Source organism: Streptomyces sp. KMM 9044 (assembly GCF_024701375.2).
Taxonomy (GTDB): domain Bacteria; phylum Actinomycetota; class Actinomycetes; order Streptomycetales; family Streptomycetaceae; genus Streptomyces.
On record NZ_CP113910.1, the window covers coordinates 1,033,205 to 1,263,890 of the forward strand.

General features: G+C 69.6%; 160 protein-coding genes, 1 tRNA gene and 18 pseudogenes (2 of these 179 cut by a window edge). 83 read left to right on the top strand and 96 right to left on the bottom strand.

What is annotated here, in order from left to right; all coding sequences use genetic code 11:
• The 4 genes from HUV60_RS04800 to HUV60_RS04815 all read left to right on the top strand — a co-directional run.
• Nucleotides 1-72: the end of a hypothetical protein gene (locus HUV60_RS04800; RefSeq protein WP_257853121.1), read on the top strand. 852 nt of this gene lie to the left of the window's left edge; the window shows 72 of its 924 coding nt (coding positions 853-924); its start codon lies off the left edge, out of view; the stop codon is at nucleotides 70-72.
• Nucleotides 69-1,340: a DNA cytosine methyltransferase gene (locus HUV60_RS04805; protein ID WP_257852082.1), complete on the top strand. Its 1,272-nt coding sequence runs from the start codon at nucleotides 69-71 to the stop codon at nucleotides 1,338-1,340. Before HUV60_RS04800 ends, HUV60_RS04805 begins: the two co-directional genes overlap by 4 nt.
• Nucleotides 1,340-2,455, top strand: coding sequence for a DnaB-like helicase N-terminal domain-containing protein (locus tag HUV60_RS04810; RefSeq protein ID WP_257852080.1), 1,116 nt, complete (start codon nucleotides 1,340-1,342; stop codon nucleotides 2,453-2,455). Before HUV60_RS04805 ends, HUV60_RS04810 begins: the two co-directional genes overlap by 1 nt.
• 68 nt (nucleotides 2,456-2,523) lie before the next feature.
• Nucleotides 2,524-3,888, top strand: a complete 1,365-nt coding sequence (locus HUV60_RS04815; protein WP_257852079.1) for a DUF317 domain-containing protein — start codon at nucleotides 2,524-2,526, stop codon at nucleotides 3,886-3,888.
• 177 nt (nucleotides 3,889-4,065) lie between these two features.
• Here HUV60_RS04815 and HUV60_RS04820 read toward each other — a convergent pair whose 3' ends face one another.
• Complete coding sequence (locus tag HUV60_RS04820) at nucleotides 4,066-4,962, bottom strand: DUF5655 domain-containing protein (RefSeq protein ID WP_257852078.1); 897 nt, start codon at nucleotides 4,960-4,962, stop codon at nucleotides 4,066-4,068.
• A gap of 210 nt (nucleotides 4,963-5,172) precedes the next feature.
• On the opposite strand from HUV60_RS04820, the gene HUV60_RS04825 reads away from it, so the two are divergent.
• The 3 genes and pseudogenes from HUV60_RS04825 to HUV60_RS04835 all read left to right on the top strand — a co-directional run.
• Nucleotides 5,173-5,246: transfer RNA gene (locus tag HUV60_RS04825), tRNA-Arg, on the top strand.
• 332 nt (nucleotides 5,247-5,578) lie between these two features.
• A complete protein-coding gene (locus tag HUV60_RS04830) occupies nucleotides 5,579-7,462 on the top strand; it encodes a hypothetical protein (RefSeq protein WP_257852076.1) in 1,884 nt (627 codons plus the stop codon).
• Between the two features lie 116 nt (nucleotides 7,463-7,578).
• A pseudogene (locus HUV60_RS04835) lies at nucleotides 7,579-7,866 on the top strand (exonuclease domain-containing protein); the annotation flags it as partial.
• Between the two features lie 152 nt (nucleotides 7,867-8,018).
• Here HUV60_RS04835 and HUV60_RS04840 read toward each other — a convergent pair.
• A pseudogene (locus tag HUV60_RS04840) lies at nucleotides 8,019-8,768 on the bottom strand (transposase); the annotation flags it as partial.
• Nucleotides 8,769-9,364: 596 nt separating this feature from the next.
• Here HUV60_RS04840 and HUV60_RS04845 point away from each other — a divergent pair.
• Nucleotides 9,365-9,622: a helix-turn-helix transcriptional regulator gene (locus HUV60_RS04845; RefSeq protein ID WP_331461972.1), complete on the top strand. Its 258-nt coding sequence runs from the start codon at nucleotides 9,365-9,367 to the stop codon at nucleotides 9,620-9,622.
• Between the two features lie 718 nt (nucleotides 9,623-10,340).
• Here the strand turns inward: HUV60_RS04845 and HUV60_RS04850 are convergent.
• Nucleotides 10,341-11,738, bottom strand: coding sequence for an IS1380 family transposase (locus HUV60_RS04850; protein WP_257849034.1), 1,398 nt, complete (start codon nucleotides 11,736-11,738; stop codon nucleotides 10,341-10,343).
• Between the two features lie 161 nt (nucleotides 11,739-11,899).
• Here HUV60_RS04850 and HUV60_RS33810 point away from each other — a divergent pair, with 161 nt between their 5' ends.
• From HUV60_RS33810 to HUV60_RS04885, 8 genes are all read left to right on the top strand, one after another.
• Nucleotides 11,900-12,265 (top strand): Pycsar system effector family protein, encoded by a 366-nt coding sequence (locus HUV60_RS33810; RefSeq protein ID WP_443047499.1) that lies wholly within the window; start codon nucleotides 11,900-11,902, stop codon nucleotides 12,263-12,265.
• Between the two features lie 18 nt (nucleotides 12,266-12,283).
• Nucleotides 12,284-12,988 carry a Crp/Fnr family transcriptional regulator gene (locus HUV60_RS04855; protein ID WP_257852075.1) on the top strand — a complete coding sequence of 235 codons (705 nt, stop codon included), beginning with the start codon at nucleotides 12,284-12,286 and terminating at the stop codon, nucleotides 12,986-12,988.
• A 110-nt stretch (nucleotides 12,989-13,098) separates the two neighbouring features.
• The gene (locus HUV60_RS04860; RefSeq protein ID WP_257852073.1) at nucleotides 13,099-13,884 is read left to right on the top strand and encodes a hypothetical protein; all 786 of its coding nucleotides are present in this window, start codon (nucleotides 13,099-13,101) and stop codon (nucleotides 13,882-13,884) included.
• The gene (locus HUV60_RS04865; RefSeq protein WP_257852072.1) at nucleotides 13,881-15,899 is read left to right on the top strand and encodes a hypothetical protein; all 2,019 of its coding nucleotides are present in this window, start codon (nucleotides 13,881-13,883) and stop codon (nucleotides 15,897-15,899) included. The genes HUV60_RS04860 and HUV60_RS04865 overlap by 4 nt, the downstream gene beginning before the upstream one ends.
• 330 nt (nucleotides 15,900-16,229) lie before the next feature.
• Nucleotides 16,230-16,808 (top strand): hypothetical protein, encoded by a 579-nt coding sequence (locus HUV60_RS04870; protein ID WP_257848171.1) that lies wholly within the window; start codon nucleotides 16,230-16,232, stop codon nucleotides 16,806-16,808.
• Nucleotides 16,809-16,856: 48 nt separating this feature from the next.
• Nucleotides 16,857-18,392 carry an ISKra4 family transposase gene (locus HUV60_RS04875; RefSeq protein WP_257848170.1) on the top strand — a complete coding sequence of 512 codons (1,536 nt, stop codon included), beginning with the start codon at nucleotides 16,857-16,859 and terminating at the stop codon, nucleotides 18,390-18,392.
• A 240-nt stretch (nucleotides 18,393-18,632) separates the two neighbouring features.
• Entirely contained in the window at nucleotides 18,633-18,977 is a 345-nt protein-coding gene (locus HUV60_RS04880; protein WP_257852071.1) for a hypothetical protein, read from the top strand.
• Nucleotides 18,974-19,168: a hypothetical protein gene (locus HUV60_RS04885; RefSeq protein WP_127436061.1), complete on the top strand. Its 195-nt coding sequence runs from the start codon at nucleotides 18,974-18,976 to the stop codon at nucleotides 19,166-19,168. Before HUV60_RS04880 ends, HUV60_RS04885 begins: the two co-directional genes overlap by 4 nt.
• Nucleotides 19,169-19,253: 85 nt before the next feature.
• Here the strand turns inward: HUV60_RS04885 and HUV60_RS04890 are convergent, their stop codons facing one another.
• Complete coding sequence (locus tag HUV60_RS04890; protein ID WP_257852067.1) at nucleotides 19,254-19,937, bottom strand: transposase; 684 nt, start codon at nucleotides 19,935-19,937, stop codon at nucleotides 19,254-19,256.
• A gap of 113 nt (nucleotides 19,938-20,050) precedes the next feature.
• Here HUV60_RS04890 and HUV60_RS04895 point away from each other — a divergent pair, with 113 nt between their 5' ends.
• On the top strand, nucleotides 20,051-20,530 hold the full coding sequence (locus HUV60_RS04895; RefSeq protein WP_257852066.1) for a hypothetical protein: 480 nt from the start codon (nucleotides 20,051-20,053) through the stop codon (nucleotides 20,528-20,530).
• A 297-nt stretch (nucleotides 20,531-20,827) separates the two neighbouring features.
• Here HUV60_RS04895 and HUV60_RS04900 read toward each other — a convergent pair whose 3' ends face one another.
• Nucleotides 20,828-23,404 carry a sacsin N-terminal ATP-binding-like domain-containing protein gene (locus HUV60_RS04900; protein ID WP_257852064.1) on the bottom strand — a complete coding sequence of 859 codons (2,577 nt, stop codon included), beginning with the start codon at nucleotides 23,402-23,404 and terminating at the stop codon, nucleotides 20,828-20,830.
• Between the two features lie 283 nt (nucleotides 23,405-23,687).
• On the opposite strand from HUV60_RS04900, the gene HUV60_RS04905 reads away from it, so the two are divergent.
• The 6 genes and pseudogenes from HUV60_RS04905 to HUV60_RS04930 all read left to right on the top strand — a co-directional run bounded on the left by HUV60_RS04905 (nucleotide 23,688) and on the right by HUV60_RS04930 (nucleotide 30,572).
• Nucleotides 23,688-24,344 carry a hypothetical protein gene (locus HUV60_RS04905; RefSeq protein WP_257852062.1) on the top strand — a complete coding sequence of 219 codons (657 nt, stop codon included), beginning with the start codon at nucleotides 23,688-23,690 and terminating at the stop codon, nucleotides 24,342-24,344.
• 174 nt (nucleotides 24,345-24,518) lie between these two features.
• On the top strand, nucleotides 24,519-25,607 hold the full coding sequence (locus tag HUV60_RS04910; protein WP_257852055.1) for a ComEC/Rec2 family competence protein: 1,089 nt from the start codon (nucleotides 24,519-24,521) through the stop codon (nucleotides 25,605-25,607).
• Entirely contained in the window at nucleotides 25,600-26,370 is a 771-nt protein-coding gene (locus HUV60_RS04915) for a hypothetical protein (RefSeq protein WP_257852053.1), read from the top strand. Before HUV60_RS04910 ends, HUV60_RS04915 begins: the two co-directional genes overlap by 8 nt.
• Nucleotides 26,371-26,427: 57 nt before the next feature.
• Complete coding sequence (locus HUV60_RS04920; RefSeq protein WP_257852051.1) at nucleotides 26,428-27,816, top strand: HNH endonuclease; 1,389 nt, start codon at nucleotides 26,428-26,430, stop codon at nucleotides 27,814-27,816.
• A gap of 52 nt (nucleotides 27,817-27,868) precedes the next feature.
• A pseudogene (locus HUV60_RS04925) lies at nucleotides 27,869-28,326 on the top strand (glycosyltransferase); the annotation flags it as partial.
• Between the two features lie 185 nt (nucleotides 28,327-28,511).
• Nucleotides 28,512-30,572: a serine/threonine-protein kinase gene (locus HUV60_RS04930; RefSeq protein ID WP_257852050.1), complete on the top strand. Its 2,061-nt coding sequence runs from the start codon at nucleotides 28,512-28,514 to the stop codon at nucleotides 30,570-30,572.
• Here the strand turns inward: HUV60_RS04930 and HUV60_RS04935 are convergent.
• Entirely contained in the window at nucleotides 30,512-30,931 is a 420-nt protein-coding gene (locus HUV60_RS04935; RefSeq protein ID WP_331462040.1) for a transposase, read from the bottom strand. The genes HUV60_RS04930 and HUV60_RS04935 overlap by 61 nt on opposite strands.
• A 23-nt stretch (nucleotides 30,932-30,954) precedes the next feature.
• Complete coding sequence (locus HUV60_RS04940; protein ID WP_269441127.1) at nucleotides 30,955-31,782, bottom strand: HARBI1 family protein; 828 nt, start codon at nucleotides 31,780-31,782, stop codon at nucleotides 30,955-30,957.
• Between the two features lie 227 nt (nucleotides 31,783-32,009).
• On the opposite strand from HUV60_RS04940, the gene HUV60_RS04945 reads away from it, so the two are divergent.
• Nucleotides 32,010-32,240, top strand: coding sequence for a hypothetical protein (locus tag HUV60_RS04945; protein ID WP_257852048.1), 231 nt, complete (start codon nucleotides 32,010-32,012; stop codon nucleotides 32,238-32,240).
• A gap of 4 nt (nucleotides 32,241-32,244) precedes the next feature.
• Here the strand turns inward: HUV60_RS04945 and HUV60_RS04950 are convergent, their stop codons facing one another.
• From HUV60_RS04950 to HUV60_RS04990, 9 genes and pseudogenes are all read right to left on the bottom strand, one after another.
• The gene (locus HUV60_RS04950) at nucleotides 32,245-32,700 is read right to left on the bottom strand and encodes a GNAT family N-acetyltransferase (protein ID WP_257852047.1); all 456 of its coding nucleotides are present in this window, start codon (nucleotides 32,698-32,700) and stop codon (nucleotides 32,245-32,247) included.
• A 288-nt stretch (nucleotides 32,701-32,988) separates the two neighbouring features.
• Entirely contained in the window at nucleotides 32,989-33,120 is a 132-nt protein-coding gene (locus HUV60_RS04955) for a hypothetical protein (protein WP_257852046.1), read from the bottom strand.
• 317 nt (nucleotides 33,121-33,437) lie between these two features.
• Nucleotides 33,438-33,698, bottom strand: a pseudogene (locus HUV60_RS04960) (IS982 family transposase); the annotation flags it as partial.
• Nucleotides 33,699-33,741: 43 nt separating this feature from the next.
• On the bottom strand, nucleotides 33,742-34,641 hold the full coding sequence (locus HUV60_RS04965; protein ID WP_257852044.1) for a hypothetical protein: 900 nt from the start codon (nucleotides 34,639-34,641) through the stop codon (nucleotides 33,742-33,744).
• A gap of 366 nt (nucleotides 34,642-35,007) precedes the next feature.
• Nucleotides 35,008-35,841 (bottom strand): hypothetical protein, encoded by an 834-nt coding sequence (locus HUV60_RS04970; RefSeq protein WP_269441128.1) that lies wholly within the window; start codon nucleotides 35,839-35,841, stop codon nucleotides 35,008-35,010.
• Nucleotides 35,842-35,930: 89 nt separating this feature from the next.
• Nucleotides 35,931-36,560, bottom strand: a pseudogene (locus tag HUV60_RS33815) (hypothetical protein); the annotation flags it as partial.
• A gap of 337 nt (nucleotides 36,561-36,897) precedes the next feature.
• Nucleotides 36,898-38,064, bottom strand: coding sequence for a tyrosine-type recombinase/integrase (locus tag HUV60_RS04980; protein ID WP_257852042.1), 1,167 nt, complete (start codon nucleotides 38,062-38,064; stop codon nucleotides 36,898-36,900).
• 379 nt (nucleotides 38,065-38,443) lie between these two features.
• On the bottom strand, nucleotides 38,444-38,677 hold the full coding sequence (locus HUV60_RS04985) for a helix-turn-helix domain-containing protein (protein ID WP_257852040.1): 234 nt from the start codon (nucleotides 38,675-38,677) through the stop codon (nucleotides 38,444-38,446).
• Nucleotides 38,678-38,818: 141 nt separating this feature from the next.
• Nucleotides 38,819-39,415 carry a hypothetical protein gene (locus HUV60_RS04990; protein WP_257852039.1) on the bottom strand — a complete coding sequence of 199 codons (597 nt, stop codon included), beginning with the start codon at nucleotides 39,413-39,415 and terminating at the stop codon, nucleotides 38,819-38,821.
• A gap of 198 nt (nucleotides 39,416-39,613) precedes the next feature.
• On the opposite strand from HUV60_RS04990, the gene HUV60_RS04995 reads away from it, so the two are divergent.
• Nucleotides 39,614-40,425, top strand: a protein-coding gene (locus HUV60_RS04995) for an IS5 family transposase (protein ID WP_443047214.1) whose coding sequence is annotated in 2 segments (ribosomal slippage) — nucleotides 39,614-39,943 and nucleotides 39,946-40,425 — 810 coding nt in all. Because the reading frame shifts where the segments join, the coding sequence is not laid out codon by codon here.
• 6 nt (nucleotides 40,426-40,431) lie between these two features.
• Here the strand turns inward: HUV60_RS04995 and HUV60_RS05000 are convergent.
• From HUV60_RS05000 to HUV60_RS05015, 3 genes and pseudogenes are all read right to left on the bottom strand, one after another.
• Nucleotides 40,432-48,507: an amino acid adenylation domain-containing protein gene (locus HUV60_RS05000; RefSeq protein ID WP_443047215.1), complete on the bottom strand. Its 8,076-nt coding sequence runs from the start codon at nucleotides 48,505-48,507 to the stop codon at nucleotides 40,432-40,434.
• Nucleotides 48,508-48,746: 239 nt separating this feature from the next.
• Nucleotides 48,747-50,756, bottom strand: a pseudogene (locus HUV60_RS05005) (condensation domain-containing protein); the annotation flags it as partial.
• A 60-nt stretch (nucleotides 50,757-50,816) separates the two neighbouring features.
• The gene (locus HUV60_RS05015; RefSeq protein ID WP_269441129.1) at nucleotides 50,817-55,484 is read right to left on the bottom strand and encodes a non-ribosomal peptide synthetase; all 4,668 of its coding nucleotides are present in this window, start codon (nucleotides 55,482-55,484) and stop codon (nucleotides 50,817-50,819) included.
• 430 nt (nucleotides 55,485-55,914) lie between these two features.
• On the opposite strand from HUV60_RS05015, the gene HUV60_RS05020 reads away from it, so the two are divergent.
• Nucleotides 55,915-57,228 (top strand): helix-turn-helix domain-containing protein, encoded by a 1,314-nt coding sequence (locus HUV60_RS05020; protein ID WP_257853114.1) that lies wholly within the window; start codon nucleotides 55,915-55,917, stop codon nucleotides 57,226-57,228.
• Nucleotides 57,229-57,318: 90 nt separating this feature from the next.
• Nucleotides 57,319-57,507 (top strand): hypothetical protein, encoded by a 189-nt coding sequence (locus HUV60_RS05025; protein ID WP_257852036.1) that lies wholly within the window; start codon nucleotides 57,319-57,321, stop codon nucleotides 57,505-57,507.
• 309 nt (nucleotides 57,508-57,816) lie between these two features.
• Here the strand turns inward: HUV60_RS05025 and HUV60_RS05030 are convergent.
• The 3 genes and pseudogenes from HUV60_RS05030 to HUV60_RS05040 form a co-directional block, all read right to left on the bottom strand.
• Nucleotides 57,817-59,024, bottom strand: a pseudogene (locus HUV60_RS05030) (IS110 family transposase).
• 320 nt (nucleotides 59,025-59,344) lie between these two features.
• Nucleotides 59,345-60,562: an IS4 family transposase gene (locus HUV60_RS05035; protein ID WP_257852035.1), complete on the bottom strand. Its 1,218-nt coding sequence runs from the start codon at nucleotides 60,560-60,562 to the stop codon at nucleotides 59,345-59,347.
• Nucleotides 60,563-60,767: 205 nt separating this feature from the next.
• Complete coding sequence (locus HUV60_RS05040; protein WP_257852033.1) at nucleotides 60,768-63,164, bottom strand: amino acid adenylation domain-containing protein; 2,397 nt, start codon at nucleotides 63,162-63,164, stop codon at nucleotides 60,768-60,770.
• 259 nt (nucleotides 63,165-63,423) lie between these two features.
• On the opposite strand from HUV60_RS05040, the gene HUV60_RS05045 reads away from it, so the two are divergent.
• Nucleotides 63,424-64,191 (top strand): FkbM family methyltransferase, encoded by a 768-nt coding sequence (locus HUV60_RS05045; RefSeq protein WP_257852031.1) that lies wholly within the window; start codon nucleotides 63,424-63,426, stop codon nucleotides 64,189-64,191.
• A 1-nt stretch (nucleotide 64,192) separates the two neighbouring features.
• Nucleotides 64,193-65,005, top strand: coding sequence for a thioesterase II family protein (locus HUV60_RS05050; protein WP_257852030.1), 813 nt, complete (start codon nucleotides 64,193-64,195; stop codon nucleotides 65,003-65,005).
• A gap of 113 nt (nucleotides 65,006-65,118) precedes the next feature.
• Here the strand turns inward: HUV60_RS05050 and HUV60_RS05055 are convergent, their stop codons facing one another.
• Nucleotides 65,119-65,331 carry an MbtH family protein gene (locus HUV60_RS05055; RefSeq protein WP_269441130.1) on the bottom strand — a complete coding sequence of 71 codons (213 nt, stop codon included), beginning with the start codon at nucleotides 65,329-65,331 and terminating at the stop codon, nucleotides 65,119-65,121.
• 615 nt (nucleotides 65,332-65,946) lie between these two features.
• On the opposite strand from HUV60_RS05055, the gene HUV60_RS05060 reads away from it, so the two are divergent.
• The 4 genes from HUV60_RS05060 to HUV60_RS05075 all read left to right on the top strand — a co-directional run bounded on the left by HUV60_RS05060 (nucleotide 65,947) and on the right by HUV60_RS05075 (nucleotide 67,889).
• Nucleotides 65,947-66,645: a 3-oxoacyl-[acyl-carrier-protein] synthase III C-terminal domain-containing protein gene (locus HUV60_RS05060; protein WP_331462041.1), complete on the top strand. Its 699-nt coding sequence runs from the start codon at nucleotides 65,947-65,949 to the stop codon at nucleotides 66,643-66,645.
• A gap of 14 nt (nucleotides 66,646-66,659) precedes the next feature.
• Nucleotides 66,660-66,827: an acyl carrier protein gene (locus HUV60_RS05065; RefSeq protein ID WP_257852028.1), complete on the top strand. Its 168-nt coding sequence runs from the start codon at nucleotides 66,660-66,662 to the stop codon at nucleotides 66,825-66,827.
• A 64-nt stretch (nucleotides 66,828-66,891) separates the two neighbouring features.
• Nucleotides 66,892-67,410 carry a beta-ketoacyl synthase N-terminal-like domain-containing protein gene (locus HUV60_RS05070; protein ID WP_257852027.1) on the top strand — a complete coding sequence of 173 codons (519 nt, stop codon included), beginning with the start codon at nucleotides 66,892-66,894 and terminating at the stop codon, nucleotides 67,408-67,410.
• Nucleotides 67,411-67,454: 44 nt separating this feature from the next.
• Entirely contained in the window at nucleotides 67,455-67,889 is a 435-nt protein-coding gene (locus HUV60_RS05075; protein ID WP_257852026.1) for a cold-shock protein, read from the top strand.
• A gap of 54 nt (nucleotides 67,890-67,943) precedes the next feature.
• Here the strand turns inward: HUV60_RS05075 and dpgC are convergent, their stop codons facing one another.
• The 6 genes from dpgC to HUV60_RS05105 all read right to left on the bottom strand — a co-directional run bounded on the left by dpgC (nucleotide 67,944) and on the right by HUV60_RS05105 (nucleotide 74,995).
• Entirely contained in the window at nucleotides 67,944-69,281 is a 1,338-nt protein-coding gene (gene dpgC / locus HUV60_RS05080) for a (3,5-dihydroxyphenyl)acetyl-CoA 1,2-dioxygenase DpgC (RefSeq protein ID WP_257852025.1), read from the bottom strand.
• Nucleotides 69,278-69,946 carry an enoyl-CoA-hydratase DpgB gene (gene dpgB, locus HUV60_RS05085; RefSeq protein WP_257852024.1) on the bottom strand — a complete coding sequence of 223 codons (669 nt, stop codon included), beginning with the start codon at nucleotides 69,944-69,946 and terminating at the stop codon, nucleotides 69,278-69,280. Before dpgB ends, dpgC begins: the two co-directional genes overlap by 4 nt.
• A gap of 11 nt (nucleotides 69,947-69,957) precedes the next feature.
• Nucleotides 69,958-71,106, bottom strand: coding sequence for a 3,5-dihydroxyphenylacetyl-CoA synthase DpgA (gene dpgA, locus HUV60_RS05090; protein ID WP_257852023.1), 1,149 nt, complete (start codon nucleotides 71,104-71,106; stop codon nucleotides 69,958-69,960).
• Between the two features lie 64 nt (nucleotides 71,107-71,170).
• On the bottom strand, nucleotides 71,171-72,526 hold the full coding sequence (locus HUV60_RS05095; RefSeq protein WP_331461973.1) for an aminotransferase-like domain-containing protein: 1,356 nt from the start codon (nucleotides 72,524-72,526) through the stop codon (nucleotides 71,171-71,173).
• Nucleotides 72,523-73,344 (bottom strand): VOC family protein, encoded by an 822-nt coding sequence (locus tag HUV60_RS05100; protein ID WP_257852022.1) that lies wholly within the window; start codon nucleotides 73,342-73,344, stop codon nucleotides 72,523-72,525. Before HUV60_RS05100 ends, HUV60_RS05095 begins: the two co-directional genes overlap by 4 nt.
• A 67-nt stretch (nucleotides 73,345-73,411) precedes the next feature.
• A complete protein-coding gene (locus tag HUV60_RS05105; protein WP_257852021.1) occupies nucleotides 73,412-74,995 on the bottom strand; it encodes an MBL fold metallo-hydrolase in 1,584 nt (527 codons plus the stop codon).
• A 373-nt stretch (nucleotides 74,996-75,368) separates the two neighbouring features.
• Here HUV60_RS05105 and HUV60_RS05110 point away from each other — a divergent pair, with 373 nt between their 5' ends.
• Both HUV60_RS05110 and HUV60_RS05115 read left to right on the top strand, forming a co-directional pair.
• On the top strand, nucleotides 75,369-76,226 hold the full coding sequence (locus HUV60_RS05110) for an alpha/beta fold hydrolase (protein WP_257852020.1): 858 nt from the start codon (nucleotides 75,369-75,371) through the stop codon (nucleotides 76,224-76,226).
• Between the two features lie 60 nt (nucleotides 76,227-76,286).
• Complete coding sequence (locus tag HUV60_RS05115) at nucleotides 76,287-78,269, top strand: ABC transporter ATP-binding protein (RefSeq protein ID WP_257853112.1); 1,983 nt, start codon at nucleotides 76,287-76,289, stop codon at nucleotides 78,267-78,269.
• 221 nt (nucleotides 78,270-78,490) lie between these two features.
• On the opposite strand, the gene HUV60_RS05120 is transcribed toward HUV60_RS05115, so the two are convergent.
• The 10 genes from HUV60_RS05120 to HUV60_RS05160 form a co-directional block, all read right to left on the bottom strand.
• Nucleotides 78,491-79,480, bottom strand: a complete 990-nt coding sequence (locus HUV60_RS05120) for a transporter (protein WP_257852019.1) — start codon at nucleotides 79,478-79,480, stop codon at nucleotides 78,491-78,493.
• Complete coding sequence (locus HUV60_RS05125) at nucleotides 79,477-80,379, bottom strand: ABC transporter ATP-binding protein (RefSeq protein ID WP_257852017.1); 903 nt, start codon at nucleotides 80,377-80,379, stop codon at nucleotides 79,477-79,479. The genes HUV60_RS05120 and HUV60_RS05125 overlap by 4 nt, the downstream gene beginning before the upstream one ends.
• On the bottom strand, nucleotides 80,376-80,765 hold the full coding sequence (locus HUV60_RS05130) for a GntR family transcriptional regulator (RefSeq protein ID WP_257852016.1): 390 nt from the start codon (nucleotides 80,763-80,765) through the stop codon (nucleotides 80,376-80,378). The genes HUV60_RS05125 and HUV60_RS05130 overlap by 4 nt, the downstream gene beginning before the upstream one ends.
• A gap of 143 nt (nucleotides 80,766-80,908) precedes the next feature.
• Nucleotides 80,909-85,576 carry a non-ribosomal peptide synthetase gene (locus HUV60_RS05135; protein WP_269441131.1) on the bottom strand — a complete coding sequence of 1,556 codons (4,668 nt, stop codon included), beginning with the start codon at nucleotides 85,574-85,576 and terminating at the stop codon, nucleotides 80,909-80,911.
• Complete coding sequence (locus tag HUV60_RS05140; RefSeq protein WP_269441132.1) at nucleotides 85,546-86,556, bottom strand: AMP-binding protein; 1,011 nt, start codon at nucleotides 86,554-86,556, stop codon at nucleotides 85,546-85,548. Before HUV60_RS05140 ends, HUV60_RS05135 begins: the two co-directional genes overlap by 31 nt.
• On the bottom strand, nucleotides 86,448-104,063 hold the full coding sequence (locus HUV60_RS05145) for a non-ribosomal peptide synthetase (RefSeq protein ID WP_269441133.1): 17,616 nt from the start codon (nucleotides 104,061-104,063) through the stop codon (nucleotides 86,448-86,450). Before HUV60_RS05145 ends, HUV60_RS05140 begins: the two co-directional genes overlap by 109 nt.
• Nucleotides 104,063-107,959, bottom strand: a complete 3,897-nt coding sequence (locus HUV60_RS05150) for a non-ribosomal peptide synthetase (protein ID WP_269441134.1) — start codon at nucleotides 107,957-107,959, stop codon at nucleotides 104,063-104,065. The genes HUV60_RS05145 and HUV60_RS05150 overlap by 1 nt, the downstream gene beginning before the upstream one ends.
• Nucleotides 107,929-108,141, bottom strand: a complete 213-nt coding sequence (locus HUV60_RS33820; protein ID WP_443047500.1) for a hypothetical protein — start codon at nucleotides 108,139-108,141, stop codon at nucleotides 107,929-107,931. The genes HUV60_RS05150 and HUV60_RS33820 overlap by 31 nt, the downstream gene beginning before the upstream one ends.
• A complete protein-coding gene (locus HUV60_RS05155; RefSeq protein WP_443047216.1) occupies nucleotides 108,054-108,974 on the bottom strand; it encodes an AMP-binding protein in 921 nt (306 codons plus the stop codon). Before HUV60_RS05155 ends, HUV60_RS33820 begins: the two co-directional genes overlap by 88 nt.
• Nucleotides 108,975-109,314: 340 nt before the next feature.
• Nucleotides 109,315-120,096: a non-ribosomal peptide synthetase gene (locus tag HUV60_RS05160; RefSeq protein WP_269441136.1), complete on the bottom strand. Its 10,782-nt coding sequence runs from the start codon at nucleotides 120,094-120,096 to the stop codon at nucleotides 109,315-109,317.
• 575 nt (nucleotides 120,097-120,671) lie between these two features.
• Here HUV60_RS05160 and HUV60_RS05165 point away from each other — a divergent pair.
• Nucleotides 120,672-121,871 (top strand): cytochrome P450, encoded by a 1,200-nt coding sequence (locus HUV60_RS05165; protein ID WP_257852014.1) that lies wholly within the window; start codon nucleotides 120,672-120,674, stop codon nucleotides 121,869-121,871.
• Nucleotides 121,872-122,668: 797 nt separating this feature from the next.
• On the opposite strand, the gene HUV60_RS05170 is transcribed toward HUV60_RS05165, so the two are convergent.
• A complete protein-coding gene (locus HUV60_RS05170) occupies nucleotides 122,669-124,066 on the bottom strand; it encodes an IS1380 family transposase (protein ID WP_257849034.1) in 1,398 nt (465 codons plus the stop codon).
• Between the two features lie 180 nt (nucleotides 124,067-124,246).
• On the opposite strand from HUV60_RS05170, the gene HUV60_RS05175 reads away from it, so the two are divergent.
• The 3 genes and pseudogenes from HUV60_RS05175 to HUV60_RS05185 all read left to right on the top strand — a co-directional run bounded on the left by HUV60_RS05175 (nucleotide 124,247) and on the right by HUV60_RS05185 (nucleotide 126,313).
• Nucleotides 124,247-125,128, top strand: a complete 882-nt coding sequence (locus tag HUV60_RS05175; RefSeq protein WP_257852009.1) for a ParB/RepB/Spo0J family partition protein — start codon at nucleotides 124,247-124,249, stop codon at nucleotides 125,126-125,128.
• A gap of 376 nt (nucleotides 125,129-125,504) precedes the next feature.
• A pseudogene (locus HUV60_RS05180) lies at nucleotides 125,505-125,936 on the top strand (transposase); the annotation flags it as partial.
• A gap of 80 nt (nucleotides 125,937-126,016) precedes the next feature.
• Complete coding sequence (locus tag HUV60_RS05185) at nucleotides 126,017-126,313, top strand: transposase (protein ID WP_331462042.1); 297 nt, start codon at nucleotides 126,017-126,019, stop codon at nucleotides 126,311-126,313.
• Here the strand turns inward: HUV60_RS05185 and HUV60_RS05190 are convergent.
• Nucleotides 126,252-126,521 (bottom strand): annotated as a pseudogene (locus HUV60_RS05190) (hypothetical protein); the annotation flags it as partial. The gene HUV60_RS05185 and the pseudogene HUV60_RS05190 sit on opposite strands and share 62 nt — an antisense overlap.
• A gap of 154 nt (nucleotides 126,522-126,675) precedes the next feature.
• Between HUV60_RS05190 and HUV60_RS05195 the strand changes: the two are divergent.
• Nucleotides 126,676-127,818, top strand: a pseudogene (locus HUV60_RS05195) (IS256 family transposase); the annotation flags it as partial.
• Nucleotides 127,819-127,916: 98 nt separating this feature from the next.
• A complete protein-coding gene (locus tag HUV60_RS05200) occupies nucleotides 127,917-128,120 on the top strand; it encodes a hypothetical protein (RefSeq protein ID WP_030856548.1) in 204 nt (67 codons plus the stop codon).
• A gap of 895 nt (nucleotides 128,121-129,015) precedes the next feature.
• On the opposite strand, the pseudogene HUV60_RS05205 reads toward HUV60_RS05200, so the two are convergent.
• Nucleotides 129,016-129,642, bottom strand: a pseudogene (locus tag HUV60_RS05205) (IS256 family transposase); the annotation flags it as partial.
• Between the two features lie 170 nt (nucleotides 129,643-129,812).
• Here HUV60_RS05205 and HUV60_RS05210 point away from each other — a divergent pair.
• Genes HUV60_RS05210 through HUV60_RS05220 form a run of 3 tightly spaced genes read left to right on the top strand, consistent with a single transcriptional unit; the run spans nucleotide 129,813 to nucleotide 130,959 of the window.
• On the top strand, nucleotides 129,813-130,196 hold the full coding sequence (locus HUV60_RS05210; protein WP_257852004.1) for a TIR domain-containing protein: 384 nt from the start codon (nucleotides 129,813-129,815) through the stop codon (nucleotides 130,194-130,196).
• Nucleotides 130,193-130,660, top strand: coding sequence for a RipA family octameric membrane protein (locus tag HUV60_RS05215; RefSeq protein WP_443047217.1), 468 nt, complete (start codon nucleotides 130,193-130,195; stop codon nucleotides 130,658-130,660). Before HUV60_RS05210 ends, HUV60_RS05215 begins: the two co-directional genes overlap by 4 nt.
• A complete protein-coding gene (locus HUV60_RS05220) occupies nucleotides 130,657-130,959 on the top strand; it encodes a DUF7701 domain-containing protein (protein ID WP_257852000.1) in 303 nt (100 codons plus the stop codon). Before HUV60_RS05215 ends, HUV60_RS05220 begins: the two co-directional genes overlap by 4 nt.
• A 13-nt stretch (nucleotides 130,960-130,972) precedes the next feature.
• Here the strand turns inward: HUV60_RS05220 and HUV60_RS05225 are convergent, their stop codons facing one another.
• The 8 genes and pseudogenes from HUV60_RS05225 to HUV60_RS05260 form a co-directional block, all read right to left on the bottom strand.
• The gene (locus HUV60_RS05225; protein ID WP_257851998.1) at nucleotides 130,973-131,800 is read right to left on the bottom strand and encodes a hypothetical protein; all 828 of its coding nucleotides are present in this window, start codon (nucleotides 131,798-131,800) and stop codon (nucleotides 130,973-130,975) included.
• Entirely contained in the window at nucleotides 131,697-132,308 is a 612-nt protein-coding gene (locus tag HUV60_RS33825) for a hypothetical protein (protein WP_443047218.1), read from the bottom strand. The genes HUV60_RS05225 and HUV60_RS33825 overlap by 104 nt, the downstream gene beginning before the upstream one ends.
• Nucleotides 132,309-132,509: 201 nt before the next feature.
• The gene (locus tag HUV60_RS05235) at nucleotides 132,510-133,511 is read right to left on the bottom strand and encodes a transposase (RefSeq protein WP_257851996.1); all 1,002 of its coding nucleotides are present in this window, start codon (nucleotides 133,509-133,511) and stop codon (nucleotides 132,510-132,512) included.
• 53 nt (nucleotides 133,512-133,564) lie between these two features.
• A complete protein-coding gene (locus tag HUV60_RS05240) occupies nucleotides 133,565-134,656 on the bottom strand; it encodes an IS630 family transposase (protein WP_257851989.1) in 1,092 nt (363 codons plus the stop codon).
• Between the two features lie 42 nt (nucleotides 134,657-134,698).
• Nucleotides 134,699-135,133: pseudogene (locus tag HUV60_RS05245) on the bottom strand (site-specific integrase); the annotation flags it as partial.
• 95 nt (nucleotides 135,134-135,228) lie between these two features.
• Entirely contained in the window at nucleotides 135,229-135,489 is a 261-nt protein-coding gene (locus HUV60_RS05250; protein ID WP_257851987.1) for a hypothetical protein, read from the bottom strand.
• Between the two features lie 102 nt (nucleotides 135,490-135,591).
• Nucleotides 135,592-137,112 carry an ISKra4 family transposase gene (locus tag HUV60_RS05255; RefSeq protein WP_269441137.1) on the bottom strand — a complete coding sequence of 507 codons (1,521 nt, stop codon included), beginning with the start codon at nucleotides 137,110-137,112 and terminating at the stop codon, nucleotides 135,592-135,594.
• An 81-nt stretch (nucleotides 137,113-137,193) separates the two neighbouring features.
• Nucleotides 137,194-137,700 carry a hypothetical protein gene (locus tag HUV60_RS05260; protein ID WP_257848178.1) on the bottom strand — a complete coding sequence of 169 codons (507 nt, stop codon included), beginning with the start codon at nucleotides 137,698-137,700 and terminating at the stop codon, nucleotides 137,194-137,196.
• Nucleotides 137,701-137,814: 114 nt separating this feature from the next.
• Between HUV60_RS05260 and HUV60_RS05265 the strand changes: the two are divergent.
• Nucleotides 137,815-139,176: pseudogene (locus tag HUV60_RS05265) on the top strand (transposase); the annotation flags it as partial.
• A gap of 87 nt (nucleotides 139,177-139,263) precedes the next feature.
• Here the strand turns inward: HUV60_RS05265 and HUV60_RS05270 are convergent.
• On the bottom strand, nucleotides 139,264-139,590 hold the full coding sequence (locus HUV60_RS05270) for a hypothetical protein (protein WP_257851986.1): 327 nt from the start codon (nucleotides 139,588-139,590) through the stop codon (nucleotides 139,264-139,266).
• Between the two features lie 83 nt (nucleotides 139,591-139,673).
• A complete protein-coding gene (locus tag HUV60_RS05275; protein ID WP_257851985.1) occupies nucleotides 139,674-140,639 on the bottom strand; it encodes an SGNH/GDSL hydrolase family protein in 966 nt (321 codons plus the stop codon).
• A gap of 81 nt (nucleotides 140,640-140,720) precedes the next feature.
• Between HUV60_RS05275 and HUV60_RS05280 the strand changes: the two are divergent.
• The 3 genes and pseudogenes from HUV60_RS05280 to HUV60_RS05290 all read left to right on the top strand — a co-directional run.
• Nucleotides 140,721-141,022, top strand: a pseudogene (locus tag HUV60_RS05280) (transposase); the annotation flags it as partial.
• 641 nt (nucleotides 141,023-141,663) lie between these two features.
• On the top strand, nucleotides 141,664-143,151 hold the full coding sequence (gene ltrA, locus HUV60_RS05285) for a group II intron reverse transcriptase/maturase (RefSeq protein ID WP_257851983.1): 1,488 nt from the start codon (nucleotides 141,664-141,666) through the stop codon (nucleotides 143,149-143,151).
• Nucleotides 143,148-144,185, top strand: a complete 1,038-nt coding sequence (locus HUV60_RS05290) for an IS3 family transposase (protein WP_257851982.1) — start codon at nucleotides 143,148-143,150, stop codon at nucleotides 144,183-144,185. The genes ltrA and HUV60_RS05290 overlap by 4 nt, the downstream gene beginning before the upstream one ends.
• Here HUV60_RS05290 and HUV60_RS05295 read toward each other — a convergent pair.
• Nucleotides 144,169-144,501 (bottom strand): hypothetical protein, encoded by a 333-nt coding sequence (locus HUV60_RS05295; RefSeq protein WP_443047219.1) that lies wholly within the window; start codon nucleotides 144,499-144,501, stop codon nucleotides 144,169-144,171. The two genes, HUV60_RS05290 and HUV60_RS05295, sit on opposite strands and share 17 nt — an antisense overlap.
• Before the next feature lie 168 nt (nucleotides 144,502-144,669).
• Here HUV60_RS05295 and HUV60_RS05300 point away from each other — a divergent pair, with 168 nt between their 5' ends.
• Nucleotides 144,670-146,130, top strand: a complete 1,461-nt coding sequence (locus HUV60_RS05300; protein ID WP_257851980.1) for an IS1380 family transposase — start codon at nucleotides 144,670-144,672, stop codon at nucleotides 146,128-146,130.
• Between the two features lie 259 nt (nucleotides 146,131-146,389).
• On the opposite strand, the gene HUV60_RS05305 is transcribed toward HUV60_RS05300, so the two are convergent.
• The 3 genes from HUV60_RS05305 to HUV60_RS05310 all read right to left on the bottom strand — a co-directional run bounded on the left by HUV60_RS05305 (nucleotide 146,390) and on the right by HUV60_RS05310 (nucleotide 147,686).
• Nucleotides 146,390-146,833 carry an Imm10 family immunity protein gene (locus HUV60_RS05305; RefSeq protein WP_257851979.1) on the bottom strand — a complete coding sequence of 148 codons (444 nt, stop codon included), beginning with the start codon at nucleotides 146,831-146,833 and terminating at the stop codon, nucleotides 146,390-146,392.
• Complete coding sequence (locus HUV60_RS33830) at nucleotides 146,806-147,177, bottom strand: hypothetical protein (RefSeq protein WP_443047220.1); 372 nt, start codon at nucleotides 147,175-147,177, stop codon at nucleotides 146,806-146,808. The genes HUV60_RS05305 and HUV60_RS33830 overlap by 28 nt, the downstream gene beginning before the upstream one ends.
• A 359-nt stretch (nucleotides 147,178-147,536) precedes the next feature.
• A complete protein-coding gene (locus tag HUV60_RS05310; protein ID WP_257851978.1) occupies nucleotides 147,537-147,686 on the bottom strand; it encodes a hypothetical protein in 150 nt (49 codons plus the stop codon).
• Between the two features lie 218 nt (nucleotides 147,687-147,904).
• On the opposite strand from HUV60_RS05310, the gene HUV60_RS05315 reads away from it, so the two are divergent.
• On the top strand, nucleotides 147,905-148,336 hold the full coding sequence (locus HUV60_RS05315; protein ID WP_269441138.1) for a hypothetical protein: 432 nt from the start codon (nucleotides 147,905-147,907) through the stop codon (nucleotides 148,334-148,336).
• Complete coding sequence (locus HUV60_RS05320; RefSeq protein ID WP_269441139.1) at nucleotides 148,318-149,301, top strand: IS1380 family transposase; 984 nt, start codon at nucleotides 148,318-148,320, stop codon at nucleotides 149,299-149,301. The genes HUV60_RS05315 and HUV60_RS05320 overlap by 19 nt, the downstream gene beginning before the upstream one ends.
• A gap of 149 nt (nucleotides 149,302-149,450) precedes the next feature.
• Here HUV60_RS05320 and HUV60_RS05325 read toward each other — a convergent pair whose 3' ends face one another.
• The 5 genes from HUV60_RS05325 to HUV60_RS05340 all read right to left on the bottom strand — a co-directional run bounded on the left by HUV60_RS05325 (nucleotide 149,451) and on the right by HUV60_RS05340 (nucleotide 152,638).
• Nucleotides 149,451-150,455, bottom strand: a complete 1,005-nt coding sequence (locus tag HUV60_RS05325) for an ISAs1 family transposase (RefSeq protein ID WP_269441140.1) — start codon at nucleotides 150,453-150,455, stop codon at nucleotides 149,451-149,453.
• A 209-nt stretch (nucleotides 150,456-150,664) separates the two neighbouring features.
• Complete coding sequence (locus HUV60_RS05330) at nucleotides 150,665-151,207, bottom strand: DUF4265 domain-containing protein (protein WP_257851973.1); 543 nt, start codon at nucleotides 151,205-151,207, stop codon at nucleotides 150,665-150,667.
• Entirely contained in the window at nucleotides 151,179-151,532 is a 354-nt protein-coding gene (locus HUV60_RS33835; protein ID WP_443047221.1) for an HNH endonuclease, read from the bottom strand. Before HUV60_RS33835 ends, HUV60_RS05330 begins: the two co-directional genes overlap by 29 nt.
• A gap of 681 nt (nucleotides 151,533-152,213) precedes the next feature.
• On the bottom strand, nucleotides 152,214-152,444 hold the full coding sequence (locus HUV60_RS05335; protein WP_257851972.1) for a DUF7848 domain-containing protein: 231 nt from the start codon (nucleotides 152,442-152,444) through the stop codon (nucleotides 152,214-152,216).
• Nucleotides 152,441-152,638, bottom strand: a complete 198-nt coding sequence (locus HUV60_RS05340; protein WP_257851970.1) for a hypothetical protein — start codon at nucleotides 152,636-152,638, stop codon at nucleotides 152,441-152,443. Before HUV60_RS05340 ends, HUV60_RS05335 begins: the two co-directional genes overlap by 4 nt.
• A 167-nt stretch (nucleotides 152,639-152,805) precedes the next feature.
• On the opposite strand from HUV60_RS05340, the gene HUV60_RS05345 reads away from it, so the two are divergent.
• Nucleotides 152,806-153,699 (top strand): IS982 family transposase, encoded by an 894-nt coding sequence (locus HUV60_RS05345; protein WP_257848832.1) that lies wholly within the window; start codon nucleotides 152,806-152,808, stop codon nucleotides 153,697-153,699.
• Nucleotides 153,700-153,768: 69 nt separating this feature from the next.
• Complete coding sequence (locus HUV60_RS05350) at nucleotides 153,769-154,491, top strand: GntR family transcriptional regulator (protein WP_257851969.1); 723 nt, start codon at nucleotides 153,769-153,771, stop codon at nucleotides 154,489-154,491.
• 70 nt (nucleotides 154,492-154,561) lie between these two features.
• Here the strand turns inward: HUV60_RS05350 and HUV60_RS05355 are convergent, their stop codons facing one another.
• The gene (locus HUV60_RS05355) at nucleotides 154,562-155,407 is read right to left on the bottom strand and encodes a GntR family transcriptional regulator (RefSeq protein WP_257851968.1); all 846 of its coding nucleotides are present in this window, start codon (nucleotides 155,405-155,407) and stop codon (nucleotides 154,562-154,564) included.
• Between the two features lie 259 nt (nucleotides 155,408-155,666).
• Here HUV60_RS05355 and HUV60_RS05360 point away from each other — a divergent pair, with 259 nt between their 5' ends.
• The 5 genes from HUV60_RS05360 (at nucleotide 155,667) to HUV60_RS05380 (ending at nucleotide 160,245) form a co-directional block, all read left to right on the top strand.
• Complete coding sequence (locus HUV60_RS05360; RefSeq protein ID WP_257853108.1) at nucleotides 155,667-155,993, top strand: SCO3933 family regulatory protein; 327 nt, start codon at nucleotides 155,667-155,669, stop codon at nucleotides 155,991-155,993.
• Nucleotides 155,993-157,321 carry an FtsK/SpoIIIE domain-containing protein gene (locus HUV60_RS05365; protein WP_257851967.1) on the top strand — a complete coding sequence of 443 codons (1,329 nt, stop codon included), beginning with the start codon at nucleotides 155,993-155,995 and terminating at the stop codon, nucleotides 157,319-157,321. The genes HUV60_RS05360 and HUV60_RS05365 overlap by 1 nt, the downstream gene beginning before the upstream one ends.
• 134 nt (nucleotides 157,322-157,455) lie before the next feature.
• On the top strand, nucleotides 157,456-158,802 hold the full coding sequence (locus tag HUV60_RS05370) for a replication initiator (protein WP_257851966.1): 1,347 nt from the start codon (nucleotides 157,456-157,458) through the stop codon (nucleotides 158,800-158,802).
• Entirely contained in the window at nucleotides 158,795-158,980 is a 186-nt protein-coding gene (locus HUV60_RS05375) for a helix-turn-helix domain-containing protein (protein WP_047465243.1), read from the top strand. The genes HUV60_RS05370 and HUV60_RS05375 overlap by 8 nt, the downstream gene beginning before the upstream one ends.
• Nucleotides 158,977-160,245, top strand: a complete 1,269-nt coding sequence (locus HUV60_RS05380; protein WP_257851964.1) for a tyrosine-type recombinase/integrase — start codon at nucleotides 158,977-158,979, stop codon at nucleotides 160,243-160,245. The genes HUV60_RS05375 and HUV60_RS05380 overlap by 4 nt, the downstream gene beginning before the upstream one ends.
• 528 nt (nucleotides 160,246-160,773) lie before the next feature.
• Here HUV60_RS05380 and HUV60_RS05385 read toward each other — a convergent pair.
• The 7 genes from HUV60_RS05385 to HUV60_RS05415 all read right to left on the bottom strand — a co-directional run bounded on the left by HUV60_RS05385 (nucleotide 160,774) and on the right by HUV60_RS05415 (nucleotide 173,808).
• Nucleotides 160,774-161,556, bottom strand: coding sequence for an HINT domain-containing protein (locus tag HUV60_RS05385; RefSeq protein ID WP_257851963.1), 783 nt, complete (start codon nucleotides 161,554-161,556; stop codon nucleotides 160,774-160,776).
• Nucleotides 161,510-164,698, bottom strand: a complete 3,189-nt coding sequence (locus tag HUV60_RS05390) for an RHS repeat domain-containing protein (protein WP_257851962.1) — start codon at nucleotides 164,696-164,698, stop codon at nucleotides 161,510-161,512. Before HUV60_RS05390 ends, HUV60_RS05385 begins: the two co-directional genes overlap by 47 nt.
• A gap of 840 nt (nucleotides 164,699-165,538) precedes the next feature.
• Entirely contained in the window at nucleotides 165,539-167,824 is a 2,286-nt protein-coding gene (locus HUV60_RS05395) for an SWIM zinc finger family protein (RefSeq protein WP_257851956.1), read from the bottom strand.
• The gene (locus HUV60_RS05400) at nucleotides 167,821-170,832 is read right to left on the bottom strand and encodes a DEAD/DEAH box helicase (protein WP_257851954.1); all 3,012 of its coding nucleotides are present in this window, start codon (nucleotides 170,830-170,832) and stop codon (nucleotides 167,821-167,823) included. Before HUV60_RS05400 ends, HUV60_RS05395 begins: the two co-directional genes overlap by 4 nt.
• Nucleotides 170,833-170,994: 162 nt before the next feature.
• A complete protein-coding gene (locus HUV60_RS05405) occupies nucleotides 170,995-171,573 on the bottom strand; it encodes a sugar kinase (protein WP_257851952.1) in 579 nt (192 codons plus the stop codon).
• Nucleotides 171,570-172,754, bottom strand: a complete 1,185-nt coding sequence (locus HUV60_RS05410; RefSeq protein WP_257851951.1) for an ROK family glucokinase — start codon at nucleotides 172,752-172,754, stop codon at nucleotides 171,570-171,572. The genes HUV60_RS05405 and HUV60_RS05410 overlap by 4 nt, the downstream gene beginning before the upstream one ends.
• A gap of 304 nt (nucleotides 172,755-173,058) precedes the next feature.
• Entirely contained in the window at nucleotides 173,059-173,808 is a 750-nt protein-coding gene (locus HUV60_RS05415; protein ID WP_257853107.1) for a GntR family transcriptional regulator, read from the bottom strand.
• A 116-nt stretch (nucleotides 173,809-173,924) separates the two neighbouring features.
• Here HUV60_RS05415 and HUV60_RS05420 point away from each other — a divergent pair, with 116 nt between their 5' ends.
• Together HUV60_RS05420 and HUV60_RS05425 are read left to right on the top strand one after the other, a co-directional pair.
• The gene (locus HUV60_RS05420) at nucleotides 173,925-174,947 is read left to right on the top strand and encodes a Gfo/Idh/MocA family protein (protein WP_257851950.1); all 1,023 of its coding nucleotides are present in this window, start codon (nucleotides 173,925-173,927) and stop codon (nucleotides 174,945-174,947) included.
• A 143-nt stretch (nucleotides 174,948-175,090) separates the two neighbouring features.
• A complete protein-coding gene (locus tag HUV60_RS05425) occupies nucleotides 175,091-175,318 on the top strand; it encodes a hypothetical protein (protein WP_269441141.1) in 228 nt (75 codons plus the stop codon).
• A gap of 93 nt (nucleotides 175,319-175,411) precedes the next feature.
• Here HUV60_RS05425 and HUV60_RS05430 read toward each other — a convergent pair whose 3' ends face one another.
• From HUV60_RS05430 to allB, 4 genes are all read right to left on the bottom strand, one after another.
• A complete protein-coding gene (locus HUV60_RS05430) occupies nucleotides 175,412-177,373 on the bottom strand; it encodes an FHA domain-containing protein (RefSeq protein ID WP_257851949.1) in 1,962 nt (653 codons plus the stop codon).
• A 195-nt stretch (nucleotides 177,374-177,568) separates the two neighbouring features.
• Nucleotides 177,569-179,623: a serine/threonine-protein kinase gene (locus tag HUV60_RS05435; RefSeq protein ID WP_257851947.1), complete on the bottom strand. Its 2,055-nt coding sequence runs from the start codon at nucleotides 179,621-179,623 to the stop codon at nucleotides 177,569-177,571.
• A gap of 325 nt (nucleotides 179,624-179,948) precedes the next feature.
• Nucleotides 179,949-181,115: an allantoicase gene (gene alc, locus HUV60_RS05440; protein WP_257851945.1), complete on the bottom strand. Its 1,167-nt coding sequence runs from the start codon at nucleotides 181,113-181,115 to the stop codon at nucleotides 179,949-179,951.
• A gap of 154 nt (nucleotides 181,116-181,269) precedes the next feature.
• Nucleotides 181,270-182,610, bottom strand: a complete 1,341-nt coding sequence (gene allB / locus HUV60_RS05445; protein WP_257851944.1) for an allantoinase AllB — start codon at nucleotides 182,608-182,610, stop codon at nucleotides 181,270-181,272.
• A 245-nt stretch (nucleotides 182,611-182,855) separates the two neighbouring features.
• Between allB and HUV60_RS05450 the strand changes: the two genes are divergently transcribed.
• Nucleotides 182,856-183,662, top strand: coding sequence for an IclR family transcriptional regulator (locus HUV60_RS05450; protein WP_257851942.1), 807 nt, complete (start codon nucleotides 182,856-182,858; stop codon nucleotides 183,660-183,662).
• A gap of 84 nt (nucleotides 183,663-183,746) precedes the next feature.
• Here HUV60_RS05450 and HUV60_RS05455 read toward each other — a convergent pair.
• Nucleotides 183,747-184,063, bottom strand: a pseudogene (locus tag HUV60_RS05455) (DUF5955 family protein).
• 297 nt (nucleotides 184,064-184,360) lie between these two features.
• Between HUV60_RS05455 and HUV60_RS05460 the strand changes: the two are divergent.
• Nucleotides 184,361-185,011, top strand: a complete 651-nt coding sequence (locus tag HUV60_RS05460; RefSeq protein ID WP_257851941.1) for a nucleotidyltransferase family protein — start codon at nucleotides 184,361-184,363, stop codon at nucleotides 185,009-185,011.
• A 189-nt stretch (nucleotides 185,012-185,200) separates the two neighbouring features.
• On the top strand, nucleotides 185,201-186,826 hold the full coding sequence (gene aceB, locus HUV60_RS05465) for a malate synthase A (RefSeq protein WP_257851940.1): 1,626 nt from the start codon (nucleotides 185,201-185,203) through the stop codon (nucleotides 186,824-186,826).
• A gap of 29 nt (nucleotides 186,827-186,855) precedes the next feature.
• Here the strand turns inward: aceB and HUV60_RS05470 are convergent, their stop codons facing one another.
• The 5 genes and pseudogenes from HUV60_RS05470 to HUV60_RS05490 form a co-directional block, all read right to left on the bottom strand.
• Entirely contained in the window at nucleotides 186,856-187,770 is a 915-nt protein-coding gene (locus tag HUV60_RS05470; RefSeq protein ID WP_257851939.1) for a HipA family kinase, read from the bottom strand.
• Between the two features lie 139 nt (nucleotides 187,771-187,909).
• The gene (locus HUV60_RS05475; protein ID WP_257851938.1) at nucleotides 187,910-188,935 is read right to left on the bottom strand and encodes a hemolysin family protein; all 1,026 of its coding nucleotides are present in this window, start codon (nucleotides 188,933-188,935) and stop codon (nucleotides 187,910-187,912) included.
• The gene (locus HUV60_RS05480; RefSeq protein WP_257851937.1) at nucleotides 188,932-190,266 is read right to left on the bottom strand and encodes a hemolysin family protein; all 1,335 of its coding nucleotides are present in this window, start codon (nucleotides 190,264-190,266) and stop codon (nucleotides 188,932-188,934) included. Before HUV60_RS05480 ends, HUV60_RS05475 begins: the two co-directional genes overlap by 4 nt.
• A 660-nt stretch (nucleotides 190,267-190,926) precedes the next feature.
• Complete coding sequence (locus HUV60_RS05485) at nucleotides 190,927-191,493, bottom strand: DUF4383 domain-containing protein (protein WP_257851936.1); 567 nt, start codon at nucleotides 191,491-191,493, stop codon at nucleotides 190,927-190,929.
• A 162-nt stretch (nucleotides 191,494-191,655) separates the two neighbouring features.
• Nucleotides 191,656-192,105, bottom strand: a pseudogene (locus tag HUV60_RS05490) (pyridoxamine 5'-phosphate oxidase family protein); the annotation flags it as partial.
• Here HUV60_RS05490 and HUV60_RS05495 point away from each other — a divergent pair.
• Nucleotides 192,105-192,236, top strand: coding sequence for a hypothetical protein (locus HUV60_RS05495; protein WP_257851935.1), 132 nt, complete (start codon nucleotides 192,105-192,107; stop codon nucleotides 192,234-192,236). The pseudogene HUV60_RS05490 and the gene HUV60_RS05495 overlap by 1 nt on opposite strands.
• A gap of 107 nt (nucleotides 192,237-192,343) precedes the next feature.
• On the opposite strand, the gene HUV60_RS05500 is transcribed toward HUV60_RS05495, so the two are convergent.
• Nucleotides 192,344-193,942 (bottom strand): IucA/IucC family protein, encoded by a 1,599-nt coding sequence (locus tag HUV60_RS05500; protein ID WP_443047222.1) that lies wholly within the window; start codon nucleotides 193,940-193,942, stop codon nucleotides 192,344-192,346.
• Between the two features lie 106 nt (nucleotides 193,943-194,048).
• On the opposite strand from HUV60_RS05500, the gene HUV60_RS05505 reads away from it, so the two are divergent.
• From HUV60_RS05505 to HUV60_RS05515, 3 genes are read left to right on the top strand one after another with little or no spacing between them, the layout of a single operon-like run.
• The gene (locus HUV60_RS05505; protein ID WP_257851933.1) at nucleotides 194,049-195,581 is read left to right on the top strand and encodes an IucA/IucC family protein; all 1,533 of its coding nucleotides are present in this window, start codon (nucleotides 194,049-194,051) and stop codon (nucleotides 195,579-195,581) included.
• Nucleotides 195,582-195,638: 57 nt separating this feature from the next.
• Nucleotides 195,639-196,922 (top strand): VWA domain-containing protein, encoded by a 1,284-nt coding sequence (locus HUV60_RS05510; RefSeq protein WP_257851931.1) that lies wholly within the window; start codon nucleotides 195,639-195,641, stop codon nucleotides 196,920-196,922.
• An 8-nt stretch (nucleotides 196,923-196,930) separates the two neighbouring features.
• Nucleotides 196,931-197,755, top strand: a complete 825-nt coding sequence (locus tag HUV60_RS05515; RefSeq protein ID WP_257853106.1) for a hypothetical protein — start codon at nucleotides 196,931-196,933, stop codon at nucleotides 197,753-197,755.
• An 87-nt stretch (nucleotides 197,756-197,842) separates the two neighbouring features.
• Here HUV60_RS05515 and HUV60_RS05520 read toward each other — a convergent pair whose 3' ends face one another.
• Nucleotides 197,843-198,526 (bottom strand): winged helix-turn-helix transcriptional regulator, encoded by a 684-nt coding sequence (locus HUV60_RS05520; RefSeq protein WP_257851929.1) that lies wholly within the window; start codon nucleotides 198,524-198,526, stop codon nucleotides 197,843-197,845.
• A gap of 91 nt (nucleotides 198,527-198,617) precedes the next feature.
• Here HUV60_RS05520 and HUV60_RS05525 point away from each other — a divergent pair, with 91 nt between their 5' ends.
• The 4 genes from HUV60_RS05525 to HUV60_RS05540 all read left to right on the top strand — a co-directional run bounded on the left by HUV60_RS05525 (nucleotide 198,618) and on the right by HUV60_RS05540 (nucleotide 201,230).
• Complete coding sequence (locus HUV60_RS05525; RefSeq protein ID WP_257851928.1) at nucleotides 198,618-199,826, top strand: pyridoxal phosphate-dependent aminotransferase; 1,209 nt, start codon at nucleotides 198,618-198,620, stop codon at nucleotides 199,824-199,826.
• Nucleotides 199,827-199,973: 147 nt separating this feature from the next.
• Nucleotides 199,974-200,090: a hypothetical protein gene (locus HUV60_RS33540; RefSeq protein WP_331462043.1), complete on the top strand. Its 117-nt coding sequence runs from the start codon at nucleotides 199,974-199,976 to the stop codon at nucleotides 200,088-200,090.
• 13 nt (nucleotides 200,091-200,103) lie between these two features.
• Complete coding sequence (locus tag HUV60_RS05535; protein WP_257851926.1) at nucleotides 200,104-200,748, top strand: hypothetical protein; 645 nt, start codon at nucleotides 200,104-200,106, stop codon at nucleotides 200,746-200,748.
• A 59-nt stretch (nucleotides 200,749-200,807) separates the two neighbouring features.
• Entirely contained in the window at nucleotides 200,808-201,230 is a 423-nt protein-coding gene (locus HUV60_RS05540; protein WP_257851924.1) for an acyl-CoA thioesterase, read from the top strand.
• Nucleotides 201,231-201,444: 214 nt separating this feature from the next.
• On the opposite strand, the gene HUV60_RS05545 is transcribed toward HUV60_RS05540, so the two are convergent.
• The 7 genes from HUV60_RS05545 to HUV60_RS05575 all read right to left on the bottom strand — a co-directional run bounded on the left by HUV60_RS05545 (nucleotide 201,445) and on the right by HUV60_RS05575 (nucleotide 207,769).
• A complete protein-coding gene (locus HUV60_RS05545) occupies nucleotides 201,445-202,824 on the bottom strand; it encodes an 8-oxoguanine deaminase (RefSeq protein WP_257851923.1) in 1,380 nt (459 codons plus the stop codon).
• A 30-nt stretch (nucleotides 202,825-202,854) separates the two neighbouring features.
• Entirely contained in the window at nucleotides 202,855-203,775 is a 921-nt protein-coding gene (gene pucL / locus HUV60_RS05550; protein WP_257851922.1) for a factor-independent urate hydroxylase, read from the bottom strand.
• 5 nt (nucleotides 203,776-203,780) lie between these two features.
• A complete protein-coding gene (gene uraH / locus HUV60_RS05555) occupies nucleotides 203,781-204,176 on the bottom strand; it encodes a hydroxyisourate hydrolase (RefSeq protein WP_257851921.1) in 396 nt (131 codons plus the stop codon).
• 22 nt (nucleotides 204,177-204,198) lie between these two features.
• Nucleotides 204,199-204,717: a 2-oxo-4-hydroxy-4-carboxy-5-ureidoimidazoline decarboxylase gene (gene uraD / locus HUV60_RS05560; RefSeq protein WP_257851920.1), complete on the bottom strand. Its 519-nt coding sequence runs from the start codon at nucleotides 204,715-204,717 to the stop codon at nucleotides 204,199-204,201.
• A 156-nt stretch (nucleotides 204,718-204,873) separates the two neighbouring features.
• Nucleotides 204,874-205,242 (bottom strand): helix-turn-helix domain-containing protein, encoded by a 369-nt coding sequence (locus HUV60_RS05565; RefSeq protein ID WP_257851919.1) that lies wholly within the window; start codon nucleotides 205,240-205,242, stop codon nucleotides 204,874-204,876.
• Nucleotides 205,239-205,490, bottom strand: coding sequence for a thiamine-binding protein (locus HUV60_RS05570; protein ID WP_257851918.1), 252 nt, complete (start codon nucleotides 205,488-205,490; stop codon nucleotides 205,239-205,241). The genes HUV60_RS05565 and HUV60_RS05570 overlap by 4 nt, the downstream gene beginning before the upstream one ends.
• Nucleotides 205,491-206,167: 677 nt before the next feature.
• Nucleotides 206,168-207,769 carry a peptide chain release factor 3 gene (locus tag HUV60_RS05575; RefSeq protein WP_257851917.1) on the bottom strand — a complete coding sequence of 534 codons (1,602 nt, stop codon included), beginning with the start codon at nucleotides 207,767-207,769 and terminating at the stop codon, nucleotides 206,168-206,170.
• A 698-nt stretch (nucleotides 207,770-208,467) separates the two neighbouring features.
• On the opposite strand from HUV60_RS05575, the gene HUV60_RS05580 reads away from it, so the two are divergent.
• Together HUV60_RS05580 and HUV60_RS05585 are read left to right on the top strand one after the other, a co-directional pair.
• A complete protein-coding gene (locus HUV60_RS05580) occupies nucleotides 208,468-210,153 on the top strand; it encodes a ribonuclease J (protein WP_257851916.1) in 1,686 nt (561 codons plus the stop codon).
• A 95-nt stretch (nucleotides 210,154-210,248) separates the two neighbouring features.
• On the top strand, nucleotides 210,249-210,977 hold the full coding sequence (locus tag HUV60_RS05585) for a spermidine synthase (RefSeq protein ID WP_257851915.1): 729 nt from the start codon (nucleotides 210,249-210,251) through the stop codon (nucleotides 210,975-210,977).
• A gap of 128 nt (nucleotides 210,978-211,105) precedes the next feature.
• On the opposite strand, the gene HUV60_RS05590 is transcribed toward HUV60_RS05585, so the two are convergent.
• Nucleotides 211,106-212,608: a SulP family inorganic anion transporter gene (locus HUV60_RS05590; RefSeq protein ID WP_257851914.1), complete on the bottom strand. Its 1,503-nt coding sequence runs from the start codon at nucleotides 212,606-212,608 to the stop codon at nucleotides 211,106-211,108.
• Nucleotides 212,609-213,009: 401 nt separating this feature from the next.
• Here HUV60_RS05590 and HUV60_RS05595 point away from each other — a divergent pair, with 401 nt between their 5' ends.
• The 5 genes from HUV60_RS05595 (at nucleotide 213,010) to HUV60_RS05615 (ending at nucleotide 215,546) form a co-directional block, all read left to right on the top strand.
• Nucleotides 213,010-213,423: a MerR family transcriptional regulator gene (locus HUV60_RS05595; protein WP_257851912.1), complete on the top strand. Its 414-nt coding sequence runs from the start codon at nucleotides 213,010-213,012 to the stop codon at nucleotides 213,421-213,423.
• Nucleotides 213,424-214,017: 594 nt separating this feature from the next.
• Nucleotides 214,018-214,239 (top strand): hypothetical protein, encoded by a 222-nt coding sequence (locus HUV60_RS05600; protein WP_257851911.1) that lies wholly within the window; start codon nucleotides 214,018-214,020, stop codon nucleotides 214,237-214,239.
• Between the two features lie 170 nt (nucleotides 214,240-214,409).
• The gene (locus HUV60_RS05605; protein ID WP_331461974.1) at nucleotides 214,410-214,655 is read left to right on the top strand and encodes a hypothetical protein; all 246 of its coding nucleotides are present in this window, start codon (nucleotides 214,410-214,412) and stop codon (nucleotides 214,653-214,655) included.
• A 48-nt stretch (nucleotides 214,656-214,703) separates the two neighbouring features.
• Nucleotides 214,704-214,835 (top strand): hypothetical protein, encoded by a 132-nt coding sequence (locus HUV60_RS05610; RefSeq protein WP_257851905.1) that lies wholly within the window; start codon nucleotides 214,704-214,706, stop codon nucleotides 214,833-214,835.
• Nucleotides 214,836-215,024: 189 nt separating this feature from the next.
• A complete protein-coding gene (locus HUV60_RS05615) occupies nucleotides 215,025-215,546 on the top strand; it encodes a GNAT family N-acetyltransferase (RefSeq protein WP_257851904.1) in 522 nt (173 codons plus the stop codon).
• 212 nt (nucleotides 215,547-215,758) lie between these two features.
• On the opposite strand, the pseudogene HUV60_RS05620 reads toward HUV60_RS05615, so the two are convergent.
• Nucleotides 215,759-215,935 (bottom strand): annotated as a pseudogene (locus HUV60_RS05620) (AMP-dependent synthetase); the annotation flags it as partial.
• 405 nt (nucleotides 215,936-216,340) lie between these two features.
• On the opposite strand from HUV60_RS05620, the gene HUV60_RS05625 reads away from it, so the two are divergent.
• On the top strand, nucleotides 216,341-219,181 hold the full coding sequence (locus HUV60_RS05625; protein ID WP_257851903.1) for a helix-turn-helix transcriptional regulator: 2,841 nt from the start codon (nucleotides 216,341-216,343) through the stop codon (nucleotides 219,179-219,181).
• Between the two features lie 517 nt (nucleotides 219,182-219,698).
• Here HUV60_RS05625 and HUV60_RS05630 read toward each other — a convergent pair.
• Nucleotides 219,699-219,935, bottom strand: a pseudogene (locus HUV60_RS05630) (DNA glycosylase AlkZ-like family protein); the annotation flags it as partial.
• Nucleotides 219,936-220,119: 184 nt separating this feature from the next.
• On the opposite strand from HUV60_RS05630, the gene HUV60_RS05635 reads away from it, so the two are divergent.
• Nucleotides 220,120-220,560: an SRPBCC family protein gene (locus tag HUV60_RS05635; RefSeq protein WP_257851902.1), complete on the top strand. Its 441-nt coding sequence runs from the start codon at nucleotides 220,120-220,122 to the stop codon at nucleotides 220,558-220,560.
• A 66-nt stretch (nucleotides 220,561-220,626) separates the two neighbouring features.
• Here the strand turns inward: HUV60_RS05635 and HUV60_RS05640 are convergent, their stop codons facing one another.
• The 4 genes from HUV60_RS05640 to HUV60_RS05655 form a co-directional block, all read right to left on the bottom strand.
• Nucleotides 220,627-221,796 carry an XdhC family protein gene (locus HUV60_RS05640; protein WP_257851901.1) on the bottom strand — a complete coding sequence of 390 codons (1,170 nt, stop codon included), beginning with the start codon at nucleotides 221,794-221,796 and terminating at the stop codon, nucleotides 220,627-220,629.
• 88 nt (nucleotides 221,797-221,884) lie between these two features.
• On the bottom strand, nucleotides 221,885-224,269 hold the full coding sequence (gene pucD / locus HUV60_RS05645) for a xanthine dehydrogenase subunit D (protein WP_257851900.1): 2,385 nt from the start codon (nucleotides 224,267-224,269) through the stop codon (nucleotides 221,885-221,887).
• A 2-nt stretch (nucleotides 224,270-224,271) separates the two neighbouring features.
• A complete protein-coding gene (locus tag HUV60_RS05650) occupies nucleotides 224,272-224,802 on the bottom strand; it encodes a (2Fe-2S)-binding protein (RefSeq protein ID WP_257851899.1) in 531 nt (176 codons plus the stop codon).
• On the bottom strand, nucleotides 224,802-225,692 hold the full coding sequence (locus HUV60_RS05655; RefSeq protein WP_257851898.1) for an FAD binding domain-containing protein: 891 nt from the start codon (nucleotides 225,690-225,692) through the stop codon (nucleotides 224,802-224,804). The genes HUV60_RS05650 and HUV60_RS05655 overlap by 1 nt, the downstream gene beginning before the upstream one ends.
• Nucleotides 225,693-226,100: 408 nt before the next feature.
• Here HUV60_RS05655 and HUV60_RS05660 point away from each other — a divergent pair, with 408 nt between their 5' ends.
• Both HUV60_RS05660 and HUV60_RS05665 read left to right on the top strand, forming a co-directional pair.
• Complete coding sequence (locus tag HUV60_RS05660) at nucleotides 226,101-227,870, top strand: PucR family transcriptional regulator (protein ID WP_257851897.1); 1,770 nt, start codon at nucleotides 226,101-226,103, stop codon at nucleotides 227,868-227,870.
• A 233-nt stretch (nucleotides 227,871-228,103) separates the two neighbouring features.
• Nucleotides 228,104-228,871 (top strand): hypothetical protein, encoded by a 768-nt coding sequence (locus HUV60_RS05665; protein WP_257853103.1) that lies wholly within the window; start codon nucleotides 228,104-228,106, stop codon nucleotides 228,869-228,871.
• Between the two features lie 62 nt (nucleotides 228,872-228,933).
• On the opposite strand, the gene HUV60_RS05670 is transcribed toward HUV60_RS05665, so the two are convergent.
• The gene (locus HUV60_RS05670; RefSeq protein WP_257851895.1) at nucleotides 228,934-229,779 is read right to left on the bottom strand and encodes a GntR family transcriptional regulator; all 846 of its coding nucleotides are present in this window, start codon (nucleotides 229,777-229,779) and stop codon (nucleotides 228,934-228,936) included.
• A 179-nt stretch (nucleotides 229,780-229,958) separates the two neighbouring features.
• Here HUV60_RS05670 and HUV60_RS05675 point away from each other — a divergent pair, with 179 nt between their 5' ends.
• Nucleotides 229,959-230,686, top strand: partial view of a (2Fe-2S)-binding protein gene (locus tag HUV60_RS05675; protein ID WP_257851892.1) — the 5' portion only. It continues 187 nt past the right edge of the window; only the first 728 of its 915 coding nucleotides appear in the window; it begins with the start codon at nucleotides 229,959-229,961; the stop codon falls past the right edge of the window.

The window sequence follows — 230,686 nt, forward strand, 5'->3', positions numbered from 1 at the left end:
GGCTGCTCGCCCTGGGCGTGCCGCGGCGACGCCGACGCGTTGACGCAGAACGACTTCGGGCTGGCCACGTGATACTCGACCTCTTCGCGGGGCCGGGCGGCTGGAGCAGGGCGCTGCACGTCCTGGGCGTGCGCGACGTCGGGCTGGAATGGGACCCGTGGGCGTGCAAGACCCGTGCTGCGGCGGGTCAGTTGACCATCCGGTGCGACGTGGCGAGGTATCCGGCCTGGCCGTTCCTCGGCCGCACCCGCGGTGTGATCGCTTCGCCGCCGTGTCAGGCGTGGAGCATGGCCGGCAAGCGCCTCGGCCTGGTCGACCAGCCGCTGGTGCACGCGGCGGTCAAGGATCTGGCCGCCGGTCGCGATACCCGCGAGCGCCTCCTCGCCGCGTGCCGTGACGAGCGCTCCCTGCTCGCTGCCGAGCCGATGCGCTACCTGTACGCGCTGAACACGGTCGGTGAGCCCGACTGGGTCGCCATGGAGGAAGTACCGGACGTGCTGCCGTTGTGGAAGCAGTACGCGGCCGTCCTGCGGGGGTGGGGGTTTTCCGTCTGGTGCGGGATCCTCAATGCCGCTGACTTCGGCGTCCCACAGACCAGGAAGCGAGCGATCCTGCTGGCCTCCCGTGTCCGTACGGCGCAGCCGCCCACGCCCACGCACGCCCAGCTCGCCGAGCCGGAATCGCTGTTCGGTCCGGGCCGTGCCCGCTGGGTCAGCATGGCCGAAGCCCTGGGATGGGGAGCGACCGACCGGCCCGTCCCCACCGTCTGCGCAGGAGGTGGGCCCGGCGGCGGGCCCGAACCGTTCCCGTCGGGCTCCCGCAAGACGCTGTCCGACGCCAGGGAGCGCGGCACCTGGATGCCCCGGCCGGACGGAGTGGTCCTGCAGTCCCGCCGTGAAGGCGCCGGGTGGGCGGCCCGGCACGGCACCCGAGACAACCGTGCGGCCGACGCTCCGGCGCCCACGTTCACCGCCGAGGCCCACCGCTGGTCCTGGTCCCTACGCAGCAACAACCAGGCCAACGCCACCGTCCGGTCCATCCAGGAGCCGGCTGGCACGCTGTTCTTCGGGCACCGCGCCAACGAGTGCACCTGGGTCGCCGAACCCGCCACACCTCCAGCCGAAGAAGCCGATGCGCCGGCCGTTCCCGAGCCGATCCGGATCACCGCCCGTGAGGCGGGCCTTCTGCAGACCTTCCCCGCCGACTACCCCTGGGCCGGGAATAAGGGCCAGCAGTTCTCCCAGATCGGCAACGCCGTGCCCCCGCTGCTCGCCGGCCACCTCCTCGCCCCGCACCTTGGCCTCCCCCTCAATCCCGACGACTTCACCCTCGCCGCCTGATGCCCCACACCCCCGAACCCGATGAAGACGACCTCGACGCCGTCCCACCGCTCCAGCCGGTGTTCCACGTCGAGCAGGCCCTCCTAGGGGCCCTCCTCCTCGACCCGCACCGCCTGGACGACGTGAACGGCATCACCGCCGACTCCTTCTCCACCGCCGCGCACGCCGCCCTGTACGCCGCGATCAGCACCCTGCCGCAACCCGACCCCGCCGAGCACGCGAAGAACACCAAGTGGCTCGACCGCGTGCTCACCGCGGGCCGGGAGCAGGCGCGCGGTCTGACCGCCACCTACCTGCACACCCTCGTCCAGGTCTGCCCCTGGCCCAGCCACGCTCCCGCCTACGCCCGGATGGTCGAGGCCGAGCACGCCCGCCGCCGCCTGCTGACGGCCGCCGAACGCCTCGTCCACACCGTCCACGACGCCAGCCTCCCGCTCCCCGTCCAGACGGTGCTCGCCGAGGCCGACGCGCTCGCCGCGGTCGTGGACGACATCGCGAACCGCTTTCCCCCACGCTCCGGCGCCCTCCCCCGCACCCCGGCACCGCCCCCCGCCGCCCCTGACCACACCAAGGCGGTCGAGGAGGAGCAACTGCTGCTCGCCACCGCCACCGCCCGCCCTGACGACATCGACGCCGTGCGGTGGCTGGTCCCCGACGACCTCGCCCTGCCGCTGCACGCCGGCCTGTGGCAGTGCCTGACCACCCTCGCCCGCCGAGGCGAGCCCGTCGACCCCGTCACCGTCCTCTGGGAAGCCCAGCAGCGCGGCCTGCTGGACGGCGGCAGTGAACCAGGCGAGCTCTTGCGCATGCTGGCCGAACCGGCCGGATCCGTCGGGCACTGGGCCGAACGCGCCCTGCAGCGTTCCCTCCTGGCCACGGCTGAGCACACCGGACGGCGCATCGAGGCGTACGCCGGCGACCCGGCGAACACCCCCTTCCAGCTCGTCGTCGGCGCCCGCCGCGCCCTCGCTGACATCGCCGCCGTCCGCACCCGCTGGCAGAACGCCACCGGAGCCACCCCGCCACAGCAGCGGCGACCGGCGCCTGCCATCCGCGCCGGCCCGCCGACCGCCACGGCCGCACACGCCGCCCGATCCACACGAGCAACCCGATAACTCCCGAGTACACCGCCGGTGGCCGGACCCGAAGGCCCGGCCACCGGCAGAACAGCTGAGACCCCCACGTGACTCCCGCCATCGACGCCCATGTCCGCCTCGACACCCACCCCACTCACCCGAGCGCCGTGCAGGCCGTCCTGACCGGCACCCAGGCCCGCGTCGCCTCCATGGCTCTGGAGGCTGCCGGCTGGAGTGCCGCCGCCACAGGCGTCCTGGTCCTGGCTCGCATCGATCATGAGGAGCCCAACTGGGCCGCCGACGCCGCCCAGCACCTGACCGCTGAAGGCATCACCGTCGAGATCACCCCGCGCCTCCAGGAGGCCATCGATGAGGAATGGACCTGGCCGAACTACCCGATGCCCTGGTGCACCCGCAGCGAAATCCGCGAAGTCTCCAACCAGGCGCAGAAGATCCACGACGACATCCGCAACGGCCACCTCCTGATTCACGCCCACGCCCACGACGGCCACACCACCGTCGCGGTCGGCACATACCTCCACCAGGGCGGCAAGTCCGTCTACCTGCACGGCGAGGATCATCTGCGTCAGGTCGCCGACACCTTCGACTCACCCGCGGAGGCACTGGTGGCCTTCGAGAAGGTCCACGCGGCCGAGATGCGCCCCGGCCCGGCACCCCTGACCGACACCGAACGCGCCGCCATCGCAGCGCGTTCCGTCTTCGACGTCATCACAGCCAAGCCCGAACCGTCCCGCCCGGAGCCGGAGGCCGTCCCCGTCTACCTGGCCGATGCCGGTGACCACGACGCGCTCCTCGATAGCTTCCTCGACGCGCACGGCGAGTTCGAAAAGTGGCGTACCTGGTCCGATGAAACGACCCACGCCATCCACGAATCGCAGACCCTGCGCATCGAACGCGTCCACGAAACCCAAGCCCGCGAGACCGCCTGGACCGTGGCCGCCTACGAGACACCCGTCTCCGACCGCATGTGGCACCTCACCGCGACCGGCGCCACCCCCGCCCCCGTGCTGCAGAATCTGCTGAACCACCTCGCCGACGGCGACGGCTGGGACACGGTCATCGGCGTCCCGGCGGGCGAGAGGACAGTCACCACAGCCACGCAGCCGCTCACTGAGGCCGGGTGGAAGCACACCCTGACAGGGCACGGGATCCGGTGGACGTCCCCCGACGGACAGGCAGGCGTTCGGTTTGACCCACTGACCGCGCAGGCCCCCCAGAACCCAGCCACCTGGACCATCTGGGCTGGCCCTGACCCGGACCGGCCCAACTGGGCCATCACCGCGTCCCCGCACACCCCGAGTTCGCTGCTGGCCGACCTCTCCGAAGCTCTCGCCCACGAGACCGGCACGCGCCAGCCCCAGTCGGGCCGCGAGCACAGGACCCGCCTCGCGGCCAGTGCGCCAGCGGCTCCGGCAATCACGGCCAGCCGACCCGCCAGCCGTTCACGCTGATCCTCGGCCCGCACGAGCGGGGCAACATAGCGCGGGATCGCCGGTTGGCCAAACCGGCGATCCCGCGCACCATAGATAGTCCACCGCCACGCCCTGCCCGCACGTCGAGAGGCTCCTCCCACGACCGCAGACACCACACGTAGCGCAGCCCGTCACGAGGCCGGCAGCGTCGGGCGATCACGCCGCCGCGTAGCTTGCCCGGAACAGCTCCTGCGCCCGCTCCAGGTCCCTCGGCCTACGCAGCTGGACCTCCAGATCACCCGTGCCGTGGTGACCGAGACCGGACACGTCCCGAGTGAAGCCCGGAACAAGGTCGACGTCCTTCGGGTCGACCTTCAGGTAGACCAGCAGCTTGCTGCGCTGCGGCGGGCACAGGCAGGCGAAGTTCCGCAGCCGCTGATACGCCCGGTAGGTCTTGCGCTCCACCCGGTTCACGCCGTCCCCGAGCCCGAGCAGGACCTCGTCGACCGCACCCGCCAACTCGCGCAGCGCCGCGCCCTGGACATCAGTCGCCGCCCGGGCGACCGCCCCGCGCCGTGCCCGGCGGGCCACCTGCATGCCGCCGCTCACGGAGGCCACGGTCTCAAGCCCGAGCAGATCCCTGCCGAAAAGTCGGTAGCGAACCAGGTCGATCGACCTCCGGTGCTCGCGCACGGCATGCACGTCGTAGCGGGTGAAGTCGCCGGCGATGCAGATCAGGCGCGGTCCGCTCCACAGGACCTGGGACGCGGCCGTCACCCCGAGCCGGTCGCGAACCAGGTGCTCGAACTCCGCCCGGTGGTCCATCAGCCAGGCCAGGTAGAACAGGCCCTGATTTATGACGCCGGCGTCCGTGCCGCGCTTGTACTCGACGATGACCGGCGATCCGTTCTCGTCCAGCCCGAGCGAGTCGATCCGGCCCCCGTGGGCGGGTCCGGTGCTGTACTCGCTCGCCAGGAACCGGAGGCCCAGCAGCGTCTCCATGTGCGCCTCGACAAGGCCCTGTACATCGGCCTCGATCTCGGCAAGACGCGGCATGACCTCCGTCATGCCGCTATTCGTCGTGTCCGTGCGGAACAGTTTCAGGCCCGACACCTTCCCCTCATCGGCTCGAAGATCACCAACGCCGACGGGGTGCGGGATTGTTTCCGCGAGAGCCTTCGGGGGCGTGAAGATAATGTGAGACCCTACGTACTGCCCGATCAGGGAGCGCTCGCGTTCCCCCGTCACCGAGAATCCGTGATTCCCCCATGTGTCCCCCGCGACCCGGGGGAGAGCTCCCGGAAACCGCGTTTACGCAGGTCAGCCCCCGTAGCTCAGCGGATAGAGCAGGTGTCTTCTAAACGCCTGGCCGCAGGTTCGAGTCCTGCCGGGGCGCCTCAGACTCCGCCCTCCTTCGGGAGGGCGTTTTTGCTGACCAGAGGCCGATTATCGGACTCGGCGGAGCAGTTCTGCAAGCACGGGGCCCCCCTCGGGCGGAGTCGGTGAGTGTCCGGCTGGAGACGATTTCGTCCGGCCCTCGGCGGGTTTTCTTCCCGAAGTTTCGGTACAGTCTCTTGCCGTCGAACCGCTCACCCGCAACGCGGTCTGCGATCAGCCACCAGCATCACCCTCTGCCACGCAAAGTAGGGCCCTGACCGTTCGTGTCATCGCGTCCGGCCGAAGCTCGGATTACCAGACGTCGCCGCAGGTATCGGGGACACTGGAGCGCATGTTCTTCGGGGATGTAGTAGTCGACCCATCGTGGACCTTCGAGTTGGCAGAGGCCCTCCGTGACCGCTGGTACGAGGAGGACGAACAGGATCTGACCTTCCCGGCGGCATTGGATCAGCTCGAATCGTGGCTCAACGACTCCCGTGATTTCGAGAGGCGGCACCGGTTCTACTGGCAGGCCGCCATGGCCGACTTCGACTTCGGGGTCAACCGTCTGGGGCCCGGATACCGACAGGGTCTGGACATCCACCTGCAAGCCTTCCGTTCTGCGATGGCTGGCCTGCCTGCACCCGGGGCCCAAGGGCAGGTGGCGCAGGCACAACAGCTCGTGCGCGCCCTTTCCCAGGAGGCGTGTTCGGACAGCCATCTGATTCATGCCTGGCAGGACATCGTCTCCGCGGTCAGGGACTGCCAGCGCTACGACGACATCAGGGCGCGTACTGTCCTGCTTCGCGCCCTCCTGCAGCGTTCGGAGCGTCGCTCCACAGAGGTGATGCGCTCCCTCTCAGGTGTCTTGCTCGACCGTCTTGTAGACGTGCAGATGGCTCGGCTGAATCTGGGAGACATCGAGGACCTGGGCACGCTGTCGCATCAAAACGTCACGTCAGCAGCCGGGCTGTCCGAAGAATCCCGTCTCACTCTGTGCGATCGATTGCTAACAACTCCTCCGCGTCACGCCCATCACGTGGTGTGGCACGCCTTCGCCAAGGCCCGGATCGCGGGCATGGTCCAGACGTTCGGCCCCATTACCTTGTACAACCGCGACTGGTTTCATGGAAACGCGGCCGAGGACGGCCCGTTCCGGGACCAACTACCCTGCGAGGTGAGCGGGGCCGATTCCTTCTTCCCCACGGACTCGCTCCCCGACGGACCACACGTGGTTCTCGCGCGGGTGGATCTCGGCGTAGGGGCACAGGCAGATGCTCCGGCCGTCTCGCGCCTTCAGGTGCAATCCATGATCTTGGCCGCGACGTTCCCTGAAGACTTTCGAGGCTGGGAAATGTACGAGGGGCACATCCATGCCGTCGACGGCACCTGGAGTGGCAATGAGGCGTTCCGCTTGTCCGACGAGGATTTCGCGATGCCGTACCTTCAAATGGATGCCACAGCAAAGCGCTTGAACCGCATGGCCCCGCGCATCGCACCGCACCTTACCGGAGCAAGCTCGGACCTGTCCGATGTCATTGACGCGGTGGGCTGGTGGAAAGCCTCCAGTGCGCAACCTTCACTGCCGGCTGTCGTCCTGGACGTGAGGATTCTCGAGTTGCTCGCTACCAGAGTCTCGGGCGAGGAGTGGTACGTGTACTTGGACAACTTCCACAAGCAAGCCTGGATCCGGCATCAAGTCATCCACGCGCTGGTACGGGTGGGCCTACACTCACGCGACGATCTGGCGCACTTCACGCCGGACGTCCGTCAAGCCGCCGAGGCCCTGCATAGGGAAATGGTGCAGAACGAGGGGATGAGCTTCCGCACAGACGTACGCCGGGTCATCTCTACACTGCCTGACCTCATGTCGATCTACCCCACGCACAGCAAGCAGCGCCGGCGTGCCGAGAACATGGCCACCCGGGTAGCAGGACACGAGGGCATGCGCAACTGGTACGAGGAGCTCGATGACCGCTGGTCGCGCGCCCTCAATCGTCTGCGATCGGTGCGCAATTCACTCGCTCACGGCGGTCCCGTCACACCGGGGGCCGCTGCGTCGGTAGCACCACTCGCCCACTTCCTGGCGGGCACCGGCCTGATGGACAGCCTCAGTTCGCTCCTCGAAGGCGAGTCTCAGGCAATAGCGCACGCCAAGAGGCGAGACAGCGCCGAAACCTGGGCCTCACGATGGCTCTCCGGCGTTTCTGCAAGCGAGGCGTTCGAAGCAGAGTAGCGACACCCGCCGGTTCAGCGGTCACCGGCGCAGGATCGCCTCGTTGCAGCGCCCCAAACGATGGCAAATCGCATACAGGTTGAAGGAGGGCTGGATATCAGACCATCCTTGCCGTCATGGATCTCGTCCCTGCCTCCTTCGGTGTGCCCGCGATGGGCGACTACGCCTACGCCTGGGCCTCGGTTGATGTGGAGACTTCGGGCCTCATGGCCCGACGAGATCGTGTGCTGTCCGTCGCGGTGATCACGATCGGTCCGGACGGCAAGCAGACCGGGGAGTTCTCGACCCTGCTCAATCCGGGCTGCGATCCGGGACCAGTGGAGGTGCACGGGCTGACCGTCGAGCGACTGCGAGGTGCGCGGACGTTCGACCAGGTCGCCGGGCGGATCGGAGCGATGCTTCAGCCTGGATCCACCGCGTAGAAGTCGATGAGGAGATTTTGGGGCTTCTCGTGGTGGATTTCGGCTGGTGGGCGGGGGTGGGTGCCGGGCGGCCGTCCGGGGCGGGGTCTCCAAAATCCTTCGTGGTCGTGGGCGGACAGGTGGCCCATCTGTTGAGTCTTCAGCCGGTGACCGACAGCTGTCCACAGGCTCTCCAAGGCGTCCTGCCAGGGCCAGTGTTCAGGGAAGTGCCAGGTCAGCGTGTGGGAGTTCTTTGCCAACCGGGCTGGAACGTGCAGGAGCTGGCGGCGTATGGTGCCGGTCCTGGCGCGGGCGTGGAAGGCGGAGGCCAGGGTGCCGAGCGCGCGGGTGAGGTTGTGCGCGAGGGCGGCCAGGGTGAGCCAGGCGGCGTTCGCGGTGAATTTGCCCGAGGGCAGGTGTCCAAGCGCGGAGTCCTCCAGGTCGGCGAAGACCTGCTCCACGATCGCGTGCCGGCGGTGGTCGGCTTCGGCCTCGACCAGCGGCAGGCGGTTGTCGGTGAATACCGCGTGGAAGTGCCAGGTGGCGAATAACTCGCCCTGCCCGTCCGGGACCGAGGCCGGGTTGAGGCGTTTGACGCGGCGGACCAGGAGCCGGGCGGTGGTCTGGTACTTCTTGGCCTTGCCGGTGAACGCCGTGTATTCGATCTCGGCGACCTCGGCATCGGAGATCCAGCGTTCCTCGTCGCGGTCGTGGATGGCCTTGGGGTACTTGATCGGCGTCCATGCATCGTCGGGGATCGTGGTGATGGTCTCGCGGATCTTCTTGCGCTGGGCGACCGTCAGGGAGAAGCGGGCCGCGGCCCGGCGGCAGGCGGCGACGACCTTGTGGGAGAAGAACGCAGAGTCGGCCCGCACCACGATCATCCCCGAAGCGCCCATCGCCGTGCCCGCCCCGTTCGCGGCGCCGGTGAGCTTCACCTTCTCGGCGGCCAGGTCGGGCAGGCCGCATCGCTCGGCCAGCCGCACCGCCGGAGCGAGCCCGCTGTACGCGAGCAGATTCGGATCATCGAACGCCGCGAACGTCGCCGCGGCCGTATGGAAGAATTTCATGCGAGAGGTGCTCTGCCGATCATGCGGGATGGAAGCGTAGGAACTCCCATCGTCGCAGGTCAGCGAGCACCTCTTCTGGATTCCTCATCCACAGGATGACCGTCACGCGGTGAATCCAGGCTGAAACGCGTGGGCGGCTGCATTCCCGCGCGAGTCTGACAACCGAGGGATCTGAAACTTACGCGGAAGCGACAGCAGCGGACGACACGTAGGTGCCGCCTTCTCCACCACCAGCAGCAGCGACAATCCCCTTACTAGCGCTCGGGGCGCCACGAATCAACGGCCGCTGGGTCCAGGCCGAGGGAACATAGCAGCGAAACGCCGGTTAGCCAAACCGGCAGCTCTGCAGACAATTGAGGTCTACCGCGCACACGTGGCCTGCGCACTGCATACCCGGCACAAAACGCCACCCGCCGAGACGAAAGAAGTCGATGCACATACAAGAGAGCGAGCCTGTGAGCGCCCAATACAGTCCCGCGCACATTCGTGCCACATGGAACGGAACAGGGAGCGTGGAGGAAGCCGCAAGGGCGCTTGGGTTTTCGCGCGCGAAGGGGTACGAGCTGATCCGCAGGGGGCGGTTCCCTTGCCGCGTGCTTCGCATTGGACGAAGCTCGCGCGTCGTTACGGCGTCCCTGCTCCGCGTACTCGAAAGCGGGGAGCCGGAGTACAACGATGCCCGTACCTGATGCCATCGGCGCCGAGTCAGTGGCGGCGAGCCCCACTAAACACTCTGCGGGGCGTCGCCGACTCACTGACGTTCCTAACATGCGGGCGCCGCGACCACGGCGGGTGGGCCACCCGTTGAGCAAAAGAGGGCCATGGAGCGGGAGCGGTAAACGACCTGAGGGATCAGGCTCCAATGAGTGCTCCGGGCCGCTGCAAGGTCCCCCTCCAGTTGTCGGAGGCGGGTGGTCACTCATAGCTGGCGGAATTCCGAGTCCGTCGCCCGGCAGAAGATCTGATCTTCCGGCCCACCTCGCGTACCGGGATCGCCCGCTTACCCACGTGTTCAGGCCAAGATGTCCGCCGTACGTTTTAGGACGGTCATGCCTGCGCAGCCTTCAGCGCAGCACCAGTGAGCGCTATTCGCTGCACCCGGGGGGATGCCACCGTGCCGACTGAGCCAACCGAAACAGCGTGGAAGATCCAGTTGGCCGTCGCTGATGCAACGGCCAAGGCGGATTCGAAAGCCGCGCTCGCCTTGACCCTGCCTCGATCATTCACGTGCGCGCGCCGGCCTGATGGGGTTCGGTGGGGTGTCCGCTTAAAGCTGGTTTGAGCTTCGATGGTTCGGGGCGTGGGCAGGGTGGTTGATCCCGGTATCGCTCGGGCGGGCGTCGGCCTCCACTTGCCGTGGTGTTGCGGGTCTCCTCCTTCCGGGGTGTCGGGGCGGTGGTGGTGAGGTCAGCCGGGGTTGGGCAGGGCCTGGACGCGGTCCCATGCTTTGACGGCGGCGTGGCCGGCCGGCCACGCCGGGTCGAACTTCAGCTCGCGGTGTCGGGCGTGGTTGGTCAGTTTGGCGGGGACGTCGAAGAGTTGGGTGCGGATGGTGGCGGGTTCGGCTCTGGCGAGTCTGCCGTCCAGGGCGAGGAGCTGGAGCCAGGCGAGGAGGTCCATCGCGAGTGCGAGCAGGGTGCACCAGGCCTGGTTGAGGGCGAACTTCGAGGACGGCAGTCTGGTCAGGGTGAGGGCCTTCGAGCGGCGGATCCCGGACTCGACATGAGCATGAACACGGTGGCAGGCGTCCAGCCACTGCAGTTGGCGCCCCGGGGTGTTGGTCGCGATGGCCTGGTAGCGGAAGCCGGTGGCCAGCTCGTACGGTTTGAGATCCTTCGCGTACTTGGGGTGCACCGGTTCACGGCGCACGATGATCCGCAGGCCGGGCGGCCAGCCGGTCAGGTCGAGCATGCCGGTGATCTCGACCAGGGCGGCGTCCTCGCGCGGGGCGCCCTTCGCGTCCAGGGCGGCGGTCCAGGTGTCCTTGGGGACCTTGGCCAGGTTCGTCCAGAAATCCTCGTCGCGGGTCCAGCCGACCGAGTACTGCCAGGTGTTGGCCTTGTTGCCGCCGCCGTCGGTGATCCACCGCAGGTACTCGTGGGTGGCCCCGGCGCCGTCGGCGCGGAAGAGGACCTTGCGCCGTCGGCGGGTGGGCAGCTGGCGGATCGCCTCGGTGGAGACCTCGATGTGGTCGCTCGCGGTGTTGGCTCCGGCGCTTCCCGGCCGCAGCCTGCACACCAGATGCTCGTCCGTATTGTCCAGGAACATCAGGATCGGATGCAGTCCGAAGCCCTTACGGTTGGGCTCGGCGCCCTCCTTGTCCGAGTGCGCTGGCACCAGCGAGGCGTCGATGTCCAGCACCGTCCACCCGGTCAGCGGCCGGCCGTCCACCCGGATCCAGGGGAAGCCGCCGGGCCGAAGGTCGATGAGGTCATGCACCGCGGAGCGGGCCTTCGCGCGGGCCGAGGCGATCTTCACGAGTTCGACCGGGCCGATCGCGTCCAGAGTCCGGTACAGCGTCGACGCGGACGCCGGGTTGCCCAGGACCAGGGCGGCCTGCCGCATCACCGCGATCCCGCTCATCGAGCGTGACCCCAGCAGCACCGCGCACGCCGCGGATATCAGCACCTGCCCCCGGTCGTGGACCGGATGGAAGTCCCGGCGCACCAGCGCCCCGCCGAGGAAGTCTGTCAGCCCGACCTTGTCCGCCAACCGGCGCACGGGCACGATCCCCGCCTTGCCCACCAGTTTCCTGCCGCCCGTCGACAGTGACAGGCCATCCGCCCACTCGGTAAGCTTCGACACCCGGAGGGTGCCTCCTCCCCAACGTGATCCAGTCCTAGAGAAGCTGAATCATCGCAGGTCGAGGCATCCTTCTTCGCTGATCTCACACTCCGTCACCAGCACCGGCAGGCACGGTGAATTGGTGAGGCCTGCAGTCCACCACGCTGGCTGTACTGAGCCTGCTGGCGAGTTCCCGGCGGGCGGTAGGCGGGTTCGAGTCCGCCGCGTCGCAGGCGCTGTTGTGGATCGGCATCGTGCTCATCATGGCGGGTGCCTGTTGTGCTGCATGGGCTGTTTCTCCCCGGCTCGGCAAAGAGCGGCGAGGGCCAGAATCGGATGGCGACTTCCTGTACTTCGGACACCTGCGGCTCATGGAACCCGCCGTACTGGAGAGCGCGCTGCGGAACACAGACCCACTGCCTTCGCTTACCCGACAGGTGGTAGTGATGAGCGAGATCGCCTGGGCTAAACACCGCCGGGTGCAGTGTTCTCTCGTCCTGGCAGTCGCGGGCTGCGGCTGCTTCGCCGTGGCCACCGTCTTCGCGTGAGGGCGAGGAGGTGCCACGGTGAACTTCCTCTCCCTCGTCTCTCCTGAGGTATGGCGCGACTTCCTCGAACGCGGGCATCGGCGCACCTACCGGAGCCAGGCGGTGCTCCTGGCACAGGGCGAGTCGCCCGATGGGGTGATCGCGCTGGTCGATGGTCTCGTCAAGGTGGTGCAGGGCAATGAGGCCGGGGACTGTCTGACGTTGATGCTCCGCGGCCCCGGCGAAGTCCTCGGCGAGATGGGCGTGCTGCTCGACCGGCCGCGTTCGGCGACCGTGACCGCGGTACGCCCCTGTACCGGGGTCGTCATGGCCGCACACGCCTTCCGTGGATTCGTGACCCGGCATCGCCTGGAGCCGGTCGTGTACCGGCTGAGCGTGGAACGGCTGAACAGCCAGGAGCGTCTGCGCGCCGACCTTGCTCATCTGCCGCCGCCGGCGCGCCTGGCACGGGTGGTCGTCTATCTCGCGGACGAGGTGGGTCACCGCGACAGGAGTGGCGGTCTTGTCGTCGAACTCGGCATACCCAGAGAGGACTTAGCCACGATGGCGGGCATGAGCCGGTCATCAGCGTTTGCCGCCCTCGCGCGTCTCCAGTCCGACGGCATTGTCACGCTCGGCCGTCGGCGGCTCGTTGTCAGAGATCCTGCCCTGCTGAGAGCCGCAGCCCAGGACAACGGGGTGGGTGACGGCGACCGACCGCCGCGCGGAGCTCCTGTGAAGTGACGTGCGGCACGCCCGTACCGTCCAGCGCTGGACGGTCGGCTCCCCGCTCCTCGAACAGGGTGGTGCTCTCCCCGCCGCATGGGCGGGGAGAGCTACGAGAGGAGCGGCGCATGCTGCCGTCATGGGAGCCCTTGTGGCCCTACCGGGCCGTGCTGGCCGTCGACGCCAGGGACTTCGGATCACTCGACAGCAAAGGGATGCAGCGAGTCAACGCCGACATCCCACCTCTGCTGGCCCAGGCGCTGAGCGCCAGCAACGTCAGCGCGCACTGGGAACGGCGCGTGTTCGGCCAGCACACGGGTGATGGCTACGTCGCCGGCATGGACCCCGAGGTCCTGCCCGCGCTGGTGGGGCACTTTCCCGACGCACTGCGCCAGGCGCTCTCCCGTCGGCGGGCCGAGAACCCGCACCTCAAGCCCCTGCAGCTGCGGGTCAGCATCCACGTCGGCCCGTTGCCTCAAAGCGGTCTGGGCGTGCCCATGGTGCACACCCACCGACTCCTGGACGACAAGGCGCTGCGAGCGGTGCTCGAACGTGGCCATCCCGAGATCACCAACACCGCCGTGATCGTCTCCCAGCGGGTGTACGAGGACGTCTTCGACAGCGGCTGTGTCAACGGCGACGTACTGCCGGCGCACTTCCACCGGCATCTGGTGAGGGTGAAGAAGTTCGAGCAGCCGGCCTATCTGCACCTCCCGGGCTTCGACTGGGGGCTCGCGGATCCGGACATCTTCGAGCCGTCCACAACGGCGGGGGGTGAGGAGGAGCCGGGAGCCGAGGCGCTCGTGGCGTCGGCGCCCACGGCTCCGGCGGGTCCCGGCGCGGTGACTTTCCACCAGTACGGCGAGCACGGCAAGCAGGGCTACAACTTCTACGACAAGCGGGGGCGGCAATGAGCGACCTCACCAGCAAAGCACCCGACCCGACGTACCACGAAATCGATCCGGTGGGGCCCCAGGCGCACGAGGATCCGGCCGGCGCTCTGCCGTCGAACGCGTCGGAGTTCCACCAATACGGCGACCACAGCGTCCAAGCGGTCCACTACGCCGTACACCTGAACGGTGACTACGTTCACCCCCTGCCCATCGACGGCCGCGACCCCGCTTACCGTGCGAGCGAAGACGGGCGCTTCGTCGAGCCCCGGGAACCGAACCGTCTGCCCGACGCCGCCAAGATCCTCGAAGCGCACGGCATCGTGGTGCTGTGCGCCCCCACTGGCAGCGGCCGACGGACCGCGGCGGTACGGCTCCTGCGCCATACGGCGGGACCGCAGGAGCCGGAGCTGTTCGACCTGGAACCGGAGTGGACCAAGCCCGGGACCCAGTGCCTGCCGGTGCGCTCGGCGACGGGCTACCTGCTCGACCTCTCCGACCTCCCGGACGAGCCGCCCGCCCGCTTCGGCCAAGACTTGGTCCGTCATGGAGCGGCGCTGCGTAAACAGGGGTCTTTCCTGGTCGTGCTCGCCACCCCGGGCGACTGGCAGGGCGCGTGGGCGGATGCCACTGGCGATGTCGCCGTACGGCTGGAGTCTCCCGGTGCGCGGCGCCTGGTCGAGGCCGAGCTCGACGCGCACGGTCACGGGGGCCGGGTGGCCTGGCTGACGGACGAGAAACTTTCCCCGATCTGGGAAGCCGACCCGTCCGCCCGTGAGGCGTGCCGGCTGGCCGTACTCCTCAGTGCGGTCAACGGCAGGGAACAGCTCAAGGAAGCCGTGGACCGTTTCGGAGACTGGCATACCACGGTAGAGAAGCTGCTCAACAAGCGCGGTGCGGTGGACGGGAGTCCGTCGTTGCTGTCCACTCGGGTCACGGTATGGGCGGGAGCTCTGCTCGACGGAGGGCGGCGCGGTTCCATCGTCCGCGCGTCCGACGACCTGCTCGCCTCGCTGGGCCAGGCCCGCGGGCCGGCCGATGTGCTCACCGACGCGACGTCGTCCCGTCGGCTTAAAGCAGCCGAGATCGAGCCTGTCGGCGAACGTGCCCACCACGACCGCACGTGTCAGGGGCTGCCTGCTGCCATCCTGCGTCATCTGTGGGACGAGTTCCCCACCCAGCATGACCTGCTGACGACGTGGGCGGTCGGCGTCGCCGCGAATCGGTCCGTCCCGGAGGACGACGCCCGTCTGGCAAGCGAAGCCCTCCTGCGCCTGGCGGTACGTCGGCACGACAGGAAGGTGCTCGACGCTCTCGCGACGGGGCTCATCGGCCCTCGGCGCATCTTGGCCGTCGAGGCGCTCACGAAGGCCGCAACCGACGCCGAACTCGGCCGCTACGTCCGGGACCGACTCCTCAACTGGGCAGAGTCCAACAACGCCGAGAAGGTCGATCTGGTCATCGACGTCTGTGGCGGGCCCTGGGGCCTTGAGCAGCCGGCGCTCGCCCTCACCCGCCTGGGCAAGGCAGCGGGCGAAAAGGAATTCGGCGCCGAGAAGCTGGTCGATGCCTTCCGGGAGCTCGTCCGGCACGCTCCTGGCCTCGTGGACAAGACGGTCGTGCAGTGGCTGAAGAAGCATGGGGTTGAGGCCGATGGAAAGGCGCACCGCCAAGCTTTGGGGGCCTTCCTCGCACTCGTCTCCAGTGACACGGGTACGGACCTGGTCCTCGCCTCGGCCCGCGACGCGTCCAGCAGGGAGCACTTCGTGCATGCCTGGCAGACGCTGCTGTCCACCAACGACGCCGTGGACGCCGTGCTCGATCAACTAACCCGGTGGCAGGAGCGGTTCGAGCACGACGCCGACCAGAGGGACGCGGTGATCGCCCTGCTTGCGGAGGTCTTCGCCCCGCCGCGGCTGCGGTTGCGGCTCGACCGGCTCTTGGTGGCCGACGGAGCGGTGGTCCGGCCGTTCTGGCGGGACATCCTCGGCCACGCCATGCAGCACTACAGCCTCGTCCGGAAAGCGTCGGAGGCGTGACCGATCGTCCCGGTCCCTGGTGGAGACGGCGGGTCGGCCGGTTCACGGCGTACTGGCCCACCTGCCTGCCGGGCGTCCGCTTCCTGGCGCGCGGCACTCTCACTCATCAGATCCCGCTCAGGGCGACCGGGACCCACCACGGGGTCGCCGCGCGAGCGGCGGCCCGCCTGGCCCTGGACGCACTCGGCCGTGGCATCGCCGGGGAGCACCAGCCCGAGGAACTGGAATGGGTGCGGCTCTTCTTCAGTGAGCTGGTGATGCCGTGCGCCGTTGCCGTTCGTGCGCGGACGGCGGATCGTCGTGTCCTGAGACGTGGTCTTGGAGGCGGCGATGGTGTCGTGGCTGGAGGAGCTCGATCGGCGGGAGGCTGCCGCGCGGGAGGAAATCGCCGAACTGCGCTCCCAGATCGCAGAGTTGACCAGGCGAGTTGCTGACCGGGAGGAGAGGCTGTCCCGGCTGGAGATCACCCGGGAGACGATGACGGAGATCCTGTCCGGCGACGGGGCGGTGAGGGTGTCCGTGGACGAGGCCGCGGGGGAAGTGCCGGTGGAGGGGAGCGGGGCGGGATCGCCGGTCGGGGTGCGGCTGGTGCCGCAGTGGGAGCCGGGGCTTGAGGCGGATGTGCTGCCGCGCTCGTACCGGGACGTCGTCGAGGTGTTGCAGGACGCGGTGCATCCGATGCGGGCGCATCATCTGTGCGCCGCGCTGGGGTTGTCGACGGACAAGAACAAGGTGGAGGGGTTCCGTTCGAAGCTGAAACGGCTGGTGGAGCGGGGCTGGCTGGCCGAGGACGAGCCGGGCCTGTTCGCGTGGGGCGGCGCGCGGAGGGCGGGAGCGGGTGCGCCGGAGCGGGAAGCCGCGGCCGACGGGCGGCGTCGCGCCGGTGTGGGGCCGGGCTCTCGTCCCTAGCGTCGATGGTGCCAACCGAATTCGCCACTGTCCGAGGACGAGAGCCCGATGAACGCAGCGTATGAAACGGCCGCGGCGGCTGACCCCTTTGCCCGCGTGTTTTCTTCCCTCACTTTGCTGACCACCCGCCTCTCCGGCCCTGAAGCACTCACCGCGACGCATGAACAGGTGGAGGCCGACGTCGAAGCGGGCTCCCGGGAGCTGGGGCGACTGCTCCTGCAGGCCCATCTCCAGTGGCGGGCCCGCCACGAAGAGGACCACCTGTCCGCCCTCGGTCCGCGGGAGCGGGCTGCGCTCGCCGGCGGCCGGAGCCGGCTGGAGAAGGGCCACCGGCGGCAACTGGCCACCGTGCTGGGGCCGGTGACCGTGACCCGGTGCGCCCTGCGCGGCGCGGGCATGACCAACCTCTACCCCGCCGACGCCATGCTGGGCCTGCCCCACGGCCGGCACAGTCTGGGACTGCGCCGCCTCGCGGTCCTCGAAGCGGTCCGTAGTTCCTACGACACCGCGCTGGAAGCGATCGACCGCGGCTGCGGGGGCCGGGTGGTGGGCAAACGCCAGGTGGAGGATCTGGTGCGGGCCGCGGCCGTGGACGTCGCCGCGTTCTATACGGCCCGCACCCCCGCGCCGGCCCCGGCCGGGACGCTGCTGGTGCTCAGTGTCGACCAGAAGGGAATCGTGATGCGCCCGGGCCACCTGCGCGAGGCCACCGCGAAGGCCGCCGCCAGGGCCCGGCGCACCTTCCGCACCCGGCTCGCGGCCGGGGAGAAGTCCTGCCGCAAAAGGATGGCCACCCTCGCCGTCGTCCACGACGCCGAGCCTGCCGTCCGCCGCCCGCACGACGTCATCGCCCCGCCCGGCGGCCGCACCGGCCACCGCACCGTCCGCAAAGGACCCACCGCGCGGGCGAAATGGCTCACCGCCTCCGTCCGCGAGGACGCCGAAACCGTCATCGCCGCCGCGTTCGACCAGGCCGAAGCCCGCGACCCCGAGCACAGGCGGACCTGGGTCGTACTGATCGACGGCGCCACCCACCAGCGGGAGCTGATCCAGGCCGAGGCCGCCCGCCGCAATGTCACGATCCACATCGTCCTCGACATCGTCCACGTGATCGAGAAGCTGTGGGCAGCCGCTCGCTGTTTCCACACCGCCACCGATCCCGCCACCGAGGACTGGGTCGGCAGCAAGGCCGCCCGGATCCTGGCCGGCGACGCCCCCGGCGCCGCCCACGACATCCGCGCCGAAGCCGACCGCCACCACCTCAGCGACGACCAGCGCGCCGCCGCGGACAAAGCCTGCCGATACCTGGACAACAACGCCGACTTCGTCCACTACGACCAGGCCCTGGCCGCCGGCTGGCCGATCGCCAGCGGCGCCGTCGAAGGAGCAGCCCGCCATCTGGTCGCCGACAGACTCGACATCACCGGCAGCAGGTGGACCGTCCCCGGCGCCGAAGCCGTCCTCACCCTCCGCGCCGTCATCAGCAACGGCGACTTCCCCGACTACTGGATCTTCCACACGCGGAAGGAGCACGAACGACTCCATCCCTTACCCGACCAGCACATATACGCACTTCAAGCCTGACTCGGGATCTCACTCAGACAGAGCCACACCCAACTGGAATGCGCTCAGCAGAGGCTCACCCTGGCGGTCTCGCCGTGGCACAGCCCCGACGGCTATCCCGGCCTCTGGCTCAGGGCACGACTCACCCTGCTGCTCCCCCAGCAGGACTCCGACCGGGCCCAGAGGCACCAGAACGCCCTGCGCGACGTTGAACTCCAGCTCGCGCAGGACCGCTTGCGTCGGCAGGAGCTGGCTCGGACCGTGTGCACCGACGGGGACAGCGCCCGCCTCTGGTGGCTGGAGCAACATCTGGACGACCTGTCGGCCCTCAACTGGGCATCGTTCAGGGACACGATCCTCCCTTTGGTGGGGACGTCGGTCACCGAGCGCACCCAAGCCGAGCGGCTCGCCCACACCTTCCTCTACGTCTGGGAGCGATTGGACGACGTGCCGGGACGGCAGGCGCGGTTCATGGCTACGGCCCGCACGCTCTTCGAGCAGATGGGTTGGGCCGACGGATTCCCCTGGCCGTCACCGTCCGGTGATTTAGAGCCCGTGGCGCCGTCCCCAGCAACCGTCCCTTTAGCAGCGGAGGATGAGCAGTGAAGACCTCCCTACTGCGCTGGCTGCTCGACCCGCTCACCAGTCTGCTCGCCCTACGCCTGTGGTCCCGGGAGCGCGGCTGCAGGCCGTATGACGCGGCGTGGCGACTGGCCAGGGTCATGCGCCACCCGGACGAGCTCGTGTACCGCGTTCACGGCCACCACCCCGATGATCCTGGAGACGCGCTTCCTTGATTACGGGCAATGCTGCTGCGAGACACGAGCCAAGTGGGCGCGGCCTGATCATTGCTGGCGAGCCGGACATCTCGAAGGGACGCCCCTATAACGCGGGGGTGCGGGAAACTGGTCTGACCAGGTTGAAGACCTCGCGGGCCTCGTATCGCTTGAGGCATCGGATGATCTCGCGTCGGGTCTTGCCCTCCTGGGTGCGGCGTTCGTAGTACGCCTGGGTGCGGGGATCGTGGCGCAGCCGGGTGAAGACGATGCGGTGCAGGGCGGCGTTGGCCTGGCGGTCGCCGCCGTGGTTGAGCCGGCGCGTGCGCCGTCGGCCGGAGGAGTACTCGATGGGGCTGACTCCGCAAAGGGCAGCAAAGGACGCCTCAGTGTTCAGTCGCTCGGGATTGTCCCCCATGGTGATCAGGAAAGTGGCGGCACTGTCCGGGCCGATGCCCACCGGTGTCAGTAGCTGTGGGGCGTTACGTTCGACGAGCCGGGTCAGGCGTTGGTTCAGCTCATTGATCTGAGCCGTGAGCTGTTCGATGCGCTCGGCGAGCATGCGTAACGTCATGTGGGTGGCCTGGGTCACCGCGTCCTCGTCTCCCCCACCGTCGGGTGGGCCGAGGCGCGCGCAGGTGCGGAACAGCTCGGCGTTGCCGAGGCCCGACAGCCGTTCTCGCAGAGCGGGGTCGGCGATGACCAGGACGGCCTTGAGCTGGTTGACCGCCTGGGTGCGGGCCTTGACCGCGGAGTCCTTGGCGAGCTTGTAGATCCGGGCGCTGTGCACCGGACCGTCGCCGGACTTGGCCCGGGCCCGGACGCGACCGCTGAGGATTCTCCCATGGCCCCGGGGTTAACCCGCGTGCCGTCCACGGTCACCGTGAACATCAGGTCGTCGGTGTGCCGGACGGTGGCGGGGCGTTCGGCCGCCAGCAGCTCGGCGGCCTCCACCGAGACACCGGGCAGGGTGAGCAGGGGGCGCGCCATATCCCGTACCAGCAGGACCGTCAGGCCGTCGCGTTCACCGCTGACGTAGAGCACGGTCCCGGCATCACCATCGCTCTCCCCGCCGTCCAGGTCGGACAGTGGTACTCCGATCAGCCGGTCCCCGGACTCAGCGAGCAGGCTGGCGCCCTTGGGCAGTGCTGGACGGGGTCGCCGTACGAGGTGCCTCCAGGCGCGTTCGTTGGCGCGCTGCGCGGCAGGCCGCTCCTCGGCCCCCAGCGCGCCCTCCGCCGCGAGCCGTCCCAGTGCGGCGATGAGACGGGCGCTGTCCCGGGGGTCGTTCCAGGTCGGCAGCCGCATCTCCCGCAGGCGGTCGCCCGCCTTCCCGCGTTCCAGGAGATGGCGCACGCGGTGATCGACGGTCGGCGCGTATGAGGGCTCCTCCTCCAGCCCGGGCGGACAGTGCCAGGCGTCGGCCGGACGGACGAACCGGACGACCCGGTCGCGTCCCCGCACCGGGAGCCACGGCTGCTCCCGCACAAAGGCACCGAGCGGGGTCGGGATCCGTTCCCTGTCCGGGGGACTCTGGCTGCCGGCACTGGTCCAGACGCTGGCGAACCTCGCATCCTCCCAGCTGGCCAGGCCATGCAGGACAAGCCGCGCGTACGCCATCCGGGCTTCCTGGCCGAGGCGTCCGACGACGTCCTGGCCAGGGAGCCGCCAGGCGGGGGTTCACCGGTATGGCGTCCGGGGGTAATAGACACCGGGCCAGTGGACGTATGGCTCCCACTGCTCCTGTACCTCGGCAGACACCTTTGCCATGCGGACCAGCTGCCGAGCGCTGATCTTTTGACCTTGGTCTACCCAGCTCAAGGCGTCGGAGGACCTATCCGGGGCCAGCCCGTCAGTTACCCCGGCCTCCAGCAGGAACGCCCGCCACTCCTCAATCTCGCCCCGCTTGGCAAACTCCTCGGGCGTAGCGAGGAGGCGTCCAGCGATGGCCTTCAGGCTCTTCGACACGTCTTGCCCGGCGGTGACCACCGCCGCCAGGTCCTCACCCAGGGACGCGCGGCCCCAGCCCCGGCCGAAGACGGCGCCGCTGGCCCTGATTAGCTGGCCGTCCGCCGACGGTACGTACAGTCCGAGCGAGGAGATCTCCTTCCCGCCCAGCGAACGCCGCGGCTGCCACAGCCTGAAGACGAACCGCAGGGTCTGGAGCCGCAGTCGGCGATCGGTGCTCGCGCTGAGCGCCTGCGCTACGTGATCCAACAGGCCGCTCGTGTCGTACGGCCGGACGAGCCCCTCCTGCTCAAGAAAGGCGCGGGCGGCCCGCCCACGCGTACGCTCGCCGCGGTCCTTCCAGACCAGCCCCGGGTGCAGGGAGAACAACCGCTTGCCGAGCAGGGCGGGGACGGTCGGGGCCTCGGTCTGGTTCGCCTCCGTACGCACCGGCTGGAAGAACGCCTCACGGCGGGCACCCTGACTGCTCGGCTTGCCCAGTGTACGTGCATTTGTGCCTATACCCGCCCTGTCGAGGGGACGGTTGGTGTGCCGCAGCGCGCAGTCCTCCGCAAGCAGCAACTGCCTGCCCTGCAGGACATGCCCGTCGTCATCGAAGAGAGTGGCCAGGTCCTCGTACAGCGCGCTCCACTGCTTGGGGGATTCACCGAACCGGGGGAGCGGAAGGCCCCCGACGATCCGTTCCACGCACTCGGCGAGGATCTCCGGGCCCGCCTCCAACGGGCACGCGAGGGCCTTGCACAGGATGGCCAGCCGTTTCAGCCGGTCGCCGCCGATCTCGGGATCCGCCACCACGATCCCGGCCTCATGCGCGCGGTGTGCCGTGAGGACGGCCAGGTCGAGGTCCGGCCACAGGACCGCGCCCCGCGGCGCGGCCCAGCCCGCCTCCGGCGGGGCGCCGTCCGCGGCGAGGACGGGCACGAGCGGTACGTCGGCGAGTTCGCTCTCGTGCACGCGCAGAGCCGCCGCGCGGAGCCGCCCCGCCGAGCCCTTCTCACTCTCCCAGCTCACCAGGTCCACGGCCAGCTGCCGCATGGACGGCTCGGGCATAGTACGCAGTACCGCAGCGGCCGCCAGACAGGTCTCGGCGACCACGTCGAGCAGCAGCACATTGAGGGGGTTGTCGAAGGGAAGCCCGGTGCGGTCGAACTTGGTGAAGAACGGGGCGTTCATGTGCCCCGGGAACGGCGCGGCCTGGTCCTCGCCCATCGGCAGGAAGGTGTAGATCTGCCCGCGTCGCGGTCGGCGCGGGGCGGGCAGCGGGAGTGCGACCTCGACGACGGCGGACCGCTTCCACTCCTGCCACGTGTCGTCGAGGAGTCCGGAGCCCACGGCCTCGACGAGGGTGCTGTTCAGCCGTTCCTTCTCCACGGTGCCCCGCACCACGAGAAAGGTGCCGGACGGCCCCAGGTCCACGGTCGCGCAGGAGACGGGGAATCCGTGCCCCGCGCCGTCCTGCGTAACCGCGAGGCGCTCCTCGGAGCGGGTCAGTTCGTGCAGCTCGATCGCCTCGTGGGCGTCGTCCAACTCGCCTGCCTCGCCACCGGCGGCCCGCCGTTCCAGCGTCAGGCCAGCCAGCCGGTCGAGGAACAGCATCACGGGTACCTTCGCCCCCGCGAGCTCGCGCATCCGCAGCCGGACCTCGGCCCGGGCAGCCTCGCTCAGCAAGGGCAGCCGGACGATGGTTACGTATCCCTGGGCGGCGAGCTGCCGACAGGTCGCGGGCACATCGTCCAACGGTAGGGGCGCCTGGAGCGGCGGATAAGTGGCGGCCACCTCGTGGGCGTTTTCCTCGCCAGCGAGGAACTCCTCAACGTCGGCCTTCTGCGCAAAGCGGAAGCAGTACCCGTCCATTTCCGGGTCGAGCGGGCTGTCGGGGTCTGCGCTGTAGATCTCGGGCGCGTCGCTGATCAGCAAGATGCTGCGGAACCCGACGCCCTTGTTCCCGATGCCCTCGCCGACCTCCTTCGAGCTCTGAGCGAGCTCGCAGATCCGCTCGACGTTCCGCCAGGTGAAGGGCGTGCCGCCGTTGGCGACGTACAACGTCCCCCACTGACCCTCCGCTTCGTCCAGCAGGACGTGGACCCGTCCGTCGCGGCGGTCCCTCGGATGCGCGTCGTAGCCGTTCTGCAGCAACTCGAAGAGCGAGCGGCCGGCGTATTCCCGCGCGCTCGTGTACGACACGGCGTTCACCTGCCGTGCCATGCGCAGGACTTGGTCTGACCGGACCCCCTCCAGCACGGACCGGCCGTACTCCCGCAGCTGCTCCGCCCGGGCGTTCTTCGCCATGGTTCTCCCCCGCCTCAGCGTGAAGAGGACGGTATCCCGCCTCACTGACATCGCGGACCGCGAGGGACCACCGTATGGAGCGCCTCAGAGCTTACGAGCTCATGCACTGAAACGGTGAGGCGTCGAGTTCCTGATCGTCGATGACGGTCGTGTGATGAGGGAACGCGTCTAGGGCAGCGATCACCAGCGACCGGACGATCACGGGCCTGTCGACCGGCTCCTGGCCACTCTCGTGCACCTCCGACACACGACCACCCTCGACGTGCGGCCCTGATGGTTCGACGTGGACCGCTCCACCATCACCCGCGCCATCGGCGAGGTGCGCCCCCTGCTCGCCGAGCGAGGCTGCGCCGTCAGCCCCGGGGTGCGGCTGCGGACCCTGGCCGAGGTCGTCGACCACCCTCGGCGCCAGCGGCAAGACCGCCGTCGAGTCCATGGTGGTCACGGACGGGGACGGCCGGGTGCTGTTCTGCAGCCTGACCAGGCCAGGCTCGGAAGCTGTGCGGACATCACCCACGCCCGCCAATTGGGACTGGTCAAACTCCTGGCCGACGGCCCCGCCGCAGAGATCTTCGCCGATGCCGGCTATCAGGGCCTGGGCGCGCAGACCGGCGGACGGATGGTGACACCCCCGCACCGCAATCTCAAGAAGCACGCCCCGGACTGGTGCGCGGAGATGTACGAGCGCCAGCGCAAGGCACTCATCACACCGCATCCGGGTCGAACACCGCATCGCCCATCTGAAGAACTAGCGGCGCTGACCCGCCACCTCGGCCGCCGCGAGCACATGAGTCACACCGTGCAGGCCGTCGCCGGTCTGCTGTCCCATCAGCAGACCGCGGACCTGACGTCGGACGCGGCAGAGGTGAACACTGAGCCCCGCCACCATCCTCGACGCCTCACCGTTGCCGTGCACGAGCTCGTTAGGAGTACCCCCTGATCGGAACACTCGGTCCCTGCATCCAGAGATCCGGTGTTCTTGCACGTGATTGACCATCTGCACGAAAAGTGACAACACGCACTGTTCTGGGCAAAGTTACTCGCTCATCGCGTTGTCATACCCGGGTGGCATGATCTGTCAGTAACACAACGACGTGTGACAGGTAGGTCCTCTATGGGCTACGAGATAGATTTCCTCCCCGTAGGGAATGAGTCGAGCGGTGGCGATGCCATCACTCTTCGTTATGGCAACCTCCACGGTCCGCGCGAGCAGCAGACCGTGATGGTGATCGACGGCGGCTACCTCGACGACGGTGAAGCGCTCGTCCAGCACATCCGCGACTACTACAGGACGGGTGTCGTTGATCTTGTCGTTTCAACGCACCCGGACCGTGATCACATCAATGGGCTGCGGGTCGTCTTGGAGCAGATGACCGTCAAAAAGCTCCTGATGCACCTACCTTGGAGCCATTCGGCTGCCATGGCGCGGGCCAAAACGCTCCTGTCCTACAACGCACGATCACTGCGTACGGAGCTGAGGGATTCACTTCAGGGTGCGACCGACCTCGAAGAAATCGCCAAGGCGCAGGGCGTGCCCATCGAGGAACCGTTCCTCGGCTGGACAAGCGACGACGGCGTACTCCGTATCCTCGGCCCCACCGAGGACTACTACCGCGAGCTGCTGGCAGAGATTGTCGAGGCGAGCGCTTCTCTGGAGGCCAAGTCGAGCTGGGAGGACACGCTCCGGAAGCTGCTCGCTGGGACGGTCTATGAAGACCTCGACATCGAGACGCTGGCGGAGAACGCCGAGACGACCGCCAAGAACAACACCAGCGCCATCTGCCTCCTGGAGGTCGACGGCAACAAGCTGCTGTTCACAGGAGACGCAGGGATTCCCGCCCTCGGCCAGGCTCTCGATGTTCTGGAAGCGGACGGCTTCCAGCCTGGCGATCTGAGGTTTGTTCAGGTACCTCACCACGGAAGCCGCCGCAACGTCAGTCCGTCGGTCCTCAACCGACTGCTTGGCGCCAAGGGGCAGTCCACGAAGGTAGGGACCGCCTTCGCGTCCGTCCCCAAGAAGAACCCGGAGCACAAGCACCCCTCCAAGAAGACGACGAACGCCTTCCTCCGGAGGGGCTACCCCGTCCATCTAACACAGGGGGTGTCGAAGTGGTCGTACTTGAACGCGCCCGGACGTTCCGGGTACAGCACATCCGCTCCCGAGCCGCTTCACACATCCGTGGAAGACAGCGGGGATGCGTAACGTGCTGTGGCTCGATGACTACGAGCGCCGGGCACGTCTTGCGCCCGGCCTCCTTGCGCTGCTGTCGATCAATGTAGCTTTGGCAGCCCTAGGGCTCAGCAAGGCGCCGGTGGTTGTATCCGTCGTTACGGCGCTCTCACTGGCCGGCGGTCCCGTCGCCCTGGCGGAACTCGTGCGTCACCAAGGACACAAGGCTCAGGAGACGCTCTGGGCGTCTTGGGGCGGCTCGCCGACCATCCAGAAGCTCCGCCTGCGGGAAGAGGGGCAGAACACGCTGCAACGAGAGATCTGGCGGAAGGCCGTATCATCCGTGACGGGCGTCGCCCTCCCGTCTCTCCGTAGCGAGAACGGAAACCCAGTGAGGGCCGACGAGGCGCTCGAGGTCGCCGTCGGTCAACTGCGCAACCTGACGCGAGATGCCGAGAAGTTCCCTCTCATACGCGCCGAGAACCGAAGCTACGGCTTCCAGCGGAACATCTACGGCATCCGGTGGGTAGCACGAGCCATCGCGTTCGGAGTGGGACTCGGCGTCCTGGCGTACATCCTGTGGCTCGCCAGAATTGACCACCAACCTGCACTCACCCTGGTGAACATCCTCGCCCTGGCGGCCAGTGGTGGATGTCTCATGATGTGGTGGCTTCTTCCGTCGCCCGAGCGGTTGAAGAGTGCGGCGGAACGGTACGCATACGAGCTGCTCCAAGCTGCGGTTGTGCTCGATGCTGAGAAGAACGCCACTCCCGAAGCAGGTCAACAGCAACCCTAACGACGACGTGCATGAGGTCGTTAGCCCACATCAGTCGCATGGAGTCAGCAGCCACCTATGTTCGTAGAGTTCGATGCCGTCCCGTTCAGGCCGGCGGGTGAGCAGCACGTGGTGTGCGGGGCCACTCCCGCCGGATTCGGCGCACCCGTCTACGTCGACGGCCCCGAGAAGCAGCCGCACGACGTCTTCCGAAGGCTGCTTGAACGCTACCCACGGTTGCCAAAAGGGCTGAAGTCCGCCGGCGAGCTCAAGGCCGCAGGGCTGCGCGCGTCGAACCTGTTCCGCCCTGACGCCTACGTGCTCGGCCCCTCACAACTGGTTACCATCCCCGGGGTACCCACGGGCACTGGGCGCACGACGCAGGCATGGGAGGAGACCGTGCACCCGCCATCGCCTGTCTACCGCGCGGACAAGGCCGTTCCGTTCTCGACACGCCCTCATGCCGACGAAGCCCAAGCCGTTCGCCGTGAGGCAATCCGTTGGGCACAAGATGTCCTCGACGACCCCGATACGGTCATTCTGGCAGTCAGCGCCATCGGTTCACCTGCTCCGTCCACCCCGCCTCTGGAGCGGGCAGTGCCCTACGAGATAGCACTCACCTCAGCGAGCGGCCGCAAGAGATGGCACCAATTCATCAACCCTGACTGGGAAACGACATACCTGGAGCAACTCCGACTCGGCAAGAGCGGCCTCGCGGTACTCGAATCCGCACCCCGTTTCCGCGAGGTGGCTGACACGCTGCTGCGCCGGATCCAAGGCAAGCGCGTCGTCATCTACGGACGCAGCCTCCAGTACGCTGCAATCTACACGGCGCTGGAGCGCGCCTGGCTCTTGGATGGCCTCCCCTACGGGGCGCTGTGGCCGGGCACAGCGGACACTCTTGCGCAGTTGGAGCGCAGCCGCTGGGAGTGTGCGCGCCTGCGCCACGGCGAATTCGACAACGACTGGGACGCGGCGGAGGGACACTTCACGCTACCGGTCGAGGAATCGACTGCCGACGCGCTCTCACGATGCCGAATGACTGCTGCTCTACTGCGCCGTATGGCAGATCTGGCCCTGCGCTACACGGAGCTGAATGCCCGGGCGGAGCGCGCCGTGCGGGACGGCAAGAGCCACCGTCTCCGGTCCCAAGGTGGTCAGCGGCTAAGCCGTATCGCAGCCTCTCGAGATGCGGTGCTCGAGAGGAGTCGGGGGGCTTGCGAGAACCCAAGATGCCCTGATCCCCGCTACACATCGGCCCTCGGCCGCAACGGCTCCTACCTGCTGGAAGTTGATCACATAGACGATCACGCCAAGGGTGGTGACGACCTGCCCAGGGCCATGATCGCTCTGTGCCCGAACTGCCACGCGCTGAAGACCCGTGGCACAGTGGACGACTCGTTCCGTGACCTGCTTCGCTCTACAGCACTCGTCAGGCACCAGGAGTTGCTCTCCAGGGCTCGTTGAACGTGCCCTTCGCCAGCACCGGCTGTGGCGTACCCGACGCGGTCCCGACAGCTTGCCCGCGAGGCCCTGGAGCGTCTGCCGCTCTGTCTTCACGGCGGACCCAGTGACCGGGGCCGTACCGGCACGGGACGAGGCCGGGCCGCTGCCGCAGAGCCTCTCGCTCCTGGCTCAGGACCATCCGGGGGCGCGGAGATCTTGTTCGCTGACGACGGGGGTACGGACGGGACGGGGGGCTCGCCGTCAAGCTGGCCAGCTGGCACTACGGGCTGCCGCTGACCGTCATGTCGGAAGAGCCGGACCCGGGCTGGACGGGGAAGCTTTGGGCAGCTGAGGCACGGGATGGTGCTGGCACGCGCGCGGATTGGCGCTCTAATCCCCACGAACGCGGATATTGCACATGAACCGGACAGCCTGCGACGGCTCGCGGTCGTGGACCACGACTTGGACTTGGTGTCGCAGGCGATGAGGTTCCGGGTCGCGAGCGCCCGGGCCGTCATCGCGTCCCCTGCTCCACGCACCGGCATCCAGGGCCTTCGACGTGGTACGGCACTACCGCAGGTGTGTCGCGGCAGGTAAGGGCCGGACCTGCGCCCGCCCGGATGCGGCACCGAACTGCTGAACGACCGGACGTCCGGTGGACGCCCCGGCGATACGCTGGAGAGCCACAACCAGACTTTCGCGTAGGAGACTTACCCTTGCCGCAGCTCGCCTTCGTGCACACCTTCTGGACCGACTACGAGCAGTTGGACAAGCCCGTCCGGGCCGCGGTTCGCAAGGCGATGGCCAAGTTCCAGTCGCTGACGGTAGCCGAGTTGTACGCGGACAAGGGGCTAGGGTTGTCCGTCGCGCGCATGGCCCGTGATCCGCGGATGAGGACGATGCGCATCACGGCTTTCTGGAGGGGCGTGCTCCTCGCGCCCGACGACGGAAGTGAGACCTTTCTCCTCCTCAAGGTGTTGCCCCACGACGAGGCCCTGCAGTGGGCCGCCACCAGACTCGCCTCTGTGAACTCCGCGATGGGCAGCCTGGAGTTGCGGGATGTCGCGGCCATGGAGCGGCTGGTCACTGCGCGGCCCGCTTCCCACGCTCCGACGACTCTCTTCGCTCGGTTCTCCGCCACCGAACTCACAAGGCTGGGTATCGACGGCCAGACCCTGGAGGCCATCCGCACCATCGCGGACAGGGCACAGTTCGACGCCTTCCAGCCGCTACTTCCCGAGGACCAGGGCGAGGTGCTCCAGTACCTCGCGGAGGGGTTCGATCCTGCGGAGGTCTTCCGGAACGTCGTCGCTCCCCGGCAACCGGCTGACGCTAACTCGAAGGCTTCGACGAGCATCGCGGACGCCATCGCCCACACGAGCGACCGGATCACCCTTTTCTCGGAAGCCGGGGAACTGGAGGAGCTGGCTGGCAAGCCGCTGGTCGCGCCGCGAACGCGAGAGCTGGTAGGCCCATCCAGGCGGGGCGAGCGCAAGGACTACCGGTGTGAACGGCTGCCCCTCGCTGACGGCGGCCAGGCAGACGTCTTCAAGGCGGTGCATAAGCCGAGCGGCGAGGTCGTCATCCTCAAGAAGCTTAGGGACAAGTACCCGCCCGGACGTCAAGTGGCGCGCATGCGACGGGAGATCGAATGCGGGCGCAGTCTGGTCGGGAACCCGCACGCGATGCCGGTCCTGGACTTCGATCCCAAGCACACCTGGTTCGTCATGCCGTACGCAGAGGCCACCGCCGAAAGCTGCCGAGAGGAATTCTCTGATGATGCGGTCCTGCGAGAGCTACTGGAATCCCTATGCTCGGTCCTCGCGGTGGCGCACCGTATCGGATGGATCCATCGGGACATCAAGCCGGCCAACGTCCTACGTCTGAGGGGCCGCTGGGTTCTGGCGGACTGGGGGATCGTACGGCGGCCCCTGGGGCAGACAACCGATCCGCAGCGGACCCGCGTGGGGGTCTTCCTCGGCTCTGAGGGGTTCGCGGCACCTGAGCACTACAGCGACGCCCATCATGTGGGCCCCGCTGCCGACATCTACAGCCTGGGACAGCTCATCGGGTGGGCCGTAACGGGCGAGACGCCCCTCGTGAACGTCCCGTTGCTCCCCAAGTCGGGCCCCTGGCGTGCGATCGTCCGGGAGGCAACCCAGAGGGACCCAGAGCGACGCCCGGCCACGGTGTCCGCCTTTCTCGATTTCGTCGCACATGAGCTGGACGGGCCGACGGAGCCTGCTGCCCTACGCGGCGAGCACCTCCAGGAGGAACTGTTCGCCGGGTCGACGGAAGCGGGGGCCGACCTCCTGACGCTGGCCGCTACGCATCCCGACGACACGGCTCTCTACTTCGACGTGCTGATCAAAATTCCAGTCGCCTCGATCATGACGGATCTGCTGGCCGACGCCGCTCGCGCGGTCGAGGTCGTGTCCGCGATGGCGACACTCTTCGGTTCGGACGTCTCCCACGGTTTCGAGGAACTCGACGCCACCGTCAGGTGGCTGGCCGGTATCGCCGAGGAGGCGGCCCGGGTGAGGGAGCTCGAGCTCCTGGAAGCGTGCTGCGGTGGCGCGTTCGAATGGATCCCTCTCCTGGACGGCCAAAGCGGCCAGGCCGAGGTCTTCTCCTGGTGGACGACCCTGAGCGCGGACGCCGCCAGCTCGGTGGCGGCGATGCTGCGACAGCATCCAGAGTGCGTGACGTACTTCGGTCACCTGGCGCACGACCTCCGCGTCGACCACCGGATTCGCGCGGCCATCGCCCAGCAGTAGACCGGCCGGCAGTGCCCAGGATCTTCCAGCGGATCTCGTAGTAGTGGCGGGCGAGAGTAAGCGGCGGCACCAGACTCGTTTAAGCCGATAGGGTTTCGGGGCAGGTTGGGAGGCTCCGGCTCTTGCGTCCGCGATGTTGCGTTGTCGGCCTCCAGGCAGCGACGGCTTAGTACGCCTGGGGTGCGGGGATCGACGCGTAGGCGAGTGAACACGACGCGATGCAGGGCGGCGTTGGCCCGGTGGTCGCCGCCGTAGTTGAGCTGACGCGTGCCCCGCCAGCCGGAGGAGCACGCGATGGGGCTGACTCCGCAAAGGGCAGCAAAAGACGCCTCGGTGCTCAGTGAGCCCTTCCCAGTAATGGATCATGACGTTGCGTGATCGTTCAGATGGTGCGGTCGTATTCGAGTTGGAGCAGGACGAGGGCTGCTGCGGCGATCTTCGTGATACGGCTGGGGTCGAGGCTGACCCTGCGCAGGGCCTTGAAGGTCGTCTTGAGCAGGGAGTTGGCGCGCTCGCAGACGCCGTGGATGCCGCGGATGACCTTGTTGTACGTCTGTTGCTCCTCGGTCAGCTCGCCTCCGGCGGGCTTCTTGAAGGGATGGCGGAAGCCGTCGCCGGCGTTCTCGTAGCCGAGGTCGACCAGGGTCGGCATGTCCAGTTCGGCCGCGATGCGGTTGAGTGCCTCGACCAGCCCGTGGTGGCGGGCGCAGGTGGTGTCGTGTTCCCGGCCCGGCCGTACGGGCGAGACCCAGATCGGCCAGCCGTCCGGGGTGGCGATGACCTGCACGTTCCCGCCATGGTGCTTGTGTTTTCCGGACCACCAGAGGTCTGCGCCGTTGGGGCCCGGGGCGGCGACGCGGTCCGTGCGGATGACCGTACCGTCGAGGTTCAGATGCGTCAGCCCGGCTGCCTTCGCACGCTCCAGCGCGGTGGACAGGTCCGGTGCGCCGGCGGCCAGGACGGCCAGTCCTTCGTGGAGGTAGCGGTAGGAGGTGGAGACCGACACGCCGTTGTCGCGGGCGAGTTGGGCCAGTCGGGTGCCGTCGAGGAACCAACGCAGCACGAGCACGGCCTGCTTGAAGCAGCCCAGCGCGCGTCGCCCCTTGCGGGTCCTGGCCACGATTCGGTGGTCGCGCAGGAGACCGGCCAGGTGCTCGGCGGTGGACCGCCTCACATCGAGCACGGCGGTGTATGTGACACTGGTCGGCACGTGAGGCCCCTCGGTCGGATCTTTCTGTCGCAAGATGTTCCTACCAGGGGCCTTACGCCTGCCCGGACTTGGGGGATACCGCGGACCGCGCGACGCGCCTCCCGCTCACGGACGGTGGCCGACGGTTACTGGGAACAGCTCAGTCGCTCGGGATTATCCCCCATGGCCATCGGGAGAGCGACGGCGCTGTCCGAACACATGCCCACCGGCGCGAGCAGCTGTGGGGCGTGACGTTCGACGAGCCGGGTCAGGCGTCGATTCAGCTCATTGATCTGTCCGGTGAGCTGCTCGATGCGCTCGGCGAGCATGCGCAACGTCATGTGGGCGGCGTGGGCCCCTCCGTCCTCATCTCCGCCACCGTCGAGTGGGCCGAGGGTCGCGCAGGTGCGGAAAAGCTCGGCATTGCCCAGGCTAGACATTCGTTCCCGCAGGAAGCGAGTCTGCACGACGATGCCTGATCCTTCAGGACGAAGCTTCTACCGGTGGGCGCACCATGTCACCGGGGTAACTGTGATCCCCTGACATTTCGTCGGGTTCAGGGACGTACGTAAATCCGAGCTTAAGCCACACTCCGTACAGCTCCCGGTCCCACGCAGACAAGATGATCTCTTGATCGGGCACCCGAGCGAACAACTCATCGACCAAGGCTCGTGCCACTCCCCGTTGTCGGAACTCGGGAGAAACGTGGAGCTCATAAAGCCTGACGTAGCCGGGCTCGCCGCCTACCGCGCGCTGCAGACTTGAGTGAAGCCATCCCATACGCACGCCTTGGTCGGGATCCTCTGCGATCAGAGCGTGCAGCGCCTCCGCCAGGGAGGCGGCCCCCTCCTGCTTCTCGACGGTGACTGTCCAGCCCTCGGTGTTGTTGCTCATCCATTTGACGTCCGCTGGATGAGCGTCCCGGACCCTGATCTTCATGCTTCGTAGCCTACGACTGCGCCTCTAGTGGGCATCATGGCCGTGTGAGCCTGACCAAGTGGCTGGCCTCGGGCAAAGTAGCTGCGCGCCTACCAAGGCGATGCCTGCGCGAACGCCGCCCTGGAGCGGATCAGCACTCGGGCGGTCGAGGTCCACGGGATGGCCGCGCGCTACGCCGCTGACCTGCCTGCGGCCGATGCCGCCGACGAGGCCATGCGCCAGGCCGTGGCTGCGGCTGCGGCTGCGGCTGCGGCTGCGGCTGCGGCTGCGGCTGCGGCTGCGCCAGGACTAGCCGCCGCCGCTCTCCAACTCATCGCTTCTGACGAGGCTCTGGGCCTGACCCCTGAGCAGCAGATGTACATGTAGGAGCGTGCCGCCGAACTCGACCTCGCCGTGGTCGAAGACCTCACTGGCACTCACACCACGCCGGCAGAGGGCGTCACGCTGCAGAGCCTTGGTGCGCGAGGGGCTAGAGGCTCGGCCAGCGAACCAACTCAGCCCTGATCGCTCTCAAGGCTCGCGGATCTCGGTGGCCGTCTGCCGGGATCGGCTGCCACGATACCGACCTCAAACTCCAAAAACGCCTGATGGCCGGACGCGCCGGCGTCCCCCTCCTCCGCCACCAGGTCGTCCTAATCGCCCATCTTCGCTGCCGTTACGCGGACCGGCAGACCCCCGCGCCTAGATGATCTCCGACTACGAGAATCTTGCCAGAGCCACATTCACGTGTACGCCGACACCAGCGGCAGTGCGGCCCGCAGACGCTTGTTGTAAGCCGGGCGCTGGGGTAGATACAGAAACAGGGCCCGCAGGTGGGCGTGGGCGAAGCGCAGCCAGCGGGCCTCGCCGTGGAAGCCCAACACCGCCTGGGCCACGGCCAGAGTGACCAGTTCCGCGTCGGTCAGCCAGGGCGGCCGGCCCCGCCATCGCGGGGTCTTCAAGCGGTCGTCGACATGCACGTACAGTGCGGTCAAGAGGGTGCCTAGCTCGGTCGTCACAACCCGATGCTGGACACCCTCCCCCACATACGGAACTACTCGTCTAGGCCAGGACGTCGACGCGCCCCGAGCATGCCCGCTGAATGGCCTCCAGGTCCGCCCGCGCAGGGCCGGCTCTTCCGCCGTGGACGGCTGTCCGCACCTTCGCCTCTATCTCAGCCACCACCTCGTCGGTGAGGAACGGCAGGCCGATGCGGCGGTAGCCAGTGTCCACGGGCGTGGACAGGCCGAGCTTGACGGCGTCCCAAGCCCGCAGCGCCGCTTTCTGCTCGTCGGCGTGGCTGCCACCCGCCTGCCGCTCGCCGCGCAGCCGCCGGATCCAGGGCTTCGCCGTGCTCGTCGTGCTGCGGCTGCGTGCCTGGTCGAGCTCGTCGAGGTCTCTCAGCAGGGTCTGTGTGTCGGCGTGGATCTGCGTGCACAGCTTCCGCGCCCGGGCGAATGTCTTGTGGGTGACCACCGCGGCGGCCACCACGAGCGTCAGGCCAGTGGAAATCAGAGGCACCGGGTGCGTGGCGACGAACCGTGCCCCCAGGAAGGCCACCACGGCGAAGATGCCGGTCACGTTCGCCAGCGCCCGGAAGACAGCCGCTCGCTGGATACGGCTCGCGAGCCGCTCCAGGACGTGGTCTTTCGGCTCGGCGATCCGAGACAGGATCGTCAGCGCGATGTAGATCAGTGCCAGCGAGAGCGCGGCCTGCCGGTAGTTGACCGGCTGCGCCGTGCCGTCGAAGACCTTGACCAGACTGACGATCGGGCCGGGGACCGCGAAGCTCCCGACGATGAACAGGATCACGAAGATTTTGAGGATGCCCTCACGGAGATGGTTTGCCTGCAGGTAGCGGTTCAGGGCTGGCATCCCGGAAAGTGCCACGACCCATCCGCTAATGAAGAGGAACTTACCCAGCCCCCGCTGGTCGTCCCGGAAGAGCAGGTCGCCGTACATGATGCTCGCGAACCCGAGGGGAAGCAGAGCGAGTTGCCTGTAGGTGCGCACGGTGCGGACCGTTGTCATGGGCCCACTGTGTGAGACGGCACCGGTCGGCCGTGCTGATTTGAGGTAGGCCAGAGGGTTCCGGCGCCGTACGACGGTTGTTGTTCGCTTACCTGCCCGCGCCGCGCTCGGATTGCGCCTGCCGTCAGCCGCTGCTCGGAGACATGCCTGCCCCGACCCGCCCGCGCGTGGGCTTTCGCAGGACCAGTGACCGGCTGGTGAGTGATTGGCCGACGATTTACTACCAACCCATTGACTGTTCCGAGCCGAACGGCGGTGATCGAGCCCGAGGGATCCCGCTGACACCAGTGCAGCTCGTCACGACTGCCGATCAGGTATGGGCCCTTTCCCGGATTGCTGCCCGCTGTTCTCAGGGGAGCTGGTGGGGCCGCCAGCCGACAGCCGCGACTTTCCGTGCAGCCAATTCCACACGGTCTTGGAGTCGGTGCCCAACCGTGCGGCTAGCGACACGGTGGACGGCCGCTGCTTCGTGGGCATGCTCCAGTACGTCTCGCGCAGTTCGCGCACCCGAGCGTCCGAAATCTTCACCATGCGGTGGGCTTCGCCGCGTGCATGGTTTGTCCGTGCCTCCGCTTCGGGCTCCAGTTCGCCGGTAGGGCCGCCTGCTTCTTGGCGGCCGGCCCCGCGCAACCAACGGTGAACGGTCCCCCAGTACACGCCATGCCGCTGGGCAAGGACTTCGAGCTTAGGCCGCTTCCCATGAGGAGCGTTCCAGTACTCCTCCCGCAATACCCTGACCTCCCGGTTGGACACCTTGGTCGCGAAGTGGTCATCTCCCCGGTCATACTTGCCCTGCGCCAGACGATCATGCATGTTTTGCTTTTGTGTCCCCAGCTTGAGATGGCGCGGGTTGCAGCAGCCCGGATTACTGCCTCTAGGACACAGATGCCGAACAACAAGAGCACTGTCGATACACGCCAGGGTTAGACCGTGGTGCAGGACATAAGCGACCCGGGCAGCCTGCGTGTGGCGACCTTCCCAGTACACGAAGCCGTATCCGAAGTCATGCCGACTCGCCGCCATCCAGGGCCAGCACACGGCATCGCCGCCGCTGCGGTCGATCTTCCGCCAGAACTCCGCCTCGAGTGCCTTCGTGCCAGCTCTTTCAGGTCGCCGCTCATCACCCTCCACCCGCCGGGAGGCGGTGGGATCAAGGTTCGCACCGCGTGGGGGCCAGGCCGGTCCCGATGAAGGCGAAAGCGGTCCGTCATGTTGTCTCGCTGCGAGCCAACCGTCAGGTGTGCCGGATTGCAGCAGGGGGGATTGGCGCATAGATGCCGAACGAGCCTGTGTGCGGGAAGGTTCGAGGCCAGGCCATGAGCCAGCACATACGCAACCCGATGGGCACTGACGGTACCGATCAGGGTCCGTCCGGCGTAGTACTGACCGTAGCCGTCGATGTTGAGCGGGCCGCGGAAGGGCCAGCAATTAGCCTCGCCCGGTGACGTGTCCACTGATGTCCAGAACTGTGCCTCCCGCAAGGCTCTGCGCTCTGGCGTTTCTGCGCTGCCGCGGTAGGTGCGCGGTCGTGGTAGCGGCAGAGGCGTAGGCCGGGAAAGGTGACGGTAGCTCCGGCCCCCGACGATGCCGTCGATCACCGCGCGGGATACACCCAGTTCCTCTGCAGCCTCCGCCCTTGTGACGTGGCCGCCGGCGATGGACTGGAGTACCCACTGGGCTTGTTGGTCGCTCAAGGAGCGCTGGTTGCGTGGCACATCCGGACGGTACAAGGGGGCACTGACAACGCACGCCAGGAATACATGGGCTGCTGCCCCGACGAGTGCAATCGCAAAGTAGGCGCACCCAGGAAGCGTCACAGGAACACGAACCGCATGAACCGCCAACCGCATCGTGCGCGCCCAGCGCAGCCGATCTCAGGCGAAGCCGCACCGGAGCGCTCCGATGACTTCGTCGTCTCACGGCTCTGCTCAAAGTCCCCGCAGGACGGACCCCCGCGGGGCCACGCCGTATCACTCGCCTATCACACAGCCATCACCAACTGGGCGTCCCCTCCCGGACCAGACTGCCCTGACCTGGTACTTCGTGCCCACGCTGGACCGACGTAGACGCCCCCGGACGGTCTCTACAACCTGTGCCATGTAGCACCGAGGGATGGCCCCATGACGAGGACTGGGGCCTGTTCCGGCCCGTCAAAGCGGTATTGCATGCTGTCGACGTTCTTCTCACTCACCCGTTCACGCTCCCACATCTCACATTCTCTTCGTGAACGGGGGCGGAGCCACTCGCCAGACCTCCCCACGTGTCCGCCGTCGGCCGCAGGTCCTCCACATCCGGCTTCACGTACCAGCGCTTCGTGGTCCGGACGTCGGCGTGGCCTGCCCACCGGGCGAGGAGATGGTCCGGGACTCCGTGGTTCGCCAGGTACGTCAGGCAGCTCGCACGGGCGTCGTACAGACGAACCCGACGCAGCCCGCTGCGGTCCATGACCTTGTAGGCCAGTTCACGCAGTTGCCGCCCGTTGAGCGCTCTTCCCCGAGCGTCCACGAGGACGTAGCCGCTGTCTTCGTACCCCTGCCCCGCCGCCGTCTTTTCGGCTGCCTGAGCAGCCCGGAACGCGGTCAAAGCAGCCGCAACAGGAGCCGGTAGCGGAAGCTGCCGCTCACCGGCGAGCGACTTGGCGTCCTTCTCCACCACGATGTCGTTCCCCATGACCGTCCGGGTGTTGGTGATGGACACCGTGGCTTCGCCCAGGTCGACGTCCGCCCAGCGCATGCCACAGATTTCCGCCGGCCGAAGACCCATCAGAGCCTGGAGGAACGGTGCCTGCAGGCGGTCACCTGCGATCGCGCGGACAAAGGCGCGTACCTCCGCGACGCTCCACGGCGGCACAGCCTCCCTGGCCCTGCGCTCTGCCTTCCGTGCCCTACGGGGAATGGTCACCTCACGAGCGACGTTCACCTGGAGCAAGCCTTGTGTCACTGCCCGGTCAAGCGCCTCCTTCAGCCGGGCCAGCGACATCTGGACCGAGGTCGCCCCCAGGCCGGTGCCCGGCTTCCCTCCCCGCCCACGCCCCTCCCGGAGCGCCCATCGCATCCATGTCCCGACATGGTCCTCGGTGAGGTCCTGGAGCCGGATGCGCCCGAGCCTTCCGCGGACGCGGGCCAAGGTCATGGTGTAGCTGTAGGCAGTGCTCTCTTCCAGGTCCTCTGCCTTCATAGACAGCCACTGATCGAGCCACTCGCCCACCGTGACCTGACTGAGTGGTGCCCGCGCCGCCTCGTAGCGACGATGCACGATGCTCGCGTACTCCGCCTTCGCCTCCCTCAGCGTGCCGAAGGTACGCGTCACCTGCTTGCGCTTCCCCGTGACCGGATCGGGGCCTACATCGACCACAAACCGGTACCGGACCCTGCCCTTGCTATCCGGAACGAGCTTTTTAATGGGGTCGGACAGGACTACTCACTCTCCTAGAGGGTCTCGGCTCCTCTTGGCCCACACGGATCTAACGCCGAGCCCAGTGAACATGAACTCCCTCAAGGGTCGCCATCATCGCCGGTTTGGCCAACCGGCGATCAACATCTATGTTCCGCTCGACACGCCCAGGCCATGGCCAGCAGCACCGCTCCTCGCACTCGCGTCGTTCGCACATGCGCTGTTGGCGCCTCTGAGTCTTTCAATCCAGCGTTCGCAGTCCTGTCCACCACTACCCTGCTCGCTCACCCGGCACTTCACTGGTCCGGGAAACCCGGACACAACTACCCAGAATGTGAGCTCAGCTCGGTTTGGGCGCCACGATGTCAGGCGCGATGTCCAGCACCAGGAGCGCCGCCGCCACATGGGGCGGGTTGCCCTCCACCTTGACGGCCGAGAGCTCGTTGGCGCGCGAGACCCGGCGCTCGACGGTGTTCCGGTGCGCGTAGAGGTTGGCTGCCGCTCGGGTGGTGTTGAAGCCGCACTGCACGTAGGTGAGGAGTGCCTGCCGTAGTGCTGTGTCGGCTTCGACCAACGGTCCGAGAGTGTTGATGACAAACCGGCGTGCGCCGGCACGCTCCTTCGTTAGCGCGTCGATCAGCTCGACGTCGGCGTAGGCGGTGAAGCGCCGGTCGGATCCAAGCCGGACGACCAGCGCCTGCGCAGCGAGGGCGTCCTAGTGGCTGGATCTGAATCCTTCGAGTCCGCATCCGGGTCTTCCCACCGCCGCACGGACCCCGTCAGCCATCGCCAGGACCTTCTCCACATGGTGAAGGTCCGGGACATCCGTCCCCGAGAGCCAGATCCACCGCGACGTGGCACTGGCACGTGCGACCAGAGTGCTGCGACCCGCGGCAGCGGAGCGTGCGGCCGGGATCGCCCCGTCCAGAGCATCCACCTGTCCAGGATCATCGACCCACAACACGAGACCCACGTGCCACCGCGCCATCCGGTAGCGCAGGCGCCCCTCCGCAAAGTCCTCCGCCATCGGCGCCCCGCTGGCGATCAGCTGGATCAATCCGATCGCCTCAGCATCCGCCTTGCCCATCGCAGCGGCCAGACCGGCCTCGCGCAGGGCCGAGACCGAGTCGAGGGCGTACTGCACCAACGACTTCGCCGACACGTCCAAGACTCCCACGAGCAGGTCAGGATCGGCGCAGTGCGCCACGCATTCCTCCAGCCATCGCCGCCAGCCGATCCCCAGTGCCACGCGCCAGGCACCCGCGAAGTCGGGTGCGATGCCACGGGAGACGAGATCGTGGATGTACGCCATGGTCCTCGGACCCCACGGCCCCGCCGCACAGGTTAAAAATCAAGCTAGACGGCAAGCGGCGAGCTCGGCGGCCCAGCCGAGCCAGGCCGCTCGCTCCCCTCGCCGCTGCAGTGGTCGGTGAAGTCGAACAGGGCTTACTGGCTCTAACAAAAGCGGCTGATCATGAGGCTGTCGGCCTCTCTGCTCGTATGTGTGGGTATGGGAAACCGTCAGTCGCGGCCGTGGATCGTGTCGGATGAACTGTGGTCGCTGATCGAGCCGTTGCTGCCGAAACCGGGTCCGAAGAAGGTCGAGGGCCGGCCGCGGGTGCCGGACCGGCAGGCGCTGTGCGGGATCCTCTTCGTCCTGCACACTGGCATCCAGTGGGAGTACCTGCCCCAAGAGCTCGGCTTCGGCTCGGGCATGACCTGCTGGCGACGCCTGGCGGCCTGGAACGAGGCCGGCGTCTGGGACCAATTCCACCAGCTGCTGCTGAACGAGCTGCGGTCGAAGAACCAGCTGGACTGGGAACGGGCGGTGATCGACTCCTCGCACGTGCGGGCCGCCCGACGGGGCCCAACAGCGGGCCCAGCCCGGTCGACCGCGCACGTCCGGGCAGCAAGCACCACCTCGACGGACAGGGCATCCCGCTCGCGGTGACCCTGACCGGCGAAAACCGCAACGACGTCACCCAACTCGAGCCGCTGCTCGACAAGATTCCCGCCGTCGCGGGCCAGGTCGGCAGACCCCGCCGTCGCCCCGACGCACTGCTGGCCGACCGCGGCTACGACCACGACAAGTACCGCCGCCTGCTCTGGCAGCGCGGGATCCGCCCCGTGATCGCGAGACGGGGCGAGCCGCACGGCACCGGCCTGGGCGTCTTCCGCTACGTCGTCGAGCGCACGATCGCCTGGCTGTACGGCTTCCGCCGCCTGCGCATCCGCTGGGAACGACGCGACGACATCCACGAGGCCTTCCTCGGCCTCGCCGTCTGCCTGATCACCCACCGCCACGTTCGACGCCTTTGTTAGGACCTCTTACGAATCCTCCCTCTGCTCCCTCATCCGCCGCAGGGCAGGCCTGGCTTTCGGCGGACTCGTCTGATCGGCGAGGCAGCTTGAGAGTGCGGCCGGTGTCGGCGCCGTGAAGACCATGCGGATTGGCAGTTCCACACCGAGCACCGCACGCACCCGGCTGACCAGCCGAGTTGCCAGCAGCGAATGCCCGCCCAGGGCGAAGAAGTCGTCGTCCACCCCGACCACCGGCAGGCCCAGCACCCGGGCGAAGGCCTCACAAAGGATCCTCTCCTGCTCCGTGGCCGGCTCCCGGCCCGTCCCCGCCAGCGCTGCGAAGTCCGGGTCCGGCAGCGCCACGCGGTCCAGCTTGCCGCTGATCGTCAGCGGCAGCGCGTCGAGCAGCACGACCGCCTGGGGGACCATGTAATGCGGCAGACGCTGCGCCACGTGGTCCACGACCGATCGACGCAGCGCGCCGCCGTCGGCGTCCTCACCGTCCGCCGGGACGGCGTAGACGACCAGCCGCGCGTCACCCACGGCATCCGCACGTACGGTCACCGCGGCCTGAGCCAGGGCGGGATGCCCGGTCAGTACGGAAGCGATCTCCTCGGGCTCCACCCGGAAGCCACGGATCTTCACCTGCGTGTCCGCCCGCCCCGCGAACTCCAGTCGGCCGTCAGCGGTCCACCGAACCCGGTCGCCCGTCCGGTACATCCTGTCCCCGGCCCCGGCATACGGGCACGCAACGAACCGCTCGGCTGTCAGACCCGCGCGTCCCACGTACCCCCGGGCGAGGTTGGAGCCCGTGACGTACAGGTCTCCCACCACCCCGGCCGGCACTGGGGCAAGGCCTTCGTCCAGGACGAACGCCCGGACGCCCGGAAGCGGACCTCCGATGTCAGGGGCGTCTCCCCCGGCCAGCGGCCGGGACATCGTCGCGCACACGGTCGTCTCCGTCGGCCCGTACGCGTTGATCAGCCGCCGGCCCGGGGCCCAGCGCTCCGCCAGCCGGCCGCCGAGCGCCTCACCGGCCGACACCAGCGTGGTCACCGAAGGCAGGTCCTCGGGTGACAGCTCCGCCAGCACTGCCGGCGGCAGGGTCACATGCGTCACGCCGTGCCGGGCCAGAACCCGGGCCAGACCGGGTCCCGGCAGCAGTTCCTCCGCTCCGGCCACGACCAGGCACGCGCCGGACGACAACGCCACCACCACGTCCGAGACGGCGGCGTCGAAGCTCAGCGACGCGAACTGCAGGAGGCGGCTGGAGCGCTCCACCGCAAACCGGTCTACCTGCGCGGCGGCCAGGCCCGCCAGTCCGGCGTGCGACACCGCCACGCCCTTAGGCCGTCCCGTCGAACCGGACGTATAGATCACGTACGCCAGCTGGCCGGGCACGCCGGTCACGCCGGGCGCGGTCACCGGCGCCGCGTCGAGAGCGGCCGACACCTCCGATGCGTCCAGGTTGAGCACCGGCAGCGCCGGTACGGGCAGGTGACGCGTCAGGTCGCTCTCCCCGACGATGACGCCTGCTCCGCTGTCCGTGAGCATGAACGCCAGCCGCTCGGCCGGGTACTCCGGGTCCAGTGGCAGATACGCCGCGCCGGCCTTCCATACGGCCAGGATTGCGGTGATGGCCGCGACACCCCTCGGCAGGCAGAGCGCCACGACGGACTCCGTCCCGACCCCGTACTTCCTCAGGTGGTGCGCAAGGCGATTGGCCTTCGTGTCGAGTTCCGCGTACGACACCTCGGTCTCGCCGGCCACAACAGCGACCGCGTCAGGAGTCCTGGCCGCCTGCGCCTCGAACAACTCCGTCGCGGTCCGGGCCGCCACCGGCTCGTCCGTATCGTCGTTCCACTCGGTGAGAACCCGCTGCAACTCGTTCGCCGGCAGGACCTCCACCGCCGAGAGGCGCGTGCTGGTCGCCGTTTCCAACGCAGTCACCACGTTGTCCACACAGGTGTGCAGCATGGAACAGACGGCCGCGGCGTCCACGGGGGCCACCGCGTCGACGGTCAGCATGAATCCTGAGTCGACGTCATCCACCGCGACGGCCACGGGATAGTTGGTGCGTTCCCGGGTGAGCAGCGTGCTGATTCCTTCAAGCACGGTGCCACTGCCATGCTCCTGCGCCTCAGGGGCGGCCTGATGATGCCGGTAGTTGAAGATCGATGTGAAGAGCGGGCTGCCCCCCGGCACCCTGCTGGCCCGCTGCGCCAACGCCAGCGGCGCGTGCTCGTGCACCAGCAGCTCCGCCAACTGGTCCCGTAGACCGAACAGGGCCTCAGGCACCGTCGACGACCCCACCCGGACGCGCACCGGCAGTGTGTTGATGAAGGGACCCTGCACACGATCGGCTCCGGATCCGGCGTTCATCCGCCCGAACAGCACGGTGCCGAACACCACGTCGTGCCGGCCGCTGACCGCCGCGAGGACACGGGCCCAGGCCAGGTGGAACACGGTGGCCGGACTCACCCCGAGCGACCGCGCCGTCCCGCGTACCCGGTTCGCCAGCTCTTCCTTCACAGACAGCCGCGTGCGGTTCGCGTCCCTGCCGTCGCCGTGCACGTCGACTAGCCCGTACGGGGCCGTGGTCTCGTCGAGGTCGCCGAGCAGCTCCGCGAAGTAACGCTCGTGCTCCACGCGGGTCACGCCCAGACGCGCCTGTGCGACGAAGGTGCGGAACGGAAGTGCAGCAGGGAGCGCGTCGCCCCCGCCAGAGAGAAAGGCACCGAGCTCGCGCAGCAGGGCTTCCTGACTCGTGTGGTCCCGGACCATCTGATGGATACGGACCAGACACACCCACCGGTCGCCTCCCCGGTCGGCGGCGACGTGCGCCCGGATCAACGGAGCGCTGCGCAGATCCATCCAGCCGCCGGCATGCGCCAGCAACTGCCCTACGACATCGGGCCCGTCCCGGTCCGCAGTGAACTCCTCGACGGGCAGCTCCACGTCACGCAGCACCACCTGGACGGGCTCGCCGAGCCCCTCCCACAGGATTGCGGTGCGGTAGATGTCGTGCCGGTCCACCACTCTCTGAAGCGCTGCGAGAAGCGCGTGCAGCCGCTCGCGTGAATCGAGTTCGAGCACGATGGGCAGTACGTAGACGTCACCGGCGTCCTGATTAGCCATCAGGTGGTGGAAGAACAGGCCTTCCTGGAGGGGGGCGAGGGGGTAGATGTCGGCGATGTTGGCTGCGCCGCCGTCGACGGCCGCGACGATCCGCTCGACCTCCTCAACCGCCAGGTCGACCAGGGGAAGCATGTCCGGGGTGATCCGCTCGGCACCGTCCGGGATCCGGTTCTCCGGCACCTCGACCGCATCCGGCCCGGCCGCCTGCGCCAGACCCGCCGGCGTCGGCGTCTGGAACAACGCCCGCACCGACACCGACACACCCCGGCCCCGCAGCAGCTCCACCAGCGACACCGCCAGCAGCGAATGCCCGCCGAGGGTGAAGAAGTCGTCGTCGACACCGACCCGCTCGACGCCCAGGACCTGGGCGAAGGCCTGGCACAGGATCTCCTCCTGCACCGTTGCCGGCCCACGACCGGAACCGCTCGTGCCCGCCGCCGCGGCGTAGTCCGGGGCCGGCAGAGCAGCACGGTCGAGCTTGCCGTTACCCGTCAGCGGCAACGCCTCGAGCACCAGCACCGCCGACGGCACCATATGCTCCGGCAGCCGGGCAGCAGCGAACGACCGCACCGAATCAGCAAACGCCGCATACTCGACGTCCTCGTCATCAGCCACCACGTAGGCCACCAGGCGTACTTCGCCCGGTGCGTCCTCCCGCGCGAGCACTGCCGCCTGCCCGACCCCCGGGTGCGCGGCCAGCACCGCCTGCACCTCACCCGGCTCGATCCGGAACCCCCGCACCTTCACCTGATCATCAGCACGCCCCGCGAACACCAGACGGCCATCGACCGTCCAGCGGGCGCGGTCCCCCGTCCGGTACATCCGCTCACCACCAGACCCGTACGGGCAGGCCACGAAACGCTCCCCGGTCAGGCCCGGCCGGCCCACATACCCCCGCGCCAACTGCGCACCCGCCACATACAGCTCCCCGACCACACCCACCGGCACCGGCGCCAGATACTCGTCAAGGACGTAGAAGCGGGTGTTCGCCACCGGCCGGCCCACCGGAACCACCCCGGCCGCCACATCCCCCGCCGACAACTCGGTCGTGGCGACACCGATGGTCGTCTCCGTCGGACCATAGTGGTTGAACACCCTCCCACCACCAGCGGCCAGCAGATCACCCACCAGGGCGGGGGGTGCGGATTCGCCTCCCAGGACCAGTGATCCCACCGACTCGAAGACCGGCGCACCCAAAGCGGCCACGTGCGAGGGCACCGCCTTCACACCCTCGATCCCATGGTCGGCCACATACCCCCGCACCAACGCCGGGTCCGTCACCGTGTCCTCGGCGAGGAAGTGCAGGACGCCCCCGCACACCAGAGCCGCGAAGATCGTGGTGTTGCCCAGATCGGTCGCCTGTCCCTGCAGCACCGCGAACCCGCCACCGGGCCGGTCGAAGCCCACCCGGGCCGGAACCGAGCCCACATAGTTCGCCAGACCGCCCTGCGTGACCGCCACACCCTTCGGACGGCCCGTCGAACCCGACGTATACACCACATACGCCACCTGCCCCGGATCGATCGACACCTCCGGCGCGGTGTCCTCCAGCCCGGCCAGCTGCATCCCCACCAGCGCCCCGTCGACCGCCACCAGACGATGCCGCCCCGCCGGAAGATCCTCCAGAATCTCCTCCGTCGTCAACGTCAGCACCGCACGACTGTCCGCGAGCATGAACGCGATCCGCTCCGCCGGATGCCCCGCATCCACCGGCAGATACCCCGCCCCCGCCTTCCACACCGCCAGCATCCCCACCAACGTCTCCACCCCACGCGGCAGACACAGCCCCACCACCGACTCCGCACCCACCCCCTGCACCAACAGGAAACGAGCCAACCGATTCGCCCGAGCATCCAACGCCGCATAAGAGAGCTCCGCCCCCTCACACACCACTGCGATCGCGTCCGGAGCACGCACCACCTGCGCCTCGAACAACCCCAACACCGACTCCCCACCAAGCAAGGCAGACGTGTCGTTCCAGTCCACCAACAGCCGGCGCCGCTCAATCGGATCGAGCACCTCCACCGCCGACAGACTACGGTCGGGATCCGTCACCAGCCGGTCCAGGACCGCGACCCAACGGTCGGCCACCGTCCGCGCGGTCCCGGGGTCGAAGAGGTCGGTCGCGACCGTGACCGCACCCCGGACGCCGGCCGGAGCGCCGTCGCTGTCGTACGTCTCACCGACCATCACGTCCAGGTCGAACTTCGCTGCCGGACGATCGGTCGAGAGCAGTTCAACCTCGAGGCCGGGCAGCGCCACGGTCGCTTCCGCAGTGTTGTGCATCGTGAGGACGACTTGGAAAAGAGGGTGCCGCGCCATGGAACGAGTCGGAGCGAGCTCCTCCACCAGCCGCTCGAACGGCACGTCCTGATGCGCGTACGCCCCCAGACTCGACTCACGTACTCGGCCCAGCAATTCATGGAACGTCGGATCCCCGGACAAGTCCGTCCGCATCACCAGGGTGTTGACGAAGCAGCCGACCAGGTCGTCCAGTGCCTCGTCCGTACGGCCCGCGATCGCCGAACCAATCGGGATGTCCGTCCCCGCACCCAACCGGGACAACGTCACCGCAAGCGCCGCCTGCAGCACCATGAACACCGTCACACCTTCAGCGCGGGCTGCCTCCAGCATCCGCCCATGCAGCTCTGCCGGCATCTCGAACTCGGCCGAATACCCTCGGTGCGTTGCGACCGCAGGGCGAGGTCGGTCGAACGGAAGACCCAACTCCTCCGGCACACCCTCCAGCGCGTCGCGCCAGTACGCGACCTGCCGCGACATCAGGCTTGCTTCGTCGTCCTCGCCCCCCAGGAGCTCCCGCTGCCACAGGGTGTAGTCCGCGTACTGCACCGGCAGCGCACTCCATTCCGGAGCCCGTCCCTCAAGCCGTGCCTCGTACGCCTGCGACACATCACGCGCCAAGGGCGCAGTCGACCATCCGTCACCCGCGATGTGATGCACGACCAAGGCCAGCACGTGCGCATCGGGACCGAGCTCGAACAGCCATGCCTTGACCGGGACTTCATAGGCGAGATCGAAGGCGTACGCAGAGATCCCAGCCAGCGTGTCAGGCAGTTCCGTGTCAGTGATTCGGTCGGTCGGCAGGTCCCAGCCGATCTCGTCCACGTCAAGGACATACTGGTACGGTTCGCCGTCCGCCACCTGGAACACCGTGCGCAGCGACTCGTGGCGCGCCATCACGTCCCGCAGCGCGGCGGACAGTGCCTGCCGGTCCAGCGGGCCGTCGAGCCTCAGTGCCACAGGGCTGTTGTAGGTCTGGCTCGGGCCCTCCAACTGGCCGATGAACCACAGGCGGCGCTGCCCGTACGAGAGCGGCACCCGTTCCGGACGCTCCCGCGCCACCAGTGCCGCGCGCGCCTGGTCCGCTTCTGCGAGCAGTGCAGCGAGGCCCGCCACCGTCGGTGCCTCGAAGAGCTCCCGGATCCCCACCTCCACACCGAGCAGCGCCCGCATCCGGCTCACCAGCCGTACGGCCAGCAGTGAGTGCCCGCCGAGGGTGAAGAAGTCGTCGTCGACACCGACCCGCTCGACGCCCAGGACCTGGGCGAAGGCCTGGCACAGGATCTCCTCCTGCACCGACACCGGCCCACGGCCGGAACCGCTCGTGCCCGCCGCCGCGGCGTAGTCCGGGGCCGGCAGAGCAGCACGGTCGAGCTTGCCGTTACCCGTCAGCGGCAACGCCTCGAGCACCAGCACCGCCGACGGCACCATATGCTCCGGCAGCCGGGCAGCAGCGAACGACCGCACCGAATCAGCAAACGCCGCATACTCGACGTCCTCGTCATCAGCCACCACGTAGGCCACCAGGCGTACTTCGCCCGGTGCGTCCTCCCGCGCGAGCACTGCCGCCTGCCCGACCCCCGGGTGCGCGGCCAGCACCGCCTGCACCTCACCCGGCTCGATCCGGAACCCCCGCACCTTCACCTGATCATCAGCACGCCCCGCGAACACCAGACGGCCATCGACCGTCCAGCGGGCGCGGTCCCCCGTCCGGTACATCCGCTCACCACCAGACCCGTACGGGCAGGCCACGAAACGCTCCCCGGTCAGGCCCGGCCGGCCCACATACCCCCGCGCCAACTGCGCACCCGCCACATACAGCTCCCCGACCACACCCACCGGCACCGGCGCCAGATACTCGTCAAGGACGTAGAAGCGGGTGTTCGCCACCGGCCGGCCCACCGGAACCACCCCGGCCGCCACATCCCCCACCGACAACTCGGTCGTGGCGACACCGATGGTCGTCTCCGTCGGACCATAGTGGTTGAACACCCTCCCACCACCAGCGGCCAGCAGACCACCCACCAGAGCCGGGGAAGCCGACTCACCACCCAGCACCAGCGACCCCACCGACTCGAAGACCGGCGCACCCAAAGCGGCCACGTGCGAGGGCACCGCCTTCACACCCTCGATCCCATGGTCGGCCACATACCCCCGCACCAACGCCGGGTCCGTCACCATGTCCTCGGCAAGGAAGTGCAGGACGCCCCCGCACACCAGAGCCGCGAAGATCGTGGTGTTGCCCAGATCGGTCGCCTGTCCCTGCAGCACCGCGAACCCGCCACCGGGCCGGTCGAAGCCCACCCGGGCCGGAACCGAGCCCACATAGTTCGCCAGACCGCCCTGCGTGACCGCCACACCCTTCGGACGGCCCGTCGAACCCGACGTATACACCACATACGCCACCTGCCCCGGATCGATCGACACCTCCGGCGCGGTGTCCTCCAGCCCGGCCAGCTGCATCCCCACCAGCGCCCCGTCGACCGCCACCAGACGATGCCGCCCCGCCGGAAGATCCTCCAGAATCTCCTCCGTCGTCAACGTCAGCACCGCACGACTGTCCGCGAGCATGAACGCGATCCGCTCCGCCGGATGCCCCGCATCCACCGGCAGATACCCCGCCCCCGCCTTCCACACCGCCAGCATCCCCACCAACGTCTCCACCCCACGCGGCAGACACAGCCCCACCACCGACTCCGCACCCACCCCTGCACCAACAGGAAACGAGCCAACCGATTCGCCCGAGCATCCAACGCCGCATAAGAGAGCTCCGCCCCCTCACACACCACTGCGATCGCGTCCGGAGCACGCACCACCTGCGCCTCGAACAACCCCAACACCGACTCCCCACCAACGGAGACAGACGTGTCGTTCCAGCCGTCCAGAACCTCAACCCGCTCCGCCGGAGACAGCACCTCCACCGCGCCGACCCGCATCGCCGGGTCCGCCACCACCGCGGACAGCACCTGAATGAACCGCTGTGCCATCCGCTCTGCCGCATCCGCTTCGAACAGATCGGCGGCCACGGTCACCGCACCCCGCACCCCGGCCGGTGCGCCCTGCGCGTCGTGCTCCTCCGCGACCATGACATCCAGGTCGAACTTCGCGGAGGGCTTGCCGAGGAACAGGGGCGTGGACCGGATGCCGGGCAGTGTCAGCGTCGCCGCATCAAGCTCCCACCCGGATGAGGCGTTCAGCTTGGTGAGGACCACCTGGAACAGCGGATGCCGGGCCAGCGAGCGTTCCGGGGCCAGCTCCTCCACCAGCCGCTCGAACGGCACATCCTGATGCGCATACGCCCCCAGCCCCGTCTCCCGCACCCGCTCCAACACCTGAGCGAACGACGGATCACCCGACAGGTCCGTCCGCATCACCAGTGTGTTGACGAAGCAGCCGACCAGATCGTCCAGCACCTCGTCCGTACGGCCCGCGATCGCCGAACCAATCGGGACGTCCGTCCCCGCACCCAGCCGGGACAGCGTCACCGCAAGCGCCGCCTGCAGCACCATGAACACCGTCACACCGTGTTCACGCGCCACCTCACGCAGCCGCACGTGAACAGCCGACGGCACGACGAATCCGGCCGAGAACCCGCGATGGGAAGCCGCCGCCGGCCGGGCCCGGTCGAACGGCAGAGCCAGTTCCACCGGCGCCCCTGCCAGCGCGTCACGCCAGTAGGCCACCTGACGGGACATCAGGCTTGCTTCGTCGCCACCATCGCCCAGCAGCTCCCGCTGCCACAACGCATAGTCCGCGTACTGCACCGGCAGCGCATCCCACTGCGGAACGCGCCCACCGCAACGGGCCTCGTACGCCACCGACACGTCCCGAGCCAACGGGCCCATCGACCAGCCGTCGCCCGCGATGTGGTGCACCACCACGACCAGCACATACTCGTCCGCGCCCACGCCGAAAAGCCACGCCCGCATCGGCACCTCGGCCGACAGGTCGAACTCGTACCCGGTGGCTCGTGCCATTGCCGCCGCCAGGTCATGCTGCTCGATCTCGCCGGCCGGAAGCTCCGCGGACGGCTCGATCGTCGGCAGGCTGATCACCGACTCGTCCGGTGACAGATTGTCGAGGTCCAGCAAGCGGTCGTCCTGCGGCCGACTGCCCTGGCTCACCTCGACCAAGTTCAGGTCCCAGTCGAGTTCGTCAACGGGTACGACCTGCTGGTAGGGCTCGCCGTCGGCGACGCGAATCACCGTGCGCAACACCTCGTGGCGCCCGATGACATCCGTCAGCGCCTGCCCGAGCGCCTGCCGATCCAGCTCCCCCCTCAAGCGCACCACGACGGGGCTGTTGTAGGTCTGGCTCGGGCCCTCCAACTGGCCGATGAACCACAGGCGGCGCTGCCCGTACGAGAGCGGCACCCGTTCCGGACGCTCCCGCGCCACCAGTGCCGCACGGGCCGAGACGGCCCTGTCCAGCCCGGCAGCCACGCCGGCCGGAGTCGACGCGTCGAAGAGCGTCCTGATCTCCATCTCCACGCCGAGCACCGTGCGGATCCGGCTCACCAACCGCGTGGCCAGCAGCGAATGCCCACCGAGCTCGAAGAAGTCGTCGTCCACGCCGACGCTCTCCAGCCCCAGGATCTCGGCGAAGGCCTGGCACAGGATCTCCTCCTGCACCGACACCGGCCCACGGCCGGAACCGCTCGTGCCCGCCGCCGCGGCGTAGTCCGGGGCCGGCAGAGCAGCACGGTCGAGCTTGCCGTTACCCGTCAGCGGCAACGCCTCGAGCACCAGCACCGCCGACGGCACCATATGCTCCGGCAGCCGGGCAGCAGCGAACGACCGCACCGAATCAGCAAACGCCGCATACTCGACGTCCTCGTCATCAGCCACCACGTAGGCCACCAGGCGTACTTCGCCCGGTGCGTCCTCCCGCGCGAGCACTGCCGCCTGCCCGACCCCGGGTGCGCGGCCAGCACCGCCTGCACCTCACCCGGCTCGATCCGGAACCCCGCACCTTCACCTGATCATCAGCACGCCCCGCGAACACCAGACGGCCATCGACCGTCCAGCGGGCGCGGTCCCCGTCCGGTACATCCGCTCACCACCAGACCCGTACGGGCAGGCCACGAAACGCTCCCCGGTCAGGCCCGGCCGGCCCACATACCCCCGCGCCAACTGCGCACCCGCCACATACAGCTCCCCGACCACACCCACCGGCACCGGCGCCAGATACTCGTCAAGGACGTAGAAGCGGGTGTTCGCCACCGGCCGGCCCACCGGAACCACCCCGGCCGCCACATCCCCCGCCGACAACTCGGTCGTGGCGACACCGATGGTCGTCTCCGTCGGACCATAGTGGTTGAACACCCTCCCACCACCAGCGGCCAGCAGATCACCCACCAGGGCGGGGGGTGCGGATTCGCCTCCCAGGACCAGTGATCCCACCGACTCGAAGACCGGCGCACCCAAAGCGGCCACGTGCGAGGGCACCGCCTTCACACCCTCGATCCCATGGTCGGCCACATACCCCCGCACCAACGCCGGGTCCGTCACCATGTCCTCGGCAAGGAAGTGCAGGACGCCCCCGCACACCAGAGCCGCGAAGATCGTGGTGTTGCCCAGATCGGTCGCCTGTCCCTGCAGCACCGCGAACCCGCCACCGGGCCGGTCGAAGCCCACCCGGGCCGGAACCGAGCCCACATAGTTCGCCAGACCGCCCTGCGTGACCGCCACACCCTTCGGACGGCCCGTCGAACCCGACGTATACACCACATACGCCACCTGCCCCGGATCGATCGACACCTCCGGCGCGGTGTCCTCCAGCCCGGCCAGCTGCATCCCCACCAGCGCCCCGTCGACCGCCACCAGACGATGCCGCCCCGCCGGAAGATCCTCCAGAATCTCCTCCGTCGTCAACGTCAGCACCGCACGACTGTCCGCGAGCATGAACGCGATCCGCTCCGCCGGATGCCCCGCATCCACCGGCAGATACCCCGCCCCCGCCTTCCACACCGCCAGCATCCCCACCAACGTCTCCACCCCACGCGGCAGACACAGCCCCACCACCGACTCCGCACCCACCCCCTGCACCAACAGGAAACGAGCCAACCGATTCGCCCGCCGCTCAAGCTCCCCATAGGACAGCTCCACACCGTCCTGCACCACCGCCACCGCACCCGGAGTACGCACCACCTGCGCCTCGAACAACCCCAACACCGACTCCCCACCAACGGAGACAGACGTGTCGTTCCAGCCGTCCAGAACCTCAACCCGCTCCGCCGGAGACAGCACCTCCACCGCGCCGACCCGCATCGCCGGGTCCGCCACCAGTTCTTCGAGCACCCGGACCAGCCAACCCGCGATCCGCTCAGCGGCTCCCTCGTCGAACAGGTCCGCCGCCGTGGTCAGCGAGCCCCTGACACCCGCCGGCGCGCCGTCGGCGTCAAACACCTCACCCACCATCACGTCCAGGTCGAACTTCACCGCGGGACGTGCGGTCGAGATCAGCTCCGCGCGCAGCCCCGGGAGCTCCATGAGCTCGTCGGGGATGTCGTTCATAGTCAGGACGACCTGGAAGAGAGGGTGGCGGGCCAGGGAACGCTGTGGAGCGAGCTCCTCCACCAGCCGCTCGAACGGCACGTCCTGATGCTCGAAGGCGCTGATTCCGGCCTCCCGTACCCGGCCCAGCACCTCGGTGAACGTCGGATCGCCGGACAAGTCCGTCCGTATCACCAGGGTGTTGACGAAGCAGCCGACCAGGTCGTCCAGGGCCTCGTCCGTACGGCCCGCGATCGCCGAACCGATCGGGATGTCCTCTCCTGCCCCCAGCCGGGACAGCAGCACGGCCAGCACGCCTTGCAGCACCATGAAGGGCGTCACGCCCTCCGCTCGTGCCAGGTCGAGCAGCCGGGCATGCACCTCACCCGGCACACCGAAGACGGCTGTACGGCCGCGATGGCTGGGCACGGCCGGGCGCGGCCGGTCCACCGGCAGCCCCAGTTCCTCCGGTGCCCCCGCCAGCGCCTCGCGCCAATACGCCACCTGCCGCGACAGCAGACTCCCCGGGTCGTCGTCCGAACCCAGCAGCTCCCGCTGCCACAGGGTGTAGTCCACGTACTGCACCGTCAGCGGGTCCCACGCAGGGGCGGCGTCAACGCACCGCGCCGCGTACGCGGTCGAGATGTCGCGCGCGAGCGGCCCCATCGACCAACCGTCCCCGGCGATGTGGTGCACCAGCACGACCAGCACGTGCTCGTCCAGACGTTCGGTCCGGAACAGCCACACCTTCACCGGCACCTCGGTCGACAGGTCGAACACGTGAGCAGACGCACCGACCACCGCTTCCGCGAGCTCCGCTCGCGCCGGGTCCAATGCCGTTGCGGTCGGTGACGCAGTCGTTTCGGGCAGGTCGGTCATCTCCGAAAGCCGCTCGTAGGCCCCGCCCGAGTCGCGGACGGTGACCTCCTCCATCTCCCAGTCCAGTTCGTCCATGGGGATGACCGACTGGTAAGGCTCGCCGTCCTCGGTGGGCAGCACCGTGCGCAGCGCTTCGTGGCGCTCGAGGACATCCCGCATGGCGGCCCTCAGCGCCGAGGAGTCGAGCCGGCCGGTCAGCTTCATCACCACGGGAGTGTTGTAGGTGGCGCTGGGTCCTTCGAGCCGGTCCAGAAACCACAGCCGGCGCTGCGCGTACGACAGAGGCACCCGCTCTGGCCGCTCCCTTCCCGCCAGGACGACGCGCGCCGTGTCCGCGCCCGTCAGCCTGCCGAGGAGACCGGCGACCGTCGGCTCCTCGAACACTGCCCGCATCGGCAGTTCCACGTTCAGCGTGCTGCGGATACGGCTGACCAGTTGTGTCGCCAGCAGCGAATGACCGCCCAGATCGAAGAAGTCGTCGTCGGCGTCCACGCTCTCCAGGTCCAGGATCTCGGCGAAGAGCGCGCGAAGCACGTCTGCCCGGGTATCGGCCCGGCCCCGACCCGCGTCCGACTCCCCGTCCGACTCCTTGATCCGCTCCGGTGTGCGCCGGCCCGGCTCCGTGCCGCCCGTCGCTCCCGGGAACTCCAGCTCACCTTCGCCGCTCCAGCGCACCCGGACCTCAGTCCGGTACATCCGTGACCCGTCCGCCGCGAAGGGGTCCGCCACCAGCCGCTCCGCCCGCAGCTTGGCGTGGTCCGCCGCACCGGCCAGGTAGAGCTCGCCGATCACCCCCGGCGGGACCGGGCGCAGCTCCGCGTCGAGCACGTACACCCGGCTCGTCGCCGCCTGCGTGTCGAGCAGCGCCTGTACCGACGGCTCCGTCAGCGTCTCGGCCGCCGTGCCGTTCCACTCGGCCAGTACCCGGGAACGCTCCGCGGCCGACAGGACGTCGATGCCTCTGACGAGATCGGTCGGCTCGGTCCGGGCGAGCCGTCGCAGGATCCTCACGAACCGGAGGCAGACGGCCTCTTCCGGTTCCAGGTCCCGGGCGCCTCTGTGGATGTCGGCGTCCACCTGGAGGCCGGTGCCGTCCCGCCGGTCGTAGACGTCGATGCTGAGCGTGTCGATGGGCCCGTTGGCGAGGTTGTGGGCGGTCCCGGTGCAGTCACCGAAGCCGAGTTGGTAGTCGAACGACATGACATTGACGATGAGATCGCACAGCGGATTGCCGCCGAGCAGCTTCAGGTCGCGGAGCATGTCCTCGTACCGGTAACGCTGGTGGCGGTTGGCCGCGCGCATCTCTGCCGCGATCTGCCGCAGGAGATCCGCGGTCGTGGTCGCTCGGCCGATGGAGATGCGGATCGGCAGGATGTTCGACGTCATTCCCGGGATGCCACGGGTCCGGCGTCCGACACGCCCCAGCACCGGGATGCCGATCACGACGTCCTGCGCGCCTGTGGTCCGGTGATGGTAGACGGCCGCGGCGGCGATCGACAGTCCGGCCAGGCTGGTCCTCAGCCGGCGCGCATTCCGCTTCAGGCCGTCGGTCTCATCCGGGGCGATCTCGTCGCGCTGCCGGACGGGCACCTGCGGAAGCTGCCGTGGCCTGTACCCGTCGGACCGTACGGCGCGGGCGGCGCGGGCGGTGTCCGACAGCGCGTCCGTCCAGAACTGCCGGTCCTCCGTGTGTGCGGGGGAAGCACGGTAGGTGCCGTCCTCGTCGAGCAGTACGGAGACGGGCTCCATGGCACCGTCCGGTCCGGCTTCCCGGCCTTCCGAGAGTGCCGTGTACCGCTGCGCGAGCCTGTTGGCGAACAGCTGGCCGCTGTACCCGTCCATGACGAGGTGGTGCGCGTAGTGCAGCCAATAGTGGCGGTCCTGCCCGACCTTGATCAGGGCATGACCCGTCAACGGCTCGCCGAGGAGTTTCATGGGCTTGCGCAACCGGCGCGTCATCCACGTCTCGGCGGCGGCGTGCGGGTCCGGTTCGGCGGTGACGTCGAGTATCTGGACGGAATGGTCGTCCACGGCGCCGAGGTACTGCCGCGGCTCGTTGTCGACGAGCCTAATGCGTAGCCGGACCGTTTCGGCCTCGATCATGGTGGCGCGCAGCGCACGCATAAAGAGTTCGGTGTCGAGTTTTCCGCGTAGCTCGACGTATTCGGCGATGTGGTAAACCGGGTTCTCAGGGGCGAGTTGCTGTGCGTACCAGACAGCAACCTGGCCGGCCATGAGTTCCTTGGTTTCACGTTCAGATGCAGCCATCCCCGCACACCCCAACCGATCCGACTCAACGACTGGAGCAGCAGAGAGCAGCCGCCGACGCGGCATGCCGAATCGCCGTCCAGCTCTCCATGAAAAAGCTGCGACGGGATGTTCTAACATCCCCGACGCTGCGCTTGGAATCCCCACCGTACGCGCGGCGTCCAGTGGTTGACCGCGTGGATACCGGTCACACTGACACTGAGCTCGCCGCACCGCCGCCGGCTCCGGGCAGGGGCACCATGACCGGCCCAGGGCTTTGGCGTTCAACTGTGTCGGCGCCTCACTTGAACAGTATGCCGGATCATGCGCCTGCGGCGCGAACACCGCAACTTTCACCCACGTACGCTATTTTGAGGCCAGCCACGCCCCATGGATGAGAGAGCAGGGAGAATTGACTGCCGATCGCGTATCGAAGGTGCAGTTCGGCCGCATGCTGAGAAATGCACGAACGCGCGCCGGCATGACCCAGAATCAGCTTGCCGAAATCTCCACGGTAAGCGTGCGGGCGATACGTGACCTCGAACTCGATCGTACGGGGACCCCGCGCGTGCAGACCATACGGTTGCTTGCGGACGCCCTGCGATTGGTGGGCGCTCGGCGTGCGGAACTGGAAGCCGCCGCGGGGCTGAGGGCGGTCCGGTCGCTCTACGACGACCTGCCGGCGCCGTCGACTGTTCTTGCCCCTCCCCTCGCCCGCGAGGAGGAGGCGGCGTCGCTGACCAGGTTGCTGCGCTCCCCCGGTCATCAGCTGATCAAGGTGACAGGGCCGCCGGGGGTGGGCAAGACGTCCCTGATCCAGAGCGTCGCCGGCGAGCTGCACCGGACCGAGTTCATGCCGGTGATCTCCTTGGACCGGATCGGGGCGGCGCCCCACGGCCGGCACGAGGCTTCGCTCCGGCTGGTGCGCCGGGTCGCCGAGGCGATCGGGTGCGACAGTGCCCTGACGGAGGTGGCAGGCAGCCTCGCCTCGCACGATGTCCTGCTCGTCGCCGACGAGCGCGACCTCGACGACGGGGACCGGCAGGACCTGCGGGTCCTCGTGCAGCTCTGCAGAGGCCTGCGGGTGTTGCTCGAGACCTGTACGGTGACCGTGGACCGTGCCGGGGCGACGACCTTCACCCTCTTCCCGCTGCACGTTCCCGAATGGAGCCGGCAGACCCCCGATCCCGCCGCCGCCGATTCCCCCGTCGTGCAGTACATGCTCGCGCGCTGCGCCCCCCTGTATCCGGAGGACGTCTCGGCACCGGAGACCCTGACCGCGATCGCCGGAATATGCTGGCACCTCGACGGAATTCCGGCGGCGCTCGAATCGGCGCTCTCCTGGCTACTCATCTATGAACCTGCCGAACTGCTGCGCATCGCCGAGGAGTCGCCGGCGCGGCTGACGGCGTCGCCGTCCGGTGAGCACGCCTCGCTCGTCGACTGGGTGCGTCAGGCCCTCGCCACGCTCCCCGAGTCGGGCATGCGTACCCTGCACAGACTGGTCGACGCACCTCCTTGGACTGTGAAGGACGCCGTCGCGCTTCTGGCCGGCTCCGGCGCGGACGCGGAGGACAGTCTCCGCGATCTGCGTGCTCGCGGCCTGGTGCGCCGTGTGAAGTCCGTGCGCGGGGAGCCGCAGCGGTTCGTGGTCCTCAACCTGGTACGCCACCTCGTTCACTCGGCTCGTGATCCCCGGCCCGACCCTTACGACGCGCCCGTTTCCTGGGGCGGGCTGCACCCCGTCCAGACCTTGGCATCGTGAGTGACCACCTGCTGGTGGCGCCGGTGACGCTCGCGCTCACGAAACCGCTCACGCCCACCCCACATCAAGGGGTTCGTCTGGGCCGACCTCATGGTCAAGGCAACCGCGCGGCTTACCGGCGTACAGCTGGCCTGGAACAACCGCACGGCCACCGTCACCGTCCCATCGACCGCCTTCTGGCGCCATCTCGACCGCGCAGAACCAGGCGTCGACTGGAGCAGTGAACCCGAGGAGCGGATCGGCGAGCGATACGTCCGCTTCCACGCGGACCCCGGCTGAATCTGCTCGGGGTCGGCAGTCCGGGACTCGCCGACGACCGGGCCGCCGGCCATGCCGGCGAAATCGCTCCTCCATGCGCCGGCCGAACGCGACCTCCTGATGAACCACAGCCGTTTCGGCGGGCCCGTCTACCTCGACGGCACCCGCTGGGGTTTGCCTCTGAGCCGGCTGATCGACGGCGACGGGATGCCCGACTCCCTCATGCCCATCCTGCGCGTCCTGCCGGCACGCGTCCTCGGGGTTTCGGGACCCGTGTGGCGCGGGTCCCCGGGGGGGGTACCTCTATGTCCTTCGTCAAGCCTGAGGTGGTCATGGGGTGGCTGCCTCGGGCAGGCGTGATTCGTAGAAGGTGCCGTCGCGGAGCATGGCGAACAGGACGCTGATGCGGTGGCGGGCGAGACGGAGAAGGGCCTGGGTGTGGGTTTTTCAGCGGGCCCGGCAGCGGTCGTAGTAGGTGCGGGAGACGGGATCGTGCAGGGCGGCGAACGTGGAGAGGAACATGGCGCGTTTGAGCTGCCGGTTCCCGCTTCTGGGTACGTGCTCGCCGTAGATCGAGGTCCCGGACGACTTGGTCGCCGGGCGAGGCCGGCGTAGGAAGCCAGGTGGGCGGCGCTCGGGAACGAGCTGCCGTCGCCAATGGTGACCAGGAGAACGGCGGCGGTCCTGGTGCCGACACCGGGCAGCGACGTCAGGACCTGGGAAAGAGGGTGGGCCTCCAGCAGTTGGTTGATCTGGGCCTCCGGGGCCCGGCGTTGTTCGTGGACGGCCGCGAGCGAGCGGGCCAGGGACGGGATGACCATGTCGAGGGTGCCGGCGCCCGGGACGGTGACGGTCTGTTCGTCGAGCGCGTCGAAGACGTCATCGATGAGCCGGGCGGCCATGCGCGGAGCCTTGGGGCGGATCAGCTCGACGAGTCTGCGGCGGCCGGCTTTGCGCAGAGCCTGCGGGGATCCTTAACGCTCGAGAAGCCAGGTGACGGCCTGGTGGTCGAGGCGGGGTCCCAGGACGCGTTCCAGACTGGGGTGGAACTGGGTGAGCAGGCCCCGTATGCGGTTGGAGGTGCGGGTGGCCTCGGCGGCGAGGTCCTGGTCGAAGCCGATAAGGACGGTGAGTTCGGCGGTGATCTCGTCGGTGAGGTGCAGCGAGCGCAGGGTGTGGGGCATGGTGCGGGCGGCGTCCGCGATCACCGCGGCGTCCTTCGCGTCGGTCTTGGCCTCGCCCGGGTAGAGGTCGGCTATGCGGCGCATCGCGAGTCCGGGCAGGTAGGCGACCTGGCAGCCGGCGTCCCGGGCCACCGCGAGCGGGGAAGCGCCAATCGAGGCGGGCTGGTCCACGACCACCAGGACGGTGCCGAACTTCGCGGCCAGCTTGTCGAAGACGGCCCTCAGCTTCGGCTCGCTGTTGGGCAGCGGCTTGTCGAAGACCTTCTTCCCGGCCGGGGTCAGCCCGTGGCCATGATGCGTACTCTTGCCGACGTCCAGCCCGAGGAAGACGCCCACGCTGTCAATGTCGATCACCGTGCCCCCACAAACTCGTCGCGTGCTGACCTGGGCATTGGGGCCGTTCTCGCGCATCCACGTTATGCAGACCTGCCGCCCGCAGGTGGCCGGGCATTGCGCTCGGCCGGGCGGTGGCCGGACCTCTGATCAGCGTCTCCGACGGCACCCCCTCGGGCCCGGTGGCACCCCCCAGGTCATCCATTCCAATGCCGTTGCGTTAGTGGTCGTGCCATCGGTGGTTCAGGGTGATGATGATCGGTAGACGTCGCTGGCTGGCAGGTTCTCCGGGGGCCTTGCTGCCGTAGCCGGTGATGCATGACCGGATCTTGCGGGAGCAGTCACGGAGTCGGCGGCGAGGCAGGAGGCTGCGGCCGATCTCGGTGAGTCCGAGGTGCCGGTCGCGTCTGCGGGCGGAGGGGGGAAAAGCCGCTCGGCGAGATCACCGTGCGGCGGACGATGTGCAGGGCCCGGGTGAACGAGGTCCGCTCGGCGGTGCTGCGGTGCAGTCGGGCGGCCTCGTCCAGCAGGTCGCGAGTGGCATGGTGCACGATCAGGTGCGCGTAGATCTCTTGTCGCACTCCGTCCGGGGTCTGCGACCTCAGGACTGGTCGGCCGCGTTGATGGGTCTTGATCTCGTCGAAGACCAGCTCGATCTCCCAGCGTCGGGCGTAGAGGGCTGCGAGCTCGGCGGCCGGGTATTTCGCGTGGTCGGTCAGGCTGGTGATCAGCCGGACGATGTCCGGCTGTCCGTCGATGCGGTACTCGATCACCAGCGACGGCGGGGCCTTGACTGTTCCGGCCGCCTTACTGTGTTTGTTCGCCTCGATCCGGGCCAGGTAGCTGCCGTCCGGCAGGACGTCCTGGACCCGGCGGGCTTTGCGCCGCTCGATCCGCCACAACAGGTGAGTGCCCCGTTCCCGCAGCCGGTGCCAGCGGGCCAGGCCCCAGAGGCCGCGATCGGCCAGCAACAACGTGCCGGCTCCGATGTGGGCTTCGAGGGCGTCGGAGACGATGCGTTCGGACTCCTTGAACCCGCCGATCACGGCGTCGAGCACGGCATGGGAGGAGCACTCCGCGACGGCGACCACCCTTGCCTGTGGATATCCCATGGGACTGCGCTGGGAGCCGGACTTGCCGAAGGTGTCGTTGTTCCCTGCCGAGTCGGGCACAGCCAGCAGGGTCCCGTCCAGGGCCAGGACCCGCAGACCGCGGAACAGCTCTCCACTCCCGCCCAGGGGCCGGGCCACGGCACGGAACAAGTCCCGCATCACGGTCCATCCGAGCCTCTGCCGGGCCCTGGTCAGCGAGGACTTGTTGACCCCGGTCCACGACCGCAGTCCCGGATCCCTGGTCTTCACCAGGCGCAAGACCTCCAGGTAGTCGGCCTGGGGAAACAAGCACATCACCAGCACAAAGTAGACCGTGAACCGAGCGGACAGCAGACGCCGGCGCTTCTCCGAGCGGCTGGCGTCACCGACCACCCGGTCCACCAGCTCGGGCGGGCACGACCGGGTCAGGACTCCCAGCCCCAACCGCTCCAGACGAGATATCAGCACACCCGCTCAACCGGCTGACAGCCTCAAAAGCAACGGCATTGTCATCCCATCGACAGGGGGCAACAGTCATGCCGGGCCCGGAGGCCAGCGGCCCTCTTGCAGGACCGCGGAGAACATAACGGGGCAGGTCGGGCAGGTGCTCGCAGAGCTCGACGGCCGCGCGCAGGAAGGCGCAGGGCGGCCGCACCGCAGGGCGGCCGCCCGCTCACGCCTCGGCTGCCTTGAGGGCCGCCACCACCTGGCGGATGGTGGGATGACGGTAGAACTGCCGCAGCCGGAGCGTGGGCATGCCCTCGGCACGCATCGCCGCGGAACCCTTTACCGCGACCACCGAGTTGCCGCCCGCTTCGAAGAAGTCGTCGTCCAGACCGATCGGGAATCCCAGCAGCTCCGACCAGAGCTCCTGCAGTCGGGCGGCCATCGCGTCGTCGGCCGTCGGCGTGTGGTCCGTGGCGGACCGGGTGGTGATCTGCGGGGCGGGCAGCTTCGCCACATCGACCTTGCCGCTCGTGGTCAGCGGGAGTGCACCCACCTCCGTCACCGTCGCCGGGACCATGTAGTCGGGCAGTACCGCGGCGGCGTGGGTGCGGACCGCCGCCACGTCACCGCCGTCCAGGACCACGTAGGCGTCGATGCGCACGCCGTTCGCGCCGCTGCCGTCCGGGGGCACGACGACTGCGGCGGTCCGGACGCATCCGCTCTCCAGGAGCACCGAGCGGATCTCATCCAGTTCGATACGGAACCCGCGGATCTTCACCTGGCCGTCGATGCGTCCCAGATGCTCCAGCGCGCCGTCCGGCCGCAGTCGCCCCAGGTCGCCGCTGCGGTACATGCGGCCGCCGTTGTACGGATCGGGCAGGAACCGTTCCGCGGTCAGGTCCGGCCGGCCGACGTAGCCCTGGGCGACACCGGCCCCGGCGACACAGATCTCACCGGCGGCGCCGGGCGGGAGCAGCCGCCCCGCGGAGTCCAGGACGTAGACATGCCATCCCGGCAGCGGCCTGCCCACCGAGCGCGTGGCACCGAGGGCCAGGTCGGGGGTCACCGGCTGGGCGGTGACATGGACCGTGGTCTCGGTGATGCCGAACATGTTCACCACCCGGCAGCGCTCTGGCGGGTAGGCGTCGAACCAGGGCAGCAGCATCCTGGCGTCGAGCGGTTCGCCGCCCAGGATCACCAGCCGTACCGGAAGGTCCGCGTAGTCGACGGACAGGAGGTTGGAGAGCGCCGAGGGCGTCTGGTTGAGGACTGTGACCCCGTGCGCCGCCAGGAGCTCGCGGAACTGCTCCGGGTCACGGGAGGTGAAGTGGGGCACGATCACGAGGCGGCCGCCTGTCAGCAGGCAGCCCCACATCTCCCACACCGAGAAGTCGAAGGCGCTCGAGTGGAAGAGGGTCCATACGTCTTCCGTACCGAGCCCAAGACCGGTGCCGGCGGCCTGGACCAGACTCAGTACGTTGCCATGGGGGACGGCGACGCCCTTGGGCCGTCCGGTCGAGCCGGACGTGTGGATCACGTACGCCGTGTGCGTACCGCCGAGGCCCTCGGGTGCCTCGAAGGTGAGGTCGTCGAGCAGCTGGTCAGGCGTCACCCTCCGGCATGCGTCCGGTCCGGCGGGCTCGCCGAGCCGGGTCACGAGCAGGCGCGCCGACGCGTTGTCCATCGTGTACGCGATGCGCTCCGCCGGGTACGCGGGGTCGACCGGGACGTAGGTCGCGCCGGCCTTGAGCACACCCAGGAGTACCGCGACCAGCTCGGCGGATCGGTCCAGGCACACGCCGACGCGGTCGCCGGCGCGTATGCCCCTCGCCTGGAGGTTCGCCGCGAACACGCCCGCCAGGTGGTCGAGCTGTCCATAGGTGAGTTCCAGGTCCTCGTCGGACAGCGCGACGGCGTCGGGTGCTCCGGCCGCGACTGCGGCGAACGCCTCGTGCACAGTGCTCGCCGGGGGCCGCTGCACGGGGGCCGAACTGCCGAGACGTACGATGCGCCGCCGTTCGCCGTCGTCGAAGAGCTCGGCCGCGGCGGCGGGCGTCTGCGGTGATGTCGCCGCCTGCCCGTACACGTGGGCGACATGACGTGCCAACTGCTCGGCGATCGCGGGGCACACGTGGCTCAGTGCGTGGTCGCAGCGCAGCCAGAGCCGGCCGTCCGCCCGGCGCACGAGGGAGAAGGTCAGGGGGAAGGCCGGGGCCGGCGCGGGCAGTGGCTCGCCGTCGCTGCCGGGCCGCGTGCCGGCCACCACCGGATCACCGGTGGGCGTGTGCGGGCGTCGGCGCATCTCGTCGAGCGTGCCGCTCACCCGCACGCTGAAGGCCCCCTGAGCGGACCCGAGGGCGACCTCTTCCGTGTCGCCGCCGTCGTAGCGATGGAGCGTCACGGCAAGGGCCGTTCGCAGGCTCGCCTCGTCGGCCAGCTCATCGGGGGGCAGCACCGTCCACGTCGTGCCGAACCGGTCGTCGCCGCCCGCGCCCAGTCCCCACTCGGGAGCGGCGGCGAGCCGCACCGGCGCTACGTCCTGGGCACCCGGCACCCGGAGCTCGGACTCCTGTGCCGGCTCGCTCAGCCGGAGCCGGGCCGCGTGATTCTGTGCCCTCACCATGCGTGCACTCCTCTGCGTCACTGAGTCACCTGGAACGGTACGAGGTCGCACCGAGAGCGAACGGCAGTTTGAGCGGCGACTCGTCGGCAGCGCACATACCGCCTCGCGTCGGGCGGCGGCCGCATGCCGGCCCAAGTTGCCTCCGAAGCGCCGCTCGAACTGCCGGTGCCGCAGCGGGCGGCACCCTAACCTCGATGCGATGACAGCAGGTCGAGGTACTCCGCAGTCGACGCCGACCAGGAGAAATCTTCCGAACGGAATGGAAGTCTTCAGTCTCAACGGAAACGAGACGGACTACCTGTACGGAGAGATCTTCGATGATGAGTCCTATATTCCGCCGCAGGGCTGGGACATGCCGACGGAGCCGGTCATTCTCGACATCGGTGCCAATATAGGGCTGTTCACCCTCTTCGCATTGCAGCGTTGGCCCGGTGCGAAGGTGCTCTCGTTCGAACCGGCACCTGATGTCTACTCAACCCTCCGGCGGAATGTCGGGCACCTTCACGGTGCGCACCCGCACAACCTGGCCCTGGGTGACAGCGATCAGACCCGCGAGCTGACCTACTACCCGAACTACACCATGATGTCCGGATTCGATGCCGACCTGGAGACCGACAAGGTACTCGCCTCGGCGTTCATCACCAGTGTGGCCGACTCGCTCGACGGGGAACTCCGTGACGAGTTCATCCTGGAGGCCGAGGGCCTGGTGGACGACTGCCTCGACGAGCGGCGTCTGGTGCGTTGCGACGTGCGGCGCCTCGAGACCTTCGCCGGCAGCGCCGGCATCGATCGCGTCGATCTCCTCAAGGTGGACGTGGAGGGGTTCGAGCTCCGGGTCCTGCGGGGAATCGGCGATGCCCTGTGGCCGGGGATCAGAAATGCCGCCGTCGAGGTCGCCGATCGCGAAGGGGCGCTCGACGCGGTGGTCTCCACCCTCGAGGACCACGGCATGGCCACCTCCGTCCGGCAGGCCGCGGAGTACCGGAAGACCGACCTCCACACAGTCTTCGCCTGGCAGGTGGTGTGACATGACGAGCACGTCTCAAGCAATGGATCCGCGGATGCTGTTGTCCGCCAAGCGCTGGATCGCGCGTCCCCAGCGCATGGCGAACCCGGAGCTCCGGGTGTTCTGCTTCCCGCACGCCGGCGGCGGGGCGGCCGCGTTCGCCCCGTGGGCAAGGCGCCTGCTCCCCGGAGCCGAACTGTGCGCCGTGCGCTACCCCGGGCGCGAGAACCGAATAGACGAGCCGCCCTTCGAAGACCTCCAGCCGCTCGTCGACGCCCTTGAGCAGGCGGTCACCCCGCTGGTCGACCGGCCGTTCGTCTTCGTCGGACACTGCTCGGGCAGCATCGTCGCGCTGGAGCTGACCCGCCGGATCGGCGAGCGCCAAGGGCGGCTTCCCACCGCGCTGTTCGTCTCGTCCATCGCCGGTCCCGTGCGGCGTTCTTCGGAGTCGATCCATCTGCTGCCGCGCGAGGCGTTCTTCGAACGGGTCGCGCAGTACGGCGGCATCGACGAATCCGTGCTCGGCGACCCCGAGGTCATGGACATCTTCGAGCCGACCCTTCGGGCCGACTTCCGTGTCGCGGAGGAGGGCATGTCAGGGCAGACAGGCCCACTGGACGTCCCGATCACGGCAGTGGGCGGCCTTCACGACCCCTTCGTGACGTTCGAAGACCTGGCGGCCTGGCGCGGGGAGACGAGCGCGGCCTTCTCGCTGCACCGCGTCGAGGCCGGCCACTTCGTCCTGGACCAGATGATGAAACAGATGGTGGACGCCCTGCCCAACCACCTGCACCAGGCGGGCCTGGACCGGCACTCGCCCCGCCCGGCGGGCTGAGAACCTCCGCCCTGAAGAACCCCGTGAAGGACGAAAGCCCTCCAGCGGCAGCTGTTGCTGCGCTGGAGGGCTTCACCTCTGCCCGGACGGCGGACCACCCGGGCAGAGGTCGGTTACTTGCTCTCCATGGCCTCGATCAGGCTCTTGGGCCGCATGTCGGTCCAGGATTTCTCGATGAAGTCGAGGCATTCCTGACGGCCCGCCTCACCGAATATGTTCTCCCAACCGTCCGGCACGTCCGCGAAGACCGGCCACAGGGAGTGCTGGCCCTCGTCATTGACCAAGACGTAGTAGTGGGCATCCGGGTCGTCGAATGGATTCGTCACCAAGCCGTCCCTTCCGAGAAGGTGTGAAATCAGGCGGCCGGTCAGGGCCGTCCCCGATCAGCAGCGGTCACCGGAGGCTAGTCAATCGACCGCGGTCACCACACCTTCGTTCAACTGATCCACCGCACCAGTTGAACGACGTGTGACCGCTCACCTCCGGAAACACCTCATCTGCCGGTTGTGCCCCGCTCCCGGAATGGGTACGGTCGCCGAGCCAAGAAATCCCCTCATACCGCAGGTCTACTACGTTGATCGCGCAGATATTCCGAGAGGCGGTCAAATGAGCGCATCCGACCTCGGCACTGCTTCCCGGGGAGAATCTGGAACACACCCATCGGCCGTGATCGCCGGCCTCGGGACCTGTCTGCCGGCGACCGCGATCGACAACGCGTCCCTGCCGGATGACTTGGACACCAGCGACGAATGGATTCGCACGCGGACGGGAATCCGGTCCCGCCGCCGTCTGCCCCCGGAACTCTCGGTGCTCGATCTGGCCTGTGAGGCCGCCGAGAACGCCCTGCGTTCCGAGGGGACCGACACGATCGGCGGCCTCGTCTTCGCCACGACACGCCCGAACGCCCCTGCCCCGCCGCAGCACCCGAGATCGCTCACCGCATCGGGCAGGGACGAATACCGGCCTTCGACATCTCGGCCGTCTGCAGTGGATTCCTGTACCCCATGGCGTCGGCCGGCGCCCTCATCACCGCCGGCATCACGGACAGCGTCCTGGTCGTCGCGGCGGAGGCCTACTCACGCGTCGTCGACCCCACCGGCCGGTCCACGGCCGTCCTCTTCGGCGACGGCGCCGGAGCGGTGGTGCTCCGCGCGGGTCGGGCCGCCGAGCCCGGCGCGCTCCTCGCGTACGACCTGGGCAGCGACGGCGAGGGCGCGGAACTGATCCGAATTCCCGGACCCCGCGAACAGCCGACCGGCGACCGCTGGTTCGCCATGGCCGGCCGGAAGGTGTACCTGCGGGCCATCGAGCAGATGGCCCATTCGGCTCTGCGGGTGGTGAAGGACTGCGGCTGGAGTCCGGAGACCATCGACCTGCTCGTCCCGCACCAGGCCAACGCACGCATCGCCGACGCCCTGGCCAGGCGGCTCGGCCTCCCGCCCGAACGCATGGCCTGGGAGCTGGCCAGGACCGGGAACACGGCGGCCGCCTCCATCCCGCTGGCGCTGGCCGGCGCGCTGGCGACCCGCACCCTGGCCCCCGGCGCCCGGACGGCCCTGACCGCCTTCGGCGGCGGGCTCAGCTGGGCGTCGACAGCGCTGATCTGGCCACAGCTGACCGCCGTCTCCTCAGAGCTCTGAAGGAAGGACCACCTGTGTTCATCGAGTACCTCACCAACCTCTTGGGCAACGTGTACAAGGTTCCGGGCACCATCGACCCGGAGAAGTCCTTCCTGGACCTGAAGGTCGATTCGCTGTCCCTGGCGGAACTCGGCGCGCAGTTGACAGACGACTTGGGCATCGAGGTCGCCGAGGAGACCTGAGCGGCACGACCACCGTGGCCGAACTGGCCGGGCTCCTGAAGTCACGCGGCGCGGACATACCGGCATGAGCACACGCGGGCAGCGGCACCGGGACGTGGTCATCACGGGCCTCGGGATGGTGACACCGGCCGGAGCCGACACGGCCACCGCCTGGAAGGCGACCTGCGCCGGGCTGCCGTCCGCGGCTCCCGACGCCCGGCTCGGCGGTACGGCCGTGGACTTCAGCTGTGCCGTCACCGACTTCGACGCGGGCCTGGTGCTGGGCACCGAGGCGCGTCGGATGGACGTCTTCACTCAGTACGCCGTCGCCGCGGCCCGCGAAGCCGTCGCCGACGCCGCTCTGGGCGACGGGGGCTGGGACCCGACCAGGGTCGGGGTCCTGATCGGCACCGGCGTCGGAGGCCTCGGGACGTGGCTGGAGCAGTCGGGACGGCTGCTGGGCACCCCGCCTCGGCCGGTCAATCCGCTGACCGTCCCCAAGGCCATTGGGAACGTGGCCGCGGCCACCGTGGCCCTGGATCTGGGCCTGAACGGACCGGCTCTCAGCCTCGCCACCGCTTGCGCGACCGGCACCAATTCGTGATGCTCGTCCGGGCAAGGGGCCCGATTCATTTCTGGGGTGGTGGCATGGTTGCCGGCAGTGTGGTGCGGTTCGACAGCTCGCGGGGTTTCGGGTTCATCGCACCCGAGTGCGGAGGGGAAGACGTCTTCCTGCACGTGAACGATCTCCTGATCCCCGAGCACCAGCTACGCGCCGGTCTCGCCGTCGAGTTCGAGGTCGAAGAAGGGGATCGCGGGCTCAAGGCCTCGTCCGTCCGGCTCCCGGAGGGAGCCGGTATCAAGCCGTCGGCCTTCCGGGCCCCGTCCGTCGGCGAAACGCCGGTCCCGGTCAGGCAGGTGGACGGCGACTCGCTCTGCGATGTGCTCACGGCGCACGAGTACCTGCACGAGGTGACCGAGGTGCTGCTGTCGGCGGCGCCGTCGCTCACCGGGGAGCAGATCGTGCGGATTCGCGGCGGTCTGCTGCAGGCCGCGAAGAACCACGGCTGGACCGAGGACTGAGCTTGGGGGAGGGGTGCGATGCCGCACCCCTCCCCCGCCCGCGCCGGCGTCCGGCTACCTCACAGCTGAGAAGCGACCCACCTTGTCGAGCACATCGGCGCTGTACAGGCGGAGCGACTGCTGGTGCGCGAACTCCGCCATGTAGCAACGGAAGTCGTCCACGGATTCCTCCGCCAGATGCAGCATCCGCCGGTTGGGGACGACGGCGGGCGCCCGGAAGCGCTCCAGGCTCCGCTCCACCGCATGGTCCAGGTCCTCGGTCTCGTGGACCTCGTCCACCAGCAGCCGGGCCTCCGGTTCCGCGGCCCAGATCCGGCGTCCCTCGAGGATCACCTGCCTCGAAAGGCGGGTGCCCGCGGCCCGGACGAGCCGGAGGGCGGCCGCGCCGGGAATGATCCCCTCCTTCGCCGCCGGGAGACTGAAGTACGCGTCGGAGGCGGCGACGACGTGATCGAAAACCAGGAGGAGCTGGGCACCGCCGCCGATGGCGAAGGTGTCCACCACGGCGACCCAGGGCTTCTCGGTCACCGGCGTGCGCCAGTCGTCGCCGTCCTGCGACCGAATCCCGCGCACTATCTTGTGGATGTAGCCCAGCTCGCGACGGAGGAGGAAGTCGACGAGTGAAATCTCCCCCGCGTGCAGGGACTTGAGGTTGATTCCCGCGCTGAACACCCTCCGCCCTCGGTAGCGGGGATGGGTCATGACGCCGCCGCGCAGCAGGCAGACCTCGACCTCCGGATCCAGGAGCGCCAGGTCCACCGCCGTCTCCATGTCGTCGATCTGCCGGTTGTCCTCGGCGTTCAGGCAGTCGTCGCGGCACATCGTCAGGTGTGCCACGCCGTCGGTGCGCTCGATCCGTACGGAACCCAGATCCGCCGAGCCCGTCGCACGGAACTCCGCGAGCAGTGCGAGCGCGCGAGGTGTCGGCCGCAGCAGCGATTCGATCAGGTGCCGACCAGCCGTCGGCGAACGCAGCAGCCGGCTGAAGAAGATGCCCTGGTCGATCTCCAGGCCCTCCTTGTCCGCCTGCACCACGCTTCGTTCGGCCTTGAGCTGGTCGGCGGTGGGGACGAGGCCGGGGAACGCCGACGCCGCGGCCTCGGCCAGCTCGGCCAGACTCAGGCAGCGGCTGCGGTTCTCCGTGAGCTCGTCGTAGACGGCGTCCGCATGCGTGTCCATGAAGACGGCGCGGAGCGTGCGGGCGGCGTCCGTCGCCGCGGCCGCGGCCTCACGCTGCTCCACGGACCTCTCCGCCGGCCCGGGCAGCTTGGCCAGCAGGCCCTGGGTGTGGTGGGCGGCCCGGGTGAGCACGGTGCGCGCGTGTGTCAGATTCCTCCGTACGGCGGCGGGAGGGTCGCCCGCTCCCTCCCGGAGGTGGGCGGCCGCGGTCATGACGCCACTCCTGCGGCAGCTCGCCGCAGCGCACGGTCGCAGGCCGCCAGGTGAGCGCCGAGCGCCTCCTCGAAGCCGTTGGTGGAGGCCTCGAGCATCAGCTGGCGGCGGATGGCCAGTTCGCTGCCCGCCACGGCTGTGAAGCGTTCCCCGGCGAGCTCCAGGGCGCGTGCCGGATCGTCCACCACCTCGTCCACCAACTGAACGGCCAAGGCCTCGGCCGCCTCCACGGGAGTGCCGAAGAGCACCGCCCTGCGGATCACCGCGGCGCCGGCGCCCTGGCGGCCCAGGCGGTAGAGCGCCATTCCCGGCCAGGTGGCGCCGTCACTGACCGGCAGTACCAGTCGTACGGATCCGGTCGCGATCCGGTAGTCGGTGGCCAACAGCACGTCCAGAGCCAGTCCGCCGACGTCGCCGTCGCCGTCGACGACGGCGACGGTGGCGGCGGGCAGCCGCTCCAGGCGCCGCAGTGCCCGCTCCCACTTGCTGACGAGTGACACGGTGAGGTCGTCCGCCCAGGACCCTTCGGGGGCGCCGGAGACATGCAGGACGAGCCTGCCGCCGTGTGCCTCGGCCCGGTCGCACGCTTCGCCGATCGCGTCGATCCGGTCCGCCGACAGGGGCCGGCGTCCGTCGACCTCCAGTATCGGACTGTCGTTGTCCATCTGAGCCTCCGTCACCATTGCACCAGCGCCGTTTCGATGGTCGAGCCGGGTCCCATGGTCATCAGGACGCCGTAGTCGCCGTGCTGGACCACCCGTTCCCTGAGCAGCCGGTCGTAGGAGAAGAGGAAGGAGGCGCTCGACACGTTGCCGTAGTCGCGCAGCACTGCCGTGGTGTGCCGCACGTCGTGGCGGGTGAGGCCGAGGTTGATCCGGACGGCGTCGATGACCTTCTTGCCGCCGGAGTGCACGAGCCAGTGGCTGACGTCCCGGCGGCCCAGACCTGCCCGGGACAGTAGCCGGTCGACGACCCGCTCCGCGTGGGCGCCGACCACGTAGGGGATCTCGGGGTCGAGATAGAAGCTGAACTTCGCCTGCTCGCCGTCCCAGTCGTAGCGCATGGCGTCGATGGCGTCGGTGATGAGATGGCTGGCGAAGCCCAGGATGCGCGGGCTGCCCGGCACCTGCGGCACGTCGCCGGGACCGTGCGCCGCATCTGGAGTGTCGGCCACCACGCAGACCGCCGCCGCGCCGTCGCCGAACAGACTGTTCACGACGGCCGTGCGCATGGTCGAGTCGATCACGTAGGCGGCCGAGCAGGCCTCCACGCACACCATGACGGCGACCTTGCCGGGGTTGGCCGCGGCCCAGCCGGCGACAGCGTTGAGGGCGTTCAGCCCCGCGTTGCAGCCCATGCCGACCACGTCGACCCGGCTGGTCGCGGACGAGATCCCCATTTCGCGAATCAGCAGGGCACTGAGGCCCGGGGTGAGGAAGCCGGTGGAGGTGACGCAGCACAGGTAGGCGACGTCTGCCAGCTCGTGGCCGGAGTTCTCCAGGCAGGTGCGTAGGGCCCTGGCGCCCATGTCCAGGGCGATGCGCTTGTGCTTGGCCAGCAGCTCGCCCTGCGGTTCCACGACGCGGGCGCCGTCGCTGTCCCTGGGCGGGATGGTGAGGTAGCGCCGGTCGATGGCGCTATTGAGGAAGACGGAACGGATTCTGGGATCGGTGATCCCGAAGGTTTCGAGGACTTCCTGCTGCGAGTACGAGGTCCCGGTGGTCGCCGTGCCGACACCGACGATGCCGACCGTGCCCGCGTTCTTCACGTCGAGGGCGGGCTGTTGCGCAGGGGCGGGTCCGGGAAGCTCCACGCTGATGGTCATCGGTAGGTCCACCCCCACATGCGGGGCTTGCTTCGGATGGTGCCTACTGCCGCTGACACGTCGATCACCCTTCCTGTGAGGCCGCGGTGCGGGTCCTGATGAAGCGCGCCAGCCGGCCGACCCCCTGCACGATCTCCTCGTGGGTCAGATAACTGACGGACAGGCGGAGGCCGTGTTCGCCGCCGCCTTGGGGATAGAAGTACGACATGGGTGTCCAAATGACCCCGAACTCCTCGGCCGAGGATTCCAGGGCGGCGTTGTCCACGCGGAACGGGACCTCGACGGACAGGAAGAAGCCTCCGGTGGGCTTGTTCCAGCGGATGCCGAGCGCCTTCCGCTCGTCCTCGGGAAACTCCGCATCGAGCTGTTCCAGTACGCCCCGCATCGCATCGCCGTAGTGGGCGGAGGTGCGGGAGTTGAGCCGCGAGGCGCGCCCGTCGGCGGACAGCAGCATCCCCGCCACGACGGCCTGCGCGACCGCGGAGGTGTTCACGGTGACCATGCTCTTGATCTTGGCGAGCTCGTCGGCCAGCAGCCCGACCCGGCCCGTCGCGTCGGCGACGGGCTGATCCGCGACGACGAAGCCGACACGGGCACCGGGGAAGAGGGTCTTGGAGAACGAGCCCAGGTGAACGACCCGGCGATCGGTGTCGAGGGCCTTGAGCGTGGGCAGCTGCTCGCCGGGGCTCACCAACCGGTACGGGCTGTCCTCCAGCAGCAGGATGTCCTCGCGAGCGGCTAGTTCGAGCAGTTCCCGGCGGGTCTCCAGCGCGATGGTGGTGCCCGAGGGGTTCGAATGGTCGGGGATCACGTAGAAGGCCCGCGGGCGGCGGCCGCGCTCCCGTTCGGCTCGGATCGCGGCCTCCAGGTCGGCGCAGCGGAAGCCGTCGGGGTGCTCCGCCACCGCGGTCATCTCGGCCCCGAGCAGCCTGCCGGCACCGGTGATGCCCATGTAGCAGGGGCTGGCGACCAGGATGACGTCCTGCTCCCCGGCCGCGAGGGCACGTACGGCGAGCAGCATCGCCTCCTGGGCTCCGACGGTGACCACGATCGACTCCGGGCTGACGTCGATCTGCTCGTCCAGGCGCAGCCAGTCGGCGATCACGTCGCGGATCTGCCCGGCGGTCGGGCCGTACTGGAAGAGCGCGGACCGGACACGGTCGGGGGAGGCTCCGCCGCTCTCCAGGTGCTCCAGATAGCGACGCAGGTAGTCGATGACATGGCCGGTCTCGAAGAAGCCGTCGTACGGGCGGCCGGGTGCGAACGAGATCGCCTGCGGATAAAGGTACATGACCTCGTTGAGGAAGTTCATGGTGTCCAGCACCGGGTCGCTGAGACTTCCGTGGAGTTCGTCTCTGTGCAGCACGGCGAGGTTCGCGGTGGTCTCCGGCCCGGTGACCGCGAAGCCGGCGCCCCTCACCGTACGGCCAGCTGACCGCGGGCCGCCGCTTCGTACCGGGCCGCGGACCCGGTGCGGCCGGATCCCGGGACGCGCCGGGGCTGGACGAACTCGTAGGAGAACGTGTCGTCATCGGTCAGGAACACGAGACCCTCCGCTACGACACCGCCGCCGCGCTGCGGGAGGTCGTCGAGGGGGCCGGGATCGGCGGCGTCGGCCGGCGAGGCCGCCAGCGCCAGGGTCACGCGTCCGGACGCGCTGCGCACCACGAGGGAGCCCCCGGACGTTCCGCCGGCGGCTGCCTGTCCTAACCGGTCGCGGGAAAGCCCGAAGGCATCCCGGTAGAAGTCGGCCTGGTCCTCGACCGTGTGCCGTTCGAGGCGAACCGTCGCGTGATTCAGCCGCCGGATCCGGCCGGCCGACGGCGCCGGCCGCCCGCTCACCGCCACCCATCGCCGGCCCGGCGGTGCCGTGCCGGCGGGGCGCTGGGGCAGCAAGGTGTGGCAGACGTCGCCGAACGCCGTGACGCAGGGGACCCCGTAGCGGGAAGCGACCGGCCTGGCACCGGCCGCCACCGCCCGCTCCCGGGTCGCCGCCACGTCGTCGCACGTCAAGGCGATGTCAGCGATGCCGTCACCATGCTCGTTCAGGAAGCTCCGGATCCCGTGGCCGGTGGTCACCACGAGCCTCACGTCGCCCTGACTCAGCAGGGTGGAGCTCCTGTCGACCTCCACGGAGTCCGCGACCGGGGTGAAGCCCATGCCGGAGACAAAGTGGTCGAGTGCCGCCATCTTGTCGCGCACGAACAGCTCGACATGAGCCACGTCGTGTATAGCCATCGAGAGCTCCTCCTGCAGTGCCGCGGTCACAGGCTTCGGTGGTTTCCGGGCGCCCCGCCCGGGATCTCTACCAGCGCCACTCCTGCTGTCCGTAGAGGTGACCGGCCGTGATCCCGCGGTTCTTGCACCAGTCCAGGAACTCCTCGATCTGCTTGAGCTGGTACGTGTCCTCGGTGTAGGTGGTGGCCATGACGTGGCCCAGCCAGGGCTCCTCGCCCATGGCGTACACATACGCCTCGCCGGCACCCAGCTCGGTCATGATCGCGGCGGCCTGCTCGGCGTTGGAGCCCGAGAGCTTGCGCGAGTTGCTCATCTTCTTGGTGATGGGGATCGTCAGCAGCGCCTGGTAGAGCCACGTCAGCGGCGCACCGTCGCACTCCATGCCGAGGAAGGCGATGTCGGCGGTTCCCAGGTGCTGCTTGACGTGGCGGTAGAGCGCGGGCTCGATGCCGGATGAGTCGGCCCCGATGAAGACCTTCTTGCCGGCCAGTTCCGCCCAGTACGTCGACTTGGCACGGATGTCCAGGTCGCAGTGCTCGCCGAGGAACGGCGTGGCGGTGACCCGGCCGCCGGGGAACTCCACCTCGTCGAAGTCGTCGACCTCGATCACGGGGAAGCCCTGGTGCTTGAGCATGAGGGCCATGGACGGGTCCGCGAGATTGCCGCGTGAGCAGCGGGGCACGACGATCTTCCCGATGCGGCCGCGGAGTTGCAGCAGCGTTTCGAGGACGATGTGGTCCTGGTGCCCGTGGGTGATCAGCACCAGGTCGATGTAGTCGGGCAGGTCGTCCAGGGTGTAGCGGTCACCGGCCGTGCTGTCCGCGCTGATGAACGGATCGGTCACGATGGCGGCCTGCGGTGTCTGCAGGACCAGGCAGGCGTGGCCGAAGTAGCGGATACGGCCGCCGCCCTCGATGTGCCGGTCCTCGGCGAGGCTCGGCCGGTCGCTGAGCATGCCGCGCAGATGCTCCGCCTGTGCGTCGTCGAGTTCGAGCGCCTCCCGCAGATGGCCGAGGCTGGTGGGCTGCACGCGGGCCTTGAACAGCTCCTCCAGGCCGGGGTGACGGAAAGGCAGATTCAGTTCGAGGACGTCCGGCGAGGGGAGCCGGGGCGTGCTGAGGATGAACGGGCGCTCGATGCCGGTCTCGAACGACAGCTGCACCGATTGGCGGGATTCCTGGTAGACCTCGCTGGCGTAGACGAGCGGCTCCAGGAAGCGCATCTGCGCCTGGTTGTCGGTGTCGTAGGCCAGCTCGATCAGGCCGCCCAGTTCGGTGGGCAGCTTGGGGTAGAGCGGGGTCAGGTCGAATCCGGTGGCGTTCGTCCGCAGCAGTTCTTGGCCGGCGGCTATCGCCTCGGCGAACCGCAGGATCGCGGCCCGGTCCCGCTTGATGCCGGCGAGCAGATCGCTGACCTCGTCGGCGCGTGCCTCGGGGATGTTGATGAAGTAGCCGCCGCGCAGCTCCGGGTTGTTGCTGGCGGCCACGTGGACCTGCGGGGACTGCAGGTAGGACTCGAGCAGGGGGACCTGCAGGAAGGCGAGGTTCATCGCGGACTGCACGGGCGCCAGCGTGTACGGCCAGGCGAAGAATCTGTCCAGCAGCGGCTCGACAATAACCTTCGACCGCAGGAACAACGATTCGTCGGCCATCTTCGGAGCTCCTCCAGAGGAATGAAAAGAAACTGCCTGCCCGAAAGCATCCATGCCCAATTCCTGACGGCGTCGCTTTCGACAGCCGCAGCGTTCACGGAGAGAGCATTACTTTCAGGCTGAGTTCATGACGCCGCCAAGGGACTTCGACTTGTGCGGCACGGCCCGATTCCGGGCGATTGGACAGTACTCTACTCAGCCGTGGGCGAAGCATTGACGTTCAACTGTGGCCGGGGCGGCAGTTGAACGCCAAAGGACGGCCGCACGGCCCGGGACGACCGGTGGTATTGATCGGGGCCGTGGCGTACTGCATCGTGTGCTGCGCCACAGCCATGTCCTCATCGTCTCCCCGGCAGGAAGTGACCAGCACTCCATGCCTTTTGTCAAGACCAACGGCATCCGGCTCGCCTATCAGCGTTCGGGCCACGGCGAACCCGTCCTCATGATCATGGGGTCGTCCGCCTCCGGCCGTGTCTGGACCATGCATCAGACACCCGCGCTGAACCGGGCCGGATACGAAACAATCACGTTCGACAATCGCGGTGTGCCACCGTCGGACGCCCCGGCGGGCGACTACTCCATAGCCGAGATGGTCGCCGACACCCGGGGGTTGATCGAGGAACTGAACCTCGGCCCCTGCCACATCGTGGGTTCTTCCATGGGCTCGATGATCACTCAGGAGCTGGCGCTCGGCTGGCCGCACCTTGTGCGCTCTGCGGTCCTCATCGCCACCCGGTCGCGGACCGATGCATTCCGCCGAGCTCAGTCGGAGGCCGAACGGGAACTGCGGGCGAGCGGGGTCCAGCTGCCGCCCAAGTACTCGGCCACCAGAACCGTGCTGGAGATGCTCTCGCCGGCGACCATCGACGACGACACCGCGGTCGCCATGTGGCTGGAGATGTTCGAGCTCTCCAGCGGCAACAACGTCAGCGGCCAGTCGGCGGCCGTCGCGGCGCTCGGCGACCGCGGCGCGGCGCTGGGCGGTATCACCGCACCATGCCGCGCCATCGCCTTCGCCGATGACCGTGTATGCCCTCCTCATCTGGTCGCCGAGGTCGCAGGGAACATCCCGGACTGCGACTTCGTGACGATTCCCCAATGCGGCCACATCGGCTACCTCGAACGCCCCGAGGCCGTGAACGCGGCCATCATCGAGTTCCTCGACATGAACAAGGGTCTGACACCGCAACACCGAACAGCGGGTTCTCCCATGCCGGTCAGCAGATCTTGATCCGGTTTCTTTGCTTCATGCGATACGAGGAAGACAGAGAGGGAGGAAACACCCGTGACCATGCTAGGTGGCCCATCCATGGGCCGGATGCGGCTGCGGCCGGACGGCGAGTCGGGCCGAGGCCGGCGGGTCAAGCCGGGGACGGTGCGGCGGATTCTCTCGTACACCCGGGCATACCGCTGGCAGATGGTGCTGCTGCTGTCGCTCACCGTCGTCGAAGCCTGTATCGCAGCCGCCAGCCCGCTGATGCTCAAGCTTGTCATCGACCGAGGAATCCTGCCCGGGCATCTCGACGTCGTCATCGGGCTCTGCCTGTTGCTGGCGGGACTGGCCCTCGTGAACGCCGGGATCGTCTTCGCCCAGAGCTGGTGCTCGGGCCGGATCGGTGAAGGCGTCGTGTACCAGCTGCGCACCGAGGTCTTCGCACATGTGCAGCAGCAGCCGCTAGCGTTCTTCACCCGTACCCAGACCGGCAAGCTCATCAGCCGGCTCAACACCGACGTCGCCGGCGCCCGCATGGCCGTGACGACCCTGGCGGTCCAGGCGGTCTCCGCCGTTCTCACCCTGGTCCTGGTCCTCGGCACCATGCTGTATCTGTCCTGGCAGATCACCATGGCGGCTCTGCTGATGATCCCGCTGTTCCTGGTACCCGCGCGGCTGATCGCGCGCCGGATGCAGCCGATCAGCAGGTCGATGATGGAGCACGACGGCGAGATGAACGCCATGATGACCGAGCGCTTCAACGTCTCAGGCGCCATGCTCGCCAAGCTCTACGGCCGCCCGCAGGACGATGCGGACCTGTTCGCGAGCAAGGCCGGCGCGGTCCGCAACATCGCGGTCAGGCTGGCCGTCTGGGGCCGGATCCTGCCGGTCATCGTCACCGTTCTCACCAGCTTCACGACGGCCCTGGTCTACGGCCTGGGAGGCGCTCTCGCCATCGACGGCACCCTGGCGTTCGGCACTCTGGTCGCCATGGTCGCCCTGCTCATGCGCCTGTACGGTCCCGTCAACGAGCTGTCGTCGATGCAGGCGACCGCCACGATTGCCCTCGTCAGTTTCGACCGGATGTTCGAGATCCTCGATCTCAAGCCGCTGATCACCGAGCGCCCCGACGCCAAGGCGCTGCGCCCGGAAGCCGGGGGCGAAGGCCGCGACGGTACGGTTCCGGCCTCCCCGGATGTCGCGTTCGAGGCGGTTTCGTTCTGCTACCCCAGTGCCGACGAGGTGTCGCTGGAGTCGCTGGAGCTGCATGCGAGCCGCAAGTCCGACCGGACCGCGGCAAGCTCACCGCAGGTTCTGCACGAACTGAGTTTCCGTGCGCCCGGCGGCAAGCTCACCGCGCTGGTCGGCCCGTCCGGCGCCGGCAAGACCACCATCACCCAGCTGGTGCCGCGTATGTACGACCCGACCTCGGGCAGCGTGCGCATCGGCGACCAGGACATCCGCGATCTGACCCTCGGGTCGCTGCGCGAGAGCGTCGGAGTGGTCACCCAGGAGTCTCACCTCTTCCACGACACGCTGCGGATGAACCTGTCGTACGCCCGCCCCGGAGCCACCGATGACGAGCTGGTCGAGGCGTGCAAGGCGGCGCTGATGTGGGACACGATCAGCGCTCTGCCCGAGGGCCTCGACACTGTCGTCGGTGACCGCGGCTACCGGCTCTCCGGCGGCGAGAAGCAGCGGATCGCGCTGGCCCGGCTGCTGCTCAAGGCTCCGCCGATCGTCGTGCTCGACGAGGCGACCGCACACCTGGACTCGGAGTCGGAAGCGGCGATCCAGCAGGCCCTGAAGACCGCCCTCGCCGGCCGCACCTCGCTCGTGATCGCGCATCGGCTGTCCACGATCCGCGAAGCGGACCAGATCCTGGTCGTCGACGGCGGTCGGATCCGCGAACGCGGAACCCACGAGGAACTGCTGGCGGCAGGTGGGCTCTACGCCGATCTGTACCACACGCAGTTCTCCCAGCAGGCGAGGGAACAGCTGGACGTCGAGCCCGTCCCTGAAGCCCCGCTCCCTGCCGTGACGGCGGGAACGTCGGAGTAACGAGCACTGCCCCGTCGGCCACCATGCCGGGTCACCTCGAGGAGGTGACCCGGCATGGTGTTTGCGCTCTTCACGCTCCACGGGTCCGACCCGACGGACGGTCCCTCGCGGCAGTGACCCCGGACGTCGAAGCGGCCCGCGCTCACCGGCCGACCAGTTCGGAGACTGAGGCCGATGCGACTGCGGGCCGCTTCGAGTGACTACCGCGGAGTCGGGTCGCCTCAGAGCAGCGGCCGACGGATCCGCGAGATGCAGAAGGCCACCAGCAGTGCGGTGAGCGCGAGGTATCCCCCGGCCTCCATCCACTGGAAGCGCCAGTAACGGTCGGCCGGCTGGTAGGACACCTCGACGTGCAGGTTCCTCTTGGCCACGCACTCCTTCATCTCGTCCATGTCGATGGAGAAGCAGCTCTCGAAGCTCTTCTCGTCGTACGCCTTGCCGGCCGAGTCGTACAGCGTGTGCGTCTTGTCCAGCATCCAGGCGCCGGGAATGTTGTAGCCCAGGATCTGGACTTCGTCGCCCTCGTCCCGGAAGGCCTTGAACTGGGTGTCTGCAGTCAGCGCCACCGTGGTGGAGACAGGCTGCTGAAGATGCGGCCGGACTCCGAACGGCACGATCAGCTGGATCGCGGCGACGGCAGCGAGGGTGATCGCCATGGCCGGCATCGTGCGCCGGATCAGGAGTCCGACCGTCGCGGCGAGGATGAAGGCGAAGACGGCGTATCCGATGGGGGTGATGTTCCTGGACATGAACCCGATGGCGTCGAACCGCTCGCCTTGGACGCGGTCGTACGGGCTTGCGGCCCAGGTGAGCAGCAGACTGAACACACCGACCACGACCGCGCTGATCATCGCGACGAAGCCGAGCTTCACGACGAGCCAGCGGGTCCGCGAGATGCTCTGGTTCCAGACCAGCCGGTGCGTGCCGGCTTCGAGTTCGCGCGTGATGAGAGGCGCGCCCCAGAAGAGGCCGATGAGCGCGGGAATGGCGATGAGCAGAACGCTGGCCAGGAACACCGGCAGCTCGTACTCGTTCAGGAACAGCTTCTCGACTGCTTCGCAGTTGCCGCCGGCCGTGCAACCGACGACGTCCTTGTCGTAGGAGTCGCGCATCTGCATGCCCAGATAGACCAGGTACGCCGCGAGGCCCACCAGGGCGACCGCGGCCGTCAGCGCCTGTGCACGGAATTGCCTCCAGGTCAGCCAGATCACTGACGAGCCTCCATAATCTGCTGCGCCGAACCGGTCACCGACGCGTTCGCGGACCGGCTCATGTAGGCGAGGATGACGTCTTCGAGGTCGAGGTGCGCGGCCTCGGTGATGAAGTGGGGGATCGGCTCGGTCGAGCGCACGATCAGCGTGCTCTGGCGATCCGTGTGTCCTTCCTGGATGACCTCGATCCCCGGGGGCAGGTCGGCGAAGTCGCCCTGCGCCCCGACCAGGCGGTAGTGCTCGGCCACGAGGTCATCGGCCTCGCCCGCCAACTGGACGCGCCCCTCCCCCAGGACGATGACGTGGTCGCAGACCCGCTCCAGGTCGCCGAGGAGGTGCGAGGAGAGGATGACGCTGGCCCCGAGCTCGGCCACGAACTCCATGAGGTTCTGCATGAACCCACGCCGGGCCAGCGGGTCCAGTGCGGCAACCGGCTCGTCGAAGATGAGCAGTTCTGGACGCTTGGCGGCGGCGACGGTCAGGGCGAGCTGCGCCCGCTGACCGCCGGAGAGGCTTCCGGCCTTGTGATCCAGCTTGAGGTTGAGCTGTCGGATCCGGCGATCCGCCAGCGTCTGGTCCCAGCGCGGATTCAGTTTGGCGCCCAGCCGCAGATGCTCGGCCACGGTCAGGTTCGCGTAGACGGGCGTGTCCTGAGCGACGAAGCCGACGCGCGCCAGCTGTTCCGCACTGGCGGCAGGCCGGTTGCCGAGCACCTTTATGGTCCCCTCGCTCGGCTGGATCAGCCCGCAGGCCAGCCCGAGGAGCGTGGACTTGCCCACTCCGTTGGGACCGACAAGTCCGACGACTCGGCCGGCCGGAATCTGCAGATTGCAGTCGGTCAGGGCTTGGTGGCGGCCGTACCTCTTACCGAGGCCCTCCGCTTCTAGGACGAACGTCATTTCCTCACCTTCGTGACTGTCCGTAATGTGGTCATGAACAAGGCTTCAATGCTTTCCTCGTCGAGTCCGGCCCACTGGGCTTTGGCCAGCCACTGCTCCAGCTCTTTCCGCAGCGGTTCGTGTGCCGCCAACGAGTCGTCCGCGAGAGTGCGGATCACGAAGGTTCCCACGCCCGGTCGTGGCGAGACCAAGCCCTCGTGCTCGAGCTCGCGGTACGCCTTGAGGACGGTGTTGGGATTGATCGCGACCTTGGCCACGACGTCCTTGACAGTGGGCAGCTGATCCCCTACGGAGAGCATGCCGAGGCGTAGCGCTCGGCGGACCTGTTGGGCCAGTTGGGCATACGGCGCAACGCGACTTCGGGCATCCAAGTGGAAGTCGATCAACGCGATTCCTCCAACCTCCTTCACTAGGAAGTTAGCACAATAGACATGCAGGGAACCGGAGTTCCGGACCCCGACGCAGCCCTGACGTTTGCCGACCGGAACCCCTAGGGGTCGCTCACCGACCCTCTGACCTCTCCGGAAGGTCAGCCGTGACGCTCCGGCCGTGCCCGCAGCCACTCCGAGATGGCGTCCCAGGTCGGCGCGAGCATGTCCGGCCGCGCCATGTCCGAGTGCCGACAGGGAAGATGGGCGACGGATACCGACCCTGTGAGGTACGACTGCCACGGGCCAGTGGGAGAGAAGTCCGCCGGCTTCCCTTCCTCCGCGACGAGAATCAGCGTGTCTCCGCCGAAGGCGCCGTAGGCGTGCCGAATCCTCAGCCTGGCGTTATTGTCGAAAACTCGAGCAAGAGAGGCGATTTCCCCCTCATCGACCCCGTCCATCACCTGGCCGAGTTCAGCCCGGATCCGCTCCTCCAGACGCACCCTGCCTGCCTCCGACGCGGCCGCGGCTGCGGGAGCGGAACCGTCGCCCCCGCCCTCCGAGCCGGCCCCCGGCGCCGACGGAAACGCGTCCATGAGGATCAGCGACACCTCTTCGCCCTCGGCCTCGAGCCGCGCCGCGATCTCGTGCGCCGGCGTTCCTCCGAAGGACCAGCCCACCAGGTGGTACGGACCGCATTCCTGCAGGCCGCGTATACGGGTCACGTACTCGGCGGCCATGTCGCCGACCGACCCGGGCAGCTCCCCGACTCCGTCGACGCCCGCGGCCTGGAGGCCGTACAGCGGGTGCTCCTGCGGGATGAAGCGGGCAAACGGCATGTAGCACCAGCTCAGTCCACCGGCAGGATGAACGAAGAAGAACGCCGGTGCGCCACCGCCGGTTCGGATCGACAGCACTCCACCGAGGGCGTTCTGCACGGATGACAGACTGAATGTCCGCATCAGCCGGGCCGGTGTCGGGTTGGTGATCAGGGTGCGCAGGGACACCGTGACGCCCCGGCCACGCAACCGCTCCACCAGCGCCACCGCCATGAGCGAGTGGCCGCCGAGGGCGAAGAAATCGTCGTCCACTGCGACTCGCGGCACTCCCAGGACCTCGGCGAACGCCTCGCACACCGCCGCCTCGAGGGCGCCCGCGGGTCCGCGGCCCGTCGACGGATCCCCGGCGAGCCCCGCCGCGTGGTCCGGCACCGGTAGCGCCCTGCGATCCAGCTTCCCGTTCACCGTCAGCGGAAGCCTGTCGAGGACCACCACGGCGGAGGGCAGCATGTACCCGGGCAGCCGGTCGGCGACGAACGCGCGCAGCTCGGCGCTGTCCAGCGCGGTGCCTTCCAGCTCACCGACCACGTAGGCGACCAGGCGCTTGTCGCCCGGAATGTCCTCGCGCGCGACCACCGCGACCTGCCCAACCCGCGGATGCGCGGCAACGGCGGCCTCGATCTCGCCCGGCTCGATCCGGAAGCCCCGGACCTTCACCTGCTCGTCCGCACGGCCCACGTACTCCAGCCGGCCCTCGGCCGACCACCGCACCACATCCCCGGTCCGGTACATCCGCTCACCCGACGCGCCGAACGGGCAGGCGACGAACCGCTCCGCCGTCAGCCCGGTGCGTCCCAGATACCCCCGCGCAAGCTGCTCGCCCGCGAGATACAGCTCACCGGGCACACCGACCGGCACGGGCCGCAGCGCGGCGTCCAGGACGTAGACCCGTGTATTCGCCACTGGTGATCCGATCGGCACCCCGCTGTCCACGGAGCCACCGGCGATGCCGTCGTCGGACGGGGAATCTGCCGGGCTGATGCGGTACGTGATGCACCCCACGGTCGCTTCGGTCGGCCCGTACTCGTTGACCACCGTGGCAGCGGGGTTGGCTCGCCGCCAGCGCTGCACCGCTTCGACGGACAGTGCCTCACCGCCCACCACCAGGTTGCCCGACACCACCTGTTGTCCCGGCGCGAGCTCGCTCATCAGAGCCATATGGCTCGGGGTGACCTTGAGGAAGGTGCAGCCCAGCTCTTCCGACAGTGGCGCGCCCGACTCCAGGCCCGCGGTCAGATCGACCGACCGTACGCATCCGCCGACCACCAGCGGCCCCAGCAGCGACGTCACCGTCAGGTCGAACGCAACCGAAGAATGAAGACCCGCCACTCCACGCAGACCCGTGTACTGCTCACTGCTCCAGCCCAGATACCCCGTCACACTCCGGTGTGTGACCACCACGCCCTTCGGACGCCCCGTCGAACCCGACGTGTAAATGACGTAGGCAGGATGTGCCGGGGTCAGCGGGCAAGTTCGCTCGGAATCCGCGAGGTTCTGCTCCGGGAAGTCGGCCAGCCGTTCCTCCGTACCGGACTCACCCAGCACCACACACGCCAGCTCACCGAAGACCCCGGCGGTGGCATCGTCGCTGGTGGTGATGACGCAGGCGGGAGCGGCATCCTCCAGCAGGAACGTGATCCGCTCCGCCGGATACTCCATGTCGATCGGCAGATAGGCCGCGCCGGCCTTGAGCACCGCCAGAACGGAAACCACGAGGTCGGCCGAACGCGGCAATGCCAAGCCCACAACGCTCTCCGGCCCCACACCGTCGGAAACCAGCAGCCGCGCCAGCCGATTCGCCCGGGCTTCCAGTCCAGCGTAGGAGAGCTCCATCGCACCGTCGATCACTGCCACCGCGTCCGGTGTCCGCGCCACCTGAGCCGCGAACAACTCCGGCACCGTCGCCGGCTCGACCGGCATCGCAGTGTCGTTCCATTCCGTCAGGAGCTGGCGCTCCTCGGCCTCGGGGAGGATGTCGACGGCTGTCAGCGGGCTGCCGGGATGGTCTTCCAGCGCGGTGACGAGGTGGTCCAGGCAGGTGTGCAGCAGCCGGCACAGCGCCTGACCGTCCACCGAGCCCACCGCGTCCACGGTCAGCCCGAACTTCGACTCCAGATCCTCAACCGACACGGCCACCGGATAGTTGGTGGCTTCCCGTGTGAAGACCAGGCTGATGCTCTTCGATGCAGCACCGGCTTCCGGCGCGGGCTTGGCGCTGTCGCGGGGCTTGCTGTGCCGGTAGTTGAACAGCGAGGTGAACAGCGGGCTGCCACCCGGCATCCCGCTGGCCTGCTGCGCCAGCGTCAACGGCGCGTGCTCGTGCACCAGCAGCTCGGCCAGCTGATCCCGCACACCCTCCAGCGCCTGGCCCACACCCTCAGCACCGACCCGTACCCGCACCGGGAGGGTGTTCAGGAACAGCCCGGGCACCCGGTCCGCACCCGCACCCGCGTTCATCCGCCCGAACAGCACGGTGCCGAACACCACGTCGTCCCGACCACTGACCGTCGCGAGCACCCGCGCCCACGCCAGATGGAACACACTCGCCGCACTCACCCCGAGGGATCGGGCCACCTCCCGCACCCGGCGGCCCACCTCCTCCTCCACACCGAGGTAGGAACGCACCACACCACGACCGTCGCCATGCACATCCATCAGGCCGTAAGGAGCGGTGGTCTCCTCGACATCGCCGAGCAGGCCGGCGAAGTAGGCCTCGTGCTCCGCGCGGGTGACGCCGAGACGTGCCTGAGCCACGAAGTTGCGGAACGGCAACGGCTCCGGCAGCGCATCCTCGCGCCCCGACAGGAACGCGCTCATCTCCTCCAGCAGCACGTCGTGCGTGGTGTGGTCCTGCACCAGATGATGCATCCGCAGCAACGCCAGCCACTGCCCATCGCCGTCGGGTTCGGCGGCGATGTGCACGTCGATCAGCGGGGCCCGCCCGATGTCCATCGCCGAGCCGACCCTGGCAATCAACTGCTGGGCCACATCCGCCACGTGGTTGTGAAGGGTGACCTCGGTGACCGGCAGAGTCGCCCGGCGGACCACCACCTGGACCGGCTCGCCGAGCCCCTCCCACACAAACCCCGTGCGGTAGATGTCATGCCGGTCCACCACCCGCTGAAGCGCCGCCAGGAACCCCTCCAGCCGCTCACGTGAGTCGAACCGCAACACCCGCGGCGCCACATACGCATCCACACCACCATCCGCCTCCATCAGGTGGTGGAAGAACAGGCCTTCCTGGAGGGGGGCGAGGGGGTAGATGTCGGCGATGTTGGCTGCGCCGCCGTCGACGGCCGCGACGATCCGCTCGACCTCCTCAACCGCCAGGTCGACCAGGGGAAGCATGTCCGGGGTGATCCGCTCGGCACCGTCCGGGATCCGGTTCTCCGGCACCTCGACCGCATCCGGCCCGGCCGCCTGCGCCAGACCCGCCGGCGTCGGCGTCTGGAACAACGCCCGCACCGACACCGACACACCCCGGCTGCGCAGCAGCTCCACCAGCGACACCGCCAGCAGCGAATGCCCGCCGAGGGTGAAGAAGTCGTCGTCGACACCGACCCGCTCGACGCCCAGGACCTGGGCGAAGGCCTGGCACAGGATCTCCTCCTGCACCGACACCGGCCCACGGCCGGAACCGCTCGTGCCCGCCGCCGCGGCGTAGTCCGGGGCCGGCAGAGCAGCACGGTCGAGCTTGCCGTTACCCGTCAGCGGCAACGCCTCGAGCACCAGCACCGCCGACGGCACCATATGCTCCGGCAGCCGGGCAGCAGCGAACGACCGCACCGAATCAGCAAACGCCGCATACTCGACGTCCTCGTCATCAGCCACCACGTAGGCCACCAGGCGTACCTCGCCCGGTGCGTCCTCCCGCGCGAGCACTGCCGCCTGCCCGACCCCCGGGTGCGCGGCCAGCACCGCCTGCACCTCACCCGGCTCGATCCGGAACCCCCGCACCTTCACCTGATCATCAGCACGCCCCGCGAACACCAGACGGCCATCGACCGTCCAGCGGGCGCGGTCCCCGTCCGGTACATCCGCTCACCACCAGACCCGTACGGGCAGGCCACGAAACGCTCCCCGGTCAGGCCCGGCCGGCCCACATACCCCCGCGCCAACTGCGCACCCGCCACATACAGCTCCCCGACCACACCCACCGGCACCGGCGCCAGATACTCGTCAAGGACGTAGAAGCGGGTGTTCGCCACCGGCCGGCCCACCGGAACCACCCCGGCCGCCACATCCCCCACCGACAACTCGGTCGTGGCGACACCGATGGTCGTCTCCGTCGGACCATAGTGGTTGAACACCCTCCCACCACCAGCGGCCAGCAGACCACCCACCAGAGCCGGGGAAGCCGACTCACCACCCAGCACCAGCGACCCCACCGACTCGAAGACCGGCGCACCCAAAGCGGCCACGTGCGAGGGCACCGCCTTCACACCCTCGATCCCATGGTCGGCCACATACCCCCGCACCAACGCCGGGTCCGTCACCATGTCCTCGGCAAGGAAGTGCAGGACGCCCCCGCACACCAGAGCCGCGAAGATCGTGGTGTTGCCCAGATCGGTCGCCTGTCCCTGCAGCACCGCGAACCCGCCACCGGGCCGGTCGAAGCCCACCCGGGCCGGAACCGAGCCCACATAGTTCGCCAGACCGCCCTGCGTGACCGCCACACCCTTCGGACGGCCCGTCGAACCCGACGTATACACCACATACGCCACCTGCCCCGGATCGATCGACACCTCCGGCGCGGTGTCCTCCAGCCCGGCCAGCTGCATCCCCACCAGCGCCCCGTCGACCGCCACCAGACGATGCCGCCCCGCCGGAAGATCCTCCAGAATCTCCTCCGTCGTCAACGTCAGCACCGCACGACTGTCCGCGAGCATGAACGCGATCCGCTCCGCCGGATGCCCCGCATCCACCGGCAGATACCCCGCCCCCGCCTTCCACACCGCCAGCATCCCCACCAACGTCTCCACCCCACGCGGCAGACACAGCCCCACCACCGACTCCGCACCCACCCCTGCACCAACAGGAAACGAGCCAACCGATTCGCCCGAGCATCCAACGCCGCATAAGAGAGCTCCGCCCCCTCACACACCACTGCGATCGCGTCCGGAGCACGCACCACCTGCGCCTCGAACAACCCCAACACCGACTCCCCACCAACGGAGACAGACGTGTCGTTCCAGCCGTCCAGAACCTCAACCCGCTCCGCCGGAGACAGCACCTCCACCGCGCCGACCCGCATCGCCGGGTCCGCCACCACCGCGGACAGCACCAGCGTCAGCGTGTCGGCCAGCCGGCCCACCGTTGCCGGCTCGAACAGGTCCGCCGCACCGGTCACCACCCCACCGATCCCCGCCGGCTCCCCATCCGCACCGAACCGCTCTCCGACCAGCACCGCCAGGTCGAACTTCGCCCCGACCCGCCCCAACGGCAGCGCACTGGCCCGCAACCCCGACATCCCACCCCCGGGACCGGACCTGCCCACCCCAGCTGAAGCAACCGCATCCTGCATCGTCAAAATCACCTGGAACAGCGGATGCCGCGCCACCGACCGCGCCGGGGCCAGCTCCTCCACCAGCCGCTCGAACGGCACATCCTGATGCGCATACGCCCCCAGCCCCGTCTCCCGCACCCGCTCCAGCACCTGAGCGAACGACGGATCACCCGACAGATCCGTCCGGATCACCAGCGAGTTCACGAAACAACCCACCGACTCGTCCAGGGACTCATCCGTGCGCCCGGCGATCGCCGAACCGATCGGGATATCGGTCCCCGCACCCAACCGGGACAGCGTCACCGCAAGCGCCGCCTGCAGCACCATGAACACCGTCACACCACGCTCACGCGCCACCTCACGCAACCGCGCATGAACCCCCGCCGACACCTCCACACGCACCGCATGCCCCTCATGCGACGCCACCGCCGGCCGCGGACGGTCATACGGCAGAGCAAGCTCCTCCGGCGCACCCGCCAACGCCCCACGCCAGAAGGCCACCTGACGCGACAACCTGCTCTCCGGGTCACCCTCATCCCCCAGCAGCTCCCGCTGCCACAACGCATAGTCCGCGTACTGCACCGGCAACGCAGACCACCCCGGCTCCTGACCCGCACGTCGTGCCGCGTAAGCCGTCGACACATCCCGCGCCAACGGCCCCATCGACCAGCCATCACCCGCGATGTGATGCACCACAACCACGAGCACATGCTCGTCCGGGGCGGTCTCGAACAGCCATACCCGAATGGGGATCTCCGCACTCAGATCGAAGGCATACCCCTGCGCTGCGGCGACCGCCTCCGCCAGGTCCCCCGCACCCAGCTGGGCGAAGGCCAGCTCGAACCCGCACTCCTCCACCGGCAGGATCCGCTGATACGGCTCACCCTCGGCCACCGCGAACACCGTCCGCAGCACCTCATGCCGCCCCAGCACATCAACCAGCGCCGCCTCCAACGCCCCCCGATCCACCCCACCCGACAACCGAAGCGCCACCGGCTGGTTGTACGTGGAGCTCGGCCCCTCCAACTGGCCGATGAACCACAGCCGCCGCTGCGCGAACGACAGCGGCACCCGCTCCGGCCGCGGACCCGCCACCAACGCAGGACGCGCCGCGTCCGCTCCCGCCAGCCGCAAGGCCAGGCCGGCCGGCGTCGGCGCCTCGAACAACGTCCGCAGCGCCACCTCCACACCCAGCACCGCGCGCACCCGACTCACCAGACGAGTCGCCAGCAGCGAATGCCCGCCCAGCGCGAAGAAGTCGTCCTCCACACCGACCTCGGGAAGACCCAGCACCTGCGCGAACGCCTGGCACAGGATCTCCTCCTGCACCGACACCGGCCCACGACCGCCACCACTCGTGTACTCCGGAGCCGGCAACGCCTTGCGGTCCAGCTTCCCGTTCACCGTCAACGGCAGCCCGTCCAGCACCACCACCGCCGACGGCACCATGTACTCCGGCACCCGCCCCGCCACGAACTCCCGCAGCTCGGACACCCGCACATCACCCACCACATAGGCAACCAGACGCTTGTCACCCGGGGTGTCCTCCCGCACGACCACCGCCGCCTGCCCCACCCCCGGATGCGCAGCCAGCACCCCCTCGACCTCACCCGGCTCGATCCGGAACCCACGAATCTTCACCTGGTCATCAGCACGACCCAAATACTCCAACTGCCCCTCGGCCGACCACCGCACCACATCCCCGGTCCGGTACATCCGCTCACCCACACCACCGAACGGACAAGCCACAAACCGCTCCCCGGTCAGGCCCGCCCGCCCCACATACCCCCGCGCCAACTGCACACCCGCGAGATACAACTCACCCGGCACCCCCACCGGCACCGGCCTCAGCGACCCGTCCAGCACATACACCCGGGTGTTCGCCACCGGCGCACCGATCGGCACCACCCCACCACGACCCGACACACACTCCCAGAATGTGACCTCGACAGAGGCCTCTGTCGGCCCGTAAAGGTTGAGGAGCTCCACCCCGTCGAACAGCTCGAAGAACCGCTCCTGCCCGGACACAGGCAAAGCCTCACCCGAACAGATCACCCGCCGCAGACTCCCACACCCCGCAGCCGCCGGCTCCGCAAGAAACGCCTCCAGCATCGACGGCACGAAATGCACCGTCGTCACCCGCTCCCGGCAAATCAGATCCGCCACATACCCCGGATCCCGATGCCCACCCGGCCGCGCCACCACCAGCACCGCACCATTCAGCAACGGCCAGAAGAACTCCCACACCGACACATCGAAACCGAACGGAGTCTTCTGCAACACCCGATCACCCGGCACCAAACCGAACCGGTCCTGCATCCACACCAGCCGATTGACAATCCCCTCATGCCCAACCACCACACCCTTCGGACGCCCCGTCGAACCCGACGTGAAGATGACATACGCAGGATGCTCCGGAGCCACCCACACCTCCGGCGCCGACCCGGGCCGGCTCGCCACCTCAGCCATCACCGCCGGATCGTCCACCACCACCCGAACCGCATCCTCCGGCAACCGCCCCGCGTACTCACCCGAGGTCACCACACACGCCGCACCCGCATCCGCCAACGCCACGACCATGCGACCGGCCGGAGAATCCGGATCCACCGGCAGATACGCCGCGCCCGCCTTGAGCACCGCAAGCAGCGCCACCACCATGTCCACGCCGCGCTCCAGACACACCGCGACGACCGACTCCGGACCAGCGCCCTGTTCCCTCAGGAAATGCGCCAACCGGTTCGCCCGAGCATCCAACTCCGCGTAAGAAAGCTCGACCCCCTCACACACCACCGCCACCGCATCCGGTGTCCGCGCCACCTGAGCCGCGAACAACCCCGGCACCGTCGCCGGCTCGACCGGCATCGCAGTGTCGTTCCACTCCGTCAGGAGCTGGCGCTCCTCGGCCTCGGGGAGGATGTCGACGGCTGTCAGCGGGCTGCCGGGATGGTCTTCCAGCGCGGTGACGAGGTGGTCCAGGCAGGTGTGCAGCAGCCGGCACAGCGCCTGACCGTCCACCGAGCCCACCGCGTCCACGGTCAGCCCGAACTTCGACTCCAGATCCTCGACCGACACGGCCACCGGATAGTTCGTCGCCTCGCGCATCGACACCGTGCTGATACCCCGACGGGCGGCACCGGCCTCCGAACCCGCCCCGGAGGCGGTACGGGACTTGCCGTGTCGGTAGTTGAACAGCGAGGTGAACAGCGGGCTGCCACCCGGCATCCCGCTGGCCTGCTGCGCCAGCGTCAACGGCGCGTGCTCGTGCACCAGCAGCTCGGCCAGCTGATCCCGCACACCCTCCAGCGCCTGGCCCACACCCTCAGCACCGACCCGTACCCGCACCGGGAGGGTGTTCAGGAACAGCCCGGGCACCCGGTCCGCACCCGCACCCGCGTTCATCCGCCCGAACAGCACGGTGCCGAACACCACGTCGTCCCGACCACTGACCGTCGCGAGCACCCGCGCCCACGCCAGATGGAACACACTCGCCGCACTCACGCCCAGCGAGCGGGCCACCTCCCGCACCCGGCGGCCCACCTCCTCCTCCACACCGAGGTAGGAACGCACCACACCACGACCGTCGCCATGCACATCCATCAGGCCGTAAGGAGCGGTGGTCTCCTCGACATCGCCGAGCAGGCCGGCGAAGTAGGCCTCGTGCTCCGCGCGGGTGACGCCGAGACGTGCCTGAGCCACGAAGTTGCGGAACGGCAACGGCTCCGGCAGCGCATCCTCGCGCCCCGACAGGAACGCGCTCATCTCCTCCAGCAGCACGTCGTGCGTGGTGTGGTCCTGCACCAGATGATGCATCCGCAGCAACGCCAGCCACTGCCCATCGCCGTCGGGTTCGGCGGCGATGTGCACGTCGATCAGCGGGGCCCGCCCGATGTCCATCGCCGAGCCGACCCTGGCAATCAACTGCTGGGCCACATCCGCCACGTGGTTGTGAAGGGTGACCTCGGTGACCGGCAGAGTCGCCCGGCGGACCACCACCTGGACCGGCTCGCCGAGCCCCTCCCACACAAACCCCGTGCGGTAGATGTCATGCCGGTCCACCACCCGCTGAAGCGCCGCCAGGAACCCCTCCAGCCGCTCACGTGAATCGAACCGCAACACCCGCGGCGCCACATACGCATCCACACCACCATCCGCCTCCAGCAGATGATGGAAGAACAGGCCTTCCTGGAGGGGGGCGAGGGGGTAGATGTCGGCGATGTTGGCTGCGCCGCCGTCGACGGCCGCGACGATCCGCTCGACCTCCTCAACCGCCAGGTCGACCAGGGGAAGCATGTCCGGGGTGATCCGCTCGGCACCGTCCGGGATCCGGTTCTCCGGCACCTCGACCGCATCCGGCCCCGCCGCCTGCGCCAGACCCGCCGGCGTCGGCGTCTGGAACAACGCCCGCACCGACACCGACACACCCCGGCCCCGCAGCAGCTCCACCAACGACACCGCCAGCAGCGAATGCCCGCCGAGGGTGAAGAAGTCGTCGTCGACACCGACCCGCTCGACGCCCAGGACCTGGGCGAAGGCCTGGCACAGGATCTCCTCCTGCACCGACACCGGCCCACGACCGGAACCGCTCGTGTATTCCGGAGCCGGCAACGCCTTGCGGTCCAGCTTCCCGTTCAACGTCAGCGGCAGCCCGTCCAGCACCACCACCGCCGACGGCACCATGTACCCAGGCAGACACTCCGTCATCCACGCGCGCAAGACATCCGGCAGCATGTCTGTCGACGCCTCAGCCGCGGGAACGACATACGCGACCAGACGCACGTCACCCGGAACGTCCTCCCGCGCGAGCACTGCCGCCTGTCCAACCCGCGGATGCGAGGCCAGCACCGCCTCGACCTCACCCGGCTCGATCCGGAAACCGCGGATCTGCACCTGGTCATCAGCACGGCCGACGAAGAGCAATTGCCCCCTGGCCGTCCAGTGGGCGCGGTCCCCGGTCCGGTACATCCGCTCACCCGCACCACCGAACGGGTTCGCCACGAACCGCTCCGCGGTCAACCCCGTACGCCCCGCATAGCCCCGGGCGAGTCCCAGCCCGGCCACGTACAACTCGCCCGCAACACCCACTGGCACCGGCGCCAGGTGCTCGTCCAGCACGAACACCTGGGTATTCATCCCCGGCGTACCGATCGAGACGGTCGACGGGTCGTCGCAACGCCACAGCGTCGCGTCCACCGTCGTCTCGGTCGGACCGTAGGAGTTGAACATGGCACGGCCCGGCGCCCACCGCGCCAGCACCTCCGGCGGACATGCCTCGCCCGTAACCACCAGTACGGTGTCCGTGCTGATCGAACGCTCGTCGAGGGTGGCCAGCAGGCCCGGCGGCAGCGTCACATGCGTCACCCGTGTCTCGGCCAGGAACTCCGGCAGCGCGGAACCCAGCCGCCGCTCGGCCGGCACCACCACCAGGGCAGAGCCCGACAGCAGCGCCATCAGCCATTCCCACCCGAAGCAGTCGAAGGAGGCCGACGCGAACTGGCCCACGCGTGCGCCCGGCCCCACCTCGAGATCCCGTACTTGACTCGCCACCAGGCTCGCCACACCACGGTGCGAGACCACCACTCCCTTCGGACGGCCTGTCGAGCCAGACGTGTAGCCCACGTACGCCGGGTGCTCCAGCCGCAGCTGGGCACAGACCACCGCCGAACTGTCGAGACCGGCGATCTCCTCCGCAACCTCCGGGTCATCGACCACAACGTGCCGCACATCACCCGGAAGCACGCCGGCCAGCGCGCGGGAGGTCAGCACGACCTCCAGCCCCGCGTCCCGCACCACATAGGCGATGCGCTCCGCCGGGTGATCCGGATCCAGCAGTACGTACGCGCCCCCGGCCTTCAGCACCCCCAGCAGCGCCACCTGCAGGTCAGCACCGCGCTCCAGGCAGATTCCGACAGCCGACTCCGGGCCGATCCCCATGCCGGTCAGGCGCCGCGCCAGCTGATTCGCCCGCGCGTCCACCTCCCCGTACGACAGCTCCACAGCCCCGTCGACCACCGCCACGGCATCCGGGTCGCGTGCCACCTGCGCCTCGAACAGCGCCGGAACCGTCGCCGCCTCGACCGAGGTCGCGGTGTCGTTCCACTCCACCAGCACCCTGTGACGCTCGGCCGAATCCAGGACATCCGCCGTGCTCACCCGCACCGACGGGTCCTCGACCACCGCCGACAACACCCGAACCCAGCGGCTCGTCATCTCTGTGGCCGTCACCGCATCGAACAGATCAGCAGCCGCGATCAGCTGACCGTTCAGACCGGCCGGAGCACCGTCGGTATCGAAGATCTCGGCAGCGGCGACCTCCAGGTCGAACTTGGCCACGGGAGCACCCCCGGCCATGCGGGTAGCCCGGGCCTCTGCCAGATCGAGCTTCGCCGCAGCGGCGTTCTGCAGGGTCAGCATCACCTGGAACAGCGGGTGCCGTGCCATGGACCGCGCCGGGGCCAGCTCCTCCACCAGCCGCTCGAACGGCACATCCTGATGCGCATACGCCCCCAGCCCCGTCTCCCGCACCCGCTCCAGCACCTGAGCGAACGACGGATCACCCGACAGATCCGTCCGGATCACCAGCGAGTTCACGAAACAACCCACCGACTCGTCCAGGGACTCATCCGTGCGCCCGGCGATCGCCGAACCGATCGGGATATCGGTCCCCGCACCCAGCCGGGACAGCGTCACCGCAAGCGCCGCCTGCAGCACCATGAACACCGTCACGCCACGCTCACGCGCCACCTCACGCAACCGCGCATGAACCCCCGCCGGCACCTCCACACGCACCGCATGCCCCTCATGCGACGCCACCGCCGGCCGCGGACGGTCATACGGCAGAGCAAGCTCCTCCGGCGCACCCGCCAACGCCCCACGCCAGAAGGCCACCTGACGCGACAACCTGCTCTCCGGGTCACCCTCATCCCCCAGCAGCTCCCGCTGCCACAACGCATAGTCCGCGTACTGCACCGGCAACGCAGACCACCCCGGCTCCTGACCCGCACGTCGTGCCGCGTAAGCCGTCGACACATCCCGCGCCAACGGCCCCATCGACCAGCCATCACCCGCGATGTGATGCACCACAACCACGAGCACATGCTCGTCCGGGGCGGTCTCGAACAGCCATACCCGAATGGGGATCTCCGCACTCAGATCGAAGGCATACCCCTGCGCTGCGGCGACCGCCTCCGCCAACCCGTCCGCACCCAGCTGGGCGAAGGCCAGCTCGAACCCGCACTCCTCCACCGGCAGGATCCGCTGATACGGCTCACCCTCGGCCACCGCGAACACCGTCCGCAGCACCTCATGCCGCCCCAGCACATCAACCAGCGCCGCCTCCAACGCCCCCCGATCCACCCCACCCGACAACCGAAGCGCCATCGGGATGTTGTAGGTAGAGCTCGGCCCCTCCAACTGGCCGATGAACCACAACCGCCGCTGCGCGAACGACAGCGGCACCCGCTCCGGCCGCGGACCCGCCACCAACGCAGGACGCGCCGCACCCGCTCCCGCCAGCCGCAAGGCCAGGCCGGCCGGCGTCGGCGCCTCGAACAACGTCCGCAGCGCCACCTCCACACCCAGCACCGCGCGCACCCGACTCACCAGACGAGTCGCCAGCAGCGAATGCCCGCCCAGCGCGAAGAAGTCGTCCTCCACACCGACCTCGGGAAGACCCAGCACCTGCGCGAACGCCTGGCACAGGATCTCCTCCTGCACCGACACCGGCCCACGACCGCCACCACTCGTGTACTCCGGAGCCGGCAACGCCTTGCGGTCCAGCTTCCCGTTCACCGTCAACGGCAGCCCGTCCAGCACCACCACCGCCGACGGCACCATGTACTCCGGCACCCGCCCCGCCACGAACTCCCGCAGCTCGGACACCCGCACATCACCCACCACATAGGCAACCAGACGCTTGTCACCCGGGGTGTCCTCCCGCACGACCACCGCCGCCTGCCCCACCCCCGGATGCGCAGCCAGCACCGCCTCGACCTCACCCGGCTCGATCCGGAACCCACGAATCTTCACCTGGTCATCAGCACGACCCAAATACTCCAACTGCCCCTCGGCCGACCACCGCACCACATCCCCGGTCCGGTACATCCGCTCACCCACACCACCGAACGGACAAGCCACGAACCGCTCCCCGGTCAGGCCCGCCCGCCCCACATACCCCCGCGCCAGACCAGCTCCTGCCACGTACAGCTCGCCCACCACACCCACCGGCACCGGCCGCAGCGCATCGTCCAGCACGTACACGCGGGCATTGACGATCGGCGCGCCGATTCCGACGCTCTCGCCCAGCGCCAGTGGAGTCGTCATCGTGGCGCACACCGTGGCCTCGGTGGGGCCGTAGGCGTTGATGAACCGGCGGCCCGGAGCCCAGCGCTCCACCAGATCGGCGCTCAGCGCCTCGCCCGCCGACACCAGCGTCGACACCGAAACCAGAGCCTCCGGCGCCAGCACGGCCAGCACCGCCGGCGGCAGCGTCACATGTGTCACCTGGCACCGGGCCACGACATCGCTCAACCCCGCACCCGGCAACAACTGCTGTGCATCGGCCAGCACCAGGCTGGCCCCGCACGAAAGCGCCACCAGAACTTCGGACACCGCCGCATCGAAGCTCACCGACGCGAACTGCAACATGCGACTTGCAGAGTCCACCGCGAACCGCTCTGCCTGAGCGGCCACCAGACTTGCCACTCCGGTGTGCGACACGGCCACCCCCTTGGACTGCCCCGTCGACCCCGACGTGTAGATCACGTACGCCAACCCGCTGACTTCGAAGGCGATTTCGAGCGGAGTGGCCCGCTCCGCCGCAATGGCGCGAGCGACCTCACTGTCGTCCAGCTCCACCACTCGCCCTGTCAGGGACCGCAGTCCAGCCGCCACATCGCTGCGCCTGACGATCACCTGTGCACCGCTGTCGGACAGCATGAAATCCAGCCGATCCGCTGGGTACTCCGGGTCCAACGGCACGTACGCCGCACCGGTGTTCAACACCGCGAGCAGCGCGACGACCAGATCCACCCCCCGCGGCAGACACACCCCGACGACCGACCCGTGGCCAATCCCCAGACCTTGCAGGTAGTGCGCCAGCCGGTTCGCCTTCGCGGCGACCTCGGCATACGACAGCTCAATGTCGCCGTAGACCACTGCCACCGCATCCGGCGTCCGCGCCACCTGGGCCTGGAACATCTCAGGTGCCGACTGTTCCGGAAGTTCCGTCGCGGTGTCGTTCCACTCCGTCAGGAGCTGGCGCTCCTCGGCCTCAGGAAGGATGTCGACGGCTGTCAGCGGGCTGCCGGGATGGTCTTCCAGCGCGGTGACGAGGTGGTCCAGGCAGGTGTGCAGCAGCCGGCACAGCGCCTGACCGTCCACCGAGCCCACCGCGTCCACGGTCAGCCCGAACTTCGACTCCAGATCCTCGACCGACACGGCCACCGGATAGTTCGTCGTCTCACGCATCGACACCGTGCTGATACCCCGACGGGCGGCACCGGCCTCCGAACCCGCCCCGGAGGCGGTACGGGACTTGCCGTGTCGGTAGTTGAACAGCGAGGTGAACAGCGGGCTGCCACCCGGCATCCCGCTGGCCTGCTGCGCCAGCGTCAACGGCGCGTGCTCGTGCACCAGCAGCTCGGCCAGCTGATCCCGCACACCCTCCAGCGCCTGGCCCACACCCTCAGCACCGACCCGTACCCGCACCGGCAGCGTATTGATGAACAGGCCCGGCACCCGGTCCGCACCCGCACCCGCGTTCATCCGCCCGAACAGCACGGTGCCGAACACCACGTCGTCCCGGCCGCTGACCGTCGCGAGCACCCGCGCCCACGCCAGATGGAACACACTCGCCGCACTCACGCCCAGCGAGCGGGCCACCTCCCGCACCCGGCGGCCCACCTCCTCCTCCACACCCAGATGCGAGCGCACCACACCCCTGCCGTCACCACGCACATCGAACAGGCCATAAGGAGCGGTGGTCTCCTCGACATCGCCGAGCAGGCCGGCGAAGTAGGCCTCATGCTCCGCACGGGTGACGCCGAGACGAGCCTGAGCCACGAAGTTGCGGAACGGCAACGGCTCCGGCAGCGCATCCTCCCGCCCCGACAGAAACGCGCTCATCTCCTCCAGCAGCACGTCGTGCGTGGTGTGGTCCTGCACCAGATGATGCATCCGCAGCAACGCCAGCCACTGCCCATCACTCCCCGGCTCCGCAGCCAAGTGCACATCGATGAGCGGAGCCCTGCCGATGTCCATCACCGAGCCGGCCGCAGCAACCAACTGCTCCACCGCGTCGGAGGCAGGGATCAGTTCCACCGTCGTGACCGGCAGAATCGCCCGGCGGACCACCACCTGGACCGGCTCGCCGAGCCCCTCCCACACAAACCCCGTGCGGTAGATGTCATGCCGGTCCACCACCCGCTGAAGCGCCGCCAGGAACCCCTCCAGCCGCTCACGTGAATCGAACCGCAACACCCGCGGCGCCACATACGCATCCACACCACCATCCGCCTCCAGCAGATGATGGAAGAACAGGCCTTCCTGGAGGGGGGCGAGGGGGTAGATGTCGGCGATGTTGGCTGCGCCGCCGTCGACGGCCGCGACGATCCGCTCGACCTCCTCAACCGCCAGGTCGACCAGGGGAAGCATGTCCGGGGTGATCCGCTCGGCACCGTCCGGGATCCGGTTCTCCGGCACCTCGACCGCATCCGGCCCCGCCGCCTGCGCCAGACCCGCCGGCGTCGGCGTCTGGAACAACGCCCGCACCGACACCGACACACCCCGGCCCCGCAGCAGCTCCACCAACGACACCGCCAGCAGCGAATGCCCGCCGAGGGTGAAGAAGTCGTCGTCGACACCGACCCGCTCGACGCCCAGGACCTGGGCGAAGGCCTGGCACAGGATCTCCTCCTGCACCGACACCGGCCCACGACCGGAACCGCTCGTGTATTCCGGAGCCGGCAACGCCTTGCGGTCCAGCTTCCCGTTCAACGTCAGCGGCAGCCCGTCCAGCACCACCACCGCCGACGGCACCATGTACCCAGGCACCCGCCCCGCCACGAACTCCCGCACCTCGTCGGCGAAATTAGTCCTTGCCGCGTCCTTGGTCCGGACCGGAACGACGTAGGCGACCAGGCGTTCATCCCGGACCGTGACGGCAACGTCCGCGACCGCGTCGTGGCGCGCCAGCACCGCCTCGACCTCACCCAGCTCGACCCGGAAGCCCCGCAACTGCACCTGCTGATCTCCGCGGCCCAGGTACTCCAGCCGGCCGTCGCCCAGCCAACGGCCCAGATCCCCTGTCCGGTACATGCGGGTGCCCCGTGCGCCGAACGGATCAGCGACAAACCGCTCACCTGTCAGCCCCGCACGGTGCAGGTACCCACGTGCCAGGCCAGCACCCGCCACATACAGCTCGCCCGCCACACCTACCGGCACCGGCTGCAGCCGCTCGTCGAGCACGTACACCCGCAGATCGGGGATTCCCACACCGATCACGCTGCCGCGCGCACCCAGCACGACGTCACGGTCCAGTGCCAGGTACGAGACATGCACCGTCGTCTCGGTGATCCCGTACATGTTCACCAACTGGGGCCCGTCGTCCCCGTGCCGCGCGAACCATCCCTCCAACCGGGCCGGCTCCAACGCCTCGCCACCGAAGATCACATGCCGCAGCGACCAGTCGTCCCGCTCCGCCGCCATCAGCTGATAGAACGCCGAGGGCGTCTGGTTCAGAACCGTGACCCGTTCCTCCGCCAACAACTCCGAGAACTCGCGTGGCGAACGGCTCACCACGTACGGCACCACGACCAGCCTGCCGCCCCGCAGCAGGGCCCCCCACAGCTCCCACACCGTGAAGTCGAACGCATAGGAGTGGAACAACGTCCACACGTCGTCCGACCCGAAGTCAAACCACTGCCGTGTCGACTCCAACAACCGCACCACATTCTGGTGCGGCACCACCACGCCCTTCGGACGCCCCGTCGAACCCGACGTATAAATCACATACGCGGGATGCTCCGGCAGAACCGGGACACCCAGATTGCCGTCGTCATAACCGGAGACATCCACCGCATCCGGCCCGATCGTCAACACCGGCCGGACGTCCTCCAGGATGAAGGAAATCCGCTCATCCGGATACTCGGGATCGATCGGGACATAGGCGGCCCCCGCCTTCAGCACCGCCAGAACCGCAATCACCATGTCCAGCGACCGCGGCAGAACCAACGCGACGAACCGCTCCGGACCCGCGCCCTGCTCCACCAAGTAGCGGGCCAGACGATTCGCCTCCGCATTCACCTCCCCATACGTCAGCGACCGTCCCTCGAAAACGACCGCGACCGCATCAGGCCGAAGCGCTGCCTGCGCCTCGAACAAGGCCGGAATCGTCACCCGACCCACGACCTCGCCACCGCTACCGACCCACTCGTCCAGGATCAGCTGACGCTCGTCCACGCCAAGAAGCTCAACGCTGCCGATCGCACCATCAGGATCTGCCACCAGGCCGGACAGCAACCGCTGGAACCATTCCACGAACCGCTCAGCAGTCCCCGCGTCGAACACATCGGCAGCCGCAACCAGCCGACCACTCAGACCGGCGGATCGACCGTCCGCGTCGAATACCTCGGCGGCCGTGACTTCCAGATCGAACTTTGCGGCAGCCGCTCCCAAGCGAACTGCCGTCACCGCGGGCAGCCCGGAAGCCTGAGCCTCTGGCAGGTCGAGTTGCGCCGCAGCGGCGTTCTGCAGGGTCAGCATCACCTGGAACAGCGGATGCCGTGCCATGGACCGCGCCGGGGCCAGCTCCTCCACCAGCCGCTCGAACGGCACGTCCTGGTGGTCGTACGCCCGCAGGCCGGCCTCCCGTACGCGCTTCAGTACCTCACCGAACGACGGGTCACCCGACAGGTCCGTCCGGATCACCAGGGAGTTGACGAAGAACCCCACCAGTTCGTCCAGGGCCTCATCCGTGCGCCCGGCGATTGCCGAGCCGATCGGAATGTCGGTCCCCGCACCCAACCGGTGCAGTGTCACGGCAAGCGCCGCCTGCAGCACCATGAAAACGGTCACGCCACGCTCACGCGCCACCTCACGCAACCGCGCATGAACCCCCGCCGACACCTCCACACGCACCGCATGCCCCTCATGCGACGCCACCGCCGGCCGCGGACGGTCATACGGCAGAGCAAGCTCCTCCGGCGCACCCGCCAACGCCCCACGCCAGAAGGCGACCTGGCGTGACAGCACGCTCTCCGGGTCGTTCTCATCACCGAGCAGCTCCCGCTGCCACAACGCGTAGTCGGCGTACTGCACCGGCAACGCGGACCACTCCGGGGCGGCACCCTCGCAACGAGCCGCATAGGCAGAGACGAGGTCACGCTCCAAGGGAGCGGACGACCACCCATCGCTGGCGATGTGGTGGACCACCACGATGAGCACATGCTCGTCCGGGGCGGTTTCGAACAGCCATACCCGAATGGGGATCTCCGCACTCAGATCGAAGGCATACCCCTGCGCTGCGGCGACCGCCTCCGCCAGGTCCCCCGCACCCAGCTGGGCGAAGGCCAGCTCGAACCCGCACTCCTCCACCGGCAGGATCCGCTGATACGGCTCACCCTCGGCCACCGCGAACACCGTCCGCAGCACCTCATGCCGCCCCAGCACATCAACCAGCGCCGCCTCCAACGCCCCCCGATCCACCCCACCCGACAACCGAAGCGCCACCGGCTGGTTGTACGTGGAGCTCGGCCCCTCCAACTGGCCGATGAACCACAGCCGCCGCTGCGCGAACGACAGCGGCACCCGCTCCGGCCGCGGACCCGCCACCAACGCAGGACGCGCCGCGTCCGCTCCCGCCAGCCGCAAGGCCAGGCCGGCCGGCGTCGGCGCCTCGAACAACGTCCGCAGCGCCACCTCCACACCCAGCACCGCGCGCACCCGACTCACCAGACGAGTCGCCAGCAGCGAATGCCCGCCCAGCGCGAAGAAGTCGTCCTCCACACCGACCTCGGGAAGACCCAGCACCTGCGCGAACGCCTGGCACAGGATCTCCTCCTGCACCGACACCGGCCCACGACCGCCACCACTCGTGTACTCCGGAGCCGGCAACGCCTTGCGGTCCAGCTTCCCGTTCACCGTCAACGGCAGCCCGTCCAGCACCACCACCGCCGACGGCACCATGTACTCCGGCACCCGCCCCGCCACGAACTCCCGCAGCTCGGACACCCGCACATCACCCACCACATAGGCAACCAGACGCTTGTCACCCGGGGTGTCCTCCCGCACGACCACCGCCGCCTGCCCCACCCCCGGATGCGCAGCCAGCACCGCCTCGACCTCACCCGGCTCGATCCGGAACCCACGAATCTTCACCTGGTCATCAGCACGACCCAAATACTCCAACTGCCCCTCGGCCGACCACCGCACCACATCCCCGGTCCGGTACATCCGCTCACCCACACCACCGAACGGACAAGCCACAAACCGCTCCCCGGTCAGGCCCGCCCGCCCCACATACCCCCGCGCCAACTGCACACCCGCGAGATACAACTCACCCGGCACCCCCACCGGCACCGGCCTCAGCGACCCGTCCAGCACATACACCCGGGTATTGGCCACCGGCGCACCGATCGGCACCACCCCACCACGACCCGACACACACTCCCAGGCCGTCACGTCCACCGACGCCTCCGTCGGCCCATACAAATTGTGCAGCTCCACCCCGTCGAACAGCTCGAAGAACCGCTCCTGCCCGGACACAGGCAAAGCCTCACCCGAACAGATCACCCGCCGCAGACTCCCACACCCCGCAGCCGCCGGCTCCGCAAGAAACGCCTCCAGCATCGACGGCACGAAATGCACCGTCGTCACCCGCTCCCGGCAAATCAGATCCGCCACATACCCCGGATCCCGATGCCCACCCGGCCGCGCCACCACCAGCACCGCACCATTCAGCAACGGCCAGAAGAACTCCCACACCGACACATCGAAACCGAACGGAGTCTTCTGCAACACCCGATCACCCGGCACCAAACCGAACCGGTCCTGCATCCACACCAGCCGATTGACAATCCCCTCATGCCCAACCACCACACCCTTCGGACGCCCCGTCGAACCCGACGTGAAGATGACATACGCAGGATGCTCCGGAGCCACCCACACCTCCGGCGCCGACCCGGGCCGGCTCGCCACCTCAGCCATCACCGCCGGATCGTCCACCACCACCCGAACCGCATCCTCCGGCAACCGCCCCGCGTACTCACCCGAGGTCACCACACACGCCGCACCCGCATCCGCCAACGCCACGACCATGCGACCGGCCGGAGAATCCGGATCCACCGGCAGATACGCCGCGCCCGCCTTGAGCACCGCAAGCAGCGCCACCACCATGTCCACGCCGCGCTCCAGACACACCGCGACGACCGACTCCGGACCAGCGCCCTGTTCCCTCAGGAAATGCGCCAACCGGTTCGCCCGAGCATCCAACTCCGCGTAAGAAAGCTCGACCCCCTCACACACCACCGCCACCGCATCCGGTGTCCGCGCCACCTGAGCCGCGAACAACCCCGGCACCGTCGCCGGCTCGACCGGCATCGCAGTGTCGTTCCACTCCGTCAGGAGTTGGCGCTCCTCGGTCACATCAAGAATCTCCACGGCGCTCACCCGCCGCGACAGGTCCTCAGCCAAGGCCGACACCACACGACCCCAGCGAGTCGCGATCTGGGCAGCCGTCTCCGCATCGAACAGATCGGCCGCCACCGTGACCACACCCCGCACACCTGCGGGCGCTCCGTTGTCACCGAGGACCTCGGTGGCGGTGACCTCCAGGTCGAACTTGGCCGCGGGAGCACCCCCGGCCATGCGGGAAGCCCGTAGGCCGGACAGAGCCAGCCTTGCCGTACCGGCGTTCTGCAGCGTCAGCATCACCTGGAACAGCGGATGCTGCGCCATGGAACGCGTCGGTGCCAGCTCCTCCACCAACCGCTCGAACGGCACGTCCTGGTTCTCGAACGCGCCGATGCTCGTCTCCCGGACCTGGTCCAGCACCTCGGCCAGCGTCGGGTCGCCCGAGAGGTCGGTCCGGATGACCAACGTGTTGACGAAGAAGCCCACCAGATCGTGCAGCGCCTTGTCCGTGCGTCCGGCAATGGCAGAGCCGATCGGGATGTCCGTACCGGCACCGAGCCGGGACAGCGTCACCGCAAGCGCCGCCTGCAGCACCATGAAGAGGCTCATGCCTCGCTCATGCGCCACCGCGACCAGCCGTTCGTGCACTGCGGCCGCGATTTCCAGCTCAGCCTGGTGACCGCGATAGGAACGCACCGCTGGCCGCGGCCGATCGGTGGGCAGCGACAGTGCCTCCGGCGCACCCGCCAGTGTCTCGCGCCAGTACGCCACCTGGCGTGACAGCACACTGTCCGGATCGTCGTCGTCGCCCAGCAGCTCTCGCTGCCACATGGCGTAGTCGGCGTACTGCACCGGCAGCGCTTCCCACCCGGGTTCCCGGCCGGCGCACCGGGCCTCGTACGCCACCGACACATCGCGCGCCAACAGCCCCGCGGACCAGGCGTCCCACGCGATGTGGTGCACCACCACGATCAGAACGTACTCATCCGGATCCACGACGAGCAGGCTGGCCCGCAGCGGGATCTCTTCGGCCAGGTCGAACGCGTACCGCGCGGTGCGCTCCACCGTCTCAGTCAGGTGCTCGGGAGCCACCTCCGTGACGACCAGTTCAAATCCGGTGTTACCGACCGGAAGGATCCGCTGATACGGCTCGCCCTCGTGCGCCGGGAACACGGTCCGAAGCACCTCATGCCGTCCCAGCACATCCCGCAGAGCTGCCTCAAGTGCATCCTTGTCGAGCGCCCCGGAGAAGCGCAGCACAGTGGGGTTCGTGTACGTCGTGCTCGGCCCCTCCAGCTGTGCCAGAAACCAAAGCCGACGCTGGGAGAATGAAAGCGGGATCATCAGGACTCCTCCTGGCTGCGCATCGGCCGCAGCGCGGGCCTAGCTTTTTGACGGCTATTACCTTGCTGTGCGAGTCGGGTCGCGAGTTCGGCCGGCGTCCGGGCGTCGAAGACCGCACGGATGGGCAATTCCGCTCCCAGCTCTTCACGCACTTCGCTGATCAGCCTGGTCGCCAGCAGCGAATGCCCACCGAGCGCGAAGAAGTCGTCATCCACCCCGACCCGCTCCACGCCCAGGACCCGGGCGAACGCCCGGCAGAGGAGCTGCTCCTGCTCCGTCGCCGGCCCACGGCCCCCAGCACTCGTGTACTCCGGAGCGGGCAGTGCCTTGCGGTCCAGCTTTCCGTTCACCGTCAACGGCAGCCCGTTCAGGACCACCACCGCCGATGGCACCATGTGCTCCGGCAACTGCCCGGCCGCGAAGTCCCGTAGGTCCTGGACGAGCCCATCGGACGCGTTGTCTTTCGCCTGGTCCGGTACGACGTAGGCCACCAGGCGTACTTCGCCCGGTGCGTCCTCCCGCGCGAGCACTGCCGCCTGCCCGACCCCCGGGTGCGCGGCCAGCACCGCCTGCACCTCACCCGGCTCGATCCGGAACCCCCGCACCTTCACCTGATCATCAGCACGCCCCGCGAACACCAGACGGCCATCGACCGTCCAGCGGGCGCGGTCCCCCGTCCGGTACATCCGCTCACCACCAGACCCGTACGGGCAGGCCACGAAACGCTCCCCGGTCAGGCCCGGCCGGCCCACATACCCCCGCGCCAACTGCGCACCCGCCACATACAGCTCCCCGACCACACCCACCGGCACCGGCGCCAGATACTCGTCAAGGACGTAGAAGCGGGTGTTCGCCACCGGCCGGCCCACCGGAACCACCCCGGCCGCCACATCCCCCGCCGACAACTCGGTCGTGGCGACACCGATGGTCGTCTCCGTCGGACCATAGTGGTTGAACACCCTCCCACCACCAGCGGCCAGCAGATCACCCACCAGGGCGGGGGGTGCGGATTCGCCTCCCAGGACCAGTGATCCCACCGACTCGAAGACCGGCGCACCCAAAGCGGCCACGTGCGAGGGCACCGCCTTCACACCCTCGATCCCATGGTCGGCCACATACCCCCGCACCAACGCCGGGTCCGTCACCGTGTCCTCGGCGAGGAAGTGCAGGACGCCCCCGCACACCAGAGCCGCGAAGATCGTGGTGTTGCCCAGATCGGTCGCCTGTCCCTGCAGCACCGCGAACCCGCCACCGGGCCGGTCGAAGCCCACCCGGGCCGGAACCGAGCCCACATAGTTCGCCAGACCGCCCTGCGTGACCGCCACACCCTTCGGACGGCCCGTCGAACCCGACGTATACACCACATACGCCACCTGCCCCGGATCGATCGACACCTCCGGCGCGGTGTCCTCCAGCCCGGCCAGCTGCATCCCCACCAGCGCCCCGTCGACCGCCACCAGACGATGCCGCCCCGCCGGAAGATCCTCCAGAATCTCCTCCGTCGTCAACGTCAGCACCGCACGACTGTCCGCGAGCATGAACGCGATCCGCTCCGCCGGATGCCCCGCATCCACCGGCAGATACCCCGCCCCCGCCTTCCACACCGCCAGCATCCCCACCAACGTCTCCACCCCACGCGGCAGACACAGCCCCACCACCGACTCCGCACCCACCCCCTGCACCAACAGGAAACGAGCCAACCGATTCGCCCGAGCATCCAACGCCGCATAAGAGAGCTCCGCCCCCTCACACACCACTGCGATCGCGTCCGGAGCACGCACCACCTGCGCCTCGAACAACCCCAACACCGACTCCCCACCAACGGAGACAGACGTGTCGTTCCAGTCCACCAACAGCCGGCGCCGCTCGGTCTCGCCGCTGATGTCGACGGCCGTCAGCGGGCTGTCGGGGTCGTCCTCGATCGCGGTGACGAGGTTGTCCAGGCAGGTGTGCAGCAGCTGGCACAGCGCCTGCCCGTCCACCGAGCCCACCGCGTCCACGGTCAGACCGAACCCGGAGTCTCGTTGGTCGACCGATACGGCCACGGGGTAGTTGGTGGCATCACGGGAGAGCAGCATCCTGACGCCCCTGGATGGTGTGTCCGCTTCCAGGCTGGCCTTGGTGGTGGGGCGCCTGCTGTGCCGGTAGTTGAAGATCGAGGTGAACAGCGGGCTGCCACCCGGCATCCCGCTGGCCTGCTGCGCCAGCGTCAACGGCGCGTGCTCGTGCACCAGCAGCTCGGCCAGCTGATCCCGCACACCCTCCAGCGCCTGGCCCACACCCTCAGCACCGACCCGTACCCGCACCGGCAACGTATTGATGAACAGGCCCGGCACCCGGTCCGCACCCGCACCCGCGTTCATCCGCCCGAACAGCACGGTGCCGAACACCACGTCGTCCCGGCCGCTGACCGTCGCGAGCACCCGCGCCCACGCCAGATGGAACACACTCGCCGCACTCACGCCCAGCGAGCGGGCCACCTCCCGCACCCGGCGGCCCACCTCCTCCTCCACACCGAGGTAGGAACGCACCACGCCGCTACCGTCGCCATGCACATCCATCAGGCCGTAAGGAGCGGTGGTCTCCTCGACATCGCCGAGCAGGCCGGCGAAGTAGGCCTCGTGCTCCGCGCGGGTGACGCCGAGACGTGCCTGAGCCACGAAGTTGCGGAACGGCAACGGCTCCGGCAGCGCATCCTCGCGCCCCGACAGAAACGCATCCATCTCCTCCAGCAGCACGTCCTGTGCGGTGCGGTCCTGGACCAGATGATGCAGGCGCAGCGCAGCCAGCCACTGACCACCTCCGTCAGGTTCGGCGGCGATGTGCACGTCGATCAGCGGAGCCCTTCCGATGTCCATCACCGAGCCAGTCGCAGCAATCAACTGTTCGGCAGCATCGGAGCCTTGCGGGTCGAGGGTGACTTCGGTGACTGGCAGTGTCGCCTGGCGCGTCACCACCTGGACCGGCTCGCGCAGCGCCTGCCACACGAACGCCGTGCGGTAGATGTCGTGCCTGTTCACCACCCGCTGCAGCGCTCGAAGGCAAGCGTCGAGACGCTGCCGCGAGTCGAATTGGATGACGGCCGGTGCCGCGTACCCGTTCGCATCACCGTCTGCCTGCAGCAGGTGGTGGAAGAACAACCCCTCCTGCAAAGGAGCCAACGGATAGATGTCGGCGATGTTGGCTGCGCCGCCGTCGACGGCCGCGACGATCCGCTCGACCTCCTCAACCGCCAGGTCGACCAGGGGAAGCATGTCCGGGGTGATCCGCTCGGCACCGTCCGGGATCCGGTTCTCCGGCACCTCGACCGCATCCGGCCCGGCCGCCTGCGCCAGACCCGCCGGCGTCGGCGTCTGGAACAACGCCCGCACCGACACCGACACACCCCGGCCCCGCAGCAGCTCCACCAGCGACACCGCCAGCAGCGAATGCCCGCCGAGGGTGAAGAAGTCGTCGTCGACACCGACCCGCTCGACGCCCAGGACCTGGGCGAAGGCCTGGCACAGGATCTCCTCCTGCACCGTTGCCGGCCCACGACCGGAACCGCTCGTGCCCGCCGCCGCGGCGTAGTCCGGGGCCGGCAGAGCAGCACGGTCGAGCTTGCCGTTACCCGTCAGCGGCAACGCCTCGAGCACCAGCACCGCCGACGGCACCATATGCTCCGGCAGCCGGGCAGCAGCGAACGACCGCACCGAATCAGCAAACGCCGCATACTCGACGTCCTCGTCATCAGCCACCACGTAGGCCACCAGGCGTACCTCGCCCGGTGCGTCCTCCCGCGCGAGCACTGCCGCCTGCCCGACCCCCGGGTGCGCGGCCAGCACCGCCTGCACCTCACCCGGCTCGATCCGGAACCCCCGCACCTTCACCTGATCATCAGCACGCCCCGCGAACACCAGACGGCCATCGACCGTCCAGCGGGCGCGGTCCCCGTCCGGTACATCCGCTCACCACCAGACCCGTACGGGCAGGCCACGAAACGCTCCCCGGTCAGGCCCGGCCGGCCCACATACCCCCGCGCCAACTGCGCACCCGCCACATACAGCTCCCCGACCACACCCACCGGCACCGGCGCCAGATACTCGTCAAGGACGTAGAAGCGGGTGTTCGCCACCGGCCGGCCCACCGGAACCACCCCGGCCGCCACATCCCCGCCGACAACTCGGTCGTGGCGACACCGATGGTCGTCTCCGTCGGACCATAGTGGTTGAACACCCTCCCACCACCAGCGGCCAGCAGATCACCCACCAGGGCGGGGGGTGCGGATTCGCCTCCCAGGACCAGTGATCCCACCGACTCGAAGACCGGCGCACCCAAAGCGGCCACGTGCGAGGGCACCGCCTTCACACCCTCGATCCCATGGTCGGCCACATACCCCCGCACCAACGCCGGGTCCGTCACCATGTCCTCGGCAAGGAAGTGCAGGACGCCCCCGCACACCAGAGCCGCGAAGATCGTGGTGTTGCCCAGATCGGTCGCCTGTCCCTGCAGCACCGCGAACCCGCCACCGGGCCGGTCGAAGCCCACCCGGGCCGGAACCGAGCCCACATAGTTCGCCAGACCGCCCTGCGTGACCGCCACACCCTTCGGACGGCCCGTCGAACCCGACGTATACACCACATACGCCACCTGCCCCGGATCGATCGACACCTCCGGCGCGGTGTCCTCCAGCCCGGCCAGCTGCATCCCCACCAGCGCCCCGTCGACCGCCACCAGACGATGCCGCCCCGCCGGAAGATCCTCCAGAATCTCCTCCGTCGTCAACGTCAGCACCGCACGACTGTCCGCGAGCATGAACGCGATCCGCTCCGCCGGATGCCCCGCATCCACCGGCAGATACCCCGCCCCCGCCTTCCACACCGCCAGCATCCCCACCAACGTCTCCACCCCACGCGGCAGACACAGCCCCACCACCGACTCCGCACCCACCCCTGCACCAACAGGAAACGAGCCAACCGATTCGCCCGAGCATCCAACGCCGCATAAGAGAGCTCCGCCCCCTCACACACCACTGCGATCGCGTCCGGAGCACGCACCACCTGCGCCTCGAACAACCCCAACACCGACTCCCCACCAACGGAGACAGACGTGTCGTTCCAGCCGTCCAGAACCTCAACCCGCTCCGCCGGAGACAGCACCTCCACCGCGCCGACCCGCATCGCCGGGTCCGCCACCACCGCGGACAGCACCAGCGTCAGCGTGTCGGCCAGCCGGCCCACCGTTGCCGGCTCGAACAGGTCCGCCGCACCGGTCACCACCCCACCGATCCCCGCCGGCTCCCCATCCGCACCGAACCGCTCTCCGACCAGCACCGCCAGGTCGAACTTCGCCCCGACCCGCCCCAACGGCAGCGCACTGGCCCGCAACCCCGACATCCCACCCCGGGACCGGACCTGCCCACCCCAGCTGAAGCAACCGCATCCTGCATCGTCAAAATCACCTGGAACAGCGGATGCCGCGCCACCGACCGCGCCGGGGCCAGCTCCTCCACCAGCCGCTCGAACGGCACATCCTGATGCGCATACGCCCCCAGCCCCGTCTCCCGCACCCGCTCCAGCACCTGAGCGAACGACGGATCACCCGACAGGTCCGTCCGCATCACCAGCGAGTTCACGAAACAACCCACCGACTCGTCCAGGGACTCATCCGTGCGCCCGGCGATCGCCGAACCGATCGGGATATCGGTCCCCGCACCCAACCGGGACAGCGTCACCGCAAGCGCCGCCTGCAGCACCATGAACACCGTCACACCACGCTCACGCGCCACCTCACGCAACCGCGCATGAACCCCCGCCGACACCTCCACACGCACCGCATGCCCCTCATGCGACGCCACCGCCGGCCGCGGACGGTCATACGGCAGAGCAAGCTCCTCCGGCGCACCCGCCAACGCCCCACGCCAGAAGGCGACCTGGCGTGACAGCACGCTCTCCGGGTCGTTCTCATCACCGAGCAGCTCCCGCTGCCACAACGCGTAGTCGGCGTACTGCACCGGCAACGCGGACCACTCCGGGGCGGCACCCTCGCAACGAGCCGCATAGGCAGAGACGAGGTCACGCTCCAAGGGAGCGGACGACCACCCATCGCTGGCGATGTGGTGGACCACCACGATGAGCACATGCTCGTCCGGGGCGGTTTCGAACAGCCATACCCGAATGGGGATCTCCGCACTCAGATCGAAGGCATACCCCTGCGCTGCGGCGACCGCCTCCGCCAGGTCCCCCGCACCCAGCTGGGCGAAGGCCAGCTCGAACCCGCACTCCTCCACCGGCAGGATCCGCTGATACGGCTCACCCTCGGCCACCGCGAACACCGTCCGCAGCACCTCATGCCGCCCCAGCACATCAACCAGCGCCGCCTCCAACGCCCCCCGATCCACCCCACCCGACAACCGAAGCGCCACCGGCTGGTTGTACGTGGAGCTCGGCCCCTCCAACTGGCCGATGAACCACAGCCGCCGCTGCGCGAACGACAGCGGCACCCGCTCCGGCCGCGGACCCGCCACCAACGCAGGACGCGCCGCGTCCGCTCCCGCCAGCCGCAAGGCCAGGCCGGCCGGCGTCGGCGCCTCGAACAACGTCCGCAGCGCCACCTCCACACCCAGCACCGCGCGCACCCGACTCACCAGACGAGTCGCCAGCAGCGAATGCCCGCCCAGCGCGAAGAAGTCGTCCTCCACACCGACCTCGGGAAGACCCAGCACCTGCGCGAACGCCTGGCACAGGATCTCCTCCTGCACCGACACCGGCCCACGACCGCCACCACTCGTGTACTCCGGAGCCGGCAACGCCTTGCGGTCCAGCTTCCCGTTCACCGTCAACGGCAGCCCGTCCAGCACCACCACCGCCGACGGCACCATGTACTCCGGCACCCGCCCCGCCACGAACTCCCGCAGCTCGGACACCCGCACATCACCCACCACATAGGCAACCAGACGCTTGTCACCCGGGGTGTCCTCCCGCACGACCACCGCCGCCTGCCCCACCCCCGGATGCGCAGCCAGCACCGCCTCGACCTCACCCGGCTCGATCCGGAACCCACGAATCTTCACCTGGTCATCAGCACGACCCAAATACTCCAACTGCCCCTCGGCCGACCACCGCACCACATCCCCGGTCCGGTACATCCGCTCACCCACACCACCGAACGGACAAGCCACAAACCGCTCCCCGGTCAGGCCCGCCCGCCCCACATACCCCCGCGCCAACTGCACACCCGCGAGATACAACTCACCCGGCACCCCCACCGGCACCGGCCTCAGCGACCCGTCCAGCACATACACCCGGGTATTGGCCACCGGCGCACCGATCGGCACCACCCCACCACGACCCGACACACACTCCCAGGCCGTCACGTCCACCGACGCCTCCGTCGGCCCATACAAATTGTGCAGCTCCACCCCGTCGAACAGCTCGAAGAACCGCTCCTGCCCGGACACAGGCAAAGCCTCACCCGAACAGATCACCCGCCGCAGACTCCCACACCCCGCAGCCGCCGGCTCCGCAAGAAACGCCTCCAGCATCGACGGCACGAAATGCACCGTCGTCACCCGCTCCCGGCAAATCAGATCCGCCACATACCCCGGATCCCGATGCCCACCCGGCCGCGCCACCACCAGCACCGCACCATTCAGCAACGGCCAGAAGAACTCCCACACCGACACATCGAAACCGAACGGAGTCTTCTGCAACACCCGATCACCCGGCACCAAACCGAACCGGTCCTGCATCCACACCAGCCGATTGACAATCCCCTCATGCCCAACCACCACACCCTTCGGACGCCCCGTCGAACCCGACGTGAAGATGACATACGCAGGATGCTCCGGAGCCAGGGGGCAAATTCGCTCGGATTCGGCAATATCCACACCGGAAAGCCCGGCCAGCCGCTCCTCGGTACCAGGCTCACCCAGCACCACACACGACAATTCCCCGAAGCCTCCCTCGGCAGCCACATCCCCCGTGGTAATCACACAAGCGGGAGCCGCATCCTCCAACAGGAACCCGATCCGCTCCGCCGGATACTCCGTATCGATCGGCAGGTACGCCGCGCCCGCCTTGAGCACTGCCAGAACGGAAACCACAAGATCGGCCGAACGCGGCAACGCCAACCCGACAACACTCTCCGGCCCCACACCCCCGGCAAGCAGCAGCCGCGCCAATCGATTCGCCCGAGCATCCAACTCCGCGTAAGAAAGCTCGACCCCCTCACACACCACCGCCACCGCATCCGGTGTCCGCGCCACCTGAGCCGCGAACAACACCGGCACCGTCGCCGGCTCGACCGGCATCGCAGTGTCGTTCCACTCCGTCAGGAGCTGGCGCTCCTCGGCCTCAGGAAGGATGTCGACGGCTGTCAGCGGGCTGCCGGGATGGTCTTCCAGCGCGGTGACGAGGTGGTCCAGGCAGGTGTGCAGCAGCCGGCACAGCGCCTGACCGTCCACCGAGCCCACCGCGTCCACGGTCAGCCCGAACTTCGACTCCAGATCCTCGACCGACACGGCCACCGGATAGTTCGTCGTCTCACGCATCGACACCGTGCTGATACCCCGACGGGCGGCACCGGCCTCCGAACCCGCCCCGGAGGCGGTACGGGACTTGCCGTGTCGGTAGTTGAACAGCGAGGTGAACAGCGGGCTGCCACCCGGCATCCCGCTGGCCTGCTGCGCCAGCGTCAACGGCGCGTGCTCGTGCACCAGCAGCTCGGCCAGCTGATCCCGCACACCCTCCAGCGCCTGGCCCACACCCTCAGCACCGACCCGTACCCGCACCGGCAACGTATTGATGAACAGGCCCGGCACCCGGTCCGCACCCGCACCCGCGTTCATCCGCCCGAACAGCACGGTGCCGAACACCACGTCGTCCCGACCACTGACCGTCGCGAGCACCCGCGCCCACGCCAGATGGAACACACTCGCCGCACTCACGCCCAGCGAGCGGGCCACCTCCCGCACCCGGCGGCCCACCTCCTCCTCCACACCGAGGTAGGAACGCACCACACCACGACCGTCGCCATGCACATCCATCAGGCCGTAAGGAGCGGTGGTCTCCTCGACATCGCCGAGCAGGCCGGCGAAGTAGGCCTCGTGCTCCGCGCGGGTGACGCCGAGACGTGCCTGAGCCACGAAGTTGCGGAACGGCAACGGCTCCGGCAGCGCATCCTCGCGCCCCGACAGAAACGCATCCAGCTCTTGGAGCAGCACGTCGTGCGTGGTGTGGTCCTGCACCAGGTGATGCATCCGCAGCAACGCCAGCCACTGCCCGTCAGTCCCCGGCTCCGCTGCCAGGTGCACATCGATGAGCGGCGCCCGCCCGAGATCCATCACGGATCCGACCACCGCGATCAGCTGCTCGACCGCATCGGGGCCGCCAGATTCAAGGGTCACCGTCGTGACCGGCAGAGTCGCCCGGCGGACCACCACCTGGACCGGCTCGCCGAGCCCCTCCCACACAAACCCCGTGCGGTAGATGTCATGCCGGTCCACCACCCGCTGAAGCGCCGCCAGGAACCCCTCCAGCCGCTCACGTGAATCGAACCGCAACACCCGCGGCGCCACATACGCATCCACACCACCATCCGCCTCCAGCAGATGATGGAAGAACAACCCCTCCTGCAAAGGAGCCAACGGATAGACGTCAGCGATGTTGGCCGCGCCGCCGTCGACGGCCCCGACGACCCGCTCGACCTCCTCAACCGTCAGGTCAACCAGCGGCAGCATGTCCGGAGTGATCCGCCCCGCATCCTCCGGGATCCGGTTCTCCGGCACCTCCACCGCATCCGGCCCCGCCGCCTGCGCCAGACCCGCCGGCGTCGGCGTCTGGAACAACGCACGCACCGACACCGACACACCCCGGCCGTCCAGCTGCTTCACCAGTCGCACGGCCAGGAGTGAGTGTCCGCCGAGTGCGAAGAAGTCGTCGTCCACACCGACCTCGGGAAGACCCAGCACCTGGGCGAAGGCCTGGCACAGGATCTCCTCCTGCACCGACACCGGCCCACGACCGCCACTGACGGTGGCCACCGTGTACTCGGGGGCGGGCAATGCCTTGCGGTCCAGCTTGCGGTTCACCGTCAGCGGCAGCTCGTCCAGCACCACCACCGCCGACGGCACCATGTACTCCGGCACCCGCCCCGCCACGAACTCCCGCAGCTCGGACACCCGCACATCACCCACCACATAGGCGACCAGACGCTTGTCACCCGGGGTGTCCTCCCGCACGACCACCGCCGCCTGCCCCACCCCCGGATGCGCAGCCAGCACCGCCTCGACCTCACCCGGCTCGATCCGGAACCCACGGATCTTCACCTGGTCATCGGTCCGCCCGGCAAAGACCAGCTGCCCCTGCACCGTCCACCGCGCCCGGTCCCCGGTCCGATACATCCGCTCACCCACACCACCGAACGGATTCGCCACGAACCGCTCCCCGGTCAGGCCCGGCCGCCCCACATACCCCCGCGCCAGACCGGCACCCGCCACATACAGCTCACCCGCAACACCCGCCGGAACCGGCGCCAGGTGCTCGTCCAGCACGAACACCTGGGTATTCACCACCGGCGTACCGATCGAGACGGTCGTCGGGTCGTCGCAACGCCACAGCGTCGCGTCCACCGTCGTCTCGGTCGGACCATAGGAGTTGAACATCACGCGTCCCCGCGCCCACCGCGCCAGCACCTCCGGCGGACACGCCTCCCCCGCCACCACCAACACCACGTCCGCGCTGATCGAACCCTCGTCGAGAGTGGCCAGCACCCCCGGCGGCAACGTCACATGCGTCACCCCCGTCTCGCCCAGGAACTCCGGCAGCGCAGAACCCAGCCGCCGCTCCGCCGGCACCACCACCAGCGCCGCACCCGACAGCAGCGCCATCAACCACTCCCACCCGAACGTGTCGAAAGCAGCCGACGCGAACTGCCCCACCCGCGACCCCGGGCCCACACCCAACTCCCGCACCTGACCAGCCACCAGGCTCGCCACACCCACATGCGAAACCACCACCCCCTTCGGCCGCCCCGTCGACCCAGACGTGTAGATCACATACGCCGGATGCTCCGCCCGCAGCTGGGCACAGACCACCGCCGAACTGTCGAGACCGGCGATCTCCCCCGCCACCGCGGGGTCATCCACCACCACCTGCCGCACATCACCCGCAACCACGCCAGCCAGCGCACGGGAGGTCAGCACAACCTCCAGCCCCGCATCCCGCACCACATAAGCGATCCGCTCCGCCGGATGATCCGCATCCAGCGGCACGTACGCACCCCCGGCCTTCAGCACCCCCAACAACGCCACCTGCAGGTCAGCACCGCGCTCCAGGCAGACTCCGACAGCCGACTCCGGGCCGATCCCCAGACCGGTCAGATACCGCGCCAGGCGGTTCGCCCGCGCGTCCACCTCCCCGTACGACAGCTCCACCACCCCGTCGACCACCGCCACCGCATCCCGGTCGCGCGCCACCTGAGCCCCGAACAGCGCCGGAACCGTCGCCGCCTCGACCGTGGCCGCCGTGTCGTTCCACTCCACCAGCACCCTGTGACGCTCGGCCGACCCCAGCACATCCACCGTGCTCACCCGCACCGACGGATCCCCGACCACCGCCGACAACACCCGAACCCAACGCTCCGCGAACCGAGCAGCCGTCCCCGCATCAAACAGATCAGCAGCGGCTATCAGTTGTCCGGCCAGACCAGCAGGAGCTCCGTCGGTGTCGAAGACCTCGCTCGCCATCACGTCGAGATCGAACTTCGCCGCCACTTTCCCGGACCCCGCCGACAGCCCCGACGCCACGAGCCCCGGCAGATCCAGCACCGCCTGTTCCATGTTCTGCAGCGCCAACCACACCTGGAACAACGGATGCCGCGCCATCGAACGCGCCGGGGCCAGCTCCTCCACCAGCCGCTCGAACGGCACGTCCTGATGCTCGAACGCCCGCAGCCCGGCCTCCCGCACCCGCTCCAGCACCTCACCGAACGACGGATCACCCGACAGATCCGTCCGGATCACCAGTGAATTGACGAAGAACCCGACCGACTCGTCCAGAGCCTCATCCGTGCGCCCGGCGATCCCCGAACCGATCGGAATATCGGTCCCCGCACCCAACCGGGACAGCGTCACCGCAAGCGCCGCCTGCAGCACCATGAACACCGTCACACCACGCTCACGCGCCACCTCACGCAACCGCGCATGAACCCCCGCCGACACCTCCACACGCACCGCATGCCCCTCATGCGACGCCACCGCCGGCCGAATACGATCGGTCGGCAACACCAGCTCCTCCGGCGCACCCGCCAACGCCCCACGCCAGAACTCCACCTGACGCGACAACCTGCTCTCCGGGTCACCCTCATCACCCAGCAGCTCCCGCTGCCACAACGCGTAGTCCGCGTACTGCACCGGCAACGCAGACCACCCCGGAGCGGCACCCTGACGCCGAGCGTCATACGCCGTAACGAGGTCACGCTTGAGTGGAGCAGACGACCACCCGTCACCCGCGATGTGATGCACGACGACGACCACCACATGCTCGTCCGCGCCGGTCTCGAACAGCCATGCCCGCAGCGGGATTTCCGTGGCCAGATCAAAGGCATACCCCTGCGCTGCGGCGACCGCCTCCGCCAACCCGTCCGCACCCAGCTGGGCGAAGGCCAGCTCGAACCCGCACTCCTCCACCGGCAGGATCCGCTGATATGGCTCACCCTCGGCCACCGCGAACACCGTCCGCAGCACCTCATGCCGCCCCAGCACATCAACCAGCGCCGCCTCCAACGCCCCCCGATCCACCCCACCCGACAACCGAAGCGCCACCGGGATGTTGTACGTGGAGCTCGGCCCCTCCAACTGGCCGATGAACCACAGTCGGCGCTGCGCGAACGACAGCGGCACCCGCTCCGGCCGCGGACCCGCCACCAACGCAGGACGCGCCGCGTCCGCTCCCGCCAGCCGCAAGGCCAGGCCGGCCGGCGTCGGCGCCTCGAACAACGTCCGCAGCGCCACCTCCACACCCAGCACCGCGCGCACCCGACTCACCAGACGAGTCGCCAGCAGCGAATGCCCGCCCAGCGCGAAGAAGTCGTCCTCCACACCGACCTCGGGAAGACCCAGCACCTGCGCGAACGCCTGGCACAGGATCTCCTCCTGCACCGACACCGGCCCACGACCGCCACCACTCGTGTACTCCGGAGCCGGCAACGCCTTGCGGTCCAGCTTCCCGTTCACCGTCAACGGCAGCCCGTCCAGCACCACCACCGCCGACGGCACCATGTACTCCGGCACCCGCCCCGCCACGAACTCCCGCAGCTCGGACACCCGCACATCACCCACCACATAGGCGACCAGACGCTTGTCACCCGGGGTGTCCTCCCGCACGACCACCGCCGCCTGCCCCACCCCCGGATGCGCAGCCAGCACCGCCTCGACCTCACCCGGCTCGATCCGGAACCCACGGATCTTCACCTGGTCATCGGTCCGCCCGGCAAAGACCAGCTGCCCCTGCACCGTCCACCGCGCCCGGTCCCCGGTCCGATACATCCGCTCACCCACACCACCGAACGGATTCGCCACGAACCGCTCCCCGGTCAGGCCCGGCCGCCCCACATACCCCCGCGCCAACTGCACACCCGCGATGTACAGCTCACCCACCACGCCCACCGGCACCGGCTTGAGCGAGCCGTCCAGCACATACACCCGGGTGTTCGCCACCGGCGCGCCCATCGGCACCACTGGCTCCGAACCGTCCACCTGGCCGGTGGTGACCATCACGGTCGCCTCGGTCGGACCGTACGTGTTCACGAGCGCCCGGCCCCGCGACCACAGCCCGGCCTGCGCCAGGCTGATCGGCTCCGCACCCACCACGAGTGTGGACACGTCCGTCAGTGCCGTCGGATCCAGCGCGCCCAGCAGCGAGGGCACCACGCTCGCCGAGCCCACGCCGCAGCGTCGTACCATCCCTGCCAGCAGCGAAGTATCCGACCGTTCCGCCGACGATGCCACCACCAGGGTGGCGCCCGACGCCAGCGTCACCGCCATGTCCAGCACCGACGCGTCAAAACTGAACGACGCGAACTGCAGCACCCGGGCGCCCGGCTCCGCGCCCAGCACCGGCCTCAGGGCCGCGACCAGGTTCACCAGACCGCCGTGCGTGGCCGCCACGCCCTTCGGCCGTCCCGTCGAACCCGACGTGTAGATCACGTACGCCAGCCCAGCGCCCCGCACCCGTGTTTGGGGTATCGCCACCTCGGCCCTCGTGAAGACCTCCGCCACATTCCGATCGCCGAGATCGATCACCTCGGCCCCCGGCAACTCCGCTAGCGGCCCGCCCCGCCCCACCACGACCCCGGCCCCGCTGTCCGAGACCATGAACTTCAGTCGCTCCACCGGAAGCTCCGGGTCGAGCGGCACGTATGCCGCCCCCGCACGCCACACACCCACCACGGACGCAACCATCTCCGCGCCCCGCGGCAGGCAGAGACCCACCACCGACTCCGCGCCGACACCGCGCTGCCTCAGCACATACGCCAGTCTGTTCGCCCAGGCGTCCAGATCGCCGTAAGACAGCTCCTCTCCCTCACACACCACAGCCACCGCAGCCGGATCCGCCGCCGCCCACTCGGCGATCTGCTCGGAGACCGATGCCTCGTTCACCTCGGTGGCGGTGGAGTTCCACCGCTCCAGAACCAAGGACCGCTCGTCCGGGCTCAGTGCGTCCACCGCGCCGACCCGTATGTCGGGCGCCCCCACCACCACCTCGACAACCCGCAGCAGCCACTGCGCGAACCGCTCGGTGGTCTGTGCGTCAAAGACATCAGCGGACGCGATCAGCCGGCCGGTCAGCCCGGCCGGAGCCCCGTCCGCGTCGAGGACCTCGGTGGCCGTGACGTCCAGGTCGAACTTCGTGCGGTTCGCTTCCGACTGTTCCTGGGTCGGTATTCCCTCGATCCGCATACCAGGCAGCTCCAGCACCGCCTGCGCGTTGTTGTGTACCGTCAGCATCACCTGGAACAGCGGATGCCGTGCCATGGACCGCGCCGGGGCCAGCTCCTCCACCAGCCGCTCGAACGGCACATCCTGGTGGTCGTACGCCCGCAGGCCGGCCTCCCGCACCCGCTCCAGCACCTGAGCGAACGACGGATCACCCGACAGGTCCGTCCGGATCACCAGCGAATTGACGAAGAACCCGACCGCGTCGTCCAGGGCCTCATCCGTACGGCCGGCAATCGCCGAACCGATCGGAATGTCCGTCCCCGCACCCAACCGGGACAGCGTCACCGCAAGCGCCGCCTGCAGAACCATGAACACCGTCACACCACGCTCACGCGCCACCTCACGCAACCGCGCATGCACCTCGGCGGACAGGTCGAGCCGTACCGCGTGCCCCACGTGCGACGGCGCCGTCGGCCGCGTGCGGTCATAGGGCAGGGCGAGCTCCTCCGGCACTCCGTCCAGCGCCTCACGCCAGAAGGCAACCTGACGCGACAGCACACTTTCCGGATCGTTCTCGTCCCCGAGCAGTTCCCGCTGCCACAGCGCGTAGTCGGCGTACTGCACCGGCAGCGGTTCCCAGCCGGGCTCCTGGCCCGCGCACCGGGCCGCGTACGCGACGGACACATCCCGGGCCAGCGGCCCCAACGACCAGCCGTCACCCGCGATGTGGTGCACCACGACGACCAGGACGTGCTCGTCCGGTCCTGTTGCGAACAGGCTGGCCCGCAGCGGAATCTCTGTGTCCAGATCGAAGGTCTGCCGCACGGTGCGCGCCACGGTCTCCGTCAGCCGTTCCAGAGCCACTTCCGCAACAGTCAGCTCGAAACCGGATTCCTCCACCGCCAGAATCCGCTGATACGGCTCGCCCTCGGGCGCCGGAAACACCGTTCGCAGCACCTCATGCCGCTCCAGCACGTCCCGCAGCGCCGCGTCCAGCGCCTCCCGATCCAGTCCGCCGATCAGCCGCAGCGCCATGGGGATGTTGTAGGTCGCGCTCGGTCCTTCGAGCTGGCCGATGAACCACAGCCGGCGCTGCGCAAACGACAACGGGATCATCGAGATTCCTCCTGTTTACACATGACCGCGGCGGGACGCATTCCCCCGTCAATTCACGAGGGGCGAGTCCTCGGGAGCAGGTTCTGCCGATGCCGTCATCCAAATCGACCCGGGGCAATTCGAGCAGCGGACAGCCTTCGGCAGAACCCGGCTCACTATGGTCCAGGCGGCATGTCCGATCAATCCTGGCGATCAGTGTTCCGCCATGTTCAACTGAGCCCTGGCCGCACTTGAACAGTTCGGTGCGACCAGCCCGGGCGCGCCCGCGGCCGACGGCAGTGGTGTGAAGCCCTGCGGCTGCCGCTGATGCCTATTCCATGCCGCATCATCGCCTGAATGGCGCGGGCCGCGTACGGTTGGCCAGCCAGGTGTTCAAGTGCTGCACCGCGTCGGTTGATCACAGCGGAAGAAGCCGTGTGCGGCGACTGCCGACTGAGGTTGACGCTGCTGTGGCAGCGTGTCAGCCTGCCTGCCGCATTGAGGGCCCGGATCGTTCAGGAAGCCTGATCTGCCGCGAGATTGCCGCCGTCGGGTATCCGTTTCTCGCATTCAAGCAAATCCTGAGAGGTATTCGCATGCACGGCGACTCGTCCCAGCAGGCTCCGCGGATCAATCTGGTGGATCCCGAGCTCTACGCCCACGGCAATCCCTTCGAGCAGTGGCGCTGGCTGCGCGCGAATGCGCCGGTCCACTGGCATCCGCCCACCGAACTGCCGGGGTTCTGGGCGCTCACCCGGTACGAGGATGTACGGGCGGCGTACCGCGACGCGGAGACGTTCAGTTCGGCGCGGGGAATTCTGCTGCGCCCGGCCGATCACGGGGAGGACCCGGGTGGTGGCCGCACGCTGGCACTGACGGACGCTCCTCGGCATCGACAGCTCAGAGGGCTGGTCGACGAGTGGTTCGCTCTCCGGTCGGTGCGGGGTTTCGAGCCCGAGATGATGGAGGTCACCCGGAGGGTCGTGGACGAGGCCCTGGAGTCCGGGACGTGCGACTTCGTGACGGACGTGGCCGCCCGTGTGCCGCTGTACGTGATCTGCCGGATGATGGGAGTGCCGAGCTCCGACTGGGACCACCTGTTCAAGCTGACCAGCCAGGCGTTCGCCGCCGACGACCCGCTGACCCAGCGGTTCGCCCACCTGGACATCATGAGCTACTTCGACGATCTGCAGGCGGCTAAGGCGGCGCATCCGGGTGACGACCTGGTCAGCATCCTGGCGACGGCCGAGATCGACGGGGCACGGCTCAAGCCGGACGACGTCCTCCTCAACTGCGACAATCTGCTGGTCGGCGGCACGGAGAACACGCGGATCGCGGCGGCCGGCGGCATGCTGGCGTTCCTGGAGCACCAGGACCAGTGGGCGGCTCTGTCGAGGGAGCCGGAGCTGCTGCCCTCTGCAGTGGAGGAGGTGCTCCGCTGGACGTCCACCGCGACGCACATCATGCGCACTGCGGTGCGGCCGGTCGAGATTCACGGGCAGCAGGTGGCGGCGGGTGACCGTGTCACTCTGTGGCTGCCGTCCGCGAACCGTGACGAGAGTATCTTCGACCGTCCGGACGAGTTCGACATCCGCCGCAAGCCCAACCGGCATCTGGCCCTCGGTTTCGGTGAGCACTTCTGCCTGGGGAGCGTGCTTGCCCGCGCGGAACTGCGGCTGCTCTACAACGAGTTGCTGCACCGTGGCATCCGGATGGAACTCGACGGCGAACCGACCCTCGTGGCATCGATCGTCGTCAACGGGCCCCAGCATCTGCCGGTCCGGCTGGTCGCCTGAGCGTCGAACGGCAGGGAGCCTCGGGTCACGGTCACCCGCATCCGTGCCACGAAGGAACACCGCTCGGGTTCTGTGGCCAGAGTGACTAAAGCTCTCGACAGTTCCGAGACAGTGACGGACCATGTAAGCGTGTTCGAAGTAAATGTGTTCGAAGGGGAGTCGGGCACCTCGGCGGTTTGGTGGCGCACCTGTATCGACGCAGGTGGGCCGCCGAAGCATGCGACGTCCGCTTGCGTGGTGCAGGGTGGGGCGGCACGCCCGGTTTCTTCGCGTTCGATGGCAATGCGATGTGTGCCGCCAACTGGGAGCGGAGCCGAAGGAGTCATGGTTCAGGATCTGCTCGCCGCCCCCATGGTCGATCGGTCTACGCGTGTACAGATTGACCGACGACCGCAGCCGTGCCATCAGAGGACGTGTTTCGTAGCGAATAGACACTTATCGGCCATGCCGACGGGGGGAGTCAAACTTGAGCCGTTACGATATTGCCGATCTTGTGGAAACCAGAAGGACGAGCGGAGCTACCGACCCGGCCGACCCGAACGTGACCTTCCAGAATGGCGAGCGGGAGATCGCATCGGTGCCGATCTCGTCTCTCCTGCCTGGCCTCGATCATTCACGTGCGCGCGCCGGCCTGATGGGGTTCGGTGGGGTGTCCGCTTAAAGCTGGTTTGAGCTTCGATGGTTCGGGGCGTGGGCAGGGTGGTTGATCCCGGTATCGCTCGGGCGGGCGTCGGCCTCCACTTGCCGTGGTGTTGCGGGTCTCCTCCTTCCGGGGTGTCGGGGCGGTGGTGGTGAGGTCAGCCGGGGTTGGGCAGGGCCTGGACGCGGTCCCATGCTTTGACGGCGGCGTGGCCGGCCGGCCACGCCGGGTCGAACTTCAGCTCGCGGTGTCGGGCGTGGTTGGTCAGTTTGGCGGGGACGTCGAAGAGTTGGGTGCGGATGGTGGCGGGTTCGGCTCTGGCGAGTCTGCCGTCCAGGGCGAGGAGCTGGAGCCAGGCGAGGAGGTCCATCGCGAGTGCGAGCAGGGTGCACCAGGCCTGGTTGAGGGCGAACTTCGAGGACGGCAGTCTGGTCAGGGTGAGGGCCTTCGAGCGGCGGATCCCGGACTCGACATGAGCATGAACACGGTGGCAGGCGTCCAGCCACTGCAGTTGGCGCCCCGGGGTGTTGGTCGCGATGGCCTGGTAGCGGAAGCCGGTGGCCAGCTCGTACGGTTTGAGATCCTTCGCGTACTTGGGGTGCACCGGTTCACGGCGCACGATGATCCGCAGGCCGGGCGGCCAGCCGGTCAGGTCGAGCATGCCGGTGATCTCGACCAGGGCGGCGTCCTCGCGCGGGGCGCCCTTCGCGTCCAGGGCGGCGGTCCAGGTGTCCTTGGGGACCTTGGCCAGGTTCGTCCAGAAATCCTCGTCGCGGGTCCAGCCGACCGAGTACTGCCAGGTGTTGGCCTTGTTGCCGCCGCCGTCGGTGATCCACCGCAGGTACTCGTGGGTGGCCCCGGCGCCGTCGGCGCGGAAGAGGACCTTGCGCCGTCGGCGGGTGGGCAGCTGGCGGATCGCCTCGGTGGAGACCTCGATGTGGTCGCTCGCGGTGTTGGCTCCGGCGCTTCCCGGCCGCAGCCTGCACACCAGATGCTCGTCCGTATTGTCCAGGAACATCAGGATCGGATGCAGTCCGAAGCCCTTACGGTTGGGCTCGGCGCCCTCCTTGTCCGAGTGCGCTGGCACCAGCGAGGCGTCGATGTCCAGCACCGTCCACCCGGTCAGCGGCCGGCCGTCCACCCGGATCCAGGGGAAGCCGCCGGGCCGAAGGTCGATGAGGTCATGCACCGCGGAGCGGGCCTTCGCGCGGGCCGAGGCGATCTTCACGAGTTCGACCGGGCCGATCGCGTCCAGAGTCCGGTACAGCGTCGACGCGGACGCCGGGTTGCCCAGGACCAGGGCGGCCTGCCGCATCACCGCGATCCCGCTCATCGAGCGTGACCCCAGCAGCACCGCGCACGCCGCGGATATCAGCACCTGCCCCCGGTCGTGGACCGGATGGAAGTCCCGGCGCACCAGCGCCCCGCCGAGGAAGTCTGTCAGCCCGACCTTGTCCGCCAACCGGCGCACGGGCACGATCCCCGCCTTGCCCACCAGTTTCCTGCCGCCCGTCGACAGTGACAGGCCATCCGCCCACTCGGTAAGCTTCGACACCCGGAGGGTGCCTCCTCCCCAACGTGATCCAGTCCTAGAGAAGCTGAATCATCGCAGGTCGAGGCATCCTTCTTCGCTGATCTCACACTCCGTCACCAGCACCGGCAGGCACGGTGAATTGGTGAGGCTGGTGATTCTCCGCGCCTGGAAGGGCATGACGCCGATCATGTCACCAGGCTGATGGAACTGGACTCACAACTTCCACCCATCCTCGTGCATCGGCGGAGCATGCGGGTGATCGACGGGCTGCATCGCCTCATGGCTGCCTTTTTGAGGGGTGATGAGACGATCGACGCCGTGCTCTTCGACGGTACCGTCGAAGAGGCCTTCCTTCGTGCTGTCCAGGCGAATGTGACGCATGGTCTTCCACTTTCCAGAGCGGACCGTCGGGCCGCGGCCGCACGGATCATCGCGTCTCACCCAGAGATGTCGGACCGGGCGATCGCCCGCCTGGCAGGACTGGGCGCGAAGGCCGTCGCAGCCATCAGACGGGGGGCGGCCGACGCGCCGCCGGTGCGGGCCCGCATAGGCAGAGACGGCAAGCTCCGTCCACTGAACAGCGAGGAAGGCAGAAGACGTGCCGCCGAGCTGGTCGCCGAGAACCCGCACGCGTCGCTGCGTGAGGTGGCGAGGCACGCCGGGATCTCGCCGGCGACGGTGAGCGATGTCAAGAAGCGGCTGCTGTCGGGTGAGTCGCCGTTACCGGAGCGGAGGTCCTACGCGTCCGAGGCCGGCAGCGCCCAGCCTGATTCTGTGATTCCGCAGCAGCTGGGCGAGCAGCACACCGCGCGGAGGGGACGCCCCGTCCAGCCGGATCCTGCAGAGCTGGTGGAGAAGCTCCTGCGCGACCCGTCCTTGCGGCACAAGGAGGAGGGACGGCAGCTTCTTCGGGTCCTGCAGCTGAACGCCCTGGGGGATCAGCGCTGGGCGAGATTGGCCGCTGCCGTCCCGTCGCACTGTGGAAGCCTGGTCGTCGACCTCGCCCGGCAGTATGCGGAGACATGGACGGAGTTCGCGAGGGAACTAGACGGCCGCATGCTCAGCGTCGATGACGAGACCTGACGAAAACACAGTCAGCAGGGGCCTGCCGGCGGTCTGTGGCCTCATAACGGCCATGGACCGCCGAGGGCACTCAGCTGAGCCAGCTTGCCCGCCAAAGCGGAGGACTGACTGGCCGTTCTCTATCCGCTCGTGGAGTCGATCGGGTTCGAACGGGGTCCTGGTTCGGGTGAGTTGACCGGTGCAGGCGCATGGAAGAAGGGCCTCTTGGTAGCTCGCGGTTGTCGAGTCCAGCGAGGAGCAAGAGGCCCTGGTGTCGAAGTGTCGCGTGGTCGTGGTTGCCGAGTCCAGCTCGCCCACTCCTGGGTGTGACTGTCTCGCCCATCGGTTCGGAAACGCGGCCGACCGGCCGGAGCGTCGACCCCGGTACGCCTCGGACATGAGTGATGCGGAGTGGGACCTGGTACGGGATCTGCTGCCGGTGCCGGCCTGGATGGCGGGCCGGGGCGGTCGGCCGGAGGGCTACTGCCACCGGCAGATAGTTGATGCCGTGCGCTATGTCGTGGACAACGGCATCAAGTGGCGGGCGATGCCGTGTGACTTCCCGCCCTGGCCGCGGGTGTATGCCTTCTTCGCCCGCTGGCGGGATACGGGGCTGGTGGCCGAGCTGCATGACCGGCTGCGCGGGGCCGTCCGCCGCTCGGAGGGTCGCAAGGAGGAGCCGAGTGCGGGTGTGGTGGACTCTCAGTCGGTGAAGGCGGACGCCACCGTCGCCCACGCCACGCGGGGTTTCGACGCGGGGAAGAAGATCAACGGGCGCAAGCGGCACCTGCTCACCGACACCCTCGGGCTTCTGCTGGCCGTGCTGGTCACGCCAGCCTCCACGACCGATCGGGACGCCGCCCGCCTCCTGCTCCCCGCAGCGAAGAACCATTCCGCCGGCTGGCACGGATCTGGGCCGACGGTGGCTACACCGGCCATCTCACCGACTGGACCGACCAGCACCTCGGAGTGGTCCTGGACATCGTCCGCCGCAGCGACGATGTCCAGGGTTTCCAGGTGCTGCCCCGCCGCTGGGTCGTGGAACGGTCCTTCGCCTGGCTCCTGCGCAGCCGGCGCCTGGTCCGTGACTACGAGCGTCGCCCCGACACCAGCGAGGCCGTCGTCTTGTGGTCGATGACCATGCTCATGAGCCGCCGCCTGGCCGCCCGGCACCAGCAGCCTCTTGCTCCGGCACGGGCAGGATGAACCTGCCCGGTTTCTCCTCCACCAGCCAGCCTCGTTCCACCAGCCGCTTCAGCCGGGCCCTCGCGCCTTCGACGCGGGAGACGGAAGCGCTGTCCCAGCCCAGCACCACTGCCGCCCGCCGGGCACCCAGCCCATCGGCTCCCGCCTCCAGGGCAGCGGCCATCAACGCCTGGTAGTCCAACGACAGCACCTCGGTGCCGGCCGCGGATGGCGTCCCGCTTCGTGGTGTAGCCGATCAACGTTGGGGCGTACGCCCCGGGGCGTGTGCCGACAGGGGTTCCGCTCTCTGCCCGACAGGCGGGCCACCATGCAACTCTCCCTGGTGAACGGCCAGTTCAACCAGGAGGTGCATGATGGCCCTGGAGCTGATCGAGGCCGAGGCAACGTCGAGGATCGGCGCGGAGTGGAACGAGCACACCGAGACACGCACTGCACTGCGCAACGGGCACCGCGACAAGACGCTGACCACGCAGGCCGGTGACCTGGACCTGGCCATACCCAAGCTGCGCGCGGGCAGCTTCTTCCCCAGTCTGTTGGAGCGTCGCCGCCGCATCGACCAGGCCCTGTTCGCCGTCATCATGGAGGCGTACGTCCACGGGGTGTCCACCCGCTCGGTCGACGACCTGGTCAAGGCACTGGGAGCGGACAGCGGGATCTCCAAGAGCGAGGTCTCACGGATCTGCCAGGACCTGGACACCCAGCTGGCCGCGTTCCGGGGCCGGCCCCTGGACCACACCCGCTTCCCCTACATCTACCTCGATGCGACCTACTGCAAGGCACGGGTCGCGCACCAGATCGTCTCCCGGGCCGTGGTGATCGCCACCGGCATCACCGAGGACGGCGGCCGCGAGGTCCTGGGAGTGATGGTCGGCGACAGCGAGACCGAGGTGTTCTGGACCCAGTTCCTGCGCTCCTTGCGTGAACGCGGCCTGGGCGGTGTCCGTCTCGTGCTCGGCGATCACCACTCGGGCCTGGTCAAGGCGATCCGCAAGGTCATGATCGGCGCGGCCTACCAGCGCTGCCGGGTTCATTTCCTGCGCAATGTCTTCGGCGTGATACCCAAGGACGCCGCGGAAATGGTCGCCGCAACCATCCGCACCATCTTCGCCCAGCCCGACCAGGACGCCGTCCGCAACCAGCTCGACACGGTCGCCGACATGCTGGGCGCGCAGTTTCCCCAGGTCAAACAGATGCTCCTGGACGCCAAGGACGACCTCACCGCCTTCGCCGCCTTCCCGGAACGGCACTGGAAGAAGATTCAGTCCACGAACCCGCTGGAGCGGATCAACCGCGAGATCAAACGCCGCGTCGATGTCGTCCAGGTCTTCCCCAACGACGACGCCCTCCTGCGGCTGGTGACCGCCGTGCTCTTCGAGATGCACGACGAGTGGATCGCCTTCCCCCGCCGTTACCTACCCGAAGGCAGCATGGACCAGATCTACCCCACCGAGCCCGGCGAAAGCGCCCCCGTGCTCCCGAACACCACCATCACAACCGACGACTGATCGCCTACACCACGTCAAGGGACACGACCTCGCCGTATCACCCGCGTATCACACAGCCGTCACCAACTGGGCAGAATCTCAGAGTGGAGCCAGCTCAAGTGACACAGAAGACCGGCGGGTACGAATTCCTCTGGGACGGGTCGGAAGAAGGCTGGGTGGTTGTCCGGACGAAAAACGGTCCCGGCGCCATCTACAACACCATGACGCGTCAGGCTCTCGTGATCGAGGACGACGACGAACACGAACACGCCATCCGAATGATGAGGGAACACGCGTGCCCTTACCTGGACTCAATCCCGTAGCCACCACGACACCATGACCGCCGACCACCACGGCCTCCGCTCGAGGCCGTGGTGGCGGCCCCGTCCGCCCCGGGCTCACTGAGGTGCGAACCCGTTAGCCCTCCAACGTGGCGGATTGCAACCGGGGCGTGCCGCGCGGCGGGTCGGCTGCCGGAATCCCCGCATCGCGCCCGGGAACCGCCTGCCCAGGACCTGGTCGATCAAATTGCCGCATCGGCCGCCCGCCGACAGCAACTGGGGCGCCCGAACTGCTGCGTACGAGCCGGAGAACGGCGTGGCCAGCCGCTGCTTCCCCTGGGCCTGCCGCAGCAAGGGTCAGCCCGTGCAGGACGACTTCGGGCGGCCTCGTGCGTCGTACCAGGAGGCGCTGGATTTCACGCAAGCAAACAACCGTGTCCTGGTCGATCACGTGAAGTCCCTGGGTCGTGTGTTGCGCATCGGTCGTATGAGACGTGCCGTCGTTGTGCCCCTTGCTTCGGGTGGCTCCCGAGAGGACAACCGCGTGCAACCGCGCCGCGCCGCCGTTGCAACCCACCGGTTCGGAAGCCCCGCAAGGCCGCACCTGCGGGGCTTCTCGTCGCACGCCGCTCTCACGCGACTATCACCGACTGCACCGACTCCCCCGGACCAGAATCCCCTGACCTGGCATTACGCGCTCATCTTGGACTGGCCTGGACGCCCACGGACGGTCTCTACAACCTGTGCCATGTGGTACCCAGTGAGGGACCCAGGATCAGGACCGGGGCCTCTTCTGGCCCGTCAAAGCGGTATTGCAGGGTGTTCGGTGGTGTCTCGCTCACGCGTCAGACCCTCTCACGTCTCACGAAATCTCACACGGCCAGGTGAACCCGGCGGCTCGTGACCCTCGCGGCGCGGCACGCCCGGCACCGGCCTGTACCCGTCCGGCGGTGAGGCGGCCGTCGAAGAGCTGGTCGAACTCGTTCAGTGCCGCCTCCCACTTGTTGTTCCAGCGTTTGCGGCCGCGGCCGGAGGGGGCGGGGGCGAGGGTGGCGAGGTAGATCCTCTTGAGTGCCGCCTGTTCGTTGGGGAAGTGTCCGCAGGCGGTGGCCGCGCGGCGGTAGCGGGCGTTGAGGGACTCGATGCTGTTGGTGCTGTGGACGACCTCGCGGATCGCGTCGGGGAAGGCCAGGAAGGGTACGAACTCGCTCCAGGCCCGCTGCCGGACGGCGGCGATCGAGCCGTACTTGTGGCCCCACTTGGCGTCGAACTCGTCGAGCCGCTCGCGGGCCCGGGCCCCGTTGACGCCGGTGTGGACGGGCTTGAGGCCGGCGGCGACCTCGGGCCAGTCCCGCCTGGAGGCGTAGCGCAGGCTCTGGCGGATCAGGTGGACGACGCAGCGTTGCACGACGGTCCGGGGCCACACGTTCACGACCGCGTCCGGCAGGGCGGACAGTCCGTCGCAGACCAGCATGAGGACGTCCCTGACGCCGCGGTTGCGCGGGTCGGTGAGGACTTGCTGCCAGAATGTGGCGCCCTCTCCGCCGTCGCCGACCCACAATCCTGCCCGAACCGGGACGTCCACCCCAAAGCCGGACCGGCCCGATGTTCCGGACGAATCGCGATCATGTAACAGCCCCTGCCGCAGAGGGTGCCATCTCCGTTTCGATGACCACTGTCAGCGCCGACCCTTACCATTCGCGCAGGTACCTCCACTTGGAGTAAGGAACGCCGATGCCCAAGCGCGTGTTCGTCAGTTTCGACTATGACTACGACAAGAGCCTCAAAGAATTCCTGATCGGGCAGGCCAAGAACCCCGACTCGCCTTTCGAGGTACATGACTGGTCGATCAAGAAGGCGTCGTCTGTCTGGAAGGTCAAGGCTCGCGCCAGGATCCGAGCGTCCGACGTCGTCATCGTGATCTGCGGCGAGGACACGGACAAGGCTGTCGGCGTGGCCATCGAGCTCCAGATCGCCCAGGAGGAGGGGATCGCCTACTTCCTGCTGAACGGGTACAGCGGCCAGACCGGCAAGAAGCCGACCATCGCAAAGGCCAGCGACAAGCTCTACAAGTGGACGTGGCCTAACCTCAAAACGCTCGTCGGAGGGGCTCGGTGACAACGCCTCCCGACCCTGTCCAGCGTGCGGAGATCCTTGAGCTCTACAAGCTTGGCGTGGAGATGGCCGACCGCGTCTCCGCGCGCCGCGGGACCGCCAACGCCTTCTTCCTCTCCGTCCAGACCGCCTTCGTCGCCCTCGTGGCTTTTGGGTTCCCCAAGCTTGAGGACTCCCCTTGGTGGGCGGTGGTGGCCGTGGCTCTCGCCGGCGTCACGCTGTCGGCTACCTGGTGGCTGCAGCTTCGCAGCTACCGGGAGCTCAACACTGCCAAGTTCAAGGGCATCAACAAGATCGAGGAGCGGCTCCCGGTCAAGATATTCGCTGACGAATGGGAGGAGCTGAAGCGCAATCCGATCACCGGTTGGCGCAAGCGCTACGCCGAGTTGGGTGATACAGAACGCGTCGTTCCTCTGGTGTTCGTGGCAGCGCATGTGCTGCTGCTTGTGGGCACACTAAGTGCGTGACCTACCTTGATCCGCTCGCTGACCTTATTCGGGCCTGCCTCCCGCCTGAAGCTGAACCTCCTGAGGACTCAGCCGCTCTGTTCCGCATCTATGCAGTGTTGCTGAAGGCCAAGGGGGAGCAGGTAACCGACGAGGACGTCCACAATGCCTGGTCAGCCTGGATGCAGTCGGTCGACAGCACTCATGCGGCGCTCGTTCCCTTCGGGGAGCTCCCCCCGGAAACGCGTGCGTTCGATGCCCCGTACGCCCAGGCCATCCGCGCAGCTGCTCGAAGAGTGAGCCGCAGCGCGGGCCCGTGATGCTGCCGGATCCTCAGCGGAGCTGGGCGAAGACGGGCTCCAGCGCCTTCCTGACGAACTCCACCCGAACCTCGGACCCGCGTATGAGCGGCATGGGCGCACGGTGGAAGTCGATGAAGTGTGGGGTCCAGCCGGGCCCGAAGAAGAGCGCGCCTCGTACGCTCATGCGGCTATGCCGAAGGCCGAGAGCCGGGGGATCCAGGAGCGCCGGGAGGTTGATACGTGGGTGCGCCCGCTGTCGGAAATGCTCGTACGCGTCCTCTGGACCGGAGGGCACGAGGAGCAACAGCCGTTCCGGTCCCACCTGCGCCAACGCCTGTTCGAACTCCCACCAGACCCCCTCGGTCGTGCCCAGGCGTAGCACGATAAGGCGGGCTCCGGTCATGAGCTCGATGACCCGGTTCTGCCAGTCCTCGTCCATGTATAAACGATGCGCACCCAGCAGCGGAAGCTGCTCGCCGGGCTGTCCGACAGCTATGACTGGCCCCGCTGAGGACAGCGCCAAGGTGAGCTCCTGCTCCTCGGTGAACTGCCGGAAGCCGATGGCATACGACCCCGCCAGATGGGACGACTTCGTGACGGAGTCGTCTTCGAACGAGCGCAGGTACAGGACAGGGGCCCGGCTGTCGCCGGCGGTGACCTCCTCGGCGGGGGCTTGCAGATGCTGTTGGCCCCGGGAGTAGAGCAGGCCCCCGGTGCCGCAGATCACACCACCGCCGATGAGGACAATGACCATGTTACTCAGGACCGCGTCGAGGAAGCCCCCCGTGCCCGAGATGAACAGCCGCGCGCCGTAGACGCCGAGCGACCCGATCAGGAGGAGGGCGCTGCCCGTGGCCATGAGAACGCGCCCTTTGAGCCGCGACTGCTGCGGAGGCGTATCGGCACCGGCTGCCCCGCCGACCCCGTTTACCCCGCCGTGCGGCTCGTGCTGTGGTGACGTCATGCACTCTCTCCCTCCCCAAGAAGCCCATGGTGCGCCGAGACGATCCGGGCGTCGAGAGCGCGGCGAGCACATCGTTGTTGCGCACCGACAACGCGTCGTTCTCATTCACCACGGGCACGATGCCCAGTTCGAGGGTGTGCTCCAGGGCCGCGCGGACCGGTTCCGAGTGTGGTGGGTCACAGATGTCCTGCGGTGTCAGCAGGAACTGAGCGCAGGACATGCCTTGTCGCGCGAACGCCTCCCGGATGCCCTGGAAGTGCGGTCCTTGTCCCACGGCGGCCAGGACCTGACGGCGCGTGGCGTCCTCGTTCCCAGCGCCGGCGAGGTCCTCGCGACCGATGGCTATGGCGCCGGACGCGACGACCAGCGCGGAAAACCCTCGCGTGAAGAGGGCTCGCACCATGGAGGCAACGATGTCGGTCTTCTCGACGGACAGTTTGCCCGCCTCGACGAGGGACGAACACGGCAGCTGTAAGTCTTGATCGTCTGGCTCCGGTCATGTCAACACCGTTGCGTTTGAGTCTTGAGCCGCAGGTCAAGCCCTGGTGAATGACGCAACGGGACGTCCTGATAGATCAACTTGTTGTCTACAACACCGTTGCGTTTACGTCCGTGAGCGGTTCGCAAGTCCGTGCTCGAAGAACGTGACGGTGGCGTGGACGGTGTAGTTCTGGCTGGTCGTGGGGTGTTGTCCGGCGTTCGGTCCGTACTTGCTGGTGGGGTTCTTGCGGGTGCGGGCCTTGACGCGTTGACGGCGGTGGGCGGGGTGCAGGGCGTCGAGGACAGCCCGGCCGATCGTGCCGGCGAGGTCGGCGGGTCCCGTGGGGGGCAGGATTCCGGTCGCGGTGGTGACGGTGTCGGCGGCGGTGGTCTGCAGGACGGTGAAGCCGATGCGGTCCATGTCCAGCCCGGGCCGGGTGCAGGCGGTGTCGGAAGCGGCACGGATCAGGGCCTGGTAGGTGGTGAGCAGGGCATAGAGCTCCTGGTCGAGGCCGGTCAGGCTGCGGGAGCGCAGGACACGGCCGTCCAGCATCGTTGCCTTGATCGAGAAGTACGTCGTCTCCGACTGCCACCGCTCGTGGTAGAGATCCACGAGCCTGGAAGCTGGGTGGGCGGTCGGGTCCAGGAGGCTGGTGAGCAGGCGCCACTGCTCGGTGCGCACAGTGCCGTCGGACAGGGTCACGGTGATGGACGTCTCGATGACGCGGACGGTCAGCAGGACGGGCAGAACGCCGTAGCCGATCCGGGCCAGGTGGGAGCCGTCGTCCAGGTGCCGGAAGGGGGTGGCGATCCGGCGGGCGGAGGAGCGCACCAGGAACTGGGCGCCGGTGGCGTGAACATCCCGGACGAACTCGTTCGCGTCGAAGCCGGCATCGGCCAGCAGAAGCATCGTGCGGTCCAGCACACTCAACAGGCGTCCCACGTAGGCGAGTTCGCTGTCAGTCTCGGGGCCGAAGGCGGCGGCCGGCACGGCACGGGTGCCGCACTCGACCAGGACCACCAGTCGCATCAGCGGGTAGCCGAACTCCACGCTCTCGCCCACCCGCTTGGGATAGCGCCAGGTGAGAGCCTTCTCGTCGGGCACGTGCAGCAAGGTGCCGTCCACGGCCACAGTCCGAAACCCTCGATAGTGTCCTGAGTCTCAGAAGCACCGCATATTTAGGGTTTGGGGTTCGGTAGGCGGTTGAGGTAGCCGGCGAGGCGTTCGAAGATCTCGTCGGCGGACTTGGTCCAGGTGAACGGCTTGGGGTCTTCGTTCCAGTGGGCGATCCAGTCGCGGATGTCTTTCTCCGGCGCCTGGACGTTCTTGTGGACGCCGCGCCGGGTCTGCTTGTCCGTCAGCAGGCCGAACCAGCGCTCTACTTGGTTGAGCCAGGAGGAACTGGTGGGCGTGAAGTGCATGTGGAAGCGCGGGTGTGCCAGGAGCCACTTCTGGATGGCGGGGGTCTTGTGGGTGGCGTAGTTGTCGCAGATCAGGTGGACGTCGAGTCCGGCGGGGACTTCCTTGTCGAGCTTGGCGAGGAACTTTTTGAACTCGCTGGCGCGGTGGCGGCGGTGCAGGGAGCCGATGACCTCGCCGGTGGCGGTGTTGAGCGCCGCGAACAAGGTGGTGACGCCGCCGCGCAGGTAGTCGTGGGTGCGGCACTCGGGCATGCCGGGCATCATCGGCAGCACCGGCGCCGAGCGGTCCAGCGCCTGTATCCGGGACTTCTCATCGACGCAGAGCACGACGGCGCGCTCGGGCGGATCGAGGTACAGGCCCACCACGTCGCGGACCTTCTCGATGAACTGCGGGTCCTTGCTCAGCTTGAAGGTGTCGACCTGGTGCGGCTTGAGGCCGAAGGTGCGCCAGATCCGCGAGACCGTCGACTGGCTCAGCCCGCTCTGTTTCGCCATCTCCCGGGTGGACCAGTGCGTGGCCCCCTTCGGTGTCGTTTCCAGCGTTCGCACGATCACGTCCTCGACCTGCTCGTCCGTCACCGTGCGGGCAGGCCGCGGCCGTTTCTCGTCGGCCAGGCCCTCCAGCCGGTTGACCGCGAACCGCTTGCGCCACGTGGCCACCGTGGTCGGATGGATCCCGAGGTCCGCGCCGACCCGGGTGTTCGACAGCCCGTCGGCACACGCGAGGACGATCCGGCAGCGCAGCGCCAGAGCCTGCGCGGACGTCGCCCGCCGCGACCAGCGCAGCAACGTCTCACGCTCGGCATCCGTCAGAACCACTTCGACCGTCGGCCGACCCATGCGCGCCATGAGCCAAGCATACTTCTATGGCTTTTCTAAGACTCAGGACACTAGTCCTGCGCGGTTGAGGAGTCGGCTGAAGCTGCGGGTGAGGTTGGCGGGTTCGAGAGGACCGCCGGCAGGGGTGGTGAACACGAGGCTGTTGCCCGACCAGCTCGCGCCCGCGGCCCGGCGTGCTTCCTCCTGCTGTTCCCGGTGGGTCTTCAGGGAGTTGACGCATTCGGTGGGGAGGACGATGCGACGTTCGGATGTGCGGGTCTTGGTGTGCAGGATGGTCAAGCCGCCGGTGCGGGTGCGCTGGAGGGAACGGTGGATGACGGCGGTTCCCGTGTTGAGGTCGAGGTCGTCCCAGTGCAGACCAAGGAGTTCGCCCTTGCGGAGCCCGGTGCGCAGGGCGAGTTCGTACAGCGCGTGGAGCCGGTCGCTGCTGGCTGCGTGGAGGAACTGCCGGGCCTCGCTCGCGGTGAACGGCCTGAAGCGCCGGGGCGGTTCAAAAAGACCCACCCTGGCTGTCAGCGACGCTGTTGCGCGGTGGCCCGCCGAAGTCGGCGGGCCACCGCGCTAAGAAGGGTATGTAGCCGTCAGTCCTCCTCCAGCAGCCCGAATTCCTCAGGCAGAGCGAGCATGGATCGCTGCCTGACCGGGTCGGTCTCTGACTGCGCGGCGATGTGAATCAGCGTGACGAGGTTCGCGCGCCCCTCGGGGGTCAGTTCCCTGGCCATGGCCGCCACAGGCTCGACCAGCGCTGCGGCGACGTCCGGGTCCAGCTCGTCATCGTCCGTAAGGTCGATGGAAACCAGCAGAGTCGCGAAGGCTCTCGCCATAAACTGCTCAGTGTTCATCAAGGTACAACCCTTACTCTGATATTGGTGATCATGAGCGAGCCGAGGACCCGGCGCGCTCTTCTGGCTTGGGTGCGGATCCTTCTGGGGGAAGGTCGTTGATCAGGCTCCGAGTTGGTAATCCCGCTGTTCGGGGTAGGTGCGCTGGTGCTCGCGGGTGTGGTGGTAGGCGAGGTAGTCGTCGAGGTCTCCGTTGGCGTGGACGGCGCGGAGTTTGAGTACGGCTTCGGCGCTGTCGAGGCCCCAGCGGGCGCCGGTGATGTCGAGGCGGTCACCGATGAGGTGGCGGCAGGCTCCCTCGACGGAACCGGTCGCGATCGGCCACCCGTTCTTCAGCGCGATGTCGTAGCGGAGTCGGGCGAGGTGCCCGGTCAGGTAGCGGACACAGGTGCCGACGGCCTCGCGCTTGGAGCCGGTGAGCTGGTCTTTCTCGGCCTGCGTGGTCATCTCGCGGGTGACGCGGGCGGCGTGTCCGTGCAGGATCGCGGTGAGTTTCTCCGCGGCGAAGGTCTCCGCGGCCTCGCTGCCGACCGGGTGGAAGGCGTGGGCGGCCGTCCAGAGGTATTCCGCGACATGCACGAAGTCGATCAGGACGTGGATCGTCGCCTTGCGCCGCCGTGCCTCGGCCTCGACCAGATCGAGTTGGTGGTGGGCGCCGTCGACGAGGACGAGCCAGGGCCGCAGGTGGCCCCGGTCGCGGTCGGCGGCCTGGGTGAACGCCTCGGCGATCACGTCGGCCGGGTCGTGGATGAGCGAGGCGGTGCACCACCGGTTGACCGCCTTCGGGCCGGGACTGGGCGTGCGCAGGCCGCTGCGACCGCCCGGCGGGTGGACGATGTCGTGCGGACGACGCACGGCGGGGACGGTGTCGTGGACGCAGGCGATCGTCGCCATCCGTTTCCTGTCCGGTTTCTCACCCGGCGCGAGCCGGGCCTGTCGGCCGCGGCGCTTCTTGGCCTCGGCGGCCCGCCGGGTGGCCTCGCGCAACGCTTCGGGCCGCATCACCACACCCTTGCCGTCGACCTGGATGACCAGGGGCATGTCGGCCGTGCACGCGGGGGCGATCTTGTGGTGGTAGAAGGCGTCGATGTCGACGGCGGCCTCAACGACCAGGGATTCGGCCCGTCGCTTGCCCAGGACCTTCCCGCACCGGTCGGTGACCGCCGAGACGGCCTGGTCGTAGGAGGAGCGGACCGCTTCGCGGACAGCGAGGCGTTTGATGCCGTGACTGTACCGGCCGTGCGGCAGCGACAACCGCGCGTCCGCCGGGTGCGCATTGGCCCGCCCCCGGCTCCGCCAGGCGCACCGGGTCACGGTCACCTTTCCGAACAGACAGGTCAGCTGCCGTTCGTGTCCCCGCTCGCGGTACGGTCGCCTCTCTCCGTCCGCACCGAGGACCGGCTCCGGCGGCGGGTGCTGTTCTTCGCGGACCGCGCGCAGATCGAGGTGGTCCTGGAAGAAGCGGCGCAGGATCTCCCTGCCGTCGACCTCGATCAGACGCTCCACCGCGGCGTGGTCCAGCTCGGCGGTCTCACGCGCCGACAGCCGTGCTGCCAGCGACTTCACCGCCTCCATCGAGCAGGCAAACGGGTCGGGGACATCGCTGGTGCCGTAGCGTTCCATCCGGGCTCTTCTTCCTGATGTTCGTTTCGGTTCGCACCTACGAATGTAGGGAGAAGAGCCCCTTGAACACCGGGAGTTGACCTACCTCACCGAGCCGGCTGCCGCCCGGTGGGCCGAGATGGTGAACTGCCCCGGCGCCTGTTCGGCCAGCCAGCCCCGCTCAACCAGCCTCTTCAGCTTCGACCGTGTCGCCTCGATCTTCGAGGTCTGGGCGGGCAGCCCGATCCTGGGCACGATCTGCTTCGCCTGCACCGCCCCCGGCGCGTCGTCGATCACGTCCACGATGTCGCGGTAGACCGGCGGGAGATCCACGCTGGTCATCCCCTCCCGCCAGAAGGTCACGGTCTGCACCCCCACCACCCGGCCCCCGCCCACCGGCAAGGTCTCCGCCGGCGGCCGGGCCACTTCGAGGGCCACTCCCTCGGCCGCGAGTTCCTCCAGAGTCTCCCGCGTCACCGTCAGCCGATCCAGCCGGCCCCGCTCGGCCTCCAGCCGAACGGTCAACGCGGCCACCTCCCGCTCGAGTTCCTCCACCCGCAACCGCACCGCCGCCTGGCGTTCCTCCAGCTCACCGATCAACGAGCCCATCCGGCACCGCCTCCTCTACCGCCACGGTAGACAAGCCGCCACCCCACCCACACCCGGATCAGCGAAACCCCAGCTCAACCATCCCTGGAAAGGATCCGCACCCATCCGGGGTTCGAGACGGTTCAGGAACTGCGCTGTGACCTGCGCTGGAAGGCCGCCTGCGGGCTGGGCCTGTACGACACCGCCTTCGATCCCTCGCTGCTGACCTACTTCCGGCGCCGACTTGCGCGCTCGGCCGACCCGATGCGGATCTTCACCAAGGTCAGGGAGGTGGTGGCGGCCACCGGCGTGCTCAAGGGAAAGCAGCGCCGGGCGCTGGATTCCACGGTCCTGGACGATGCGGTGGCCACCCAGGACACCGTCACCCAGCTGGTGTCCGCGATCCGCCGGGTGATCCGCGAGGTCCCCGGCGCCGGCGAGATCGCCGGCCGGTGGTGCACCGCGCACGACTACACCGACCCCGGCAAACCCAAGATCGCCTGGAATGACGAGGCCGCCCGCGCCGCGCTGGTCGACGCGCTGGTGTCCGACGCACTCAACCTGCTCGGCCGGCTGCCCGACCGCGAGCTGGGCGAGCAGGCCGCGAACGCGGTGGGCCTGCTCGCCCTGGTCGCCGGCCAGGACGTGGAGCCGGCCGAGGACTCCGACGGCCGCGACGGACGCTGGCGCATCGCCCGGCGCACCGTGCCCGACCGGACGGTGTCCACCGTCGATGCCGATGCCCGGCACATCCACAAGAACCGCACCCGCCACCAGGAGGGCTACCGCGGGCACGTGTCCTTCGAGCCGGAGGCCGGACTGTTCACCGCCGTGGCGCTGACCGGCGGCTACGGTCCGGACAACCACGAGGCCGCCGTCGCGCTGGACCTGCTGGCCGACGAAGACCACAGCGAAGGCGAGACGCTGACCGTGCTCGGCGACTCCGCCTACGGCACCGGCAGCCTGCGCGAACAGCTGACCGCCCAGGGCCACGTCCTGGTGATCAAACCGCCGCCGCTGCGGCAGGCCGTCCCCGGCGGCTTCACCATCGACGACTTCCACGTCGACACCGGCGCCGCCACCGTGACCTGCCCGGCGGGACAGACCGCGAATCTGGGCCGCCCCAAGGCCGACGGCGCCCGCACCGCCCAGTTCAAACGGCTGTGCACCGGCTGCCCGCTGCGGGAACGCTGCACGACCTCGAAGACCGGACGGGTCGTCAATGTCCACCCCCAGCACGGGCTGCTGACCGCCGCCCGGCACCAGGCCACCACCGACACCGCCTGGCAGGACGAATACCGCCGCTGGCGGCCCCCGGTCGAACGCGCCATCGCCTGGCTCGTCGCCCACGGCCACCGCCGCGTCCGCTACCGAGGCGTGATCGCCAACAACATCGCGCTCCACCACCGCGCCGCTGCCCTCAACCTCCGCCGACTGATCAACCTGGGACTCACCCGAACCAGCGGCACCTGGCACCTCGCCCCAACCACCCCATGACGAAGAAGGGCCGCCCGGCCTGCGGCCGAACAGCCCCTCCACAAGATTTTCAGTGGCCTTCTAGCCTCATAGTGCTTCTCGATCCGCTCAGTTGACGACCTTGTCCAGGAGCTGAGGGCCGGTGGCGAATATAAACACCATGACGGCGAATAGCATGGCGTGGACGATGGTGGCGGTTTTGAAGCGCAGAGAGTGCAAGAACCAGGTGGACCCGGCCCCGATGGCTGCGGCGACGGCGGCGGCTGTGAGGTAGGCGCGGGTGAGGTCGGCCTCGGCTTCCGCCCCGGGGTCCCACCCGATGAGTCCGACGACTCCGACCCACAGCACGAAGAACGCGATGGTGTCGAGGACGAGCAGAACGAGGGTCGTCGCAGTCTCGGCCCCCGCGGACTGGGCCTTCCCTTCGGTGGTCATGTAATTCCTGTACTCCGTAGTTCCTGGATTCAGTGCGGGGCCCCAGGAGGACCGGGACCCCGCACCAGTGGGGGCTTGGCAGGCTACTTCAGTCCACGCTCCAAGACGTCGGCGAACAGCCGGGCCCCGGCGATCTTAGGATGGAACGACTTCATGGACGGCAGCGGGGCGTCGTTGTCCGCTTCACTACGGCCGCTCATGACGACTCCGTGGATGGATTCCGGGTTCCCGCAGATGGTCTTGCCTTGGAACTCGGCCGCAGGGTCCACGAAGACTACGCCGTTGGCGTCCGCCGCCTTCTTCATATTCGCCGTGAGATGCGGCGCTATGGTGTGGTTCATCCACGCCACCTCCGCATCGTCGATACCCGGCACGCAGTCGTCCTCGAACAGATGCGGGTAGCCCATGAGGACCACTTTGGCGTTCTTCGCACGCTCTTTGATCTTCGCGAGGGTCTGCTGCACTCGAGGTAGCACCTCTTCGTCGAGGATGCGCGGGATCTCCGTGTGCATCGGCTTGCCGGAGTCGATGTAAGCATTCGGACAGGTAGTGCCTGGGACGATGCACGCCTTGATGATGTCGGAGAACCGGGCGTCGTTGCCACCGATCGTGATGGTGACGATGTCCGTGTTCTGGTCGAGATAGCCGAGGTCCATCTGCGGGAGGGAGTTGCCGTACTGCGACTCGCCTCCCGACGTCACGTTGTAGGTGCGTGCACCGGAGCAGGCTATGAAGCTCAGGTCGACGTTGCCGTAATCGTCGGAGATCTCACCGATGGACTGGGGTCTGCCGGGCAGGGTCGCCTGCCGGACCCAGGCCAGCTTGGACCGGTGACACTTGTTGATCACCTCGTCGTCTCCGGTGCTCTCCCTGTAGTCCGTCTCCCGGAAATAGTCCTTGCCGCCCTCGCTGTCGGCACCTTCGCCGGAGGCGAAGGAGTCACCCATGCCGACCACGTGCGTAGGGTTGGCGCCGAGGTCCTGGAAGGCGACGGCGTCCCAGGCTATGTCCATCCCGTGCCCCTCTTCGGTGATGTTGGAGAGGGCCACCGATGGAGTTCCGGTGAAGTTGAAGACGCGCTGAACCGTTCCGGGTTCGGTGGAGACTCGATTCCATGTAAGGATTGAGTCATGGCACGCCCCTCCTCCTATCCCCCTGAGCTGCGCAAACGAGCGGTCCGTATGGTCGCCGAGGTCCGTAATGACTATCCGAACGAGTCGGCCGCCTTGAGGGCGGTCGCCCAGAAACTCGGGATCGGCTCGGCCGAGACCCTGCGGAACTGGGTCAAGCGGGACGAGATCGACTCCGGCCGGCGTCCGGGCACGACCTCGGAGGAGTCCGCAGCGCTGAAGGCGCTGAAGAAGGAGAACGCCGAACTGCGGCGCGCGAACGACATCCTGAAAGCCGCGGCAAGTTTCTTCGCGGCCGAGCTGTGCGCCACGAGGCGCCGTGGTGATCGGGAGGTGGTGCAAGACCACTTCCGTTGGGCCGTCGCAGCGGCCTGACGAAGCTGGGGGCAGCCTGATCCGGGGACGCCGGTGAGGGTGGCAAGCGGCCCCGACAAAGGCGAGTCGTGCCGGAACTGCCAGACGGCACGGGCTCGTCGAGCGAGGTCAGAAGGTGTAACGCGAGTGAACCAGTGGTCGAAGCTCCGTAACAGCGAAGCCGGCTCAAACCTGGTGGATACCGGGCCGGTGTGCAGTGCGTGAGGGGTCCGGGTCATCCGGGGTCCTCAACTCCGAAGCCGTATAGCTCTGACGGTGGGGAGGCCGCGTTGAAGGTCTGCGGCGTAGACGCGGCGATGCTGCCGGAGTAGAGCTGGGCACCTCCCTGACCGGCCGATCGCATGGTGAACGTGGGAACCGTTCCCCGGTTCGCCCCGTTGCCGGACAGCCGGTCCGGCATGGCGGGAAGGCCCGTTCCGGCCGAGGACCGTGGGGCGGGGCGGAGGCCCCGTAGTAGTCGCGGGAGTGACGACCCGCTGTGGAGGTCGCGAGAGGCGGCCGCAGGGCGAAGGGGGCCAGTAAGCCGAGCAGTGGCTGTTACTGGAAGGTCAGGAGGACGCGGTCGTTGGTGAACACCGACGAACTGGAGCACGCTGTGTTCACAGCGGAGCGACGGGTACTGAAGATCCAGGCGAAACTGCACCGTTGGGCCCGTGACGATCCTCGTCGCAGGTTCGGCGACCTGTTCAACCTCGTTGCCGATCCCGCGTTCCTGCTGGTGGCGTGGGATCGGGTGAGTGGGAACAAGGGCGCGAAGACGGCCGGGGTGGACGGGCGAACGGCCCGTTCCATCGAGGCATGGCAGGGCGTCGAGGAGTTCCTCGACGGACTGCGGTCGAGTATCAAGGACCGCAGTTTCCGCCCGCTGCCGGTGCGCGAGCGGATGATCCCCAAGGCGGGCGGGAAGCTCCGCCGCCTGGGCATCCCGACCGTGGCCGACCGGGTGGTCCAGGCGTCCTTGAAACTGGTGCTGGAGCCGATCTTTGAGGCGGACTTCCTTCCGTGTTCGTACGGGTTCCGCCCCAAGCGCCGGGCCCATGATGCGGTGGCCGAGGTGCGCTATCTCGCTTCGAGACCTCGTAACTACGAGTGGATCGTCGAGGGCGACATCAAGGCATGCTTCGACGAGATCGACCACGCGGCCCTGATGGACCGGGTGCGACATCGCGTCGGGGACAAGCGCGTCCTGGCCCTGGTGAAGGCGTTCCTGAAGGCGGGCGTTCTCACCGAGGACCGCCTGCTGGAGGAGACCACCGCCGGGACCCCGCAAGGCGGCATCCTTTCCCCGCTGCTGGCGAACATCGCGCTGTCGGCGCTGGACGAGCACATCGCCCAGCTTCCTGGCGGCCCCGTTTCCAGCCCGCGGGAGCGGGAGCGACGGCTTCGCCGCGGTCTGCCGACATTCCGCCTGGTGCGGTATGCCGACGACTGGTGCCTGATGGTGCACGGCACGAAGGCCGACGCCGAAGCCCTGCGCGAGGAAGCCGCCCGGGCTCTTGCCCCGATGGGCCTGCGCCTGTCGGGGGAGAAGACCCTGATCACCCATATCGAGGACGGTGTGGACTTCCTCGGCTGGCGTATCCAGCGTCACCGGAAGCGCGGCACCGATCGGTACTACGTCTATACGTATCCGTCGAAGAAGGCCGTGATGGCCGCGAAACGGAAGATCAAGACGTTGTGCCGACAGGTCGAGGTGAACCAGCCGCTCGATGACCTGCTGCGTCGCTTGAACGTGACGCTGCGGGGCTGGTGCGGCTACTTCCGGCCCGGGGTGTCCTCCTCGGTCTTCGCCTATCTCAACCACTACCTGTGGGAGACGGTCTGGCGATGGCTGCGGCGCAAGCACCGCCGGTCCACCTGGAAGGAGCTCCGTCACCGCTACTGCGGCGGCGGATGGTGGCCTGCCACCGAGCGCAGAGAACTGATCGACCTGGAGAAGGTGGGCACGACCCGCTACCGCTATCGAGGCTCGATCATTCCCTCGCCCTGGCCGGTCACAGAAGAGGACACACGACACGAGAGCCCTGCGGGGCTTGTGGAGAGCCCGGTGCATTGAAAGGTGCCCGCCGGGTTCGGGAAGCGGCCCGGGGAAACGGGCCAGCCCTCACAGGCTGGCACCGCGTCCCGGGCCGACTTCACCGACCGGCCACACACACGCTCGTAGCATTCATCGACGAGCACCGGGACCGCTTCGGCGGCGTCGAGCCGATCTGCAGAACCCTCACCGAGCACGACTGCAAGATCGCCCCCTCCACCTACTACGCGGCGAAGAAACGCGCCGCCCAACCCTCGGCCAGACAGGTGCGGGACGCCGTCCTCAAGGACGCGATCACCGAGGTCCATGAGTCCAACTTCCGTGTTTACGGGGCCAGGAAGATCTGGCACGAGCTGCACCGCCAGGGCCACGAGGTGGCCCGGTGCACTATCGAACGCCTGATGCGGGAGCTCGGCATCACCGGCGCCGTCCGCGGCAAGAAGATCATCACCACGATCCCGGACAACTCCGTCGAGCGGGCCCCCGATCTCGTGGACCGCAAGTTCGTCGCACCGGCCCCCAACCGCTGTTGGGCCGCGGACTTCACCCACATCAAGACCTGGTCGGGAGTCGTCTACGTCGCCTTCGTCGTGGACACCTTCTCCCGCCGGATCGTCGACTGGTCCGCCGCCACGTCGAAGGAGACCAAGCTCGTCCTGGACGCCCTGGACATGGCCCTGTGGCAACGTGACCGCGACGAACATCCGCACCAGCAAGGCGAGTTGATACACCACTCCGACGCCGGGTCGCAATACACCAGTTTCACGCTCGCCGAGCACCTGAACGCCGCCGGCATCGCCGCCTCGATCGGCTCCGTCGGTGACGCATACGACAACGCCCTCATGGAGTCCACGATCGGCCTTTTCAAGACCGAGCGGATCAAACCGGGACGGCCTTGGAAGACGCTCTCCCAGGTCGAACTCGCCACCGCGGAGTGGGTCGACTGGTACTGCCACCGCCGGCTCCACGGTGAGATCGGACACGTCCCGCCCGTCGAATACGAAACCAACTACTACCTCACCACCACGAAACCCCAGGTCACAACCAAAACCTGAGATCTCTACCGAACCCGGGGCGGTTCATGTTGGTGAAGGTGCGCGGAGCGTACGCGACCAGGGCGCGGTCACCGGATGCGGTGACGCAGGCGTTGCCGATCCATGTGTCGGTGTCGAAGAACCCGGGTTCGGAGAGGGTTGCGGCGGTCTTCCAGCGGTAGCCGTCGGCCTCGTCCGCGGTCAAGAGGTGGAATCCGGTGGCGTCGCCGATGGTGGTCCACGCGGTGTCGGAGGACTTGGCGTAACCGTTACCAAGGACCTTGCCGCGCTCCTTGGCGGGAACGCGGTCCTTGTCGCCGTTCTCGTCCGCCTTCACGCGGGGCGCGGCGGGGTCGGACCATCCTTCAGCGGCATTCGGGGGCTTCGGCCTCAGAAATTCAGCTGGCCTGCTGAACTGACACCCCGACAGTAAAAGGGTGCCTCTCACCTGCGATGATCTGATTGACAAGATCAAGAACATGGCAGAGTAAGGGGCACCCTCAGGGTGAAGGCTACCGGCTGGGACCAGCGGCTCGATGTCCGGGCCGATGACAAGAATCTGATCGGGCACGCGGGTGTGGTCCTGCTGCGGAAGGTCGCCGACCGCATCGGCCTGACCCGTGCGCTGAGTGCGGCACTGCCGAGGGGCAGCGGGCCCGGGTGGCGGGACCGCGGCGAGGCGCTCGTCGTGCTGGCCTGCGCGATCGTGCTCGGCGCGACGAACATCCTGGAGGCCGAGCAACTCCAGCGCCACTGGCGCAGGTTGTTCCCGCGCCCGGTCTCCGACACCACCCTGCGCCGCACGCTTCAGGCGGTCGACGCCCCGGTCGCGGCCCGGATCGAGCGGGTCCGCGCCGCGATCCGCCGCGTGGTGTGGACCCTGCTCGCCCTGCGGCCGGGCGGCTTCCCGTGGATCGAGGTGGCCGGCCGGGAGCTCACGGGCTGGTACGTCCTGGACCTGGACGCCACCATCGTGGAGTGCCACAGCAACAAGGAGGGCGCCGCGGGCACCTACAAAGGCGGCTTCGGGCACATGCCGCTGGGGGCCTGGCCGGCCAGCACCCACGAGTGCCTCGCCATGCTGCTGCGGCCCGGCAACGCCCCGCCCAACGACGTCGCCGACCACAAGACGGTGCTGGCCGCAGCCCTGCAGCAGCTCCCTCTGCCCCGTTGGTCGAAGCTGCTGGTCCGCATTGACGGCGCGGCCTTCAGCCACCAGGTCCTCGACCACCTCCAGGCCCTGACCACAAGTCGGCGCCGGGTGCGACGGGTCACCGGCTGGGCCATCAACGAGGTGGACGAGCAGGCCATCGCGCTGCTGCCCGAGCGCGTGTGGACCACCGCGCTGCGGCAGGACGGCCGCGTGCACGAGATCACCGGGCCCGACGGCGACCGGATCTCCTACCAGGTCGCCGAGATCACCGGCCTGCGCGACCTGACCGGCCGGCCGGAGGGGATGCGGCTGATCGTGCGGCGGGTCAAGCCCTCGCGCCGCGACGCGAAGAAGTTGACCGCCTTCGAGAAGCAGACCGGCCGGCGCTACCAGATCGTTGCCACCAACATCCCCGCTCACCAGGGGCTTTGCGGGGTTCCCGGCTCCGGGCAGGCCTGGTTCGTCGACGCCCTTTACCGGGACCACGCCGAGGTCGAGGACCGTGTGAAGGCGATCAAGCGGGTCGGGCTCGGCCTGATGCCGTCCAAGTCCTGGCAGCTCAACACGGCCTGGGTGCTCGCCGCCACGATCGCCGCCGACCTCGATGCCTGGATGCGGCTCCTCCTCCTGCACGACGAGCCCGAACTCGCCGCCGCCGAACCGGAGACAATCCGGATGAAGCTCTACCACCTGCCCGTCCGCCTCAGCACCCACGCCCGCCGCCGCACCCTGCACCTGGACCAAACCTGGCCCTGGGCACGCCAGTTCACCACCGCCTGGCAGCGGGCCACCCAGCTCCCCGCCCTCGCCTGACGGCCGGACACCATCCCGACGATCCCGGAGAGGAGAGGACCGCACCACCTCGGGCCCGTGGAACCCGACGCCCCCGCAGCGGATGCGAAGGCCCCCACGCCAACCGGCTGGACAAACCGGGGCAAGCCGCCGGAGCAGCCGAACCGATCAGCCCACAGACGAATCCAGGTCAGGTGTGCCGGATTCCCGAATTCTCTATGAGCAGATGACGTTGAGAAGCCTCAACGAGAGGACGCAAATTGAGCGCCGACGGGTGGAGCTAAACGTCCAACCCAATCAAATCCGGTCGCTTCTCGGGAGAGCCCCAGTCCAGAATCTCGCGAAGTTTCCGAGGGAGATTTTCCACACCCATCTCAACCTCACTCAGGTTCACTTCAACGGGCGTTGAGATCTCAAGAATCTCCGCATCCTCGTCAGTGAATTCCAGCGTCAGAACCCGGTCGGAGAGTCGCACGCTCCGCAGGCATCCGTATACGGTGAAGCCTCGCTCAGTAGAGACGTTGTAGGAATCCATTCCAGATTGAATTTCCTGCTCATCCGGTTCGTACGTGGATCGCTGGATTGAGAATGATCTCTGGACACCGGACTCATCCACCCCGGCAACGCCCACCTCAAGGGCCTCTTCGCCCTCGTAATCCTCGAAGAACCCAACCTCTGCGGCGGTCAATCTCATTGTTAGCGCCTCCTCCTTCCAGCTGTCCACGACCCAGCCCCCTTGGCGCCGGACCATTCATACGTGACCGACACTCCCAACTCGTTGACCATACGATTCATCGCACCCTTGCATCGCGAACAAGGGGGGAGTTGGCCTTGCATCCTAACCGAATCACCAGCACTCAAAGGGAACTTGCCAGCGAACAGGTCATTCGGGAGTGAAACCTTCGGCCCTGTAGAGGCACCAGCCATCCGCGAGAACCGGTGCTCGGTATGCGTGAAAGCTGCATTGTTTGGATACCCAAGCCCCGCCTCTTCAGGCGTCATATCGCCGCTCTCAAGCGAGATATCACTCGTGCTTCCGTCTGATGACGTCACAGAGATATCGCACATGTGGCCGTTTCCGCCAGTGTTATGAACAAGGACCGGTGTGGCCCCGCCAGCACATGGTACGTGTGCGTACTGAGGTGCTGTCACCTGCGTTTTCGCAGGTCAGCGGAATTTGGCCAGCCCATGGGTGTGCGTGCAAGTGCCTTGCTGTGCGCCCGTGTTGCCGTCGGCGTTGCCGTCAGACGGCTGCGCGCGTGAGGGCGGTGGAGTGGGCTTTGGCCGGTGTCCTGCCCGGGTTGGGGTCGGGCATGGTCAGGGGGCCTTACGCTGGCCCGGCAACTCGGGCAGGTCGTGATCCTGCCCGGAATTTGAACGAGTGGCCCCCTGGCCTTGCCCGACGCGGGCCCCGACCCAGGGCTTGATCAAGTTCCGTGAGTGCCGGGGTTGTTGGTAATGCCCAGGATGGCGAGTGCTCGTTCGGGTTCGTGGCGGATGGCGCGGGTGGTCTTGGCGATGTTGTCGGCTCCGAGGAGCTTCAGGGTGCCGATGGCGAGGTTGCGGAAGGTGGCCATGGCGCGGGGCGCGTTGCCGGCGTGGACGGTCGAGGCGTCCTCGGCGAAGGTGACATCTCGGATGTAGTGGGAGGAATTCTCGATTCCCCAGCCTCATGAATTCACCAGGCGGGCGGCTGCTGGTGACGGTGTGTGAGATCAGCAAAGGAGGGTGCCTCGACCTGCGATGATTCAGCTTCTCTACGACTGGATCATGCTGGGAAGGAGGCACCCTCCGGGTGTCGAAGCTTACTGGGTGGGCGGAGGGCTTGTCGCTGTCGACGGGCGGGCGGAAGCTGGTGGGCAAGGCAGGAATCGTGCCGGTGCGGCGTCTCGCGGACAAGGTCGGGCTGACCGACGCGCTGTCGTCGGCGCTGGTGCGGCGGGACTTCCATCCGGTGCATGACCGGGGCGAGGTGTTGGTGTCGGCGGCGTGCGCGGTGCTGCTGGGGTCACGGTCGATCGCGGGGATCGATATGATGCGGCAGGCCGCGCTGATCCTTGGCCATCCGGCCTCCGCCTCCACGCTGTACCGCACGCTGGACGGGATCGGCCCTCTCCAGCTCGACAAGATCGCCTCGGCGCCGGCCAGGACCCGCTCCAGGGTGCACGACCTGATCGGCCTGCGCCCCGGCGGGTTCCCTGGATCCGGGTGGACGGCCGACCACTGACCGGCTGGACAGTCCTGGACATCGACGCCTCCTTCGTGCCCGTGCACTCCGACAAGGAAGGCGCCGAAGCCCACCGCAAAGGCTTCGGCCTGCACCCGCTGCTGATCTTCCTGGACAACACCGACGAGCATCTGGTGTGCCGGCTACGGCCGGGCAGCGCCGGGTCGAACACTGCCGTGGACCACATCGAGGTCGGCGCCGAGGCGATACGCCAGCTGCCCACCCGCCGACGCCGGAAGGTCCTCTTCCGCGCTGATGGTGCCGGCGCCACCAAGGAGTGGCTCACCTGGATCACATCAGGCGGCGGAAACAAGGCCAACACCTGGGAGTACTCGGTGGGTTGGACCCGCGATGACGACTTCTGGACCGCGCTGGCCAAGGTCCCCAAGAAGGCGTGGACGCCCGCGCTCGACGCGAAGGGAAAGCCACGCGAGGACGCCGCCCTGGTCGAGATCACCGACCTGCTCGACCTCACCGGCCGGCCCGGGAGCCTGCGGATCGTCGTGCGCCGCGAGCCGATCCACCCCAAGTACGAAAAGGACCTCAAGCCCTACGAAGTGGCCACCGGCTTCCGCTACACCGTGATCGCCACCAACACCCCAGGCCGTCAACTGCAGTGGCTCGACGCCCGTCACCGCGTCCACGCGCACGTCGAGTCCGGCATTCGAAGATCAAAAGCGCTCACCCTGACACGGCTGCCCTCGGCCAAGTTCGCCCTGAACCAAGCCTGGTGCACCCTGCTCGCCCTCACCATGGACCTGATCTCCTGGCTGCAGCTCCTCGCCCTCGACGGCAAACTCGCCCGCGCCGAACCCGCCACCCTGCGCAGCGAACTCTTCGACATCCCCGCCAAGCCGGCCGACCACGCCCGCAGCCGGGAGCTCAAGTTCGACCCCGCCTGGCCCGCCGCCCACCGGGCCGTCGCCGCATGGGACCGCGTCCAGGCCCTGCCCGACACCGGCTGACCACCAATCCGTCGCCCCAACAGCCCGGAAGGAGAAGACCCGCAGCACCCTCGGACCGTGGAAGCCGACGCCCACCGCGACGACACGCGGCACACCGCCCTGACCGGCACCGATCACCCAGCGGAACGAACCGCCGGAAACCGGACACCTCAGCCGACCCCCTCAAGCCGGCGCGCGCACGTGAATGATCGAGGCCAGTGCCCGCGAATGGCGGCGGCGAGGTCGGCGGGGCTGGTCTGGTGGATATCCAGGCTGGTGACGGCGTACACGCTCTCGCGGCTCTCGGGCTTGTCGGTGGGCTTGCGGCGGCGGTGGACGCGGATGGCAAGGCGGGCGTGCGGGAAGGCGATCCCGCCGAGGCTGTCGGCGATGGAACAGGTCTTGATCGAGCGGGACTCGCGCCGTCCGTGGGCGGCGCGGGAGGCGGTGTGCTGGACGCTGATCGATGCCCGGGGCAGGGCGGCGAGCTGGGCGTACGCGGTGGGCTGGTTGGTCTTGATGACCGCGATGCAGTGAGCCTTCTTCGTCTCGACCAGCCAGGTGATGTTGGCCTTCACCGAGTGCAGTGCATCGAAGGTGACCACGGCGTCAGCGAGGTGGAGCGGTGCCAGCAGGGGCTTGAAATGCCGCGTCTCGTTGGTCTTCGCACCGACCTCGACCTGTGCGAGTGTGGCGACGAGGTGGTGCGTGACCGCCGAGAGCAGGTGCCGGCGCGGCGCATCGAGGCGGACCGAGCCCCTCGGCGCCTTGCCGTCCACGGCGATGACCCGCCGCCGTCGGACAGTCGGCGTACCCACGCACGCGGACTTGCGGTGCTGGTCAGCGAGGTAGGCGCCCACAGCCTGGTCCAAGGCGTCGCCGTCGAGCGCCATGAGGACGCGTCCGATGGTGACCGGTTTCGGGCCGCGCCGCCAGCCGAGCGGGTGACGGCGGATCCCGAGGGTTGCCAGCAGGGTGTTCGTGGCCCGCTCGGCGAACTCGGCGATCTCCTCCAGGCTCTTCGCGCCGGACACGGCCGCGCAGGCACACACGAGCAGGACCGATACCAGTGAGTACCAGCGGCCCCGGCGTGAACGCGGATCGGGCACCGACTCGAGGTAGGGGCGCAGGTCAGCGATCCGGTCCGCATCCAGCGGACCCAGCCTCTCCAGCACGGCAGGGATAGGGGAAGATGCAACGGCAGGCACGGGACATCCTCGTGATCATCTGGCTTAGTCACCACAATGATCACGAACCCCCGTGCCTGCACTGCTACCCGCCTCTACCAGCCCTGATCGTCAACCACCCTCGCATCCAGGGAACTTGACGGAGCCCTGAGAAGCCCCGCCGGAACGAAATCCGGCGGGGCTTCTGGTGAACTCGATTAACGGTCTGACTCTGGCAATCCGAGACCATCGCGATGAGCCCTTGCAAGAGCACCTTCTTCGATGCCGATTTTCCCCTCATCGGCAACACCAAGGAGAGCAACTCTCATGGATGCGTAATCGACGTGTGGTGGCACATCAATCGCCCACAAATAGCCCGTCGTATCAATCTCCCAGGAACACTCAAAGCTGCGGAGCATGGCGTCAAGCACGTCCCTCGCATCGTCATCCTTAATGATGATGCGGACCGTCGAATGCCCGGCCTCCGACACGAACTGCTCGAACACGAACTCTCTGCGCTCGTGATCAGCCCTGACTCGCACGATGTCCCCGAAGGCGATTCCCTTCACGTAGAAGGGAGTGTTCCGAACCTCAACCTCCATCTGTACGGAGGTCTTCCCAGTCCAGAGCCGTTCCGAAGAGGCATGGGCCCAGTCGGCAGTTTCGTCGGGGAGGTCGAAGGCTACCTTGTACAGCCTCTCAGACTTACCCGCCGGCACCGACTCGCCACCGCTAGGGGTCGAGGAAGTCTCTGAGCTCATCGTCCCAATCTTCCATGGTCTTAGTGGACTTATCCCTGTTGCATCGACGGCAGGCCACGGCACCGTTATGTGCGCCACCATGCCCGCCACCGGCCCTCGGCTCTATGTGATCGATCTGTGCATCGTCAGGCCTTCCCGGGACGGGGTTGCCATCGGCATCACGCGATCCCCGCCGTTCCACCTTCTGTCCACAGTAGTCACACCTGTACTCGCCACCATTCTTCGCGGCATTGGCGTCGTAAACCTTCTGCCGCTCAGCATCGGTGAAATCCAAACCGGCTCTGTTGCAGTTATGAACCAGGACCGGCGTGGCGCCCGCCAGCACATAGTACGTGTGCTCGCCCGGCGGGCGTCACCTGCATTTCTGCTGGTCAGCGAATTCTGGCCTGTTCGTGGGTGTGCGTGGAAGCGCCCTGGCGTACGCCCGTGTTGCCGTCGGCGTTGCCGTCAGACGGCTTCGCGCGTGAGGGCGGTGGAGTGGGCTTTGGCCGGTGTCCTGCCCGGGTTGGGGTCGGGCATGGTCAGGGGGCCGTACGCTGGCCCGGCAACTCGGGCAGGTCGTGATCCTGCCCGGAATTTGAACGAGTGGCCCCCTGGCCTTGCTCGACGCGGGCCCCTGCCCGGGGAGGTGGGTAAAGCCCACGGAGCCGACCGGCCCCACCGCCGGGCCTTCGCCCCGGCCAACTCCCTGCCGTCGCCTCGCCGTCGGCCTGGCGCTCGCCGTGCGGGCGCGTCCGGCTTCTCCGCGCCTCCGGCGCCATGCTGCGCTGTTTCTGCGCGGCCTGGTCGCTGGCTGGCCCGCGGTGGCGGAGCCGAGAGCGGGCCGGGTGGGCGGCCGTGCCGCGCGCGACCCGCGTCAGCGGGTCGCCTTGAAGACGTAGAGAAAGTTTGGACGCATCCCGCTTTGGCGGTACGCCCTGGCTGTCGGTTGAGCGTCCGGCTGGAGTGCTGGCCTGGTTCGGTGGTCTGCGGGTTGTGAGTCCTGTTCCGGCTGGCGGTGGTGGTTCTACTCGGCCCGGGTGACCTTGGCGTGGTCGGTGAAGACGCGTCTGAACAGGTCGTGGCCGGTGCGTCCGGTGTGGCGGAGTGCCCAGTCCTGTACGGCTTCCTGCTCGGAATGGGGTCCGGATTCGGCCCCACAGTCGGGCGCGGTGCAGAACGTCTCGTAGGTGATGCCGCCTTCGGGCGCGTGGCGGATGGTGTGAACGGCGTGCCGGTATACCGCGCGGGGGCTCACTGGTGGCCCTCCGGGTGGCGTCGCATGTAGACGTTGCAGTCGCTGACGGTGGTCAAGTCGCCGACCGTGCGGGCTCGGTCGCGTACGTTGGCCAGCTCGGCACAGCCCGCGCAGCCCTCGACGGGCGTCGGCTCCAGTTCCAGACGCAAGGGCAGTTCAACCGGCGGGGTCGAGTACCTGGTCGGCTCCGTCATTGCACATCGCCACCTCTCGAACGTCACATGGCCGACCTCTTGACAGGTCGGTGCTCTAGTTCAGTATTCGAGTGGCCGAAGCACTCCCGCTACGGTTCGTAGTGCACTAGACGAGTAAGTCCGAAGTCTCGTTGAGCGCAAAGGGTGAGGGTCCCGTTGGTCGATGTGTGACGAACGACCTCGAGACCCTCATCACCGCACTGTACGTGAAGATCGACGACGAGTTGGGAGGGCCGCGTTGGCTGGGCAGGCCGCCGTTGCTGACCGACTCCGAGCTGGTGTGCGCCGCGGTCGCCCAGGCGATGCTCGGATTCACCTCCGAAGCCCACTGGCTGCGCTACGCCCGCAAGCACCTGGCCGGGATGTTTCCGTACCTGCCCCAGCAGTCCGGCTACAACAAACGCCTGCGCGCGGCGCTCGGCCTGGTCAAGCGGGTCGTCCGGATGCTCGCGAAGGCGTCCGACTTCTGGCTGGACGACTGCTGGATCGTGGACTCCACCCCGGTGCCGTGCGGCATGTCGCGGCCCACCGTGAAACGCTCCGACCTGGCCGGATGGGCCGGATACGGCTACTGCGCCAGCCACTCGCGGTTCTTCTGGGGGCTGCGGCTGTACCTCGTGTGCACCCCGGCCGGGATGCCGATCCTGTGGGCCCTGGCGGACCCCAAGATCGGCGAACGCGAGGTGCTGGCCGCGATGCTGGAGGTCGAAGCAGGCGTCGTCGCCGAGCACGACGGCATCCTGCTCATCTCCGACAAGGGCTTCGCCGGCCGAGCTTTCGAGCAGTTGCTGGCCGACCACGGCATCACCTTGCTGCGGCCCTCCCGCAAGCGCGAGAAGGCCCGGTACGGCGAGCCGATGCTGAAGAAGGTCCGCCAGCTGATCGAGTCGGTCAACGACACCCTCAAAGGCCAGCTCGACCTGGAGGGCCACGGAGGGCGCAGCTGCGCGGGCGTCGCGGTCCGCGTCGCCCAGCGCATTCTGGCCATGGCCGCCGCGATCTGGCTGAACAACCTGACCGGCGCACCGATCACTCGATCGTTGATCGCCTACGACCACTGAAGACATACGACTTACTCGTCTAGTGTGCTCGCACTGACAGCACGTCAACTCAATGGAGGGGCGCGCCTTATGCCCAGTCCCAAGACGTTCACGAAGATCGCGGATCACTTCCGGGAGCGCATCCTGTCGGGAGAGCTTGAGCCGGGCGCCAAGCTGCCGACGAACCGGGAGATCGCCGGCCAGTGGCAGGCCGCAGCGGCCACTGTCTCCCGGGCCTTGCAGGCCCTTCAGGTGGAGAACTTCATCCGCACCACCCCCAGGGGCACCTACGTCGCCGACGACCCGCGTTGGACGCTGTCGGCGCGGGACCGGCTGGCCCGGGTTCAGCGGGTGAAGTCGTTCCTGGCGGAGGGTGAGACGAGCCGGGTGACGGCTGCCGAGTTGATCATCCCGCCGCTGTATGTGGCGGAGATCTTCGATCTGGAGGCCGGGGATCAGGTGGTGCGGCGTGAGTGGCTGGCGGGCCGGGGCAAGACCCGGACCGTGTTCGCGGTGACCTGGTACCCGGCCCCGTTCGCAGCCCTCGTGCCGGACCTGCTGAACACCGCCCCCGGCCGCAATCACGGACTGTCCGCCCGGGTGCTGGAGGCCACTGGGCGCACGATCACCCACGCCCGCGACGACATGCACGCGCGTCCCGCCGATGCCCGAGAGGCGAGCGCACTGGGGCTGCCGGTCGGCTCCCCGATCCTGGCCGGCGCCCACCGATGGTCGGACGCGGAAGGGATCATCGAGTACGGGGAATGGTGCCTGCCGCCCCGGTTCACCATCGGCTACGAGTACGAGCCCTGACCGATCCACACGAAGCGTCCCCGAAAGCCAGCCTGCGGCCTTCGGGGACGCTGCCGTTCACGTGTCCGCCTCAGTCCGCGTCGCGGCCTTCGAGGCGTTCGACGCGCTCCTCCAGCTCCTCGATCCGCTCCAGGGCGCGTTCCAGCTTGTAGGCGAGATCCGCCACTCCGGCCGCCGCCGGGAACTCCTTCCGCGGGGCAGCCGACGCTTCGTCCGGCTCGTCCACCGGCTGCACCGCGACCGGCACCTCTGTGCCGAACTCGCCCCCCACGACGACGTACGCCATCGACCCGTTCCGCTGGTGGGCCTTCTTCATCCTGCCCTCCAGGGCGAGGAAGGTCAGAGCCTGGTCGGCGGATTCCGGGTCGCCTCCGATCGTGTCAACCACGTCGTCCACGGTGACCCTGGTTCCCCTGGCGAGTGATCCGTCCCTGATCTTGCGGACCAGGCGGCCGTGGATGAGCTGGGTGGCGAAGCCGTGGTCGTCCCAGTCACGTACGTAGACCTCGTCGCCGGGCAGTTCGCCGGGGTAGCGCAGGAGGAAGTTGCCGGCCAGCAGGGCGATGGCGTTGGTGACGACGTTGAGTGGCACCGCGTAGTGCTCCGCCAGGACCTCGCGGGCCGGGAGCCTGGCGCCGGGTGCCAGGGTGCCGGAGTAGATCTGCTGTTGGAGGTCGCCGGCGACCTTCTCGAAGGCGTCCTCGAAGTCGGCCGAGCGCGTGACGAACGTGCCGCGCCCCTGGCGGGCGATGACCCAGCCTTCGTTCCTGAGGAGCCGGATCGCCTTCTGCACGGTCAGGCTCGATGCCTTGTAGGTCTGCATGAGCTGGCTCTGCGTCGGCAGGAGCTGCCCCGGACGCAGTTCGCCGTCCCGGATCTGCTGCCGCAGGTCGTCCGCGATGCGTTCGAACGTCAAGCGTGCTTCGTCAGCAGCAGCCATGTCCATCCCTGGTCCCAGTCCGAATCCATCCGCCGCGGGGCCGCCCGCTGGCTGTCGTGTTTCACCAGCTCAGCGGCCTCACGGGGTCAGATTAGCCGCCCGATGGATGGACCACCGCAAGATCGGATGGAACTCAATAGGGATGGACTTCGGATGGAATGAATGTATGGTTGCGGCACGCGATCACCCACACGGGTGACTCGCACCCCCTACCTGGAGGTTTGCCGTGAAGACCATGCCCATCGACCAGTCCCAGGCCCTGGTAATCCTGGCCTCCGACTCCCGGCCGCACTTCAAGGACCGCGAAGGCCAGCAGCCCGCGATCGACCGGGCCACCGGCACCCACCTGCACCTGGTGGACGTGATGTTCGCCTTCAACGGCCGCGCCGAAGTGATCACCGTGAAAGTCCCGGAGCCCGGTCTCGGCAAGGGCCTCAAGGTCGGCCTGCCGGTCGCCTTCACCGGCCTGGTCGCCTCGGCCTGGGAGAACGAGATCAACGGCAAGGACCGCCACGGCATCTCGCTGCGCGCCGACGCCATCACCGCCAAGGCAGGCGCCTGATGACCGACAACCCCTTCGGACCCGCGCTCCTGGCCGTGGCCGTCCTCGGCGCGCTCGGACTGCTGGGCTGGGCCGGGTACTGCTTCACCCGCTGGTACCGGGCCGATGCCGAGACCCGGATCAGCCTGCGGCAGGCGCGGCGGATGCGGTGGGGCTGGAAGCGGCTCGCCCCGATGCTCGGCCTGGCAGTCAAGGACGCCACCCCGACCGTGCTCCAGCAGTACGGCCCGCAGGACCAACCGACCAAGCCGCGCGTGCTGGTGCCACGCCTGCGCACCCGCGCCGACGCCTTCGGCGTCACCGTCACCGCCGATGCCCTGCCGCAGGTCGGGCTCAGCGCCTGGCAGGACGCCAGCGAGGGCCTGTGCGACGCCTGGGGAATGCGTCGCATCCGGATCAGCCAGCCCAAGCCCGGAGTGATCGTCGCCCGGGGGTTCCGGCGTGAGCCGCTGGAGGCGGTGATCCGCTCACCACTCCTCGGCCCGGACGGCTCCCCAGTGTGCCGACCGGGTCAGTTCGTCTCCACCGATGACGTACTGCTCGGCTGGGACGAGGACGGCACCCCCATCGTGCTCAACCTCGCCTACTCCGCCCACGCCCTCGTCGCCGGCCTCACCCGATCCGGCAAATCGATCACCGTCAACACCCTGCTCGCCTACGCATCCCTGATGCGGGACGTGTGGCTGATCGTGATCGACCCCAACCTCGGTGCGGTCGCGCCCTGGTGGCGTACCGCCTACAAGGTCTCCGACGCCATCCACCCCGACGAGCCGACCGAGATCCTGCGCTGGGTCCGCGAGGAGATGCAACGCCGGGAGCGGTTGTTCTGGTCCGGCCGAACCGACCGCATCACCGAATTCAGCCCCGAACTGCCGCTGCTGCTCGTGGTGATCGACGAGGTGGCGAACTACACCCGCCACCCGGACCGCAAGGCCCGCGAACGCTTCGAGGCCGAACTGCTCGCCATCGCCAGCCAGGGCGCCAAGTTCGGCATCCGGCTGTGGCTGCTCACCCAGAAGCCCTCCGCCGACGTCCTCACCACCGCCGTACGCACCAACCTGTCCGCCCGGATCTGCCACCGCGTCGACACCGTCGAGGACTTCCTGCACCTCTTCCCCGACGGCCGGGAACTGGACATCACCGCCGCCGACCGCACCATGCCCCAGGGCGTCTCCATCGCCTCCGTCGGCGACATGCGCAGCCCCGTCCGGCTGCGCTCGGTCTACCTGCCCACCGAAGCCTGCTGGCAGATCAACGACCTCATGTGCACCGAAGGGCTAAAGGTCCGCGAACTGCCCGACCGCGTCGACCTGGACAAGGCCGCGTGACCGCCGCCTCCTGGTCCCGCTTCGCAGTGATCCCCGGCAAGGGCGTGTAGTCGCCAAACCCTCGCCCCTGCCGGGGCCTCCCTCCCATCCATCCACGGCACACGTGTGCCGCAGTGCAGAGAGGTCCCGCCAGGATGCCACCGCACACCCCGACCACCACAATCCCCCGACCCGAACCGACCGCACCCGCGCTGCCCACGTTCACCGGGTACCGGGACCTGCTCGGCCTGATACGGCAGCTGTCCTCGCTCGGCGGCTGCGCCCAGCCCATCCGGCTCGAAGGCCACCGCACCGAGATCGACGCCTTCACCGGCGAGATCCTGCACGAACTGAAATCCAAGGACCTCCCTGCCGGACACCTCCTGGTCCGCTGCGGCAACCGCCGCACCACCCGCTGCCCCTCCTGCGCCGAGCTCTACCGCCAGGACACCTACCACCTCATCGCCGTCGGCCTGCGCGGCGGCAAGAACATCCCCGACCAGGTCGCCACCCACCCCCGCGTCTTCACCACCCTCACCGCACCTTCGTACGGCCCGGTCCACGGCCGACGCGTGGGCGGCTCCGCCCGCTGCCGCTGCGGACGCACCCACACCAAGGGCGACCCACTGCTCGGCACCCCGCTCGACCCCGAGCGGTACGACTACACCGGCGCCGTGCTGTGGAACGCTCATGCCCCGGCCCTGTGGGCCCGCTTCATGCTCCACCTGCGCCGCACTATCGCCGCCGCAGCCGGTGTCCCGCAACGCCTGCTGCACAAGGTCGTCCGCGTCTCGTACGCCAAGGTCGCCGAGTACCAGCAGCGCGGGCTGGTCCACTTCCATGCCGTGATCCGCCTCGACGGCCCCGCAGGCCCCTACACCCCACCACCCGCATGGGCCACCCCCGAACTCCTCGCCAACGCCATCCGGCTCGCGGCCACCCGCGCCCACATCGACGGACCGGAGATCAACGGCCGCACCCGCTCCTTCGCCTTCGGCGAGCAGATCGACACCAGGATCATCCGGTCCACGGCCTTCCAGGGCGGGACCACGATCACCGAGGGCAAGGTCGCCGGATACGTCGCCAAGTACGCCACCAAGGGCACCGAAGCCGCGACCGGCACCCTCGACCACCGTCTGAGGAGGATCACCGACCTCTGGTTCGAGTCCGTGCCCGAGCACGCCGCCCGGATGATCCGCACTGCCTGGTCCATCGGCGCCCGCGAGGACCTCAAGCACCTGAACCTGCGCAAGTGGGCCCACATGCTCGGCTTCCGCGGCCACTTCTCCACCAAGACCCGCGCCTACTCCACCACCCTCAGCGCCCTCCGGGCCGCCCGAGCCGCCTGGCACCACCGCCACACCCCTCCGCCCTCACCGACCACCCTCGTCCTCGCCCACTGGACCTACGACGGCACCGGCCTCACCCCCGACCTCGAATGCCTCGCCGCCCTCATCGGCGGCGGCCCGACACGCGAACAGGGAGTGACAGCCGGTGCGTGACGACGAACTGCTCACCGTTCCCGAAGCGATGGCCCGCCTCAAGATCGGCCGCTCCGCCCTCTACGACCTCCTGCGCACCCGGCGCCTGGCCTCCCTGACCATCGGCCGCGCCCGCCGCATCCCCACCCACGCCCTGGACGACTACGTCCAGCGCCACCTGGAAGAGGCCGCCCGATGACCGCCCCCAACCGTAAGAAGGCACGCGCCAACGGCGAAGGCACCATCTACCAGCGCAAGGACGGCCGCTGGGAAGCCGCCGGCTACGTCCTCGCCGCCAACGGCACCCGCAAACGCGTCCGCGTCTACGGCAGCACGCGGAGGAAAGCCGCCGACAAACTCGCCGAGAAGATCGCCGACAGCAACCGCGGGCTGCCCGTCGCCACTGCCGACAGCACCGTCGGCGACTACCTCACCTATTGGCTGGGCGGCGTCGCCGTCCACCGGCTCCGCGAGAACACCCACACCCGCTACGCAGCCTGCGTCCGCCTCCATCTCATCCCCGGCCTCGGCACCAAGAAGATCGCCCGGCTCACCGCCAAGGACGTACGCACCTTCCTCGATCGACTCCGCACGACCTGCCAGTGCTGCACCCAGGGGTTGGACACGGAACGGAAGAAGTGCTGTGCGATCGGCCAGTGCTGCCAGAAGCAGCTGTCTCCTCTGACGGTGACCTATGTGCACTCGGTGCTCAAATCGGCACTGGAACACGCCGTCCGCGAGGATGAGTTGCCCCGCAACGTCGCCCGGAACGTCAAGACCACCACGCCCCGGCCCCGGCGCTTCCGGCCCCTTACCGCAGCCGAGGCCCGGCAGTTCCTCGACGCGGCCCGCGCCGACCGGCTGCACGCGCTGTATGAACTCGCACTACGTACTGGACTCCGGAAGGGTGAACTCCTCGGCCTCCGGTGGGAGGGCCTCGACCTCAACGCCGGAACGGCCAGCATCCGGCACTCGCTGCAGCGCACCCGCACCGGCGGCCTCACACACCTGCCCACCAAGACCCGGGCGTCCGAGCGCCGCATCGCACTCCCGACCGAATGCCTCCACTCCCTCAAGGAGCACAAACAGCAGCAGGACAAGGAGCGCGGGACAGCAGGGTCAGCCTGGCAGGACAGCGGCCTCGTCTTCACCACCCCTACCGGCCGGCCTCTCGACCCGGCCAACATCACCCGCCGATTCCGGAGCTTCCTCAACCGGGCCGGACTCCGACGCATCCGCTTCCACGACCTCCGCCACTCGACCGCCACCCTGCTCCTGGAACAAGGCGTCGACCTCGTGGTCATCAAGGAGCTGTTGGGCCACGCACACATCGGCGTCACCGCCGGCGTCTACGCCCACGTCCGACTCCGCCTCCAACGCCAAGCCATCGACACCCTGGGCCACGCCCTCGCCCCAACCGACGACGACCCCGACGATCCGCCCACGACAGCAGTCGTCCGCTGACGTTGCCGTCACCGTTGCCGTCAAACGACTCAAGTGCCCCCACTGATGTGAATCAGCGGGGGCACTTGTTGTCGACTTCAGCGAACTACCGAAACGCCTCTTGCTCGTGCTGGCGAATACGAATCAGATTCACCACGAATCACCCATCGAGAGATTTTGACGAGTCATCAACATCCTGACTCCAAGACCTCTCCAGGCTCGCCTTCGCCACACTCGCTGCGGCCCGAAGCTCTCGCCATTCGACCGCTTCTTTGAGCCCAACCTCAGTCCAAATCGACTCGGACCCCGCACTCACAGAATCCGCGCGTCCATCGACCGACTGTAGCAGGAGATATTCCTCATGACTCAGCGAACGATCGCTCACTCTGGCGCGAGCCACATGCAGCACGTCGTCGAACTGAAGCAAGATCTCATCAGCTCCCACCCCTGACGCGTGCAAATACGCAGCTTGACGATCGGGTTCTGCGCTGAGCAGGTCCAACACGGCGAGAGTCCACCGCCGAAACTCGGCCAGCTTTCGCTCCCCGGTCATCGAATGATCCCTCCCAGATCTCCTTCAGGGCCCACGACTCTCCAGTAGGCACCATCGCCATGATGGCCACCGCCAGGATTCCACCTGAGCATCCGCCCGGTCGGATCTCCTCGACCCGTGTATTCGCGAATCACCCATCCACCTCCAGCATTCTTGCCGCGCCCCAACCCTTCTTCGCGCCATCCCGACTTACCCGCAAAGAACGGCTTGACCTGATCGGGTGTTACGCCACCCCTGAGGGCAGACGGAGTATCGAAGATGTCGTCCGCAGAGCGAATCCCCGGAAGTTGACCAGCCTCCTCCGCGAGCTGCCTACGAAGTTTCTCTCCATTCGCAGCACTCGTGGGGCAATTACTGTTGTGAACGAGAACCGGAGTCTCGCCTGCCAGCACATAGTACGTGTGGACATCGGTGACGGTCAGGTTGTGGACTGTCGCCTTCCGCGCCGTCCACGCCTCAACCGCGCCGATCTGGATCCAGGTACCCGAGGACGTCTGGAGCCATTGGCCCGGCTTCAGTTCACCGGCGTCGATCCACACACCCAGGGACGGCACCCAGAAGGGGTGGCCAGCTGTGGCGGTGACTGTCGCAATGGCCTCGGCCCGGCGGGTGGAACCCTCGTGGACCGTCAGCGTGATACGGACCAGGTCCTTGCTGCCCTTGCCGATGATCGTCGCCGTGGCCGTCTGGACGGAGGTCTTCCCCGTCCTTGGGTCGGTGGCGAGGATCTTGTCACCGGGCCTGACCTTTTCGATCGGTCTGGTGGAGCCGTCGGCCATGAGGACCTTGGTGCCCGGAACGAAACTGTTGGACTCGCAGGCCCGCTGACTGGACCTCTTCCTTGACGGTCTCCCTGACCTCCTTGGCGACCTTCTTCACCGCCCGCTTCACCTGCCGCGGCTTGGGCCTCGGCTTCGGCTGGGAGCGGGGCTTGGCACGCGGCTGCGGGCGGGCCGCCGCCTTGCGGGCCGCGGCTCTGCGGGCCGCCGCCTTCCTCGCCGCCGCGCGGGCCGCGCGGGCCCTCGCCTGGGCAGCCGCCCTACGCGCCGCCGCCCGCTTGGCCGCCGCCCGGGCCGCCGCCCGCTTGGCCGCAGCGCGCTTGGCCGCCGCCGCCTTGCGGGCCGCCTCACGGCGGGCCTTGGCCGCCGCGCGCTTGGCCGCCTCCAGGACACGCTTGCGCGCCAGCGCCGCCGCACGACGGGCCGCCGCCTGGGCCGCCTTGCGGGCCGCGATGATCGCCGCCCGGCGGGCCGCCGCGCGGATCGCCGCCTGGATGGCGATCCGGGCCGCGATACCGATCAGGATCGGGAAGAACTCACCCGACGGGTCGGAGAAGGTGGCCGGCGCGTTGTTGCTGTAGGCGTACGGGTTCATCGTGGCCGGCTGGCCGTAGTCGACCATCGGGTCGACCTGGATGAACCGCCCCGTGGCCGGGTCGTAGTCACGGGCGCCCAGCCGGGTCAGTCCGGTGTCCGCATCGACCGTGCCGCCCACGAAGCCGCGCTGCCCGGGCCAGGACGCGGGCTCCAACCCCCGTGTCTCGCCGAACGGCATCGACTTGCGCCGCGTGACGCCCATCGCCGTGTCCGCCATGTCCACGACCGTGTGGGACGTGCCGTGGTGGTCGGCCAGCATCAGCTGCCGGACCCCGCCGGTCGCGCGGACCGTCGTGGAGCCGTCCGGCAGCGGATAGAAGCGTTCCGCCTTCGCGCTGGTGTTGGCCGCGTTGACGGTCAGCTCCGCGTCGCCGAGGTAGAGCGTGCGACTGCCGTCCGCGCCGGTCCGGATGAGGCGTTCGCCGTCCGCGCCGTACAGGTACGACGTGGTCTTGGTGCCGCCGCCCTCGACGGGCTGGGTGACCTCGCGCAGCTGGCCCTCGATGTCGTACTCGAGAGTCTGGCTGCTGCCGCCGTGCTGGCGCCCGGTGGTGTTGCCCGCCTTGTCGTAGCCGAAGGTGGCGAGGGTCTCGCCCCTCGGGCCGGTCGACTTGACCTCGGCCAGCGCGTTCGGACCACCGACGCCCTCCTTTCCGTAGACGTAGTCACGGGTGACGTTCTTGGCGGCGTCGCCCGTGGTGTCGTGCTCGACGAGCTTGGTCCGGTTGCCGGCCGCGTCGTACTGGAACGACTGCCAGTACGCCTCCGGGCCGCCGACCCTCTCCTTCGACGGCGCCGCCGCGCAGTCGTCCGCCGTCTTCGACGTCCAGGCGGAGGTCATCTGCCTGAGCTGGTCGTAGACGAAGCACTGCGTGTCGGTCTCGCCGGAGCCCGGGGCGGCGGCACCCGGCGCGTCGGTGATCCTGGTGACGTTGCCTGCCTCGTCGTACCCGTACCGTGCCTCGTTGATACGCCCCGGGCCGACCGAGCGGTCGAAGGTGGCGCTCTGCAGGCGACGGGTGAACTCGTCGTAGACGTAGGTGCCGTACACCTGCTTGCCCGCCGGTCCCGCGTCGGTGCGCAGGATCTCGCCGAACGCCGAGTACTGGGCGTTGGCGAGGTACGTGGACGCGCCGCCGATGAAGATCGGCAGGTCGTCCGTGTTGTAGCGGAAGACGATCCGCTCGGTGACCAGACCGCCCAGACCCGGCACGGACACCCAGGCGAGGTTGCCGGTCGGCGTGTAGGAGTACTCGTACTCGTACGTGCCGGCCACGCCGGTCTCCTCGGCGGGGATCACCGTTCGGGACTTCTTCACCCGGTAGGCGTTGTCGTAGTCGGTGACCTCCTCCCGGTACTCACGGCCGCCCTCGTAGCGGATCTGCGCGGTCGGCAGGCCCTTGTAGAGGGAGTCGTAGGTCCACTCCAGGCGCTTGGGGCCGGTCGTGCTCCCCTCGCGCAGGGTGGTCGGGCGTCCGCCGTCGTCGTACGTGGTGAACAGGGACCGGCCCAGCGGGTCGGTGGTCTCCACCACGTTGTCGGAGTTGTCGTACCGCATCTCGGTACGGCCGCCGTCGGGGTCGGTCGAGGCCGTCTGGCGGCCCCGCTTGTCGTACTCGAACGTGGTGACGGCACCGCCGGGCGCGGTCACCTTGCGGAGGTTGTCGAGGTCGTCGTACTCGTAGAGGGTGTCCCGCCACTTGGTGCGGGCCTCGTCGGTGTACTCGCGCAGCCGCTCCACGCGGCCCTCGGCGTCCTCGAAGGTCGCCGTGACCGTGTCGCCCTTCGGCGGGATCGTCGTGGAGACGTCCCCGTCGCGTTCGGTGGTGGTGCGCAGCTTCTCCGTGCCCCGGTACCAGGACGCCTCGGAGGTGGGCTGGCCCAGGCCGTCGAAGGTCACCCGGTTCTGGGAGGGGACGTCCTGGTCGCCGACCTGGAGCAGCTCGGGCGCCGGGTCGTCCTTGTTGTAGTAGCCGTCGTTCTCCTTCCACACCCGGCCGGCGCTGTCGTAGAAGACGTCGTTGACGATCCGGCCGGCGCCGATCGCCTTGTCCTGGGTCTGCCGTTCGCGCAGCAGGCCGTCGAGGATCTCGTACGACACGGCGTACTGGCCGTTGTCCTTCAGCGTCCGCGTGGTGACGACCGTCGGGCCGTCCCGGCGGACGGTGTAGTCGTACGCGGCGGTGGGCGTCTGGGTCGCCGGGTCACGGTCGATCTCCCAGACCTTCAGGAGCCGGCCCAGCGGGTCGTACTCCATCGTGGCCTTCTTGCCGTTGGCGTCCTCCTCGACCAGCGGCAGGCCGCGGACGTCGTCGAGCACCGTGGTCTCGGTGTGTCCGAGGGGGTCGGTGGAGATCTGCTGGGTGGGTCGGGCCACCGTCGCGGGCGTGTACTTGACGGACGTCTTACGGTTGTCCGCGTCCCAGGTCGCGGTCTCGCGGCCGTGGATGTCGTACTCGGTACGGTCGATGGTGATGTAGCCGTCGCCGGTGCCGTTCAGCTCCTGGACCTCGGTGGGCAGGGCCGACCGGCCGCGGTCCCGCATCGTCTCGAACCACCTGAGGGACTCCGGAGGGTCCACCTGGCGCGGGCCCCTGGCCGGACTCCTCGTGCCAACCGAGGGATATCGCACTACCTGGACCGACCGTGTCGTCCTGTTCCCCGGGGACGAGCAGCGCCTCACCCATCGGACGCACCCGCACCTCGTCCCCACCCGGAGTGAGCACGCCGGTCCCGTCCCAGGGGAGAAGGAACTGATCTCCGATCCGCACCCGCCGCTGGATGTCGACGGAGTGGAGCATGGCGCTGCCCGGGACTGCGTCGAAGCTGCCGGCGCAGCCGCCGTCGGCCGGGCACTCCAGGCCCGCCTCCGGACGCGCGTAGGCGCAGGCGTCGACCTGCGGGATGTCATAGGTCCGCTCGTGGTCGGCGAGCGCCGTCGTCTCCGGCGAGTTCGCCGGGAACGGTGAACGTCAGCTCGGCGGGCGCGGGTTCGGCCGCGGCGGCCTGGGAGCTGTGCCGAACAGGGCGAGGACGAGGGCGAGGACGGCGGCGGGCCCGAGGCGTCCCGGTGGTGATCTCATGAGCCGGGAGGCCAGGCACGCGCCCCGGCGACCGTCTCCCCCGCGAGCGGCCTTGCGCCCGCCCGTCGACCGAAAGCGCACCTGCCGTGAAGGAGTTGTGCGCGCTTCGTGGCGCCGGCCGGTCGGCGGCATCGCCGCACCACCCGGGCGGTCGCGCCGAGCGGCCGGAGCGCCGGACGCAACGGAGCGGCCGCACTGCCGCACGCGGAAGCATGGGCGCGTACCGTTCGGGTGACAGCGCGGCGGCGTACGGTGACGACTGGTGGTGGTCGGCGCGGGCGCCTTCGTTCCGCTGCGCCGGGTCAGAGAGTGCGCGGGGTGTCCAGGCCGGTGAGGGCGCCCACCGGGTCCGGGGCGGGGGTGCCTCGGGGCCACCAGTCGTCGTGGCCGGGCTCGGACTCGTACGCGTACCAGAGGTGGTTGCGGCCGAGGCGGAGCTGGAGGTGCCCCCGGGGGTGGGTGAGGTGGTTGTGCCAGGGGCGGAAGGCGGGCAGGTCGGCGGCGAGGAGGAGGGGGCGGGCGCGGTCGAAGCGGCCGGCCGGCGGGTCCCAGGGATCCTCCAGGACCTCGAGCCCGGCCGGCCCTCCCTGGCGCCAGGCGGCGACCGCGCGGGCCAGCTCGGCCGGGGCGCGCCCGGTCACGCGGGCGAGGGAGGAGTACAGCGCGCGGCTGGCGGCGGTGAGTCCGGAGCCGGGGCGGGCGGCGGCGAGCCGCACGGCGTCCTGCCACAGTGTGAGCCGGCCGACGGGATCGCGGCCGGTGGTGAGCAGCGCGTGGGCGCGGGCGGCGGCGTCGGTGGCGAGCTGGTCCAGCGCGAACGGGTCCGGGCCGCCCGGGGCCGCCGGGTAGACGGGCGGCTGCTCCGGGTGCGGAGGAGGTGGCAGCGGTGTCGGAAGGGGCGGTAGGGCGCGCGGGGCGACGGCCTCACGTGCCCGCACCCCCGGGAGGGGTTCCGGTTCCCTGTCCCGGGTGGCGCGGGCCGTGCGGGCGGCGCTGAGCCGGGACAGGGCGTCGATCACGTCGCGCTCGCCCCGGCCGCGCAGCAGGAGCAGCACGAACGGGTCGGCGTCGAGCAGCCGGGCGGTCTGGTAGCAGAGGGCGGCGGCGTGCTTGCAGGGGTGACCGGAATCGGGGCAGCTGCACCGCGGGTCGAGGTCGCCGGGGCGGGGCAGCAGCGGGGCCCCGCAGTCGGCGAGGGACTGGGGCATCTCCTTGTCCAGCAGGGCCGCGATGTGGCCGGGCCGGTCGGCGGCCGCGTCCAGGAACCTCTCCCACTCGTCGTCCGCGAAGGTGCGCAGCCGTACCTGCACGCGGTACGGGCGGGGACGGGTTCCCTGGACGTACGCGAGGACGAGCCCGGGGGTGACGGTGATGGCGTCGACGTGCCCCCGCTCGGCGTACCGGCGTCCACGGACCAGCCGCGTGGTATCGAGCGCGCCCTCCTCCAGCGCCGTGACCCATGCGTCGCCCCACCAGGTGTCGGCGAACCCCGTGCCGTCCGGGGCGCGGGACGGGAACGCGGGGAAGGTGCGGCGCAACTCGCCGTCCCGGGTGGGGGCGGCCATGGAGCGGGGCGTTCGGGGGGTGGCGGGGGATGGAGGGGGGGTCGGCTGTGCCGAGGGCGCCGAGGGCGCCGAGGGCGCCGAGGGCTCGTGGGCGGTCGGTGGCTCGTGGGCGGCCGGCGGCTCGTGGGCGGCCGGCGGCTCGTGGGCGGCCGGCGGCTCGTGGGCGGTCGGCGGCATGTGCGGCGCGGCCGGCGGCTCGTGGGCGGCCGGCGGCATGTGAGGCCGGCCGTCGGGCTTCGGGGGCGGCTCGGCCGCGTCGAAGGGCGGGGGCGGGAATGCGGGGACGGCGTCGGTGAGCAGGTCCCGTACCGCGGGCACTCCCGTCTCCTCGGCCGTCCGGATACCGGCTGCGCGTTCGCCCCGGGTGGTACGGGGGACGCGCGGAACGCGGGGAGCGGTGCCCGACGGGGTTCGGCCGGTGTGAGGGCCGGTGGCGGCCGCTCGCCCGTCGCTCCCCCGCTCACCGGAGGGCCAGTCACCGGAGGATCGCTCACCGGAGGGCCGGTCGTTGGTCTCCGTTCGCGCGCGCAGCGCTTCCTCGCGGGCCGAACGCAGGGCCTCCCGCGCGATGTCGCCGGGGCGCCGGGCGGGCCGCGGCGCCGGGTGATCCGGACGGTCCGGGCGGCTCTGGACGTCGTGGGCAGCGGACGGCAGGGCGCGGGCGTCCGCCTCCCCTGCGGGCCCCTCCGCCTGCACGCCGGTGTCGGTAACGGCGTCACCGGTCACCACCGGCCGCCCGTGCCCCGTCACTGTCCCCGCTTCCGCCACCGTGCCCGAGCCGCCCTTCGCGTCGCCGGCCCCGTGCCCGCCCCCGCCCCCGTCCGTCCCCGTCTGCGGGCTTCCCGCGTCCGCAGCACGCCGGGCCCGTACCGCCCTGTGGAGGGCGTCACGGGCCACGTCACCGGGGCGTTGTTGGTCCCGGGTTCCCGCGGGCTCCCCCGCGTCCGGCGCCGGATCGGCGCTCGCGCGCCTGCGTGCAGCTCTCAGGGCCTCCCGGGCCTCGTCGGACGGACGGGGTGTCATGACGCCCTCCGCAGGGAGACCAGGTCGGACAGCTCGCGGTCGGTCAGTTCCGTGAGGGCGGACTCGCCGGAGCCGAGGATCGCGTCGGCGAGGGCCCGCTTGGCCTCGAGCATCCCGGCGATGCGGTCCTCGATCGTGCCCTCGGTGATCAGGCGGTGGACCTGGACCGGCTGGGTCTGGCCGATGCGGTAGGCGCGGTCGGTGGCCTGCTCCTCGACCGCCGGGTTCCACCAGCGGTCGAAGTGGACGACATGGCCCGCGCGGGTGAGGTTCAGGCCGGTGCCGGCCGCCTTCAGGGACAGGACCAGGACGGGCGTCGCACCGCTCTGGAAGCGGTCCACCATGTGCTCCCGCCCCGGTACCGGCGTACCGCCGTGGAGGAGCTCGACCGGCACCGCGCGCTCGGTCAGATGTGCGGTGATCAGCCGAGCCATGCCGACGTACTGCGTGAAGACCAGGGCCGATCCGTCCTCGGCGAGCACGGTGTCGAGGAGCTCGTCCAGCAGGGCGAGTTTGCCGGAGCGGGCCACGAGGCGGTCGCCGCCGGCCCGTGTGTGGCCGGGCCGGGCGTGCTCGTCCTTGAGGTAGAGCGCCGGGTGGTCGCAGATCTGTTTGAGCGCGGTCAGCAGTTTCAGCACCAGGCCCCGGCGGCCCATGCCCTGGGCGGTCTCGATGGCGAGCATCGACTCACGCACCACCGCCTCGTAGAGCGCGGCCTGTTCACGGGTGAGCGGGACGGGATGGTCCGTCTCCGTCTTGGGCGGCAGCTCCGGGACGATGCCGGGGTCGGACTTCTTGCGCCGCAGGAGGAAGGGCCGCACCAGGCGGGAGAGGCGCTCGGCGGCCTCCTCGTCCTCGCCGGCCTCCACCGCGCGGGCGTGCCGGGCGCGGAAGGACGTGAGGGGGCCGAGGAGTCCGGGGGTCGTCCAGTCGAGGAGGGCCCACAGCTCGGAGAGGTTGTTCTCGACGGGGGTGCCGGTGAGGGCCACGCGTGCGGGGGTCGGGATGGTGCGCAGGGCCTTCGCCGTGGCCGAGTGCGGGTTCTTGACGTGCTGCGCCTCGTCGGCGACGACCATGCCCCACCGCTGTGCGGCCAGTGTCGGGGCGGCCGAGCGCATGGTGCCGTAGGTGGTGAGGACGAAGCCGCCGGTCAGGCCGTCCAGGGTCCGGTCCGGGCCGTGGAAGCGGCGTACGGGGACGCCGGGGGCGAACCGGGCGATCTCCCGCTGCCAGTTGCCGAGCAGCGAGGCGGGGCAGACGACCAGGGTCGGTTCGGCGCGGTCCCGTTTCAGATGCAGCGCGATGAGGGTGACCGTCTTGCCGAGGCCCATGTCGTCGGCGAGGCAGCCGCCGAGGCCGAGGGAGGTCATGAGGTCGAGCCAGCCCAGGCCCCGCAGCTGGTAGTCGCGCAGGGTGGCGTCGAGTCCGGGGGGCGGCTCGGCCGGCCGGACGCCCGCGGTGAGGCGGTCCCGGAGAACGGCGAGGGCGCCGACGGGGACCGCCTCGACGCTCTCGCCGTCGGCCTCCGCGGTACCGGTGAGGGCGACCGACAGCGCGTCGACGGGATCGAGCAGGCCCAGCTCCCGTTTGCGGGCCTTGCGGACGAGGGCGGGGTCGACCAGCACCCACTGGTCGCGCAGCCGGACGACGGGGCGGTGGGCCTCGGCCAGGGCGTCCATCTCGGCCTCGGTGAGCGGGTCGCCGCCGAGCGCGATCCGCCAGCCGAACCGCAGCAGGTCCTCGCTCTCGAAGAAGCCGCTCCCGTCGGTCGCCGATCCGGGGGCCGGCCGGACCACCGCCGTCGCGGTCAGGTCCTGGGCCAGGTCTCTCGGCCAGTGCACGGCGACGCCGGCCGCGGCAAGGCGGGTGGCGGCGACGCCGAGCAGGTCGTTCAGTTCGTCCTCGGACAGGGGCAGTACGTCGGGGACGTCCTGGGCGGAGAGCCGGTCCAGCGGGGGCCAGACGCGGGCGGCCCGGCGGACGGCGAGGGCCGCGTCCACGCGCGCGCGGGGGCCGAACGCGCTGTCCGCCGTCCCCGCCCACAGGGCTGCCGCGTCGGCGACGAGGGTGGGGTCGGCGAGGCTGTGCACCTGGACGACCGCCGCGCCCGCACCGCGCGCGCCGGTGCCCCCCGCACCCTCGCCCGAGCCGTCGAACAGGTCGTACGCGGAGAGGTCGAGGCGGAGCGAGACACGCACCCCGGCGTCCATGCCGGCGGCGACCTCGGCGGCCCAGTCGTGGGCGCCGGGCAGCCGCTGGGCCGTGCGGGCGGCGAACGGCAGCCCCGAGGCGTACGGCGCGGCCGGGGTGCGGGGAAGGGTGTCCGCGACCGCGTCCAGGAAGGCGCGGACCAGGGCTTCCGGCTGCGGCAGCCGGAGCGGGCCGGGGCCGGGCAGCGCGACGGCGTGGCCCTCGAAGGGCATGGCCGCGGCCACCGCGCGCAGGTGTGCCACGTCGTCCGGTTCGAGAGGGCCGGCCCGCCAGGCGTCGTGGCCGGTGGCCGTCAGGCCGGGCAGCAGCCGGCCGCGTGCCGTGAGCCGCAGGGCGTGCAGGGCGGCGGCGCCCCAGCAGGCGGTGGCGGGGTGCGCCGCGGGGGCGTGCCGGGCGCGGACCAGCAGGGGCAGGGCCTCGTCGAGGGAGAGGGAGAGCGCGCCGACCGTCCGCTGCCGGACCCCGTCGCCGTGCGGGCGGACGACGGTGAGCCGCGTACGCAGAGCAGGTGCCGACGGCTCGGGTACGGATTCGTCGGACCGCGGACCACCGACGCCGCCCGCGACCGGCCCGGCAGGCTCCGGCCCGGCAGGCGCGGCTTCGGCGGGGCCGGGCCCACCGGGGTCGTAGAAGGCGACGCGTCCGTCGCGCGGCAGGGCCGACGACAGGAAGACGGCGGCGAGACCGACGGAAATCCCGGAGATCACTTCGGCGGTGACGGCCCCGGTCGCCGGGTCCCCCGCGCCCGTGCGCGTCCCTGCCGTGTGCCGGTCGGCCGTCACGGCCGCCTCGCTCATGCGCCCTGTCACCGCCCGCCCGTCCCCGTCGCCTTCCATGCCCACCCGTGTCGTCCGCGCCTTCGTCTTCGACTCTACGGGCGGGCACTGACAATCGGTGCAGGCGGCCTGGCCCGGCCGGACCGGGCACCCCCGGTCACGGGACGGGAGCGGTGGTGCGGGTCAGGGAACCGTACGGGAGACGACGTACACCCTGGGGAAGCCCGGCTTGCCCTCGTTGACGACGACATCGTGCGTGGGCGCGGGGTTCTCCTGTTCGTTGACGAGGCCGGACCAGATGCCGGGACGGTCGAACTTCCAGCCGGTGACCTCCCGGTCGCGTTCGCCGATGGTGATGCTGTCCGGCTCCAGGTCGTCCTGCTGGACGCCCATGCCGGTGAGGAAGGCGCTCAGGCCGGCGTCGGTGGTCTCGAACTCGACGTACAGGCGGCTGGTCTTCCAGTTGTTCGTCTCGTAGGTGGCCACCCACCAGGCGGGGTGCGGGACCGGCACCTGGTAGAGGCGGCGCTGCACCTTCGACGGCCAGCCCTGGGTCAGGCCGTTCGCCGAGTACCTGGCCTCCTTGTCCTTGCCGCTGGCCCGGCTCTGGTTCGCGGAGATCATCAGGTATCCGGCGGGAACGCCGATGAGCAGCACGATGATCAGGAGGGTGAGCGCCCTGCGGCGGATCATGTGCCCGCGGCCCTCGGGCGGCCGGGGTCCGCCGGAACGGTCGGACTGGTGGGAGGCGTCGCTCGTCACGGCGTCTCCTGGGTGGCTCGGCCGGCCTCCGTGTACCGCTCGTACCGCTCGTACCGCTCGACCCTGCGGCGCTTGGCACGGCGGAAGCGGCGGGCGACCAGGCGGGCGAGGTCGGCGGCGCCGACCATGCCCGCCTCGGGACCGAGCTGAGCACGGACGATGTGGGCCTCGGGGCGGTAGCCGCGGCCGGTGAGCTGCCGTTTGAACGCCTCCCGCGCGGGGCCGATCAGCAGGTCGTCGGCGGCCGAGACCCCGCCGCCGATGACGAAGCAGGAGGGGTCGAGGGCGGCGGCGAGGTTGGCAATGCCGACGCCGAGCCACTGGCCGATGTCCTGGAGGAGCTCGATGCACATGGCGTCGCCCTCGCGGGCCAGATCGGTGATCATCGGGCCGCTGATCTCGGCGATGTTGCCCTTGACGTGCTCGACGATCCCGTAGGCGACCGGCGAGTCGGCGGCGGCCAGCTCGCGCGCCTCGCGGACCAGTGCGTTGCCGGAGCTGTACTGCTCCCAGCAGCCGCGGTTGCCGCAGGGGCAGCGGTGGCCGCCGGGGACGACCTGCATGTGGCCGAACTCGCCGGCGACTCCGTACTTGCCGCGCTGGACCTGGCCGTCCTGGAGGATCGCGCCGCCGATGCCGGTGCCCAGCGTGATCATGACGAGGTGGTCCTCGCCGCGTCCCGCGCCGAAGCGCCACTCGGCCCAGGCGGCGGAGTTGGCGTCGTTGTCGACCAGGACGGGGACGGCGAGACGGCCGGCGAGACGGTCGCGCAGCGGCTCGTTGCGCCACGAGAGGTGGGGGGCGAACAGCACGCGGTTGCGGTCGGCGTCGACCCAGCCGGCCGCGCCGATGCCGACCGCGTGCACGTCGTGCCGGTCGGACAGGTCAAGCACCAGTTCGACGATGGTGTCCTCGACGACTTTCGGGCTCTTGGACTTGTCCGGGGTCTCCGTGCGGAGCCGCTCCAGGATGTTGCCGTCGGCGTCGACGACGCCCGCCATCACTTTCGTGCCACCGATGTCGATGCCGACGGTCGGCACGCGCGGTGCCGTCAGGTGCGAGCGGCGTTCCCGGGTGCCGACCGTGCGGAGCACGGGAGCACGGCGGGAGCCGATCGGGGCGGCGCCCGCCCGGGCGGAACTCAGCGCCCTGGGGAGTGTGAGGTCGCGGTAGGTGCTCATCGTCGCCGATTCTGCCTCACCGTGCCCCTGGGCAGCGTACCCGGGAGCAAAGGGACCGCGTGACGCGCGCTGCCTCCGGGACGCTCCCGGCTGCTTCCCGGTGGCCCTCGGACGGCCTCCCGGCGGTTTCCCGGCGGTTTCCGAACGACTGCGCGCGCCGAAACAACTCTCGCATTTCGACACCTCGTCCCACGATCCGGTCACATTGTCCGGACAATGCGATGAAGATCACCCCAAGTCGCCCACACCACCCGGGCTTCACCGGAACTCCCGGCCCCGGCCCCGGCCCCCGGCGCCGGGGGCGTCACGACCGTACGAGCAGTTGGAACTCGAACGAGTAGCGGTCGGGCCGGTAGGTGTGGGTGCCGAACTCCACGGCGCGGCCGGTGTCGTCGAAGGTCACGCGCTGCATGGTGAGGAGCGGGGCGCCCCGCTCCTCACCGAGCCGCTCGGCCTCGGTGGCCCCGGCGGCGCGGGCGCCGATGGTCTGGCGGGCGCTGTGCAGGGTGATCCCGGCCGCCCTCATCAGCCGGTACAGGCCGGTGGCCTCCAGCTGCCGGGTGTCCAGATCCAGCAGCCCCGGGGGCAGGTAGTTGCCCAGGTACGCCATCGGCTCCCCGTGCGCGAGCCGTAGCCGCTCGATGCGGTGCACCTCGCCCGCCTCGGCCACCCCGAGGGCCGCGGCGACCTCGGGAGGCGCCGGGACGACCGTGTTGACCAGGACTTTCGTGGCGGGGCGATGGCCGGCCGCCTCGAGGTCGTCGTAGAGGCTGCTGAGTTCCAGGGGCCGCTTGACCTGGCTGTGCACCACCTGGGTGCCGACTCCGCGCCGCCGTACGAGCAGGCCCTTGTCGACGAGGGACTGGATGGCCTGGCGGACGGTGGGCCGGGACAGGCCGAGGCGCCCGGCCAGCTCGATCTCGTTGCCCAGCAGGCTCCCGGGGGTCAGCCTGCCGTGCTCGATGGCGGCCTCCAGTTGTCGGGACAGCTGGAAGTACAGCGGTACGGGGGAGCCGCGGTCCACGCTCAGCTCCAGCTGTACGGTCGGGTCCACTCCTGGTTTGGGCACGGCCCGAGCGTAGTCCCGTGCGTGGTAGACGGGAAGTAGTGTAGTTCGGTTGTCCGGACATACGGATTGACAGGGAGGGACGCGGGCCGCAGGTTGTTCCCATGCGCATCGGGGTCATCGGTACGGGCCGTATCGGCACCATTCACGCCCACACACTCAGCAGGCATCGCGACGTGGGATCCCTGATCCTCACGGACGCCGACCCGGCTCGGGCACAGGCTCTCGCACACCGGCTGGGTGAGACGGCGGCGCCCGGGGTGGACGAGATCTACACCTGGGGGGTGGACGCCCTGGTGATCACCACGGCCACGTCCGCCCACGCCGAACTCATCGGCCGGGCAGCCCGCTCCGGGCTGCCGGTGTTCTGCGAGAAGCCCATCGCCCTCGACCTCGCGGGCACGTTGCAGGCGGTCGCGGAGGTGGAGGCGGCCGGGACGGTCCTGCAGATGGGCTTCCAGCGCCGGTTCGACCCCGGCTACACGGGCGCGCGTGAGGCGGTGCGTTCGGGCCGGCTCGGCCGGCTGCACACCGTACGGGCGATGAGCAGTGACCCGGAGCCGCCGCCGGCCGGGTATCTGCCGCAGTCCGGCGGGCTGTACCGGGACACGCTGATCCACGACTTCGACATCGTGCGCTGGGTGACCGGCCGGGAGATCGTGGACGTCTATGCCGCCGGGTCCGACGCGGGTCCCGCGATGTTCCGCGAGGCGGACGACGTGGACACCGGCGCGGCGCTCCTCACCCTCGAGGACGGCACGCTCGCCGTCCTCACCGCGACGCGGATGAACGGCGCGGGCTACGACGTGCGCATGGAGCTCGCCGGGGAGCGGGACCAGATCGTGGTCGGCCTGGACGACCGCACTCCGATCGCGTCCACCGAACCGACCGGGCCGCCGGCCGCGGACAAGCCGTGGACGGGCTTCCTGGAACGTTTCGGGCCCGCGTACGAGGCGGAACTGAACGGGTTCGTCGAGGTGGTGCGGGGCGAGCGGGCCAATCCCTGCGACGGACGCGAGGCCCTCCAGGCACTGCGCGTCGCAGAGGCGTGCGAGCTGTCCCGGCGGGAGCGCAGACCGGTGCGGCTGATGGAGATCGCGGGCAGGACGGCGTCTGCCTACGGGTGAGTGTGGGCCCGCGGGCGCCGGACGACGGGCCCGGGTGCTCAGGATGCGGAGACCGGCAGGACCGTGCCCTGGGCGGCCGCGGGCTTTCGGCGTGCTCCGCGCGCGAATGAACTCTTTCTCGTCACCCTCGCGCCCGGTGGCCGATGCGCGCGAGCACGGCGATCGTCCTGCGTACGAGGAACCGCCGGAGATTCCCGGCGCGCTTGCCTGCCGCGGGTGCCGCCTGCCTGGTGACCGGGTTCACCGCCTTGGACATGGGCCTGGTGCGGCGGCCGGGGTTCCTGGACGGCCTCGGGATCTGCGCCGGCATCACCCTGCTCGTTCGGGGCTTCGCCCTGTTCGCCGTGGCGGAGAGCCGGAAGTGCGGCTGAGGACGGCACGTGAGGGCTCCGGGGAGCCCGGCGGCACCGCGTCTGGCCGACCGGGTGCCTGGGCGGGCACCGGGTCGTCGTGGGACGCGGACGTCAGGCCGGGTTGAAGGTCGTCTGCTGAGGGCCGGAATCGGGGCCGAGAGTCCGTGGGTCCGTGGGGCGGGCGACATAGACGGGAGCGTCCGACTGGTAGAAGAGGTCGATGTCGACCTCCTCGCCGCCGACGATCAGCGTGTCCCACGCGCCGCTTTCCTGAAGTGTCCGCAGGGTCGTCGGCGCGAGCGTGGCGAGGTGGTCGCGCAGTTCCCGGTCGGCGGGCATGCCGGGGAGGCGGGGTGCGAGACGCTCACGTATCGCGCGCATCCGCTCGAACAGTGCCTCCAGGTCGGGCCGCTCCGCCTCGGGACCGACGGCCGGCACCCGGGCAGGGCCCCGGACCGGGTCCTGCTCCATGCTGCGGGCGATGATGTCCTTGATGGCGCGGGTGACACCTGTTTCGTCGGTGGCGACCATGGCGTTCCACGCACGGCTCTTGTGCCGGTACTGCAGCATGGACATCGCGGCCTCGTGCCGGATGAAGTCGGCGTCACGCAGAGGCCGTCCCCGCCACGTCTGGCCGAGCGAGCGGGCGAGGGACACCGCGGAGGCCAGACCGCTGTTGAGGCCGCGCCCCGGCCAGAAGTGAATGGCGTTGGCCGCGTCGCCCAGCAGGAAGCCGTAGGTTCCCGGGCTCGTCGCGGTGGAGCGGCTGAGCTGCGCCGTGAACCGGGGGCGCTGCACCATGTCCAGCCGGAACGAGGTGATCGCGCTGAGGTCGTCCTCGGCCACGCCGAACAGCCTGAGGCCCTCCTGGATCCGCTTCCACAGGGGTGAGCCGCGCAACAGGGCGGGCAGGAAGAGGGTGCCGTGGGTGGGGCAGACGAACTCGTTGTCCTCGTGGCGGCTCATCACGCAGGGGCGTGCGGCGATGCACTCCTCGAAGACCTGGCGGACGGGATCGATACCGATGACGGCCTTGGCCTCCTCACGGGTGAGCCTCATGTTCAGGAAGCCCTCGCCACGCAGGGAGTTGAGCAGGAACCTGTTCTGCGACACGGTCAGCAGGACGCTCATCTGATCCGTGAGCGGCGACTTGACCCGCAGCCCCAGCACCACGTCCTGGAGGTGCTCGCCATCGAGGGAGTAGATGGAGGCGTCGGCTGCGCCGAAGCGGTCGCCGTAGTGCTCGCGCGTGCGGGACCGTCCGCCCTCGCAGATCACCAGGACGTGTTCCTGGGTGAGCCGGCTCTCGTGCTCCGACGGGTCGAAGCGCTTGGGCACGAGCCGGATGGCGGCCTTGCTGTTGGCCAGGTCCAGCAGCCGGTCCTCGACGTAGGCGATCCGGATGTTGCGGGGAGGCCTGCCGCCGACGGAGTCCGGCCCGACGGGCCACATCTCGGAGAAGTGGGCCGCGTCGGAGAACAGCGCGGCCTGTATCTCCTCCGTCAGCGCGAGGTACTGCCGGCTCTGGACGGTCACGACCTGCTGGCGGCGGACGTTTCCGTGGGTCTCGTCCTTCCAGGCCACCTCGGAGCCGGTCCTGGTCCACCGTCCCTCGTAGACGGTGATCGACACGCGCCCCGCCAGCGCGTTCTCCAGCATCAGGGCGAAGGCGAGGCCGACCGGACCCCCGCCGGCGACCGTGACGCGGAGGCCGGCGGGGTCAGCAGGGGCCGCGGCGCGCGGAATGTCGAGCTGGGAGAGGTCCATGACCGTCTCCAGGGCTTCCTGCGTCTCGAACGCGAAGGTCTCGTCACCGATCCGGATGACGTCGCCGTGCTCCAGCACGTGCCGTGTGACGCGCCGGTCGTTGACATAGGTGCCGTTCCTGCTGTTGTGGTCGTGGAGGACGAACGCGTCACCCTCCGCGACGATCTCGGCGTGCAGGCGGGAGGCTCGGGTGCTGACGATGATCACGTCGTTGTCGCTCTTGCGCCCGAACCGCAGGGAAGCGGCGCCCAGCACCACACTCTGACCGCTGAAGGGACCCGTGCGTCCCACGATGACCGACGACACTTCATACTCCTAGCAGACATGCCTCGATGCCGGACGGGACCGCGTCGTGCGATTGGTCCGGTACGAGGGCCGGATGACGCGAAACCAAGACGGAATCCGGAGCCGATCGGTCACCGGATTCCTGGCTCCGGACCGGATCGGACCGGTCGGAGGAGGACCGCGCGCCGGACGACTCGTGGCGCACCGCCCTGGCCGTCACTCGCAGTTCAGCGAGAACGGCACCGTGTCGGACACCGTCTGCTGCGACGACCGGATTTCCACGCCCATCGCACTCGCGAGCGTCCCCGCCTGCGCGTACGTCGCCACGCGCACCGTCTCCCGGTGGGTGCGGGGGCCGCCTTCCGGGAACGTCAGCGTCCGCCAGGTCCTGTCGACCACAGACCCTTCCGACGACACCCAGCGATAGGTGAACCGCACGGGCAGCTCCGTCACGGTAAAGGTGGCCGTGAACGCGGGGGCCTGTTCCTGCGGTGGCGGGCAGCTTCCCGAGTACGTCGTGTTCGTACCCGTGACCGCCACCGACACCGACTGCTGCACGGAGGCGTCCGATTCCCCGTCTCCTGCGGCGGAGGAACCGTCCGGCTTCCCCTGGGCGGGGGAAATCACGTTCGAGCCCGGGGCGTCGGCGTCCGCACCGTCCCCGTCCTCCCTGCTCGCGAGGGCGTAACCCAGTCCTCCGAGGAGCAGGGCGGAGACGACCGCCACCGCCACCAGCAGGTATCCCTTACGCCGGCCGCGGCGTGGCGGGACGGGCTCCGGCGCCTCGGCGGCGACCGTTGCCGGAGCCGTTGGGGAGGAGTGCGACGACGAAACCTGCGAGGGCACGAGGGGCGGCGCCGGGGGTGTCCGGTCGGGGGAGGTCCGGGCCGCGACCACCGCGGTGTCGTGGGGGGACGAGGGGCGGGCGGCGGGGAGTGCGTCGGCCGTGGCTGCCGGAGAGGTGTCGGGCGAGGTCTGCACGGGAGCCACCGGTGTGTCGGTGGTGGTCGTCGCGGCGTCGTCCTCCGGCGAGGGCTGCAGCGGAAGCCGTGCGCCGTCGGCCGGCGCGCCGATGGTCGGCACGTCGACGGTCCGCGGGTCGACCGTTCGCGGGTCGACAGTCCGTGGGTCGGCAGTCGGCACGCCGACAGTCCGTGGGTCGGCAGTCGGCACGCCGACGGTGGTGTCGACAGTCGGCACGCCGACGGTGCGTGGGTCGGCAGTCGGCACGCCGACGGTGGTGTCGACAGTCGGCACGCCGACGGTGCGCGGGTCGGCAGTCGGCACGCCGACGGTGGTGTCGACAGTCGGCACGCCGACGGTGCGCGGGTCGGCAGTCGGCACGCCGACGGTGGTGTCGGCAGTCGGCGCGTCGACGGTCAGTGCGTCGACCGTGTCCGTCTCCGTGGTGTCCGCACCGGACGTGCCCCCCGTGGCTATGAGCCGCAGTTCCTGCGCCGTCCGTTCGGCGGAGAAGCGTTCGGCGGGATCCTTGCGCAGGAGTCCTTCGATGACGGGGGCCAGTGGCCCGGCACGGTGCGGGAGGGACGGCTCCTCGTCGACGACGGCGCGCAGTGTGCTCAGGGCATTGGCCTGCCGGAAGGGTGACCGGCCCTGGACGGCGGTGTAGAGCAGCACGCCGAGGGACCACAGGTCCGTCGCCGGACCCAGAGCACGCCCCAACGCCTGCTCCGGTGCGAGGTATTCGGGTGAGCCGACGACCTCGCCCGTCATCGTCAGAGCGGTGTTGCCCTGGACCACGGCGATGCCGAAGTCGCTGAGGATCACTCTGCCGTCGTCGTCGAGCAGGACGTTGGCGGGTTTCACGTCGCGGTGCAGCACTCCGGCGGCGTGTGCGGCGTGCAGCGCGGACAGGACCTCGGCGCCGATCCGTGCGGCCTCCCGAGGAGCCAGCGTCCCCTGGGACTTGAGGAGGTCGGCGAGCGACCGGCCGCGGACGAGTTCCATCACGATCCAGGGACGGCCACCGTCGGTGACCACGTCGTGGACGGTGACGACATTGCGGGCGGTGACACGGGCCGCGGCCCACGCCTCGCGCTCCAGCCGGGTGTACATGCGCTCGACCTTCTCCGCGGGCAGCCCGGCGGGTGCGCGTACCTCCTTGACCGCGACCTCGCGGTGCAGCACCTCGTCACGAGCGCGCCACACCGTTCCCATGCCGCCCTCCCCCAGGCCGGACAGCAAACGGTAGCGGCCGGCGACCAGCCGCTCGTGGTCCGCGTCCGAGGACGCTGTGTCCTGGTGGTGCATCGGGCGGTTCTCCCTAGTCTCTCGGACATGCCGGGTGCGCCCGGACACCGTCCATCCGTCCGGCATCCCTCAACCCCCTGGCCCTTCACCGCGTGCGACGACTCAGTCACCCTCAACTACACGCAGACCAGGCCCTTTTGGTTCTCCGAAGTCTAACAACGTCGTCTCCTGCCCTCAGCCTCACGAGACGCCGGTGTTCGTCCTCCCCGCCGACGTGGGCAGACCGGCCCCGGCGTGCAGGAGCCCTCGTACAGCGCCTGCGGGCCCGGCCCCGGGCCGGACGCATCCCCGCCTCGTCCGTCGCGGCCCCTGCCTGCCGGGTGGGTCAGCCGCCCAACTCCCGGTGGCGGGTGGCCAGGGCGGCCGACCCCTGCGCGGTCAGCGAACCGAACAGGCGCAGCCGGGAGATGCCCCCGTCGGGGAAGATGTCCACGCGCGCGTGCGTGCCGGTCGCCGGGGCGGGAAGGACGAAGCGGTGGTTGGTGTCGGGCTGGAGACGGGTCCGGGGCAGGATCTCCCGCCAGCCGCCGTCCCCGTCGTCCCCGCCCTGTCCATCGGCTCTGCCGTGCTCCGTGTCCCGTACCGACACCGAGGCCCAGCCGGCGCTGTTGCCCTTCAGGTACGCGGTGTCGATCTCCAGGGCGCGGATCTCCGCCTGGCCCGCGAGCCGGTAGCGGACCCAGTCGTGCCCCTGGTCGCGGCGGCGCCGGGTCTCCCAGCCGTGGTCCATCTGGTGGGAGCGGCCAGGTCCGATGGTGTTCGCGGGCGGTGAGTAGAAGCGGTCGGAGGCGTCCTCGATCCGGCCGCCGTTCTCCAGGGCGACGACGTCGAAGGTGCCCAGGGCTTTTAGCCACACCGGGTCCGGGGCGACCTCGCCGTACACGCGCAGCCGCGCGATGCCTCCGTCGGGGTGCTGGGACAGGCGCAGATGGGTGAAGCGCCGGCCGGCCGGTACGGCGAAGCCGTTGGCCGCGTGGCCGCCCACCGGGGTGCGCGGCAGCAGCGTCGCCCACCTCACCTCGTCCGACAGCAGTTCTTCCGGTGCCGGGGAGCCGGGCACCGAGGCGCCCTCGACCGACACGGCCTGAGGGTGGTTGCCGCGGAAATGGGCGGTGTCGACGACGATGCCGTGGACGACTCCGGGCACGCCGAGGCGGATCAGCGCCCAGTCGTGGTCCTCCGCCGCCGGCCAGGGGTGCCCGGCGCGGGAGCCGCGGCGGCGCCGGGTCTCCCAGCCGTCCATGATCTTGCCCTTGTGTCCGAAGCGCTCGGGGTCGAACACGGCACGGCCGGGCAGCAGCAGGTTCTCGCGCTCGGCGAAGAACTCGTCGTTGGCGGCAATGACACCGGCGCCGAGCCGGCGGTCGGCGAGGTCGGTGAGCTGCGTGAAGGGGAAGTCGGCGGTGCGGTAGTCCGCGTACGGGTCACCGCCGCCGTAGGGGCGCGCGTCGCCGGTGAAGCGGGCCGCGGGGGATGCGTGCTGCGCGGTCACGGTGATCCGGTCCTTCCTTTCGGGGATCGGGGTCGGGGATCGGAAGCCGAGGGCCAGGGGTCGGGGGTCGGGGGTCGGGGGTCGGTAGCCGGAGGCCAGAGGCCGGGAATCGGAGGCCGGGGGGTCGGAGGCCGGAGGCCGGGGGCCGCTCGGGTCAGGGGACGCGGGTCAGCAGCCGGCCCTGCGGCGTGGTGAACTCGCCGTCGGCCATGATGCGCCGGCCGCGCAGCCAGGTGGACTTCACGACGCCGTGCAGGGTCCTGCCCGCGTACGCCGTCACGCGGTTGCGGTGCTGGAGCCCCGCCGGGTCGACGGTGAAGGTGTCGTCGGGGGCCAGGACGGCGAAGTCGGCGTCGTGGCCGGGGGCGATGGCGCCCTTGCGGCCGTCGAGACCGGCGAGTCCCGCCGTACGCGCCGACATCCAGCGCACGACGTCCTCCAGGCCGTGTCCCCGTTCGCGGGCCTCGGTCCAGACGGCGGGCAGGCTGAGCTGGAGGCCGGAGATGCCGCCCCAGGCGGTGGCGAAGTCGGCCGTCTTGAGGTCGGCGGTGGACGGGGAGTGGTCGGTGACCACGCAGTCGATGACGCCGTCCGCCAGCGCCTGCCAGAGCGGACCCTGGTTGGCGGCTTCGCGGATGGGCGGGCAGCACTTGAATTCGCTGGCGCCGTCCGGTACTTCCTCGGCGGTGAGGGTCAGGTAGTGGGGGCAGGTCTCGACGGTGACGCGCACCCCGTCGGACTTGGCCTCCGCGATCAGCGGCAGCGCGCCGCTGGAGGACAGGTGCAGGATGTGCACGCGCGCGTCGAGGCGTTTCGCCTGCGTGAGGAGCCGGGCGACGGCGGTGTCCTCGGCGTGGCGCGGGCGGGAGGCGAGGAAGTCGGCGTACTTCGGGCCGCCGTGCCGGGGGGCGGCGTCGAGGCGGTCGGGGTCCTCCGCGTGCACGATCAGCAGCCCGTCGAAGGCGGCGGTCTCCGCCAGGGTGCGGGCCAGTTGGTCCTGTCCGAGGTGCGGGAACTCGTCGACTCCGGACGGCGACAGGAAGGCCTTGAAGCCGAAGACGCCGGCCTCATGCAGCGGGCGCAGGTCCTCGACGTTACCGGGCAGGGCGCCGCCCCAGAAACCGACGTCGACATGGGTGCGGCCGGCGGCGGCCTGCTGCTTGGTGCGCAGACGGCCGGTTGTCGTCGTCGGCGGGAGGGAGTTGAGCGGCATGTCGACGAGCGTGGTGATGCCACCGGCCGCCGCCGCGCGGGTGGCGGTCCAGAAGCCCTCCCACTCGCTGCGGCCCGGGTCGTTGACGTGCACGTGGGTGTCGACCAGGCCGGGCAGCAGGACGTCGTCGCCGAGGTCCGTCAGGCGGGCCGCCCCGGGGACGGGTGCCTCGTACGGCAGGACGGCCGCGATCGTGCCGCCGACGACGGCGACCGACGCGGCGCGCGTCCCCTCGGGAGTGATGACGCGCGTCGAGCGCAGCACCAGTTCGGCGTCGGACACCCGCACCCTCCTGAGCCTTCATGGCCACTGTTTCAACGTTCTGTTGAAGGAGTCTTCACTCCAGCTTCACCGCCGTCAAGGGCACACTCCCGCACGGGCATCGGCACACGACCTCTGGACCATTCCGAGAAGCGGAATTAATATTCAGGGAAGCGGAACACATGCATGCGTGAATGCACAGACGGGCGGTCGATCGACTGCCGGGTAGGCTTCTGCCCTTCCCTCCCGTCCGAAAGGAACGCGCCGTGCCGACGTCCAGCGCCAGCACCGACGACTCCGTCAGGTCCGCCCCGAGCGGCGGGGTGCAGTCCCTCGAGCGCGCCTTCGACCTGCTCGAGCGGATGGCGGACGCGGGCGGCGAGGTCGGCCTCAGCGAACTGTCGGCGAGCAGCGGGCTGCCCCTGCCGACCATCCACCGCCTGATGCGCACCCTGGTCACGTGCGGTTACGTACGCCAGCAGCCCAACCGCCGGTACGCGCTCGGCCCGCGCCTGATCCGGCTCGGCGAGTCCTCCTCCCGGCTGCTGGGCACCTGGGCACGCCCGTATCTGGCCCGCCTGGTGGAGGAGACCGGCGAGACGGCCAACATGGCACTGCTCGACGGCGACGAGATCGTGTACGTCGCGCAGGTGCCGTCCAAGCACTCCATGCGGATGTTCACCGAGGTCGGCCGCCGCGTCCTGCCGCACTCCACCGGCGTGGGCAAGGCCCTGCTGGCCGGCTTCCCGTCACAGGACGTACGGGCCCTGCTCGCCCGTACCGGGATGCCCGCGGCGACGGACAGGACCATCACCACACCGGAGGGTTTCCTGGCCGCGCTCGACGAGGTACGCCGCCGGGGCTACGCCATAGACGACAACGAGCAGGAGATCGGCGTGCGGTGCCTCGCCGTCTCCGTGCCCGACTCCCCCACCCCGGCCGCCCTCTCGATCTCCGGTCCCGCGGGGCGGGTCACGGAGGCGGCGACGGAGCGGATCGTGCCGGTGCTCCAGCAGGTGGCGACGGAACTCTCCGAGGTGCTCACCGCCCCGGGCAGCGGCCCGACGGTCTGACCCGGCCCGACTCGAACCAATCGCTCACCGCGGCCGCAACGCCCGCGCGCGCCCTCTTCCGGGAGGCGTGCGCACAGGTGTACGTCAAGCCCGGGGTGACGGCCCGAACAGGTCCACCGCGTCCCGCACTTCGCCCAGCCCCCGGCCGAGTGCGCTCACCGAGCCGATCGCGCCGACGATCAGCAGCAGGGAACGGCGTAACCGGGGAATCTCGGACTGCCGCCGGCCGCGAGGGCGTCCAGTGCGGCGAGTTCGCCCTCCGCGATGATCCGGTCGGGGAACTCCCCCGGACAGGGTACCAGTTGACGACGCAGCCGAGCCACGGCGGAGCGCAGCTCCGTCACCCGCGGATCACCCTCTCGACTGCCGGCCTCATGCCGCTGCTCCACGCTCCGCAACACAGCCCTCCCCCTCGCACGCGGTGGTGCGCCTCCCCATCGGCCCCGCCGCCCCGCCGCCCGGTGCGCGCCAGTAAACGCCACCCCACCCCCTCCGCACCAGTCCGCTACGTCATCTTCTTGCTCCACAGCGTGACGCCCCAGGCCGGACGCACCCCTCCACACTCCCCGTTTCCACCCTTTTCCGACCCTTCCGTACCACCCGCCCCGCTCTCCACGCCTCACCCGCCGCGCCACCCCCTGTGCGTGCCCCTCCGGCGTCCGGCGGTGGCCCGTGGGGGTTTGAGGTATGCAGGACCCATGACGAGACGTCGGACGAGCCCGGACTCAGGACGGGCCGCGGGACAGGTGGCGGGGCTGCTGCTCGCGGCGGGTGGTGGCCGACGACTGGGCGGCCACCCCAAGGCACTGCTGACGCACCGGGGACGGCCGCTGGTGGAGCACGCGGTACGGGCGTTGCGCGCGGGCGGCTGCGAGCGCGTGCACGTGGTGCTCGGCGCGCGGGCGGACGACGTACGCGCACACGCCGCACTGGCGGACTGCGTACTCGTCGACAACCCGGACTGGGAGCAGGGTATGGGCTCGTCCCTGCGGGCCGGGCTCGCCTCGCTGGCCGGTACGCAGGCGCAGGCCGCCCTGGTCCTGCTGGTCGACCAGCCCGGCATCGGTCCGCAGGCGGTCGCGCGGGTACTCGCCGCGCACGCGGCACGGGAGGCGCAGCACGCCCCCTTCCCGGACGCCCTGCTTTCGGCGGCCTACGCCGGCGTGCGAGGCCACCCCACCCTGTTCGGGGCCGCGCACTGGGCCGGTGTGGCCGGGGCCGCGGCCGGCGACCGGGGGGCACGCGCCTACCTGAGGACACACGCGGATGCGATCACCCTCGTCGAGTGCGGGGACGTGGCCGAGGCCTACGACATCGACACGGAGGAGGATCTGAGCCGCCTCGAGTGAGCGGGGGCCGCCTTCCCGCCTCCCGGCCCGGGGCGCCCCGACATCAACAAACCATTGAACTTCCACGATGAGGAAACTACTATCCGCAAGCCAGAGCGCCTTCGGCCCCACCCCGCTCCCCGGGCGCTCTGCGCCGTACCCGGGTCGACCGGCACCCGGTGCCCTGCCCGCCGAAGGAAGTGACAGCTGATGTCCGCACCAGCGCCGCACCCGCTGGCCGTCGTCGACGCCGAGCCCCTGCCCCGGCAGGAGGAGGTCCTCACCGAGGCGGCCCTCGCCTTCGTGGCCGAGCTGCACCGGCGGTTCACGCCCAGGCGGGACGAACTCCTCGCCCGCCGCGCGGAGCGCCGTGCCGAGATCGCCCGTACGTCCACGCTCGGCTTCCTCCCCGAGACGGCCGCCGTCCGGGCGGACGGCTCCTGGAGGGTGGCCCCGGCCCCCGAGGCCCTGAACGACCGCCGGGTCGAGATCACCGGCCCCACCGACCGCAAGATGACCGTCAACGCCCTCAACTCGGGCGCGAGGGTGTGGCTCGCGGACTTCGAGGACGCCTCCGCGCCCACCTGGGAGAACGTGGTCCTCGGCCAGCTCAACCTGATCGACGCCTACGCCCGGACCATCGACTTCACCGACGCGTCGTCCGGCAGGTCCTACGCCCTGCGCCCGGACGGGGAACTGGCGACGGTCGTCACGCGCCCGCGCGGCTGGCACCTGAACGAGCGCCACCTCGTCGACGCCGACGGCATTCAGGTGCCCGGCGCCCTGGTCGACTTCGGGCTGTACTTCTTCCACAACGCCCAGCGTCTGATCGACCTCGGCAAGGGCCCGTACTTCTACCTCCCGAAGACGGAGTCCCACCTCGAAGCCCGCCTGTGGAACGACGTGTTCGTCTTCGCGCAGGACTATGCGGGCATTCCCCGGGGCACCGTGCGCGCCACCGTCCTCATCGAGACGATCACGGCCGCGTACGAGATGGAGGAGATCCTCTACGAACTGCGCGACCACGCCTCGGGGCTGAACGCCGGACGCTGGGACTACCTGTTCTCCATCGTCAAGAACTTCCGGGACGGCGGCGCGAAGTTCGTCCTGCCGGACCGCAACGCGGTCACGATGACGGCCCCGTTCATGCGGGCGTACACCGAACTCCTCGTGCGCACCTGCCACAAGCGGGGCGCGCACGCGATCGGCGGCATGGCGGCCTTCATCCCGTCCCGCCGGGACCCGGAGGTCAACAAGGTCGCGTTCGAGAAGGTGCGTGCCGACAAGGACCGTGAGGCGAACGACGGTTTCGACGGCTCCTGGGTCGCCCACCCGGACCTGGTCCCGATCGCCCTGGAGTCCTTCGACCGGGTGCTCGGCGGCCGGCCGAACCAGAAGGACCGGCTGCGCGAGGACGTCGACGTCAGCGCCGCCGACCTGATCGCGATCGATTCCCTGAAGGCGACGCCGACGTACGCGGGTCTGGTCAACGCCGTTCAGGTGGGCATCCGTTACATCGAGGCATGGCTGCGCGGCCTCGGCGCGGTGGCCATCTTCAACCTGATGGAGGACGCGGCCACCGCCGAGATCTCCCGCTCTCAGATCTGGCAGTGGATCAACGCGGGTGTCGTCCTCGACACAGGCGAGTCGGTCACCGCGGAGCTGGCCCGCAGGATCGCGGCCGAGGAACTGTCGGACATCCGCAGAGAGCTGGGCGAGGAGGCCTTCGCAGCGGGCCACTGGCAGCAGGCCCACGACCTGCTGCTGACGGTCTCCCTGGACGAGGACTACGCCGACTTCCTCACCCTGCCGGCCTACGAACAGCTCAGGGGCTGACCCGCACGGCACTCGGCCCGGGCCGCCGGTCACCCCGGGTGCACCGACCAGTCCTGGTCCGCCACGGGCCTGCCGTGCAGATCGGGAACGTTCTTGAGCCAGGCCGGACGCCCCTGCCGGGAGCGGGCGGCCCGGCGGACGTTCTCCGCGGCCAGTTCCTCCGCGCCGGGAAAGTCGGTCGGCAGCCACGCCGCCGAGGCCCGTACCCGCGCGTCCAGATACCTCACGTATGCCTCGCGGGCCGCGTCGGGCGTCGCGAGGTCGGGGTCACCGGCGAGCCAGGCGTCGGGCACCCCTGCCGTGACGGAGCGCAGCAGTTCCTCGGTCACCCGGGGCGCGAGCTCGGCGTCGGCGGCGCGGACGTCGGGCCCGTGGCCGCCGAGGGCATGGTGGCGGAAGTCGTATGCCTTCGCCGGGTCGGACGCGTCCCAGCGGTGATGGAAGACGAGCGCGGCCCCGTGGTCGATGAGCCACAGCCGGGGCTCCGCGACACCCAGCGTCGGCCAGACCATCAGGTTGGAGGAGTGCACGGTCCGGTCCACGTTCACTGTGAGGGCGTCGAGCCAGACGATCCGCCCGGCCTCCACCGGGTCGACGGAGAACACCTCGGCGACCTCGGGCGTGAAGTCCCGCGCCCCCGGCAGGTGGTCCATGCCGAGGTTGGTCCCGGCGCTGGCCGCGTGCAGCTCCCGCACCTCCTGGTGCGGCTCGGCGGCGGCGATCACCGGATCGAAGTCCACCAGCACCAGCTCCGGGAACCGCAGCCCCAGCGCACGCGCCAGCTCCCCGACGATCACCTCGGCCACCAGCGCCTTGCGCCCCTGCGCGGATCCCGTGAACTTCACGACGTACGTCCCGCAGTCGTCGGCCTCTACGATGCCGGGGACGGAACCGCCGGAGTGCAGGGGCGCGACATAGCGGGTCGCGACCACCTTTCTCAGCATGCTCCCGGACCGCACGACTCGGTAGTCTCATGATCCACGGAAAACTCCCGGCGCTCGGTCGGCATCAGTCCTGGTACCTTCGGCAGGAAGTGAGCATAGTAACCCAGTGTGACGTCCGGCGACCAGGCCGGGGGCGGGATCACGCGGTGGCCGGAGCTGCCGGTCCGACCAGCTCCGACAGGACGTCCTCCATCGTGACGACGCCGATCACCTTGTCGCCCTCGCCGAGGACGGCGGCGAGGTGGCTGCCGTCGGCGCGCAGGGCGGTGAGGGTGTCGTCCAGCGGTGTGTCGATGCGCACCTGGGTGACCGGGTGGAACACGCCGCGGGGGAAGGGCTGGTCGCGGTCGGTGCGACCGAGGGTGTCCTTGATGTGCAGGTATCCCAGAAGACCGCCGTCCTGGCCCGTGACCGGGAACCGGGAGTAGCCCGCCTCCGCCGCCACCCGCTCCAGCCGCGCCGGGGTGATGGTGTGCTCGACGGTGTGCATCCGCCGGGCCGGGACGAGGATCTCGCCCACCGGCCGGGTGCCCAGCTCCAGCGCGTCGCGCAGCCGTTCGCCGTCGGCGGGTGAGAGCAGGCCGGCCTCCCTGGAGTCGACGACCATGCGGGCCAGCTGGTTGTCGGTGAAGGCGGATTCGACCTCGTCCTTCGGTTCGACGTGCAGCAGTTTCAGCAGGACGTTGGCGAAGGCGTTGATGCCGAAGACGACCGGCTTGAGCGCCCGGGTGAGGGCCACCAGCGGCGGCCCCAGCAGCAGCGCGGTGGCGGCCGGGGCGGCCAGCGCGATGTTCTTCGGGACCATCTCGCCGATCAGCATGTGCAGGTACGTCGCCAGGCTGAGCGCGATGACGAACGCGACCGGGTGCACCAGGCCGTCCGGTATGCGGGCCGCCTCGAAGCCGGGCTCGAGCAGATGCGCGATGGCCGGTTCGGCGACCGCGCCCAGCACCAGCGAGGACGCGGTGATGCCGAGCTGGGCGGTGGCCATCATCGCGGACAGGTGCTCCAGACCCCGCAGGGTCATCCGCGCCCGCTTGTTGCCCGCTTGGGCGCGGGGCTCGATCTGACTGCGGCGCACCGAGATCAGGGCGAACTCGGCGCCGACGAAAAAGGCGTTGACCAGGACCATCAGGATGCCGATGGCCAGCTGGAGGGCGGTCATCGGGACTCCCTTCCCGGCCGCGCCGGGACGCGGACCGGTTCGGTGATACGGACCCGGTCGGCGCGGTGGTGCTCCAGCTCCAGGACGTCAAGCCGCCAGCCGTCGAGGGTGAGGGCGTCACCCTCGGCGGGAATGCGGCCCAGGCGGGTGGCGATCAGCCCGGCCACGGTCTCGTACGGGCCGTCGGGCGCGGTGAGCCCTATGCCGGCGAGCTGGTCGATGCGTACGCTGCCGTCCGCCTCCCATGCCGCACGGCCGTCCCCGGTGGCGGGCGCGGGCACCAGGTCGGGCGTCTCCAGGGGATCGTGCTCGTCGCGGACCTCACCCACGACCTCCTCGACGATGTCCTCCACCGTCGCCACGCCCGCCGTACCGCCGTACTCGTCGATGACCACAGCCATGGTGCGGGTCGCCCGGAGCCGTTCCAGCAGCCGGTCGGCCGTGAGGCTGTCGGGCACCAGCAGGGGCTCGGTGACCGGTTCGGTGACCGGCGTGACGGCGCGCCGCTCCGGTTCCAGGGCGAGGACGTCGCGGATGTGGACGGTGCCGACGACCTCGTCCAGGCTGTCGCGGTAGACCGGGAAGCGGGACAGGCCGGTGGCGTGGGTGAGGTTGGCGGCATCCGCGGCCGTCGCGTGCACTTCCAGCGCCTTGACATCGACGCGCGGCGTCATCACGTTCTCCGCGGTCAGCTCGCTCAGGTGGAGCGTACGGACGAACAGGTCGGCCGCATCCTCCTCCAGCGCCCCCTCGGCGGCCGAATGCCGGGCGAGCGCGACCAGCTCCTCGGAGCTGCGGGCGGAGGCCAGCTCCTCGGTGGGCTCCATGCCGATGCGACGTACGAAACGGTTCGCGGTGCCGTTCAGGTGCCGGATGAACGGACCGAACGCGGCGGTGAAGCCGCGCTGCGGTCCGGCCACCACCTTGGCGACCGCCAGCGGCCGGGAGATGGCCCAGTTCTTGGGGACCAGCTCGCCGACGACCATCAGCACGACGGTGGACACCACCACGCCCAGCACGGTCGCCACCGACGAGGCGGCGGCGCCCAGACCGACCTCCCGGAGCGGACCGCGCAGCAGCGTCGCGAGCGACGGCTCGGCGAGCATGCCGATCACCAGGGAGGTCACGGTGATGCCGAGCTGGGCACCCGACAGCTGGAGGGTCAGTCGGCGTACGGCCTTCAGCGCGCTCTCTGCGCCGCGCTCGCCGGCCTCGCAGGCGCGTTCCAGGTCGCTTCGCTCGACCGTGGTCAAGGAGAATTCGGCCGCGACGAACACCGCGCAGGCCAGGGTGAGCAGGAGGGCCAGCAGAAGCAACAGGACCTCGGTCATCGTGCCTCGCCCGGTCCCTCGCTCACGGACAGCGGACGGAGCAGGGCACGGGCGGTGCCGGGAGGCTCACCCATCAGGGGGACGCCACTCCTTCTCACAACGCACGGACCACCTGTGACGACGGTGACTGGAAGCAGACTTGCCTGCGTCTTTCTCCACTGTAAAGGAGGCGCAGAGAAGCCGCCCGACGCCTTCCCCGGCCCGCGAGCGGGAGACCGGGCGGCACCGGGGCGGCAGCAAACGGCCGGGGTACGAAGTCGGACAGCCCAGGAAGCCGGTTCCGGCCTTCCCGGCACGTCCGCCCGGAGCACGCCTCTCCCCGTACCGGCCCGCCCTATGCCTCTCCTCGCCTGTAGGAGTTCCGCACGCACAGCGGATTCCGCGCTCCGGAGGATGTCACGCATGGCTTCGACCGACATCTGAACAAAGCGCTAAACAAGGCATGGGCGGACAGGAGCCTGCCCGGGATCACGGCCGCCCCGGCAGCAGCACTGAAGAGGGTCTCCGACCGCGACGGCGAGCCGCTCCGGGAGGCGTTCGGGGTCAGGACCGTGGCGGACCTCGCCGGCCTGAAGTACGACCGCCGTGGCGCCACCTGCCCCCGCAGGGCCGACGGCACCCTCGGGAACACACGCACACCGTGCGGGCCCGGCCGCAGCGTCACCGGAGTGAAGTGCGTCCGCCCCGGGGGCCCTGGCTCCCGGGGCGGGGCAGTGACTGCGGCGTCACGTCCCGCCGTGAGGCATCCTGCGTTTCCCGGGCCGCCTGGCCGGAGTGCCTGCGCTGCCAGTAGGGATTGTCGTGCGACAGCCTGCTGGATACCCGGCCGTACATGCCGAACGTCGCGATGAGCAGCCCCATGACGTAACTGAAGATCACGTTGCTCATGCCGAAGTCCAGGATGTTGGCAGGGCGGCCCAGCACGAAGGTGTGGGCGAAGCCGCTCAGCACGAACAGTCCGCCCACCGTCATGTTGAGGGTGGAGGCGAAGTTGCCGCCGACGGCGGCGCCGACGAGCAGCGCCAGTCCCACCACGGTGGAGATGACACTGAGCGCGACGTTGGTGGTCATGCCGGCGATCGTGTTTCCCGACGTGCTGAAAGGACTGAGCGCGTCGGCGAAGCCGAGGCCGGCGAAGGCGAGCAGGACGAGGCCGCAGAAGGCGGCACCGTAGCGGTAGACGGTCGCCAGGTGATGGTCGACTGGAAGTTCGTCTTGCAGCTTCATGACCGCTTTTCATCCGGAAACATCTGCTTGGATGCGGATGGTTCCTATTTTCCACTTCCGGGTTCCGGACCCCCGGCCCGGAACAGCCCGGGAGGGCGGCCTGGCTCCTCGGCCGTCCCTCCGACGCGGCGCAGGGGCCGGTTCCTCCGTCCTGTCCGCCTGTCCGGCGATGTCGAGCGCCGTCCCGTACAGCCGGTCCGCCTTCAGGCGGACGGCCACCCGGCGTTCGGCGACCAACTGCTCCAGGAACGCGGCCTCGTCCTGCGGCTTCGCGGCCTCGGGGACCAGCCCGAGCAGTTCCCGCCCGACCGCGTCGCCGGGGACCGTCGTGACCTCGGAGGCCTCGGTCCCGCCCTCCGCGACGGCGAACGACCACACGCCGCCGCCCTGCACATGCAGGGCGGCACGCGGATCGCGCCGCAGATGCTCGAGCTTGACGCGGTCGGCGGTCGGCGGTCGGCGGTCGGCGGTCGGCGAGAAGCGTGCGACGCGGGTCTCGGCGTCCCAGGTGTAGGACATGGTGGTCAGATGGGGATGGCCACTGCGCTTGACGGTGGCGAGGATGCCGAACCGTTGCGCGCCAAGCAGGCGGGAGAGGGCTTCGTCGGGCAATGGACTTGGTCCTGGCCGACAAGCAGCCGCGGGGCGACGTGACCTTCGAGATCTCCGCCGCGGGGCCCGGCATCGGCGCCGTCGCGTGGAACGTGTCGAAGGCCCCCGAGCGCTCCGGCCTCCCCCGCTGAACCGACCACCCGATCCCCCTGGGCGGTCTTCGGCCGTCCGGGCTGTTCCTGGTGCACCCGGCCTCGGCCGGTTCCTCGCCCTCCCGCTGCGTACGAAGCGCCGACGCCTACGGCTCCGCCAGCGGGTTGGGGACCGGCAGGTAGCGTGCCGAGGCTCCGTCGGCGTGTGTCCAGCGCAGGAGGAGGTTGGTTTTGGCGGGGAGGGTGGGGCTGGTGAGGAGGGTCTGGACCTCCGGGAGGAGATGGCGGGAGAGTTCCCGGCGGGCTGCGGGCCACGGGGTGAAGCCCGGATGGCGGTCGGTCAGGGCTGACGCTATGTCCGTCAGGTGGTTGACGATCAGGCAGTAGACGAGGCGCTCCCAGCCCGCCTCCCTCGTCACCTCCGGGAGCAGCTTCACGCCTTCCGCGTCCCGGTACAGGGCCTGTACGGGCATGCCGTCGGTGTCGACGGCGATCAGGGTGTTCTGCAGGTGGGCCTCGACCACGACGCCGTGCCGGGCGAAGGTTCGCAGTGCCGGGGGGACGACCCGGGCCAGGTAGGCCTTCCACCAGGCGTCGGGGGTGGAGGTGGTGGCCAGCGGGTTGCCTTCGTAGTCCTCCGGCAGGGCTGCGGCCAGGTGCGGGGTCGCGCCGGGGAGCAGGTGGGAGCGCAGACCGTCGCGGACCAGTACGGCCAGTTCCTCGAAGGCGAAGGCCGCGGTGCGGTAACCGCGGTCGCTGAGCCAGGCCGCGGGGGCGTCGGGCGTGGCCGAGGCGGCGAAGGCCTCGCTCGCGGCCCGGTCGGTCCTGACCAGCTTCAGCAAGTCGTGGCGCCACAGACGGCGGACGTCGTTGGTGATGCGCACGTCCAGGCTGAACTTCAGGAACAGGTCCTGCGCGGGCGTGTACACGGTGCGGATCGCGGCCGTGGGCCACACCGGGAACGCGGTCGTGCCCAGCCGGATCAGCCGGCCGTCGGCGAACGCGGGGGCCAGGCTCCGGGCCGTCAGCTCCAACTGCCAGGGGTGGGCGGGCAGGAGGCGGTAGCCGGGCGGGGCGGCGCCCAGGCGGTCCAGGGACGTGGTGTCGCCCTCCTCCACGACCGCGTCCTCCCGCACGCCGAGCAGCGTCAGCGGGAAGCGTGCGTACGCCTCCGGTGCGTACGGCAGCCAGCTCGCCGTGGGGCCTGCGCCGCGGGCCTTGGGGGCGGGGTGGTGGGTGTGGCCGGTGAGCAGGGACTGCTCGGAGCGCAGGTAGGGGTCGGTGGGCGGGGTGGCGCCTGCCCGTGCGGTGAGCAGCGCGGCCACCGCGTCGCGGCTGCCGGTCATCTCGGCCGCCAGCTCCCGGTTCGGCACCCCGGTGTGCCGGCGCAGCTCCTCGGCGACGAGTTCCACCAGCTCCGGATGACCGAGGCGACGCCAGGTGCCGTCCTGCGCGCGGACCTCGGGTGCGGCGGGGCTGCGGCGGGTGCCGTGGACGCGTAGCAGGTGCTGGGTGCCCGGCAGGCGGTATGTCCGGGGGACGCCCGGCTCTCGACCCCGGCCCCGGTCCGTGTCCTCGTCCTCGTCCTCGCCGTCCGGTATGGGTCGTGCGACCTCGCGCAGGAGGCAGTTCAGGAGCGGGGCAGCCGCGTACGCGTCGGCGCGGCCGGCCGGCCGGCCGGTGTCGTGGGCGCGGGGTGCCGCGTCGTCGTCTGCGGGTGGGGGCATGAGGTCCACGCGTTCCACTGTTTCCCTACGGTCTGTCCGGACGGAGACGATCAGTATCTCCGCATGTCCGTCACGGACCGACCTGTTCGTTCCGCAGCGCCTTTCGTACCCGAGGAGTCCGCCTGTGCACCGTCCCTTCGCCGCCGAGGCCGAAATCGCCGACGAGTTGGCCGTCGTACGGCCTGCGCTGGTGCCCCGGTACACGGCAGCGTTGCCAGGGGCCCGCGCGGCCGTGCTGACCCGGCTGTGGCGCGGCCTGGCACACGATCCGCTGCCGTGGGTCGTGCGCCGGGAGCCGGACGGTGACGGGCTCACGCTGCGGCTGGCGGACGGCCGTCGGCTGCGCGGCCCGCGCCCGGACCCGTACACGACCGCCGCGTACGTCACCGTCGTATGGCTGGACGGAGTGGCGTACGACGATCCCGCGCGGTTGACGGGGGAGCTCGCCGTACCGTGTTCGGCCGCCTTCGCAGCCGAACTCGCTCACAGTGTCGCCTCGTTGACGCTGTCCCGGGCGGGATCCCCGGAGGAGAGCGGAAAGGACGTGGGGGCCTGGGGCGGGAGGTCCGACTGGGAGTGGGAGCAGCGGGTGGTCGACGGGCATCCGTTCCATCCCAACTGCCGTTCGCGACCAGGGTTTTCGGTGGCCGAGCAGCTGGCGTACGGGCCCGAGCACCGACCTCTCGTGGAGCTGGGACTGGTTGCGGTGCCGGCCGGGGACTGTCTGGTGACGGGGCGCTGGCCCCAGTGGCTGCGGGACGGAGGGCGAATGGTGATCCCGGTGCATCCCTGGCAGGCGGCGCACGTGCTCAAGCGGGAGCCCGCGGAGCGGATGGCGGCGCGTCCGCTGATGGCTCTGCGCACGCTCGCGCTGCCCGACGGACCGCATGTGAAGACGGCGTTGAGCGCGCGGCTTACGTCGTCGGTGCGGGACATCTCACTCGGTTCGGTCGCCGCGTCCGCGGCGCTGTCGGAGTTCGGGGAGTCGGTGGCGGCGCGGACCGGCGGGCTGTTGCACATCACCCGCACCCTGGGTGCCGCGGCGGCCGGTTCCCCCGATCTGGCGGCCGTGCTGCGCGAGTCGCCGCAGGAGTACGCGGCGGCCGGGGAGCGGGTGGTGCCGGTGGCGGCCCTGGCGGCGACCGGGCTGCCCCGCTCCCCGGGCTGGACGGCCCGGTTCGCGCGGCTCGCCCTGACGGTCGGACTGCACCTCCTCTATTCGGGCGTGGCGCTGGAGGCGCACGGTCAGAACCTGCTGGTGGTGCTGGCGCCGGACGGGGAGCCGGTGCGGCTGGTCTACCGTGATCTGGCCGACCTGCGGATCAGCCCCGCGCGACTCGCCCACCACGGCGTCTCCGTGCCCGGGTTGCCCGCCCGCATGGTGACGGATGACGAACGGGCTCTGCGGCGCAAGCTGTTCGGCTCGCTGGTGGCGGGCTCGCTGGCCGGTACGACGGGCTCGGGCCCGGCGTTGCGCGCCGCGTTGGAGAGTGCCGTACGGGACCTGCCGCGTACCCCGGACCTCGCTGCACTGTGCGGCGAACCGCTGCCCGCGAAGGCGCTGACGCTGATGCGGCTTTCGCCGGGGGCGACCGGGGACGGCTGGACACAACTGCCCAATCCACTGCTCGATCCCCTCCAAGGCGAGCCCGTGTAGGGCCGGCACCGGAGCCCCGCTTTGGAACAGGGCGCCTCTGGTCAATAGGATCCGCCGATGATCAGAAGAAAATGGCCGGCCACAGGCATCGGTCTCCTGCTCGCCGCCCTGTCGGCGGGGCTCGCCCTCCCGTCCGCGGCGACCGCCGGTGAACCCACGGGCCAGGACGCGCCCCAGGTCGACCTCGTCCTCGATGTGAGCGGCTCGATGCGGACCCGGGACATCGACGGGCAGTCCCGGATGGCCGCGGCGAAGCAGGCGTTCAACGAGGTGCTGGACGCGACGCCGGAGGAGGTCGAGCTGGGGATCCGCACCCTCGGCGCCGACTACCCCGGCGACGACAAGAAGGAGGGCTGCAAGGACACCGCGCAGCTCTACCCGGTCGGCCCGCTGGACCGCACCGAGGCCAAGACGGCGGTGGCCACGCTGAGCCCGACCGGCTGGACCCCGATCGGCCCCGCCCTGCTGGAGGCGGCCGACGACTTCGAGGGCGGCAACGGTTCCAGGCGCATCGTACTGATCAGTGACGGTGAGGACACCTGCGCCCCGCTCGATCCGTGCGAGGTGGCCCGGGAGATCGCGGCCAAGGGGATCGGCCTGACCATCGACACGCTGGGCCTGGTGCCGAACGCCAAGCTGAGCCGGCAGCTCAGCTGTATCGCCGAGGCGACCGGCGGCACCTACACCTCGGTCGAGCACCAGGACGAACTCACCGACCGTGTCAATGAGCTGGTGGACCGCGCGGCCGAGCCGGTGGTGACACCGGTCGCGACCGAGGGCGGCGCCTCGTGCGCGAAGGCGCCGACGCTGGAGTCCGGTCTCTACACGGACCGTGAGGAGTTCGGGCAGCAGCGCTGGTACCGCGTGGACGTGCCGGCGGGCCGGGAACTGCGCGCATCGGTGAGCGTGGCGGCCGACCGGGCGGTGGACCCCGACTACGGCGTGCTGCTGCGGGCCGTCACGGTGCACAGCCGGGAGATCGTCCGCGGCGAGGCCACGGGCAACGGCCGCACGGACGTCCTGTCCACCGGCCTGCGCTACCCGAAGCCCGAACGGGACGACGACAGCGACGACTCCGACGGCAAGCCGGCCGCCGAGACGGTGTGCCTGGCGGTGACCAACTCGTTCTCGCCGGGCTCTGGTGTGAAGACCACGCCCGGCCTGCCTCTGGAACTGACCGTCGACGTCGTCGACGGCCCGAGCGGGTCGAGTGACGTGGCCTCCTTCGGCCTGGGCCGGGGCTGGTGGCTGCTCGGCGCACTGGTCCTCACGGGCTTCCTCGCCGGTCTCGTATGGGGCTGGCTGTCACGCTGGCGGCTCGCGGTCTGGAGGACCAGCTGATGCGCATCATCCGCTTCACCCGCTCGTTGGGCGCCGCTCTGCTGGCGTTCGGGCTCACTGCCGCTGCCGCGGCCCCCGCGGCAGCCGACTCCACCCCCTCCCCCAGCGCGTCCGAGGACGCCGCCGGACCGACCCGTGCGGGCACCTCCTTCCGTACCGCGACGGAGTTCGAGCAGGGGCGGACCGCCACGGCGCGTGCCTCCGTCGGCGACTACCTGTACTGGTCGTTCCCGGCGGACGCGGGGCAACGCCCCACCGTCGACGCGACGGTGAAGCTGCCCGAGAGGCACGCCGCCGAGACCTGGCGGGTCGACGTGTACGACGGTCTGCGCCGCCGGCAGGCCTGCCAGTACGGCGCCCAGACCCGCACCGCGGCGGCCGACGCGGGCTCCGTGGAGCTGAAGTGCGTGCTGCGCACGGTCCGCGCATGGTCGGAGCCGTGGGCCAACGACCCACTGCCGGGCACGTACTACATCCGGCTCACGGCGGTGAACCTCTCGGCGTCCGACCTGGGCCAGCCGGTGGACATCGAAGTCCGGGCCGGCTCGAAGGAGATGGGCGGTGCGGCGGCGGTCGACGGTTCGCTCGCGGAGCCGCTGGTGCCGGGTGTCGCACTGCGGAACGAGACCGACGACAGCGAGGAGGGCGACGGGGACGACTCGCCGGCCGCCGTGCTGGCCGGCCTCGAGCCCGAGGACGGCTGGGCCTCCGGCTGGTGGTCCGACCGGTGGATGTGGACCGCGGTGGGCGGTGCGCTGGCCGCCCTGGCCGGAGTCGCCGGCTACCGGCTGACCCGGGGTACGGGGCGGCCGTCCCGTCCCCCGGCCGCGTGAAACCACCTGGGTGACGTGTCGTCAGGAGGCCCGCCCCGTGCGGGCCTCCTCCCCTCCGGACGGCCTGTCCCGCCGTCCCGCTTTCCGTCACACCTCCCTCAGTGCCTTGGCGAGCGTGCCGTGGCCGCTCACCGTCACCCGCCCGTCCCGTACGGCCTCGGCTACGGTCGACTCGCCTCGGCTGATCGCCGTACAGGTGTCGGTGCCGAGGACCAGGGTGGCGTCCGGCACGCCGGGAGCAGGCCCGTCACCGTAGACCGACCCGCTCCCGTGGACCGGTCCGTCCACGGCGCCGACCTGCAGGTGGAACATCCCTTCCTCCAAACGGACTTCGACCAGCCCGCCCTCCCCCTCGCCCGCACCCCGGCCCTCACCGGCGCCCACTCCCTCCAGGGCGCGCAGCAGGGGCAGCGCGAACCAGTGCGCCCGCACCGCGTCGGTGGGCCGCCGCTCCCCCAGCGCCGCCTGCCCCCACGCGCCGAGCGCTTGCAGTACGGGGAGCAACTCACTTCCACGGCGCGTGAGTTCGTACACGTAGACCGCGCCGGGCGGGGGCAGCCGCCGCCGGGTGGTCAGCCCGTCGCGCTCCATGTCCTTCAGCCGTGAGGCCAGTACGTCCGTGCTGACGCCGGGAAGGTCCGCGTGCAGGTCGGTGTAGCGCCGCGGGCCGGCGAGGAGCTCGCGGACGATCAGCAGGGTCCAGCGGTCGCCGACGGTGTCGAGCGCGCGGGCGGCGGAACAGTACTGGTCGTAGCTTCGGCGAGGTGACATGCGACGCAGTGTAGACAAGTTGTTGGACTTTCCAAGCGGTCACTTGGTAAAACCAAGCAGGAAGCACGGGATACCCGAGGGGAAGCGGCGCATGGAGTTCCGGCAGTCGAGCAAGCTCAGCGAGGTCTGTTACGAGATCCGCGGCCCGGTCATAGAACACGCGAACGCGCTGGAGGAGGCGGGACACAGCGTGCTGCGCCTGAACACCGGGAATCCGGCCCTGTTCGGCTTCGAGGCGCCGGAGGAGATCCTCCAGGACATGATCAGGATGCTGCCGCAGGCGCACGGCTACACCGACTCGCGGGGCGTCCTCTCCGCCCGCCGCGCGGTGGCCCAGCGCTACCAGACCCTGGGTGTGGAGGTCGACGTCGACGACGTCTTCCTCGGCAACGGCGTCTCCGAACTGGTGTCGATGGCCGTCACGGCGCTGTTGGAGGACGGCGACGAAGTCCTCATCCCCGCGCCCGACTTCCCCCTCTGGACGGCGGTGACCACCCTTGCGGGCGGCAAGGCGGTCCACTACCTGTGCGACGAACAGGCCGACTGGTACCCGGACCTGGACGATATGGCGTCGAAGATCACGGACCGCACGAAGGCCGTGGTCATCATCAACCCCAACAACCCGACGGGCGCGGTCTATCCGAAGGAGATCGTCGAGGGAATCCTCGGGCTGGCCCGCCGTCACGGCCTGATGGTGCTCGCCGACGAGATCTACGACCAGATCCTCTACGACGACGCCGTACACCACTCGGCCGCCGCGCTCGCCCCCGACCTGGTCGTCCTCACCTTCTGCGGGCTGTCGAAGACGTACCGCGTGGCGGGCTTCCGCTCCGGCTGGCTGGTGGTCACGGGCCCGAAGCAGCACGCGAGGAACTACCTGGAGGGCCTGACGACGCTGGCCTCCATGCGCCTGTGCGCCAACGCGCCCGCCCAGTACGCCATTCAGGCCGCTCTCGGTGGCCGCCAGTCCATCAGCGAGCTGACCTCCCCGGGGGGCCGCCTGCACGAACAGCGGGACGTGGCCTGGCGCATGCTCAACGACATCCCCGGCGTGAGCTGCGTCAAGCCCAAGGGCGCCCTGTATGCCTTCCCCCGCATCGACCCGGCTGTGCACCGGATCCACGACGACGAGAAGTTCGTCCTCGACCTGCTCCTGCGGGAGAAGATCCAGGTGGTCCAGGGCACCGGCTTCAACTGGCCCACCACCGACCACTTCCGCATCCTGACCCTCCCCCACGCGGACGACCTGGAGGCCGCGGTCGGCCGCATCGGCCGCTTCCTGAGCGGTTACCGACAGTAGGAACCAGGGAACCACGGACGGGGCGACCGCGTCGGACCAAGGTATGAGTGAACAGAGGCAGGAGAGACATGAGTGCGAAGCCCCCGGCCTGTGACGGCACCGAGCTGAAGTGGTTCAAGAGCAGCTGCAGCACCGACGACGGTCGAGATCGCCACCACCCCAGCCGCCCTCCGTGTACGGGACTCGAAGCGCACATCGGGCCCCCGCCCCACCTTCGCCCCCCAGCGCCGGGCCGCCTTCCTCCCGTACGCCTCCGAACACTGATCCACTACACCCCATGAACCGACCGCTCACCGCCGCCCAGCGCCGCCTCGTCGACGCCGCCGATCCCGTCACCGGTCGGCTGAAGGGGACGGGAGCCCAGCTCGCGGCGCTGGTGACGCGTGGGCTCGCCTTCCGGCATCCGCGGCCGCCGCACGCTCACTTCCTGACCCCACAGGGGCACCGGATCCGGGAGGCGGGGGCAGAGCCGGAGCCGGAGCCGGAGCCGGTGAAAGCGGAGGCGCCGGCCGCGACCGGGGTGTTCACGGCCCGCGTCGGTGGCGAGGGCGTGGCGCACCAGCCCGGTCCCGCCCGGCGGCGGGAGGTGCACAGTGCCTGGCAGGGCATGCTGGAGCTGCGCCGGATGACCAATCCCGACGGCGCCACGGACCGGCCCTGTGGCTGGGAGCGCTCGCATCTCGTGCAGGCTGCCGCACTCGCGCTGGAGGCCGCCGGGCATCCCCCGGCCGGGCAGGACGCCGAGGTCGGTTACCGGGTGCGGGAGACACCGCAGCCGGAGGCCGTCGCCGTGTACGAGGCGGACGGCGAGGTGCTGCGGGCCTGCGCGGCCTCCCTGGAGGGGGCCGGCTGGCAGGTCGGCCAGTACACGGAGCCGAGGACGCGGGCCCGCTACCTGCTGGCCTCCCCGCGCCGTGTATGAGGGCGCGTGTCAGGATCTGTGGCGAGTGCAGCGAATCGAGCGGGGGCGAAGGGGACGCAGTGAGCGAGCCGTTTTCCGTCCGGGTGACCGTGCGCGGGTACGAGACCGACGTGCAGGGCCACCTCAACCAGGCCGTGTACCTCAATTACGCGGAGCACGCGCGCTGGGCCCTGCTCCGTGAAGCGGGCATCACGCAGTCCGTGCTCGCGGCGCGGGGCGTGGGGCCGGTCGCCCTGGAGACGACCATCCGCTACAAGCGCGAACTGCTCGCCGGCGACGAGGTCGACGTGAGCTGCGCCTTCTCCTGGAACACCGGCAAGACGTTCCGTATCGAGCAGGTCGTCACCGGGGCGGACGGCACCGTCTCGGCCGAGATCACGGCGGTCGGCGGCGTGCTGGACCTGGGGCTGCGCAAGCTGCTGCCGAGCCCGCAGGACGTCTTCCGGGAGCTGGCCAGGAACCCGGGCCTGTTCGGCCTGTAGGACCGACCGCAGCGGCGGAAGGGAGAAACGGCGGAGCGGCCGGCGGACGGACCGGGGCGGAGTTCGCTTCGCTTCGCTTCCGCTTTCGGTCGGTGGGGTTTTCCGCCACCGGAACGGCAACACTCCTGGCCGTCCGGACCGTCACGGCACCCGGAGCCCTCGGCACAGCATCCTCCCTGACGGTGCCCCCTGGCCGGCTCCACCGGGCGCTCGCTCAGCCCTGCGCCGCGATGGCAGCCAGCCGCCGGGCCTGGGCGCGGGTGGCGCGGGCGATCTCGCCCTCGTCGGCCGTGCGCAGCCGGCCCTCCTCCACGACCTGACGGCCGTTCACGAACGACGCGGTGACCGGCGCCGCCGCGCCCAGGACCAGCGCGGCCACCGGGTCGGCGATGGACGCGTGGGCCAGGGTGTCCATCCGCCACAGCACCAGGTCGGCGAGCTTGCCCGGCTCCAGCGAGCCGATCTCCGCTGCCCTGCCCAGGACCTGGGCACCTCCGTAGGTGCCCAGGCGCAGCACCTGGCGTGCGGTCAGAGCGGCTTCGCGGTGAGGGCCGAGGCGGCTCACGAGGAGGGCGTTGCGCAGTTCGGTGTGCAGTTCGCCGGACTCGTTGGACGCGGTGCCGTCCACGCCGAGGCCGACCGGGACTCCGGCGGTCAGCAGGTCGGGGACGCGGGCGATCCCGGCGGCGAGGCGGGCGTTGGAGGAGGGGCAGTGGGCGACGCCCGTGCCCGTACGGGCGAAGGCGGCGATGTCGGAGTCGTTCATGTGGACGCAGTGCGCCATCCACACGTCCTCGCCGAGCCAGCCGGTGGACTCGAAGTAGTCGGTCGGGCCCATGCCGAACAGTTCGTGGCAGAACTTCTCCTCCTCCACCGTCTCCGACCCGTGCGTGTGCAGACGTACGCCGAGACCGCGCGCCAGCTCCGCGCCCTGCCGCATCAGTTCGGTGGAGACGGAGAAGGGGGAGCAGGGGGCCACGGCGACCTGGGTCATGGCGTCGCCTGAGGTGTCGTGGTGCTCCCGGACGGTCTCCTCGGTCGCGGCGAGGGCGTCGTCGAGCGTCTCGACGGCGAAGTCCGGGGGCAGTCCGCCGTCCTTCTCGCTGCGGTCCATCGAACCGCGGGCGAGGGTGAAGCGCACACCCATGTCGCGGGCGGCACGGATGACGGCGCCGGACAGGTCGCCGGAGCCGCGGGGGAACACGTAGTGGTGGTCCATGGCGGTGGTGACACCGCCGCGGGCCATCATCGCGAGGGAGCCCCGGGCGGCGGCGTGCACCATCGGCTCGTCGATGCGCGCCCAGGTCGGGTAGAGCGCGACGAGCCAGTCGAACAGGTTGTGGTCGGTGGCCAAGCCCCGGGTGATCCACTGGTAGAAGTGGTGGTGGGTGTTGACCAGGCCGGGCGTCGCCAGATGCCCGGTGGCGTCGATGCGGCGGACGACGTTCTCCAGGCTTCCGGGGGCCCTGCCCGGGCCGAGCGACTCGATGCGGTGGCCGGCGAGGACGAGGTGCCCGGAAACGTACTCGGCGTCCTTCGCGTCGACGGTCGCGATCGCGCAGTTCTCTATGACGGTGCGCCGGGCTGCTTCCATGGGTTCGTCCCTCCAGCAATCGTTCTTGTCTCAGAGGTTGGTGAGGTCCGGCGGTATGAGCGCCTCGCAGCCGTCGCGCAGGATCGTCGCCTCGATCAGGCCGTAGGGACGGTCGGCGGCGAAGTACACAGCGCCGTCCGCGGTGTCGTTGTCGAGTCCGAAGGGCTCCAGGTCCACCTGGAAGTGGTGGCGGTTGGGGAGGGAGAAGCGGACCTCGTCTATCTCGTCGCGCTGCTCGATGATCAGGGCGCCCATCTGGTACATCGTCTGCTGCAGGGACAGGGAGTACGTCTCCGCGAAGGCCTGGAGCAGGTGCTGCCTCGTCCGCTCGTAGGATGTCTCCCAGTCGGGCATCGGCCGCTCGTCGTCGGTCCAGTTGAACCGCCAGCGGGCGGCGACCGAGGTGGCGAGGACGCGGTCCCGGGTCTCCTTCAGCGTCGTGTACCCGTCCTTGACGAAGCCGTGGAACTCGGAGTCGGTGGAGTTCAGCACCGTCAGGTCCTTCAGGCCCGAGACGATCTCCCAGCACCCGCCTTCGTAGGTGACCTGTGTCAGCCGGGTCTCCTGGCCCTTGCGGACGAAGGAGTGCTCCCCGCGCTCGCCCGTGTGGGCCCCGGAGGTCGCGATCCGCTCCCAGGCGTACTCCTCGACGCGGATACGGGCCCGGTGGATGGGCTCCTGGGAGGTGACGAAGTGCCGGGCGAGGTGGATGCCGAACTGCTCGGCGGACTCGATGCCGTGCTCCTTGGCGAAGGCGAACACGGTGTTCTTGGTGGTGTCCGTCGGCAGGACGTTGGCGTTGGAGCCGGAGTGGTGGACCTCCTCCATGTCGCCGGACAGGGCGACGGAGACGTTGAGGTCCTTGATGTGGTGGGTGGCGCCGTCCCGCGTGACCCTGACGACGCGGTTCTCCGCTTTGCCGTACTGGTTCCGGCCGAGAATCGTGGGCATGACTGCTAGCTCCCTCGGTATACGGAGTAGCCGAACGGGCTGAGCAGCAGCGGTACGTGGTAGCGCTCGCCCGGTACGACGGCGAACGTGATCGCCACCTCCGGGAAGAACACTCCGGTGCCGCTGTCCCGGTGCGCGGGGGTGTCCTGCCGTGCCTCGGCCTGCCTGTCGGTGAAGTACCGCTCGACGTCGAAGTGGAGCCGTACATGGGTGGTGCCCTCAGGCAGTGCCGGGAGGTCCTCGCACCGCCCGTCCTCGTCCGTCGCGGAGCCGCCGAGCGCCTGCCAGTGCGCCTCCCGGCCCGGGCGGGCGGAGAGCTGGACGGCGACGTCCCGGGCGGGGCGGCCGGCGCTGGTGTCCAGGATGTGCGTGGACACGGAAGCGGTGGTCTCGGTGCTCATGCGGGCGCTGCTCCTAGGGATGTCAGGGCTGTCGGTCCGCTTCGACGAGCCGGGCCAGGCGGATGCGGTTGATCCTCCCCAGCTCGGTGCGGACGGTCTCGCGTTCCCGCTCCGGCGTGTTGCCGATGCGCTCCCTGGCCGCGTCGCGCATCTGCTCGCCGGTCCGGCCGGTGGCGCAGACGAGGAACACATGGCCGAACTTCTCCTGGTAGGCGAGGTTCAGCTCGAGCATCTCCGCCTTGAGCCGGTCCGGCGCACAGGCCATGCCGCTCTGCTCCCGCGTGGTGGCCGGGTCGCCGGACCGGGGTCCGCCGATCGGCGGGTGTCCGGCCATCGCCTCGTCGAGGTCCGCCGCGGTCAGCCCGCTCACGGCGGCGTCGGCGGTGGCGTACAGGCCGTCGGCGGTCGCGTAGGGGCGGCCGGCGAGCAGCAGGCGGACCCATGCCGTGCAGGCGCACACCTCGTGGAGTGCGGCAAGGGCCGCGCTCTCCTCCAGGGCGTTGAAGCGGGCCAGGCCCTGCGGCGTGGAAGTGGACGTCACGGAAGCCTCCCCCGGCCGGGAACGGCCGTCCTGCGGAACGGGCGTGCGAACAGCTAACGCCGCCCCGGACCACTACGTCAACAGTTTGTTGAAAAACGCGACAGTCGGGCCGCTCCCGAAACCGGCCGGAGTCCTTCAGGGGCCTTCGGGCGACCCTCAGGAGCCCTTCTCCCGGTTGAGGTAGTTGTAGACGGTGAAGCGGCTGACGCCGAGCGCGCCCGCCACCGTCTCGACGCCGTGCCGGACCGCGAAGGCACCGCGCGCCTCCAGACCGCGGACGATCTCCTGCTTGGTCCTGCGGTCCAGGCCGGCGAGGGGCCGGCCGTGCCGGCGCTCCAGCGCGGCGAGGATGTGATCGAGGGAGTCGGCGAGCTGGGGCAGGCGCACGGCGACGGCGTCGGCGCCTTCCCAGGCGAGGACGACGTCGTCGGGACCGGCCTCGTCGGGCGGGAGCAGCTGCCCGCCCATGGCGTCGACGAGCGGCTTGACCGCAGCGACGAACGGCTCGTCCGCCACACCGCTCATCCCCTGCCCTCCGCGATCACGTTGACCTGGAGCGAGACCCGGGTCGCGCCGGCCTCCAGGCTGCGGCGCAGCAGCGCGTCCACAGCGTCGAGGACCACGTCGGCACCCCCCTCCGCGGTGTTTCCGAACGGCCCGACGTCCACCGAGTCCAGCGCGGCCCCCTCCACGACCTCCCGGGCCACCACCGCGTGCGCGGGCGCCTCGTCCAGATCGAAGGGCTCGGTCGTGAACTCCACTCTCAATCGCATTGCGCCCCCAGAAAACGCCCCTGACCTGCACTTTCCCCTGGATCCCCCACAGTGAGGGCACATCGGGGCACGACAGGGACGCACTAGTCGACTGCTGCACAGTCGCGATACACCCCGGCCGATCGATTTCACTGGGGCGGAGCCACGTCGTCCGCCACGAGGCGACCCTAACCGACCGGGACGCCCTCCACCCTGTACGTGACCAGGCCTCCCGCGCGGCGCCATGGCCCCAGGGCAGGCCGTCAGCCCGGTGCGGTGCCCCTGGCCGTGTACGGATGTCCTCTCGGACGACCGAGCGACCGCGACCGGTACCGACGCACACACTCACGCAGCAGGAGAGTGCGGAGGGCACGCGCAGCCGATGTCCGTTCGGCAGGTGCCCCGAGCCCAGTCCGGAGCGCAGACGCCGCACCCTCCGGGAGCCGAAGGCGTCGCCGCTCACACCGAGGCCGTCCCCCTTCGGCCGGAGCGGCCGGAGCGGTCCGCGAAGACCGCCCCCGGTGCGGTGGTCTTCGCGCTGTCCAGGAGGAGCCGAACACCGCCGGGCCGGGGCTGCGGGGAGGTGATCGGCGCTTCCCGTACCGCGACGCCGGAGAAATGCCCGGCCTCCCCGCGGACAGGCTCTCGACGTGCGGTGGCCACTGCGCCTGTCACGGGGCTCCGGTGCGCCCCGGCGGTCAGTCGTGGGCTGCGACGAGGTGCTCCAGCCGTGCGCCGGGGAACTCCCGCTGGAAGGAGCCCGCCTGCCAGCGGTCGGGGAAGAGTGCGAGCTGGGCCTTGTCCCGGATGCGGGTGAGGGCCTCGCCCTTGACGATGCGGGAGCCGTTGAGCGCCTCGGCGCCGGCGGCGTCGGTTGACCGGGCCAGGTGGTAGGGCAGCATCTCCAGCCTCACGGCGGCGGAGAACTCGCCGGCCATGCGCGTGGTGACGACGTCGAACTGCATGGGCCCCACGGCCGCGAGCACGGGCGCCTGCTCGCCGCGCAGGTCGGAGGACAGGACCTGGACCACGCCCTCCTCGTCCAGCTGCGCGATGCCGCGCCGGAACTGCTTGGAGCGGGACAGGTCGACCGGTCGGACCACCGCGAAGTGCTCGGGCGCGAAGGTCGGCATCGGCGGGAACACGGCCGGCCGGTCGGTGTGGAGGGTGTCGCCGACGCGCAGCGAGGCGGCGTTGACCAGGCCGACCACGTCGCCCGGGTAGGCGAGGTCGACCATGGAGCGGTCCTGGCCGAAGACGCTGTGCGCGTACTTGGTGGCGAACGGCTTGCCGGAGGCGGCACGGGTGACGGTCATGCCCCGTTCGAAGACGCCCGAGCACACCCGCATGAACGCGATCCGGTCACGGTGAGCGGGGTCCATGTTGGCCTGCACCTTGAACACCAGTCCCGAGAACGGCGCGTCCACCGGCCGGCTCCCTCCACCCTCCAGTGCGCGCGGGCCGGGCGGCGGGGCGAGGTCGACGACGGCGTCCAGCAGCAGCCGCACCCCGATGTTGGAGACCGCCGCGCCGAAGAAGACCGGCGTGGTCCGGCCCGCCAGGAACGCCTCCCGGTCGTGCACGGCGCCGTCGGCCCGCAGCAGCTCCAGCTCCTCGAGCGCCTCGCCCCAGTCCGCACCCTCCTCCAGCTCGGCCTGGTGGGCCGGGACGGCTTCCTCGGTCGCCTCGTGCGCGCCGCCGGGCGTGCGGGTGTAGCGCAGCATCCGCTCCGGCTCGCGTACGTCGATCAGTCCGCGCAGGTGTCCGGCCTCGCCGACCGGCCAGGTGACGGGGGTGGGCCCGAGACGGAACTCCCGCTCGATCTCGTCGAGAAGTTCCAGGGCGTCGCGTCCGGGGCGGTCCCACTTGTTGATGAACGTGATCACCGGGATGCCGCGGTGCCGGCAGACGTCGAACAGCTTGCGGGTCTGCTCCTCCAGGCCCTTGGCCGCGTCCACGAGCATCACCGCGCAGTCCACCGCCGCCAGCACCCGGTAGGTGTCCTCGGAGAAGTCCGCGTGACCGGGAGTGTCCAGCAGGTTCAGCACACACCCGCGGTGCGCGAACTGCAGCACCGCCGAGGTCACCGAGATCCCGCGGGCCTTCTCCATCTCCATCCAGTCCGACGCCACCCCGCGCCGCCCGGCCTTGCCGTGCACCGCGCCCGCCTGGGTGATGGCCTGCGCGTGCAGGGCGAGGGCCTCGGTCAGCGTGGACTTGCCCGCGTCCGGATGACTGATCACCGCGAACGTACGCCGTCGGGCCGCCTCGGCAGCCGCCCGGTCCCGGGAGGCACTCATCGCACCGCCTCCGCGTCCGCCGGCCGGGCCGGGGACCCGTGCGGGGAACGAGCGAATTCCTCCGCCTGCCCCGACCGCCGACGCGGGTCCTCACACCGCGCATCGGCTTCGACCCAGTACTTGCGCAACCGTGTCACCAGTTCCTCGTGTACGTCACTGTCACTCTCCGGCAAGGGCGAACCGCCGGCGGGAAGCCGCTCCAGCATTCCGGAGCAGCCCGTACGCCCTCCGGACAGAAGTCCAGCGGCCTCGTACGCCACGCCGCCTCGCGTACCAACTCTCTCACCGAACCAGTAACCTACTCTAACGTCAGGGTAGGCCAATGGTCGCTGCACGAGGGCAGCCCCGACGGGCCGCCGTCGTCACGTGGCGCCGCCCACGACCGTCCACGGGCGAAAGCCGGCCGTGTCACCGGCCGTCCGATCCCGCATCGGCGCCGGGAAACCCCGCGGGACGAGGAGCGGGACGGGCGAACCACCGCGGTCCCGCTCCGTCGAGAACCAATCGCGGCTGACGCCGCACCGTCCCAACGGTCTCACGCCCTCGCACGATCACGCTTCGCCGTACACTTCGGACCGGGCGCGGACGACTCCCCGGTCGTCTCCCTTCCTTCCCCAGGCGTGTTCCACGCACCCGGTTCGACGCTCCACGGGGCAGGCGGGGAGCCACCTCGAAGGGCTCTCCGATAACGTCGGGATATGAGCCATCCGCACCCCGAACTCAAAGCCGCCCCTCCCCTGCCCGAAGGAGGGCTGAGGGTCACCGCCCTGGGCGGCCTGGGCGAAATCGGCCGCAACATGACCGTCTTCGAGCACGCCGGCAAGCTGCTCGTCGTGGACTGCGGGGTCCTGTTCCCCGAGGAGACGCAGCCCGGGGTGGACGTGATCCTTCCCGACTTCACCTCGATCCGGGACCGCCTGGACGACATCGCGGCCGTCGTCCTGACCCACGGACACGAGGACCACATCGGGGGTGTGCCCTATCTGCTGCGCGAGCGGTCCGACATTCCCGTCGTCGGCTCGAAGCTGACGCTGGCGTTCCTGGAGGCCAAGCTCAAGGAGCACGGCATCCGGCCGCGGACGGTACGGGTCGAGGAAGGCGACCGGCGGGGTTTCGGCCCCTTCGAGTGCGAGTTCGTCGCGGTCAACCACTCCATCCCGGACGGGCTCGCCGTGGCGATCCGTACCGGGGCCGGCATGGTGCTGCACACCGGTGACTTCAAGATGGACCAGTTCCCCCTCGACGACCGCATCACCGACCTGCGTGCCTTCGCCCGTCTGGGCGAGGAGGGCGTCGATCTTTTCCTCACCGACTCCACCAACGCCGAGGTACCCGGCTTCACCACCTCCGAGCGCGAGCTGAATCCGGCGATCGAGCAGGTGATGCGTACCGCGCCCCGGCGGGTCATCGTCTCCAGCTTCGCCAGCCACGTGCACCGCATCCAGCAGGTCCTGGACGCCGCCCACCAGCACGGACGCAAGGTGGCGTTCGTGGGCCGCTCGATGGTCCGCAACATGGGCATCGCCCGTGAGCTGGGTTATCTGAGGGTCCCCTCCGGCCTGGTCGTGAGCACGAAGGAGCTGGAGAAGCTCCCCGACCACCGGATCACCCTGGTGTGCACGGGATCGCAGGGCGAGCCGATGGCCGCGCTGTCGAGGATGGCCAACCGCGACCACCAGATCCGCGTCGGCGAGGGCGACACCGTCCTGCTCGCCAGTTCCCTGATCCCCGGCAACGAGAACGCCATCTACCGGGTGATCAACGGGCTGACCCGCTGGGGCGCCCGCGTCGTCCACAAGGGCAACGCCAAGGTGCACGTCTCCGGGCACGCCAGCGCCGGTGAACTCGTCTACTGCTACAATATCGTCAAGCCCCGCAACGTCATGCCCGTCCACGGCGAGTTCCGTCACCTGCGGGCCAACGCCGACCTCGCCATCCGCACCGGAGTCGACCCCGCGCGGGTCGTCATCGCCGAGGACGGGGTCGTCGTCGACCTCGTCGACGGGCGCGCGTCCATCACCGGCAAGGTGCCCGCGGGCAACGTCTACGTGGACGGCATGGAGGTCGGCGGCGCCACCGAGGCATCCCTCAAGGACCGCCTCACCCTGGCCGAGGAAGGCGTCGTCACCGTCGTGGCCATCGTCGACGCCGACACCGGCGCGCTGGCCGAGGCACCCGACTTCCTGGCCCGCGGCTTCGTCCATGACGAGACCACGTTCGAACCCGTGATCCCCGTCATCGAGAAGACGCTGGCCACCGCCGCCCAGGAAGGCGTCGGCGACGCGCATCAGCTCGAACAGCTCGTCGCCCGCGCCGTGGCCAACTGGGCCTTCCGCACCCACCGCCGCAGGCCGCTGATCATCCCCGTCATCATCGACGCCTGACACGGCCGCCCCCGCCTCGCCCCGGGCGGGGGCCACCAGGCGCCGTCCCGGTGGCGCTGCCCCCTGTGCCCAACGGACATCGGAAAGGTGGACGGATGAGTCCGCGCTTCGAGGAACTCGACTGGCAGGAGACACCGATCGGTGAGATCAGTCTGCGACGGCGCCGTCATCCGGTCTCGGGCGAGGACGTGTACGAGGTCAAGCTCGGCGACGAGTTCTTGATGTCCAGCCTCTTCACCGCCGGCGAGATCGCGCTGGCGGAGCTGGGCCTGGCCAGGCTGCCGAACACCGGACTGGACGTCGCCGTCGGCGGACTGGGGCTCGGGTACACCGCCCGGGCGACACTGGACGACCCCCGCGTCCGCACGCTCACGGTGATCGACGCACTCGCGGAAGTCATCGACTGGCACCAGCGGGGCCTGGTCCCCCTCGGGGCCGGGCTGGCGTCGGATTCCCGCTGCCGCCTGGTCCACGGCGACTTCTTCGCGATGGCCTCCGGCACCAGCGGACTGGACCCAAAGGAGCCGGATCTCCGGTTCCACGCCATCCTGCTGGACGTCGACCACTCGCCGCGCGATGTGCTCCACCCACGCCACGCCGCGCTCTACCAGCCGCCCGGGCTCCGTGCTCTCGCCGGGCATCTCCGCCCCGGCGGTGTGTTCGCCCTGTGGTCGAACGATCCGCCCGACGAGCGGTTCCTCTCCGCGCTCACCGAGGTCTTCACGGAGCCGGCGGCACACGTCGTCGAGTTCACCAACCCCCTGCAGGGCGGTACGTCGGCCAACACGGTCTATGTGGCCGGCACGAAAACAGACGCGTACTAGGAGGCTCCACGGGCCGCCCGGGGCGTTCCACCCGTCGGGCGGCCCTGCGTCCGGAGGCGCCGGGCCGCGCGCGAGCCGGTCGGGCCGGTCTGCGCAGACGCCCCGGTCCGCGTGCCGAAGGCCGCCCGTCAGTGGCCGCCGGTGAGTTGTCCGGCGAGGCGTTGGTGCATGTCGGCGCTGGATTCGTTGAGGCCGACGATGGTGACCTTCTTGCCACGCTGGGCGTACTTGGTCTCGATGGCATCCAGGGCCGCGACGGAGGAGGCGTCCCAGACGTGGGTGCCCGACAGGTCGATCACCACGTCGTCCGGGTCGTCCTTGTAGTCGAACTGGTAGACGAGGTCGTTGGAGGAGGCGAAGAACAGTTCGCCGGTGACCGAGTAGACGACCTGCTTGCCGTCGGGGTCGACCACCCCGGAGACGTTGGCCAGGTGGGCCACCCGCTTGGCGAAGATGATCATCGCGGCGACGGTACCGACGACGACGCCGATGGCGAGGTTGTGGGTGGTCACCACGACGACCACCGTGGTCGCCATGACGACGGTCTCGCCCAGCGGCATGCGCTTGAGTGTCCTGGGCTGGATGGAGTGCCAGTCGAAGGTGGCGACCGACACCATGATCATGACGGCGACGAGGGCGGCCATGGGGATGTCGGAGACGACAGGGCCGAAGACGATGCACAGCACCATCAGGAACGCGCCCGCGAGGAAGGTGGACAGGCGGGTGCGGGCACCGGAGACCCGCACGTTGATCATCGTCTGGCCGATCATGGCGCAGCCGCCCATGCCGCCGAAGAACCCGGTGACGATGTTGGCGACACCCTGACCGATCGATTCGCGCGTCTTGCCCGAGTGGGTGTCGGTGATGTCGTCGACCAGCTTGGCCGTCATCAGCGACTCCATCAGGCCCACCAGCGCCATGGCGAAGGCGTAGGGGGCGATGGTGGTCAGGGTCTCCAGAGTGAAGGGGACGTCCGGCAGGCCCGGGACGGGCAGGGAGGACGGCAGCTCGCCCTGGTCGCCGACCGAGGGGACCGCGATACCGGCGGCGACGGTGATGACGGTCAGCACGACGATGGAGACCAGCGGCGCCGGGATCACCTTGGTGATCTTCGGGAAGAACACCATCAGGGCCAGACCGGCGACGATGAGCGGATAGACCGCCCAGGGGACGTCGCGCATCTCCGGCACCTGGGCCATGAAGATCAGAACGGCGAGCGCGTTGACGAAGCCGACCATCACCGAGCGGGGCACGAACCGCATCAGCTTCGCCACGCCGAGCGCGCCCAGGACCACCTGGAAGACACCGGCGAGGATGACGGCGGCGATCAGGTGGCCGAGGCCGTAATCACGGTTGAGAGGGGCGATGACCAGGGCGATCGCGCCGGTGGCGGCGGAGATCATCGCCTTGCGGCCCCCCACGACGGAGATGACGACCGCCATGGTGAACGAGGCGAACAGACCGACGCTGGGGTCGACACCGGCGATGATCGAGAAGGAGATGGCCTCCGGGATCAGGGCCAGGGCCACGACCAACCCGGCCAGCACCTCGGTGCGGAGGATCTTCGGGGAGGCGAGCCAGTCGGGCTTGGACATGCGCAGCTTGGGGGCCGCGGACAGCGGTGAGGACATGCAACCGTTTCTGTTCGGGCGCACACGTCCATGCCGCTGGACGCGCGCGCGTCGTACCGATTCCACAAGGTGCGGACTCTCCGGCGGCCCGGCCGCCTTGGCGGGGCCGTGCCGGACAGGGCGGCAACCCTACGGTTGCCGGTCGGGCATCATTGCCCGGAAGTCTTCGGGTGCCGTCCGGGCCCGGTCGGGGCCCCGCTACGACGGTTGCGCTCCTGCCGGGCGCTGGACGCCGGGGACGAGCACAGAGGAAACTGTACCCCGACGTAAGGGGAGGGTGCGGTTTGTCTTCTTGTGAGAAGCAGGTAAACAGCCCCCGAGATCCTGTGACTGTTCTCACCCGGACTCGAGAACTTGACGGTTTCGCGAACAGGCGGAGATGTGAAGGAGAAGGTGCGGCGATGAGCGAGCGGCACATGCAGATCGGCGAGGTGGCCGAGCGGACCGGTCTGTCGCTGCGCACCATCCGGCACTACGAGGAAGTGGGCCTGGTCATTCCCTCGGCGCGCAGCAAGGGCGGCTTCCGGCTGTACGCGGAGGCCGACGTGGCGCGGCTGATGGTGATCCGCAGGATGAAGCCGCTGGACTTCTCCCTGGAGGAGATGCGGGACCTGCTGGAGATCACCGACCGGTTTGCGGACACCGACGACCGGCCCGCTGGCGAGGAGCTCGAGCGCCTGCGGGAGCGGCTGGACTCCTACCGCAAGGTGGCCGACGCACGCTGCGAGACCCTGCGGGCCCGGCTGGAGATGGCCGAGGACTTCGCCTCCGCCCTGCGCCGCCGCCTGCAGACGGATGCCCGTTCAAGCGCCTGAGCCGCTTCGGTCGTGGTCCGGGTCGAGGGGCGCGGTCCTCCATGGGCCGCGCCCCTCGACGCCGTCCGACCGTGCGACGGTGTTCGGTGTGCGACGGTGCACACCGTGGGGCAGTGCACACCGTGGGGCAGTGCACACCGTGGGGCAGTGCACACCGTGGGGCAGTGCACACCGTGGGGCAGTGCACACCGTGGGGCAGTGCACACCGTGGGGCAGTGCACACCGTGGGGCAGTGCACACCGTGGGGCAGTGCACACCGTGGGGCAGTGCACACCGTGGGGCAGTGCACACCGTGGGGCAGTGCACACCGTGGGGCAGTGCACACCGTGGGGCAGTGCACACCGTGGGGCAGTGCACACCGTGGGGCAGTGCACACCGTGGGGCAGTGCACGGCGTGGGGCAGTGCACGGCGTGGGGCAGTGCACGGCGGCGGATAGGAGGCGCTCCGTTGGGGCGCGTCCCCGACCGATCCGGCGCCGAGGGACGGGCGGGCGAGGACAACATGCAGGCTCGGTACAGCAGTTGCCCACCCAGGCCCCTGCCCCCGCATCATCGTCGGGATCCGACCGCCCATCGCCTTCCGAGGAGACCGCGTTGACGACCGACCGCTTCCCGGACATCCACCGCGCCGGCACCGTCGTGATCGGCACGCGGCATGCCGGAGGACCCGATCACCAGCAGTTGCTCGTCGACGCCGAAGCGCAGGCAGTGGACTGTGTTCCCTCTCCACACGGTCTCGATGCCGTGAGTCGGTTCGCGAGCACGGACGGCGAGACCGTGCTGTCGCTCGCGCAGTGGGAGAGCGCCCTGCCGTAGGACGCCTTCGTGCGTGACGGTGCCTGCACCGCGCCCTTGGCCGGTCCGCGCCCGGCTACCGGCTGTACCACAGCCTTGCCGAGCGGGACGGAACCCACGTCCCGGGTTGCCTGATCACCGCCGTTTTCGACGTCGACGGACCCGAGCGGCAGCGCTCCTTCACCGATGCGGTGCTCGCCGCCCAGCCGGAGGAGGGCGGACATCCCGGCACGGTCTCAGTCCGCTTCCTGCACAGCACCGACGGCAGCCGCGTACTGCCGTACACGGAGTGGACCGGCGTCGAGGCGCACCAGGAGGCCACCGAGGCCGGTGACCACGACAAAGGGCACGAGATCTTCTCCGGCACGCCCGGAGTGCGCCTCACCCACGGCGGACGCCGGCATCTGTGCCACGCTCTGCGACTCACCGAGGGGTGAACGGCCGGTCCCCACCGGGCACATCCAGGGCACACGCACCTGGAAAACGTGGACGACTGGCTGGAACGGCTCGGCGGGCCGGACGGCCCCGGCCGTTATCGCCGGTACGCGCTCCTCAGCCTCGGCTACTTCACCGTGTTCGAGGTCGGACTGTGGGCACTGGGTGGCGCGGTCGGGTAGCAGTCGGGTACCGGTACGGCCACGGTGGTGTCCGTGGCCGCGCCGGCCTCGGCGTCCCGTTGTTCCCGCTCTGCCTCACCGGCACCCCGCGGCCGGTGAACACCCCGGCCGACGCACTGGAGGCCACCCGCTCACGGGAAGCCCGAAAACCCGGGGACGATCCCGCCCCCACCGTCCGATACTCGGCGCATGCGTACGCACATCCGGCCCCCCGCCCCCGACGAGTTGTCCGCCCTCCAGGACATCGAACGGGCCGCCGGCGCCCCCTTCCGCGCCCTGGGCATGCCGGAGATCGCCGACGACGAACCGCCCGCCCTCACCATCCTCGAGCGCCACCGGCGGGCGGGCCACTGCTGGGTCGCCGCCGACGAACGGGACCGGCCCGTCGCGTACCTGATCGCCGAGCCGGTGGACGACGCGTTGCATGTCGAACAGGTCTCGGTGCACCCGCGCGCCGCCCACCGGGGCGTGGGCCGGTCCCTGATCGCCCACGCCGCCGGGCGGGCCCGCGCGCAGGGCCTGACCGCCCTGACCCTGACCACCTTCGCCGACGTCCCGTGGAACGCCCCGTACTACGCCCGCCTCGGCTTTTGGACGCTGGCCGAGACCGAGCTCACGCCCGGCCTGCGCCGGATCCGCGCCGAGGAGGGCGAGCACGGGCTCGACCGGTGGCCGCGCGTATGCATGTCCGCACTCGTCGGACAGCCGTGACTTCCCGCTCGGCCCTCTTGAACCCTCGGCCCTCCCCGTCCTCCCCGTCCTCCCCGTCGTACCGCTTCCGCGGTTCCACCTTGCGCACCTCTCCCGGGACCGTCGTGGGGAAGGAGTCCAGGATCTGGGGACGGCTCGGGATCCTGTAGTGGGCCGGCCGGTGCAGAAGGCACGCAGGTCCTCCGGGGCGACCAGGTCGCGGGGGTCCCCGGAAAGTCCTCCTCGCGGTACCCGGCGTCGGATCCCGCCGCCGTGGCCTCGCGCAGCCCGATGCGGCGGATCTTGCCGGAAACGGTCTTGGGCAGGCCCCCGAACTCCAGCCGGCGGATCCGCTTGTAGGGGGCGAGTGCCTTGCGGGAGTGTCCGAAGAGTTCCCTCGCGGTGTCCGGGTCTTGCCGGGCGGCTCTCTCCCGTCGTCCGGTCCGTGGCGCAGGTTCCACCTACCCCGAAAGGGGGGCGGGGCTCACTCGGGAACCCCGACGAAGGGCGAACAGGTGACAACCGGCCCGACGAACTGCTCCGCGTCGCGGCGGATCAACCGTGCGTGCGACGGGCCGGCCACCCCGCCCCGCGTGGGGAGATGGCGGTCTCCCCACGCGGGGCGGGGTGGTTGCCGTAGGTTTGCGGTGTTCTCGTGGGGTCGGCAATACCGGCGGGCCGGGGTTTTTCGACCGGTGCGCCGGGACTTTGGATTTCATCCGCGCGTCCGCTGTTATTTCCCTCACGACGTCGCGCCTCCGGATGTAACTGACCCATTGCCTAATATTGGCCAGGACACGACACAGAAGGGAGCGGTGACCGTGCGCCGGGACTTCAAGGATCCTGCCAGGTGCCGCTCCGACCTGGTCATCGGCAGGGAGGAACCGTTCGCCGAAGCGCGCGAGCAGCTGGCCCGCGGGGGCAGCGTGCTGCTGTACGGGCCCGCCGGAATAGGTAAATCGACCATGCTGCGGGCACTTGCTGCGGAAAACGCGAGCGGGGCGCCCACGGTGTTGCGCTGCTCCGCCACGGAGTCCGAATCCCACCTTCCGTTCCTGGCACTGGCAGATCTGTTCGGGCTGGTCCTCGAGAGGGTCTCCGGTGCGCTGCCCGCCGCGCAGCGCACCGCCCTGGAGTCGGCGCTCACCGGCCGCGGCGAGTCCACGCTCCAGCAGGACGGGCTCGCACTGCGCCTGGCGGTGCTGTCCACGCTGCGGGCGCTGGCCGCGGAGGGGCCCGTCCTGGTCGTCGCGGACGATCTGCAGTGGCTGGACTCGGCCAGCACGGAGCTGCTGGGCTTCGCCGCCCGGCGTCTGGGCGACGCGCCCGTGCAGATGCTGTGCGCCGTGCGGGCCGAGGGCACCGGAGGGCAGGAGTACGACCGTCATCTGCGGGTCTGCCCGCCGGACACACACGTGGTGCGGCTGGGCCCGTTCTCCCGTGCCCAGGTGTCCGCGCTGCTCGACCACCGCGGCTACACGGGGCTGTCCCGCACCACGGTCCGTGACATCCACCGCACCAGCGACGGCAACCCGCTGTTCGCGCTCGAACTGGGCCGTGCCCTGGCCGAGAGCCCGGCCAGGGCACGCCCCGGCGAGCCGCTGCCGGTGCCGACCTCGCTGCGTGCCCTGGTCCTCAGCCGGCTGGAGATGCTGTCGGACGACGCGCGCCGCACCCTGCTGGTGGCCAGCGCCGGCGCCCGCCCCACACCGGCGCTGCTGCACGCGGCCGGCCGGGACCACGCCGAGGACGAGACGGCCCAGGCCGCCGCGCTGGGGCTGCTGGCGACGGACCCGGAGGAACCGGCGCTGCGGTTCGCGCATCCACTGATCTCGGCCGCGCTGTACGCGGAGGCCCCCGCGCACGAGCGGCGGGCCGCACACGCGGCGCTGTCCACGGCGGCCTCCGACCCCATCGAGCGGGCCCGGCATCTGGCGCTCGCCACGACCGGCACCGACCCGGAGGTGGCGGCCCGGCTCGCCGAGGCCGCCACGCTGGCCCGCGACCGCGGGGCACCCTCGGTCGCCGCCTCGCTGGGCCTGCTGGCCGCCCGCCGCACCCCGGCCGACACGACCGACGGCACGCCGGGCCCGGACGAGCGGCGGCTGCAGGCGGCCGAGGACGCCATCATCGCGGGAGAGGCGGATCTCGCCCGGGACATCGCGCGCGAGGTGCTGACCCGGGCCACGGTGCCCGCGGAGCGGGTACGGGCGTGGATGGTGGTCATCGAGGCGGCCGGGCAGGCGCTCGGTGAGGTTGACGCGGTCTTCCCGCAGGTACTGGCCGACGCGGGCGACGACCCGCGGCTGCTCGCCCTGGTCCACTACCAGCTGGCCTGGCGGGAGCTGGTGGTCGACGGCGACTTCGGCGAGGCCCGGCGGGAGGCCGCGCACGCGGCGGACCTGGCGGCACGGGGCAAGGACCGTCGCACCGAGCTGATGGCGCTGTCCTTCCAGTCGTCCACCGAGACCCTGATGGGCCACCCGGACGCACCGGGCACCATCCAGCGGGCCCTGAGGGAACCCCAGGACCCGTATGTGGCCTGCCACCACAACGGCGCGGGCATGGCCAGGTTCCGCTGGCTGCTCATGAGCGACCAGTTGCCCGAGGCCCGTAAGAGCATCACCGGGCTGCTGCGTGAGGCACGACGGCGCGGCATGGTCGAGAGCGAGGTGCACTTCCTGCGCTTCCTGGCCGACACGGAGCTGCGCTCGGGGCACTGCGGCCGTGCCCTGGACCTGGCCCGGGAGAGCCTGCGGCTGGCCCGGGACTCCGGGATCGGGGAGGGTGCCTCGGCGATGCTGGCCTCGCTCGCGGAGGCCTCCGGCGGGGACGTGGAGCGGGCGCTGGTACTGGCGCGGGAGGCCGCGGACCACGCCGAGGTGGACGGCGACCAGATGTACCTCTCGCGCGCGCTGGCCGCCTTCGGCTACGCCCAGTTGGTCGCCGGGGACGCGGCGGGCGCCGTCCGCTCACTGCGCCGGGTGCGGGAACTGGAGCAGGGCATGGGCATCACCGACCCGGCGCGGGGCCGCTGGCACGGCGATCTCGCCGAGGCCCTGGTCCGGATCGGTGAGCCGGGCGAGGCGCAGGAACTCCTCAACCTCACCCGGGTGCACGCGCTGCGGCTGGACCGCGCGGGCGTCCTCGCCGTACTGGACCGCGCGGAGGCACTGGTGCGGGCGGCCCGTGGGGAGCACGAGGCGGCACAGGAGCAGTTGACGTCGGCGCAGGACCGGCTGGGACGGCTGGGGCACGGGCTGGAGGAGGCGCGGGCCGCGTTCGCGCTGGCCCGGCTGCGCGCCCGGCGCCCGGAAGCGGTACCGGGCCATGCCCCGTACGACGAGGCCGCCCGGCTGTTCAGGCGCTGCCGCGCGCTGCCCTGGCTGCGGCAGGTGGACACGGCCGTGGCCGCCGGTCCGGTGGAGCCGCAGACGGTGCCCGTGGCCACCTCGGCGGCGCTGGACGGTCTCGCCTCGATGGAACGGCAGGTCGCCTCGCTGGTGATGGAGGGCGCCACCAACCGGGAGATCGCCGCCCGTCTGTTCATCAGCGTCAAGACGGTCGAGGCGACGCTCACCCGGGTGTACCGGAAACTGGGCATCCGCTCGAGGGTGGACATCGTCCGCCTGGCGGCGGGACGCCGCACGAAGTGACCCCGGGGACCGAGGGTTTTCCCTGTGCAACTCCCGTAGGGGGTTCCCTCATTGGAGACTCGCGCTCCGGCTCGTAGCGTAAGGGTGTGCCGCTCGCCGGGCCCACAGGGCCGGTAGTCCGGTCCTCTGTGGCCCCCCGCCCCGCGCGACCTCCACCGGCAGCCGATGAGGAGACCGATGTCCGGGCTCGTCCGCAGTACGAGGACCGCTTCGACCACCGGCGTGGTCGCCGCCACCTGATGTCCTGAGTACCCCTCAGGTGATTGCCAGGGGGCGTTGCGGGCTTCCACGAGCAGCCCGCAACGCCCCCTCTCCATTCCCCTGGCGTCCCGTCACCGGCGTACGGCTGCGAAGCGGATGTCGTACGCCGCGTCCGGGTGCATCACCCGCAGCATCCGCTCCCCCTCTGCGGTGATCTCGTCCCGCCGGGCCCTGCTGCGCGGGCCGAACGGCTCGATCGCCAGGGCGCGTTCGTCCAGCTTCCGCACTCCCGCCAGGAAGCCGTCGACGAGGAGGGCACGGTCAGCCGGTCGAGGTCGACGCCGTCCAGCCCTTTGCGGAAGGAGACGAGTTCGCGGTCGCGGGCGGGCTGGGCCAGAGGGCGCAGGGTGAGGCAGCCGCCTGCGGTGTGGGCGGGGATGGTCGAGCGCAGGGTGACGATGCGGACCACCGCGCGGCCGGCCATCGACCGGGACAGCGCCTCGGGGGTGAAGCCGTCGAGGCGGGCGGCGAGCGCGTAGTACGGCGGCTTGACGCGCGAGGTGGCCGAGCGCACGGGTGCCAGAACGCTCCAGGTGCTGCCGGTACGCCCCCTACCCGGCCCGCACCCGCGCCGGTCCCGCGGTGGACTCGCGCACCGACTGGGCCGGGCGGGTGACACGCCCCAGGCCTGGCCCCGGCCTGGCCCCCGGCCTGCCCCGACTCCTTAGGATCGTCCCGTGGCCACCTTCCATCTCCAGCGCACGGCACCGCTCCCGCTCGACGAGGCCTGGCGTCGGCTCACGGAGTGGCCCCGCCACGGAGCGGCGGTCCCGCTCACCCGGGTCACCGTGACCACTCCCCCGCCCACCGGTGAGGGCACGGTCTTCGTCGCCCGCTCGGGCCTCGGCCCGGTCGCCTTCGACGACCGGATGGAGGTGACCGTCTGGCGGCCCCCGGCCGGCGGTTCGCCCGGCCTGTGCCGGCTGGAGAAGCGGGGCCGCGTGGTCAGGGGGTGGGCGGAGATCGAGGTCCGCCCGGGGCCGGGCGGCCGTACCCGCGTGCTGTGGCGCGAGGACCTGCGCGTCCGCTTCCTGCCGGGCTTCTGCGACCCGGCCCTGCGGGCCGTCTCCTGCCGGGTGTTCGGCCGGGCGGTGAACACCCTGCTGCGGCAGCCGTGACAGCGTGCGGAGACGCCCACGCCGCTGACGTCTCTCCGTCCGTCGCTCCGTCACTCCGTCGCTCCGTCACTCCGTCGGGCCGGATCCGGCGACGGACGCGGAGGCACGGTCGGGTTCGCGGTCACTGTCACGATGGATCGGGGTGGGAGCGCCGGTGAGGGGGAGGCCGGTGCCGCCTCGGCGGGTGGCGACGATCTCGGCGGCGATGGAGACGGCTGTCTCCTCCGGGGTGCGGGCACCGAGGTCGAGGCCGATCGGTGAGTGCAGGCGGGCCAGTTCCCGGTCGGTGACGCCGGCCTCGCGCAGGCGGGCGGTGCGGTCCAGGTGGGTGCGGCGGGAGCCCATCGCGCCCACGTAGGCGACCGGGAGGCGCAGGGCGAGCCGCAGGAGCGGTACGTCGAACTTGGCGTCGTGGGTCAGGACGCACAGGACCGTACGCGCGTCGATCTCGGTGCGCTCCAGGTACCGGTGCGGCCAGTCGACGACGATCTCGTCGGCCTCCGGGAAGCGTGCCCGGGTGGCGAACACGGGGCGCGCGTCGCACACGGTGACGCGGTGGCCGAGGAACACGCCGGCCCGGACCAGCGCCGACGCGAAGTCGATCGCGCCGAAGACGATCATTCGGGGCGGTGGGACCGACGACTCGACCAGGACCGTCACCGGGACGCCGCAGCGCGAGCCCTCCGCGCCGATCTCCAGGGTGCCGGTGCGACCCGTCTCCAGCAGCGCGCCCGCCTCCGCCACCGCCGTGCGGTCCAGTTCCGGGTGGACGCCGAAGCCTCCCTGGTACGAGCCGTCCGGGCGGACCGCGAGCGCGCGGCCCGTCAGGCCGGGCGGGCCGCTCACGATCCGCGCCACGGCTGCCGCCTCCCCGCGCGCGGCGGCGGCGAGCGCGGACGCGAGCACCGGGCGGGCGGGGTCGGCCGCCCGTACCGGTGTGACGAGGACGTCGATGACGCCGCCGCAGGTCAGACCGGCGGCGAAGGCGTCCTCGTCACTGTGGCAGAAGCGTTCGAGGACGGTTTCGCCGTCCTCGAGGGCCTGTCGGCACAGCTCGTACACCGCGCCCTCGACGCAGCCGCCGGAGACCGAGCCGAGGGCCGTGCCGTCGGTGTCCACCGCCAGTGCGGCGCCGGGCCCGCGGGGCCCGCTGCCGGAGACCGCCACGACGGTGGCGACCGCGAAGTCACGGCCTTGCGCGGCCCACCGGTGCAGTTCCTCGGCGATGTCCAGCATCTGTCGGTCTCCTCGGCAAGGGCCTGCGGGCCTCGGTGGCGGCCGGGGCCCGCCCGTCCCGGGCGGCTGCTCCGCGCCGGTGGGTACGTCACACGGTGCCGGTGAGGTGTTCCGGGCGGACCGGTGTGCGGTTCAGCTCGAGACCGGTCGCGTCCCGGACGGCCGCGAGGACCGCCGGGGTGGACGACAGGGTGGGGGCCTCGCCGACGCCGCGCAGCCCGTACGGCGCGTGGTCGTCGGCGAGTTCGAGCATGTCGACGGGGATGTCCGGCGTGTCGAGGATGGTGGGGATGAGGTAGTCGGTGAAGGAGGGGTTGCGCACCTTCGCCGTCCTCGGGTCGACGACGATCTCCTCCATGACCGCCATGCCCAGGCCCTGGACGGTGCCGCCCTGGATCTGGCCGATGACGGACAGCGGGTTGAGCGCCTTGCCGACGTCCTGGGCGCAGGCCAGTTCGATCACCTTGACGAGACCGAGTTCGGTGTCGACCTCGACGACGGCGCGGTGCGCGGCGAAGGTGTACTGGACATGGCCGTTGCCCTGGCCGGTGCGCAGGTCGAAGGGTTCGGTCGGCCGGTGCCGCCACTCCTCCTCCATCTCGACGGCCTCGTCCCCCAGAACGTCCACCAGATCGGCCAGCACTTCGCCGCCGTCGGTGACGACCTTGCCGCCCTCCAGCAGCAGTTCGGCCGTCGCCCACGCCGGGTGGTACGAGCCGAACCTGCGCCGGCCCAGCTCCAGTACCTGCTCCCGGACGCGTTCGCAGGCGTTCCTGACCGCGCCTCCGGTGACGTACGTCTGCCGGGAGGCGGAGGTCGAACCGGCCGATCCCACCTGGGTGTCGGCGGGACGGATGGTCACCTGGCCGACGCCCAGCTCGGTCCGGGCGATCTGGGCGTGGACGGTGACTCCGCCCTGGCCGACCTCCGCCATCGCGGTGTGCACGGTGGCCACGGGCCGGCCGCCGACCACCTCCATCCGCACGCGTGCGGTGGAGTAGTCGTCGAAGCCCTCGGAGAAGCCGACGTTCTTGATGCCGACCGCGTAGCCGACACCGCGTACGACGCCTTCGCCGTGGGTGGTGTTGGACAGGCCGCCGGGCAGCCGGCGCACGTCGGTGCCCTCGCTGCTCTCCCACTGCCGCTCGGGCGGCATCGGCATCGCCTTGACGCGGCGCAGGAGTTCGGCGACCGGCGCCGGAGAGTCGACGACCTGCCCGGTGGGCATGACGGCGCCCTGCTCCATGGCGTTGAGCCGCCTGAACTCCACCGGGTCCATGCCCAGTCGCCCGGCCAGCCTGTCCATCTGGGCCTCGTAGGCGAAGCACGCCTGTACCGCGCCGAAGCCGCGCATCGCGCCGCAGGGCGGATTGTTGGTGTAGAGGGCGAGGGCCTCGATCTCGACGTCGTCCACGACGTAGGGCCCGATGCCGAGGGAGGCGGCGTTGCCGACCACGGCCGGGGAGGCGGAGGCGTACGCGCCGCCGTCGAGGACGATGCGGCACGTGACGTGGGTCAGCTTGCCGTCGCGGGTGGCACCGTGCTCGTAGAAGAGCTTGGCCGGGTGGCGGTGGACGTGGCCGAAGAAGGACTCGAAGCGATTGTAGACGATCTTGACGGGCTTGCCGGTGCGCAGGGCGAGCAGGCAGGCGTGGATCTGCATGGACAGGTCCTCGCGGCCGCCGAACGCACCGCCGACACCGGCCAGGGTCATCCGTACCTTGTCCTCGGGCAGGCCGAGTACGGGCGCCATCTGGCGCAGGTCGGAGTGGAGCCACTGGGTGGCGACGTAGAGGTGGACGCCGCCGTCCTCCTCGGGGACGGCGAGCCCGGACTCGGGGCCGAGGAAGGCCTGGTCCTGCATGCCGAAGGTGTACTCGCCCTCGACAACGACGTCGGCTCGCTCTCGGGCCCGTGCCACGTCGCCGCGCACGATCGGCTGGCGGTGGACGATGTTGGGGTGGGCCACGTGCCGGTTGTGGTGGTCGTCGCGGTGCTCGTGGACGAGGGGCGCGTCGGGGGCGAGTGCGGAGGCCTCGTCGGTGACGACGGGCAGGTCGCGGTAGTCGACCCTGATCTTGGCGGCGGCGCGGCGGGCGGTCTCCGGGTGGTCGGCGGCGACGATCGCGACGGGCTCGCCGTGGTGGCGGACCCTGCCGTGCGCGAGGACCGGGGTGTCCTGGATCTCCAGGCCGTAGTTCCTCATGCCGGTCGGCAGGTCGTCGTACGTCATCACGGCGTGGACGCCCGGTGTGGCGAGCGCCTCGCTCGTGTCGATGGACACGATCTCGGCGTGCGCGACCGTGGAGCGCAGGATCTGACCCCAGAGCATGTCCTCGTGCCACAGGTCGGAGGAGTACGCGAACTCGCCGGTGACCTTGAGGGTGCCGTCGGGGCGGAGGGTGGACTCGCCGATGCCGCCCTTGGTTCCGGAGCCCTGCGTGATCTTGGTGGGAACACCGTTCGTCGGCATGCTCAGGCCCCCTCGGACCGGCGGGCGGCCGCGAGGCGGACCGCGTCCATGATCTTCTCGTAGCCCGTGCAGCGGCACAGGTTGCCCGAGAGCGCCTCGCGGATGTCGGCGTCGCTGGGGCTGGGGTTGTGCTCCAGCATCTCGTCGGCGGCGACCAGCAGGCCCGGGGTGCAGAAGCCGCACTGGACGGCACCGGCGTCGATGAACGCCTGCTGGATCGGGGCGAGTTCCGTATCCCCGACGGCACCGCTCCCGGTGCCGTCCTGCGCGCCGCGGGGGTCCTGCCGGGCGAGGCCGGCCAGCCCTTCGACCGTGACGATCTCGTGCCCCTCGGCCTGGCCGGCGGCGACGAGACAGGAGCAGACCGGGACGCCGTCGAGGCGCACCGTGCAGGAGCCGCACTCCCCCTGTTCGCAGGCGTTCTTGGACCCGGGCAGGCCGAGCCGCTCGCGCAGCACGTACAGCAGGGACTCGCCCTCCCACACGTCGTCGGCCTCCTGGGGCCGTCCGTTGACCGTGAAGTGGACACGCATTACGCGGCTCCCTCGGTGATACGGCGGGTGCCGCGGTACGACTCCCAGGTCCAGGTCAGCGTGCGGCGGGCCATGACGCCGACGGCGTGCCGGCGGTAGCTCGCGGTACCGCGGACGTCGTCGATCGGGTTGCAGGAGGCGGAGCAGAGGTCGGCGAACTGCTTGGCCACCGACGGAGGGACGATCTTCCCGTTGTCCCAGAGACCGCCCTCGTCGAGCGCCGCGTTCAGGAACTCCTCGGCGGCGGTGGCCCGTACGGGGGTGGGCGCCGCGGAGCCGATGCCGGTGCGGACCGTGCGAGTGCCGGGGTGCAGGGCCAGGCCGAACGCGCACACGGCGATGACCACCGCGTTGCGGGTGCCGACCTTCGAGAACTGCTGCGGTCCGTCGGCCTTCTTGATGTGGACGGCGCGGATCAGTTCGTCGGGCGCCAGCGCGTTGCGCTTCACGCCGGTGTAGAAGGCGTCGATCGGGATGCGTCGGGACCCGCGCACCGATACGGCCTCGACCTCGGCTCCCGCTGCGAGCAGTGCCGGGTGGGCGTCTCCGGCCGGGGAGGCGGTGCCGAGGTTGCCACCGACCCCGCCGCGGTTGCGGATCTGCGGGGAGGCGACGGTATGGGCGGCGAGGGCGAGGCCCGGCAGTTCGGCCCGCAGGTGCTCCATGATCCTCGTGTACGGGACGGAGGCGCCGAGCCGTACGGTGTCCTCGCCGACCTCCCACTCGGTGAGGTCGGCGATGCGGTTGAGGTCCATGAGGTACTCGGGTCTGCGGTGGTCGAAGTTGATCTCGACCATCACGTCGGTGCCACCCGCAATCGGCACGGCGGTGGGGTGCTCGGCCTTCGCGGCGAGCGCCTCCTCCCAGCCGGCGGGGCGAAGGAAGTCCATGACCGGCTCTCTTCTTCGTCTCGTGGGTCGTACGGATCTGGCCAGTCCGTGTGCGGCGGGCCCGGCTCGTTCATGGGGGATTCACGCGGAGTGGGCTCAGTACACCGCCCGCTGCTCCACCCGGGTCAGTCACGAAAGACATGAAGGAGTTGCCTGGCCAGCGGGAGCATCTTGTAGATTCATATGAAAAGAGGACCTCGGTAACCTCCTTGTTTTCCTCCGGAAACAACGGACACGGAGGAGACGGAGTACACAGTCCGGGGGACGGCCGACCGTACCGGATCGGCCACTCACCCGGACGCTTCGGGAAAGGCCCTTCACAGACCTTCCACGGCCTCCGGGCGGGGCCCTCCCCAGGCCCATCGTAGACATCGGTACACATCGAGACAGGGAACGGCGGCGACGAGAATGCGGCTGCGCGCACTGCTGGAGACCGACGCGCTGGGGCTCACGCTGCTCGGCGGCGAGGACGGGCTGGACCTCACCGTGCACGGGGTGATGACCACCGACCTGAGGGACCCCAGCCGCTATCTCTCCGGCGGGGAACTCGTGCTCTCCGGTCTGGCCTGGCGCCGGGACGCCGCCGACTCCGAGCCGTTCGTAAGGCGTCTGGTGCAGGCGGGGGTCGTCGCCCTGGCGGCCGGCGAGGCGGAGCTGGGCACCGTCCCGGAGGACCTGGTCGCGGCCTGTGCGCGGCACCGGCTGCCGCTGTTCGCGGTGCACGAGTCGGTGGCCTTCGCGACGGTCACCGAGCATGTCGTGCGGCAGGTGTCCGGCGAGCGGGCCGGGGACCTCGCGGCCGTGGTGGACCGGCACCGGCGACTGATGGCGTCGGGCCCGGCGGGCGGCGGCCCGGACGCGGTGCTCGACCTGCTCGGCACCGACCTGGACCTGCGGGCGTGGGTGCTCTCGCCGACCGGGCGGCTGATCGCCGGTTCGAAGGCGGGGCCGCGGCTGCCCGACAACGTGTGCGTGCGGCTCGCGGCGGAGCAGCTGACGGCCGCCCGCGGCGGCCGCCCCGGACCGCACCGGGTGACCCCGGACGACCGGACGACGTACAGCCTCTTCCCGGTGCGCGGCGGCGGACCCGCGGGCCGGGCGGTGGCGGCCACCCCGCAGGCCGCGCAGCCCGCACCCAGCGGGCAGGGCGCACCGGCCTCCCCGGAGGTGCGAGACGGCAGGGACGGCAGGGACGGCAGGGACGGCAGGGAAACCGTGCTGTCGGACTGGCTGCTGGTGGTCGAGGCGGACGCCGGGGACTGGGCCGAGGAGCGGCTGGACCTGCTGTACGGGGTCGCCCAGCTGATCGCGGTCGAGCGGGACAGCCGGAACGCGGCACGCGCGGTACGGCGCCGGCTCGCGCAGGAGGTGCTGGAGCTGGTGCAGGCGGGCGCGGCGCCGGCCGAGGTCGCGGCCCGCCTGCGGGGGGCGGCACCGGTGCTGGTGCCCGGTCTCGGGGCCGCGCCGCACTGGCAGGTGGTCGTCGCGCGGGTCGACTGGGACGGCGGCGGGTCCGGGGGCGGGGCGGCGGCGCAGACGCTGCTCGAGGAGATCCTGGTCGACCCGGCGTCGACGGGACCCGAGCACTCCGACCGGATCGCGGTGGCGCACACCGGGGACGAGGCGGTCGCGCTCGTCCCGCTGTCCGCGGTGCCGAGCGAGCACGAAAGCGCCGACGGGCGGGGACTTCTCGCCGACGCCCTGCTGAAGTCCGTACGGGAGCCGCTGACGGCCGGTCTGGACGGCGACGGGCGGCTCACCCTCGGGGTCAGCGCGCCCGTGCACTCGGCGGAGGGGCTGCGCGGGGCCCTGGAGGAGGCCCGGCACGCACGGCGCGTGGCCGCGGCACGTCCGGGCCGGGTCTGCGCGGCCGGCCACCACGAGCTGGCCTCGCACGTCCTGCTGCTCCCGTTCGTCCCCGACGACGTGCGGCGGGCCTTCACCGCCCGCCTCCTGGACCCGCTGCGGGACTACGACCGGCGCCACCGCGCCGAACTGATCCCCACGCTGGAGGCCTTCCTGGACTGCGACGGCTCCTGGACCCGCTGCGCCGCCCGGTTGCACCTGCACGTCAACACGCTGCGGTACCGGGTGGGGCGCATCGAGCAGCTGACGGGTCGTGACCTGTCCCGGCTGGAGGACAGGCTGGACTTCTTCCTGGCCCTCCGCATGAGCTGACGGCCCGGCGGCCGGCCGGCGTGCGCGTGGTGGGGGTGGCGCGTGGTGAGGGCGTGCGCCGGTGGGGAGTCGCGGGCACCGTCGGGCGGTCCACCGTTCGGGCCCGCTGATCCACGACTTTGTGAAATCCTTCACCCACCCTCTTGGCCCGGCCCCGTTGTTCGTGCTGAGATGCGGCCACCACTCAACAGCTCGATGGCGTGCTCGGGGAGGGCAACGTGGCGCACACCGCCATGTCTGGTAACGGAACGACCGCTGGTGACGATCCCCTCCAGACCGCGGTATGGCGGTTGCGCTCACGCGCCTGCTGGGCCGACGCCGCCGCCCTGCTCACCCCGGACACCCCGGCCGCGGCGCTGCAGCGGTCGTCGCTCCTGGTGGAACGGTGCCTGTACACGGAGACGGGCTGGGGCGAGGCCGAGGACGCGCTGCGGACGGCCGAAGCGCTGGCCGACACCGACGACGAACGGGGCGCCGCCGCTTGTGAACGCGGGTACCTGGCCTACGCCGCCACCCTGCTCGCGGTGCGCGACCGGGCCGACGAGGCTCGGGCCGCGCTCGGGCGTGCGGCGGCGCTGATCCCTCCGGGAGCCCCGGCACGGTCGCTGCTGGACTTCCGGCGCGGGCTGATCGCCGAGAACCTGGCCCGCTCCCCGCAGTCGGCGCGTGCCGCGTACCGCCGCGCCCACGCGGGCGCCACCGCGCACGCCGACCCACTGCTGCTCTCCGGCACCTGGCGCCACCTCGCCGGGCTCGCCCTGCGGGACGGCGAGGTGGCGGAGGCGCGGCACGGCTTCGCCGAATCGCTGCGGATCCGCGAGGAGTTGGGCTACCTGGTCGGCACGGCGCCGGCCCTGGTCTCCCTCGCCGACACGGAGACCGAGCCGGAGGCGTCCCGTCTGCGCGAGGAGGCCCGCCGGCTGCTGCGCCTGCTCGGCGGCGTCCCCACCTGGCTGTCCCGCCAGCTGGCCCCACCGGCCCCGGGAGCGGCGACGGCGTAGGAAAGCCGGTGGCCGCGGCCCCGGTGCCGCGTGCCGGGACGCGGCACCGGGGCCTCCGTGCTTCAGAGCGCGCCGGCGAAGTGCTCCCCCACCAGTGACCGCACCGCGTCCCGGTCGCCCGCGACCAGCGCGTCCAGCAGGGTCGTGTGCTGGTGGGCGTCGGCCACCAGCCCCGCCCGGCCGAGGGGGCCGGGGACGGTGCCGGCCAGGGGCCACTGGGCGCGGCGGTGGAGGTCATCGGCGGTGCGGACCAGCTGGTCGTTGCCCGCGAGGGCGAGCACCGCGCGGTGGAAGGCGCGGTCGGACTCGGCGTACGTGGCCCGGCAGCCGGAGGAGGCGGCGCGGACGGTGGCCTCGGCGAGGGGGCGCAGTTCGGCCCAGCGCTCGGCGGGCACCGTAGCGGCCAGCCGCAGCACCACCGGGACCTCGATCAGTGCCCGGACCTCGGCCAGTTCGGCGAGTTCCCGGTCGCCCCGCTCGGCGACCCTGAAACCCCGGTTGGGCACGACCTCGACCGCGCCCTCGAGGGTGAGCTGCTGCATGGCCTCCCGGACGGGTGTCGCGGAGACCCCGAACCGCTCGGCCAGCACCGGTGCGGAGTACACCGCGCCGGGCCGCAGGTCGCCCGTCACCAGCGCGGTGCGCAGCGCGGCGAGGATCTGCCCGCGCACGGAGGACCGCTGGACGGGCGTCCGGGGCCGGGGAAGGACCGCGGCCGGTTCGCCGTGGGTGTGCTCACCGCGTACGGCGTCGTCCCGGCCTGGTGCGGCGTCGGCTTCCCCGCCCCGCACGCCGGACCGGGCGGGCACCCTGACTCTGCCCGCTCCCGTACCTGTACGCGCGTCCGCGCCGTCCTGTCCGGCCCCGGCGTCACCCGCCCCTGTGAAGCCCTTCGTGCCCTGCCTCACGGGGTCCTCCTCGGGACGTTTCGGTACTTGAGGTCATTACGGCGGCTTGCCAGCCGCCCGTCAAGCACCATACGGGCACAGGCCCCCCGGTTCACATCTCGGCGATCTTGGGTAAGGTGAGCCTTACCTTTATCGGTCCGGCGTCGGGCCGGTTCGGCGACATGCGAAGGGGTGGTCCCATGGCAGCAACCGGTTCGGCCGTCGCGGACGCGTACGCCCGCCTGGCGGAGGCCTTCCCGGCACTCGCCGTCACGGAGCTCGCCGCCGGCGAGGAAACGCCCCGGGACGGCGCCTGGGTGTCCGCCGACGCGCTCGCCCAGGGGGACAGCGGCTCCGCCCTGGACGCCTTCCTGTCCTGGGACGACAGTCAGGTGCTGCGGGACTACGGACAGCGGGGCCGCCCCGACGTGGTCGCCAGCTTCGGCCTGCACCGCTACGCCTGGCCCGCCTGTCTGCTGATCACCGTGCCGTGGTTCCTGCACCGCCGCGTGCCCCGTTACCCCGTGACCCACGTCTCCTTCGACCGCGCCGCCGCCGGACTCGCCGTGGGCCGCATGGCCGTACGCCCCGACACGTTCGCCTGCCTTCCGGACGACCCGGCGGCCGCGCTGCCCGGCGCCCGCGTGGTCCCGGACGAGGAGGCCCTGCGGGCCGAGGTACGCGCCGCCGTCGCCGAGCACCTCGGCCCCGTCCTGGCGGGCTTCGGCCCGAGGATGCGCCGTCGCGGCCGCGCCCTGTGGGGTATGGCGACCGACGAGATCGTGGAGAGCCTGCGGTACATCGGGCAGTTGCTCGGCGAGGAGCAGCGGGCCCTGCGGGAGCTGGAACTGCTGCTGCCCGGCGCCACCCGGCCGTACGTCGGCGCGGCGGGCTTCCGCCCGGCCACCGGGCCCGACGGCGAGGCCAC

Coding starts and splice junctions, on each gene's coding strand:
- HUV60_RS04810 (WP_257852080.1), top strand. CDS start 1,340: ATGCCCCACACCCCCGAACCCGATGAAGACGACCTCGACGCCGTCCCA.
- HUV60_RS04830 (WP_257852076.1), top strand. CDS start 5,579: ATGTTCTTCGGGGATGTAGTAGTCGACCCATCGTGGACCTTCGAGTTG.
- HUV60_RS04845 (WP_331461972.1), top strand. CDS start 9,365: ATGCACATACAAGAGAGCGAGCCTGTGAGCGCCCAATACAGTCCCGCG.
- HUV60_RS04860 (WP_257852073.1), top strand. CDS start 13,099: ATGCTGCCGTCATGGGAGCCCTTGTGGCCCTACCGGGCCGTGCTGGCC.
- HUV60_RS04865 (WP_257852072.1), top strand. CDS start 13,881: ATGAGCGACCTCACCAGCAAAGCACCCGACCCGACGTACCACGAAATC.
- HUV60_RS04870 (WP_257848171.1), top strand. CDS start 16,230: ATGGTGTCGTGGCTGGAGGAGCTCGATCGGCGGGAGGCTGCCGCGCGG.
- HUV60_RS04875 (WP_257848170.1), top strand. CDS start 16,857: ATGAACGCAGCGTATGAAACGGCCGCGGCGGCTGACCCCTTTGCCCGC.
- HUV60_RS04900 (WP_257852064.1), bottom strand. CDS start 23,404: ATGGCGAAGAACGCCCGGGCGGAGCAGCTGCGGGAGTACGGCCGGTCC.
- HUV60_RS04910 (WP_257852055.1), top strand. CDS start 24,519: ATGGGCTACGAGATAGATTTCCTCCCCGTAGGGAATGAGTCGAGCGGT.
- HUV60_RS04915 (WP_257852053.1), top strand. CDS start 25,600: ATGCGTAACGTGCTGTGGCTCGATGACTACGAGCGCCGGGCACGTCTT.
- HUV60_RS04920 (WP_257852051.1), top strand. CDS start 26,428: ATGTTCGTAGAGTTCGATGCCGTCCCGTTCAGGCCGGCGGGTGAGCAG.
- HUV60_RS04950 (WP_257852047.1), bottom strand. CDS start 32,700: ATGAAGATCAGGGTCCGGGACGCTCATCCAGCGGACGTCAAATGGATG.
- HUV60_RS04965 (WP_257852044.1), bottom strand. CDS start 34,641: ATGTACGGCGACCTGCTCTTCCGGGACGACCAGCGGGGGCTGGGTAAG.
- HUV60_RS04990 (WP_257852039.1), bottom strand. CDS start 39,415: ATGGCGTACATCCACGATCTCGTCTCCCGTGGCATCGCACCCGACTTC.
- HUV60_RS05015 (WP_269441129.1), bottom strand. CDS start 55,484: ATGGCTGCATCTGAACGTGAAACCAAGGAACTCATGGCCGGCCAGGTT.
- HUV60_RS05020 (WP_257853114.1), top strand. CDS start 55,915: ATGCTGAGAAATGCACGAACGCGCGCCGGCATGACCCAGAATCAGCTT.
- HUV60_RS05025 (WP_257852036.1), top strand. CDS start 57,319: ATGGTCAAGGCAACCGCGCGGCTTACCGGCGTACAGCTGGCCTGGAAC.
- HUV60_RS05040 (WP_257852033.1), bottom strand. CDS start 63,164: ATGGTGAGGGCACAGAATCACGCGGCCCGGCTCCGGCTGAGCGAGCCG.
- HUV60_RS05045 (WP_257852031.1), top strand. CDS start 63,424: ATGGAAGTCTTCAGTCTCAACGGAAACGAGACGGACTACCTGTACGGA.
- HUV60_RS05050 (WP_257852030.1), top strand. CDS start 64,193: ATGACGAGCACGTCTCAAGCAATGGATCCGCGGATGCTGTTGTCCGCC.
- HUV60_RS05070 (WP_257852027.1), top strand. CDS start 66,892: ATGAGCACACGCGGGCAGCGGCACCGGGACGTGGTCATCACGGGCCTC.
- HUV60_RS05075 (WP_257852026.1), top strand. CDS start 67,455: ATGGTTGCCGGCAGTGTGGTGCGGTTCGACAGCTCGCGGGGTTTCGGG.
- dpgC (WP_257852025.1), bottom strand. CDS start 69,281: ATGACCGCGGCCGCCCACCTCCGGGAGGGAGCGGGCGACCCTCCCGCC.
- dpgB (WP_257852024.1), bottom strand. CDS start 69,946: ATGGACAACGACAGTCCGATACTGGAGGTCGACGGACGCCGGCCCCTG.
- dpgA (WP_257852023.1), bottom strand. CDS start 71,106: ATGACCATCAGCGTGGAGCTTCCCGGACCCGCCCCTGCGCAACAGCCC.
- HUV60_RS05100 (WP_257852022.1), bottom strand. CDS start 73,344: ATGGCTATACACGACGTGGCTCATGTCGAGCTGTTCGTGCGCGACAAG.
- HUV60_RS05105 (WP_257852021.1), bottom strand. CDS start 74,995: ATGGCCGACGAATCGTTGTTCCTGCGGTCGAAGGTTATTGTCGAGCCG.
- HUV60_RS05110 (WP_257852020.1), top strand. CDS start 75,369: ATGCCTTTTGTCAAGACCAACGGCATCCGGCTCGCCTATCAGCGTTCG.
- HUV60_RS05115 (WP_257853112.1), top strand. CDS start 76,287: ATGCTAGGTGGCCCATCCATGGGCCGGATGCGGCTGCGGCCGGACGGC.
- HUV60_RS05125 (WP_257852017.1), bottom strand. CDS start 80,379: ATGACGTTCGTCCTAGAAGCGGAGGGCCTCGGTAAGAGGTACGGCCGC.
- HUV60_RS05145 (WP_269441133.1), bottom strand. CDS start 104,063: ATGATCCCGCTTTCATTCTCCCAGCGTCGGCTTTGGTTTCTGGCACAG.
- HUV60_RS05160 (WP_269441136.1), bottom strand. CDS start 120,096: ATGATCCCGTTGTCGTTTGCGCAGCGCCGGCTGTGGTTCATCGGCCAG.
- HUV60_RS05165 (WP_257852014.1), top strand. CDS start 120,672: ATGCACGGCGACTCGTCCCAGCAGGCTCCGCGGATCAATCTGGTGGAT.
- HUV60_RS05175 (WP_257852009.1), top strand. CDS start 124,247: ATGGAACTGGACTCACAACTTCCACCCATCCTCGTGCATCGGCGGAGC.
- HUV60_RS05210 (WP_257852004.1), top strand. CDS start 129,813: ATGCCCAAGCGCGTGTTCGTCAGTTTCGACTATGACTACGACAAGAGC.
- HUV60_RS05225 (WP_257851998.1), bottom strand. CDS start 131,800: ATGGCCACGGGCAGCGCCCTCCTCCTGATCGGGTCGCTCGGCGTCTAC.
- HUV60_RS33825 (WP_443047218.1), bottom strand. CDS start 132,308: ATGGTGCGAGCCCTCTTCACGCGAGGGTTTTCCGCGCTGGTCGTCGCG.
- HUV60_RS05240 (WP_257851989.1), bottom strand. CDS start 134,656: ATGGCGCGCATGGGTCGGCCGACGGTCGAAGTGGTTCTGACGGATGCC.
- HUV60_RS05250 (WP_257851987.1), bottom strand. CDS start 135,489: ATGAACACTGAGCAGTTTATGGCGAGAGCCTTCGCGACTCTGCTGGTT.
- HUV60_RS05255 (WP_269441137.1), bottom strand. CDS start 137,112: ATGGAACGCTACGGCACCAGCGATGTCCCCGACCCGTTTGCCTGCTCG.
- HUV60_RS05260 (WP_257848178.1), bottom strand. CDS start 137,700: ATGGGCTCGTTGATCGGTGAGCTGGAGGAACGCCAGGCGGCGGTGCGG.
- HUV60_RS05270 (WP_257851986.1), bottom strand. CDS start 139,590: ATGACCACCGAAGGGAAGGCCCAGTCCGCGGGGGCCGAGACTGCGACG.
- HUV60_RS33830 (WP_443047220.1), bottom strand. CDS start 147,177: ATGTGCGATATCTCTGTGACGTCATCAGACGGAAGCACGAGTGATATC.
- HUV60_RS05310 (WP_257851978.1), bottom strand. CDS start 147,686: ATGGCCACCTTCCGCAACCTCGCCATCGGCACCCTGAAGCTCCTCGGA.
- HUV60_RS05330 (WP_257851973.1), bottom strand. CDS start 151,207: ATGAGCTCAGAGACTTCCTCGACCCCTAGCGGTGGCGAGTCGGTGCCG.
- HUV60_RS05340 (WP_257851970.1), bottom strand. CDS start 152,638: ATGACGGAGCCGACCAGGTACTCGACCCCGCCGGTTGAACTGCCCTTG.
- HUV60_RS05350 (WP_257851969.1), top strand. CDS start 153,769: ATGCCCAGTCCCAAGACGTTCACGAAGATCGCGGATCACTTCCGGGAG.
- HUV60_RS05360 (WP_257853108.1), top strand. CDS start 155,667: ATGCCCATCGACCAGTCCCAGGCCCTGGTAATCCTGGCCTCCGACTCC.
- HUV60_RS05365 (WP_257851967.1), top strand. CDS start 155,993: ATGACCGACAACCCCTTCGGACCCGCGCTCCTGGCCGTGGCCGTCCTC.
- HUV60_RS05370 (WP_257851966.1), top strand. CDS start 157,456: ATGCCACCGCACACCCCGACCACCACAATCCCCCGACCCGAACCGACC.
- HUV60_RS05380 (WP_257851964.1), top strand. CDS start 158,977: ATGACCGCCCCCAACCGTAAGAAGGCACGCGCCAACGGCGAAGGCACC.
- HUV60_RS05385 (WP_257851963.1), bottom strand. CDS start 161,556: ATGGCCGACGGCTCCACCAGACCGATCGAAAAGGTCAGGCCCGGTGAC.
- HUV60_RS05390 (WP_257851962.1), bottom strand. CDS start 164,698: ATGCGGGACCGCGGCCGGTCGGCCCTGCCCACCGAGGTCCAGGAGCTG.
- HUV60_RS05395 (WP_257851956.1), bottom strand. CDS start 167,824: ATGACACCCCGTCCGTCCGACGAGGCCCGGGAGGCCCTGAGAGCTGCA.
- HUV60_RS05400 (WP_257851954.1), bottom strand. CDS start 170,832: ATGAGCGAGGCGGCCGTGACGGCCGACCGGCACACGGCAGGGACGCGC.
- HUV60_RS05410 (WP_257851951.1), bottom strand. CDS start 172,754: ATGAGCACCTACCGCGACCTCACACTCCCCAGGGCGCTGAGTTCCGCC.
- HUV60_RS05420 (WP_257851950.1), top strand. CDS start 173,925: ATGCGCATCGGGGTCATCGGTACGGGCCGTATCGGCACCATTCACGCC.
- HUV60_RS05425 (WP_269441141.1), top strand. CDS start 175,091: ATGCGCGCGAGCACGGCGATCGTCCTGCGTACGAGGAACCGCCGGAGA.
- HUV60_RS05435 (WP_257851947.1), bottom strand. CDS start 179,623: ATGCACCACCAGGACACAGCGTCCTCGGACGCGGACCACGAGCGGCTG.
- HUV60_RS05460 (WP_257851941.1), top strand. CDS start 184,361: ATGACGAGACGTCGGACGAGCCCGGACTCAGGACGGGCCGCGGGACAG.
- aceB (WP_257851940.1), top strand. CDS start 185,201: ATGTCCGCACCAGCGCCGCACCCGCTGGCCGTCGTCGACGCCGAGCCC.
- HUV60_RS05470 (WP_257851939.1), bottom strand. CDS start 187,770: ATGCTGAGAAAGGTGGTCGCGACCCGCTATGTCGCGCCCCTGCACTCC.
- HUV60_RS05475 (WP_257851938.1), bottom strand. CDS start 188,935: ATGACCGCCCTCCAGCTGGCCATCGGCATCCTGATGGTCCTGGTCAAC.
- HUV60_RS05480 (WP_257851937.1), bottom strand. CDS start 190,266: ATGACCGAGGTCCTGTTGCTTCTGCTGGCCCTCCTGCTCACCCTGGCC.
- HUV60_RS05485 (WP_257851936.1), bottom strand. CDS start 191,493: ATGAAGCTGCAAGACGAACTTCCAGTCGACCATCACCTGGCGACCGTC.
- HUV60_RS05495 (WP_257851935.1), top strand. CDS start 192,105: ATGGACTTGGTCCTGGCCGACAAGCAGCCGCGGGGCGACGTGACCTTC.
- HUV60_RS05510 (WP_257851931.1), top strand. CDS start 195,639: ATGATCAGAAGAAAATGGCCGGCCACAGGCATCGGTCTCCTGCTCGCC.
- HUV60_RS05520 (WP_257851929.1), bottom strand. CDS start 198,526: ATGTCACCTCGCCGAAGCTACGACCAGTACTGTTCCGCCGCCCGCGCG.
- HUV60_RS05525 (WP_257851928.1), top strand. CDS start 198,618: ATGGAGTTCCGGCAGTCGAGCAAGCTCAGCGAGGTCTGTTACGAGATC.
- HUV60_RS05535 (WP_257851926.1), top strand. CDS start 200,104: ATGAACCGACCGCTCACCGCCGCCCAGCGCCGCCTCGTCGACGCCGCC.
- HUV60_RS05545 (WP_257851923.1), bottom strand. CDS start 202,824: ATGGAAGCAGCCCGGCGCACCGTCATAGAGAACTGCGCGATCGCGACC.
- pucL (WP_257851922.1), bottom strand. CDS start 203,775: ATGCCCACGATTCTCGGCCGGAACCAGTACGGCAAAGCGGAGAACCGC.
- uraH (WP_257851921.1), bottom strand. CDS start 204,176: ATGAGCACCGAGACCACCGCTTCCGTGTCCACGCACATCCTGGACACC.
- HUV60_RS05565 (WP_257851919.1), bottom strand. CDS start 205,242: ATGAGCGGTGTGGCGGACGAGCCGTTCGTCGCTGCGGTCAAGCCGCTC.
- HUV60_RS05570 (WP_257851918.1), bottom strand. CDS start 205,490: ATGCGATTGAGAGTGGAGTTCACGACCGAGCCCTTCGATCTGGACGAG.
- HUV60_RS05575 (WP_257851917.1), bottom strand. CDS start 207,769: ATGAGTGCCTCCCGGGACCGGGCGGCTGCCGAGGCGGCCCGACGGCGT.
- HUV60_RS05580 (WP_257851916.1), top strand. CDS start 208,468: ATGAGCCATCCGCACCCCGAACTCAAAGCCGCCCCTCCCCTGCCCGAA.
- HUV60_RS05585 (WP_257851915.1), top strand. CDS start 210,249: ATGAGTCCGCGCTTCGAGGAACTCGACTGGCAGGAGACACCGATCGGT.
- HUV60_RS05590 (WP_257851914.1), bottom strand. CDS start 212,608: ATGTCCTCACCGCTGTCCGCGGCCCCCAAGCTGCGCATGTCCAAGCCC.
- HUV60_RS05595 (WP_257851912.1), top strand. CDS start 213,010: ATGAGCGAGCGGCACATGCAGATCGGCGAGGTGGCCGAGCGGACCGGT.
- HUV60_RS05615 (WP_257851904.1), top strand. CDS start 215,025: ATGCGTACGCACATCCGGCCCCCCGCCCCCGACGAGTTGTCCGCCCTC.
- HUV60_RS05640 (WP_257851901.1), bottom strand. CDS start 221,796: ATGCTGGACATCGCCGAGGAACTGCACCGGTGGGCCGCGCAAGGCCGT.
- pucD (WP_257851900.1), bottom strand. CDS start 224,269: ATGCCGACGAACGGTGTTCCCACCAAGATCACGCAGGGCTCCGGAACC.
- HUV60_RS05650 (WP_257851899.1), bottom strand. CDS start 224,802: ATGCGTGTCCACTTCACGGTCAACGGACGGCCCCAGGAGGCCGACGAC.
- HUV60_RS05655 (WP_257851898.1), bottom strand. CDS start 225,692: ATGGACTTCCTTCGCCCCGCCGGCTGGGAGGAGGCGCTCGCCGCGAAG.
- HUV60_RS05660 (WP_257851897.1), top strand. CDS start 226,101: ATGCGGCTGCGCGCACTGCTGGAGACCGACGCGCTGGGGCTCACGCTG.
- HUV60_RS05665 (WP_257853103.1), top strand. CDS start 228,104: ATGTCTGGTAACGGAACGACCGCTGGTGACGATCCCCTCCAGACCGCG.